This is a genomic window from Streptomyces sp. NBC_01244, assembly GCF_035987325.1.
In the GTDB taxonomy this organism is placed as follows: Bacteria; Actinomycetota; Actinomycetes; order Streptomycetales; family Streptomycetaceae; genus Streptomyces.
This window is the reverse complement of the sequence record NZ_CP108488.1, coordinates 3310696-3541381: the sequence shown is the minus strand read 5'-3', so window position 1 is coordinate 3541381 and position 230686 is coordinate 3310696. Positions and strand designations below refer to the sequence as shown.

Annotated in this window: 184 protein-coding genes, 5 tRNA genes and 4 pseudogenes (2 of these 193 running past the window's edge); 121 read left to right on the top strand and 72 right to left on the bottom strand. The window is 72.3% G+C overall.

What is annotated here, in order from left to right; translation table 11 throughout:
- From OG247_RS15700 to OG247_RS15675, 6 genes are all read left to right on the top strand, one after another.
- Nucleotides 1–505: the end of an amidohydrolase gene (locus OG247_RS15700; RefSeq protein WP_327252837.1), read on the top strand. Its footprint begins 800 nt before the window's first position; only the last 505 of its 1305 coding nucleotides appear in the window; its start codon lies beyond the left edge, outside the window; its stop codon occupies nucleotides 503–505.
- A complete protein-coding gene (locus OG247_RS15695) occupies nucleotides 502–1770 on the top strand; it encodes an ATP-grasp domain-containing protein (RefSeq protein WP_327252836.1) in 1269 nt (422 codons plus the stop codon). The genes OG247_RS15700 and OG247_RS15695 overlap by 4 nt, the downstream gene beginning before the upstream one ends.
- Nucleotides 1771–1904: 134 nt before the next feature.
- Complete coding sequence (locus OG247_RS15690; RefSeq protein ID WP_327252835.1) at nucleotides 1905–4526, top strand: ATP-grasp domain-containing protein; 2622 nt, start codon at nucleotides 1905–1907, stop codon at nucleotides 4524–4526.
- Entirely contained in the window at nucleotides 4523–5863 is a 1341-nt protein-coding gene (locus tag OG247_RS15685) for an MFS transporter (protein ID WP_327252834.1), read from the top strand. The genes OG247_RS15690 and OG247_RS15685 overlap by 4 nt, the downstream gene beginning before the upstream one ends.
- Complete coding sequence (locus tag OG247_RS15680) at nucleotides 5860–7167, top strand: aminotransferase-like domain-containing protein (RefSeq protein ID WP_327252833.1); 1308 nt, start codon at nucleotides 5860–5862, stop codon at nucleotides 7165–7167. The genes OG247_RS15685 and OG247_RS15680 overlap by 4 nt, the downstream gene beginning before the upstream one ends.
- Nucleotides 7164–7538 (top strand): nuclear transport factor 2 family protein, encoded by a 375-nt coding sequence (locus OG247_RS15675; protein WP_266908675.1) that lies wholly within the window; start codon nucleotides 7164–7166, stop codon nucleotides 7536–7538. Before OG247_RS15680 ends, OG247_RS15675 begins: the two co-directional genes overlap by 4 nt.
- A gap of 86 nt (nucleotides 7539–7624) precedes the next feature.
- Here OG247_RS15675 and OG247_RS15670 read toward each other — a convergent pair whose 3' ends face one another.
- Nucleotides 7625–8221, bottom strand: a complete 597-nt coding sequence (locus OG247_RS15670; protein WP_327252832.1) for a DUF937 domain-containing protein — start codon at nucleotides 8219–8221, stop codon at nucleotides 7625–7627.
- Nucleotides 8222–8520: 299 nt separating this feature from the next.
- On the opposite strand from OG247_RS15670, the gene recD2 reads away from it, so the two are divergent.
- Nucleotides 8521–10767: an SF1B family DNA helicase RecD2 gene (gene recD2 / locus OG247_RS15665; protein ID WP_327252831.1), complete on the top strand. Its 2247-nt coding sequence runs from the start codon at nucleotides 8521–8523 to the stop codon at nucleotides 10765–10767.
- A gap of 183 nt (nucleotides 10768–10950) precedes the next feature.
- On the top strand, nucleotides 10951–12240 hold the full coding sequence (locus OG247_RS15660; RefSeq protein ID WP_327252830.1) for a citrate synthase: 1290 nt from the start codon (nucleotides 10951–10953) through the stop codon (nucleotides 12238–12240).
- A 299-nt stretch (nucleotides 12241–12539) separates the two neighbouring features.
- On the opposite strand, the gene OG247_RS15655 is transcribed toward OG247_RS15660, so the two are convergent.
- Nucleotides 12540–14846: a heavy metal translocating P-type ATPase gene (locus tag OG247_RS15655; RefSeq protein ID WP_327252829.1), complete on the bottom strand. Its 2307-nt coding sequence runs from the start codon at nucleotides 14844–14846 to the stop codon at nucleotides 12540–12542.
- 99 nt (nucleotides 14847–14945) lie between these two features.
- Nucleotides 14946–15179 (bottom strand): heavy-metal-associated domain-containing protein, encoded by a 234-nt coding sequence (locus OG247_RS15650; RefSeq protein WP_327252828.1) that lies wholly within the window; start codon nucleotides 15177–15179, stop codon nucleotides 14946–14948.
- 173 nt (nucleotides 15180–15352) lie between these two features.
- On the opposite strand from OG247_RS15650, the gene OG247_RS15645 reads away from it, so the two are divergent.
- The gene (locus OG247_RS15645; protein WP_327252827.1) at nucleotides 15353–16612 is read left to right on the top strand and encodes a cation:proton antiporter; all 1260 of its coding nucleotides are present in this window, start codon (nucleotides 15353–15355) and stop codon (nucleotides 16610–16612) included.
- Here the strand turns inward: OG247_RS15645 and OG247_RS15640 are convergent.
- Nucleotides 16590–17360, bottom strand: a complete 771-nt coding sequence (locus tag OG247_RS15640) for a TetR/AcrR family transcriptional regulator (protein WP_327252826.1) — start codon at nucleotides 17358–17360, stop codon at nucleotides 16590–16592. The genes OG247_RS15645 and OG247_RS15640 overlap by 23 nt on opposite strands.
- Before the next feature lie 141 nt (nucleotides 17361–17501).
- On the opposite strand from OG247_RS15640, the gene OG247_RS15635 reads away from it, so the two are divergent.
- A complete protein-coding gene (locus OG247_RS15635) occupies nucleotides 17502–19748 on the top strand; it encodes an MMPL family transporter (protein WP_327252825.1) in 2247 nt (748 codons plus the stop codon).
- 44 nt (nucleotides 19749–19792) lie between these two features.
- Here the strand turns inward: OG247_RS15635 and OG247_RS15630 are convergent, their stop codons facing one another.
- The 3 genes from OG247_RS15630 to OG247_RS15620 form a co-directional block, all read right to left on the bottom strand.
- The gene (locus OG247_RS15630) at nucleotides 19793–19993 is read right to left on the bottom strand and encodes a helix-turn-helix transcriptional regulator (protein ID WP_030297784.1); all 201 of its coding nucleotides are present in this window, start codon (nucleotides 19991–19993) and stop codon (nucleotides 19793–19795) included.
- Between the two features lie 280 nt (nucleotides 19994–20273).
- Nucleotides 20274–21287 carry a Gfo/Idh/MocA family protein gene (locus tag OG247_RS15625; RefSeq protein ID WP_327252824.1) on the bottom strand — a complete coding sequence of 338 codons (1014 nt, stop codon included), beginning with the start codon at nucleotides 21285–21287 and terminating at the stop codon, nucleotides 20274–20276.
- Between the two features lie 43 nt (nucleotides 21288–21330).
- The gene (locus OG247_RS15620) at nucleotides 21331–22245 is read right to left on the bottom strand and encodes a sugar phosphate isomerase/epimerase family protein (RefSeq protein ID WP_327252823.1); all 915 of its coding nucleotides are present in this window, start codon (nucleotides 22243–22245) and stop codon (nucleotides 21331–21333) included.
- A 66-nt stretch (nucleotides 22246–22311) separates the two neighbouring features.
- On the opposite strand from OG247_RS15620, the gene iolC reads away from it, so the two are divergent.
- Genes iolC through OG247_RS15600 form a run of 4 tightly spaced genes read left to right on the top strand, consistent with a single transcriptional unit; the run spans nucleotide 22312 to nucleotide 27695 of the window.
- Nucleotides 22312–23316 (top strand): 5-dehydro-2-deoxygluconokinase, encoded by a 1005-nt coding sequence (gene iolC / locus OG247_RS15615; RefSeq protein WP_327252822.1) that lies wholly within the window; start codon nucleotides 22312–22314, stop codon nucleotides 23314–23316.
- Nucleotides 23300–24307, top strand: coding sequence for a 5-deoxy-glucuronate isomerase (iolB, locus tag OG247_RS15610; RefSeq protein WP_327252821.1), 1008 nt, complete (start codon nucleotides 23300–23302; stop codon nucleotides 24305–24307). Before iolC ends, iolB begins: the two co-directional genes overlap by 17 nt.
- On the top strand, nucleotides 24304–26184 hold the full coding sequence (iolD, locus tag OG247_RS15605; protein WP_327252820.1) for a 3D-(3,5/4)-trihydroxycyclohexane-1,2-dione acylhydrolase (decyclizing): 1881 nt from the start codon (nucleotides 24304–24306) through the stop codon (nucleotides 26182–26184). Before iolB ends, iolD begins: the two co-directional genes overlap by 4 nt.
- A gap of 11 nt (nucleotides 26185–26195) precedes the next feature.
- Complete coding sequence (locus OG247_RS15600) at nucleotides 26196–27695, top strand: CoA-acylating methylmalonate-semialdehyde dehydrogenase (protein WP_327252819.1); 1500 nt, start codon at nucleotides 26196–26198, stop codon at nucleotides 27693–27695.
- Nucleotides 27696–27853: 158 nt separating this feature from the next.
- Here the strand turns inward: OG247_RS15600 and OG247_RS15595 are convergent, their stop codons facing one another.
- From OG247_RS15595 to OG247_RS15575, 5 genes are all read right to left on the bottom strand, one after another.
- Nucleotides 27854–29065: a hypothetical protein gene (locus tag OG247_RS15595; RefSeq protein ID WP_327252818.1), complete on the bottom strand. Its 1212-nt coding sequence runs from the start codon at nucleotides 29063–29065 to the stop codon at nucleotides 27854–27856.
- A 73-nt stretch (nucleotides 29066–29138) separates the two neighbouring features.
- Entirely contained in the window at nucleotides 29139–30158 is a 1020-nt protein-coding gene (locus OG247_RS15590; protein ID WP_327252817.1) for a WxL protein peptidoglycan domain-containing protein, read from the bottom strand.
- Between the two features lie 159 nt (nucleotides 30159–30317).
- The gene (locus tag OG247_RS15585; RefSeq protein ID WP_327252816.1) at nucleotides 30318–31610 is read right to left on the bottom strand and encodes a hypothetical protein; all 1293 of its coding nucleotides are present in this window, start codon (nucleotides 31608–31610) and stop codon (nucleotides 30318–30320) included.
- Nucleotides 31611–31944: 334 nt separating this feature from the next.
- Complete coding sequence (locus OG247_RS15580) at nucleotides 31945–33204, bottom strand: S8 family peptidase (protein ID WP_327252815.1); 1260 nt, start codon at nucleotides 33202–33204, stop codon at nucleotides 31945–31947.
- Between the two features lie 89 nt (nucleotides 33205–33293).
- The gene (locus OG247_RS15575; protein WP_327252814.1) at nucleotides 33294–33707 is read right to left on the bottom strand and encodes a GNAT family N-acetyltransferase; all 414 of its coding nucleotides are present in this window, start codon (nucleotides 33705–33707) and stop codon (nucleotides 33294–33296) included.
- 214 nt (nucleotides 33708–33921) lie between these two features.
- On the opposite strand from OG247_RS15575, the gene OG247_RS15570 reads away from it, so the two are divergent.
- Nucleotides 33922–34578, top strand: coding sequence for a nucleoside deaminase (locus tag OG247_RS15570; RefSeq protein ID WP_327252813.1), 657 nt, complete (start codon nucleotides 33922–33924; stop codon nucleotides 34576–34578).
- Between the two features lie 19 nt (nucleotides 34579–34597).
- On the opposite strand, the gene OG247_RS15565 is transcribed toward OG247_RS15570, so the two are convergent.
- Nucleotides 34598–35152 carry a hypothetical protein gene (locus tag OG247_RS15565; RefSeq protein WP_327252812.1) on the bottom strand — a complete coding sequence of 185 codons (555 nt, stop codon included), beginning with the start codon at nucleotides 35150–35152 and terminating at the stop codon, nucleotides 34598–34600.
- A gap of 264 nt (nucleotides 35153–35416) precedes the next feature.
- Here OG247_RS15565 and OG247_RS15560 point away from each other — a divergent pair, with 264 nt between their 5' ends.
- The gene (locus OG247_RS15560) at nucleotides 35417–35875 is read left to right on the top strand and encodes a phospholipase (protein ID WP_442813619.1); all 459 of its coding nucleotides are present in this window, start codon (nucleotides 35417–35419) and stop codon (nucleotides 35873–35875) included.
- A gap of 21 nt (nucleotides 35876–35896) precedes the next feature.
- On the opposite strand, the gene OG247_RS15555 is transcribed toward OG247_RS15560, so the two are convergent.
- The 8 genes from OG247_RS15555 to OG247_RS15520 form a co-directional block, all read right to left on the bottom strand.
- Entirely contained in the window at nucleotides 35897–37222 is a 1326-nt protein-coding gene (locus tag OG247_RS15555) for a metallophosphoesterase (RefSeq protein WP_327252811.1), read from the bottom strand.
- Between the two features lie 25 nt (nucleotides 37223–37247).
- Entirely contained in the window at nucleotides 37248–39599 is a 2352-nt protein-coding gene (locus OG247_RS15550) for an MMPL family transporter (protein WP_327252810.1), read from the bottom strand.
- Between the two features lie 65 nt (nucleotides 39600–39664).
- On the bottom strand, nucleotides 39665–40840 hold the full coding sequence (locus OG247_RS15545; protein WP_327252809.1) for an alpha/beta hydrolase: 1176 nt from the start codon (nucleotides 40838–40840) through the stop codon (nucleotides 39665–39667).
- A complete protein-coding gene (locus OG247_RS15540; protein WP_327252808.1) occupies nucleotides 40837–41937 on the bottom strand; it encodes an NAD-dependent epimerase/dehydratase family protein in 1101 nt (366 codons plus the stop codon). The genes OG247_RS15545 and OG247_RS15540 overlap by 4 nt, the downstream gene beginning before the upstream one ends.
- Nucleotides 41912–44275: an MMPL family transporter gene (locus OG247_RS15535; RefSeq protein WP_327257488.1), complete on the bottom strand. Its 2364-nt coding sequence runs from the start codon at nucleotides 44273–44275 to the stop codon at nucleotides 41912–41914. The genes OG247_RS15540 and OG247_RS15535 overlap by 26 nt, the downstream gene beginning before the upstream one ends.
- Complete coding sequence (locus OG247_RS15530) at nucleotides 44275–45984, bottom strand: FAD-dependent monooxygenase (RefSeq protein ID WP_327252807.1); 1710 nt, start codon at nucleotides 45982–45984, stop codon at nucleotides 44275–44277. The genes OG247_RS15535 and OG247_RS15530 overlap by 1 nt, the downstream gene beginning before the upstream one ends.
- On the bottom strand, nucleotides 45981–46655 hold the full coding sequence (locus OG247_RS15525) for an HAD family hydrolase (protein WP_327252806.1): 675 nt from the start codon (nucleotides 46653–46655) through the stop codon (nucleotides 45981–45983). Before OG247_RS15525 ends, OG247_RS15530 begins: the two co-directional genes overlap by 4 nt.
- Nucleotides 46652–47635: a ScbA/BarX family gamma-butyrolactone biosynthesis protein gene (locus OG247_RS15520; RefSeq protein WP_327252805.1), complete on the bottom strand. Its 984-nt coding sequence runs from the start codon at nucleotides 47633–47635 to the stop codon at nucleotides 46652–46654. Before OG247_RS15520 ends, OG247_RS15525 begins: the two co-directional genes overlap by 4 nt.
- 290 nt (nucleotides 47636–47925) lie before the next feature.
- Here OG247_RS15520 and OG247_RS15515 point away from each other — a divergent pair, with 290 nt between their 5' ends.
- Complete coding sequence (locus tag OG247_RS15515; RefSeq protein ID WP_327252804.1) at nucleotides 47926–48846, top strand: AfsR/SARP family transcriptional regulator; 921 nt, start codon at nucleotides 47926–47928, stop codon at nucleotides 48844–48846.
- 156 nt (nucleotides 48847–49002) lie between these two features.
- Here the strand turns inward: OG247_RS15515 and OG247_RS15510 are convergent.
- Nucleotides 49003–49075: transfer RNA gene (locus OG247_RS15510), tRNA-Arg, on the bottom strand.
- Between the two features lie 332 nt (nucleotides 49076–49407).
- Here OG247_RS15510 and OG247_RS15505 point away from each other — a divergent pair.
- The 5 genes from OG247_RS15505 to OG247_RS15485 all read left to right on the top strand — a co-directional run bounded on the left by OG247_RS15505 (nucleotide 49408) and on the right by OG247_RS15485 (nucleotide 56417).
- Nucleotides 49408–51027, top strand: coding sequence for a dynamin family protein (locus tag OG247_RS15505; protein WP_327252803.1), 1620 nt, complete (start codon nucleotides 49408–49410; stop codon nucleotides 51025–51027).
- Nucleotides 51028–51031: 4 nt separating this feature from the next.
- The gene (locus tag OG247_RS15500; protein ID WP_327252802.1) at nucleotides 51032–52858 is read left to right on the top strand and encodes a GTPase; all 1827 of its coding nucleotides are present in this window, start codon (nucleotides 51032–51034) and stop codon (nucleotides 52856–52858) included.
- Between the two features lie 136 nt (nucleotides 52859–52994).
- Nucleotides 52995–53402 (top strand): single-stranded DNA-binding protein, encoded by a 408-nt coding sequence (locus OG247_RS15495; protein WP_327252801.1) that lies wholly within the window; start codon nucleotides 52995–52997, stop codon nucleotides 53400–53402.
- Nucleotides 53403–53611: 209 nt separating this feature from the next.
- Nucleotides 53612–54841, top strand: a complete 1230-nt coding sequence (locus OG247_RS15490; protein ID WP_442813617.1) for a thioester domain-containing protein — start codon at nucleotides 53612–53614, stop codon at nucleotides 54839–54841.
- Nucleotides 54842–54923: 82 nt separating this feature from the next.
- Nucleotides 54924–56417, top strand: coding sequence for a bifunctional phosphatase PAP2/diacylglycerol kinase family protein (locus tag OG247_RS15485; protein ID WP_327252799.1), 1494 nt, complete (start codon nucleotides 54924–54926; stop codon nucleotides 56415–56417).
- A 61-nt stretch (nucleotides 56418–56478) separates the two neighbouring features.
- Here the strand turns inward: OG247_RS15485 and OG247_RS15480 are convergent, their stop codons facing one another.
- Nucleotides 56479–57072, bottom strand: coding sequence for a hypothetical protein (locus OG247_RS15480; RefSeq protein WP_327252798.1), 594 nt, complete (start codon nucleotides 57070–57072; stop codon nucleotides 56479–56481).
- A gap of 203 nt (nucleotides 57073–57275) precedes the next feature.
- On the opposite strand from OG247_RS15480, the gene ettA reads away from it, so the two are divergent.
- The 3 genes from ettA to OG247_RS15465 are packed head-to-tail and all read left to right on the top strand — an operon-like array spanning nucleotide 57276 to nucleotide 60151.
- Entirely contained in the window at nucleotides 57276–58940 is a 1665-nt protein-coding gene (gene ettA, locus OG247_RS15475; RefSeq protein ID WP_327252797.1) for an energy-dependent translational throttle protein EttA, read from the top strand.
- Nucleotides 58941–58958: 18 nt separating this feature from the next.
- The gene (locus OG247_RS15470; RefSeq protein ID WP_266908777.1) at nucleotides 58959–59432 is read left to right on the top strand and encodes an acyl-CoA thioesterase; all 474 of its coding nucleotides are present in this window, start codon (nucleotides 58959–58961) and stop codon (nucleotides 59430–59432) included.
- On the top strand, nucleotides 59429–60151 hold the full coding sequence (locus tag OG247_RS15465) for a hypothetical protein (RefSeq protein ID WP_327252796.1): 723 nt from the start codon (nucleotides 59429–59431) through the stop codon (nucleotides 60149–60151). Before OG247_RS15470 ends, OG247_RS15465 begins: the two co-directional genes overlap by 4 nt.
- A gap of 43 nt (nucleotides 60152–60194) precedes the next feature.
- Here the strand turns inward: OG247_RS15465 and OG247_RS15460 are convergent, their stop codons facing one another.
- Complete coding sequence (locus OG247_RS15460; RefSeq protein WP_327252795.1) at nucleotides 60195–60599, bottom strand: globin; 405 nt, start codon at nucleotides 60597–60599, stop codon at nucleotides 60195–60197.
- A gap of 126 nt (nucleotides 60600–60725) precedes the next feature.
- Between OG247_RS15460 and OG247_RS15455 the strand changes: the two genes are divergently transcribed.
- Genes OG247_RS15455 through OG247_RS15445 form a run of 3 tightly spaced genes read left to right on the top strand, consistent with a single transcriptional unit; the run spans nucleotide 60726 to nucleotide 63029 of the window.
- Nucleotides 60726–61712, top strand: coding sequence for a methyltransferase domain-containing protein (locus tag OG247_RS15455; protein ID WP_327252794.1), 987 nt, complete (start codon nucleotides 60726–60728; stop codon nucleotides 61710–61712).
- 43 nt (nucleotides 61713–61755) lie between these two features.
- On the top strand, nucleotides 61756–62145 hold the full coding sequence (locus OG247_RS15450; RefSeq protein WP_327252793.1) for a PadR family transcriptional regulator: 390 nt from the start codon (nucleotides 61756–61758) through the stop codon (nucleotides 62143–62145).
- On the top strand, nucleotides 62142–63029 hold the full coding sequence (locus OG247_RS15445) for a hypothetical protein (RefSeq protein WP_327252792.1): 888 nt from the start codon (nucleotides 62142–62144) through the stop codon (nucleotides 63027–63029). The genes OG247_RS15450 and OG247_RS15445 overlap by 4 nt, the downstream gene beginning before the upstream one ends.
- Nucleotides 63030–63120: 91 nt before the next feature.
- Here the strand turns inward: OG247_RS15445 and OG247_RS15440 are convergent, their stop codons facing one another.
- From OG247_RS15440 to OG247_RS15375, 14 genes and pseudogenes are all read right to left on the bottom strand, one after another.
- Complete coding sequence (locus OG247_RS15440; RefSeq protein WP_327252791.1) at nucleotides 63121–64209, bottom strand: FHA domain-containing protein; 1089 nt, start codon at nucleotides 64207–64209, stop codon at nucleotides 63121–63123.
- Nucleotides 64210–64324: 115 nt separating this feature from the next.
- On the bottom strand, nucleotides 64325–65650 hold the full coding sequence (locus tag OG247_RS15435) for a vWA domain-containing protein (protein WP_327252790.1): 1326 nt from the start codon (nucleotides 65648–65650) through the stop codon (nucleotides 64325–64327).
- A 122-nt stretch (nucleotides 65651–65772) separates the two neighbouring features.
- Nucleotides 65773–66651, bottom strand: a pseudogene (locus tag OG247_RS44810) (PP2C family protein-serine/threonine phosphatase); the annotation flags it as partial.
- 1146 nt (nucleotides 66652–67797) lie between these two features.
- Nucleotides 67798–70551 carry a serine/threonine-protein kinase gene (locus tag OG247_RS15425; RefSeq protein WP_327257487.1) on the bottom strand — a complete coding sequence of 918 codons (2754 nt, stop codon included), beginning with the start codon at nucleotides 70549–70551 and terminating at the stop codon, nucleotides 67798–67800.
- Nucleotides 70552–70556: 5 nt separating this feature from the next.
- Nucleotides 70557–71918 carry a hypothetical protein gene (locus tag OG247_RS15420; RefSeq protein ID WP_327257486.1) on the bottom strand — a complete coding sequence of 454 codons (1362 nt, stop codon included), beginning with the start codon at nucleotides 71916–71918 and terminating at the stop codon, nucleotides 70557–70559.
- Between the two features lie 86 nt (nucleotides 71919–72004).
- Nucleotides 72005–72940: a glutamate ABC transporter substrate-binding protein gene (locus tag OG247_RS15415; protein ID WP_327257485.1), complete on the bottom strand. Its 936-nt coding sequence runs from the start codon at nucleotides 72938–72940 to the stop codon at nucleotides 72005–72007.
- Between the two features lie 173 nt (nucleotides 72941–73113).
- Nucleotides 73114–74517 (bottom strand): hypothetical protein, encoded by a 1404-nt coding sequence (locus tag OG247_RS15410; RefSeq protein ID WP_442813290.1) that lies wholly within the window; start codon nucleotides 74515–74517, stop codon nucleotides 73114–73116.
- A gap of 155 nt (nucleotides 74518–74672) precedes the next feature.
- Nucleotides 74673–75698, bottom strand: coding sequence for an N-acetylglucosamine kinase (locus tag OG247_RS15405; RefSeq protein ID WP_327252789.1), 1026 nt, complete (start codon nucleotides 75696–75698; stop codon nucleotides 74673–74675).
- On the bottom strand, nucleotides 75689–76954 hold the full coding sequence (locus tag OG247_RS15400) for a 6-phospho-beta-glucosidase (RefSeq protein ID WP_327252788.1): 1266 nt from the start codon (nucleotides 76952–76954) through the stop codon (nucleotides 75689–75691). Before OG247_RS15400 ends, OG247_RS15405 begins: the two co-directional genes overlap by 10 nt.
- A gap of 2 nt (nucleotides 76955–76956) precedes the next feature.
- A complete protein-coding gene (locus tag OG247_RS15395; RefSeq protein WP_327252787.1) occupies nucleotides 76957–77886 on the bottom strand; it encodes a carbohydrate ABC transporter permease in 930 nt (309 codons plus the stop codon).
- Nucleotides 77887–77891: 5 nt separating this feature from the next.
- Nucleotides 77892–78842 (bottom strand): carbohydrate ABC transporter permease, encoded by a 951-nt coding sequence (locus OG247_RS15390; protein ID WP_327252786.1) that lies wholly within the window; start codon nucleotides 78840–78842, stop codon nucleotides 77892–77894.
- 4 nt (nucleotides 78843–78846) lie between these two features.
- Nucleotides 78847–80181, bottom strand: a complete 1335-nt coding sequence (locus OG247_RS15385; RefSeq protein ID WP_327252785.1) for an ABC transporter substrate-binding protein — start codon at nucleotides 80179–80181, stop codon at nucleotides 78847–78849.
- A gap of 117 nt (nucleotides 80182–80298) precedes the next feature.
- Nucleotides 80299–81546: an ROK family transcriptional regulator gene (locus tag OG247_RS15380; RefSeq protein WP_327252784.1), complete on the bottom strand. Its 1248-nt coding sequence runs from the start codon at nucleotides 81544–81546 to the stop codon at nucleotides 80299–80301.
- A 207-nt stretch (nucleotides 81547–81753) separates the two neighbouring features.
- Entirely contained in the window at nucleotides 81754–82830 is a 1077-nt protein-coding gene (locus tag OG247_RS15375; protein ID WP_442813616.1) for a mechanosensitive ion channel family protein, read from the bottom strand.
- A 282-nt stretch (nucleotides 82831–83112) separates the two neighbouring features.
- On the opposite strand from OG247_RS15375, the gene OG247_RS15370 reads away from it, so the two are divergent.
- Nucleotides 83113–83667: an HNH endonuclease gene (locus OG247_RS15370; RefSeq protein ID WP_266877654.1), complete on the top strand. Its 555-nt coding sequence runs from the start codon at nucleotides 83113–83115 to the stop codon at nucleotides 83665–83667.
- A 246-nt stretch (nucleotides 83668–83913) separates the two neighbouring features.
- Here the strand turns inward: OG247_RS15370 and OG247_RS15365 are convergent, their stop codons facing one another.
- On the bottom strand, nucleotides 83914–86952 hold the full coding sequence (locus OG247_RS15365) for a beta-N-acetylglucosaminidase domain-containing protein (protein WP_327252783.1): 3039 nt from the start codon (nucleotides 86950–86952) through the stop codon (nucleotides 83914–83916).
- A 449-nt stretch (nucleotides 86953–87401) separates the two neighbouring features.
- On the opposite strand from OG247_RS15365, the gene OG247_RS15360 reads away from it, so the two are divergent.
- From OG247_RS15360 to OG247_RS15350, 3 genes are read left to right on the top strand one after another with little or no spacing between them, the layout of a single operon-like run.
- Nucleotides 87402–87626: a hypothetical protein gene (locus OG247_RS15360; protein WP_442813614.1), complete on the top strand. Its 225-nt coding sequence runs from the start codon at nucleotides 87402–87404 to the stop codon at nucleotides 87624–87626.
- A gap of 15 nt (nucleotides 87627–87641) precedes the next feature.
- Nucleotides 87642–89696: a 4-alpha-glucanotransferase gene (locus OG247_RS15355; protein WP_327252781.1), complete on the top strand. Its 2055-nt coding sequence runs from the start codon at nucleotides 87642–87644 to the stop codon at nucleotides 89694–89696.
- 20 nt (nucleotides 89697–89716) lie between these two features.
- Complete coding sequence (locus OG247_RS15350; protein ID WP_327252780.1) at nucleotides 89717–89956, top strand: hypothetical protein; 240 nt, start codon at nucleotides 89717–89719, stop codon at nucleotides 89954–89956.
- 150 nt (nucleotides 89957–90106) lie between these two features.
- Here the strand turns inward: OG247_RS15350 and OG247_RS15345 are convergent, their stop codons facing one another.
- Nucleotides 90107–90598 carry a MarR family winged helix-turn-helix transcriptional regulator gene (locus OG247_RS15345; protein WP_327252779.1) on the bottom strand — a complete coding sequence of 164 codons (492 nt, stop codon included), beginning with the start codon at nucleotides 90596–90598 and terminating at the stop codon, nucleotides 90107–90109.
- A gap of 116 nt (nucleotides 90599–90714) precedes the next feature.
- On the opposite strand from OG247_RS15345, the gene OG247_RS15340 reads away from it, so the two are divergent.
- The 3 genes from OG247_RS15340 to OG247_RS15330 are packed head-to-tail and all read left to right on the top strand — an operon-like array spanning nucleotide 90715 to nucleotide 93538.
- A complete protein-coding gene (locus tag OG247_RS15340) occupies nucleotides 90715–91656 on the top strand; it encodes an EamA family transporter (protein ID WP_327252778.1) in 942 nt (313 codons plus the stop codon).
- 51 nt (nucleotides 91657–91707) lie between these two features.
- Complete coding sequence (locus OG247_RS15335; RefSeq protein WP_327252777.1) at nucleotides 91708–92625, top strand: DMT family transporter; 918 nt, start codon at nucleotides 91708–91710, stop codon at nucleotides 92623–92625.
- A gap of 10 nt (nucleotides 92626–92635) precedes the next feature.
- On the top strand, nucleotides 92636–93538 hold the full coding sequence (locus tag OG247_RS15330) for a LysR family transcriptional regulator (RefSeq protein WP_327252776.1): 903 nt from the start codon (nucleotides 92636–92638) through the stop codon (nucleotides 93536–93538).
- 190 nt (nucleotides 93539–93728) lie between these two features.
- On the opposite strand, the gene pepN (OG247_RS15325) is transcribed toward OG247_RS15330, so the two are convergent.
- Nucleotides 93729–96314: an aminopeptidase N gene (gene pepN / locus OG247_RS15325; RefSeq protein WP_327252775.1), complete on the bottom strand. Its 2586-nt coding sequence runs from the start codon at nucleotides 96312–96314 to the stop codon at nucleotides 93729–93731.
- A 138-nt stretch (nucleotides 96315–96452) separates the two neighbouring features.
- Here pepN (OG247_RS15325) and OG247_RS15320 point away from each other — a divergent pair, with 138 nt between their 5' ends.
- Nucleotides 96453–96950, top strand: a complete 498-nt coding sequence (locus tag OG247_RS15320; RefSeq protein WP_327252774.1) for a DUF1203 domain-containing protein — start codon at nucleotides 96453–96455, stop codon at nucleotides 96948–96950.
- 88 nt (nucleotides 96951–97038) lie between these two features.
- Here the strand turns inward: OG247_RS15320 and OG247_RS15315 are convergent, their stop codons facing one another.
- The 4 genes from OG247_RS15315 to OG247_RS15300 all read right to left on the bottom strand — a co-directional run bounded on the left by OG247_RS15315 (nucleotide 97039) and on the right by OG247_RS15300 (nucleotide 103945).
- Nucleotides 97039–98067 carry an aspartate-semialdehyde dehydrogenase gene (locus OG247_RS15315; RefSeq protein ID WP_327252773.1) on the bottom strand — a complete coding sequence of 343 codons (1029 nt, stop codon included), beginning with the start codon at nucleotides 98065–98067 and terminating at the stop codon, nucleotides 97039–97041.
- A gap of 268 nt (nucleotides 98068–98335) precedes the next feature.
- Nucleotides 98336–99541, bottom strand: a complete 1206-nt coding sequence (locus OG247_RS15310; protein WP_327252772.1) for an RNA-guided endonuclease InsQ/TnpB family protein — start codon at nucleotides 99539–99541, stop codon at nucleotides 98336–98338.
- A 237-nt stretch (nucleotides 99542–99778) separates the two neighbouring features.
- Complete coding sequence (locus tag OG247_RS15305) at nucleotides 99779–103111, bottom strand: S8 family serine peptidase (RefSeq protein WP_327252771.1); 3333 nt, start codon at nucleotides 103109–103111, stop codon at nucleotides 99779–99781.
- Nucleotides 103112–103384: 273 nt separating this feature from the next.
- Nucleotides 103385–103945: a CGNR zinc finger domain-containing protein gene (locus OG247_RS15300; RefSeq protein ID WP_327252770.1), complete on the bottom strand. Its 561-nt coding sequence runs from the start codon at nucleotides 103943–103945 to the stop codon at nucleotides 103385–103387.
- A 119-nt stretch (nucleotides 103946–104064) separates the two neighbouring features.
- Here OG247_RS15300 and OG247_RS15295 point away from each other — a divergent pair, with 119 nt between their 5' ends.
- Both OG247_RS15295 and OG247_RS15290 read left to right on the top strand, forming a co-directional pair.
- On the top strand, nucleotides 104065–104523 hold the full coding sequence (locus OG247_RS15295; protein WP_327252769.1) for a VOC family protein: 459 nt from the start codon (nucleotides 104065–104067) through the stop codon (nucleotides 104521–104523).
- Entirely contained in the window at nucleotides 104523–105458 is a 936-nt protein-coding gene (locus tag OG247_RS15290; RefSeq protein WP_327252768.1) for a pyridoxamine 5'-phosphate oxidase family protein, read from the top strand. The genes OG247_RS15295 and OG247_RS15290 overlap by 1 nt, the downstream gene beginning before the upstream one ends.
- Here OG247_RS15290 and OG247_RS15285 read toward each other — a convergent pair.
- Complete coding sequence (locus tag OG247_RS15285) at nucleotides 105434–106393, bottom strand: hypothetical protein (protein ID WP_327252767.1); 960 nt, start codon at nucleotides 106391–106393, stop codon at nucleotides 105434–105436. The two genes, OG247_RS15290 and OG247_RS15285, sit on opposite strands and share 25 nt — an antisense overlap.
- 308 nt (nucleotides 106394–106701) lie before the next feature.
- Nucleotides 106702–109257: an aminopeptidase N gene (gene pepN / locus OG247_RS15280; protein WP_327252766.1), complete on the bottom strand. Its 2556-nt coding sequence runs from the start codon at nucleotides 109255–109257 to the stop codon at nucleotides 106702–106704.
- A gap of 110 nt (nucleotides 109258–109367) precedes the next feature.
- On the opposite strand from pepN (OG247_RS15280), the gene OG247_RS15275 reads away from it, so the two are divergent.
- Complete coding sequence (locus OG247_RS15275) at nucleotides 109368–110015, top strand: mycothiol-dependent nitroreductase Rv2466c family protein (protein WP_327252765.1); 648 nt, start codon at nucleotides 109368–109370, stop codon at nucleotides 110013–110015.
- A gap of 50 nt (nucleotides 110016–110065) precedes the next feature.
- On the top strand, nucleotides 110066–110782 hold the full coding sequence (locus OG247_RS15270; RefSeq protein ID WP_327252764.1) for a hypothetical protein: 717 nt from the start codon (nucleotides 110066–110068) through the stop codon (nucleotides 110780–110782).
- Nucleotides 110783–110818: 36 nt separating this feature from the next.
- On the opposite strand, the gene OG247_RS15265 is transcribed toward OG247_RS15270, so the two are convergent.
- Together OG247_RS15265 and OG247_RS15260 are read right to left on the bottom strand one after the other, a co-directional pair.
- Entirely contained in the window at nucleotides 110819–111475 is a 657-nt protein-coding gene (locus OG247_RS15265; protein ID WP_281210776.1) for a superoxide dismutase, read from the bottom strand.
- Between the two features lie 183 nt (nucleotides 111476–111658).
- Entirely contained in the window at nucleotides 111659–113074 is a 1416-nt protein-coding gene (locus OG247_RS15260; RefSeq protein WP_327252763.1) for an amino acid permease, read from the bottom strand.
- A gap of 164 nt (nucleotides 113075–113238) precedes the next feature.
- Here OG247_RS15260 and OG247_RS15255 point away from each other — a divergent pair, with 164 nt between their 5' ends.
- Complete coding sequence (locus OG247_RS15255) at nucleotides 113239–114021, top strand: SDR family NAD(P)-dependent oxidoreductase (RefSeq protein ID WP_327252762.1); 783 nt, start codon at nucleotides 113239–113241, stop codon at nucleotides 114019–114021.
- Between the two features lie 54 nt (nucleotides 114022–114075).
- On the opposite strand, the gene OG247_RS15250 is transcribed toward OG247_RS15255, so the two are convergent.
- Nucleotides 114076–115473: an amino acid permease gene (locus OG247_RS15250; RefSeq protein ID WP_327252761.1), complete on the bottom strand. Its 1398-nt coding sequence runs from the start codon at nucleotides 115471–115473 to the stop codon at nucleotides 114076–114078.
- Nucleotides 115474–115757: 284 nt separating this feature from the next.
- Between OG247_RS15250 and OG247_RS15245 the strand changes: the two genes are divergently transcribed.
- Nucleotides 115758–116339, top strand: coding sequence for a biotin transporter BioY (locus OG247_RS15245; RefSeq protein ID WP_327252760.1), 582 nt, complete (start codon nucleotides 115758–115760; stop codon nucleotides 116337–116339).
- 78 nt (nucleotides 116340–116417) lie between these two features.
- Here OG247_RS15245 and OG247_RS15240 read toward each other — a convergent pair whose 3' ends face one another.
- Nucleotides 116418–117857, bottom strand: a complete 1440-nt coding sequence (locus OG247_RS15240) for an amino acid permease (protein ID WP_327252759.1) — start codon at nucleotides 117855–117857, stop codon at nucleotides 116418–116420.
- Between the two features lie 220 nt (nucleotides 117858–118077).
- On the opposite strand from OG247_RS15240, the gene OG247_RS15235 reads away from it, so the two are divergent.
- Both OG247_RS15235 and OG247_RS15230 read left to right on the top strand, forming a co-directional pair.
- Complete coding sequence (locus OG247_RS15235) at nucleotides 118078–118563, top strand: ribose-5-phosphate isomerase (protein ID WP_327252758.1); 486 nt, start codon at nucleotides 118078–118080, stop codon at nucleotides 118561–118563.
- A 153-nt stretch (nucleotides 118564–118716) separates the two neighbouring features.
- On the top strand, nucleotides 118717–119523 hold the full coding sequence (locus tag OG247_RS15230) for an Fpg/Nei family DNA glycosylase (protein ID WP_327252757.1): 807 nt from the start codon (nucleotides 118717–118719) through the stop codon (nucleotides 119521–119523).
- Nucleotides 119524–119641: 118 nt separating this feature from the next.
- Here OG247_RS15230 and OG247_RS15225 read toward each other — a convergent pair whose 3' ends face one another.
- Complete coding sequence (locus OG247_RS15225) at nucleotides 119642–120877, bottom strand: GNAT family N-acetyltransferase (protein ID WP_327252756.1); 1236 nt, start codon at nucleotides 120875–120877, stop codon at nucleotides 119642–119644.
- A gap of 117 nt (nucleotides 120878–120994) precedes the next feature.
- Here OG247_RS15225 and OG247_RS15220 point away from each other — a divergent pair, with 117 nt between their 5' ends.
- From OG247_RS15220 to OG247_RS15195, 6 genes are all read left to right on the top strand, one after another.
- Nucleotides 120995–122143: a PP2C family protein-serine/threonine phosphatase gene (locus OG247_RS15220; protein WP_327252755.1), complete on the top strand. Its 1149-nt coding sequence runs from the start codon at nucleotides 120995–120997 to the stop codon at nucleotides 122141–122143.
- A gap of 589 nt (nucleotides 122144–122732) precedes the next feature.
- Nucleotides 122733–123599, top strand: coding sequence for an ABC transporter ATP-binding protein (locus OG247_RS15215; RefSeq protein WP_327252754.1), 867 nt, complete (start codon nucleotides 122733–122735; stop codon nucleotides 123597–123599).
- On the top strand, nucleotides 123599–125974 hold the full coding sequence (locus OG247_RS15210; protein ID WP_327252753.1) for an ABC transporter permease: 2376 nt from the start codon (nucleotides 123599–123601) through the stop codon (nucleotides 125972–125974). The genes OG247_RS15215 and OG247_RS15210 overlap by 1 nt, the downstream gene beginning before the upstream one ends.
- Nucleotides 125975–126089: 115 nt before the next feature.
- A complete protein-coding gene (locus OG247_RS15205) occupies nucleotides 126090–127484 on the top strand; it encodes a pyridoxal phosphate-dependent decarboxylase family protein (protein WP_327252752.1) in 1395 nt (464 codons plus the stop codon).
- Nucleotides 127481–127936 carry an HD domain-containing protein gene (locus OG247_RS15200; RefSeq protein ID WP_327252751.1) on the top strand — a complete coding sequence of 152 codons (456 nt, stop codon included), beginning with the start codon at nucleotides 127481–127483 and terminating at the stop codon, nucleotides 127934–127936. Before OG247_RS15205 ends, OG247_RS15200 begins: the two co-directional genes overlap by 4 nt.
- A gap of 130 nt (nucleotides 127937–128066) precedes the next feature.
- Nucleotides 128067–128261 (top strand): hypothetical protein, encoded by a 195-nt coding sequence (locus OG247_RS15195; RefSeq protein ID WP_250739483.1) that lies wholly within the window; start codon nucleotides 128067–128069, stop codon nucleotides 128259–128261.
- Between the two features lie 81 nt (nucleotides 128262–128342).
- On the opposite strand, the gene OG247_RS15190 is transcribed toward OG247_RS15195, so the two are convergent.
- Nucleotides 128343–128416: transfer RNA gene (locus OG247_RS15190), tRNA-Gly, on the bottom strand.
- Between the two features lie 200 nt (nucleotides 128417–128616).
- On the opposite strand from OG247_RS15190, the gene OG247_RS15185 reads away from it, so the two are divergent.
- From OG247_RS15185 to clpX, 5 genes are all read left to right on the top strand, one after another.
- Nucleotides 128617–128693: transfer RNA gene (locus OG247_RS15185), tRNA-Pro, on the top strand.
- A gap of 188 nt (nucleotides 128694–128881) precedes the next feature.
- Nucleotides 128882–130276 carry a trigger factor gene (gene tig, locus OG247_RS15180; RefSeq protein ID WP_327252750.1) on the top strand — a complete coding sequence of 465 codons (1395 nt, stop codon included), beginning with the start codon at nucleotides 128882–128884 and terminating at the stop codon, nucleotides 130274–130276.
- Between the two features lie 332 nt (nucleotides 130277–130608).
- Entirely contained in the window at nucleotides 130609–131226 is a 618-nt protein-coding gene (locus OG247_RS15175) for an ATP-dependent Clp protease proteolytic subunit (RefSeq protein ID WP_327252749.1), read from the top strand.
- A 113-nt stretch (nucleotides 131227–131339) separates the two neighbouring features.
- Nucleotides 131340–131990, top strand: coding sequence for an ATP-dependent Clp protease proteolytic subunit (locus OG247_RS15170; RefSeq protein ID WP_327252748.1), 651 nt, complete (start codon nucleotides 131340–131342; stop codon nucleotides 131988–131990).
- 153 nt (nucleotides 131991–132143) lie between these two features.
- Complete coding sequence (gene clpX / locus OG247_RS15165; RefSeq protein ID WP_327252747.1) at nucleotides 132144–133430, top strand: ATP-dependent Clp protease ATP-binding subunit ClpX; 1287 nt, start codon at nucleotides 132144–132146, stop codon at nucleotides 133428–133430.
- 80 nt (nucleotides 133431–133510) lie between these two features.
- Here the strand turns inward: clpX and OG247_RS15160 are convergent, their stop codons facing one another.
- Nucleotides 133511–134488, bottom strand: coding sequence for a hypothetical protein (locus tag OG247_RS15160; protein WP_327252746.1), 978 nt, complete (start codon nucleotides 134486–134488; stop codon nucleotides 133511–133513).
- 127 nt (nucleotides 134489–134615) lie between these two features.
- Here OG247_RS15160 and OG247_RS15155 point away from each other — a divergent pair, with 127 nt between their 5' ends.
- Nucleotides 134616–137237, top strand: coding sequence for a valine--tRNA ligase (locus tag OG247_RS15155; RefSeq protein ID WP_327252745.1), 2622 nt, complete (start codon nucleotides 134616–134618; stop codon nucleotides 137235–137237).
- A 102-nt stretch (nucleotides 137238–137339) separates the two neighbouring features.
- On the opposite strand, the gene OG247_RS15150 is transcribed toward OG247_RS15155, so the two are convergent.
- Nucleotides 137340–137921, bottom strand: coding sequence for a vitamin K epoxide reductase family protein (locus tag OG247_RS15150; RefSeq protein ID WP_327252744.1), 582 nt, complete (start codon nucleotides 137919–137921; stop codon nucleotides 137340–137342).
- Nucleotides 137922–138073: 152 nt separating this feature from the next.
- Between OG247_RS15150 and OG247_RS15145 the strand changes: the two genes are divergently transcribed.
- Nucleotides 138074–139225 carry a sensor histidine kinase gene (locus tag OG247_RS15145; protein ID WP_327252743.1) on the top strand — a complete coding sequence of 384 codons (1152 nt, stop codon included), beginning with the start codon at nucleotides 138074–138076 and terminating at the stop codon, nucleotides 139223–139225.
- A gap of 54 nt (nucleotides 139226–139279) precedes the next feature.
- Here OG247_RS15145 and OG247_RS15140 read toward each other — a convergent pair whose 3' ends face one another.
- Complete coding sequence (locus OG247_RS15140) at nucleotides 139280–140344, bottom strand: rod shape-determining protein (RefSeq protein WP_327252742.1); 1065 nt, start codon at nucleotides 140342–140344, stop codon at nucleotides 139280–139282.
- 117 nt (nucleotides 140345–140461) lie between these two features.
- On the opposite strand from OG247_RS15140, the gene folC reads away from it, so the two are divergent.
- The 20 genes from folC (at nucleotide 140462) to galE (ending at nucleotide 165746) form a co-directional block, all read left to right on the top strand.
- Nucleotides 140462–141976, top strand: coding sequence for a bifunctional tetrahydrofolate synthase/dihydrofolate synthase (folC, locus tag OG247_RS15135; RefSeq protein ID WP_327252741.1), 1515 nt, complete (start codon nucleotides 140462–140464; stop codon nucleotides 141974–141976).
- A 3-nt stretch (nucleotides 141977–141979) separates the two neighbouring features.
- Nucleotides 141980–142339 (top strand): DUF4233 domain-containing protein, encoded by a 360-nt coding sequence (locus OG247_RS15130; RefSeq protein WP_327252740.1) that lies wholly within the window; start codon nucleotides 141980–141982, stop codon nucleotides 142337–142339.
- 106 nt (nucleotides 142340–142445) lie between these two features.
- On the top strand, nucleotides 142446–142856 hold the full coding sequence (ndk, locus tag OG247_RS15125; RefSeq protein WP_214950910.1) for a nucleoside-diphosphate kinase: 411 nt from the start codon (nucleotides 142446–142448) through the stop codon (nucleotides 142854–142856).
- A gap of 296 nt (nucleotides 142857–143152) precedes the next feature.
- Entirely contained in the window at nucleotides 143153–144172 is a 1020-nt protein-coding gene (locus OG247_RS15120; RefSeq protein ID WP_069923827.1) for a rod shape-determining protein, read from the top strand.
- A 163-nt stretch (nucleotides 144173–144335) separates the two neighbouring features.
- Nucleotides 144336–145283 carry a rod shape-determining protein MreC gene (mreC, locus tag OG247_RS15115; protein ID WP_327252739.1) on the top strand — a complete coding sequence of 316 codons (948 nt, stop codon included), beginning with the start codon at nucleotides 144336–144338 and terminating at the stop codon, nucleotides 145281–145283.
- Between the two features lie 12 nt (nucleotides 145284–145295).
- On the top strand, nucleotides 145296–146000 hold the full coding sequence (gene mreD / locus OG247_RS15110; protein WP_327252738.1) for a rod shape-determining protein MreD: 705 nt from the start codon (nucleotides 145296–145298) through the stop codon (nucleotides 145998–146000).
- 13 nt (nucleotides 146001–146013) lie between these two features.
- Nucleotides 146014–148194: a penicillin-binding protein 2 gene (gene mrdA, locus OG247_RS15105; protein WP_327252737.1), complete on the top strand. Its 2181-nt coding sequence runs from the start codon at nucleotides 146014–146016 to the stop codon at nucleotides 148192–148194.
- A gap of 15 nt (nucleotides 148195–148209) precedes the next feature.
- On the top strand, nucleotides 148210–149412 hold the full coding sequence (gene rodA / locus OG247_RS15100) for a rod shape-determining protein RodA (RefSeq protein ID WP_327252736.1): 1203 nt from the start codon (nucleotides 148210–148212) through the stop codon (nucleotides 149410–149412).
- 159 nt (nucleotides 149413–149571) lie between these two features.
- Entirely contained in the window at nucleotides 149572–151098 is a 1527-nt protein-coding gene (locus tag OG247_RS15095) for a CYTH and CHAD domain-containing protein (protein WP_327252735.1), read from the top strand.
- Nucleotides 151099–151171: 73 nt separating this feature from the next.
- Nucleotides 151172–153097: a TIGR03960 family B12-binding radical SAM protein gene (locus tag OG247_RS15090; RefSeq protein WP_327252734.1), complete on the top strand. Its 1926-nt coding sequence runs from the start codon at nucleotides 151172–151174 to the stop codon at nucleotides 153095–153097.
- A 167-nt stretch (nucleotides 153098–153264) separates the two neighbouring features.
- On the top strand, nucleotides 153265–153483 hold the full coding sequence (locus tag OG247_RS15085) for a type II toxin-antitoxin system VapB family antitoxin (protein ID WP_327252733.1): 219 nt from the start codon (nucleotides 153265–153267) through the stop codon (nucleotides 153481–153483).
- Nucleotides 153483–153908 (top strand): PIN domain nuclease, encoded by a 426-nt coding sequence (locus tag OG247_RS15080; RefSeq protein WP_327252732.1) that lies wholly within the window; start codon nucleotides 153483–153485, stop codon nucleotides 153906–153908. The genes OG247_RS15085 and OG247_RS15080 overlap by 1 nt, the downstream gene beginning before the upstream one ends.
- Before the next feature lie 51 nt (nucleotides 153909–153959).
- A complete protein-coding gene (locus tag OG247_RS15075) occupies nucleotides 153960–155045 on the top strand; it encodes a hypothetical protein (RefSeq protein WP_327252731.1) in 1086 nt (361 codons plus the stop codon).
- A 130-nt stretch (nucleotides 155046–155175) separates the two neighbouring features.
- Nucleotides 155176–155967 (top strand): TIGR03936 family radical SAM-associated protein, encoded by a 792-nt coding sequence (locus tag OG247_RS15070; protein ID WP_327252730.1) that lies wholly within the window; start codon nucleotides 155176–155178, stop codon nucleotides 155965–155967.
- Between the two features lie 244 nt (nucleotides 155968–156211).
- A complete protein-coding gene (locus tag OG247_RS15065) occupies nucleotides 156212–160285 on the top strand; it encodes an Rne/Rng family ribonuclease (RefSeq protein WP_327252729.1) in 4074 nt (1357 codons plus the stop codon).
- 419 nt (nucleotides 160286–160704) lie between these two features.
- Nucleotides 160705–161025, top strand: a complete 321-nt coding sequence (gene rplU / locus OG247_RS15060) for a 50S ribosomal protein L21 (protein ID WP_214950890.1) — start codon at nucleotides 160705–160707, stop codon at nucleotides 161023–161025.
- Nucleotides 161026–161038: 13 nt separating this feature from the next.
- On the top strand, nucleotides 161039–161293 hold the full coding sequence (rpmA, locus tag OG247_RS15055) for a 50S ribosomal protein L27 (RefSeq protein ID WP_030013081.1): 255 nt from the start codon (nucleotides 161039–161041) through the stop codon (nucleotides 161291–161293).
- Nucleotides 161294–161473: 180 nt separating this feature from the next.
- Complete coding sequence (gene obgE / locus OG247_RS15050; RefSeq protein ID WP_327252728.1) at nucleotides 161474–162916, top strand: GTPase ObgE; 1443 nt, start codon at nucleotides 161474–161476, stop codon at nucleotides 162914–162916.
- A gap of 131 nt (nucleotides 162917–163047) precedes the next feature.
- Nucleotides 163048–164670 carry a glycosyltransferase family 2 protein gene (locus tag OG247_RS15045; protein WP_327252727.1) on the top strand — a complete coding sequence of 541 codons (1623 nt, stop codon included), beginning with the start codon at nucleotides 163048–163050 and terminating at the stop codon, nucleotides 164668–164670.
- Between the two features lie 86 nt (nucleotides 164671–164756).
- Nucleotides 164757–165746, top strand: a complete 990-nt coding sequence (galE, locus tag OG247_RS15040) for a UDP-glucose 4-epimerase GalE (RefSeq protein ID WP_327252726.1) — start codon at nucleotides 164757–164759, stop codon at nucleotides 165744–165746.
- A 64-nt stretch (nucleotides 165747–165810) separates the two neighbouring features.
- On the opposite strand, the gene OG247_RS15035 is transcribed toward galE, so the two are convergent.
- Nucleotides 165811–167007 (bottom strand): glycosyltransferase, encoded by a 1197-nt coding sequence (locus OG247_RS15035; protein ID WP_327252725.1) that lies wholly within the window; start codon nucleotides 167005–167007, stop codon nucleotides 165811–165813.
- Nucleotides 167004–169883, bottom strand: a complete 2880-nt coding sequence (locus tag OG247_RS15030; protein WP_327252724.1) for a bifunctional glycosyltransferase/CDP-glycerol:glycerophosphate glycerophosphotransferase — start codon at nucleotides 169881–169883, stop codon at nucleotides 167004–167006. Before OG247_RS15030 ends, OG247_RS15035 begins: the two co-directional genes overlap by 4 nt.
- Before the next feature lie 154 nt (nucleotides 169884–170037).
- Here OG247_RS15030 and OG247_RS15025 point away from each other — a divergent pair, with 154 nt between their 5' ends.
- The 7 genes from OG247_RS15025 (at nucleotide 170038) to OG247_RS14995 (ending at nucleotide 176761) form a co-directional block, all read left to right on the top strand.
- The gene (locus tag OG247_RS15025) at nucleotides 170038–171039 is read left to right on the top strand and encodes a glycosyltransferase family 2 protein (protein ID WP_327252723.1); all 1002 of its coding nucleotides are present in this window, start codon (nucleotides 170038–170040) and stop codon (nucleotides 171037–171039) included.
- Nucleotides 171039–171497: a GtrA family protein gene (locus tag OG247_RS15020; protein ID WP_327252722.1), complete on the top strand. Its 459-nt coding sequence runs from the start codon at nucleotides 171039–171041 to the stop codon at nucleotides 171495–171497. Before OG247_RS15025 ends, OG247_RS15020 begins: the two co-directional genes overlap by 1 nt.
- Before the next feature lie 107 nt (nucleotides 171498–171604).
- Nucleotides 171605–172732, top strand: coding sequence for a glutamate 5-kinase (gene proB / locus OG247_RS15015; RefSeq protein WP_327252721.1), 1128 nt, complete (start codon nucleotides 171605–171607; stop codon nucleotides 172730–172732).
- An 86-nt stretch (nucleotides 172733–172818) separates the two neighbouring features.
- Nucleotides 172819–173229, top strand: a complete 411-nt coding sequence (locus OG247_RS15010; protein WP_442813288.1) for a hypothetical protein — start codon at nucleotides 172819–172821, stop codon at nucleotides 173227–173229.
- A 357-nt stretch (nucleotides 173230–173586) separates the two neighbouring features.
- Nucleotides 173587–174864: a glutamate-5-semialdehyde dehydrogenase gene (locus tag OG247_RS15005; protein WP_327252720.1), complete on the top strand. Its 1278-nt coding sequence runs from the start codon at nucleotides 173587–173589 to the stop codon at nucleotides 174862–174864.
- Between the two features lie 77 nt (nucleotides 174865–174941).
- On the top strand, nucleotides 174942–175502 hold the full coding sequence (locus tag OG247_RS15000; RefSeq protein ID WP_327252719.1) for an SCO2584 family spore wall biosynthesis protein: 561 nt from the start codon (nucleotides 174942–174944) through the stop codon (nucleotides 175500–175502).
- A 68-nt stretch (nucleotides 175503–175570) separates the two neighbouring features.
- Nucleotides 175571–176761, top strand: coding sequence for an SCO2583 family membrane protein (locus OG247_RS14995; RefSeq protein ID WP_327252718.1), 1191 nt, complete (start codon nucleotides 175571–175573; stop codon nucleotides 176759–176761).
- Here the strand turns inward: OG247_RS14995 and OG247_RS14990 are convergent.
- Nucleotides 176745–177863 carry a M48 family metallopeptidase gene (locus OG247_RS14990; protein WP_327252717.1) on the bottom strand — a complete coding sequence of 373 codons (1119 nt, stop codon included), beginning with the start codon at nucleotides 177861–177863 and terminating at the stop codon, nucleotides 176745–176747. The two genes, OG247_RS14995 and OG247_RS14990, sit on opposite strands and share 17 nt — an antisense overlap.
- A gap of 141 nt (nucleotides 177864–178004) precedes the next feature.
- On the opposite strand from OG247_RS14990, the gene OG247_RS14985 reads away from it, so the two are divergent.
- From OG247_RS14985 to OG247_RS14920, 14 genes and pseudogenes are all read left to right on the top strand, one after another.
- A complete protein-coding gene (locus OG247_RS14985) occupies nucleotides 178005–178172 on the top strand; it encodes a hypothetical protein (protein WP_327252716.1) in 168 nt (55 codons plus the stop codon).
- Between the two features lie 98 nt (nucleotides 178173–178270).
- On the top strand, nucleotides 178271–178888 hold the full coding sequence (gene nadD / locus OG247_RS14980) for a nicotinate-nucleotide adenylyltransferase (RefSeq protein ID WP_243334788.1): 618 nt from the start codon (nucleotides 178271–178273) through the stop codon (nucleotides 178886–178888).
- A gap of 23 nt (nucleotides 178889–178911) precedes the next feature.
- Nucleotides 178912–180636 carry an LCP family protein gene (locus tag OG247_RS14975; protein WP_327252715.1) on the top strand — a complete coding sequence of 575 codons (1725 nt, stop codon included), beginning with the start codon at nucleotides 178912–178914 and terminating at the stop codon, nucleotides 180634–180636.
- Nucleotides 180637–180776: 140 nt separating this feature from the next.
- Nucleotides 180777–181223 carry a ribosome silencing factor gene (gene rsfS, locus OG247_RS14970; protein WP_250739445.1) on the top strand — a complete coding sequence of 149 codons (447 nt, stop codon included), beginning with the start codon at nucleotides 180777–180779 and terminating at the stop codon, nucleotides 181221–181223.
- A gap of 32 nt (nucleotides 181224–181255) precedes the next feature.
- Entirely contained in the window at nucleotides 181256–181954 is a 699-nt protein-coding gene (locus tag OG247_RS14965) for a histidine phosphatase family protein (protein WP_442813287.1), read from the top strand.
- A gap of 112 nt (nucleotides 181955–182066) precedes the next feature.
- Nucleotides 182067–182139: transfer RNA gene (locus OG247_RS14960), tRNA-Ala, on the top strand.
- Nucleotides 182140–182275: 136 nt separating this feature from the next.
- Nucleotides 182276–182509: a hypothetical protein gene (locus OG247_RS14955; protein WP_007264019.1), complete on the top strand. Its 234-nt coding sequence runs from the start codon at nucleotides 182276–182278 to the stop codon at nucleotides 182507–182509.
- Between the two features lie 177 nt (nucleotides 182510–182686).
- Nucleotides 182687–182759, top strand: a tRNA-Ala gene (locus tag OG247_RS14950).
- Nucleotides 182760–183016: 257 nt separating this feature from the next.
- Nucleotides 183017–185890 carry a leucine--tRNA ligase gene (leuS, locus tag OG247_RS14945; RefSeq protein ID WP_327252714.1) on the top strand — a complete coding sequence of 958 codons (2874 nt, stop codon included), beginning with the start codon at nucleotides 183017–183019 and terminating at the stop codon, nucleotides 185888–185890.
- A gap of 143 nt (nucleotides 185891–186033) precedes the next feature.
- A complete protein-coding gene (locus OG247_RS14940) occupies nucleotides 186034–186726 on the top strand; it encodes a hypothetical protein (RefSeq protein ID WP_327252713.1) in 693 nt (230 codons plus the stop codon).
- Nucleotides 186727–187283: 557 nt separating this feature from the next.
- A complete protein-coding gene (locus OG247_RS14935; RefSeq protein ID WP_327252712.1) occupies nucleotides 187284–188129 on the top strand; it encodes a DegV family protein in 846 nt (281 codons plus the stop codon).
- Nucleotides 188130–188629: 500 nt separating this feature from the next.
- Nucleotides 188630–189256, top strand: a complete 627-nt coding sequence (locus OG247_RS14930) for a ComEA family DNA-binding protein (RefSeq protein ID WP_327252711.1) — start codon at nucleotides 188630–188632, stop codon at nucleotides 189254–189256.
- Between the two features lie 293 nt (nucleotides 189257–189549).
- Nucleotides 189550–191763: pseudogene (locus OG247_RS14925) on the top strand (ComEC/Rec2 family competence protein); the annotation flags it as partial.
- A gap of 136 nt (nucleotides 191764–191899) precedes the next feature.
- The gene (locus OG247_RS14920) at nucleotides 191900–192781 is read left to right on the top strand and encodes a YceI family protein (RefSeq protein WP_442813286.1); all 882 of its coding nucleotides are present in this window, start codon (nucleotides 191900–191902) and stop codon (nucleotides 192779–192781) included.
- An 18-nt stretch (nucleotides 192782–192799) separates the two neighbouring features.
- On the opposite strand, the gene OG247_RS14915 is transcribed toward OG247_RS14920, so the two are convergent.
- The gene (locus tag OG247_RS14915) at nucleotides 192800–193042 is read right to left on the bottom strand and encodes a hypothetical protein (RefSeq protein ID WP_243334774.1); all 243 of its coding nucleotides are present in this window, start codon (nucleotides 193040–193042) and stop codon (nucleotides 192800–192802) included.
- Nucleotides 193043–193116: 74 nt separating this feature from the next.
- Between OG247_RS14915 and holA the strand changes: the two genes are divergently transcribed.
- On the top strand, nucleotides 193117–194109 hold the full coding sequence (gene holA / locus OG247_RS14910) for a DNA polymerase III subunit delta (protein ID WP_327257480.1): 993 nt from the start codon (nucleotides 193117–193119) through the stop codon (nucleotides 194107–194109).
- A 386-nt stretch (nucleotides 194110–194495) separates the two neighbouring features.
- Here the strand turns inward: holA and OG247_RS14905 are convergent, their stop codons facing one another.
- Entirely contained in the window at nucleotides 194496–195887 is a 1392-nt protein-coding gene (locus tag OG247_RS14905) for an MFS transporter (RefSeq protein ID WP_327252710.1), read from the bottom strand.
- Nucleotides 195888–195979: 92 nt separating this feature from the next.
- On the opposite strand from OG247_RS14905, the gene OG247_RS14900 reads away from it, so the two are divergent.
- The gene (locus OG247_RS14900; protein ID WP_327252709.1) at nucleotides 195980–196606 is read left to right on the top strand and encodes a TetR/AcrR family transcriptional regulator; all 627 of its coding nucleotides are present in this window, start codon (nucleotides 195980–195982) and stop codon (nucleotides 196604–196606) included.
- A gap of 1106 nt (nucleotides 196607–197712) precedes the next feature.
- On the opposite strand, the gene rpsT is transcribed toward OG247_RS14900, so the two are convergent.
- Nucleotides 197713–197979 carry a 30S ribosomal protein S20 gene (gene rpsT, locus OG247_RS14895; protein ID WP_243334768.1) on the bottom strand — a complete coding sequence of 89 codons (267 nt, stop codon included), beginning with the start codon at nucleotides 197977–197979 and terminating at the stop codon, nucleotides 197713–197715.
- 234 nt (nucleotides 197980–198213) lie between these two features.
- Here rpsT and lepA point away from each other — a divergent pair, with 234 nt between their 5' ends.
- The 3 genes from lepA (at nucleotide 198214) to hemW (ending at nucleotide 203516) form a co-directional block, all read left to right on the top strand.
- The gene (gene lepA, locus OG247_RS14890) at nucleotides 198214–200079 is read left to right on the top strand and encodes a translation elongation factor 4 (protein WP_327252708.1); all 1866 of its coding nucleotides are present in this window, start codon (nucleotides 198214–198216) and stop codon (nucleotides 200077–200079) included.
- Between the two features lie 254 nt (nucleotides 200080–200333).
- Nucleotides 200334–202226, top strand: coding sequence for an AMP-dependent synthetase/ligase (locus tag OG247_RS14885; protein ID WP_327252707.1), 1893 nt, complete (start codon nucleotides 200334–200336; stop codon nucleotides 202224–202226).
- 57 nt (nucleotides 202227–202283) lie between these two features.
- On the top strand, nucleotides 202284–203516 hold the full coding sequence (hemW, locus tag OG247_RS14880; RefSeq protein ID WP_327252706.1) for a radical SAM family heme chaperone HemW: 1233 nt from the start codon (nucleotides 202284–202286) through the stop codon (nucleotides 203514–203516).
- A 295-nt stretch (nucleotides 203517–203811) separates the two neighbouring features.
- Here the strand turns inward: hemW and OG247_RS14875 are convergent, their stop codons facing one another.
- Together OG247_RS14875 and OG247_RS14870 are read right to left on the bottom strand one after the other, a co-directional pair.
- A complete protein-coding gene (locus OG247_RS14875; protein ID WP_327252705.1) occupies nucleotides 203812–204609 on the bottom strand; it encodes a DUF3097 domain-containing protein in 798 nt (265 codons plus the stop codon).
- 28 nt (nucleotides 204610–204637) lie between these two features.
- On the bottom strand, nucleotides 204638–205363 hold the full coding sequence (locus OG247_RS14870) for an MBL fold metallo-hydrolase (RefSeq protein WP_327252704.1): 726 nt from the start codon (nucleotides 205361–205363) through the stop codon (nucleotides 204638–204640).
- Nucleotides 205364–205514: 151 nt separating this feature from the next.
- Here OG247_RS14870 and hrcA point away from each other — a divergent pair, with 151 nt between their 5' ends.
- The 6 genes from hrcA to OG247_RS14840 all read left to right on the top strand — a co-directional run bounded on the left by hrcA (nucleotide 205515) and on the right by OG247_RS14840 (nucleotide 211024).
- A complete protein-coding gene (gene hrcA, locus OG247_RS14865; protein WP_327252703.1) occupies nucleotides 205515–206531 on the top strand; it encodes a heat-inducible transcriptional repressor HrcA in 1017 nt (338 codons plus the stop codon).
- On the top strand, nucleotides 206532–207668 hold the full coding sequence (dnaJ, locus tag OG247_RS14860; protein WP_327252702.1) for a molecular chaperone DnaJ: 1137 nt from the start codon (nucleotides 206532–206534) through the stop codon (nucleotides 207666–207668).
- A gap of 191 nt (nucleotides 207669–207859) precedes the next feature.
- Nucleotides 207860–208951, top strand: a complete 1092-nt coding sequence (locus OG247_RS14855; protein ID WP_327252701.1) for a nitronate monooxygenase — start codon at nucleotides 207860–207862, stop codon at nucleotides 208949–208951.
- Complete coding sequence (locus OG247_RS14850; protein ID WP_327252700.1) at nucleotides 208948–209691, top strand: 16S rRNA (uracil(1498)-N(3))-methyltransferase; 744 nt, start codon at nucleotides 208948–208950, stop codon at nucleotides 209689–209691. Before OG247_RS14855 ends, OG247_RS14850 begins: the two co-directional genes overlap by 4 nt.
- Nucleotides 209692–209755: 64 nt before the next feature.
- Nucleotides 209756–210115: a histidine triad nucleotide-binding protein gene (locus OG247_RS14845; RefSeq protein WP_327252699.1), complete on the top strand. Its 360-nt coding sequence runs from the start codon at nucleotides 209756–209758 to the stop codon at nucleotides 210113–210115.
- 3 nt (nucleotides 210116–210118) lie between these two features.
- Nucleotides 210119–211024, top strand: a complete 906-nt coding sequence (locus OG247_RS14840) for a ribonuclease Z (RefSeq protein ID WP_327252698.1) — start codon at nucleotides 210119–210121, stop codon at nucleotides 211022–211024.
- A gap of 124 nt (nucleotides 211025–211148) precedes the next feature.
- Here OG247_RS14840 and OG247_RS14835 read toward each other — a convergent pair whose 3' ends face one another.
- Nucleotides 211149–212540: an MFS transporter gene (locus OG247_RS14835; RefSeq protein WP_327252697.1), complete on the bottom strand. Its 1392-nt coding sequence runs from the start codon at nucleotides 212538–212540 to the stop codon at nucleotides 211149–211151.
- Between the two features lie 243 nt (nucleotides 212541–212783).
- Here OG247_RS14835 and OG247_RS14830 point away from each other — a divergent pair, with 243 nt between their 5' ends.
- From OG247_RS14830 to OG247_RS14805, 6 genes are all read left to right on the top strand, one after another.
- Nucleotides 212784–213881 (top strand): carbohydrate kinase family protein, encoded by a 1098-nt coding sequence (locus OG247_RS14830; RefSeq protein ID WP_442813284.1) that lies wholly within the window; start codon nucleotides 212784–212786, stop codon nucleotides 213879–213881.
- Nucleotides 213882–214080: 199 nt separating this feature from the next.
- Entirely contained in the window at nucleotides 214081–215127 is a 1047-nt protein-coding gene (locus OG247_RS14825) for a PhoH family protein (RefSeq protein ID WP_327252696.1), read from the top strand.
- Nucleotides 215128–215140: 13 nt separating this feature from the next.
- Complete coding sequence (ybeY, locus tag OG247_RS14820; protein ID WP_243334740.1) at nucleotides 215141–215638, top strand: rRNA maturation RNase YbeY; 498 nt, start codon at nucleotides 215141–215143, stop codon at nucleotides 215636–215638.
- Nucleotides 215635–216942, top strand: a complete 1308-nt coding sequence (locus OG247_RS14815; RefSeq protein WP_327252695.1) for a hemolysin family protein — start codon at nucleotides 215635–215637, stop codon at nucleotides 216940–216942. The genes ybeY and OG247_RS14815 overlap by 4 nt, the downstream gene beginning before the upstream one ends.
- The gene (locus OG247_RS14810; protein ID WP_327252694.1) at nucleotides 216939–217301 is read left to right on the top strand and encodes an MmcQ/YjbR family DNA-binding protein; all 363 of its coding nucleotides are present in this window, start codon (nucleotides 216939–216941) and stop codon (nucleotides 217299–217301) included. Before OG247_RS14815 ends, OG247_RS14810 begins: the two co-directional genes overlap by 4 nt.
- Before the next feature lie 294 nt (nucleotides 217302–217595).
- Nucleotides 217596–217952 carry a cytidine deaminase gene (locus OG247_RS14805; RefSeq protein ID WP_243334727.1) on the top strand — a complete coding sequence of 119 codons (357 nt, stop codon included), beginning with the start codon at nucleotides 217596–217598 and terminating at the stop codon, nucleotides 217950–217952.
- A gap of 27 nt (nucleotides 217953–217979) precedes the next feature.
- On the opposite strand, the gene OG247_RS14800 is transcribed toward OG247_RS14805, so the two are convergent.
- On the bottom strand, nucleotides 217980–219236 hold the full coding sequence (locus tag OG247_RS14800) for an MFS transporter (RefSeq protein WP_327257478.1): 1257 nt from the start codon (nucleotides 219234–219236) through the stop codon (nucleotides 217980–217982).
- Nucleotides 219237–219436: 200 nt separating this feature from the next.
- Between OG247_RS14800 and OG247_RS14795 the strand changes: the two genes are divergently transcribed.
- From OG247_RS14795 to era, 4 genes and pseudogenes are all read left to right on the top strand, one after another.
- Nucleotides 219437–220477: a GlxA family transcriptional regulator gene (locus OG247_RS14795; protein ID WP_327252693.1), complete on the top strand. Its 1041-nt coding sequence runs from the start codon at nucleotides 219437–219439 to the stop codon at nucleotides 220475–220477.
- A 132-nt stretch (nucleotides 220478–220609) separates the two neighbouring features.
- Nucleotides 220610–222055, top strand: a complete 1446-nt coding sequence (locus OG247_RS14790; protein ID WP_327252692.1) for a beta-xylosidase — start codon at nucleotides 220610–220612, stop codon at nucleotides 222053–222055.
- Nucleotides 222052–222867 (top strand): annotated as a pseudogene (locus tag OG247_RS14785) (WxL protein peptidoglycan domain-containing protein); the annotation flags it as partial. The gene OG247_RS14790 and the pseudogene OG247_RS14785, both read left to right, overlap by 4 nt.
- Before the next feature lie 519 nt (nucleotides 222868–223386).
- Nucleotides 223387–224337, top strand: a complete 951-nt coding sequence (era, locus tag OG247_RS14780; protein ID WP_374213701.1) for a GTPase Era — start codon at nucleotides 223387–223389, stop codon at nucleotides 224335–224337.
- A gap of 54 nt (nucleotides 224338–224391) precedes the next feature.
- Here era and OG247_RS14775 read toward each other — a convergent pair whose 3' ends face one another.
- From OG247_RS14775 to OG247_RS14760, 4 genes are all read right to left on the bottom strand, one after another.
- Nucleotides 224392–225063, bottom strand: coding sequence for a class I SAM-dependent methyltransferase (locus tag OG247_RS14775; protein ID WP_327252691.1), 672 nt, complete (start codon nucleotides 225061–225063; stop codon nucleotides 224392–224394).
- Nucleotides 225064–225277: 214 nt separating this feature from the next.
- Nucleotides 225278–226117, bottom strand: a complete 840-nt coding sequence (locus tag OG247_RS14770; protein WP_327252690.1) for a GNAT family N-acetyltransferase — start codon at nucleotides 226115–226117, stop codon at nucleotides 225278–225280.
- A gap of 27 nt (nucleotides 226118–226144) precedes the next feature.
- On the bottom strand, nucleotides 226145–226414 hold the full coding sequence (locus OG247_RS14765) for a protealysin inhibitor emfourin (RefSeq protein WP_327252689.1): 270 nt from the start codon (nucleotides 226412–226414) through the stop codon (nucleotides 226145–226147).
- 24 nt (nucleotides 226415–226438) lie between these two features.
- Entirely contained in the window at nucleotides 226439–227494 is a 1056-nt protein-coding gene (locus tag OG247_RS14760) for a M4 family metallopeptidase (RefSeq protein ID WP_327252688.1), read from the bottom strand.
- Between the two features lie 604 nt (nucleotides 227495–228098).
- On the opposite strand from OG247_RS14760, the gene leuA reads away from it, so the two are divergent.
- Entirely contained in the window at nucleotides 228099–229871 is a 1773-nt protein-coding gene (gene leuA / locus OG247_RS14755) for a 2-isopropylmalate synthase (RefSeq protein WP_327252687.1), read from the top strand.
- Between the two features lie 68 nt (nucleotides 229872–229939).
- On the opposite strand, the gene OG247_RS14750 is transcribed toward leuA, so the two are convergent.
- Entirely contained in the window at nucleotides 229940–230161 is a 222-nt protein-coding gene (locus OG247_RS14750; RefSeq protein WP_327252686.1) for an SDR family NAD(P)-dependent oxidoreductase, read from the bottom strand.
- 64 nt (nucleotides 230162–230225) lie between these two features.
- Nucleotides 230226–230444, bottom strand: a pseudogene (locus tag OG247_RS14745) (SDR family NAD(P)-dependent oxidoreductase); the annotation flags it as partial.
- A gap of 219 nt (nucleotides 230445–230663) precedes the next feature.
- Between OG247_RS14745 and OG247_RS14740 the strand changes: the two are divergent.
- Nucleotides 230664–230686: the start of a TerB family tellurite resistance protein gene (locus OG247_RS14740; RefSeq protein ID WP_327252685.1), read on the top strand. It continues 673 nt past the right edge of the window; only the first 23 of its 696 coding nucleotides appear in the window; it begins with the start codon at nucleotides 230664–230666; its stop codon lies beyond the right edge, outside the window.

The following is a 230686-nucleotide window of genomic DNA, read 5'->3' as shown; positions in this document are numbered from 1 at the left end:
CGTGCGCACCAGCTCCGCGCCGGTCCGCGAGAAGGTCCTCGCGGCCATCGAGCGCCTCGCACGCGCCGAATCGGCCGCCGCGGGCGCGACCGCCGACCCGGAGATCACCTCCGTCTACCACCTGCCGATGACCGTCAACGACACCGCGAGCGCCGAGCGGGTGGCCGACGCCCACCGCGAGCACTTCGGGGCCGGCGCCGTCATGACGATGGGCCCGACCACCGCCAGCGAGGACTTCGGGCTCCTCGCCACCGCCGCCCAAGTCCCCTCGGTGTACTGGTTCTACGGCGGCCTCGACCCGCAGGCCTTCGGCGAGGCCTTCGCCGCCGGCAGGCTGGACGAGCTTCCGCAGAACCACTCCTCCACCTTCGCGCCCGTCGCCGGACCCGCGCTGTCGGTCGGCGTCCGGACGATGGCCGCGGCCGCCCTGCCCTGGCTCGCCGCGACCCCCGCACCCGCCGTCGCGGTCGCCACCGACGCGGGTGAGGGGGGCGAGGCGGCATGAGCGCCGACCGGCCGCACATCATCGTCCTGCACCGCTGGCGGGACACCCACGCGCACTACGCCGACTACCTCGACCACACCACCGCCCACGTCACCTACGTGAGCACCGAGCTCGGCCGCGCCTCGTTACCGGGGAGCGCCGCCGCGGTCACCACCGTCGCCCTGACCGACGACCTGCCCGCCGTCCGCGCCGCCGTCACCGGGCTCGTCGCCCGCTTCGGCGCCCCGGCGCGGCTGATCGCCCTCAACGAGGGGGACCTGGACACGGCCGCGCTGATCCGCGAGGAGTTCGCGATCCCCGGCCAGCACACCGCCGAACTGGCCGTGTTCCGCGACAAGCTGACCATGTGCCGCGCCGCCGAGGCCGCCGGCCTGCCGGTGCCCGCCTTCGCCCCCGCTCCCGATCCGGCCGCCGTGCTCGCCTTCGGCGAGACCCACGGCTGGCCGCTGGTCGTCAAACCGCACCGCGGCACCGCCAGCCGGGGCGTGGTCCGGATCGACTCCGCCGCCGAACTGGACGCGCTGACCGGGCAGGCCGCGGCGCTCGCCGCCGAACCACACCTGGTCCAGAGCTACGTGGACGGGCCGATCCTGCACATCGACGGTCTGTGGGAAGGCGATTCCCTCGGCAGCTGGACCGTCTCGCGCTACGTGGGCGGCACCTGCGCCGACTTCACCCAGGGCACCTGGCTCGGCTCCGTAGAGGAGGACGACCCCGCGCTGCTGGAGGCCGTCGAGGCCTTCGCCGCCGCGGTCGGCCCCGCCCTCGGCGGCACCCAGCCCTGGGTCTTCCACCTGGAGGCCTTCGTCACCCCGGACCCCCACGGCGGGCCCGCGCTGGTCTTCCTGGAGTGCGGGGCCCGGGTGGGCGGCGGGGAGATCCCCTTCACCTGGCGCGACGTCCACGGCATCGACCTGATGGCGGCCGCCGTGGACATCCAGCTCGGCCTGACCCCGGTCCTGCCGCCGCTCAAGACCGGCGGGGTCGGCGGCTACCTGCTGCTCCCGCTCCCGGTGCCCGCCCCCTGCCGGGTCGAAGCGGCCGGCTGGGTACGGGAACCGGCGCCCGGCCGGCTCCCGTACGCCGTCAAGCACACCCCGGTCGGCTCCACGGCCCCGGCGATCAGCGGCTACGAGCACGTCGGCACCCGCTTCCGCTTCCGCGGCGCCTCCACCCGGGAGGTCGAGGCCGCCATCACCGAGTCCGCCGACTCCTTCCGTCTGACCTGCGTACCCGTCGGCGCCCTGCCCGCCGACGGGGGCTGACCTGCCCGTCGACGGCGGCTGACCCGCCCGCCGACTCGGGCTGACCCGCCCCACCACACCTCTCGCACCACCTCTCGCACCCCCGCTCTCCGGGGCGAACACGCTCCACGCCCCGTACCGGAAAGGACTCCACCGTGGTCTTCACGACCTCCGAACGCCAGCGCGTCATCCTCGTAGGCAGCCGCATACAGCAGTACCGGGAGTACGCCCTGGCCTCCCTCGCCCGGCACTACGAGGTGACGCTCGTCGCGCCGGAGGCGCCGACCTGGCAGGCCCGCTACGCGGACACCCACCGGATCGCCGACACCACGGACGCCGCCAAGCTGTACGCCCCGGTCGCCGACCTGCGCGGGGAGGTCGCCGACGCGGCGATCGTCACCTGGGACGAGTGGTCGCTGGTCGCCGTGTCCTCGGTCGCCGCCAAGCTCGGCATGCGGGCCATGGACCCGGCGGCCGCCAGGATCTGCCGCGACAAGTACGCCACCCGGCAGGCCCTGGAAGCGGCCGGCATGGCCGCCGTCCGCTACGTCCCGGCCACCACCGAGGACGAGGCCGTCGCCGCGGCCGAGTCCATCGGCTTCCCCGTCGTCGTCAAGCCGCGCACCCTCGGCGGCAGCTTCGGCGTGATGATGGCCCGCGACGTCGACGGCCTGCGCCGGGCCTTCCGGCTCGCCTCCACCAGCCGGCTGCGCGGCGCCGGCACCACCGCGTCCGTCCTGATCGAGGAGTTCGTCGAAGGCCCCGAACTGAGCGTGGACAGCGTCGTCGTGGACGGCGTCGCCACCCCGGTGTGCGTGGCCCGCAAGCGCCTCGGCGCCCACCCGTACTTCGAAGAGGTCGGCCATCTCGTCACCGACTGGCGCCACGAGCCCTGGGCGCAGGCCGTCACCCAGCTGGTCCAGGACTCCCACCGCGCGGCCGGAGTCGACTACGGCGTCACCCACACCGAACTGCGCGTCGCCGCCGACGGCCCCCGCCTGATCGAGCTCAACGGCCGCCTCGGCGGCGACCTCATCCCGCACCTGAACAAGCTCGCCACCGGCGTGGACCTGCCGCTGGCCGCCGCCAGGATCGCCTTCGAAGAGACCCCCGACATCACCCCCACCCGCGCCCTCAGCGCCGAGGTCCGCTTCCTCTACCCGGCCTACGACGGCGCCGTCGAGCGCGTCGTCCTGCCCGGCCCCGAGGACGTCGAGGACCTCGCCGAGGCCGTCGCCCTGGTCGAGCCCGGCGACGAGCTGCTGCTCCCGCCCCGCGGGCTGACCCCCCGCTCCGCCGCGCTCGTCGCCGTCAGCGCGACCCCGGCCGGCACCCGCCGCGCCCTGGACCGCGCCGAGGCCCTCTCCCGTACGGAGGTCTCCGGAGTCGCCGCGCACCGGCTCGGCGCCCGCGTCGAGAACGCCGTGACCCGCCGCTTCTTCGACCACGAGCGCACCGCGCGCCGCCAGACCGTCTCCGGAGTCCGCGGCGTGGAGTGGTTCCGCTACGGAGCCGGCGGCGGCGAGGGGCTCAATCGCCCCGTCTTCCTCAGCGAGGCCGACGTGGCGGGCCTGGAGAACGACCTGAACGGCCTCTTCGACCTGCTCAAGGCCGTGCCCGCCCGGCTCTTCGGCGGCGACCTGCGCGCCTTCGCCACCGCCGTCGGCATGTCCCCCACGCAGGCCGACCTGGTCCTGCGCGGCTCCGTCGACGAGCTCGCCCCGCTCTCCCGCGCCGACCTGTACCGCGAGACCGGAGGCTTCCGCGTCATGGAGCTCAACACCGGCTCCTCGCTGGGCGGCTGGCAGATGGGCGAGTTCGCCCGCGCCCTGATCCAGGACGCCGAGTTCGCCGAGTTCGCGGCCACCGAGAGCCTGGTCCACCCCGACCCGCTCGCCCGCATCACCGAGGTGCTGCGCCGCCAGGCGCCCTCCCTCGAAGGCATCGAGCGGCCGCTGCTGGCGATCACCGACTGGCCCGAAGGCTTCGAGAAGTCCAAGTGCTGGATGGAGTTCGTCGTACCGGCCTTCGAGCGGCTCGGCTTCGAGACCGTCGTCTGCCACCTGGGCGACTTCGCCTACGAGAACGGCAACGTCCTCCACGAGGGCCGCAAGGTCGACGTGGTCTACCGGATGTTCCTGCCCGGTGAAATGCCCGACGAGCCCCGCACCTACGACCTCGTCAACCCGCTGCTCGACGCCGTCGAGGCCGGCACGGTCGAGCTGTTCGCCCCGCTCGACTGCGAGCTGTACGGCAACAAGGGCAGCCTCGCGATGCTCAGCGACGAGCGCAACCGCGCCGTCTTCACCGAGGCCGAGCACGAGCTGATCGACCGGATCCTGCCCTGGACCCGCTTCGTCCGCGACGAGAAGGTCAGCTTCGGCGGCGAGAAGATCGACCTGCTGCCCTACGCCATCGCGAACAAGGACCACCTGGTCCTCAAGCCCACCCTGCTCTACGGCGGCGTCGGCGTCACCCCCGGTTGGACCACCGACCAGAAGGAGTGGGTGGCCAAGCTCCGCCGGGCCGTCGACGGTCCGTACGTCCTCCAGCACCGCCTGCTGCCCACCACCGAGCGGTTCCTCTCCGAGGACGGCGAGACCTGCGAGGACATGGCCGTCGCCTACGGGACGCTGATGGTCGACGGACGCTACGCCGGCACCCTGGCCCGCGGAGTCACCGACCCGGCCGTGGGCATCGTGAGCATGCTGCGCGGCGCCCAGATCGGCTGCGCGTTCCACGTGGACCCGGCCGCCGAGGGAGTGGAAGCAAAGTGACCGACATCGGGAACGGGGCCGCCGAGCCGGTGGAGGCGACGGCGGCCGCAGCGCCGGCCGCCGCCGCACCCGCCACGCTCTGGCGGGACCCGGAGTTCCTCAAGTTCTGGTCCGGGGAGGCGATCTCGCAGGTCGGGGCCCAGGTCACGACCCTGGCGCTGCCGCTCACCGCGGTGCTGACGCTCGACGCCAGCTCCTCCCAGGTGGGCTTCGTCAACGCGGCCTCCTACGCCCCGTTCCTGATGGTCACCCTCCTGGTCGGCGTCTGGGTCGACCGGGTGCGGCGCAGGCCCCTGATGATCATGGCCAACGTGGGGCGGGCGCTGCTGGTCAGCGCGGTGCCGCTGCTGGCCGTGCTCGACCTGCTCCGCATCGAGTACGTGTACGTCGCCGCGCTGCTCGTGGGCACCCTCACGGTGGTCTTCGACGTCTCCTACCAGTCCTACCTGCCGACCCTGGTCGGCAAGGAGCACCTGGTGGAGGGCAACAGCAAGCTCCAGGGCACCAGTTCGCTGGCCCAGATCGGCGGGCCCGGACTGGCCGGTCTGCTCATCGGCTGGGTCACCGCCCCCTACGCGCTGCTGATCAACGGGATCTCGTACCTCGTCTCCGTGCTGACGCTGCTCGCCGTACGGCGCGTGGAGCCGGCGCCGGTGCCCCAGCAGGAGCGGACCGGGATCCGGACCAGCATCGCCGAGGGCATCCGGATCATCCGGGACAGCGCCCACCTGCGGGCCTGCGCCCTCCAGTCCGGCCTGTACAACCTGTGCTGGATGTCCCTCCAGACGGTCTTCGTGCTCTACGCGGCCCGCACGCTCGGCATCTCACCCGGCGGCATCGGCCTGCTGCTGGGCACCGGGGCGGTGGGCTCGCTGGCCGGCTCGATGGCCGCCCAGTGGCTCAAGCGCAGGACCGGACTGGGCCCGGCCATCCTGACGGCCCTGCTGCTGTGCTGCCTGGCACCGGTGGCCATCCCGGCCGCACCGGCGAACGGCGGGGCGCTCTCGCTGGTCCTGTTCGTCGCCGCGTTCGCCCTGATCGGCGCGGGCGGCACCATCGCCAACATCCACATCATCAGCCTGCGCCAGTCCATGACCCCGGACCACCTCCTGGGCCGGATGAACGCCGGGTACCGCTTCGTTTCCTGGGGCACGCTGCCGCTCGGCGCCCTGCTCGGCGGCTGGCTCGGCGACCTCATCGGGCTGCGCGAAACGCTCTTCGTCACGGCCGGGCTCTTCCTGACCGCGGTCCTGGTCGTCCTGAAATCGCCGGTGTGGCGGCTGAAGGACTTCCCGCCCCAGATCGTCGCCGAGCCGCGGAAGGCGGACGCAAGATGAGCGCAGCGCAGCAACCCGCCGCCCCCCGCGGCATCGAGGCCCCCCGCGACATCGAAGCCCCCAGCATCGAAAAGCTGCTCGCCCGCCGGACCGGCTGGGGCCGCTCCGACGCCGTGAGCCGGATCCTGGCGGCCGCCTCCGCCCCCGGGGTCCTCTCGATGGCCGGCGGGATCCCGGCCCCCGACAGCTTCCCCGTGACCCGGCTCGCCGAGGCAACCGACCGGCTGTTCGCCGGGCCGGGCGGGCAGGCCGTACGGGCGCTCCAGTACGCCCCCACGGACGGCATCGGCCCGATGCGCGAGGTGATCGCCGCCCGGGCGAGCGCGACCGGCGCCCCCGTCGGGCCCGACCGGGTGATGGTCACCGCGGGCAGCCAGCAGGGCCTGGACCTCGTCGCCCGGGCCATCGTCGACGAGGGCGACGAGGTGGCCCTGGACGACCCGAGCTACCTGGGCGCCGTACAGGTCTTCCGGCGGGCCGGCGCCCGGCTGCTGCCGGTGCCCGGCGACGCGGAGGGCATGCGCACCGACGTACTGGAGGAGCGCCTCCTGGCCGGGGCACGGCCCAAACTGGTCTACGTCGTACCGCACTTCCACAACCCCACCGGAGCCGTGCTCTCCGAGGAACGCCGCCGCCACCTGGCCGCGCTGGCCGAACGGTTCGGTTTCCTCGTCGTGGAGGACGACCCGTACGGGGACCTGGCCTACGAGGGGAGCCGGCTGCCGTCCACCGACGTCCACAGCGGGCGGGTGGTCCGGCTCATGAGCCTCTCCAAGACGGTCTGCCCGGGACTGAGGGTGGCAGGTCTGGTCGCCCCGGCCGGGCTGATCGGGGAACTGGTCGCCGCCAAGCAGTGCGGGGACCTCCAGACCAACACCTTCGGCCAGTACCTCCTCGCCGATCTGCTGGGGGACCCGGAGTTCCTGCCGGCCCATCTGGCGGGCCTGCGCACGCTGTACGGCGGCCGGGCCCGCGCCATGGAGACGCTGCTGCGCGAGCGGCTGCCCTGGCTGGACTTCGAGCGGCCGCGCGGCGGGCTCTTCTTCTGGTGCCGGCTGACCGACCCCCGGGTCGGCTCGGACGCGCTGTACGGGCACGCGCTGGCGCAGGGAGTGGCCATCGTGCCCGGCACGCCCTTCTGCATCGAGGAGGACGGCTCGCGGGTCCTGAGGCTGTCCTTCGCCTCCCTGGACGGCGCGCAGCGCCGCGAAGGGGTATCGCGGCTGGCCGCGGCCTGGGGAAAGGCCCTCGCCGACGGACCGTCTTCCGTCTTTCGTCCACACCCTCAAGGAGCAAGGCCGTGACAACGACGTCGCCCGCACCGGTGACCGCCGAATCCCTGGTGGCCCGGTTGTTCCAGGTGATCGACAGCCGCTCGTGGGACCGGCTCGGCGAGGTCTTCGCACCGGACGCCGTGTACGAACGGCCGGGCTACCCGGCGCTGGAGGGTCTCGACCGGATCCGCCGGTTCTACGAGCACGAACGGATCATCACCTCGGGAGCCCACGAGGTGAGCCAGGTGACCGGGGGACTGGCCGCGGCCGCCTGCTGGGGGCGCTTCCAGGGCGCGGACAAGGACGGCAAGACCCTGGACGAGGCCTTCGCCGACACCTATCTCGTGCGCGACGGCAGGATCGAGCGGCGCAAGACCTTCTTCTACCGCCCGGCGATCTGACCCTTCTACCGCCCGGCCGGGGTCCGGACCGCCGGGGGCGGCCCGGACCCGGCCCGGGGCTGATTCGTCCGAACGGGTGAGGCGTGCTACTTCTTGCCGCCACCGAGGATCTGGCCGAGCAGGTCGCCCAGGCTGCCGCCGGCCGCCGGAGCCGCGCCGGCCGGACCCGCGGGGGCGGCGCCGGCCGTACCCGGGACCGCTCCCGGCGAAGGGATCGGGGACTCGCCGCCGGCCGCCGCCGGGGCTCCGCCGCCGGCCTTCCCGGAGGCCGCGCGCTTGGCGAAGACCGCCAGCAGGACCGGGATCAGCAGCTCGATGACCCGGGCGACGGTGGGCGCGGGGATGCCGGTCTTCTTCGAGACGGCATTGGCCACGGGCTTGCTCACCTTGGCGAGCACCCCGGCCATCATCCCGCCGCTGAGCATGCCGCCCAGGCCGCCGCCGAGGGTGGCCACGCCCTCCAGCGGGGCCTGGGTGACCTCGGCGAAGGCCTGGCGGACCTCGTTGCCGTCGTCGTCATCGGCGTCGGCCTTCTGCTGGAGGTCGCCGGTCATCGCCCCGACCGTCGTCGCGACGGTGTCACGGGCGCCGTTGGTGTCGGTGCCGAGGAGGCCGGCGATCTCGGTCAGCCGGTCGTCGCCGAGTTCGGTCAGCACGTCGTCCTGGAAGGAAGGTTCGCTCATGCCTGAAACGCTACTTCTGTGGCGATTCGGCGGCACCTCGGATGGCATCCGGAACCCCCCTGGGTAATGGAAAGGTAAAGTTCCGAATTCGCGTGCAACCACCGGCAGGGGTCGCGGGTCGTATGGTGCGTCGGGACTTCCGGGGGGGATCCGGGGGGATCGGGAAGTCCGACGAGGGAGGGGTAACCGTGAGGGGGTCCGGCCGAAAGGCGGGACCCCCTTCTGGTTGTCCGCTCCCGGTCGGCCGCTTTTTCCACAGGCCCGGCGGGCCTGTCGCACCCGGGCTGTAGTTTCGGGCCATGACGACGAACGCGGCCGTGGCGCCGGCGGTGGTCGAGGGGGTGCTGGAGCGCATCACCTACGCCAACGAGGAGAGCGGATACACGATCGCCCGGGTGGACACCGGCCGTGGCGCCGGGGACCTGCTCACGGTCGTCGGCTCCCTCCTGGGGGCCCAGCCGGGTGAGTCGCTGCGCATGGAGGGCCGTTGGGGCTCGCACCCCCAGTACGGCCGGCAGTTCACCGTGGAGAACTACACGACCCTGCTGCCCGCGACCATCCAGGGCATCCGGCGCTATCTCGGCTCCGGCCTGATCAAGGGCATCGGCCCGAAGATCGCCGACCGGATCGTGGAGCACTTCGGCCTCGACACCCTCGACGTCATCGAGGAGCAGCCGAAGCGGCTGATCGAAGTGCCCGGCCTCGGCCCCAAGCGGACCAAGCTGATCGGCGCGGCCTGGGAGGAGCAGAAGGCCATCAAGGAGGTCATGGTCTTCCTCCAGGGAGTCGGCGTCTCCACCTCCATCGCGGTGCGCATCTACAAGAAGTACGCCGACGCCTCCATCTCCGTGGTCCGCAACCAGCCGTACCGGCTCGCCGCCGACGTCTGGGGCATCGGCTTCCTGACCGCCGACCGCATCGCGCAGGCCGTCGGGATCCCGCACGACAGCCCGGAGCGGGTCAAGGCCGGGCTCCAGTACGCCCTGTCCCAGTCCGCCGACCAGGGGCACTGCTTCCTGCCCGAGGACCGGCTCATCGCCGACGGGGTCAAGCTGCTCCAGGTGGACACCGGGCTGGTCATCGACTGCCTGGCCGAGCTCGCCGCCGATCCGGAAGGGGTCGTACGGGAATCCGTGCCGGACCCGCAGGGCGGCCCGGACCCCCTCACCGCCGTGTACCTGGTGCCGTTCCACCGCGCCGAGCTGTCCCTGGCCGGTCAGGTCCGCCGCCTCCTGAACGCGGACGAGGACCGGCTGCCCGCCTTCCGGGACGTGGACTGGGACAAGGCCCTGGGCTGGCTCGCCGGCCGGACCGGAGCCACGCTGGCCCCCGCGCAGCGGGACGCGGTCCGGCTCGCCCTCACCCGCCGGGTCGCGGTCCTCACCGGCGGCCCGGGCTGCGGGAAGTCCTTCACCGTCCGCTCGATCGTGGAGCTGGCCCGGGCCAAGAAGGCCAAGGTCGTCCTCGCCGCCCCCACCGGCCGGGCGGCGAAGCGGCTGGCCGAGCTCACCGGGGCCGAGGCCTCCACCGTGCACCGGCTCCTGGAGCTCAAGCCGGGCGGGGACGCGGCGTACGACCGGGAGCGGCCGCTCGACGCGGACCTGGTCGTCGTGGACGAGGCCTCGATGCTCGACCTGCTGCTGGCGAACAAGCTGGTCAAGGCGGTGGCACCGGGTGCCCACCTGCTGCTGGTCGGGGACGTGGACCAGTTGCCCTCGGTCGGGGCGGGCGAGGTGCTGCGCGATCTGCTCGCCGAGGGCGGGCCGGTCCCGGCCGTCCGGCTGACCACCATTTTCCGGCAGGCCCAGCAGTCCGGGGTGGTCACCAACGCCCACCGGATCAACACCGGCCTGCCGCCGATCACGGACGGGTTGCCCGACTTCTTCCTCTTCCCCGAGGAGGACACCGAGGAGGCCGGAAAGCTCGCCGTCGACGTCGCCGCCCGTCGTATTCCAGCCAGATTCGGCCTCGACCCGAGGCGGGACATCCAGGTCCTCGCCCCCATGCACCGCGGCCCGGCCGGCGCCGGAAACCTCAACGCGCTGCTCCAGCAGGCCATCACCCCGGCCCGGCCGGGCCTGCCCGAGAAGCGGTTCGGCGGCCGCGTCTTCAGGGTCGGCGACAAGGTCACCCAGGTCCGGAACAACTACGACAAGGGCGCCAACGGGGTCTTCAACGGCACGGTCGGCGTGGTCACCGGGCTTGACCTGGAGGAACAGCGGCTGACGGTGCGCACGGACGAAGACGAGGAAGTGGCCTACGAGTTCGCGGAGCTCGACGAGCTGGCCCACGCGTACGCCGTCACCATCCACCGCTCCCAGGGGAGTGAATATCCGGCCGTCGTGATCCCGGTCACGACCGGCGCTTGGATGATGCTCCAGCGGAACCTGCTCTACACGGCGGTCACCCGGGCGAAGAAACTGGTCGTCCTGGTCGGGTCCCGCAAAGCCCTGGGTCAGGCGGTGCGTACCGTTTCCGCTGGCAGGAGGTACACGGCCGTCGCACCCCGGCTGTCCGGCCGCATACCGGTGGGAAACATCACCTAGATGATCGATCATTTGGGGTTCCTACAACGGTTGCCGAGGGGGCAGGATGTGCTCCTTGGCGGCACTCAGTGCCGTTGAAAACACCAAAGCTCGACCCCGAGTGCACTCACCTGCGCCGAATGGGGGAAGGTAGAGGCAGTCAGGGCACCTCGAAGAAGAGGCACTACGTCGGTGAGGGATGACGTGAGCGACAACTCTGTAGTACTGCGGTACGCGGACGGTGAATACACCTACCCGGTGGTCGAGAGCACCGTCGGTGACCAGGGCTTCGACATCTCGAAGCTCAGGGCTCAGACCGGGCTGGTCACCCTGGACAGCGGCTACGGAAACACCGCCGCCTATAAGTCCGCCATTACTTATCTCGACGGTGAGCAGGGCATCCTGCGCTACCGCGGTTACCCGATCGAGCAGCTGGCGGAGCGCTCGACCTTCATCGAGGTCGCGTACCTGCTGATCAACGGGGAGCTGCCGACCGTCGACCAGCTCGCGTCGTTCCGCAACGACATCACCCAGCACACGCTGCTGCACGAGGACGTCAAGCGCTTCTACGACGGCTTCCCGCGTGACGCGCACCCGATGGCGATGCTGTCCTCCGTGGTCAGCGCGCTGTCGACGTTCTACCAGGACAGCCACAACCCGTTCGACGAGAAGCAGCGCAACCTCTCGACGATCCGGCTGCTGGCCAAGCTCCCGACGATCGCGGCCTACGCGTACAAGAAGTCGGTCGGCCACCCGGTGGTCTACCCGCGCAACGACCTCGGCTACGTCGAGAACTTCCTGCGCATGACCTTCTCCGTGCCGGCCCAGGAGTACGACCTGGACCCGGTCGTGGTCGCGGCGCTCGACAAGCTGCTGATCCTGCACGCGGACCACGAGCAGAACTGCTCGACCTCCACCGTGCGTCTGGTCGGCTCCTCGCAGGCGAACATGTTCGCCTCGATCTCCGCCGGCATCTCGGCCCTCTGGGGTCCGCTGCACGGTGGCGCCAACCAGTCGGTTCTGGAGATGCTCGAGGGCATCAAGAACGACGGCGGCGACGTCGACGCCTTCATCCGCAAGGTGAAGAACAAGGAAGACGGCGTCCGCCTGATGGGCTTCGGGCACCGCGTCTACAAGAGCTTCGACCCCCGGGCGAAGATCATCAAGGCGGCGGCGCACGATGTCCTCTCGGCGCTCGGCAAGGACGACGAGCTCCTCGACATCGCCCTGAAGCTGGAAGAGCACGCGCTGGCCGACGAGTACTTCGTCGAGCGCAACCTCTACCCGAACGTGGACTTCTACACGGGCCTGATCTACCGGGCCATGGGCTTCCCGACCGAGATGTTCACCGTGCTCTTCGCGATCGGCCGCCTGCCCGGCTGGATCGCGCAGTGGCACGAGATGATCAAGGAGCCCGGCTCCCGCATCGGCCGCCCGCGCCAGATCTACACCGGCGAGGTCCTGCGCGACTTCGTTCCGGTCGAGTCCCGCTGACCCGAGGGTCGAGCCGCAGTACCCGCAGGACTCGTAGGACTTGCAGGACCCGAACAGGAAAAGCGCCCCGCCATCGATCCCCCCACGGGTCGAAGGTCGGGGCGCTTTCCTTACCCCGGAACGGATTCCCCCCACGGGACCCGGACCGGGTGTCTGCGTGCCGGGCAAACGTGTAGTCGTCCCAACACGTTTCCGGCATCGCCCCATTAGACCCACGCGGCTGCCCGAAGGTTACGCCGGGGTCCCTGTGATCTGCGTCTCGTGTGAAGGCGCTGTGCGCGAGACGTGAAGAGTGATCACTAGCGGAAGGAGCGCAGCCGCAGGCTGTTGGTGACCACGAAGACCGAGGAGAAGGCCATCGCGGCCCCCGCGATCATCGGGTTGAGCAGTCCGGCGGCGGCCAGCGGCAGCGCCGCGACGTTGTAGCCGAAGGCCCAGAAGAGGTTGCCCTTGATGGTGGCCAGGGTCCGGCGCGAAAGCCGGATCGCGTCCGCCGCGACCCGCAAGTCGCCCCGTACGAGGGTCAGATCGCTCGCCTCGATCGCCGCGTCGGTGCCGGTGCCCATGGCCAGGCCCAGGTCGGCCTGGGCCAGCGCGGCCGCGTCGTTGACCCCGTCGCCGACCATGGCGACCGTACGGCCCTCGGCCTGCAGCCGGCGTACGACGTCGACCTTGTCCTGCGGGAGGACCTCGGCGATGACCTCCTCGATGCCCACCGCGCGGGCCACCGTCTGCGCGACGGCCTTGTTGTCGCCCGTCAGCAGGACCGGGGTCAGACCCAGGGCCCGCAGCCGGGACACGGCCTCGGCGCTGGTCTCCTTGACGGCATCGGCCACGGTCAGCACCCCGCGGGCCTCCCCGTCCCAGGCGACCAGCACGGCGGTCGAACCCTCGGCCTCGGCGGCGGTCTTGATCGCGGCGAGGGCGGCGGGCAGCACGATCGACCAGTCGGCGAGCAGCTTCTCGCGTCCCACCAGGACGGCGTGGCCGTCGACCACACCCTGGACGCCGAGGCCGCCGTGGTTCTCGAAGCCCTCCGGGACCGACAGGCCGCCGGGGAGTTCCGCGGCGCCCGCCGCGATGGCCCGGGCGATCGGATGCTCGGAGGCGTGCTCCAGGGACCCGGCCAGGCGCAGCAGTTCGGTCGCGTCCACGCCCTCGGCCGGGTGCGTGCCGGCCAGGGTCATCTTGCCGGTGGTCACGGTGCCGGTCTTGTCCAGGACGACGGTGTCCACGCGGCGGGTGGACTCCAGCACCTCGGGGCCCTTGATCAGGATGCCGAGCTGTGCGCCCCGGCCGGTGCCGACCATCAGCGCGGTCGGAGTGGCCAGGCCCAGGGCGCACGGGCAGGCGATGATCAGGACGGCCACGGCGGCGGTGAAGGCCGCCGTCGGGTTGTCGGTGATCAGCAGCCAGGTGACCCAGGTGCCGAGGGCCAGGACGAGCACGACCGGGACGAAGACCCCGGAGATCCGGTCGGCGAGGCGCTGGACCTCGGCCTTGCCGTTCTGCGCGTCCTCGACCAGCTTGGCCATCCGGGCGAGCTGGGTGTCCGAGCCGACGCGGGTGGCCTCGACGACGAGGCGGCCCGAGGTGTTGACGGTGGCTCCGGTGACGGTGTCGCCCACAGTGACCTCGACCGGGACCGATTCGCCGGTCAGCATGGCGGCGTCCACGGCGGAGCTGCCCTCGACGACCGTGCCGTCGGTGGCGATCTTCTCGCCGGGCCGGACGAGGAACCGGTCGCCCACCGCGAGCGCGCTCACGGGGATGCGTACCTCCGCCCCACCGCGCAGGACCGCCACGTCCTTGGCGCCGAGCCGCATCAGGGCCTTGAGGGCCGCGCCGGCCTTCCGCTTCGAGCGGGCCTCCAGGTAGCGGCCGAGCAGGATGAAGCTGACGACTCCGGCGGCCACCTCGAGGTAGATCGCAGAGGACCCGTCGGTGCGGGAAATGGTGAAGTCGAAGCCGTGCCGCATGCCGGGCATTCCGGCGTGGCCGAAGAACAGGGCCCACAGCGACCAGGCGAAGGCGGCCCCCGTGCCCACCGACACCAGGGTGTCCATGGTGGCGGCGCCGTGCCGGGCGTTGGTCCAGGCGGCCTTGTGGAAGGGGAGCGCGCCCCAGACGACGACGGGGGCGGCGAGGGTCAGCGAGAGCCACTGCCAGTTGTCGAACTGGAGGGCCGGGACCATCGCGAGCAGGACGACGGGCAGCGAGAGCGCCACGGAGACCAGGAGGCGCTGGCGCAGCGCGGCCAGTTCGGGGTCGCGGGCTTCCTGGGCATCGGCGGCCTGTGCCCCGGTGCCCTGCGGTTCCGGCTCGGGTTCCGGCGGCGGGGGCTCCTCGGCGGTGTAGCCGGTCTTGACCACTGTGGCGATGAGGTCGGCGACCGCCACGCCTTCGCCGTACGAGACCTTGGCCTTCTCGGTGGCGTAGTTCACCGAGGCGGTGACCCCGTCCATCCGGTTCAGCTTCTTCTCGATGCGGGCCGCGCAGGAGGCGCAGGTCATCCCGCCGATGGTCAGCTCGACCTCGGCGGTGCCCGCGGCCGCTGCCGCTGCTTGCGCCACCGCTATGGGTCCGTCGTGCACTGTGCTGCTCATGTTCCGGCTCCAGGGGGAGGGCCGGGCCGTACGGAACCAGTATGAGCTGGCCGGTACGGCCCGGCGGGGTACTGCGGGGCACTGCCGAAGAGGGAGGGCTCAGGCCTGGCCGGCGAACTCGTAGCCGGCCTCGTCGACGGCGGCGCGCACGGCGGCCTCGTCGAGCGGGGCGGCCGACACCACGGTGACCTCGCCGGTCGCGGCGACGGCCTTGACCGAGGTGACACCCGCCAGGGCGGTGAGCTCGGCGGTGACCGCGCCCTCGCAGTGCCCGCAGGTCATGCCGGTCACCCGGTAGACGGTGGTGGTCTGGGTGTCCGTGTCGGCGCTCATGTCGTTCTCCTCTTCAAGGGCGTTTCCGGGGCCGGAAGACGGCGGATCGCTCGTGGAGGGTCCACCGTTCATCCCGACGCTTGGAGACTATACCCCTAGGGGGTATCAATGCGAGCATCCCGCGAGATCCTTTGCGGTGGACAATCCGGGCTGGCCATATGTAAATGGCACACATGGCGCACTCGGGGACCACTCTCATCCTGATCATGTCGATCGCCGTGCTCGCGCCCCTGCTCGCGTACGGGGTCTCGCGCTGGCTTCCCGTCCCGCTGGTGATCTTCGAGATCGTCCTGGGCGTCCTGGTCGGACCCGACGTCCTCGGCTGGGCGCACTCCACCGAGGTCATCGACGTACTCAGTGAGCTCGGCCTCGCGATGCTGATCTTCCTCGCCGGCTACGAGATCCAGTTCGCCCAGGTCAAGGGCGACACCCTGAAGCGGTCGGTGTGGGCCTGGGTGGCCGCCCTCGCGCTCGGGCTCGGGCTCGGCCTGCTGCTGTCGGGCGGCGGGTTCGAGAAGGGCGTCTACATCGGCACCGCGCTCACCAGTACCGCCCTCGGCACGATCCTGCCGGTCCTGCGGGACTCGGGGGACCTCCAGAGCCGGTTCGGCTCGGTGATGATGGCGATGGGCGCGGTCGGCGAGTTCGGGCCGATCATCGCGATGGCCCTGCTGCTCAGCGGCCGGGCGCCGGGGCAGTCGGCGGCGCTGCTGATCGGCTTCGCGGTGCTCACGGCCGCCGCCGTGTTCTGGGCGATGCGGCCCAAGCCGCCCTGGTTCGCCCGGGTCATCGCCAAGACCCTGCACAGCAGCGGGCAGTTCGCGGTGCGCCTGGTGGTGCTGATCCTCGTGGCGTTCCTGGCGCTGTCCGAGGTGCTCGGCCTCGACGTCCTCCTCGGCGCCTTCGCCGCCGGGCTGATCACCCGGCTCGTGCTGCACGGGGCCGCGCCGGAGAGCAGCGAGACCGTGCTGTCGAAGGTGGAGGCCATGGGCTTCGGCTTCCTGGTGCCGCTGTTCTTCGTGGTCACCGGGATCGAGTTCGACCTGGACGCGCTGCTCGCGGGCGGGCGGGTGCTGCTGTTGCTCCCGGTGTTCCTGTTGCTCTTCCTCGTGGTGCGCGGTCTGCCGATGTGGCTGCTGGCCCCCCGGGACCTCGGACGCCGGGACCGGTCGGCGCTGGTGCTGTTCGGCTCCACGGCGCTGCCGCTGGTGGTGGCGATCACCACCCTGGGTGTGGAGGAGGGGAAGCTGGGTTCGGGGGAGGCGGCCGCGCTGGTCGGGGCCGGGATGGTGTCCGTACTGGTCTTCCCGCTGGTGGGGCTGCGGTTGCGGGCGGGATCCGGTGACGGGTCCGGCTCCGGTGCGGGCTCCGGTGCCGGCCCCGGCGGGCCCGGGGACGTGGGGAAGATGGTCAGCGAGGAGGAGGCGTGGTGATCATCGGGTCCAGGTAGCGGAGCAGGACGGTCTTCAGCTCCGCGATGTACGCGGCCCGTTCGGCGCCCTCACTGGCCAGGATCAGTTCGAGCGAGGACTGCACGATCCCGAGCACCATGTGGGCGACATGGGCGAGCTCCGTCCCGGTGGCGGGGGCGGGGGCGGGGGCGCCGGGGGCGGCCGGGGTGACGCAGGCGCGCAGCAGCCCCTCGACGCGGGTCTGCATGCCGGCGTGCAGCTCGTCGTGTTCCTGGGCGATGCCGGGGATGCCGGAGCCGTGCATGAGCGCCCAGAAGGACGGGTTCTCGCAGTTGAAGGCGATGACCGGATCCAGGACCGCGTCGAGCAGCTCCGGTAGCGGCCGGTCCAGGTTCTCGGGGAGGAAGGCCCGGCCGTGCGCCTCGTGGGCGCGCTGGAGGAGGTGGCCGCCCAGCTCGACGGCGATGGCTTCCTTGTTCGGGAAGAACTGGTAGAGCGTGCCCGGGGACACGCCGGCCTCGCGGGCGATGGCGTTGGTGCTGGCCGCCGCGTAACCCGTACGGCAGAACACCCCGGCGGCGGCGGTCAGGAGCTGGGCGATCCGGCGCTCACCGCGGGCCTGGCGGCGGCGGGGGGCGGCTTCCGTCACTGCTGCTGCCGCCTCTGCCGCCGCCCCTGCCGCCGCCCCTGCTGCCGCCTCCGCTGCCGCCGCCTCCGCGATGGATTCACCCGCTTTGTCCGCGCTCTTGGTCCGAGAGGTCTCCCGCATGTCCAATCCCTTGCTTCCCGTTGCTTCCCGTGGGTGATTGACAAACACGAGAGATCGCTCGCATTCTTGAGAAACGCGAGCGACTGCTCGTGTTTGCCAGTCTAAGTGGCCTGGCAACCACGGTGAAGGGGACACCGAGACATGTCCGAAGTCAAAAAACCGCCGTCGCCTGGGGAGGGCGGCCGGTGGACCGGGTTCGTCACCACACGGCCGAGGCTCTCACTGCTGCTCGCCCTCGTGGTCACGGCCCTGGCCGTCTTCGCCGGCGGAGGCGTCGCCGACCGCCTGGGAAGCGGGGGCTGGGAGGATCCCGGCGCCCGCTCCACCTATGCCACCAAGGCGCTGGAGCGCGAGTTTCCCGGCTCCCAGCCCAATCTGCTGCTGCTCGTCGAGGCCGGAGCCGCCGCCGGGGCGGCCGGGGTGGACGACCCCGCCGTCGCCGCCGAGGCGGAGCGGCTGACGGCGCGGCTCGCCGCCGAACAGGGGGTGACCGGCGTGGGTTCGTACTGGCGGACCGGGCTGCCCACCCTGCGCTCCCAGGACGGCCGCCAGGCCCTGATAGCCGCCCGGGTGCTGGGTGACGAGAAGACGGCCAACGCCGTCCTGGACCGGATCGTCCCGAGCTACCGGGGCGAGCACGGACCGGTGAAGGTCACCCTCGGCGGGCCGGCCGCCGTCCAGCGCGAGGTGACCTCCACCATCCAGGAGGACCTGCTGCTCGCCGAGCTGATCGCCCTGCCCGTGACGCTCGTCCTGCTGGTCCTCGTCTTCGGCAGCGCCGTGGCGGCCCTGCTGCCCCTCGGTGTCGGCATCGTCGCCATCATCGGAACCAATGCCGTGCTGCGCGGTCTCACCGAGATCACCGACGTCTCCGTCTTCGCGCAGAACCTGACCACCGCCCTCGGGCTCGGACTCGCCGTCGACTACGCCCTGTTCATCGTGCGGAGGTTCCGCGAGGAGCTGGCCGCCGGGCGCGACCCGGTGGCGGCCGTCGGAGTCACCCTGCGCACCGCCGGGCGGACGGTCCTGTTCTCGGCGCTGACCGTGGCCGTCGCCCTCTCCGCCATGCTCTTCTTCCCGATGTACTTCCTGCGCTCCTTCGCCTACGCCGGAGTCGCGGTGGTCCTGCTTGCCGCGGCGGCCGCGCTCATCCTGCTGCCCGCGGCGCTGGTGCTGCTGGGGGAGCGGGTCAACTCCTTCGACCTGCGCCGGCTGTGGCGCCGGGGCCGGCCGGCCGGGAGCGATCCGGGCCGGGCCGGGGGCGGTCGGGGCTGGGCCCGGCTGACGGACCTGGTCATGCGCCGGGCCCCCGTGTTCGCCGTGGCCACCACGGCCGGGCTGCTGCTCCTCGGACTGCCCTTCCTCGGCGTGAAGTTCGGCACCGTGGACGACCGGCAGCTGCCGGCGACCGCCGAATCGCACGTGGTGCAGCAGCACATCCGCGAGGGCTTCCCCGGCAGCCCCGGCGGAGCGCTGACCGTACTGACCGAGGGGGCCTCCGGCGCCGCCGATCTCGACGCCTACAAGCGACGGGTGGAAGCCCTGCCCGGAGTGCTGGGGGTGGAGGGGCCGGTCGCTTCCGCCGCCGGTAGCGGATACGCCTACTTCTCGGTGCTCACCGAAGGCGAGGAGGTGGGAGAACGGGCCCAGGACCTGGTGGGCATGGTCAGGGCGGTGGACGCCCCGTTCGACACCGCCGTGACCGGACAGGCCGCAGTGCTCGTCGACGCCCGTGACGCCATAGCCGAGGAACTGCCCCTCGCCCTGGGCGTCGTGGTGCTGGCGACGCTGCTCCTGGTCTTCCTGCTCACCGGGAGCCTGCTGATACCCGTCCAGGCCGTACTGCTCAACGCGCTGAGCCTGACCGCGATGTTCGGGGCGGTGGTGTGGGTGTTCCAGGAGGGCCACCTCTCCGGACTGCTCTCCTTCACCTCCACCGGGGACATCGAGACCACCCTGCCCGTGCTGATGTTCTGCATCGCCTTCGGACTCTCCATGGACTACGGGGTGTTCCTCATATCCCGGATCAAGGAGGAGTACGACCGGACCGGAGACCACGAGGGGGCGGTGCGCGCCGGGCTGACCCGCACGGGCGGACTGATCACCGCGGCGGCCGTGATCCTGGCGGTGGTGATGGTCGCCATCGGCAGCTCGCGGGTGACCAACACCAAGATGCTCGGCCTGGGGATCGCGCTGGCCGTACTGATGGACGCGATGGTCGTGCGGAGCCTGCTGGTGCCGGCGGTGATGAAGCTGACCGGGAAGGCCACCTGGTGGGCGCCGGCTCCGCTGCGCCGACTGCACGAACGCATCGGGCTGAGCGAGGGGGAGCCCGCACCGGCCGCCGAGCGGCCCGAGCCCGAGCCGGTGCCCGTCGGGAGCCGCTAGCGGACGGGGCCCGGGAGGGTCCCGTCCCTGCACCGGACGCCGTGTCAGTCCTCGCGGCGTCCGCGGTTGCCGGGCCGGCGCGCCACCCAGGTGCGGATGGTGTCGGCGTACCAGTAGGGCTTTCCGCCCTCCACGTGGTCGGGGGCGGGCAGCAGCCCGTGCTTGCGGTAGGAGCGCACTGTGTCCGGCTGGACCCGGATGTGAGCGGCGATCTCCTTGTACGACCACAGCTGTCGGTCGCTCATCCTTGACACCTCCTTGTCCACGCCGCGGGGCCGGCCGGGAGGCCGTCGGGGGAGCCGGCGCGTGGACACTGACGATCACTCAGGTTGTGCCCGGGGAACGACGCAGGGTGAGGCCAGGGGAGGGGCTGTCGTCCGGCTGTGACGGAAGACCCGCGTAATGCGGACATGCGTGACACAAGGGCGACCCTCGTGACACGGGTGGCACACGGGGAGGGAGAGCAGCCGTACCGGCCCGGGGCCGGGGTGCGCCATCGACAGGCCCTAGGCCGGAGCGGGTGGATCAGAGGTAGAGGGCCGGGCGTTGGGCCAGTTCCACCTGGGTCCGTACGCCGCTGCGGGCCGCAGCGAGGCCCGCCGCGGAGACGGCCGCCGCCGCGTAGCCGTCCCACGCGTCGGGACCGTCCACCCGGCCCAGCGCGGCCGCGGCGACCCAACGGCGGAGCTGGCGGTCGTAGGCGTCCGCGAACCGCACCGTGAAGTCCTGGTCGATCTCCCCGCCCCAGCGGCCCGCCGACTGGACGACCATCGCGTGGCCGTCGCCGATCCGGGCGGTGCCGGACTCGCCGACCGCCTCGCACTGCACCTGGTAGCCGAAACCGCAGTTGACGAAGATCTCCACGTCGACCACGGCGCCGCCGGAGGTCTCCATGAGGACGAACCGGGGATCGCGCAGCCCCTCGCGGGCGGCCGAGGCGGGCGTCGGGGAGAACACGGTCACCGCGGTGATCTCCTGGCCCAGCAGCCAGCGGGCCGCGTCCACCTCGTGCACCACCGAATCGCTGATCAGCATGTCGCTGGTGAAGAAGGACGGCGAGGCGGCGTTGCGGTGCCGGCAGTGCAGGAACAGCGGCCGCCCGATGCCGCCCGCGTCGATCAGCTCCTTGAGCCGCGCGTACTCGGCGTCGTAGCGCCGCATGAAGCCGACCTGGACGAGCCGGCGGCCCAGCCGCGCCTCCGCCTCCATGATCCGCAGGGCGCCCGCCGGCTCGGGGGTCAGCGGCTTCTCGCAGAGCACCGGCAGCCGGCGCTCCAGCGCGTGCAGGATCGCTTCCTCATGGGCGGGCCCGGGCGAGGCGATCAGTACGGCGTCCACCCCGGGCGCCGCTATCGCGGCCGCCGGATCGGTGTGCGCGCTCGCCCCCTCCAGACCGGCCGTGACCTCCTTGACCCGGTCCCCGTCCGGGTCGGCCACGGCCACCACCCGGGCCCCGCCGACCGTCCGGCCGAAGCGGCGGACGTGGTCGGAGCCCATCTTCCCGGTACCGATGACGGCGATGCCGAGCGTGCTGGTCATGTTCTGTTCCTCCACGAGGGTGCGTACGGCCGGGGGATCCGGTTCAGCGGGCGCCACAGGAGCGCAGGTGGGCACGGGTGCGGCGGGCGATCGGCAGCGGCCGGTCGGGCGGGCACGGGTACATGTCCTGCTCCACGATGGCGAACAGGTCCACACCGAGCCGCTCGGCGGCCGCCAGCACCGGTTCCAGCGCGGGCACCCCCGACGGCGGCTCGCACATCACCCCACGGGCCACGGCCGGCCCGAACGGGACCTGGTCCCGGACGACTTCGGCGAGGATCCGCGGATCGACCTGCTTGAGGTGGAGGTAGCCGATCCGCTCGCCGAACGTCTCGATCGCCCGGACGCTGTCGCCGCCGCAGTACGCGTAGTGCCCGGTGTCCAGGCAGAGGGAGACCAGCGCCGGGTCGGTGGCGTCGAGGAAGCGCGCCACGTTCTCGGGGGTGTCGATGTGCGTGTCCGCGTGCGGGTGGACGACGATCCGCAGCCCGTACTCGTCCTGGACCCGCTTCCCCAGCCGCTCGGTCTGCGTGGTCAGTTCGCGCCAGGCCCCGGGGGTGAGGGTGCGGTCCTCCAGCACCTCGCCGGTCTTGTCGTCCCGCCAGAAGGAGGGGATCACGACGAGGTGCGCGGCGCCCATGGCCCGGGTGAGCTCCGCGATCCGCGACACGTGCTCCCAGGTGGCTTCCCACACGGCGGGCCCGTGATGGAGTCCGGTGAAGACGGTTCCCGCGGAGACGCGCAGGCCGCGCGCCCCGACCTCGTCGGCGAGGCGGACGGGATCGGTGGGGAGATAGCCGTAGGGGCCGAGCTCGATCCATTCGTACCCGGCTTCGGCGACCTCGTCGAGGAACCGCTCCCACGGGGTCTGCCGGGGATCGTCGGGGAACCAGACCCCCCAGGAGTCCGGAGCCGAACCGACGCGGATACGGGTCAACGCGGGCGGTGAGGACGTCATACGGCCACCTTAGGGTGCGAGGCTCTTGGGTACGGGGAGCACTCGGTCGGGAGGAATGGTGTGGTGATGGCTGCGGATCCGTTGGCGTTCGACCTGATCACGATGGGGCGGATCGGGGTGGATCTCTACCCCCTGAAGACGGGCGTACCGCTCGGCGAGGCGGACACCTTCGGGAAGTTCCTGGGCGGTTCCCCGACCAACGTCGCCGTCGCGGCGGCCCGGCTGGGCCGGCGCACGGCGGTGATCACCCGGACCGGAGCGGACCCCTTCGGCGCGTATCTCCGGGCGGAACTGCGCGGGTTCGGGGTGGACGACCGGTGGGCCGGGGAGGTGGCGGCCTATCCGACGCCGGTGACCTTCTGCGAGATCTTCCCGCCGGACGATTTCCCGCTGTACTTCTACCGCTACCCGAAGGCGCCCGACCTGGAGATCGCCGCGGACGAGCTCGACCTCGACGCGGTGCGGTCGGCGCGGGTGTTCTGGATGACCGGTACAGGGCTCAGCGCGGAGCCGAGCCGGACGGCCACCCTGGCGGCGCTGGAGGCACGTTCGAAGTCCGGGATCACGGTCTTCGACCTGGACTGGCGGCCCATGTTGTGGCCCTCCGGCGCCGGGGACGACGCCGGGCCCGACGCCGGGGACGGCGCCGCCGAGCCCGGGGAGTGGTACCGCCGGGCGCTGTCCCTCGCCACGGTGGCCGTGGGCAACGCCGAGGAGTGTGCGATCGCCACCGGCGAGACCGAGGCGTACGCGGCCGCGCGGGCGCTGCTCGCTGCCGGAGTGGAGCTGGCGGTCGTGAAGCGGGGTCCGGCGGGTGTGCTGGCCGTCCACCGGGACGGGACGGTGGCGGAGCTCCCCCCGGTACCGGTGACGGTCGTCAACGGGCTGGGCGCGGGAGACGCCTTCGGCGGGGCCCTGTGCCACGGGCTGCTCGCGGGGTGGGAGTTGAAACGGACGATCGGCTACGCGAACGCGGCCGGGGCCATCGTGGCCTCACGGCTCGCGTGTTCGACGGCGATGCCGTTCGCGGCGGAAGTGGAGGAGGTGCTCGGCCGTGCCGGTGGTGTCTGAGTGGGCGATGGACTGGACGGGGCTGCTCGTGCTCGACCTCGCGCCGGGGGAGGTGTACGCGCACCCGTGCGGGAAGTCGGAGTGGATCGTGCTCCCCCTGGCGGGCAGCTGCGAGGTCCGCTGCGCGGAGCCTTCCCCGACCCCGCCCCTTCCCGAAACTGGTGGCTCCGCCCCCAGCCCCCTGTCCCGGGGCTCCGCCCCGGACCCGGCGGGGGCTCCGCCCCCGGACCCCCGCGCCTCGAACGCCGGCGAGGCTGGAGTCGCCCTGCAGGGCGACACCGGCCGAAAATCAGCCCCTCCGGCGTTTGAGGAGGTCTTCCGGCTGCGGGGGCGGCGCGGGGTGTTCGACGGGCCCACCGACTTCGCCTACCTGCCCCGGGACGGACACGCCGAGATCCAGTCGGCCGACGGCGGCCGCTTCGCGCTCGTCGGCGCCCGCTGCGAGCAGCGCCTACCCGCCCGGTACGGGGCCGCCGCCGAGGTTCCCGTGGAGCTCCGGGGAGCCGGACAGTGCTCCCGCCAGGTCAACAACTTCGCCGCCGCCGGAGTCTTCGACTGCGACCGGCTCATCGCCGTGGAGGTGCTCACCCCCGGCGGCAACTGGTCCTCGTACCCGCCCCACAAGCACGACGAGCACCACCCCGGCGTGGAATCCCGGCTGGAGGAGATCTACTACTACGAGATCGCCCCGCACGGGGACACACCCGGCCTCGGCTATCAGCGTGTCACCCCCTCCCCGGCGGGGAAGACCGACATCCTCACCGAGGTGAGGACCGGTGACGCGGTCCTCATCCCGGACGGCTGGCACGGCCCCTCCATCGCCGCGCCCGGCCACGACATGTACTACCTCAACGTCATGGCGGGACCCGGAGCGACCCGGGAGTGGCTCATCCGGGACCACCCCGATCACGGGTGGATCCGCTCCACCTGGACCGGCCGGGACGTCGACCCCCGGCTGCCCTTCCACCACCGAGCGGAGGACTCCGCATGACACCGACCGTCCGGCTCACCGTCGCGCAGGCCCTCGTCCGCTTCCTCTCCCGGCAGTACACCGAGCGCGACGGACACCGCCGGCGGCTGATCGCCGCCACCTGGGGGATCTTCGGGCACGGGAACGTCGCCGGGATCGGCCAGGCCCTGCTGGAGACCGGCCGCGGGGAGATGCCGTTCCTGCAGGGCCGCAACGAGCAGGCCATGGTGCACGCCGCCGTCGGGTTCGCGCGGCAGAGCGGGCGGCTCTCCGCGCACGCCGTCACCACCTCCATCGGCCCGGGCGCCACCAACCTCGTCACCGGGGCCGCCCTCGCCACCATCAACCGGATCCCGGTGCTCCTGCTGCCCGGGGACGCCTTCGCGACCCGGCCCGCCGACCCCGTCCTCCAGCAGCTGGAGGTCCCTCATGCGGGTGATGTCTCCGTCAACGACACCCTGCGCCCCGTCTCCCGCCATTTCGACCGCGTCACCCGTCCCGAAGCCCTGATTCCGGCCGCGCTGCAGGCCGTACGGGTCCTCACCGACCCGGTGAGCACCGGCGCCGTCACCCTCGCGCTGCCGCAGGACGTACAGGCCGAGGCGTACGACTGGCCGGAGGAGTTCTTCGCCGAGCGGGTGTGGGGCGTACGCCGGCCCCGCCCCGACCGGACCGAGCTGGCGCAGGCAGCCCGCGCCGTACGCGGCTCCGTGCGGCCGCTGATCATCGCCGGCGGCGGGATCCGGCACAGCGCGGCGGGCGCGGCGCTGGCGGAGTTCGCCGAGGCCACCGGGATCCCGGTGGCCTCCACCCAGGCGGGCAAGGGGGCCCTGCCCTGGGACCACCCCGCCGACGTGGGCGGGATCGGGCACACCGGCACGGCCACCGCCGACGCGCTGGCCCGCGAAGCCGATCTGGTGATCGCCGCCGGGACCCGGCTCACCGATTTCACCACCGCCTCCGCGACGCTGTTCCAGGACCCCGGCGTGCGGTTCCTCGGGCTCAACCTGGACCCGTACGACGCGCACAAACTCGCCGCCCGCCCCCTGGTCTGCGATGCGCGGGAGGGCCTGGCCGAACTGCGGGCCGCGGTCACCGGGTACAGGGTGGACCCCCCGTACGAGGCGGCGTACAAAGAAGGGAAGAGGGCGTGGGAGCGGCTGGTCGACCGGGCGTACGCGGCTCCCGACGAGGACGCCGTCCCGACGCAGGCACAGGTGCTGGGTCTGCTGGACGGTCTCGTCGACGGTGACGACATCCTGATCAATGCCGCCGGTTCGCTCCCCGGGGACCTGCACAAGCTGTGGCGGGCCCGCTCCGCGGACCAGTACCACGTCGAATACGGGTACTCCTGCATGGGCTACGAGATCCCCGCCGCGATCGGCACCGCGCTGGCCGCCCCCGGGCGGCCGGTGTGGGCGCTGGTCGGCGACGGGACGTACCTGATGAACCCGACCGAGATCGTCACCGCCGTACAGGAGGGGATCCCGGTCAAGGTGGTGATCCTCGACAACCACGGATACGCCTCGATCGGTGGCCTCTCGGACGCGGTGGGCGCCGAGGGGTTCGCCACCGCCTACCGCTTCCGGGCGGTGGACGGTTCGTACAGCGGTGCGCCCCTGCCGGTGGATCTGGCCGCCAACGCGGCCTCCCTCGGGATGGCCGTCATCCGCCCCCGCACCCTCGGTGACCTGCGCAAAGCCCTCGCCGAGGCGCGGGCGGCGGACCGTCCCACATGTGTCTACGCGCAGACCCGAACACCCGACACTGTGTCGGGCCCACCCCCCGCACAGGCGTGGTGGGATGTCCCTGTGGCCGAGACCGCGACCCGTGCGTCGGCGGCCCGGGCCCGAGAAGAGTACGACCGGCAAGCCGCGCAGCGACGTCGCCATCTGTGAAGGAGTTAGGCATGAAGACCGTCAACCACTGGATCGGTGGCAAGACCGTCGAGGGCGCGTCGGGCAACTACGGCCCTGTCACCGACCCGGCCACCGGTGAGGTCACCACGCAGGTGGCCCTCGCGTCCGCCGACGAGGTCGACGCGGCCGTACGGGTCGCCAAGGAGGCGTTCCTGTCCTGGGGGCAGTCCTCGCTGGCCGCCCGCACCAAGGTGCTGTTCGCCTACCGCGCCCTGCTGGACGCCAACCGCGACGCCATCGCCGACCTGATCGTCGCCGAGCACGGCAAGGTGCACTCCGACGCGCTGGGCGAGGTCGCCCGAGGCCTGGAGATCGTCGAGCTGGCCTGCGGGATCACCGTGCAGCTCAAGGGCGAGCTGTCCACCTCGGTGTCCAACCGGGTGGACGTCTCCTCGATCCGCCAGCCGATCGGCGTGGTCGCGGGCATCACCCCGTTCAACTTCCCGGCGATGGTGCCGATGTGGATGTTCCCGCTGGCCGTGGCCTGCGGCAACACCTTCATCCTCAAGCCGAGCGAGAAGGACCCCTCGGCCTCCACGCTGCTGGCACAGCTCGCCAGCCAGGCCGGTCTGCCGGCGGGCGTGCTGAACGTGCTCCACGGTGACAAGGTCGCCGTCGACGCCCTCCTCGCGCACCCCGACATCGCGGCCGTCTCCTTCGTGGGCTCGACCCCGATCGCCCGCCACATCCACACCACCGCCTCCGCCAACGGCAAGCGCGTACAGGCCCTGGGCGGCGCCAAGAACCACATGCTGGTGCTGCCGGACGCCGACCTGGACGCCGCCGCCGACGCCGCGGTCTCGGCCGCCTACGGCTCGGCCGGCGAGCGCTGCATGGCCATCTCGGCCGTCGTCGCCGTCGGCTCCATCGCCGACACCCTCGTGGACAAGATCCGCGAGCGCGCCGAGAAGATCAAGATCGGTCCCGGCAACGACCCGACCTCCGAGATGGGTCCGCTGATCACCGCCGCCCACCGCGACAAGGTCGCCTCGTACGTGACGGGCGCGGCCGCGCAGGGCGCCGACGTGGTCCTGGACGGCACCGGCTACACGGTCGAGGGCAACGAGAAGGGCCACTGGATCGGCCTCTCGCTGCTGGACAACGTCAAGACCGACTCCGACGCCTACCGCGACGAGATCTTCGGCCCGGTGCTGTGCGTGCTGCGCGTCGAGACCTACGAGGAGGGCGTGGCGCTCATGAACGCCTCGCCGTTCGGCAACGGCACCGCCATCTTCACCCGCGACGGCGGCGCCGCCCGCCGCTTCCAGCTGGAGATCGAGGCGGGCATGGTCGGCGTCAACGTGCCGATCCCGGTGCCGGTGGGCTACCACTCCTTCGGTGGCTGGAAGGACTCGCTCTTCGGCGACCTGCACATCTACGGCAACGACGGCATCCAGTTCTACACCCGCGGCAAGGTCGTCACGACCCGCTGGCCCGACCCGTCGGACGCCCCCGCCGGCGTGGACCTCGGATTCCCGCGCAACCACTGACGGGAGTCCCCGGCCGGAGTCCCGGCCGGGCGCACGCCTCGTAGGACCGCTCGCCCCCCGCAACCCTCACCGCGGGGGGCGAGCCCGTTCCCGGCCCGGCTCAGCCCGGCACAGTCCTGCTCGGCCCGGGCCCCGGCTCAGCCCGGCACGGTCCTGCTCTAGAGCAGCGACCAGACGTCCGCCGCCGCCGTCTGCGACCAGAGGGGGTCGCCGTGCCCGTAGCCCGGGACGACGGCGAAGCGGACCCGCCGGTTGCCGCCCGCCCGGATCAGCCGGGGGCCGCGCGCGTGGTCGCCGCGGCCCAGCTCGGTGTTGATCCACACCACTTCGGCGGAGATCCGCCCCCAGTCGATCGCGTACGTCTTCTCGTCGCCCGCCCAGACCGCGGCCAGGTCCCGCATCAGAGCGGTCGGGACCAGCCCGCTGCCCAGGGCGGTGGCCGCCGCGTGCCAGGTGGCCAGCGGGGTGTGGGTGAGGCCGAAGCGGTCCCCGGCCGGGGCGGCTCCGAAGACGTACGAGCCCGCCGCGTGGCCCTGGGTGTGGATCCAGTCCGCCGGGCCGGGCAGCAGGGTGGTGCGGACCAGCGCGTAGTGGGCGAGCCCGGCGTTGGTGAAGCGGAGCCCGGGATCCGGGGGCCAGGGAACATCCGAGGCGCCCGCCGGGTCGGTGACGGCCCGGGCGACCAGCGCCGCCAGGCCCGGGTCGGTCGCGTACGCGCCCCCAGCGATCCGGGCCTCGTACGCGTCCCGGGTCTGGGCCGCCCGCACGGCCAGGTCGCCGGAGTAGGGGCCGGTCGTGTCCAGGGCCACCACCCGGGTCAGGCGGGGCGATTCGTCGTGCGCGGCGGCGTCCAGGGCGAGCAGGGCCCCGGCGGAGTGCCCCACGTACTGGTACGGCAGCCCGAGCGCCCCCTCCAGCGCCTCCACGGCCGCGGCCAGATCCCGGCGGTGCGCCGCGAGCCCCCAGTCGGGTCCGATGTCCTGCGCGGTCGCGGCGTCCTCGCGCGGGGTGACGCCGACGACGAGAAGGCCCTCGCGGCGCAGCCGGTGGGCGAGGTTCAGGTCGGACGGGGTGAAGAAGACGGAGCCGAAGTTCAATCCGCCGCCCGGCAGGAGGTACGCGATCCCGCGCGGGGTCCGGCGGGTGTCCGCGATCACGTCCACCGTGACCGGGGCCGGACCACCGTCCTCGAGCGGGAGCGTGAGCCGGATCCAGCCGTCCCCCGGGACGTACACCGCGGTGCCCGTGCCCAGAGTCCGCTCGACGAGGGCCAGTAGCCCGATCCCCGCGTCGGCGGGATCCGCGGGCCGGCCGGCGGGGGTTTCGTGCGCGGGCCGGCCGGGCTCCGCTTCGCCGTGCTGTCGTGCCATGTGTGGTGCCTCCCGGGCGCCTGCCCCTGCCCGGGGATGGCCGGATGCCGTCCCCTGGGGACACCTTTGCCGATCAGCGCACTCCAGCCAAGTCCGGTGCCTGTTCCGGCCGTTCGGCGGAGGCCCGGCGGCGCCGGCGCAGTGCCCGGGCGGCGACGGCGGCGCCGGCCAGCACCAGGAGGGCGCCGAGTGCGGTCCACGGCACCGCGAGGAAATCCGTAGCGGAGGAGGAGACGAGGTCGGGGTAGGCCGAGGCGCCGGCGGTGATGTCGACGGTGACCCAGTCCGACTGGGGTGCGTCCGCCCACTCCTCGGTCAGCTCGATCCGCTGGCCCGGGAGCAGGACGAGCTTCAGCTCGCGGGCCGGCCGGTCGAGCACCCGGCGGCCGAACAGCCCCTCGGCGGAGACCGTCACCTTCGGTTCGACGACCACGTTGCCCCGGTTGACCAGGGAGTACGTGATCTTGGCGCGGGCGTCCTTGACCCAGGGCAGCAGCGGCGCCGCCCGGCTGATCTTCACGTCCTCCACGCTCAGCCCCGGGGTCACCGGACCCGGGACCCGGAAGTACAGCCGGGCACCGACCTGGCGCTTCACCCCGACCTGGACCTTGCCCTCCTGCTGGACGCCCTCCACGGCGGTGTTGAGGGCGACGATCCCGCCCACGTGGTCACCGGGTGTCGCGTCCGCCGGGACCTTCACGGAGAACGGGAAGTCCTTGCGGCCCTTGGGCGGCACGGTGACGGTGGTCTTGGTCTCGGGCGGCAGCGCGACCCACGTGCCCACGTCCTTGGGCTTCGTCTCCACCGGCAGCAGTGCGAAGCCGCCGCCCACCGGGGTGTTCACGGCATCGGTGGCGAATATCTGGAACGTCAGCTCCTTGTCGGAGGAGTTCACGATCGTCGCGCTGTCGCTGATGGTGGTGCCGGCCTCGCCCTGGTGGAAGAAGTACGCGCGGTCGGTCATCGCCGCACCGGCCGGGGGTGTCGGGAAGACGCCCCAGGTGCCGTTGTCCGCGGCCGTCGCGGGGAGGGCCGGGAGCAGCAGGGCGGCGAGGCCGAGGAGCAGGCCGAGGAGGAGGGTGCGGGTACGCATGGGCGGTTCTCCAGTCGGGCCGGACGGGGAGGGCGTGAGCTGGGGCGATCGCTGGCGGAAGGGTGGTGCGCGGAAGGGTGGTGCGCGGAAGGGTGGTGCGCGGAAGGGTGGTGCGGCGCCGGGGCGCCGCACCACCCGGGTGGAGCGGGGTCGTACGGGTCAGGCGATCGAGAAGGTGACGACCGACTGGTAGCTGTCCGCGAACATGAACGGCGGGAGCTGGATCATTCCGGCTCCGCCGATCTCGAACTCGCCACCGGTCAGGTTGTCGCCGCCCGGAGCCGCCGACGCGACCTTCATCGGGACGTCGGAGATCGCACCGGGCGTACCTGCGGTGCAGGGGCTCGGGCTGGCCGGGTTGGTCACCTTGCAGGTCGGCTGGATGCCGATCTGCGCCGTGGCCATGGAGTGGCCGGTGACCTGGTTCAGGAACGGCGTCCGGGTCGCCGAGACGTCCCAGCCGAGGGTCCCGCCGCGGAAGTCCTGGACGGCCATCGCGGTGAACTGACCGACGACCGACTGGGACTTGCCGTTGATGGTGACCGAACCGAAGCTGACGGCGGGGTTGCCCGCCTCCGGGCCGATGGCCAGCGGGCCGGGCAGGACCTCCACGTCGACCGGGTTCTGCACGCCGGGCTGCTGGGCGATGAAGACGTAGTCCTTGTACGGGAGGATCGCGCCGTCGATCCGGATCTTGTCGGCGGGCTGGTTGACGACGATGTTGCAGGTCGCGACGCCGGCCGCGGTGGCCGTGCCGCCACCCGTGTCACCCGTGGCCGTGCCGTTCTTGAACGCGGAGCAGGTGACCGCGCCCGCCGGGAAGTTGGCGCCCGTGACGACGACTTCCTGGCCCGCCGGACCGCTGTTGGGCGACAGCTTGGTGGTGATCGGGTCCTTGGGCAGGGCTTCCACGACCACCGAGCCGAGCGAGGCGCTCGGGCGGGGGTTCGGGGTACAGGTGGTGGTGAAGACCGAGCCCATGAGGCTCGCGTCGGTCACCGCCAGGTCCAGGGCCACGGTCACCGTGGTGCCCTCGGATCCGTCCGGGATCTTGACGGTGCCGGAGAAGGCGGCGGGGTTGAGCGCCTGTCCGGCGATCACGTCGACCGTCTCGGGCGGGCTGACGACCGTCTGGAGGGTCGACCCGACCTTGAGGGTGATCTTGGAGACGTTCGTGGTCGTCACCGAGAAGCTGGGGATGACCGGGCTCGGGCCCGGGTCGATGGTGATCGGCACCACGTCGCCGGCCTTGGCGCCGTCGGGCAGCGTGATCGTGTAGGGCTGGGTGCCCGAACCACCCGGCTGGGGCGCGGGCGCGACGCAGTCCATCGGGACGGGCGTCGTCTTGGTCGCGGCCTGCGCGGTGCCCGACAGACCCACCACGGCGCCCGTCAGGGCCAGGGACAGAGCGCCAGCCCCGGCCAGAACTCTTCGTCGAAACGTTGTACTCACTGGGTCGCGACTCCTTCGTCATACGAACCCTCCCCCCACCCGCTGTGTGGGGGAGGTCGAGCCGGTGCGGTGGCCGACATTGACGCGTCGCGGGATTGAGAAGTCAATGACTTGCTTTCGCCCGAAGCACACAGAAATTGATGTGCCATCAGGCCGGGTGGAGCGGAGCGGCGGATACCCGTTGGCCCGGGGCGGCGCGGGTGGGGCGGGTGGGGTGTCGGAACGGGCTTCCGGAACGGGCTTCCGGACCGGGCCTGCGCACCGGGCTTGCGAGGCGGTCCGGCCGGGTCCGCCGGGGCGGGGGAGGCGCCGCCGGCGGATGCCCCCGTACGGGCTACGGACCGGTCGGGACGTGCAGCAACAGGTTCGGCGTCCCGGCCGGCAGGGCAGTGATCCGGTCCCGCACGGAGTCCTGTACGAGGGTTCCGGCCACCTGCGCGGGCGTCTGGCGCGGGCCGCCGGCCGCCAAGCCCCGAGCCAGTACCAGAGCGGCGGCGCCCGCCACGTGCGGGGCCGCCATCGAGGTGCCGGAGGCGCGGGCGGTGGCCGTGACGGAACCCTTCCAGGCCGAGGTGACGGCCACGCCGGGGGCGTTGAGGTCCACGCAGGCGCCGTGGTTGGAGAAGGCGGGCCGCCGGTCCAGTGCGTCCGTCGCGCCCACCGTGAGCGCCTGCGGGACGCGGGCGGGAGAGCCGGTGCAGGCGTTCTCGCCGGAGTTGCCCGCCGCCACGGCGAAGGTGATCCCGGACGCGATCGCCCGGGTCACCGCCCGGTCGAGGGCGAAGCTGTGGCCGCCGCCCAGGCTCATGTTGGCCACGGCCGGGGTGGAGGGCGACTTGAGGGCGTCCTTCACCATCCAGTCGATGCCGCGCGTGATGGCCGACAGGGTCGCGTCCCCGCGGCAGTCCGCCACCTTCACGGCGACGAGCGAAACGCCCTTGGCCACCCCGTAGGTGGCTCCGCCGACGGTCCCGGCGACGTGCGTGCCGTGGCCGTTGCAGTCGGTGGCGGCCTCCATGAACACCGCGTTGGCGCCCCAGCGGGCCCGGCCACCGAACTCCTGGTGCAGGGTGTTGATCCCCGTGTCGACGATGTACGCGGTGATCCCCTCGGCCTTGACCGGGTACGTGTACGAGCCGTCGAGGGGCAGTTCGCTCTGGTCGAGCCGGTCCAGGGACCAGGGCGCGGAGGTCTGGACGAGGGGAGCGGCGGGGGCGACGGGGTCCACGGGCGCGACGGGGTCGATGGGATCGACGGGGTCGTTGACGGGAGTGTCGTCGATCCGGAAGACCGCGTCGGGCTCCACGGAGGCCACCCGGGGATCGGCGGCGAGTTCGGCGGCGCGGGCGGCGGTGGTGCGGACGGCGAAACCGCTCAGGGCGGTGTCGTAGACGGCCTCGACGCGATCGCCGGCAGCCTCGGCCTCGGCGGCGAGGGCGCGGGCGGCGGCGGCCGCGGAGACGCGGGTGCTGCCGTCCTTGAGGACGACGACGTAGGGGGCGGTGGGGACGTCGGCGGTGGCGGCGTACGGCGGCAGGGCGGTGGCCGCCGCCAGCAGGGCGGCGGCCGGGAGCAGCGCGGTGAATGCGGTCATGCCGCCGATGCTCGGCGAGGCACGGGCCGGCCGCGCGGAGGGTGCGCCGACTGGCCCCACGACACGCCGCCCCGGGGGGCCGTGAGGGGCTACCGGGCGAAGGGCCAGCCGAGCATCCTGAAGACGCCCTCGTCGCGGGCGCCGGCCGCCCCGTACGTGGCCAGCGCGGCCTCGTTGTCGGTGTCGACGCCCACCCACATGCCGTAGCAGCCGCGCGACTCGGCCTCGGCGGCGAGCGCCTCGGTCAGGGCCCGTCCGAGGCCGCGCCGGCGGTGGTCCTCGTCCACGGAGAGCTCGTAGAGGCACATCTCGGTGCCCTTGTCGGGGTGGATCATCTCGATGCCGGAGACCATGCCGACGGGTGCGCCGTCCACGTAGGCGATCAGCATCAGGTGCCCCGGGGCGGAAAGGAACCGCTCCGACCAGTCCGCGCGGGCGGGCCCGTCGAAGAGGGCCTGCGCGGCGTGGAGTTCGGCGACGGTACGGGCGGGGCGGATGTCCATGACGGCGACGATAGCGGTGCCGATGACGATGACGAGAGCCGTGACGAGAGCGGTGACGGGAGCCGTGACGATAGCGGTGACGAGTCAGGCGGCGGCGACAGGATGACGCGACAGGCGCCGACAGCGGTGGCGCACGGGATGACGCCAGGGGTGACGAAGCAGCGGGGGAGGACTCTGCCGGGGGAGCGGCCAAAGCGGCGGCGATAATGGCCGGATGATCAACGGGGAGCACGGTTTCGACACGGAGTGGCGCGCCGCGCCGCAGCCTCTGCGCAGGGCGCTCGCCCTCGCCTACGAGTCGCTCGCGGCCGGAGGCCTCGCGGTGGGAGCCGTCCTCACGGACGCCGACGGGAAGCCGGTCGCCGAGGGGCGCAACGAGGCGTACGAGGACGGCCCGGGCGCCGGGCCGCTGCGCGGGACGCCGCTCGCGCACGCCGAGATGAACGCGCTGGGGGCCGCCCGCACGGGCTGGGACCTGGGCACGGCGACGCTCTGGAGCACCCAGGAGCCGTGCTCGATGTGCGCGGCGGCGGCCGAGTTCACCGGCGTCGGGCGGGTCCGGTACCTGGCCCCCGACCCGTGGGCGCTGTCGAGCGACAACGGAGACGGATCCGGCGCCGACCCGGGCCGGCCGCACTGGCTGCTGGTGGCCAACGCGATGTTCCTGCGGAGCGTGGCCGTGGCCTCGGACGGCCCCGGGGAACCGCGGATCCTGACGCACCACCGAGCCGTCGAACCGGAGACCACCGCCTTCCATGACAGCCTGCCGGCGGGCCTGCCGACGGCCGCCTCACCGGAGGACTGGCTGCGCCCCCACTGGGCCCGCCTCGCGGAACTGGCGGCGGCCCGCGAACTGCGCGCGCCTCACTGACACCCCCGGGCGGCCCGGATCAGCGGGGCGTGACCGACACCTGCCGGACCGGGGTGCCTTCCTGCGCCCCGGCCCCGGGGGACGGGGTGCCGTCGGTCCAGGCGTAGACCTCCTTGCCGCGCACGGTGACCTGGTACTGGTAGGTGCCCCGGCACTCGGGCCGCTCCTCGGAGCCGGTGCCCGCAGGCCACCACTTGGCCTCCAGCGCCGTCCCCGCGTGCTTGCTCGGTGTGCCCGCCGAGCACTGCGGGCCGTCGAGCGGGGTCGCTCCCAGCGTGAAGCGGAGCAGCCTGGCCTTGCCGTCGGTGCGCGCCATGATGCGTATGTCGGTCGCGTCCTTCGGCACCCAGCGCGGCAGCACCCACGTCGCCTCCCCGCGCGCGGGCTTCCCGGGCACGGGCTCCCCGTGCGCCGGAGCGTCGGCGGCCGTCGCGAAGCGCATGCCCCTCTCCTTGAACACCCGGTCGTTGATGGTGTCGGTCAGGGGGTTGCGCGGGAGGTTGGGCAGGGCGATGGCAGCGGTGGCGAGGACTCCCACAGTGGCGGCGGCGATGACGAGAGGACGGCGGTTCATGTCTACGAGTATTCGCGGCGCCGGCCGTAGTCCGCGTCCCTCCCGAGGCTGAACCGGATCTCTGCCGGAAGGGTGACACCGGCTCATACCTGAGTACCGGTTCCGCCCTCCGACCACCCGCGCCCGCCCCGTCCGACACCCGCGGTGGCACCCCTCGTTAGAGGATGCGTGCCCCGCCGCCCCGCACCCGCCCCCGCCCTCGCATCAGCCGCCCCGATCCCGATCCCGGCCGCGGCCCCGGCCCCCGGCCGGACCGGAGCCCGGGTGTCCGCCCTCGTCTCCGGCGCCGTGGCAGCCGTACTGGCCTTCGCGCCCCCGGCGTCCGCGGCGCAGCGGCAGGCCCCGCAGGTCCCCGAGGACAAGCCGCAGGTGCTGAGCGGCTGGACGCAGCCGGGCACGGCCAGCCAGGGCGCCTGGGCCGCGGCGCGCGGGAACCAGGGCGAGTGGGAGCCGTACGGCTTCGACTGGACCACGGACTACTGCACCACCTCCCCGGACAATCCCTTCGGCTTCCCCTTCCGGACGGCCTGCGCCCGGCATGACTTCGGCTACCGCAACTACAAGGCGGCGGGGGAGTTCAAGGCGGCCAAGCCCCGGCTGGACGAGATGTTCCACTCCGACCTGAAGCGGGTCTGCGCACGCTACTCGGGCGCCCGAAAGGCCTCCTGCGACGGCGCCGCGTGGACCTACTACCAGGCGGTCAAGGCCTTCGAACGGCCCTGACCCACCACGGCCCGGACGGGGTTAGGCCTGCGGGGAACGCAGTTCCAGCAGGGTGATGTCCGCCGGGGCGCCGACCCGGACCGGTGGGCCGAAGAAGCCCGCCCCGTTCGTCACGTACACCTGGGTCTCGTCCACCTTGCCGAGCCCGGAGTTGACCGGGTTGGCCAGCTCGGTGATCGCGGTCAGCGGGAACATCTGCCCGCCGTGGGTGTGGCCGGACAACTGGAGGTCCACCCCGTGCCGGGCGGCCTCCTCGGCGAACACCGGCTGGTGGGCGAGGAGCACGACGGGACGCGACAGGTCCCGTCCGCCCAGGGCCTTCCCGAGGTCGGGCCCCCGGCCGTGGTCCTCCCCGGCGAGGTCCTCGACCCCGGCCAGGTCGAGGTAGGCCCCGTTGTGCCGGATCTCCACGCGTTCGTTCACCAGCGGGCGGACGCCGACGTTGCGCATCTCGTCCAGCCAGTCCTCGACCCCGTCGTAGAGGTACTCGTGGTTGCCGGTGACGAAGAAGTTCCCGTAACGCGATTCGAGTCCCTTCAGCGGCCGGGCCGCGGGCCCCAGCTGGGACGCCGTTCCGTCGGCGAGATCGCCGACGATCGTCACCAGGTCGGCCTGCAGCCCGTTGACCATCCGGACGATCCGCTCGGTGTGGGCGCGGCCGAGGAGCGGCCCCAGGTGGATGTCGCTGACGACCGCGATCCGCAGACCGGCCAGGCGCGGGTTCATCTTGGCGAGGGTGACCGGTACGCGCTTGATCAGCGGGTCCCCGAGCGCCGAGGACATGCCGTAGCCCACGGTGCCGAGGGCGGTGGCCCCGGCCAGGGTGCCCACCGCCCGGCCGAGGAAGAGCCGCCGGCCGACCAGACGGTCCGCCGCCCCGGCGGCCGCCCCGGCCTCTGCCGGGGCCGGTGCCACCTGCGCCGACTCGACAGACGCAGACGCAGACGCAGACGCAGACGCAGACGCAGACACCGGCACCGGCACCGACACAGACACCGGCACCGGAGTCGCATCCGTCTGCCGCTCGGCACGCCGCCACGTGCGCAGCGCGAGCGCCCGCGGCAGTTCGAGTATCACCAGCGTCGGCAGCAGGTAGAGCAGCACTCCGATCAGGACGTAGCCGGGCCACGCCAGGAACCGGCCGCCACCTCCGTCCGAGGGATCGAACAGCGGGGTGAGGATCCGGGTCCCGGGAGCGAGCAGCGCCGACAGGACCACCCCCCACGTGCCCAGCCGCCGCACGGTCGTCCCCGGCCCGGTCGTGTCACGGACCAGGCGGATCCACAGGTAGTAGTGGACGGCGGCGGAGCCCACCAGCATGAGCGCCGTCACTCCGAATCCCAGCATGTCTCTCTCCCTCGCGCCGGACGGATCAGGCGCGGTCGGCGGGGACGCCGACCCCTGCCGTGTCGGGCTGCCCGGAGGCAGCGGCACCTGCAGTGGCACCTGCACCGGCACCCGCACCGGCAGCCGGTGCGGCCGGCGCCGACGATTCGGAGATGCCGAACCGCCGGTGGAAGGCGCGCAGGGGCGCCGGAGCCCACCAGTTGGCCTTGCCGGCAAGCCGCATGGAGACCGGTACGAGGACCGCGCGGATCAGCGTGGCGTCGACCAGGATGACCACGACCATGCCGATGCCCAGCATCTTGAGGAAGACGATCTCGGATGAGGCGTACGTGGCGAACGAGGCCGCGAGGATGACGGCCGCCGAGGTGATCAGCGGACCGCTGCGCTCGAGGCCGGCGGCCACCGCGCCGGAGTTGTCGCCGGTGAGCTCGTACTCCTCCTTGATCCGCGACAGCATGAAGACCTCGTAGTCCATGGAGAGGCCGAAGGCCACGCAGAACATCAGGATCGGGATGCTGGGCTCGATCGAGCCGCTCGGGGTGAAGCCGAACAGGTCGGCCAGGTTCCCCTCCTGGAAGATCCACACGAGGACGCCGAACATCACGCCCATGCTCAGGGTGTTCAGGAGCATGGCCTTCGCCGGGAGGAGCAGGCTGCCGGTCATCAGGAACAGCACGAGGAACGTGGTCACCAGGATCAGCCCGAAGACCAGCGGCAGCCGGTCGACCAGCTCGGAGCGGAACTCGCTCAGTTCGGCGGGGTAGCCGCCGATCTTCACCGCGCCCGGCCCGGCGCCCTTGGCGGCGACGGAGCGGATCTCGGAGTGGGCGCGGTCGATGTCCTGGGCGACCGTGCGGTGCGTGGCGACCACCGAGTACCAGGTGCTGCGCTCGCCCGCGAACCGGCGGGAGGAATCGCCGGGTTCGGCGATCTTCTGTCCCTTCGCGTACGAACCGGTGAGGGCGTCGACCTGGTGGATGCCGGAGACCTGGGACAGTTCGGTGGCCGTGGCCTCGATCGAGGACCGGTTGGCGTCGGTCCCGGCCTGGCCGGTGCGCAGGACCTTGATCGCGCTCGTTTCCTCGGCGGCGAAGTTGTCGATGATCTGCTGCTGGACCACGCGGCTGGACACGTCACGGGGCAGCACCTGCGCACCCGGCACGCCGAAGGTGAGCCCCAGGGCCGGCGAGGCCAGCCCCAGCAGCACGACCAGCGCCGGGATTCCGTACAGCAGCGGCCGGCGCATCATGCGCAGCGCGGTGTGGTGCCACCAGCCCTGCTCGGGGCGGTCGTTCTCGTTCTTGCGGGCGACCTTGTGGCCGAGGCGGGCGAGCGAGGCGGGCAGGATCACCAGGGCCGCGAAGACCGAGGTGAGCACCGTGGCGATACCGGCGTACGCGAACGAGCGCAGGAAGGGGAACGGGAAGAGCAGCAGGGCCGCCAGCGACAGGATCACGGTGAGACCGCTGAAGGCGACGGTGCGGCCGGCGTTGGCCACGGACTGCTCGACGGCGTCGGGGACGGCGCGGCCGGCCCGCAGCTCCTCGCGGAAGCGGTTGATGACGAAGAGGCTGTAGTCGACGCCGAGCCCGATGCCCATCACCAGGGCCAGGTTGGCGGCGAAGGTGGAGACGTCGGTGATGTACGTGACACCGCGCATCAGCGCCAGTGTGGTGATCACCGAGAACAGGCCCATGCCGAGGGTGAGGAAGGCGGCGGAGAAGCGGCGGTAGATGGCGAACAGCAGGAGCAGGACCAGGGGGAGGACGATCATCTCGGCCCGCAGGAAGTCCTTGCGGGCCTGCTCGGCGGCCTGCCGGAACACCTCGTCACCGCCACCGACCTGGACCTTCAGCTGTGCGCTGTCCCGGGTGAAGGCGGGGGAGAGGTCCGCCAGCCTGGTCCGGGCCTCGGTCACCGTGCCCGACAGCCGGGCGATGATCAGGGCCTGCTTGCCGTCGTTGCCCCGCATGGTGGGCGAGTTGCCCCGCGACCAGTACGAGAAGACCTCGGCCACCCCGGCCTGCCCGGCGAGCTCCTGCTCCAGGGCGCGGCCCTCGGAGGCCACGGCGGCTTCGTCCACGCCGCCCTGCTTGGCGGTGACCATCAGCAGCACGCTGGGCGTGCCCGCCTTGAACTCCTTCTCCAGGACGGCCCGGGTGGTGACCGACTCGGATCCGGGGGTCTCGAAGCGGCTGAGGACCAGCCGGTTCATGGTGCCGGCCGCCAGGGCCAGGCCCAGTACGGCCAGGGCGACGCCGACCCAGACCATGAGCCGGGACCGCGAGGCGGTCACCCGCCCCCAGCGCTGCAGTGCGGGGGGATGTTCCACGGGGTTGTTGCGGGGGGCCTGCTGTTTTCTCGGTGTGCTCGGCATTGTCTGCTCTCTGGATGAAGGGGGATCTGTATGTGGGGGGGCAGGGGTGAAGAACGGGCCGGGGGTCACAGACCGCGGGCGTCGAGCCAGGTGTCGATCCGGTCGAAGGTGGCGGGCGCCGAGCGGGCCATGGTGGCGTAGTGCCCGGCTCCCGGGATGGTGACGAGTTCGCTCGGGGCGCCGGTGAACAGCCGCTGGTGGGCGGCGCCTCCGGTGACACGGGCGTCCTCGTCCCCGTACACGAGGAGGACCGGGACCTTGACCGAGCCCAGGTGCTTCAGGTCCGTGAAGACTGAGTCGAGCTGTGAGCTCATGTCGCCGCAGGGGTGACGGTTCTGGTGCGGGGCCGCGGCGTCCATGACCCGTTCCTCGGTGTCGTGGAAGTTGCCCCGGCGGAACTGGTCGGGTCCCAGGTCGTAGTAGACGTAGCCGCTCGGGTCCGCGGGTTCGCGGCTGGGCTGCCCGCCGGCCATGCAGCTCTGGAGGGCGCTGAAGAAGCGGGTGTTGGCCTCGGGGGTCAGGCCCCGGTCGGTCCAGTCCATGATCATCAGGCCGTCGATGCCGCCGAACGAGTAGGCCTCGATCTGGGCGACCTGCCCGCCGTTGGACTGCCCGGCCAGGGTGACCGTGTCGAAGCCCTGTGCCGTCGCGGGACCCTCGGAGGGCTCGCCCTCGAGGGCGTACGCCCCGGTGCGCAGCTGCTGCACGATCTGGTGCGCGATGTCGGCCTCGGCGCCGATGCAGGTGTCGAAGCCGTCGGGGCGGTCGCTGGCCCCGTAGCCGAGCCGGTCGATGGTGAGGGAGGCGTGGCCGCGCTTGGCGAGCTCCTCGGCGTAGTGGTAGCCGGGCACGTCGAGGCGCCAGTACCACTCGCCCGCCGCGATCCCGTGCTGGTAGAGCGTGACCGCCCGCTTCCCGCCGGAGAGTACGGAGGCGGGCGCGGTCAGGTGGCCGCGGATCCGCTGGGTCCCGCCGCTGGTGCGGCAACCGGTCTTGCTGCCGTTGGTGTTGCGCACGGTGAAGGAGACAGGCACGTCCACGATGTGCTGGGCCGCGAGCCGTGCGGCGGTCTCCTTCGCGGCGGCCTCGGCCTCGGCGGGGGACGGCGGAGAGGATACGTTCACCGACGCGCCGGCGGCGGCTGCTGCCGGGGTGTCGGCGGCGCTCATGGCCGCCAGCACCGGGCTGGCCAACAGCGCCGCGGCCGCGCCCAGTACGGCGACCCGCTTGATGATGCTCATGCACTCCTCAGCTTTCGCGCCGGCGCCGCAGGGGCGGCCGGCAGTTCTCCTCGCGCGCGGAGCCAGGCGGTCTGGTCCGTGACGGTCTGTTCCAACGGGCGGAAACTCGCGCCGAGTTCGTCGATGGCGCGGGCGGAGGAAACCCTCCGGTGGTGTCCTTCGAGCAGCGTCCGCATGCCGGCCCGGGTGGCGACGGGCGATGCCCCGCGCACCTTCGCCTGCCACTCCAGGACCGAGGCGATGGTCATCGCGGCCCCCGAGGGCAGCTTGCGCGGCACCGTCCCGGTGCCGGTCGCCCGCACCACGGCGGCGCAGATCTCGTGCAGCGGGTACCAGCTGCCGCCCGCGATGTAGCGCCGGCCGCCGGTCCCGAGCGCGGCCGCGGCGACGCAGACGGCGGCCACGTCGCGGGCGTCCACCAGGTGGTTGCCCGCAGCGGGCAGCGCCTTGATCTCGCCGCGCGCCACCGCGAGGAAGAGCCGCCCCGCCGAAGTGGGTCCGGAGTCCCCGGGGCCCCACATCCAGCCGGGCAGTACGAGCGGCACCCGCAGCCCGTACTTCTCGCCGAAGCCGTCGATCATCCGCTCCGCGCGGATCTTGCTCGCGCGGTAGTGGTTCCCCCGGTCGGGGTCGCCGTTCGGGGTCTGCTCGTCCGCGGGCGAGCGGACGTCGCCGCCGCCCAGCACGGCGATGGAGCTCGTCTGCACCACCGTGGGCACCTCGGCGTCGACCGCCGCCTTCAGCAGCTCCTCCACCGCGTCCACGTTGGTGCGGTGCAGCAGGTCGAGGTCGTGGCCCGGCTGGTAGTACTCGCGGAAGTACGCGGCCGTGTGGATCACGGCGTCCATCCCGTGCAGGGCGACGGCGTAGCTGTCGATGTCGGTGACGTCCCCGACGACCAGCCGCAGCGCGGGATGGCCGGGCAGCAGCGACGCGGCGCGTTCCGCGTTCCGGACCACCGCCGTCACCTCGGCCCCGGCGGCGAGCAGCCGGGCGACGACGGCGTGGCCGAGCAGCCCGGTGGCTCCGGTGACCAGCACGGCGCCCAGCGCCGGGTACTGCGGGGCCGGCTCAGAGGGCGGCGGGTTCGCGGTCATGCGCAGTCCTTTCAGGGCCGTCCGGGGATGCTTGGGCGTCCGGGGAGTCGGAGGCCTGGGGGGAGCCCGCGGAGAGCGGCTCGGGCTCCTCGCGCAGTCCGAGGCGGCGGTGGATCCGGCGCAGCGGGGCGGGTGCCCACCAGGCGCGACGGCCCAGCAGTGCCAGCACCGCCGGGACCAGCAGGGTCCGTACGACGAGGGCGTCCACCAGCACGGCCAGCGCGACACCGAGGCCGAGCATCTTGGTGTTGGTGATGCGCGACAGGCCGATGGAAACGAACACCACGCTGAGGACCACGGCGGCCGCGGTGATCAGCCCGCCGGTCGTGCGCATGCCGTGCAGCACCGACTCCCGGTGGTCGCCGGTCCGGTCGAAGTGCTCCTTGATCCGGGCGACGAGGAAGACCCCGTAGTCCATGGACAGGCCGAAGGCCACGCAGAACATCAGGACCGGAAGGGTCGCCTCCACGTCCCCCGTCGCGGTGAAGCCCAGCAGCCCGGACAACCCGCCTTCCTGGAACACCCACACCACCGCGCCGAACATGGCGGTCAGGCTGAGGCCGTTGAGCGCGATCGTCAGCAGCGGCAGCGCCAGGCTCCCGGTCATCAGGAAGACCAGCAGCAGGGTGCCGACCAGGATGAAGCCGAGGGCGGGGACCAGGCCCCGGCCGATGGCCGCCTTGCTGTCCACCACCTCGGCCGCCGGACCGCCCACGGACGCACCGTCGGACCCGGACGCGTGGCGCAGCCGGCCCACGAGCTCCTGGTGGGCGGCCGAGGTCGCGGCCGTGTCGTCCTCGGCCACCACCGTCAGCAGGTCGTAACCCGCCGTCCTGCGACCGGAGTCGGCGGGCGAGGGGACCTCGGAGCGGACGCCGTCGCGGTAGGTGCCGGCCGAGGACTCGACCCGGGTCACCCCGGCGAGAGCGGACAGCTTCCCGGCGATCCGGTCCGCGGTGGCCCGCGCCTCGGCGGAGGAGGCTCCGCCCGTACGCAACAGGACCGGTATCGAACCCTCGGGAAGGTCGTCGAAGTCCTCGCGCAGGGTTTCCTGGGCGATCCGCGACTCGCTCGCGGCAGGAAGCTGACGGTGGTCGGCGGTGCCGAACCGGGCGTTCAGGAACGGCAGTCCCAACACCAGCAGGATGCCCGTCACCGCCACCGTGACCAGCGGCGCACGGCGCATCACCAGCTCCGTCACCCGCCCCTTGGACGGCGGCGCGTCCCTGCGCCCCCTGCGACGCACCGTCAGCGCGTCCACCCGGCGCCCCAGCAGTGCCAGCACCGCGGGCAGCACCGTCAGCGCGGTGAGGGCCGAGACCAGCACCACCGTGATCCCCGCGTAGGCGAGGGAGCGCAGGAAGTAGAGCGGGAAGACGAGCATCGCCGCCAGGGCGACCGCCACGGTCAGCGCCGAGAACAGGACGGTCCGGCCGGCGGTGCGCACGGTGCGCAGCACCGCCTCCCCGGGGACCAGCCCGGCGTCCAGCTCCTCGCGGAACCTGCGCACGATCAGCAGCGCGTAGTCGATGGCCAGGCCGAGGCCCAGCGCCGTGGTGAGGTTCTGGGCGAAGACCGACACGTCGGTGAAGCCGGTGATGACGCGCAGCACCGCGCCCGTGGCGAGGACGGTGATCAGGCCCACCACGACCGGCAGCGCCGCGGCGAGCACCCCGCCGAAGACCCAGACCAGGACGATCAGGGTGAGCGGCAGGGCGATCAGCTCGGAGCGGGCCAGGTCTTCGGCCACGGTGCTCTGGATCTCGTTCTGCACGGCGAGCGGGCCGGTGATCCGCACCGTCAGTCCGCCCTGCACGCCTCTCTCGCTCTGCTCGCCCTCCGCACCCTCCGTGCTCTGCTCGCCCTTCGCGCCCTTCGCGCCTTGCTCGCCGCGGAACCGGGGCGCCAGTTCCTCCAGCGCCGCGCGGGCCCGCTTCTCGTCGCCCTCGATGCGGGCGGCGATCACCGCCTGCCGGCCGTCGTGGGAGCGCAGCTCGGCGAGCCCGGTCTGCCAGTACGAGACGACACCGACGACCGGCTTCTCGAAGGCCAGCCGCTCGGCCAGCGCGGCGCCCTGCGCGGCGAACGCGCGGTCGTCGACCTGCGCCCCCTCCGGTACGGACACCAGCAGGACGAGATTGGGCTGCTGTTCCGGGTAGTGCGCCTCCAGTACGCGCTGTACGCGCGCCGATTCCGAACCGGGGTCCGTGGTGCCGCCGTTGCCGAGCCGGTCGGGGAGGTCCGCCCCGAGCAGCAGGGCGTCCAGGACCAGCACGAGGGCCGCCACCAGGAACAGCCATGGCCGGCGCACGATGTGCGCGCCGAGGAGCCTCAGCATCACGCCACGCTTTCCACGGCGGAGCCGAGTACGGACACCCCTGCCGCCAGCAGCGTCAGATCGGGGTGCGAGGACCACGCGCCGACCGCGCCGTCCGGACGTACGTAGATGACCAGCGGGCGCTGGTCGGCTTCGGCCAGTGCGGTCAGCTTCCGGCCGACGTCCACGGCCCGGCTGTACGGGACCGAGGCGTCCCACTCGCCCCGGGGCCTGTGGTCGGTGAGCAGCACCACGTCCGTGCGGGCACCCACCGCCGAGCGGGCCGCCAGCTCGGCGGCCTCCTGGGCGGTGGCCTCGGCGAGGTCGGCGTCACCCCCCTGGATGACGAGCAGCGCGTGCCGGCCGGCCGCGAGGAACTCGTGCAGTGACGGCGCCCCCGTACCGTGCAGCGGCTGCCACGGGGTGTCGGGCAGCCGCACTCCGGGCCGCAGCAGGCGCGGACCCTTGGCGTTCCTGGCGTTCCTGGCGTTCTTGGTGCCCGCGGCGCCCGTGGCGTTCCGGGGGTCCGCCTTCGGCAGCGCGCCCGGGACCGCCGGGCTCGATTCCAGACCGGGATCGAGCTGGGCCAGTTCGGGAACGATCTTGCGGTCCAGCGCGCCGGTGGCCGTGGCCACCTTCAGCAGGGTGTCCCGCAGCACCCGCTTGGGGCCACTGCGCAGCATCCACAGCCGGGTCTGGCGGTCGGAGTTGCGCAGCGCCCGCAGGGCGGCGGGCCGCCGCTCCGCCTCGTAGCTGTCCAGCAGCGCCGGATCCGCGCCGTGGATCACCGCGGCCAGTTTCCAGCCCAGGTTGAAACCGTCCTGCACCCCGGTGTTGAGGCCCTGCCCGCCGGCCGGGCTGTGGCAGTGGGCGGCGTCCCCGGCGAGGAAGACCGGGCCGGCGCGGAACGTCCCGGCCACCTTGGTGTGGACCCGGAAGGTGCTGCGCCACCAGGTGGAGTCGAGCCTCCAGCCCGTCGGGCCGCGGGCCGTCAGCAGCTCCTGGAGATCCGATTCGGACGGCGGTCGTACCTCCCCCGTGGCATCCCGGTCGAAGAAGACGCGGTGCCCGCCGCCGGGCAGCGGTACGACGACCAGCACCCCCTCGGGGGTGAGGTGGTATTGGGCCTCGCCCTCGGGCAGGCCACCGCTGAACTCGCCGTCGCCCAGCAGGAAGTCACGCGCGTACGTACTGCCCTCGAAGGAGATCCCGGCGGCCTCGCGCACCTTGCTGTGCGTGCCGTCGGCACCCACCAGCCACTGCGGCGAGAAGGGGGCGGGGGAGCCCGTACCGGGAACCGAGAGGGTGACCGAAGTGGTGGGTCCGGTGATCCGGGCCTCGGCGAGCTCGGTGTCCCACTCGACGTCGCCGCCGAGTCTGAGCAGCCGGTCGTACAGCACGCCCTCGGTGACCGACTGCGGCACGCACAGCGGGTTGGGGAACGCCGTGTCGGCCAGCGCGCCGAAGCGGACCCCGCCGGTGCGCCGGCCGTTGGACCAGTACGAGGCCCCGGACAGCGGCAGCGAGCGCTTCTCCAGCGCGTCCGCGACGTCGATGCGCCGCAGTACCTCCAGCGCGCCGCTCCACAGGATGAGCGCCTTGGGCTCGCTGGCCGGGCCCTTCCTGCGGTCGATCACCCGGCAGTCCACTCCGTGCTGGAGCAGCGTGCAGGCCGTGGTGAGGCCGGTGGGCCCGGCCCCCACGATCAGAACGGTGTCCGTCTGCGTCATACGAGGCTCCTGGCATAGGAGCCGCCGCGAGAACGCAGCAGGTCCACGATCTGGTCGATGGCCTCGTCGGTGCTGGTGAAGTGGACCGCGAGCATGCCGAGGTCCGCGGCGGTCTGGCAGTTCTCCTCGAGGTCGTCGAGGAACAGGCACTCGTGGGCCGCCGCGGGCAGCCGCTCCAGCAGCCGCCGGTAGATCTGGGGATCGGGCTTGCGCACGCCCTCGGCCGAGGAGTCGACGACGGCGTCGAAGAGCTCGTCCACCGGGAGCTGGGCGCGCCAGCGCGGCCCCCATTCCACGACGTTGTTGGTGAGCAGGGCGGTCCGGTAGCCGTTCCCGCGCAGTTCGCGCAGGAACCGCATCAGCCGCTCGTTGAGGGTCCGGACGCGGAACCACACCTCGCCGAACTCCTGGTCGCCGAGCACCTGCGCGTACGTCCTGCCGGGCAGTTCGGCGAGGATCCGCTCGACCATCTCGCGCTCGGTGCACGAAGCGGTCTCCAGGTCCGCCATGGGGTTGCGGCCGTAGCGCTGCGCCGCACGCGCGAAGGCCCCCTGGAGCTCGGGGAGCGGCACGTTCACGGCCGCGGCGAAGGCCGCGAAGGTCTCCTGCAGCGGATTGGTCAGGACGCCGCCGTAGTCGACCACGACGGTGGTGATGTGACGGGAGGTCACTGGGCCACCTCCAGGCGGAACGAGGCGACGACGCGGCCCTGCTGGAGGATGTCCACCAAGACCGGGACGACCAGCCTGCCGAGCGACTCGTTCAGCCGGAACTGCTCCACGCGGGCCACGGCACGGGTCTGGAGGTCGAGTTCCGCGAACTCCTGGAACTGCGCGTCCATCGAGGTCACCTGGAGACCGTGCGCCGAGATGGCGTGCAGCGAGGACACGGAGGCCGCGGCCAGCTGCCGGGCGGCTTCCAGCAGGAGGTTGCCGGGAACGTGGTCGAGCTGGTGGTCGAAGAGGTGGGGGTGCGTCGTGTCGGAGAGCACGGTGGCGGCGAACGCGCTCTCCCCGGCGGCGAGGGGCTGGGTGATCACCACGTTGTACGGATCGCGGCGGCCCACCGAGGCGGGGGCGGCGGCCACATGGGTGGGGAGGACGCCGATGGTGTCCGCCAGAGTGCTGCGGCGGCGCGCGCGCAGCGCGTGGTAGACGCCGCGGGTGAAGAAGGCCAGGCCGCCGCTGCACTTGAGCGCGTCCCTGTCCTCGATGGCCAGCGAGCCGGAGAAGTCGATGGCCTGTACCCGGCCGTTGCGCTTGCGCTGCGGGAGGACGGTGAGGGTGGCGACCGCGCGGGCCGGCCGGTCACCGGTGCGCAGGGCCGACTGGTCCCGTACCTCGGTCTGCAGGTGGCGGAATATGAAGGACTCGTCCAGGGGGACGTCCTCATAGGTGTGGGCGAGGAACACGCCGGCCTGCCGCAGCATTTCGATCAGCAGGAGGAAGTCGTGCGTGCCCGACTGCTCGCCCATGATGTGGGCGCGGGGCAGCTGGGCCGCCACTTCGTACGTATCGGTTTGATCCGATACCCGGCGGGAATCGGTCAGAAAGACCTCGGCGATCGCGGCGCGGTGGACCATGGCACGGGGGACGGTGCTGTCGTATCTGAGTGCGGAACGGAGCTCGTCCTGCTGCGCTGGACCGGTCATCGATTTCTCCAAAAGGCGAGAGCGGGGACCGGCTCACCTTGGAGGACGGGGTTTGACGAGCCGCTGGAGTAATCGCTGACCGTCCACGGGACGGCCTCCGCACCACGTCAGACCGGGTGTGGGACGGCACTTGGTGCGCCGCCGTCGCGGACGCACGCCCTCCGTAAATCTCAACTATTGGACGGCGTCAAGACGTTGCATGATGTGACCTCCCTCTCATCCGTTCTTCGGACGGCGAGAACCAGCCGGTAATGCCTAGCCTTACGAAGGTTTTACTTGGGGGAGTAGAAATGTCTGGTGTATTGCTGCGCGAGCGCGGCTTCAAGGAAGGCGACGGATGCTCGTCGCGACTGCGGTTCCGTCTCCTCGGACCGCTGCAGACCAATCGGGGAACGAAGGTCCTGGAGCTGGGTCCGCCCAAGCAACGGGCCCTGCTGGCAGTGCTGTTACTCAGGCCCGGTCTGGAGACCGGTGTCGATCAGCTGATCGAGGCCCTCTGGGGGGAGGACTATCCGGCCTACGCGAAGAACCTGATCCAGAAGTCCGTCTCGGGCCTGCGCGGCCTGTTGTCGGCCGACGGGGGCGGCAAGGGCGGCGACCGGGGAGTCGTCCTGGAGTGGTCTTCCGGCGGCTACCGGATGGACATCGGCGACTCCGAAGTGGATCTCTACGAGTACGAACGGCTGGCGGCCGCAGGCATAGCCGCCGCGCGCAAGGGCGAGATCCTGCAGGCGGTCGGGCTGCTGGAAAAGGCGCGCACCATGTCCACGGGGCCGCTCGCGGAAGGGCTCGAGGGGCCCATGCTCGACCGTGAACGGCTCTACCGCCAAGAGCGCTTCCTGGCCGACATGGAGGTGCGCGCCGAGCTGGAACTGGAGCTGGGCAGGCACCGCAACGCCGTTCCGTACCTGTACTACGCGGTGGACAAGTACCCGCTGCGGGAGCGCTTCCTGTGGCTGCTGATGCTCGCGCTCTACCGCTCGGACCGGGGCAACGAGGCGCTGACGGTGTACGGGGTCCAGCGCGCCCGTGTGGTCCAGGAGCTCGGCGTCGAGCCGGGCTCGGCCCTGCGGGCACTCCACGCGCGACTGCTGCTCCAGGACCCGCAGCTGATGGTGATGTCGGCCCTGCGCCAGGACAGCGGGGCGGCGGAGGACGAATTCGTCCCCACCCCGCGGCTCCCGCTGGCCCGCCGCGGTCCGTTCGGCTGACCTGCCGGCTTCGCCCCGGACTCCCCCAGGGGGCTCCGGGGCTTCGGCGTATCGGGGTGCCGGGGCTTACGCCGCCGCTACGGCGTCGGCGCTAAGGTGCCCTGACCTGCACGAAAGCCCTCCGCGGGGGAGGGCTTCGGGCTGGGACGGTGAAAGTGCCCCCGGCAGGACTCGAACCTGCGGCCAAGTGCTTAGAAGGCACCTGCTCTATCCACTGAGCTACGGGGGCCGGAAGGTGGCCGTGGTGGCCTGGAGCCCCTGGACGGGGGTGGGGCTTTGGTCCGTGCCGGGTCAAGGATAGGGCTCCGGTTGCCTTGTCCCGGTTGCTTCACTCGCGTGCCACGATGTGGAGGTTCGGTGAAGCGGTCCCGATAATCGCAGGCAGGTGCGATTCTCGCACCGCTTTTGCGCCGTGGCGCCCTGGGTGTTGTGCACTCGTTATGCCTGCGCCCCACTCGTCCGCAGTGTCCGGGATGTGCCGCTGGAGTAGCGCTCGGCGCGCAGAGGACGTATAAGCTTCAAAAATGCTCCTAAATTGGGCATTCTTCGCATGTGGTGACCTTGGATGTTCGGCCTCAGCTGCTCGATGCCCTGTCCGCCCTGCGCGACCGGGTCGCGTCCGTGCGTCTGCCGCTGCCCCTGCCCGGCGCCCCCCGCGCCCGCCAGACCAGAGCCGAGCTGCTCGCGCAGCTCGACGACTATCTCGTACCCCGGCTGAAGGCGCCGGAGGCGCCGCTGCTCGCCGTCGTCGGCGGGTCCACCGGGGCCGGTAAGTCCACCCTCGTCAACTCCCTCGTGGGGCGCCAAGTGAGTGAAGCCGGGGTACTCCGGCCCACGACGCGCACCCCCGTCCTCGTCTGCCATCCGGATGACCACCACTGGTTCGCCGGGGTGCGGGTGCTGCCCGATCTGATGCGGGTCTGGGCCCCCCAGGACGACGAGGACACCCCCGTGTCCGCCCGCAGACCCCACCGGCCGGGCGGCCGGCACGGGCACCCGCCCGCCACCCGCGAGGTGCGGATCGAGACCGTCTCCACCCTGCCCCGCGGCCTCGCCATCCTCGACGCCCCCGACATCGACTCCCTCGTGGTCGACAACCGGACGCTCGCCGCCCAGCTCATCTGTGCCGCGGACGTCTGGGTGATGGTCACCACCGCCTCGCGGTACGCGGATGCCGTGCCCTGGCACCTCCTGCGCACCGCCAAGCAGTACAAGGCCACCCTCGTCACCGTCCTCGACCGGGTCCCGCACCAGGTGCTCGCCGAGGTCTCCCGTCAGTACGGGGCCCTGCTCACCCGGGCCGGGCTGGGCGACGTACCCCGCTTCACGGTTCCCGAACTGCCCGAATCGGCCGGCGGGGGCGGGCTGCTGCCCGCCAGCGCCGTGGCCCCGCTGTTCGCCTGGCTCGCGCACCACGCGCAGGACCCGGCCGCCCGCCAGTACGCCGTCGGGCGCACCGCGCTCGGCGCGCTCGACTCCCTCGGGCGCCGGATGCCGGAGCTCGCCTCGGCCGTCGCGGCCCAGCACGCCGCCGCCGTACGGCTGACCTTCGCCGTCGAGGACGCCTACAAGCGGGAGGGCAAGCGGGTCCGGGGCCGCCTCGACCGGGGCGCCGTACTCGCCGGGGACGCACTGACCCGCTGGCGCGGCTACCCGCTCGACACCAGCGCCGACGAGCTGCTCGACTCCCTCGCGGAATCCCTCGCGGCGCTGCTCCAGTGCGCCGTCGCCGCCGCCGACGAACGCATCGCGGAGGCCTGGCGGCGCGAACCCGCCGCCGGCGCCGTGTCCCTGCCCGCCCCCGACCGCGAGGCGGCGGAACGTATCGGCATGGCCGTACGCCGCTGGCGGCGCGTGCTCGAGGAACTCGCCGAGGAAGAGGTCGCACGGCTCGACAAGCAGCCCGCACCCGACCCCGACGGGGTCGCCGCCCTGCTGGTCGCGGCCCTCCTCGGCGGCAAGCGGTCCCGGCCCGCCGGGGAGAAGCTCGCCGAACGGATCGGAGTGCAGGCCGCCGTACGCCTGCGGGACCGCGGCGGCGAGCTCGTCGCCGAACACCTCGACCAGGTGCTGCGCGCCGAACGCGACCGCCGCCTCGCCCCGATCGAAGCGCTCGAAGTGAGTCCCGAACCCCAGGCCGAGCTGATCGCCGCGCTGTCCGTACTGCAGAAGGAGAGGTGACGCGGTGACCGCCCTGACCGACCGCACCGACGACCGCTGGGACGACGGACTGATCGCCCGCTCGCGCCCCCGGACCAGCGAGGACGACTGGCCCGCGAGCGGTGACGAAGAGGGCGACGAAGCACTCGTACGGGCGGTTTCGGGCGCCGGAAGCGACGGAGGCAAGGCCCCCGCGCCCCCGCTCAGCCCCGAGGCGCAGGCCCTGCGGGTCCGCCTCGACGCGCTGCGCCAGCTCATCGGGCTGTCCCGGACCAGGATCCTCGACGGAAAGACCCTCGCCGAGGCCGGACGCGTCCTCGACGAGGCGGCCGCACGCCGCGGGCTGTCGGCGCAGCACACCGTCGTCGCCATCGCCGGAGCCACCGGAAGCGGCAAGTCCACGCTCTTCAACTCACTCGCCGGAGTGCAGATCTCCGAGACCGGACTGCGCAGGCCGACGACCGCCGCACCCATCGCGTGCAGCTGGTCCGACGGCGCCGCGGGACTGCTGGACCGCCTCGAGATCCCCGGACGGCTGCGCCGCCGCCCCCGCGAGACCTCGGAGGCCGAGGTGCTGCGCGGCATGGTCCTCGTCGACCTGCCCGACCTGGACTCGGCCGTCGGGGCCCACCGCGACCACGTGGACCGGGTACTGGCCCTGGTCGACGCGGTGGTGTGGGTGGTGGATCCGGAGAAGTACGCGGACGCCGTCCTGCACGAGAGGTACCTGCGCCCGCTGGCCGGGCACGCCGAGGTGACCTTCGTCGTACTGAACCAGGTGGACCGGCTGCCCGGGGAATCCGCCGATCTCGTCCTGGACGACCTGCGCCGGCTCCTCGACGACGACGGGATCGCGCTCGGCGAACACGGCGAGCCCGGAGCCACCGTCATCGGACTTTCCGCCCTTACGGGTGAAGGCGTCGGGGAACTGCGCGAGATGCTCGGACAGTTCACTCAGGAGAAGGGCGCCGCGACCCGCCGCATCTCCGCCGATGTCGACAAGGCCGCGGCCCGCCTGCGGCCGCTCTACGTGGCCGACGGCCACGCCGGGCCGGAGATCGGGGAGACCGCGCGCGCCGAATTCGAGGACCGGCTCGCCGAAGCGGTCGGCGCGTACGCGGCCGGGCTCGCCGCCGAGCGGGCCTGGCGGCGCAACGCCGGCAAGGCCTGCGGCACCCCGTGGCTACGCCTGTGGCGGTGGTACGAGAGCCGGCGCTCCCCGCGCTCACTGGCCGGTCTCGCCGCCCTGGCGGCGATCGGGCGTTCCCCGGCGGCCTTCGAGCCGCCGGTCGAGGAAGAGGTGACGGCCCGCCAGCGGGTGGAACAGGCCGTACGGACCGTCGCCGACGAGGCGGTCCGGGGCCTGCCCGACCCCTGGGCGCAGGCCGTACGGGAGACCGCGGTCCGCGGCGCCGAAGGGCTGCCCCAGGCGCTGGACGAGATCGCGGTGACCCTCGGACCGGCGGTCGCGGTGCCCAGCGCCCGTCCGCCGCGCCCCTCGTGGTGGCCTGCGGCGGTGCTGGCGCAGGCGGCCATGACCCTGCTCCAGATCTTCGGCGGGCTGTGGCTGGCCGGGCAGATCGTCGGGATCCTGGAGCCGAGCCTGATGCCGCCGGTCCTGCTGATGCTGGCCGGGATCATCGGCGGACCGCTGGTGGAGTGGGCCTGTTCGATCGGGGCACGGGGTCCGGCACGGCGCTACGGGCAGGACGCGGAGCGCCGGCTGCGGGAGGCCGCGGCCGGCTGCGGACGGGCCCGGGTGCTGGAGCCGGTCGCGGCCGAGCTGCTGCGCTACCGGGAGGTGCGCGAGCAGTACGCGACGGTGGCGAAGTTGTCCACAAGCCGTCAGTAGTCCACAGCCTCCGGCGGGTTCCGGCGGCCCGGGCCAGCATGGTCGTACCTCGTGCGGATGGTCCGGGCGGGTACGGAACGCGGGTCGGGGCGGCGCGTGGTCGAACGCGCCGCCGGGCCCCGGAAGGGCGGCCGGGATGAACGACACCCAGGTGACGCTGGTGGGTTACGTGGCCACGCAGATCGACTACAAGGACACGGCGGGCGGACCGGCGGCCCGGTTCCGCTTCGCGGTCACCCCGAGGTACTACGACCGGAAGAAGGAGACCTGGGCGGACGCGCCCACCAGCTTCTACACGGTGTGGGCCCGGCGCGGCCTCGCCGTGAACCTCGCCGGATCCGTCTCCGTCGGTGAACCGCTGGTGGTCCACGGAAGGCTGCGGGTGCGGGAGGACCCGCCCGACGGGGAAGGCAACCGGTGGTTCTCGGCCAACATCGACGCGACCGCCATCGGGCACGACCTGAACCGCGGCACGGCGGCCTTCCGGCGAGTCGTCAGGACGGACGTGCCGCTGATGGGTCCTCAGGAGGCGGCGGTGGTCTGAGTGTTCGAGGAGGCTAGGATTCCCCGGTACTCACGGGCACCTGGGCCTTCGGCCCGAAGGGGAAGACTGTGTCGATTGCCGTTCCCGCACCCTCCACTCCTGCCGCCGCCGTTGGCGTCGCTCCTGTCCGCCCTCAGGGCGGTGTTCCGGTTCCTGCTGCCGGGCAGGCCGGCGGCGCACCGGCGACGCGCACCACGGTCGCCGCGGCCATACGGGGCTCCGTACGGCGGCCGATCGCGCTGGCCCTGCTCGCCGCCGCGCTGGCCGGGGCCCCGGGGACGGTGGCGGCAGCCGACGCCGGCCCGGCCGCGCCCCGGACGCCGGAGGGAGCGAGCGCCGTCCTGGACGGGCTGAAGACCTACGGACAGGCCGTCCTGCACGGCACGGACGGAACCGTCCGGCAGATCCCGGCCGGACTGTACGAGATGCGGGTCGACGGCGGCGGCATGCTCCAGACGTACGGAGTCGGCGTCACGGGCGACGCGCAGCCCCAGGCCCGGTTCACGGAGATCGGGTGGAACGGCACGCCGCTCGCAGGGAACGGCGAGGCGGGCCGGATCCGCTGGGTGCTGGAGCACTCCTACCCCCAGCTGAACGATCTGGCCGGGCTCGCCAAGGCGGCCGGAGCGTCGGCGCTCACCGCGGAGAGCGCCGCGGCCGGGACCCAGGTGGCCATCTGGCGGCTCGCCGAGGGCGTATGGGTGGAGGCCGTCGACCCGGAGGCGGAGAAGCTGGCCGACTACCTCCAGCGGGCGGCGCGGCGGCTGTCCGAACCGCCGGCGTCACTCGCGGTGGATCCCGGCGAGGTGTCGGGGCCGCTGGGCACCCGGATCGGGCCGGTCACCGTGCGGACGGGCGCGCAGAGCGTGAGCGTGACCCCGGACGCGGCGGCCGTGGCCATGGGGGTGCGGGTGGTGGACGCCCGCGGACTGCCGGTCACCTCCGCCGTGAACGGCGCGAAGCTGTTCTTCGAGGTGCCCGAAGGGACACCGGACGGCAGCGCCGAGGTCACCCTGCGCGGGAACACGCGCGTGCCGGTCGGCCGGGTCTTCACCAGCGGGGTCCCGGCGCAGGTCCAGATCGTGGCCGGCTCCAGCGAGTCCGCCACCGTGGCCACGGCGACCGCGAAGTGGCCGCGGCTCCCCGCGGCCCAGCCGGCCGACGTCGCGGCGTCGGGCGGGGCGATGACGGCGCTGGGCGCCCCGGGCGCCCCGGGCGCTCCGGCCGGGCCGTCCGCGCAGTCGGCGTCCGCCCCGGCGGCGGATCCGGACACCTCCGGGGAACGGCTGGCCGCCAGCGGCAGCTCGGCGGCCACCCCGGTGATCGCCTCCCTGGCGGTGGGCCTGGTCGTCCTGGGCGGCCTGGTCGTCCTCCTCCTGCGCAAGCGTCCCCTGGAGGACGGCCCCGGCGGCCCGGAACGGTCGACGGACCCGGAGTAGGAAGCAGGCGGGGCGGCCGGCGCTCCCGCCCCGGGTGTCCCGGGCTCCGGTTCGGATGGCGGGGTTCGGGTAGGTGCGGAAAATGGCTGATCAAGAGCTGACCTGGCGGGGCGCGGTCGCACAAGGGGACCGGTGGCTGTTCGACGTGGTGGCCCGGCGGCACTGGCCCGGGGCCGACCGGGTGCTGCCGCGGCTCGGGCGGGCCGCGAACCACGGGCTGCTGTGGGGCGGGGCCGCCGTCGGGATCGCCGTCCTCGGCTCGGCCGGGGCCCGCAAGGCGGCCGTGCGCGGGGCCGCGTCGCTGGCACTGGCCTCCGCGACCATCAACACCGTCGGCAAGTGGTCCGTACGCAGGCCGCGCCCGGTGCTGGACGGGGTGCCCGCCGTGCGGCAGCTCACCACGCAGCCGCGTACCACTTCCTTCCCCTCGGGGCACGCCGCGTCCGCGTTCGCCTTCACCGCCGGAGTGGCGCTGGAGTCCCCGCTCTGGGGCGCCGTACTGGCCCCGGTCGCCGCCTCCGTGGCGTTCTCGAGGGTGTACACCGGCGTCCACTACCCCTCTGACGTGGCCGCGGGCGCCGCGCTGGGGGTGGCGGCCGGGTTCGTCGTCCGCCGGCTCACCCGGGACGCCGAGGTGGCCCGGATCCTGCCCGGCGACGAGCGCGCCGCCGTGGGGGCGCCCGCGCTGCCCGACGGGTCCGGGCTCACGGTGGTGGTCAACACCGGGTCCGGCACGGCCGCCACGACGGGGCTCGACGTACTGCTGCGGGAGCGGCTGCCGAAGGCCGAGCTCGTCGAGTGCCAGGGGCCCGAACTCGCCGGGGAACTGGCCGCGGCCGCCGAGCGGGCCACCGTGCTCGGCGTGTGCGGCGGCGACGGCACCATAAACGCCGCCGCCACCGCCGCGCTGCGCGCCGGGATCCCCCTGGCGGTGTTCCCCGGCGGCACGCTCAACCACTTCGCGATCGACCTCGGACTCGCCGGGATCGAGGACACCTGCCGGGCCGTGGCGGCCGGCCACGCCGTCCACATCGGCGTCGGCCGCTTCACCCCGGGCCCCGGCCCGGACCCCGAGGACACCCGGGCCGGGTACTTCCTGAACAACTTCAGCATCGGGGCCTACCCGGAGCTGCTCGGCACCCGGCTCCGCTGGGCCCCCCGCATCGGCGGCGGCCCGGCCGCCCTCCTGGCGGCGTACCGGGTGCTGCGGGCCGAGCGCCCGGTACGGCTCAGGCTCGCCGGGAAGCCGCGCAGCGTCTGGCTCCTCTTCGCCGGGAACGGCACCTACCAGGGCACCGGCCCGGCACCCCGCTACCGCAAGAGCCTCGGCGAGGGCCTGCTCGACGTCCGGCTCGTCCACGGCGGCGGCCGCCCCGGCCCCCGCCTGCTCGCCGCCGCCTTCGCGGGCCCGCTGACCCGCTCCCCGGTCCACGTCGCCACCCGGCTGCGCAGCCTGCGCGTGAGCGACATCCCCGCCGGCACCCCGCTCGCCTACGACGGCGAATACGCGCAGGCCCCCACCGCCCTGGTCCTCGACGAGCTCCCGGACGCCCTCACGGTCTACCGCCCGCGCTGAGGCAGGACACCCCCCGGCCGCGCCGGAATTGCCTTCGCGTCCCGCCCCGGCCGGGCAGCCGTCACGGACCCGGGGCCAGGCCGGGCGGGGACGGCGGCCGCCCCACCGGAACGGCCTCCACGCCCAGGTCGGCCCGCATCGCGCTCCGCATGACGTCGGCGTGCGCCGAGAGGCCGAGGAGCCGGGCGTGGATCTCCTCGAACGACCCGTCCGGCGCGGGGGCGCCCTCCGCCAGCCGCATCGTGCGGGCGTAGGCCCGCGTCATGCCCCGCGTCATGGTGTCCAGCTCGGCGAGCACTGCGGCGGAGGCGATCATCTGGGCCTCCGCGAAGACGGTGTGATGGCCGCCCCGGACCTCTTCCAGCGCGGCCCGCTCCTCCGGGGTGACCTGCGACCTGTGGACGAGCCACAGGAAGGACATGAGGCCGATCCGGTAGCGCCGGTACGCGGCGTTCGCCGCCGCGTAGCACTCGCGCCGCCGGGCCAGCTCCGCAAGCTCCTGTTCCCGCAGCCACCGCGTGCGGTCCACCTGCTGCTCCCGCTCGAACTGCGCCGCCTGCACCCGCGCCACCATCCGCTGCGAAAGCACCGTCGCCAGCAAAGTTCCGGCCACACCGACCACGGCCGCGCCGAGCGCGATCAGCCCGCTGTCCATACGTCCCCCACGTCTCCCCACCTCGGCCGCAGCCCCCGGCCGCGCCCTCGTCGGCATCATCCTGCCGTGCGGCACAAGGCCTCGGGACTGTTTGGGGGACCTCGGTCGGGTGGTCCCGGGGCCGATCGGGTTTCCCCCCGGGGATGGACGTCAGGCAAGATGGGGTGTATCTGCCCACCCATCGATCTGCCGGACGGTTTCTCTTGGCTGAGTTCATCTACACCATGCGCAAGACGCGCAAGGCGCACGGCGACAAGGTGATTCTTGATGACGTCACCCTGAACTTCCTGCCCGGCGCGAAGATCGGTGTGGTCGGCCCGAACGGCGCCGGTAAGTCCACCGTGCTCAAGATCATGGCGGGGCTGGAGCAGCCGTCCAACGGCGAGGCCTACCTGTCTCCCGGCTTCACCGTCGGCATCCTCATGCAGGAGCCCAAGCTCGACGAGTCCAAGACGGTCCTGGAGAACGTCCAGGACGGCGCGGCCGACATCATGGCCAAGCTGAAGCGCTTCAACGAGGTCGCCGAGGAAATGGCGACCGACTACACCGACGCGCTGCTGGACGAGATGGGCAAGCTCCAGGAAGTCCTGGACCACGCCAACGCCTGGGACCTCGACGCCCAGCTCGAGCAGGCCATGGACGCCCTGGGCTGCCCGCCCGGCGACTGGGCCGTCACCAACCTCTCCGGCGGCGAGAAGCGCCGTGTCGCGCTCTGCAAGCTGCTGATCGAGGCCCCGGACCTGCTCCTCCTCGACGAGCCCACCAACCACCTCGACGCCGAGTCGGTGAACTGGCTGGAGCAGCACCTTTCGCAGTACAAGGGCGCCGTCGTGGCCGTCACCCACGACCGGTACTTCCTGAACAACGTCGCCGAGTGGATCCTCGAGCTCGACCGCGGCCGTGCCCACCCGTACGAGGGCAACTACTCCACCTACCTGGAGAAGAAGGCCACCCGTCTCAAGGTCGAGGGCCGCAAGGACGAGAAGCGCCAGAAGCGCCTCAAGGAAGAGCTCGAGTGGGTGCGGTCCAACGCCAAGGGGCGTCAGACCAAGTCCAAGGCCCGCCTCGCCCGCTACGAGGAGATGGCCGCCGAGGCGGACAAGATGCGGAAGCTGGACTTCGAGGAGATCCAGATCCCGCCGGGCCCGCGTCTGGGCTCGATCGTGGTCGAGGTCAACAACCTCAACAAGGCGTTCGGTGACAAGGTCCTGGTCGACGACCTGTCCTTCACGCTGCCGCGCAACGGCATCGTCGGCATCATCGGCCCGAACGGCGCCGGCAAGACCACGCTCTTCAAGATGCTCCTGGGTCTGGAGGCGCCGGACTCCGGCTCCGTCAAGATCGGCGAGACCGTCAAGATCTCGTACGTCGACCAGAGCCGCGCCAACATCGACCCCAAGAAGTCCCTGTGGGCCGTCGTGTCGGACGAGCTGGACTACATCAACGTCGGCCAGGTCGAGATGCCGTCGCGCGCGTACGTCAGCGCCTTCGGCTTCAAGGGTCCGGACCAGCAGAAGGCCGCCGGCATCCTCTCCGGTGGTGAGCGCAACCGCCTCAACCTGGCGCTGACGCTCAAGGAGGGCGGCAACCTGCTGCTCCTCGACGAGCCCACCAACGACCTCGACGTCGAGACCCTGTCCTCGCTCGAGAACGCGCTCCTGGAGTTCCCGGGTGCGGCCGTGGTCATCTCCCACGACCGTTGGTTCCTGGACCGAGTCGCCACGCACATCCTGGCGTACGAGGGCGAGTCCAAGTGGTACTGGTTCGAGGGCAACTTCGAGTCGTACGAGAAGAACAAGGTCGAGCGGCTCGGTGCGGACGCGACCCGTCCGCACCGTGCCACCTACAAGAAGCTCACCCGAGGCTGAGGGCCGAGGAAACGGGCCATGGCCAGACACCACTACCGATGCCCCCTCCGCTGGGCGGACATGGATGCCTTCGGGCACGTCAACAACGTCGTCTTCCTCCGCTATCTGGAGGAGGCGCGCATCGACTTCATGTTCCGCCTCGCGCCGGGGGAGGGCAGTGAGTCCTTCACGGGCGGTTCCGTCGTGGCCCGTCACGAGATCGACTACAAGCTGCCCCTCGTGCACCGGCACGAGCCGGTGCTCATCGAGTCCTGGGTGACCCGGATAGGCGCCGCGTCCCTGACCATCCGCTACGAGGTCAAGGACGAGGCGACCGAGGACGGGCCCGAGACGGTCTACGTGCGCGCCGAGACCGTGGTCGTGCCCTACAACCTCGCCGAGGGGCGGCCCCGCCGCATCACGGCCGAGGAGAAGCTCTTCCTCCAGGAGTACCTGGACGAGCCGAAGGCGCAGCCGAAGACCGGTGCTCCTGCCGGGGGCATCGCGGCATGAACGAGCAGCTGCACTTCGCCGACTCCGGGGAGGCGGCGGACCTCGCCGCCTTCCTGGGCCGGCTGGTGCACTACGACCGCGCCGCCGCCGTCCGCCTGCAGGCGCAGGCCGGCGGCGGCGCGCTCGCCGTCTTCGGGCGGCCGCCGTCCTTCGACGTAGTGGCCGTCCGTACGGTGCGGCTCGCCGCGCCCGTCCCCGCTCCGCTCGACCTGACCGTCTCGGCCGGGGAGCTGCTGGAGTCCGTGGACGAGGGCGAGCGGGCCGGCGCCGTCGTCCCCGCGGCCGTCACCGGACCGCCCTGGGCGGGCCTGCTGCCGCCCCGCGGCGGCTGGACCCCGGTGGCCGGGCTGCCCGGTCCCGAAGCGATGGCCAAGGCCCTGGCGGCCGCCGTCGCCGAGTTCCGGGCCCGCGACGAGGCCCTGCCCCCGCAGCACCGGACCCGCTCCGAGCGCGACCGCATCGGCCGCGAGATCTGGTCCCGCACGCTGGGGGGCACCGAACTTCCGCTGCGCGCCGTGCACGCCGCGCAGTCCCTGGGCTTCCTGCGGCCGGTACGGTCCACCGTGCCCGCCGTGCCCACCGCGGCTGCCGGGAGCGGAGCCCCCGAACCGGTGGCCCTGTTCGCCTCCGGCGGCTGGCTGCGGCTGCGCACCCCGTACGGGTCCGTGGCCACGCGCCGCCCCGGCGGCCTCGGCACCCTGCTCGTCCGGCCGGTCTAGCCGGCCCCGCCGTACGGGACGCCCGCGCGGGATCCCGTACGGGCTAGCCCGCGGTGTTGATCATCGACGCGGCGGCGTACGTCAGGTACCGCCACAGCTGCGCCTCGTGCTCCGGCACGAGGGCGAGCTCGTCCACCGCCACCCGCATGTGGGCCAGCCACGCGTCGTGCGCGGCGGCGTCCACCTGGAAGGGCGCGTGCCGCATGCGCAGGCGCGGGTGGCCGCGGTTCTCGCTGTAGGTGTTCGGGCCGCCCCAGTACTGCATCAGGAACAGCGCGAACCGCTCCTCGGCGGGACCGAGGTCCCCCTCCGGGTACATCGGGCGCAGCAGCGGGTCCTCGGCGACCCCCTGGTAGAAGCGGTGGACCAGACGGCGGAAGGTGTCCTCGCCGCCCACCAGTTCGTAGAAGGTCTGCTCCTGGACCGTGCCCCGCGGAATCTCGTTCACCCGACCATCGTCTCAGACGCCCGGACGGAGGACCCCGGTCCTAGGACCTCCGGGACCCTCCCCGGGCGACCGCGGCGCGACCGCAGCGCGGTCGCACCCGGGCGGTGTCCGCAGGACAGTGGAGACATGGGCGCACACGCCGAGGTACGCGACGTGCGGGAGACCGCGCACGCCGCCCAGGTACGGGAGCTGACCGCCGCCGGGGCGCTGGAGGATCCGCGCTGGCGGGCGGCCTTCGCCGCGGTGCCCCGGCACGTGTTCGTGCCGTATTACTACACCGGCCGCGGCGCCGGACACGAGCGGCTCTGGGCCGAGGACCCCGACCCCGAACAGCGGGCGCGCTGGCTGCGCGGGGTCTACACCGACGCCCCGCTCGCCACCCGGCTGCGCGACGGCGAGCTGGTCTCCTCCAGCAGCCAGCCCTCGCTGATGGCGAAGATGCTGGAGGCCCTGGACGTGCGCGACGGGGACAACGTGCTGGAGATCGGCGCGGGCACCGGCTACAACGCGGCCCTGCTGTGCCACCGGCTCGGCGACGGACTGGTCACCACCGTCGACCTGGACGAGGAGATCACCGAGTCGGCGCGCGTGCACCTGGACCGGCTCGGCTACCACCCGGCCGTGGTCACGGGCGACGGGGCGCGCGGCTGCCCCGCCCGGGCCCCCTTCGACCGGATCCTGGTGACCTGCACGATCCCGCTGATCCCGCCCGCCTGGCTGGGTCAGTGCCGGCCGGGGGCCCGGATCCTGGCCCCGCTGTCGACCGGGCTGATCGCCCTCACGGTGCGGGACGCCGGGTTCGCCGAGGGACGCTTCCTGCACACCTCGGCCTACTTCGTGCCGCTGCGCGGGGCCACGGCCGCGCCGCCGGGCACGTACGGGACGCGGCAGGGGATCCCGTACGAGCTGGTGGAGAACGAGCGCTTCCAGTTCATGCTCGTGCTCACCTCGGGCGCGCTGCACCCGAGGGAGGCGCTGGACCTGTGGCGGCGCGAGGACCGGCCCGCGCGCGAGCGCTTCGGGGTGACGGTCGGCGAGGCGGGGCAGTGGTCCTGGCTCGACGATCCCCAGGGCCCCTACGTATGGCCCCTGGGGGAGCCCGCGACCTCATAGGTCGGCTATCGACATATGTCGGCTGCCGAGCTATGGTCGGGGTGTGAATGATCAAGCTCTCCGCGAGCCGACCCTGCTGATCCTCACGGCGATCGCCGATGCCCCACGGCACGGTTACGCGATCGCCCAGGAGGTCGAGAAGATTTCGGAAGGCCGCACCAAAATGCGCACCGGAACGCTCTACGGAGCCCTGGAGCGGCTCCTGGAACAAGAACTCATCGCCGTCCACGAGGAAGAGGTGGTCGACGGACGCAGGCGGCGCAGCTACGCGCTCGCCCCCCGCGGGCGGGAGACCCTGGCCGCCGAGGCGGCCCGGCTCGCACGCACCGCCCAGGAGGCGACCCGGCGGCTGGGACTCGGCGGGGCCGGGGCCTCCTTCGGAGCCTCCTTCCGCGTCTCCGTCGGCGTCGGCGGCGCGGTGGTGGGCTCGTGACCACACTGCTGAGGCTGTATCCCGCCGCCTACCGGCGGGAGTTCGGCGACGAGATCGCCTACGCGTACCGCGAGGCCACGCGAGGGGCGGGGGCGCCCGCCCGAGTACGAGAAGGCGCCGACGTGGCCGGACACGCCCTGCGCATGCGGCTCGGCCTGGGTTCCACGGGACGGCCCGGCCGGCTCCTGGCCGCGCTGGCGCCGTTCGCCCTGGTCGTCATCGGGGCGAGCGCGGCGGGCTGGATGGGACTGCTGCGCTACGCCATGTTCGCCGGTGGACCGGTCGGCGCGGGTTTCCCGGCGCTGCTGGCGGGCTACCTCGTCATGCTGTTCGGCGTGTCCCTCGCACTGGCCGGCCGCTGGTCGGTGGGCAGTTGGGCCGTGCTGGCGGGAGCGGCCCTGGAGATCGCCGCCTCCGTGGTCCGGATGGGCGTCGGCGGCATCGGGATGCAGGCGCTCTTCAGCACCCCGATGCTCATCCTGGGCCCGGTCCTGGCCCTGGCCCTGGTGGCGGTGGCGTGCCCGCCGGACCTGCGGCCGGCTCCGCGGATCCGCACCCGGGCCGGGGCGGCCGCCGTGCTGGCGTGGACGCTGGTCCTGGCGGGTGCGGTGCTGACGGTCCCGCTGGTGTACCCGTTCACCCAGCTGCGCTTCGTCGTACCGGTGGCAGCCGGACTGCTGCTGGCCGGACGCCCGGCGTTCGCCCGGCTGCGCACCGCGCCGGCCGTCCTGCTCGCGGGACTGCCGTTCGTGTACTTCGGCGCCATGCCCGGGTCACTGCTCCCGCTCGCGCTCGCCGTTCTGCTGGTCCTGCTGCTGGTCACCGCCGCGGTGGTGAGCGTACGGCGCCGGCGGGGCGCGCGTGACCCGCTGGTCGGCGGCTAGGCGGGCCAGGCGGGCCAGGCCGGCCGACGGCACTCGAACACGGCGAAGGCCCCCGGTGTCACCGGGGGCCTTCGCCGTGTTTCGGGAAACCTCAGCCGCGCCGGACGGTGATCGTGGTCCAGGCACCGACGTGGACGCGGTCCCCGTCGGCGAGCGGGACCGGCACGTAGGGCTGGATCGAGTCCTCGCCGCCGTTGATCGTGGTGCCGTTGGTGGAGTTCTGGTCCACCACGGCCCAGCTGCCGTCGGGCTGCTGGACGAGCACCGCGTGCTGGTGGGAGACGCCCGGGTCCTCCGGGGGCACCGACAGGTCGATGTCCGGGGACTCTCCCGTCGAGGCGCGGCGGCGGCCGATGGTGATCTGGCCGCCGGCGAGCGGGAGGTGCTGCTCGGGCGAGTACGCGGGCAGGTCGAGCCCGGCCGCCTCGGGGCCGCTGCGGTGCATCATCGCCATGAAGTACGTGCGGTCCGGACCGATGGTCGCGGTCCAGGACCCGCCGCCCTGGGGCTGGTAGGGCTGCTGGTACGACTGCTGGGGCTGGGGCGCCTGTTGCTGCTGCTGGTGGTGCGGCGGCGGCTGGGGCGGCTGGTACTGCCCGGTCCGGGAGGGCTGCTGCTGGTACGGCGGCGGAGCCTGCTGTGCATGCGGCTGCTGTGCCTGCTGGTGCTGTGGCGGCTGCTGGTGCGGCTGCTGCTGGTGCTGCTGCGGGGGCGGCGGAGGCTGCTGCTGGTACGGGGGCTGCTGGAAGTCCTGGCGCGCCGGAGGCGGCAGCATCCAGTCGTCCTCGCGCTGCTGCAGCGGCTCGGCCGGGCGGTTGACCCGCGAGGGCCGCGAACCCTGGTAGTCGAAGTGGTCCTGGGAGTACGCCGGCGGTGCCGGGGCCGGGGGCGCGCCGCGGGACGGCGGCGGCGGGGGCAGGTCCGGGGAGAGCGGCGTGTACGAGGTCGCCGTACGGGTCAGGAAGTTGTACCGGCACTCCTCGCAGAACGGGGCCATGGCCTCGCGCGGGGTCCGGCACTGCGGGCAGAGTTCGGCCTGTGCGGTCGGCTCGCCGGTGGGAGGGTAGCCGTAGCCGTAGGAGGGCGCCCCGGGGGTGCCCGTAGGGGCGGCCATGCGGTGGCCGCAGACCTCGCACCAGTCGTCGGAGGCGGACTGGTGCCCGTTCGGGCAGGTCGGCATCGCGGCGCTTCCTCCTTCTTCCTGCGTCAACGAGGCAGGTTCTTCTTCTGCTGCTGCTTCTTCTGTGCGTCCGATCGGCGACTGGTCAGGTCTGATCGGGGCGTCAAGCTCTACGTCAAGATTTTCGCACTCGAACGGTTTGAGTGGAACGCGTTTCTAGTGTCATCTCGTCCGCGTCGGCGACCTTTGCCTTCAGTCGCACAGTACCCGCCGCCGCATCGACGACATCCACCACCTTCGAGAGCAGCTTGGCGGTGTCGGCGTTGCCCGAGGAACTCGCCAGCTGGACGGCCCGGCCGAGCTTGGCCGTGGCCCCGTCGACATCCCCCAGTTTGCGGGCCTCCAGGCCCTGCTGGATCGCCTGCGCGAGCTCCGCCTGCCCGGTGTAGTGGGCCACCTGCGGGTTGATGGCGGTGGACGCGGCGAGATCGTCCGTCCAGACGGCGCGGACCAGGCCCTGGGCGAGGACGGCCGGGTCCTCACCAGGGGCCCCCGGCATGAGCAGGGCGGCGCGGGCGGCGAGCATCTCCTGGCCGACGGAGGCGCCCGGGACCCGTACGCACACGTGGTACTCACGGGACTCGTCGCCCCAGGACCCCGTCGGATAGTCCCCGGCGCGCGGGGAGGCCTCCGTGCGGCGGCCGGTCAGGTCCTGCACGGCGGGAGCGACCTGCTTGACGTACAGGACCTCCGCGCCCACCGGGGTCCACAGGCGCAGTGAGACGTCCGCCACTTCCTTGCCCATGACCTTCTCCATCATGTGCGTGAAGTCCTCGGTCAGCCGGGCCGGATCGGCCACGATGTCGGCCGTGCCGAGCAGCGCGCTCGCGATGCCGGTGACCTCCTTGACCTCCCAGTCGGTTCCCACGCCGCGGGCGTCACAGGTGAAACGGCCCGCGCAGGCGTCGAGCGTGGCGCGGAGCACGGCCGGGTCCTCGTGCTCGTTTCGGCCGTCGGTGAGCAGGATCCCGTGCCGGATCGCCGCGGTGGACCCGCGCAGCAGGCCGTCCGCGAGGCGCAGCCACGTACCGATGGCGGTGCCTCCGCCGGAGGAGAGGCCGCGCAGGGCCTCCTTGGCCTGGGCGCGGGTGGTCGCGTCGGCGATGGCGAGCCGGCCCTGGCGGGGGTAGACCTCCCTGGCCACGTGGGTACCGTCGATCACGGCGAAGGCGGTGCCGTCGCGGAGGGTGTCGACGGCGGCGGCCGTCGCCTCGCGGGCGCCGCGCATCTTGTCGGGCGGGTACTCCATGGAGCCGGAACAGTCGACCATGATCACCACGGCGGCGCCGCCGGGGGCGACGGTCGTCCGGGTGGCCGTGGCACCGCCGGTGGAGGTGACCGTGACGATGGCGTGGACGTCACGGGCGCCCTCGGAGAGGAACTCGTTCTGGTACACCTCCACGCTGAACCGCGGGGCGCTCGGCTTGGCGAAGTTCGCCATCGGTCGGTACTCCTCGGGTACGGGGATCAGGCCTGGGCCTGCGGGGCGGCGGGGCCGGGACCCGCGGTGCTCGTGTCGCTCGTGGTGCCTGCGGTGCTTGTGGGCGGGGTCTGCGGGTCCGGCGGGGTCGCCGTGAAGGGGACGACGGCCACGGTGACGTTGTCGTGCCCGCCGCCGTCGAGGGCGTGCCCCACCAGGACCTGCGCACTGTGCAGGGGCCGGACCGCGGCGTCGTACGGGAGGACCTGGGCCAGGTCGCGCGCGGACTCGGCGTAGTTCCACAGTCCGTCGGTGCAGACCACGACCACGCCGTCATGGTCGGGCTTGAAGGTGGCGGTGTGCGGTTCCAGGTCGTACGCGTCGGCCCCGAGCCAGCCGGTGATGGCGTGCGCGCGGACGTCGGCATAGGCCTCGGCCTCGCCCATCAGGCCCGCCGCGACCATCTGGGCGGCCCAGGAATCGTCCTCGGTGAGGCGGCGGGGCAGGGCGGCGCGGTCGTCGGGGACCCAGTAGGCGCGGCTGTCGCCGACCCAGCCGATGGTCAGCAGGCCGCGGCTGACCACGGCGCCGACCAGGGTGCAGGCGGGGGCGTTCTGGGCGCCGGGCACCTCGGGGGCGAGGGCGTTCACCGCTGCGGCGGCGGCCAGGATCGCCTCGTGCATGGCCTCCTGGGGGTGGGCGCCGCGGGGGAGGGCGTCGAGCAGCGCCTCGTTGGCGGCTGCGGCGGCGGCCGCGGAGGCCTCGTCGGGGCGGCTGGCGGAGGAGACGCCGTCGCAGACGATGGCCACGGTGGCGGCGGAGCCGTCGGGCAGCGCGGTGGCCGCGACGGCGAAGGAGTCCTCGTTTCGGTGGTGGCGCAGCCCGCGGTCGCTGACGGCGGCGACGCTCCCGAGCTCCTCTTCGAGGTGGTCCCGCTCCCGGGGCTGCGCGTGGCCGCAGTGCTCGCAGTACCCGTCGGTGTCCACCCGTCCGGCGCGGCAGGCCACACAGGTCTTCCCACCGGGCTCCCCCTGCGGGGTGTGGCCACCGTGGGGGGCTTCGCCTTCGCCTTCGGGTCCGTGTCCCGGGCGCTGGCCCTGGCCCGCGGGGCCGCCGGCGTACGGGGCTTCGCCACCGGGGTACTGGCCTTGCGGGGCGGGACTGCCGTACGGGGCTTCGCCCTCGGGGGTGTCCCCCTGAGCGGCGGAGTTGCCGTAGGGGGTTCCCCCCTCGGGGTGCCGCCCTTGCGGGGCGGGGGCGCCGTACGGGGCTTCGTGCCCCGGGCCGGGGCCCTGGGGGCCGCCGTGGGCAGGGCCGTGCGCGCCGGTCGGGGCGCCGTACGGGGCTTCGCCGCCGGGGTGCTGACCCTGCTGGGCGGGGTGGTCGTAGGGGGAGGCGTGCTCTCCCGGTCCCGGGGTGCCGTAGCCGTCGTGGCCGTCGTGGCCGGATCCGCCCGCGGAGCCCGTGCCCTGTGCGCTCGCGCCGTAGGGGGTGGTGTCCGCGGGGTGCCCGCCCTGAGGGGGCGCGGTGTACGGGCTCGGGCTTGCGGGGGCCGGAGGCGTGCCGTGGGGGGCGGGGTCGGGCCAGCCGGTGGGGCCCGACACCAGGGTGGGCGCGGCGGTGGAGACGCTGCCCCAGCCGGGCGCGGCCTCGCCGGCGTACCCGGGGGCCGCCGGTTCGGCGCGGCCGGCGGAGTGCCGGGGCGCGAGGGCTTCGTCGGACGAAGGGCGCCCGCGGGTGGCCGGGATCCCGCCCGCGGGGGTGGCCCGGCCGGTGCTGCCCGAGGGAGCGGCCGCAGTGGCCGCCGGCGGGGTGATCGGCGCCGCCGGGATCACGGGCGCGGCCGGATCCGCCGCTGCCGGGGCTTGCGGGCCCACGGCCGCCGAGCCCGCCGGGGCGACCGGGGTCACGGGCGCCGCGCCCGCCCTGCCGAACGGCTGGACCGGACCAGCCGCGGGCGGGCTGCCGGGCGCGGCCGGATCCGCCGCGAACCGGGCGGGGGAGGGCGGACCCGCCGGGGGCAGGGGCGCCGTCGCCCGTTCCGGGGCTCGGGGCTCCGTGGGGGCGGCGGCGGTGAGGGCGTAGCCGCAGAGGCCGCAGAAACGATCACCCTCCTCCAGCGGTTCCGCGCAGCTGGGGCAGCCCGACAGCCGATGCATCGACATCAATCACACCCACGTCCGGGGACGGAAACGGTTTGCCCGCTCCACCAGTTCGATCCTCTCCTCGCCCCGCTGCGCCAGCCGTGCCAGCACGCGGAACGAGCGCTCCAGGCCGAAGCGCAGCCCCCGCTCGTCCAGTTGGCAGCCGAGCAGCGAGGTACCGCCGGGGTCGGAACCCCGGCTGCCCGACAGTACCCAGTCCAGAGCCGAGCCCAGAACTTCCGCCCTGAGCCGCTCGTGGCGCACCGAGTCCAGGCCGAACCTCCCCAGCGCCTCCACCTGGGCCGCGGCCGCCGTCAGATCGGGCAGCAGCGCCTCCTGGGGAGACCGGTCGCGCAGGCGTGCCCGTACGGCCGCCACCCGCGCGGCGGTGTGGTGGATGGACGCCTCCGGCACGGATTCCAGCGTGCGCACGGCTCCGGCCCGGTCCCCGGCGGCCAGCTGCACCCGGGCCAGCCCGAACGCCGCCCCGACGAACCCCGGGTCCGTGGCCCACACCAGGCGGTAGTAATCGGCGGCGTTGTCCAACTGCCCCAGCACCTCCGCGCACAGCCCCAGCGCCAGCTTCGGCGCCGGCTCGCCGGGGAAGGCGTCGTAGACGGCGTCGAAGGACAGGGCCGCCGTCTCGTCCTCCCCGACGGCCAGCGAGGCGATGCCCCGGGCCCACACCACGCGCCAGTCGTCGGGGTGCCGCGCCTCCAGCCGGGTCAGCGCGTCGGCGACCAGCGGCGCGTCGGCGCCGCCCAGTTCGAGCCGGGCCCGCAGCTCCCGCAGCCGCAGCTCCGCGGATTCGGCGGGCGCCGAGCCCAGCGCGGTCAGCAGGTCGGCCGGCGCCGAGGCCAGCAGGCCCGCCAGGAAACCGGCGTTGGGGTCCCCGGCGTCGACCAGCGGTACGGGCAGGGCCAGCGCGGCCTCGCGGGTGTCCAGGGTGGACAGCTCCGGCCGCCGCGAGGCGGTGATCCCGACGGGTGGCAGCGGCGCGGCCGCCGGAGCCCGGCGCGGGGCCGGCACGCCGGGACCGGCGGCCCGGTGCGTCGCCGTGGTGACCAGCCCGGTCGCGCCGTACCCCGTGATCGGTGCGGCCGACGGAGCCGGCGGGGCCGCGCCGCCGGGCGCGGCCTCCACCGCGGGAGCGGGACCCGGGACCGGGACGGCGGCGGGGACCCGGGCCGGAGCGGTACCCCGGCCCGCCCGCCACCGCTTCACGGGCCGCTCGCCCAGCCGGGAGACCTGCGCGCCCGCCTCGTCGGTGAACAGCCGGTCGTCCGGAACCCGCAGCTCGGGTCCGAAGAGCGTCGAGACCTGCGGCCTCGGGCGGCCCGTCTGGAGCGCCACGACCTCGCGCAGCACCCCCGTCAGCTGGTCCGCCATCTCCTGCGCGGACGCGAACCGCCGTCCCGGATCCGGGTCGGTGGCCCGTACCAGCAGCCGGTAGAAGGACTCGTACCGCCCGAACACCTCGATGTGCTGCGGGTCCGGCAGGGAGTCCACGAACACGTTCGTGTAGCCCTGGAAGTCGAAGGTCAGCACGGCCAGCGTGCGCGCCACGGTGTACAGGTCGGAGGCGACCGAGGGGCCGAGCTCCGCGACCTCGGGCGCCTGGTAGCCGACGGTGCCGTAGATGGCCGACTCCTCGTCGTCCATCCGCCGGACCGCGCCCATGTCGATCAGCTTCAGCTGGTCGGCCTGCTGGATGGCGTTGTCGACCTTGAAGTCGCAGTACAGGAGGTTCCTCGTGTGCAGGTGGCCGAGCGCCTCCAGCGCCTCGATGCCGTACGCGCACGCCTGCTCCACGGGCAGCGGGTCGCGGCGGCCGTCCGGCCGGCGCCGCTCGTTGGCGATCTCCTTGAGCGATTTGCCGCCCACGTACTCCATGACGATGTACCCGTCCAGCGAACCGGTCCGCTGGTCCAGGTGCTCCACGAAGTTGTAGATCCGCACGATGTTCGAGTGCTCGATCTCCGCGAGGAAGCGCCGCTCCGAGATCGCGGCCGCCATCGCGTCCTGGTCCCCGGTGTCCAGCAGGCCCTTGAGCACCACCCAGCGGTCCGACACGGCCCGGTCCACCGCGAGGTAGACCCAGCCCAGCCCGCCGTGCGCGAGGCAGCCCGCGACCTCGTACTGGCCGTGGACGAGGTCGCCCGCGCACAGCTTGGGCACGAAGGAGTAAGGGTGCCCGCACTTGGTACAGAAACCTTCCGTCCGCCCCGGCCGCTCCCCGCGGGCCCGCCCCACGGGCGCCCCGCAGTCCGAGCGCGAGCAGAACCGCTTGCGCTCCGGGACCTCGGGATTCTCCAGCACCGCCGCCGAGGGATCCGGACGGGGCACCTCCGGTACGTTGACCAGCCCGGCTCCCAGCCGGCTGCGGCCCGACACCGAGGCGGCCGACCCCGAACTGCGCACCGACACCGACCGGGTGGACGCGGCCCCGGACAGGGACCGCGAGAGCCGGCCCGACACGGAGCGCCGGGAAGAGGAGGAGCGCGACGAACGCGCCGAGCGGGAGGCCCGCGAGGAGGAGGACGAGGAGGAAGACCGCTCCGACCCCTGTGACCCCTGCGAGCCCTGGGATCCGTGCGACCCCTGTGAGTCCCCGTGGCGGGCCGCGCTCGTCATCGCCGTCGGTACGGACACCAGCTCCTCGGCGCCCGCCGCGACGGCCCCGGCCGGAGCCAGCCCGCAGGTGCCGCAGTAGACCTCGCCGCCGCCCATGTCCTCGTAGGTCCCCGGGCAGCCGGGGCGCATGCACGCCGTTCCGATCAGACTCACGCGTCCCCCTCCCTCGGCCCGTCGGGCCACTCACGCACCGGTTGGCGCCCCTGCTGGTCCTGCCGGTCCTGCTGGTCCTGTCGGTCCTGTCGGTCCTGTCGGTCCTGTCGGTCCTGCTGGTTGTGCTGGTCCTGCCGCTGCGCGGGCAGCGCCTCGGCCGTCGCCCACTGGTAGCGCAGCACCGCCTGCTCGGCGGCCCGCAGATCACAGGGCGCGCTCCACAGCATCCGCCGGGCGGTGTCGTACCGCTCCATCAGCAGCGGATCCTCCGCCATGCCCAGCCGGGCCACCTTCGCCTTGTAGGCGTCGAGCCGTCCCCGCAGCTCCGCCCGCACCGCCAGCGGCGCCGTCACCGCGGTCAACGATTCGCGGGCCCGCCGCAGTTCCTCCCCGGCACGCTCCTCCAGGGACTCCAGCAGCGGGGACAGCCGGTGCCACTGGGCCCGGCGCCGGTACTCGGCCGCCGCCGAGAGCTGTTCCTGCAACACCGTCGGCGGACCGCTCACCGCGGGCACCTCGGACGCCGCGATCTTCGCCAGCACCTCGCCGCGGGCCAACCGTGCCTCCGCCAGGGTCCGGTCCGCCCGCGAGAGCACGTCCCGCAGGCCGATCAGCCGCTGCTCGGCGTCCTGCCGGACGGCCAGCACGGCCTCGACCTCCCGGCGCACGTCCTCCAGGGCGCGCGCGGCCCGGTCGTACCGCCCGGTGTCCGGACGGCCGCCGCCCGGCGCGGAGCTCCCGGCCACCGCGAACCAGAACGCCAGCGGGTCCTCGATCACCCGGGCCCGCAGGTCCGCCAGCTCGGCCGTGATGGCCTCCAGGTCGTCCCCCGAGGGGTGTTCTCCCGGCCGGACCCCCACCGAGTGGGCGAGGGCGCGGGTGCGGTGCAGTTCGGCGGAGAGGAGGTCGATCCGGGCCGGCAGCGCCGACCAGACGGAGTCCGCGGCGACCACCACGTCCAGGGAGCTCGCGTACAGCTCGTTCATGCGGGACACCAGCTCGGCGAGGGAGAACCGCTCCGCGAGCGGGACACCCTCGACCGCGGCGCCGGAGATCATCACCCCCGGCCCGCGCAGCCGGTCCGTCAGCTCGACCAGGTCCTCACGGCTCGGCCAGCGGCGCCGCTCACGGATCTCCCGGGCGGCGCCGAGCGCCCCGCTGTACGCGTCGAAGTACCGCCACAGCCGGGTGATGGCCGCATCGGCCTCCGCCCACCGCTCCTTGGTGACCCCGGTCAGCCCGGCGCCCTCCAGGAGCCGCCGGCCGGAGTGGTCCTGGAGGGCGAGCAGGGAGGTCTCGACGGCCTCGTGCTCCGCGCCCAGACGGGCCAGCGCGCGGTCCACGCCGTCCCGGTCCATCACCGCCGGCTGCGCCCCCAAAGGATGTGCCTCCACCGATCCCGCCTCCGGTCTCGTGACATCGGGCTCAGAATCCGCCACCGGCCTCAGTCCCGGTACTTGGGAACGGGCGGGCCGCCCACGCCGGGCAGCACGGGCTCCAGATGCGCCTTGTAGGCCGTCATCCAGGAGCTGTTGGAACCGCCCGCGCGGTAATCCTCCAGCACCTTGTTGACCCGGCGCACCAGGTCGCCGGCGTCCTTGTTCATGGCCACCCCGTAGAACTCCTTGGTGAACGGGGAGCCGACCAGGCTGACCGAGGGGTCCTGCGCGGCCTGGCCCGCGGCGAGGGCGTTGTCGGTGATGATGCCGTCCACCTCGCCCAACTGCAGCCGGACCAGGCAGTCGAGCTGGTTGGGCACGCTGACCGGGACGGCGCCGTAGGACCGGGCCGCCAGCGCCGCCTCCGCCGTGGAGCCGGCCGCCGTGCAGATGCGGCGGCCCTTCAGCGAGGCGTCGTAGCCGGTGATCGCCGAGCCCTTGGGGGCCAGCACCTGCTGCCCGGCCTCGAAGTACGCCGTCGAGAAGGCGACTTCCTCCAGCCGCTTGCAGTTGACGGTCATCGTGCGCACGACGATGTCGACGGTGCCGTCCTTGAGCGCGGGGATGCGCTGACTGGTGGGGATGGCCCGGTAGATGACCTTGCCGTCCTCGCCGAAGATGTCCTTCGCTATCGCCTTGACCAGAGCGATGTCGAAGCCGTCGAGCTCCCCGGCCGGGTTGCGGTAGCCCCATTTGAAGCTGTTCTGGTCCACGCCCGCGACGAGGTGGCCCGCGGCGCGGATCCGCTGGATGGCGGAGCCGTCCAGCCCGTTGGGGCGCAGGCTCGCCTCGGGGTTCTCACAGGTGTCCCCGGGGGCCTGCGGAGCGACCGCCATCCTGGCCGGCTCGCGCACCAGCGAGGAGGCTCCCGGGCCGCCCGGAGCCGCCTGGGCCAGTGGCAGCAGCACGGCCGCCGCCGTCAGCACGCAGGCCACGGCCATCGCCCCGACCCCGCCCCAGCCGCGCAGCCGGCCCGTCAGCCGCCGCAGGCCGCGTACCTCCGTGCCGTCGGCGGTGCTCTCCGCGGCGCCCTCGGCGGCCACCGCATGGGCCACGGCGCCCCCGGCCCCCTCGGAGCCCTCGCCCGTGCGCTTCACCCGTCCCGGCATCGCTCTCACCTGTACTCCGAAAGCCTGCGCCCGATGCCGAGCAGGGCGGCCACCGCGCCGACGACCGCCAGGGCCGCCGTGCCTGTCACCAAACCGTCGAGCGCGCCGACACCGTCCCGCGCCGCCCGGGTGAACTCACGCTGCTCGTGGCCCACGGCCGCTTCCAGCGAGGCGTCCACCGTGTCGAAGGCGGACCCCGTGGGCTCCTTGTGGTCCTTGTCCCCGATGACCTGCCCGACGGCGCCCTGGTAGTCGCCCTTCAGGTCGGTCTGCCGGGCCGCCGCGTGCAGTTCCTTCCACCGCTTCACGCCCTCCACGGCGCGGGACACGGGGGCGCGGCCGGCCGCGTCGTCGGCCAGTTTCGCCGCCGTCGCCAGGCCCGCGTCCAGATCCTTCATGTCGTTCGAGAAGTCCACGTCGTACTTGTCGGACTTCTTGTCCTCGGCCAGTACGGCGCCGCGCGAGACCAGGGTCAGGTTCTCGTTGGCCCGCGCCTGCAGCGAGGCGATCCGCGCGTCGTTGAGCACCTTGAGGGACTCCTGCCCGTCCGTGCGGGCCTCGCTCAGCCCCGACCGGGCGACCGTGTGCCCCGCGGCCAGCCACAGCAGCAGCACCAGCGAGGCGGTGGTCGCGGCGACGAGCCCGTGGTTGAAGACGCGGTTCGTACGCCGGTAGTTGCGCCGCTGGGCCCAGACCAGGGCGGCGAGCGCGAGCAGACCTGCCCCGAGCGAGGTCAGGGGCAGCGCGCGGGCCTCGTCGTAGTCCGTGTAGAGCCGGCCGGTCTCCGCCTCGTAGAGCCGCTGCGCGGCGGGCAGCAGCTGGGTGCTCATCTGCTCGTTCGCGTACCGGAGGTAGGCGCCGCCCAGCGGCAGGCCCTGCTTGTTGGTGGCCCTGGCCTGCTCGATCAGGCCGGTGTAGCGGGGGAGCTGCTCGCTCAGCAGGGTGATCTGCTCGCGGGAGTCCTCGCCGGCCGTGGTGCTGGCCGCCGCGTTCACCAGCAGCCGGGACGCGTTGGCGATGTCCTTCTCGTACCGGCTGCGGACCTCGCGGGGCTCTTCGCCGCCCGCGAGGAAGCCGCTGGAGGAGGCGGTGTCGGCGTCCGCGAGGGAGCGGTAGATGCTCGCCGCGTCGGCGCTCAGCGGCTGGCTGCGGCCCACGACGTCATCGGCCGCGGTGACCCGGCCGGAGATCTCCCAGACGGACACCGCGCCGAACAGCAGGACCAGCGCGGCCAGGGCGGCGCCGACGATCCGCAGCCGGCCGGGCTCGGTGGTGGCGGCGGCGCGCAGCCGCTCCACGCCCTCCGCCCAGGCGGTGCCCCGCCGGGGCAGCCCGTCGGGCGGCGGCGCCGGCGGCCCGGAGGGCGCCTGGACGCCGCCGGGCGCGGGCGCGCGTGATGTGATGGCCACCCTGACCTCCCCCTCGGTCCTTCGTGCTTCGCAGCAGTATGGCCTTAGTGGCGGTCGTCCACAGCACCCGGTCCGGGATCGGGCACGATCCGCCCCGATCCGTCCCCGGTCCTACTACGCCCCGCGAGCCGGGATGGTTCCGGCGCGGGCGCGGTTCATCCGAAATGGGCACGCAGCTTTCCGTAGGCCTCGGGCCCCGCCCCCAGTGCGTCCAGACCCAGCAGGCCGGCGCCCAGCACCGGCGGGGCCGTCACCACCGAGACCCGGGCGTGCGGGGCCCGTTCGGCGAGCAGGGCCTCCACCCGGCCGTTCAACCGCGGGTGCCGGGCGGCCAGGACGCTGCCGCCCAGCAGGACGGGCGCCTCCTCGGCCAGCAGCCCGAGGCGCTCCAGCGCCACCGAGGCCAGGGCCGCGACCTCCCCGGCCTGCCGCTCGACGAGGGCCGCTGCGACCGGATCACCGGCCGCGGCCACCGCGAACAGCACCGGCACCAACTCGTGCATCCGTACGGGCTCGACGGAGCCCAGGTGCACCGCTTCGATCAGCGCGTACATGGAGTCCAGGCCGAAGTGCCCCGGCAGGGCCGCCGCGAGCTCGGTGGGACCACCACGCCCGTCCTCGGCGCGGGCCGCCCACCACATGGCCTCGGCGGCCAGTCCGCCGCCACCGCCCCAGTCGCCGGAGATCTGCCCGAGCGCCGGGAACCGGGCCGTGCGCCCGTCGGGCAGCATGCCCACACAGTTGATGCCCGCCCCGCACACCACCGCGACCCCGCGCGGCCCCCCGGCGCCCTCGCCGAGTCCGGCCCGCAGGATCGCGAAGGTGTCGTTGCGGACCTCGGTGGCGGTGCCCCAGCCGCGCTCGCCGATGGCCTGCGCGAGCCGGACCTCCTCCACCGGGAGGTCCGCGTTGGCCAGACAGGCCGAGACCTGGACGGCCAGCGGACCGGCGTGCGGGCCCGTGGCCGCGGGGCCCGTCAGCCCGGCGGCCTCGGCAGCCTCGGCGACGGCCAGCCCCAGGACGTCCACCGCCGCCTCGACCCCGATGTGCGGGGGCTGGAAGCCGCCCGCGCGCCCGGTGCCGAGGACACGGCCGTCCGCGGCGATCAGCGCCACGTCCGTCTTGCTGTTGCCCGCGTCGACGGCGAGGACGGCTGCCTTCGGGGGCCGGCTCACGCCCATGCCAGGTGCTCCTTGTTGTGCGCCAGGAGCCGGTCCGTCAGCCCTTCGGCGAGGTCGAACTGGCCCACCAGGGGGTGCGCCAGCAGCGCCTTGAAGACGCGCTCGCGGCCGCCGCGCAGCGCCGCGTCCAGCGCGAGGTCCTCGTACGCCGTGACGTGGGCGATGAGCCCCGCGTACAGCGGGTCCAGCCGGGGCACGGCCAGCGGCGAGGTCCCGGAGCGGTCCACCCGCGCCTGCACCTCGACGACGGCGTCGTCCGGGAGGAACGGCAGGGTGCCGTTGTTCAGCGTGTTGACCACCTGCACGGCGCTCCCGCCGTCGCCCAGCAGGGCCGCGGCCAGGTCCACGGCGGCCTCCGAGTAGAAGGCGCCGCCGCGCTTGGCGAGCAGTTCCGGCTTCTCGTCCAGCGCGGGATCCCCGTACAGGCCGAGCAGTTCCTTCTCCATCGCGGCGACCTCGGCGGCCCGCGAGGGCTTGGTGCCGAGCTCCCGGACCACCTCGTCGTGCGCGTAGAAGTAGCGCAGGTAGTACGAGGGGACCACGCCGAGCCGGTCCAGCACGCTGCGGGGCAGGCGCAGGTCCGCGGCGACGGCGTCGCCGTGCCGGGCGATGAGCTGAGGCAGCAGGTTCTCGCCCTCCGGGCCGCCCTTGCGCACCCCCAGCTCCCAGGTGAGGTGGTTGAGGCCGACGTGGTCGAGGTGGATGTCGGCCGGGGTCAGGTCCAGCATCGCGGCGAACCTGCGCTGGAAGCCGATGGCCACGTTGCACAGCCCGACCGCCTTGTGCCCGGCCCGGAGCAGGGCCCGGGTGACGATCCCGACCGGATTGGTGAAGTCGATGATCCACGCGTCCGGGTTGGAGCGCCGGACCCGCTCGGCGATGTCGAGGACCACCGGGACCGTGCGCAGCGCCTTGGCGAGGCCGCCGGCTCCGGTGGTCTCCTGGCCCACGCAGCCGCACTCCAGCGGCCAGGTCTCGTCCTGGAGCCGGGCCGCCTGCCCGCCGATGCGCAGTTGCAGCAGGACCGCGTCCGCGTCGGCGACGCCCGCGTCGAGGTCGGAGGTGGTGGTGATCAGGCCCGGGTGCCCCTGCTTGGCGAAGATCCGCCGGGCCAGGCCGCCGATCAGTTCCAGCCGGTCGGCGGCCGGGTCGATCAGCACCAGCTCGCTGATGGGCAGGGTGTCGCGCAGCCGGGCGAACCCGTCGATCAGCTCGGGGGTATAGGTGGAACCGCCGCCCACCACTGCGAGTTTCATGACTAGCCTTTCACTCCGGTCAGGGTGACGCCTTCGACGAACGCCTTCTGGGCGAAGAAGAAGAGGACGATCACCGGGGCCATGACCAGCACGGTCGCGGCCATGGTCAGGTTCCAGTTGGTGTGGTGGGCGCCCTTGAAGGACTCCAGCCCGTAACTGAGGGTCCAGGCGGCCGGGTTGTCGGAGGCGTAGATCTGCGGGCCGAAGTAGTCGTTCCAGGCGCAGAAGAACTGGAACAGCGCGACCGCCGCGATGCCGGGCTTGGCCATCGGCAGCACCACCTTCAGCAGGGTGCGCAGCTCTCCGCAGCCGTCGACCTTCGCCGCGTCCAGGTACTCGTCCGGGATCGTCAGCAGGAACTGGCGCAGCAGGAAGATGGAGAACGCGTCGCCGAAGGCCATCGGGATGATCAGCGGCCACAGGGTGCCGGACAGGTCCAGCTGCTTGGCCCAGAAGAGGTACATGGGGATGACGACCACCTGGGGCGGCAGCATCATCATGGCGATCACGAGCAGCAGCGACAGCCGCCGGCCGCGGAAGCGGAACTTGGCGAGCGCGTAGGCGACGGGCACCGAGGAGACCACGGTCAGTAGGGTGCCGAGGCCCGCGTACACAAGGGTGTTGCGCCACCAGGTCAGGAAGCCGGGGGTGTCCCACACCTTCGCGTAGTTGCCCCACTCCCAGGTGCGCGGCCACAGCTCGCGGGTCAGCGCCTGCTGGTCGCTCATCACGGAGGTCAGGAAGAGGAACACGAAGGGGAGGACGAAGAACAGCGCCGCGGCGACGCCGAGGGAGTGCACGGCCACCCAGTGCAGGGCGGCCCGCCGCCGCGCGGTGCGTACGACCCGCGCGGAATCCGGTGTGAGGGCCGCGGCCGGCCGCGGGGTCCGCCGCGGGCCGCGGGTGAGGGTCTGGCTCTGGTTCTGGCCCATGGCCGTCAGTCACCTGCCGTGATCAGGCCGCCGCGCCGCCGCATCAGCAGCGCGGTGAAGGCCATGGAGAGGGCGAACAGCACCAGGGCGACCACGCAGGCGGTGCCGTAGTCGAAGCGCTGGAAGCCGACGTTGTAGATGACCTGGGGCAGGGTCAGCGTGGACTTGTCGGGGTACCCGGGCTCGGTCGGCTGGCCCGAGCCGCCGATCACGCCGGACGCCACCTTCCCCGCCACCAGGGGCTGTGTGTAGAACTGCATCGCCTGGATGACCCCGGTGACCACCGCGAACAGGATGATCGGGGAGATGTTCGGCAGGGTGATGTGGCGGAAGCGCGCCGGCGCCCCGGCCCCGTCCAGCTCGGCGGCCTCGTACTGCTCGCGCGGTACGTCGAGGAGCGCGGCCATGAAGATGACCATCAGGTCGCCGACCCCCCACACAGCGAGCGCGGTCAGCGCGGGCTTGGACCAGGCGGGGTCCGTGAACCAGCCGGGCGTGGGCAGCCCGACCGCGTCCAGCAGGGTGTTCACCGGGCCGCTGCCCGGGTTGAGCAGGAAGACGAAGGCCAGGGTCGCCGCCACCGGAGGGGCCAGGTAGGGCAGGTAGAACAGGGTGCGGAAGACGCCCGTGCCCAGTTTGATCTTCGTGATGAGCAGGCCGATGCCGAGACCGAAGGCGACCCGGCAGGCGACCATGACCACGACCAGCCACAGGGTGTTGCGCATGGCCGGCCAGAACATCGGGAGGTCGGAGAAGACGTAGGTCCAGTTGTCCAGCCCGTTGAAGACGGGCGGGCGGAAGCCGTCGTACTTGGTGAAGGAGAAGTAGACGGTGGAGACGAGCGGGTAGGCGAAGAAGACGCTGAACCCGATCAGCCAGGGCGACATGAAGGCCGTCGAGCGCAGTGCCGACCTGCGTCGCCTGGCGCGCAGTTCGGGGGAGAGGGTGCCGTTCATCGGGCTACTTGGCCTTCGCGATGTCCGTGTCGATCTGCTGGTCGGTCTTGGCGAGACCGGCCGCGATGTCCGTGACCTCGCCCTTCTCGACCGCGTACGCGAAGTCCGTGAAGGTCAGCTGGTAGGTGCCGCCGTCCGCCTGCGCCGGGGTGGTGGTCGACTTCGGGTGCTTGGCGATGTCGATGAACGTCTTGAACTCCGGGCTCACCTGCAGCTTGGGGGAGTCCAGGGCGGCCAGCGTGGAGGGCACGTTGTGGATGGCGTTGGCGAACTCCACGACCGCGTCGGTGTCGGTCGTCATGTACTTCGTCAGCTCCCAGGCGGCGTTCTGCTTCTTGCTGCCCGAGGCGATGCCCATGATCGTGCCGGCCAGGTAGCCCTTGCCGTACTCGGCGATCCGGTCGTCCGGGACGGGCATCGGCGCGGTCCCGATCTCGAACTTCACCCCGGCCTCCTTCGCCATGGGCGCCCGCCACTCGCCGTCGATCTGCATGGCCACCAGGCCCAGGTGGAAGGGGTGCTCGGCGCTCCACTCGTCACCGAAGGTGGTGCGGAACTTCTCCAGCTTCTCGTACCCGCCGAGCTTGCCGACCAGGTTCTTCTGGGCCGTCAGCATCTGCGCGAAGCCGGGGTCCTTGGCCAGGTTGGACTTGCCGTCGGCGGTGAAGTACGACGGGCTCCACAGCGCGGCCAGGCGCTGGGGGGCGGTCTCGTAGCCGTGGAAGGTGGGCATGATGCCGAGCTGCTGGTACGAATCGCCCTTGGGGATCGTCAGCTTCTGCGCGGCGGCCTCGAACTGGCTCCAGGTCTTGGGTGGTTCGGTGATCCCGGCGGCCTCGAAGGCGGTCTTGTTGTAGACGAGGCCGTACGCGTCGTTCAGCAGCGGCAGCGTGCACTGGTTGCCGTTGAACTGGGTGTACTCCAGCAGGGTCTTGGGGAAGACCTTCTCCTTGTCGACCCCGGACTTCTTCAGGAAGGGGTTCAGGTCCGCGAAGGCGCCGGTGTTGCAGAACTTGCCGACGCTGTCGGTGGTGAAGGAGGAGACCACGTCGGGGGCCTTCTCCCCGCCGGCGCGCAGCGCCTGGTTGATCTTGTCGTCCGTCATGTTGCCGGTGACGTTCACCTTGATGTTCGGGTGCGCCTTCTGGAACCGGGCGATGTTGTCCTCGATGGCCTTGATCTCGCTGGGGGCGGACCAGCCGTGCCAGAAGTTGAGGGTGACGTCCTTCTTCGGGTCGTCGGCGGCCGTGTTGGAGGCGGAGCCCGCACACGCGGTGGCGAGTACGGATATCGCGGCGACGGCGGTGGCGGCGACGGTCAGGCGGCGGATTCCGGGCATGGCGGAGTCACTCTCTGCGCGGGGGGACTTCCTGGAGGGGTGGAGGTGCGGTGGTGCGGAGGTGTGCCGTGGTGCGGGTGGTGCGGGGAGGCGTGCGGGTGGTGCGGGTGGTGCGGTTCAGCGGCGCGAGGTGTCGAAGACCTCGTCGCGGGTCGCGGCGAGGGCGCTCTCCAGTGCCCCGCGCAGTACGGGCCGTTCCCGTACCTCGCCCGTCACCAGCAGGGGCCGGGACGGGGCGAGGTCGGCGAGCTCGGCCTCGAGGAGCTCGCGCAGCGGCTCGCCGCCCGCGATGGTCAGCGCGCCGGAGAGGATCACGATCTCCGGGTCCAGTACGGCCACCAGCGAGGCGAGACCGGTGGCGAGGGCGGTGGCGTACTCCCGCAGGAGTTCCAGGTGAGCCCCCTCGGGCGCCGCGGCGGCCTGGGCCAGCAGCGCGGCGGCCGCCTCGACCATGGCCCCGGACTCGGCCCCGTGCACGGCGCCGTGCACCGAACCGGCCCCGGCCGCGGCGGCCGGCGGCGCGTCGACGCCGAGCCGGGCCGCCATCGCGGGCAGGACCTGTGCGCCGGCCAGCTCCTGGTAGCCGCCGGAGTTGACCCGGGTGACCTGGCGGACCAGCGGGTGCCCGGCGACCGGCAGGAAGCCGATCTCCCCGGCGCCGCCGGTCCAGCCGCGGTGCAGCCGGCCGCCGAGCACGAGGGCGGCTCCGAGGCCCTCCTCGTTCCACAGCAGGACGAAGTCCTCGTGGCCGCGGGCGGCGCCGAGCCGCTGCTCGGCGACGGCGGCGAGGTTCACGTCGTTCTCGTACTCGACCGGCATCGGCAGGGCCGCGGCGAGCTCGTCGAGGAGCGTGGGGGACTGCCAGCCCGCCAGGTGGTCGGCGTAGCGCAGCACCCCGGTGCGGGGGTCGAAGGAGCCCGGGGTCGCGATGACCACCCGGTGGATGTCGGCGAGGTGCAGCCCGGCGTCCTTGACGGCCTCGCCGAGGGCGCGGGTGACCTGCTCGACCGGCCCGGTGCCCTCCGCGTGGGGGAGCTCGTGGCTGCCGATCACCTCGCCGGCGAGGTCGGCCACGGAGGCGAGGATCCGGCCCGGGGTGACATCGAGCCCCGCGACGTACGCGGCCCGCGCGTTGACGGCGTAGAGCTGGGCGTTGGGGCCGGGGCGGCCGGTGGCGGTGCCGGTGGCGACGACGAGCCCGGCGGCCTCCAGTCGGGCCAGCAGCTGGGAGGCGGTGGGCTTCGAGAGGCCGGTCAGATGCCCGATCCGGGTCCGGGACAGCGGACCGTGCGTCAGCAGGAGCTCGAGCGCGGCCCGGTCGTTCAGGGCGCGCAACAGGCTGGGCGTACCGGGGGTGGCGGGCATGGTGTGGCTTCTCCCTCGCGGAGATGAACTGTTAGGTAAGTTTCCTATTGGTGGGTCGCTCGTGTCAATGGTGGCGCGTACACCACTGCCCCCGCAGATCGGATCTGCGGGGGCAGCGGTGTTGCGCGGTGTGAGCGGTGTACGGAGCGGTGTGAGCGGTGTACGGATACGAGCGGTGTACGGATACGGATACGAGCGCGGCGGGCGCTACTTCGTGATGCGGGGACCGGAGACCGAGCCGCCCACGGCCGGCGGCGGGATCTCCGCCGTGGCCAGGGACTGCGGGGAGGTCGGGTTCGCCAGCGCCGACGGCGGGGCGACGGAAGCCGAGGGATCGGCCGCGGCCTCGTCCTCCTCGGGCGCCGGCAGGCCCCCGACGATCCCGATGCCCGCGGCGTCGAAGGCGTCCTTGATCCGCCAGCGCAGCTCGCGCTCCACCGAGAACTGCTGGCCCGGCATCGTCTTCGCCGACACCGACACCGTCATGGAGGCCAGCAGCACCTCGTCCAGGCCCAGCACCTCCACCGGACCCCACAGCCGCTCGTCCCAGGGGGACTCCTTGGCCAGGGTGTCGGCGATCCCCTTGATCACCTCACGGATGCGGGAGAGGCTCTCGGTCGGCTTGACCTGCACGGCCACGCTCGCCGTGGCCCAGCCCTGGCTGAGGTTGCCGATCCGCTTGATCTCGCCGTTGCGGACGTACCAGATCTCTCCGTTGTCGCCGCGCAGCTTGGTGACGCGCAGGCCCACCTCGACGACCTCGCCGGAGGCCACCCCGGCATCGATCTTGTCGCCGACGCCGTACTGGTCCTCAAGGATCATGAACACGCCGGAGAGGAAGTCCGTGACCAGGTTCCGGGCGCCGAAACCGATCGCCACGCCCGCCACACCGGCGCTCGCCAGCAGCGGTCCCAGATTGATGTCGAGCGCGCCGAGCACCATCAGGCCCGCCGTGCCGAGGATCAGGAACGAGGCCACCGAACGCAGCACGGACCCTATGGCCTCTGACCGTTGCCGGCGCCGCTCGGCGTTGACCAGCAGCCCGCTCAGGGCCGTGCCCTCGACGGCATCGGCGCCGCGGTTCATCCGGGTGATCAGCTTGGTCAGCGATTTGCGGACCACCGAACGCAGGGCGAAGGCGATGACCAGGATGAGGAGGATCCGCAGGCCCAGGTACAGCCATCCGGCCCAGTTCTCCTCTATGAAACTGGCGGCGTTCGTGACGCTCTCGTGGGTCTCTCTGATCGTTTCGGCCGCGTCCGGGTTGTCGGCTGCGAGCGGGATCAGGGCGGCAGGCCTGGGCACGGCGGGAACCTCCAGATATAGCGTCCTGCCCGCGGAAGGGATGGGGCGGGCAGACCATCCACCCTAACGGGGCATTCGGCCGGACTTGTTGCCATGTTCGAGGGAGAGACCAGACTCACGCGGGGATGAAGCGGGTGTGGTTGAAAACACCTCGGACCCGTTACGGGCGCGTGGTGGCGCTTCGACCAGCCGTAAGGGGAGACTGGAAAGCAGATCGTCCCGGCGCGAGCCACGCGCCGCCGGCGTACAAGGAGGCAGTCCGTGCCGCACGTCCTGGTCCTCAACGCGTCGTACGAGCCCCTCGGCGTCGTACCGCTCCGTCGCGCGCTCGTCCTCGTCCTGGAGAACAAAGCCGTCTCCCTGGAAGAATCCGGCGCCTTTCTGCACAGCGCGACAAGGGCCGTCCCCGCGCCCAGCGTGGTTCGGCTCAAGCGCTTCGTGCGGGTCCCCTACCGGGGGCCCGTTCCACTCACCCGCCGCGCGCTCTTCGCCCGGGACGGCGGCCGCTGCATGTACTGCGGGGCCGTCGCCACCAGTGTCGACCACGTCATCCCGCGCAGCCGGGGCGGGCAGCACGCCTGGGACAACGTCGTCGCCGCGTGCCGTCGCTGCAACCACGTCAAGGCCGACCGGCACCTGGTCGACCTCGGCTGGCGGCTGAGGCACCAGCCGGCTCCGCCGTCCGGGCTGGCCTGGCGGATCATCGGGACGGGGCACCGGGATCCGTGCTGGATGCCGTACCTCCAGCCGTACGGGGCGGAGGATGCGCTGGACCGCATCGGGGTACCGGTCGCCGCCGCGGCGGTCGCGTCGTAGCCCCCTGAGCCCGGGCCCCGGCTGCGGGCGTGTCGCTGCGCGGGGCGAAGTCCCCTACCCACCCTTCGCCCGTTCCCCGGGCTGTGCCCGGACCCCCTGGGGCTCCGCCCCAGACCCCGCGCCTCAAACGCCGGCGAGGCTGGATCGATCCAGCCCGTCCGGCGTTTGAGGACCGGGTCCGGGCGGAGCCCGGGGAACGGGCGAAGGGCGGGTAGGGGACCCGGCCCCGCAGGGTTGCCCGGGCCCCTACGGGGCCACCGCGAAGGCCTCGGCGCCCAGCAGGCTGCAGCCGTAGCGGGTGGCCCGGGCCTCGCACGTGACCCGGACGAAGCGGGCCGGGCCGCCCGCCGGGTCCAGGTGGACGGAGTCCACCCCGCCGTGCGAGGCGACCGTCGCCGAGGGATGCCAGGTGACACCGTCCGCCGAGGTCTCCACCCGGAACCGGGACGGGTACGCCTCCTGCCAGCGCAGCCGCAGCAGCCCGATCCGCGCCGGGGCGGACAGCTCCGCCTGCCACCAGGCCCCGTCGGCCGCGGGCGAGGACCAGCGGGTGGCAGGGGAATCGTCCAGCGCCCCCGACGCGGGGAACGCCGGGGTCTCGTCGGCCGAGGACGAGGCCACGGCGGAGCGCAGCAGGTTCGGGCCGGCCGTGCGCGGATGGGCGCGGACCTTCAGCGTGTGCGTCTGGGAGCCGAAGGTGACCGGAACCTCATAGGTGCCCGGCGCGGTGCCCGCGGCCACCGTGACCTCCACCGGGACGGTCGCCGTCGTGCCGCGCGCGGCCGCGGCCGTCTGCGGCAGTCGCAGCGTGATCCCCGGAGGCGGCGTCGCCGACAGGGGCCCGCGGACCTCGCCGGGACGCAGCGCGGACAGCTCCGCCGGGATCCGCTGCGCGGCCCCGCCGATCTCCGCGTCCACGGTGTCCGCCAGCTCGAAGCGGGCCTCCGGGCCGTCCGCGGTCCAGGGGACCACGCTGTGCACGGCCGGAGCCGGGCCCGACCAGACGAGCCGGACCGCGTCGGCCCGCAGACCGCCCACGTCCGCCTGGGTCCAGCCCGACGCCGCCGCCTCCGCGACCTTGCGCCAGCCCTCTCCCGGTACGTGGGCCTCGATCACGGCGCCCCGGCTGCCGGGCGGCAGCGGGTCGGTCATCACGGTCACCACCGACACCGGCCGGGCACCGGACAGCTCGACCGTCCACGCGTCGGCCTGCCGCGTCACCGTGCCCGGCTCGCGGGCCGCGCCGGTCCACGCGTCGGCCTCGGCCGCGGCCCGGGCCAGGAAGGGGTCCAGTACCGCCTTGTCGACCCGGGCGGCTTCCGCTCCGGACAGCGCCGCGCGGGCGGTGGTGAGGGCCTGCGAGGCCCGCCAGGCCGCCGCCCCGTCCCCGCGGGCCTGCGCCTGGAGGACGTCGAGGGCCAGCTCCCCGGCCGCCCCGTAGCGCGCGAGCCGCGACAGCCAGGGCCCCGCCTCCTCCGCGAGCGCGGGCAGCCGGTCCGGGGCCTCGCGCAGCACGCGGAAGGCGGCGCGCAGCCGCTCGCCCGCCGCCGGGTCGCCGGAGCTCCGGGCCCGCCAGAACTCGTCCGTCAGCGGGACCAGGTAGGCGGACTCGGGCTGGGCGAGGCCGGAGGAGGCGTTGTTCCCGGCCAGCGCGGCCAGCGCCTCCCGGGCCTTGGGGTCGGGTCCGGCCAGCGAGGCCACGGCCGCCGCCCAGGAGTCGGAGGCACGGTAGCCGCGCGGGTTCCACGTGAAGTCCGCCGCGGTGAACAGCGGGATGCGCGACAGGGCGGCCTGGGGCATCGCGTTGGCCAGTACGGCCGCGGAACCGCCCGCGACCACCGGGTCCCGTCCCGCGTACGGGCCGAGGAAGATCCGGCCCGGATCCCAGTCGTTGACCGGGTAGTTGTCCATGGTGACCAGCGGGTGCTGCCCGAGCGCCGAGCGCGCCCCGGTCATCTCCGGCCCGGTGATGGTGCGCGGCACCACGCCGACGCCCGTCCAGGCCACTTCCACCCGGTGGTCCAGGGCGCCGCCCAGCGCGGTCCGGTAGGGCGTCGCGCCCTCCTGGTAGTACTCGGTCGGCAGCAGCGACAGCGCGGGCGCCCCCGGATAGCGCCGGGCCAGGTGCGCGGCCAGCTCGCCCGCCACCTCCGCGTGCGCCTTCGCCGCCGCCGCCGGGCCCTTGCCGTACCGCTCCCGGTCGGCCCGGCAGCCCCACTCGGTGTAGCTGACGTCCTGGAACTGCAGCTGGAACGCCCGGAACCCGAGGTCCCACATGGCGTCCAGCTTGCGGGCGAGCGCCGCCCGGTCGGCCGAGGAGGCCAGGCACATCGACTGCCCGGGCGCCACCGCCCAGGCGAGCACCACCTTGTTGGCGCGCGCCCGGTCGGCCAGCTCCCGCAGTTCCGCCGCCTGCGGCGCCGGGTAGTCGCGGCGCCACTGCGTGGTCCGGTACGGGTCGTCACCGGGCGCCAGCAGCAGGCGGTTCAGTTTGGTGCGGCCCATGAACTCCACCTGCGCGAGCCGCTGGGCGGCCGTCCACGGAGTGCCGTAGAACCCCTCCGTGATCCCGCGCACCGGGGCTGACGGCCAGTCCCGCACGAGGACCCCGGGCACCTTCCCGCCGCTCTGGGAGAGCAGTTGACGCAGCGTCTGCGCCGCGTGGAACAGCCCGTCCTCGCCCACGCCCGCCAGCGCGACCGTGTCCCGGCCCTCGGCGCGGCCCACCGCCAGCCGGTAGCCGCCGGCCGGCAGGTCGCCGGCCGCGTCCGCGCCGAGCGCCCGCAGCGCCCGCTCCGTGCCCCCGTCGCCAGGCCCCTGGAGCCGTACGACGGGTCCTGCCCCGGGGAGAGGTTCCCCGTCGGCCCGCTCGTGCAGGGTCCGCACGCCCGCCCCGCGCAGGGCGTCGCGCACCAGCTGGGCGGCGTACGGGTCCACGTCCGCGGGCATCACCAGGACGGCCTCGGTGCCCAGCGGTACCGCCCGGGCCGGGTCGGAGGCCGTCGACTGCGGCCGGGGATGCACCGCGGGCCCCTCGGCGGCGGTGCGCGCCGGACCGGAGCGGGGGTCGAGCGCGGGCGCGGGTACGGGGAGGGGCGCCGGGTCGCGCAGCGCCGCGGGAGCCGCGGAGGTTCCGGGCGCGGCGGGTGCGTCCGGTGCGTCCGGCGAGGTGGGCGCGGCGAAGGCGGTGGGGGGACCCGCGACCGCCGAGCCGCTCAGCAGCGCACCGATGACGGCGACCGCCGCGGCCGTGGCCGTGGCCCGCTTGCTGCCCCTGATCTGCACGCGGCCACCCCGTCCCGAGTCGTCCCCCGCTCGTACGAATGAGCCAGACCCCACCATCCGTACGCCCGGGGTGTCAACGCCCGCGGGTGATCTGACCTGGATCGGCCAGGAATGCGGGTCCGCCGACTGGGTAGGGCTGGGATGTTCTCCGGTCCGCGCGCCGGAGGGCGTTCCCGACGATCCCGCACGCCAGGGCCGAGGCTCCTGACGTGCGGTGACCGGTGCGGAGCTCCGCAACACCTCCCGCGCACGGCCCGAACACAGGCACGTCTGTACGGATTCACGGACCGCACAGGAGAATTTCCGCTGTCGGTGGTGCGCGGACGGCGCGCGGACCGACACAGTGGAAGCCGTCCACGGGTCCTGATCGATCCTCACGTACGAAGGAGTGCCTGCCGGTGAACACCAAGGCCGCGAAAACCGAGAACGCCACCAGCACCACCACCGTCATATCCGCCGCATCCGCCGCATCCGCCGCATCCGCACCGAAACGGCGTCCGCCGCTCGCCCACCTGCCGGCGCAGTCCGGACCGGACGAACGGCCCCTCACCAGCGAGCCGTCGCTCGCCGACGCCGCGCACGCGCCGCTGACCAGTGAGCCCCCGCTCGCCTGCGAGGCCCCGCTGACCAGCGAGCCGACCACCCATGCCGCGGCGGCCGCCGCGGGTGACTAGACGACAAGGAACCTGATGGACGACCTCGCCCGGCTCGCGGCCCTGTACGGAGTCGCCACCACCTACCAGCCCGCCGAGGACGTCACCCTCCGGGTCCCGGAGACCACCGTCGCCGCCGTACTGCGGCAGTTGGGGGTGAACACGGACACCCCGGAGTCCGTGCGGGCGGACCTGGCCGCGGCCGAACACGACGCGGCGCACCGGCTGTTGCCGCGCGTACTGGTGTGGTGGTCCGGGTCCCGGCCGCCCGTGGAGCTGGCCGCGCTGCCGCCGGGGACCCGGACCCTGCTGGAGGCGGAGGAGGACGGGCCGCGAGAGGCGGCGGGCCGAACGGCCCCCCAGGAGCCGCCGGTGGCCTGGAGCGCGTCCGGCGCGGGGGAGCCGCCGCTCGGCGTGCACCGGATCCACGCCGAGGCCCCCGACGGCCGCACCGCCACCGCCACCCTGATCGTGGCCCCCGACCGGGCCCCGGCGGCGCCCGAGCGCACCCACGGGCTGCTCGTCCAGCTCTACTCGGTGCTCTCCGAACGCTCCTGGGGCATGGGCGACCTCGGCGACCTGGCGGAGCTGGCGCGCTGGGCGGGCCGCGTCCACGGAGCCGGCTTCGTCCAGGTCAACCCGCTGCACGCGGCCGTGCCCGGCACCCCGACCGACCCCTCCCCGTACCGGCCGTCCTCGCGGCGTTTCCCCGACCCGGTGCACCTGCGGATCGAGGACGTCCCCGAGTACGCCGACTGCCCGGACCGGGCCGCCCTCGCGGAACTGGCCGACCGGGGAGCGCAGTTGCGCCGGGAGGTGCTGGAGAAGGGGGCGCTGATCGACCGGGACGCCGTCTGGTCCCTCAAGCGGGCCGCCCTGGAGCTGCTGTACGCGGTCCCGCGCGGCCCCGAACGGGAGGCGGCGTACGGGCAGTTCTGCGCCGAGCAGGGGGCGGAGCTGGACCGGCACGCCGCCTGGTGCGCCGGGCACGCCGGGGAGGACCCGAAGGCGCGGGCCGACTTCCACCGCTGGCTGGTCTGGCTCACCGACGCCCAGCTCGCCGCCGCCCAGCGGGCCGCCAAGGAGGCCGGGATGGCCGTCGGCATCGTGCACGACCTGGCCGTCGGGGTGCACCCGGAGGGCTCGGACGCCACCGGAGCCCCCTTCGGAGCCCCCCACTACGCCCGGGCCGTCTGCGTCGGCGCCCCGCCGGACGCCTTCAACGCGCGCGGCCAGGACTGGGGTCTGCCCCCGTGGCGGCCCGACCGGCTGGCCGCCACCGGCTACGCGCCGCTGCGGGCCCTGCTGCGGGGGGTCTTCCGGTACGCCGGCGCCCTGCGCATCGACCACGTCATGGGACTGTTCCGGCTCTGGTGGATCCCGGAAGGGGCCCCGCCCGCCGAAGGCGCGTACGTCTCGTACGACGGGGAGGCGATGCTCGCCCTGCTGGTCCTGGAGGCGCACCGGGCGGGGGCCCTGGTCATCGGCGAGGACCTCGGCACCGTGCAGCCGGGGGTCCGTCAGGCGCTGGCCCGGCGCGGGGTGCTGGGCACCTCGGTGCTCTGGTTCGAGCGGGACTGGGGCGGGGACGGGGAGCCGCTGGAGCCGGAGCGCTGGCGGGCCGACTGCCTGGCCACCGTGACCACCCACGATCTGCCTCCCACGGCCGCCAAACTGGCCGGCTCCCACGTGGAACTGCGCGACCGGCTGGGGCTGCTGACCCGCCCCGCGGAGCGGGAGCGCGCCGAGGACGCGGCCGACACCGCGCGCTGGCTGGACGTACTGGAGGACCTCGGGCTCGACACCAAGGGCGAGGAGGCCGCCGTACGGTCCCTGTACGGGTTCCTGCTGCGCACCCCGGCCCGGCTGGTCGGGGTCTGGCTGCCCGACGCGGTGGGGGACCGGCGGCCGCAGAACCTGCCCGGAACCTGGGACCAGTACCCCAACTGGCGGCTCCCGGTCGCCGACGCCGAGGGCCGACCGCTGACCCTGGAGGCACTGGCGGCCTCGCCGCGGGCGAACGCCCTGCTGGGGGCGGTGCGGGGAGCGGTGGGAACCCGTACGGCACCCCCGGGCGCGCGCGGCGTTTAGGTGTTCGCTACGTTTGCACCGTGGACAAGAAGAACGCTCTGCGCGCCGGCGCCGTCACGGCCGGAACGACGCTGATGATGCTGCTGATGACGTCTCCCGCCCTCGCGGTCACCCGTGACGACGGCGACGACCCGGGTCCGGGCCTGAGCGTCGCCGAGACGCTCGGCCTCTACGTGGCCGCGCCGATCGTGCTGTTCCTGGTCATCGCCGGTCTGGTGATGGTCGGCGACAAGTCGCGAAAGACGCAGCACGAAGGCTGAGCGAGCCTGAACCGGCCTGAACGGGCCTGACCCCTCCGGGGGTTTCCCCGTTCGATCCGAATCTTCCGGGGCGCCGGGGGTCCTCGAGGACCCCCGGCGTCTCGTCGTACCCGGGCCCCGGGCCCGGATCGCCGACCGGCCCGGCCCCGGCTACGGAGCCCCTGCCATCACCTTGCGCAGCAGACCGGTGAGCGCCGCGATCTCCGCCCCGTCGAGCCCGGTGAGCGCTTCGCGCTGCACCTCCAGACCCGCCTCGACCGCCTCGTCGATGAGCGCGAGGCCGCGGTCGGTGATGGTCACCCGGAGTCCCCGCCGGTCGTCCGGATCGGGGCTCCGGCGCAGCAGCCCGGCCTTCTCCAGCTTGTCCAGCCGTCCCGTCATCCCGCCCGTGGTGAGCATCAGCGTGGCCGAGAGCTGGCGGGGCGAGAGGGTGTACGGGGTTCCGCTGCGGCGCAGCGTGGCCACGACGTCGAACTCCCCGCGCGCGATTCCGTAGCGGGCGTAGGCCTTTTCCATCGCGTCACCCATGGCTTTGGAGATCCGGAAGATCCGGCCGAAGACGGCCATGGGCGCGGTGTCCAGATCGGGGCGCACCGCGAACCACTGGTCCGCGATGGCGTCGACGGGGTCCTTGTCGGTCATGGGCGCAGTATCCGGCTTCCGATCGGTCCTTCGCAAGAAAGTTGCTTGCTGGCAAGTAGCTTAGTGCTAAGCTACTTTCAAGTGAGCTACTCGTTCCTGCCGGAGGAGCATCCGCCGTGAAGCGCGCCACCACCGTCGTCCTGACCGCCCTCGCCCCCATCTCCTGGGGCTCCACCTACTTCGTGGCCTCCGAGCTGCTGCCGCCGGACCGGCCGCTGTTCACCGGGGTGATGCGGGCCCTGCCCGCCGGTCTGCTCCTCACCGCCCTCGCGCGGAAGCTGCCCACGGGGCGGTGGTGGTGGAAGGCGGCCGTCCTGGGCGGGCTCAACATCGGAGCCTTCTTCCCGCTCCTGTTCCTCTCCGCCTATCGCCTGCCCGGCGGGGTCGCGGCCGTACTGGGCTCCCTGGGGCCGCTGTTCGTCGTGGGGCTCGCCGCCCTCCTCCTGGGCGAGCGAGCCCGGCTGCGGACCGTGCTCGCCGCCGTCGTGGCGGCCTTCGGCGTCGGCATGGTGGTGCTGACCGCGCAGGCGCAGCTCGACCCGGTCGGCGTGGTGGCCGGCGTCGTCTCCTCCGCCTCGATGGGCGCGGGCATCGTCATGACCAAGCGCTGGGGGCGCCCGGAGGGTGTCGGCCCGCTGGCCATGACCGGCTGGCAGCTCACCGCGGGCGGGCTGATCATCATCCCGGTCGCCGCGCTGGTGGAAGGGGCGCCGCCGGCCCTCGACGGCAAGGCCTTCCTCGGCTACGGCTACATGATGCTGATCAACACCGGCATCGCGTACTGGCTCTGGTTCCGCGGCATCGGGCAGCTCACCGCCACCTCGGTCACCCTCCTCGGCCCGCTCTCGCCGCTCACCGCCGCGGTCATCGGCTGGGCCGCCCTGGGGCAGGCGCTGTCCCCGGTGCAGGTGCTGGGCATGGTGATCGCCTTCGGAGCCACCGTCGCCGGGCAGCTCGCGGCGGGCGCACCGCGACCGAAGACCGAACCTTTCAGTTCTCCTGAAGGAATCCATCGAAATGTTTCGATGGACCTGACGGGTGGCCCGGTGCGACGGTAGATCAACGAACCGACACTCCGAACCCCGAGGGGGAGACACACCGTGGCCGTCATGGACCGAGTCCGCACCGTCCCGCAGGCAGCACTGCCCGGCAAGGCGAAGAAGGGGACCGCCGGTCTCGGCATCCTCCTCGCCCTGCTCGCCACGGTCGTCTGGTCCGGCAGCTTCGTCGCCACCCGCGGGATGGCGGACAGCATCCCGCCCGTCCAGGCCGTCTTCTGGCGCTGGGTGATCGCCACCGTGGCCGTCGCCCCCTTCGCCGCCCGGCAGGCCTGGCAGCAGCGGGCCCTGATCCGCAAGCACTTCGGCTACATCGCCCTGGCCACCCTCTTCGGCGTCACCCTCTACAACACCCTCGTGCACCAGGCCGGACTGACCACCTCCGCCTCCAACATGGGCATGATCATGGCCGCCTCGCCGGTCATCATGGCCCTGTACGCCCGCCTCGGCGGCGAAAAGCTCGGCGCCCGGCGCACCTTCGGCCTGGCCCTCGCCGCCCTCGGCGTGCTCCTCCTGGTCGGCAAGGGATCGATCCGCTTCGACTTCGCCGCCGGCGACCTGTGGATGTTCGGCGCCGCCCTGTCCTTCGCCACGTACAGCGCCCTCCTCAAGCGCAAGCCCGCCGAACTGGGCGGACTCGCCTTCCTGCTCACCACCTTCGTCCTCGGCGCCCTGATGCTCGCCCCCGCCTACGCCGTGTCCCTCGGCGTCCAGGGCGGCTTCCAGGTCACCCCCTCCACCGCCGGAATGCTCCTGTACGTCGGCGTCTTCTCCTCCGCCGTCGCCTTCTTCGCCTGGAACAAGGCCGTCGCGATGATCGGCGCGGCCCGCGCCGGAGTCGTCTACTACCTCCAGCCGGTCTGCGTCGCGGGCCTCGGCCTGCTGCTCCTCGGCGAGACCACCGGCCCCACCCAACTCCTCTGCATGGCGCTGATCCTGGGCGGAGTGGGTCTGGGTGCCCGGCGGTAAGTTCGGTCCCATGATCGAGTGGGACATCAAGAAGCTGCGGATCCTGCGGACCCTCGCCGAACAGGGGACCGTGACCGCGACGGCCGAGGCGCTGCACATGACGCCCTCGGCCGTTTCGCAGCAGCTGACCAACCTGGCCAGGACGCTCGGGGTCCCGCTGCTGGAGGCGCAGGGCCGCCGGGTCCGGCTCACCGACGCCGCCCACCTCGTACTGCGGCACGCGGAGGCCGTGTTCGCGCAGCTGGAGCGCGCCGACGCGGAGCTCACCGGATACCTCGCGGGGGAAGCGGGGGAGGTCCGGATCGGGGCCTTCTCCACCGCCGTACCGGTCCTCGTGGTCCCGGCGGTCGCCGCCCTGAGGCGCTCGCACCCCGGCGTGGAGGTCCGCGTACGGGAGACCGAGGCGGCCGAGTCCTACGAGCTGCTGTCCGCCGGGGTCGTCGACCTCGCGCTCTCGCTGGCGGCGCACGCCCCGACCGCCCGGGACCCCCGGTTCACCCGCGGGACCCTGCTGGAGGACCCTCTCGACGTGGCCCTGCCCCCGGACCATCCGCTGGCCGGCGCCGCGGAGCTGCGGCTCGCGGACCTGTCCGGGGATCCGTGGATCTACGGCGGCTCCGGGCCCTGGTCGGAGATCACCCGCAACGCGTGCGAAGCCGCGGGCTTCGTCCCGGAACAGGCCCACTCGGCGTCCGGCTGGACGGCGATCCTCGCCATGGTCGAGGCGGGCATGGGGGTGGCGCTGGTTCCCCGGATGGTGGCGAGCCGCGCCGCGGGTGTCGCCGTCCGGGACCTGCCCCACGACCGGCCGGCCCGGCACGTCATCGCCGCCCTGCGGCGGGGCTCGGAATCGGCCCCGGCGGTCGCCCACGCGCTGGCGGCGTTGCGGGCGGTAGCCGCCGCAAGGGTGTAGCCGGCGCGGGGAGCCGCTGCGCGGGGCCTTCCCCCACCCCGCCCCTTCCCGAAACCGGGGCTCCGCCCCGGACCCCGTACGTGCGCTTCGCGCCCGTGCCCTCAAACGCCGGGCGGGCTGAAAGCATCCAGCCTCGCCGGCGTTTGAGGCGCGGGGTTCGGGGCGGAGCCCCGGCGGTGGCGCGAGCCGATCAGGCCCGGGCGTCGGCCGCCTGGGCGGTCAGCGCGCGCTCGACGCCCGCGCGGGACTCCGAGACCAGGCGGCGCAGGGCCGCGTTCGGCTCGGCCGAGGCCAGCCAGGCGTCCGTCGCCGCGAGGGTCTCCGGGGAGACCTGGAGGGACGGGTAGAGCCCCACCGCGATCTGCTGGGCGATCTCGTGGCTGCGGGTCGCCCAGACCTCCTTGACCGCCGCGAAGTACTTCGCCGTGTACGGGGCGAGGAGCTCGCGCTGGTCGGTCTGGACGAAGCCCCCGATCACCGCCTCCTGCACCGCGTTCGGAAGCGAGTCGCCCTCGACGACCGAAGCCCAGGCCTCGGCCTTGGCCTCCGCCGTCGGACGCGCCGCCCGGGCGGTCGCCGCGTGCCGCTCGCCCGCCGCGGTCCTGTCGCGCTCCAGCTCGGCCGCGATGGCCGGCTCGTCGGCGACGCCGGTGGCGGCCAGGCGCTCCAGGAACGCCCAGCGCAGCTCCGTGTCCACGGCCAGGCCCTTGACCTCCGCCGATCCGTCCAGCAGCGCCGACAGATAGGTCAGCTGCTCCTCGGTACGGGCCGTCGCCGCGAAGGCGCGGGCCCACGCCAGCTGGTGGTCGCTGCCCGGCTCGGCCGCACGCAGGTGCTCCAGCGTGGCCTCCGTCCAGATGGCCAGGCCTTGGCCCCGCCACGCCGGATCGGCGTACAGCTCCACGGCCAGCTTGACCTGGCGGTGCAGCGACTGGACGACGCCGATGTCCGATTCCTTGCCGATGCCCGACAGGACGAGGGCCAGGTAGTCGCGGGTGGCCAGCTCGCCGTCGCGGGTCATGTCCCAGGCCGAGGCCCAGCACAGCGCGCGCGGCAGCGACTCGGTGAAGTCGCCCAGGTGCGCGGTGACGTTGGCGAGGGACACCTCGTCGAGGCGGACCTTGGCGTACGACAGGTCGTCGTCGTTCAGCAGGACCACGGCCGGACGGGTCCGGCCGATCAGCTCCGGCACGGCGGTGAGGTCGCCGTCGATGTCCAGCTCGATCCGCTCGCCGCGCACCAGCTTGCCGTCGGCCAGGTCGTACAGGCCCACCGCGATGCGGTGCGGGCGCAGGACCGGCTCGCCCTGGGCGCCGGCGGGCAGCGCCGGGGCCTCCTGGCGGACGGCGAAGGCGGTGATGGAGCCGTTCTCGTCGGTCTCGATCTCCGGGCGCAGGACGTTGATGCCGGCCGTCTCCAGCCACGCCTTCGACCAGGCCGTCAGATCGCGGCCGGAGGTCTCCTCCAGGGCGCCCAGCAGGTCCGACAGACGCGTGTTCCCGAAGGCGTGCGCCTTGAAATAGGCCTGCACGCCCTTGAAGAAGGCGTCCTGGCCGACGTAGGCCACGAGCTGCTTGAGGACCGAGGCGCCCTTGGCGTACGTGATGCCGTCGAAGTTGACCAGGACGTCGTCCAGGTCACGGATGTCGGCCATGATCGGGTGCGTGGAGGGCAGCTGGTCCTGCCGGTACGCCCAGGTCTTCATGGAGTTGGCGAAGGAGGTCCAGGCCTGCGGCCACTTCGAGCCCTCCGCGTACGCCTGGCAGGCGATGGAGGTGTAGGTGGCGAACGACTCGTTCAGCCACAGGTCGTTCCACCACTCCATGGTGACGAGGTTGCCGAACCACATGTGCGCGAGCTCGTGCAGGATCGTCTCGGCGCGCGACTCGTACGCCGCGTCCGTCACCTTCGAGCGGAAGACGTACTGGTCGCGGAAGGTGACCGCGCCCGCGTTCTCCATCGCGCCCGCGTTGAACTCCGGCACGAAGAGCTGGTCGTACTTCGCGAAGGGGTAGTCGTACGCGAACTTCTCCTGGAACCAGGTGAAGCCCTGCCGGGTCACGTCGAAGATGGCGTCGGCGTCGAGGAACTCGGCGAGCGAGGGACGGCAGTAGATGCCGAGCGGGACGGACTGCCCGTCCGCGCCCTCGTAGGAGCTGTGCACCGAGTGGTACGGGCCGACGATCAGGGCCGTGATGTACGTGGAGATGCGCGGCGTGGGCTCGAAGCGCCAGACGTTGTCGGCGGGGGCATCCGCCCCCAGCGGAATGTCGCGTGGGGAGTTCGAGATGACCGTCCAGCCCGCGGGGGCCGTCACGGTGAACCGGAACGTCGCCTTCAGGTCGGGCTGCTCGAAGCTCGCGAACACGCGGCGCGCGTCCGGGACCTCGAACTGGGTGTACAGGTATGCCTGCTCGTCGACCGGGTCGACGAAGCGGTGCAGACCCTCACCGGTGTTGGTGTACGCGCAGTCGGCGACGACGCGGAGCTCGTTGGCCCCGGCGGCGAGGTGCGCGAGCGCGATCCGGGAATCCCGGAAGACGGCGGCCACGTCGAGCGACTTGCCGTTGAGGACGACCTCGTGCACGGCCGGAGCGACCAGGTCGATGAAGGTCTCGGCGCCGGCCTCGGCGGACTGGAAGCGCACGGTGGTCACGGAGGGGTACGTGCCACCCTCCTGCGCGCCGCTGAGATCGAGTTCGATCTCGTACGAGTCGACACTGAGCAGCTTTGCGCGCTGCTGAGCCTCTTCACGGGTCAGATTCGTGCCTGGCACGCGGTCATCTCCTTCGATGGTGACGTTCGGCCCATCCTTCCACGCGGGCCGGGCCACCGCGCCGGAGTAATCCACGGGCGAAACTCGACGTCCGATTTCCGCCAGCTCCGACCGGTCCGCCGGAGCACCCTGGACCCCATGACCACCCACACCGCGCTCGCCATCACCCCTCCCGTCCTGGCCACCCTGCGCACCCTCGACGATGCCGGGCGCCCCTGCACGCCCTACGAGGACCCGGAGGGCGGCGCCCCGCTGCGCTGCTGCCTGCGCCGCAGCGCCCCCGGCGAACGGATCGCCCTCGTCGCGTACGCCCCGCTGCGCCGCTGGGCCGCCGCGACCGGCGTCGACCCGGGGGCCTACGACGAGCAGGGCCCGGTGTTCATCCACGCCGCCGACTGCGGCGGACCGGCCCCGGAGACCGGCCTCCCCTTCGCCCACCCCGGCGCCCTGCGCACGGCCCGCCGCTACGACGCCGCGGGCCACATCCTCGGCGGGCGGGTGCTCGACCTCGCCGAGAACCCGGACGCGGTGGTCGGGCAGGCGCTGACGGAGGCCTTCGAGGACCCGCGGACCGCGCTCGTCCACGTCCGAGCGGCCGAGTACGGCTGCTACCTCTTCGAGGTCCGCCGGGCGTAGCGGGAACCGCCGGAGGCAGAACCACCGAAGGCGGGAACGCCGAAGGGCGGCACCGTCACGGTGCCGCCCTTCGCCGGTGCGAGCGGGATCAGCCGCGCAGCTCCTCCGCGACCAGCTCCGCGATCTGGACCGCGTTCAGCGCGGCGCCCTTGCGGAGGTTGTCGTTGGAGAGGAACAGCGCGAGGCCGTTCTCGGTGGTCTCGTCGAGGCGGATGCGGCCCACGTACGAGGCGTCCTTGCCCGCGGCCTGCAGCGGGGTCGGGATCTCCGAGAGCTCGACGCCCGGGGCGTCCTTCAGCAGCTCGTAGGCGCGCTCGACGCTCAGCGGACGGGCGAAGCGGACGTTGACCTGGAGGGAGTGGCCGGCGAAGACCGGCACGCGCACGCAGGTGCCCGAGACCTTGAGCTCCGGGATCTCCAGGATCTTGCGGGACTCGTTGCGGAGCTTCTGCTCCTCGTCGGTCTCGAAGGAGCCGTCGTCCACGATCGAGCCCGCGAGCGGGATCACGTTGTAGGCGATCGGCCGCTTGTAGACGGCGGGCTCGGGGAACTCCACCGCGTCGCCGTCGAAGGTCAGCTGGTCGGCGGCCTCGGAGACCGCGCAGGCCTGGCCCTTGAGCTCGGCGACGCCCGCCAGGCCCGAGCCGGACACGGCCTGGTAGGTGGTGGCGATCAGCGCGGTCAGACCGGCCTCGTCGTGCAGCGGGCGCAGCACCGGCATCGCGGCCATCGTGGTGCAGTTCGGGTTCGCGATGATGCCCTTGGGGCGGTTCTTGATCGCGTGCGGGTTGACCTCGGAGACGACGAGGGGGACCTCGGGGTCGCGGCGCCAGGCGGAGGAGTTGTCGATCACGACGGCGCCCTGCGAGGCGACCTTCTCGGCGAGGGCCTTGGAGGTGGCGCCGCCCGCGGAGAAGAGCACGATGTCCAGGCCGGAGTAGTCGGCCGTGGAGGCGTCCTCGATGGTGATCTCCCGGCCCTCCCACTCGAGGGTGGAGCCGGCCGAGCGGGCCGAGGCGAACAGCCGCAGCTCGTCCACCGGGAACTTGCGCTCGGCCAGGATGCCGCGCATGACTCCGCCGACCTGTCCGGTGGCTCCGACGATTCCGACCCTCACGGTGACTCCTCTTGGTACGTACGACGCGGGCGCGCGTGAAGCCATCATGCGTTCGACCCCACGAGCCTTGTCCAATCCATTGTCCGAGGAGCGGACGGTGTTCTCCGTGTGAACCCCCGTGACAACTCTGTGGCGGCCGTGTTGCACCGCCGCCCGACGGGCGTTTCGCCTGGTCGAAGCCGGTTGGCGTCTGGTTTGTCCGCACGCGTGGGATCGCGCTCTACGTCAACACTGGTCGCCGGTGCGACACAGCTTGCGTTACGGCGCATCACTGGCTGTGGTGCGCCGTCTGCGTCCGGCCGTCTCGCTGGTGCGGGACGGCCGGGGCCGGTGACTGGGCCCCGCTTCGCCACAGCATCTGCGCGCGTGCGCGGATGTTGCGGGAGCCGTTGCGGTCTGCGTGATCAACGAATCCGCAGGACCGGCAGGCGAAGCGGGCCTGTGAGACCCGGTTCGCCTTGTCGATGTGGCCGCACCGGGAGCAGGTGCGGGAGGTGTGCGCCGGGTCGACGTACACCACCGGCACTCCGGACCGTCGGGCCTTGTAGGCGATGAAGTTGCCGAGCTGGGCGAAGGCCCAGGTGTGCACCATGGCCCGTTGGGGCTTCCTCAGCCGTACCCGTTCGCGGATCCCGGTCAGGTTCTCCAGACCGATTCCGCGCCCGGTGCGTTCAGCCTCGGCCACGATGTGTTTGGCGATCTTGTGGTTGACGTCCCGGATGCGCCGGGCTTCCTTGCGGCGCCTGCGCTGCGCGCGGCGCTTGGCGGACTTGGTTCCCTTGCGCTGCAGCTTGGCCCGCAGCTTGAGATCCCGGCCCCGGAGGTGGTTCAGCCTCCGTCCGGCCATGGTCTCACCGTCCGACGTCGTCGCGATGTTGACGATCCCGAGATCCACACCCAGAAAGTCCACCGGATCGTTGTTCGGCTGGGCTTCCGGCACTTCGCACGTCGCGGACAGGAACCAGGCCCCGTCCCGGTACAGCAGATCTGACTCGCCCTGCCGGTACCGGGACAGCACGGCGACGTGTTCGGCACCAGCGGCGAAGTGGACGTTCTCAAGGCGTCCGCTGGTCGTCCATATCGAAACGGTGAGTCTGTCGATCTGCCAGGACAGCATCCGGTCGTCGTGCGGCTGCCCGGCGTACGGCCGAAACACGAGCGGCTTCCCCGCCGCCTGGCGGTAGCGTCGCGATCCGGGCTTGCCGAGGTTCCCGGCCTTTAGATTAGCCCGCAGTGTCGCGTAGGCGTTGGCGGTCTTCTTGATCACATGCTGCGCGGCTTGTGCCCCCAGCCCCCACCGGCCTTTTAGCTCGGCATAGGTGTGCTTGCGCAGGTCGAAATTCCGGTAGGCCTCCTCCGTGAACGCAACCTCCGCGACCCACGATGCGGCCTCGTTGCATGTCCGCAAGGTCGCCTCAAGGGCCGACGCCTGCCCGGGCGTCGGCAGCAGCTTGACCTGCACCGCCAGCTTCACGAGTAACGAACCTAAGTGCTCGTACAGCCATCTGCTGGGCGAGCTTCCATTCGTCACTCTTGGCGGTGAATATGCGCACATGTGGTCGGTTTCGGCTGTCGTTAGCCTTCTTCGGTGTCGTCGCTCGGCATAGGGATGCCTGACGGGCTGCGTGCCCGATGGACACGCCAGGGGCAATGAGGAGGGGGCGGCGCTCGTCAGAGCGTCGCCCCCTCCGTTCTTCAGGCTCCTACCGGGTTACGGCAGGACCTTCTCGATCTGCACGCTGCCGGTGCCGGCGGCGGTGCCGCGGGCGTTGAGCAGCTTGACCTCGCCGAAGAACTGGCGGCCTTCCGGAGCGGCGCTGCTGACCAGCACGTTCGCGGAGACGGTCGCCGAGGCGCCGTTGGCGAGGTTGACCGCGGCGGCCTCGTCGACCTGGACGGTGCCCAGGGCGGCCGAGTAGTAGACGTCGCGGTAGTCGTACGTGGTGGAGCCGGACGGGATCGCGTAGCCGAGCACCTCGATGGTGTAGGTGCCCGCGGCCGGGTTGACGAGGCTCACGGCCTCCTCGGAGTCGCCGTCGGCGGAGGTGCCGACCTTGACGCCGTCCTTGTACACGTCCAGGTCGAGGTCGGCGGCGGTGTCGGACACCTTGCCGATCGCGATGTCGAGGCGGGAGACGCCCTCGCCGATCGTGACCTCGGTGGTGTGGGTCTCACCGGTGGCGATGGTCGGCTTGGCGACCTTCGCGGAGCCGAGCGGACCACCCTGGAGCTTGCCGCCGGTGATGGCGGCCCCGTCGTTCTTCACGGTCCACTGGACCGGCGCCGGGGTGCCCAGCTTGACCTCGGGCAGGACCTTGACCGCGGGGTCGAAGGCCGCGCCGAGCACGGAGACGTCCAGCTTGAACGGGTTGTCGAGCAGCGGCGACGTACGGCGCGACTCGACCTCGATCTCCCAGACGCCCGGCTGCGGGTTCGGGTACGAACGCAGGTCGGGGCGGCACTGGTTGGCCGGGTTGTCGTAGTTCGGGTAGCACTGGGTCGTCGCGCTGTCCTCGACGCCGACGCCGTACGGGTGGATCGAGATGAAGCGCGTCTGGCTGCCCGCCGCGAGTCCGCCGAGGGAGACCTCGAGGGTCTTCGCGCCCGCCGGGACGGTCACGAAGTACGACTTGTGGCTGTTGCGCTGCACGGAGGAGGTGTCCGAGTAGCTGTACGCGGGCTTCGCCAGCGGGGCCGAGACGACGACCGTGGAGAGGATCTGCTTGTCGATGCCCTCGGTGGTCTCGTCGTCGAGCTGCAGGATGCCGCTGTGGACGCCGGCCGTCTTGGGCTTGGCCTCGACCTTGATGGTGACCGGCTTGTTCAGGGGCAGGGTGACGTAGTCGTAGCCGCCGATGACCTTGAAGGTGCCGTCGTTGTTGCGCCAGCTGAGCTGGTGCGGGGTGCCGTACTTGACGCCCGTGGTGCGGGTGACGACGACGTCGTAGACCTTCTTCTGGCCGACCTTCAGGCCGCCCTCACGGTCGTAGACGCCGGTGCCGAAGCCCGGGGTCTTCAGGAACTGGTCGATCGCGGTGTCGACCGGCGCCTTGACGGTGAACTCGTTGGCCTTCGCGCCGCGCTGGATGGACTCCCACGCGCCGGGGATGTTGATCAGGCCCGCGCCCTGGGCGTGCGCCGGAACGTCCGCGATCTTCTTCGCGCTGCTGGTGAGCGCGATGCGCAGGTTCGCCGGGGTGAGGGCGATCTTCTGCTGCTTGGCGGCCGAGATCAGCAGGGCGCCGGCGCCCGCCGCCTGCGGCGAGGACATCGAGGTGCCCTGGAGCATGCCGTAACCGGCCGGCAGGGCGTAGCCGGCCTCCTTCACCGGTGCGCCGGGCAGCCAGGTCTGGATGGTGTTGATCGACGCGCCGGGGGCGGTGATCGTCGGCGTGAAGCCGCCGTCCTCACGCGGACCGCGCGAGGAGAAGGGGAACATGTTGTACGCCTTGGCCACGCCGGAGCCGTAGTTGGCCGCCCAGGTCTCCTTGGAGACCGACGCACCCACGGAGATGACCTTGTCCGCGAGACCGGGGTCGCCGATGGTGTTGATGCCGGGGCCCTCGTTGCCCGCCGAGATGACGAGCTGGACACCGTAGGTGTCGATGAGGTTCTTGTAGAGCTCGGAGCGCGCGTTGTTGCCGTCGTTCAGGGCCGGCAGGCCGCCGATCGACATGTTGACGATGTCCACGCCGCGGTTGACGACGAGGTCGATCATGCCCTCGGTCAGCGCGATGTTGGTGCAGCCGCCGGACCAGGAGCAGGCGCGCGAGGAGACGAGCTTGGCGCCGGGCGCCTCGCCGTTCATCGCGCCGCCGAAGAGGCCGTTGGCGGCGGTGATGCCCGCGACGTGCGTGCCGTGCTCGGACTCGATGATGCCGACGTTGACGAAGTCGGCCTTCTTGCCGACCCAGTCACCGCCCAGCGGGTCCATCGGGACGTCCTTGCGGATCTCGATCACGAACGGGATGCGCTCGGCGACCTCGGTCGCCGGGTTGTCCGTGCCGAAGTAGCCGATCTGGTAGCCGTCCTTGTACGGCTTCATCGGCTCGTTGTTCGTGAAGTCGTTGTCCTGGTCGGTGTCGACGCGGACGGTCCCGGCGACCGGGTCGTAGAGCAGGCCGAACCGGTCGGTGGTGTCCCCGTCCCGGTTGACGTCGCCCTTCATGTCACCGGTGGCGGTGATCGACTCGGTGAAACGGCTCCACTGGAACGAGCCCTCGGGAGCCTTCCAGCTGCCGCCGCCCGCGGTGAAGGTGCCGCCGGCGACCGGGGTGATCTGGGCACGCCAGGTGGCGTCGCCGTCGGTGATCGGGTCGGTCGCGGTGACCCAGTCGACGATCTTGCGCTCGCCGGTGGTGGTCTTCTGGAGCGCCGGGTGGCCGAGGTCGACGCCCGAGTCCATGATGCCGATGGTCACGCCGCGGCCGTCGGCCTTCGGGTTCTTCTTGATGAAGTCCAGCGCGCCCGTCTCGAAGGACGGGTTGTACGGGTTCTTCGCCGGGGTGTTCTTGTCCGGCCCGGGGTAGGTCTCGGCGGCGGTCCGCTTCGCCGTCCCCGTCTCGCGGTCCGCGTCCGGACGGGGGTCCGGCAGCTGGATCTCGTGCCGCAGGTCGATGCCGTGCACGGAGGACAGCTTGGCGGCCGCCTTCAGCGCGGCCTCCGCCTTGTCGGTCGGCAGGGTGGCGCGCACGTAGCCGAGCTGGTCGTACGTCCGGCCCACCGAGGCGCCCTGGACGTCGTCGAGCTGCTTGGCGACCTGCTGGGTCTCGCCGGGGGCCGTCGCGACCATGACCGTGACGGTCTTCTCGCCCTTGGTCTTGGCTTCCTGGAGCAGTTCGGCGTCGGCCGATCCGAGCTTCTGGTCGGCCGACTTCACCGCGGGGTTGGGCGCGGGGGTGTTCGTGCCGGTCGCCGCGAAGACGGGCATGGCGCCGGTGGCCGCGAGGGCGGCCACCAGGCCGGCCGCGGCCGCGACGCGTGAGACGCGCCGGGTCGCGGATATGCCGCCCTGAGTTGAACGAGCGGGGGAGTCGAGGGTCATCAGCATCCCTGGCTAAGTGAAAGGTACGGTCCGGATTTCGGTGCCGGATGACCGGTCAGCCTCGCCTAAGTGACAGCTCTTTGGGGAGAGTTGTCACGGACCGATACCTGCCGTGGCGGACTCCCGCCAGCTCGGGGCATACGCCAGAAGGCCCGTACCGGATCGAACCGGTACGAACCTTCGGGGTGGAACATGGATTTGTAGACATCCCGACCGTGCGTCAGGGGTGGGGCGGGCCCCGGTCTCAGATCAGATGTGACAACTTCCGGGCGTTCAGCGCTCGCGCGTGCGCGCGTAATGACGGGAGGCTTTCGCCCGGTTTCCGCAGGCGGACATCGAGCACCAGCGCCGGGTGCCGTTGCGCGAGGTGTCGTGGAAGCGCAGCACGCAGGTCTCGGAGGCGCACTTGCGGATCCGGCCGGGGTCGGAGCCCAGCAGCTCCAGGTAGTCGCGGGCGGCCGTCCAGGCCGGACCCCAGGTCGGATCGTCGAACTCGGTCCGCTCGCCGGGCCCTTCGGCGGTCAGGGTGGCCCGGATCCGTCCGTGCTCCAGGACGGCGTCGACCAGGGTGCGGGCGCTCTCGTCGGCGGGATCCGCGACCGCGCGGGCCAGTGCCTCGCGGGCGGTGAGCAGGTGGACCAGGGTCGCGGCGTCGGCGCGGAAGCGGCCGGCCAGCCCCGTGCTCTCCAGCCAGAGGGCGAGCCCTTCGACGCGGGTGAGCCCGAAGGCCCCCGCGAAGAGGTCGGCGGGTTCGCCGTCCTGGACCCACCGGGTGTTCAGCAGGTCCAGGGCCACCGGTTCCCCGGTCAGGGGTCGTGGGTCCGCCGTCGTCATGTCCGCCTCCTCGTGGCACTAACCCCTCAAGAGTACGTGAGCGGTTGACTCCCCCACTCCTAACCGTTAATCTCGATTTAGAAGGTTAGAAATTACACAGTTCTGGGGAAGGAACCGTTGTGACGACCGTCATCAGCAAGCTGCGCACCGGCCACGTGGGCCTGAACGTCACGGATCTCGCCCGGTCGCTCGTCTTCTACCGCGACGGCCTCGGCTTCGAGCTGCTCGGCGAGGGCAAGGAGGAGGACCGGCGCTTCGCCTTCCTCGGCCAGGACGGCGAGCTCGTACTCACCTTGTGGCAGCAGGCGGAAGGGGCCTACGCACCCGGCGCGGCCGGACTGCACCACCTCGCGCTCTCCGCGGACGCCATCGAGCAGGTCAGGGCGTACGAGGAGCGGCTGCGCGGCCTGGGCGTCGACTTCGCCTACGAAGGGGTCGTCGCCCACGGCGAAGGGGCGGCCTCCGGCGGGATCTTCTTCCACGACCCCGACGGGACCCGACTGGAGATCTCCGTGCCGAGCGGCGCCGAAGGCGCCGAGGCTCCCACCACAGGGGCCCCGACCTGCGGGTTCTTCTAATGTCCGGGTACCACTGGGGCTCGCTGGCCGTCCAGGAACGGGTCGGCGTCCGGGAGCACGCCGTGCACGTCGGCCGGTCCGTCACCCCGCACATCAAGGACGTGGCCGCGGCCTTCCTGGGGCTGCAGCCGCACCTGGTCGTCGGCGCGGCCGATCCCGGAGGCATGCTCTGGGCCTCACTGCTGACCGGCGCCCCCGGCTTCGTACGGGCCACCGGGCCGGACCGGATCGCGGTCAAAGGGGGGATCCCCGAGGGCGATCCGCTCGCCGAGGCGCTGGCCACCGCCGGCACCCGGGTCGGGACCATCTCCCTCGACCCGCGCACCCGGCGCCGGATGCGGTTGGGCGGAACCCTGGAGGTGACCCCCGGCGGGTTCGCGCTGGCGGCCGAACGGGTCTTCGCCAACTGCCCCAAGTACCTCCAGAAGCGGCAGCCTGTCCAGCTCGTCGCCGAAGGAGCCGGTGTCGTGCGGCGCGGGGACGCGCTCACCCCCGACCAGGAACGGGCCGTCCGCGCCGCCGACACCTTCTTCGTCGCCACCTCCGCGGGGGCGGACGGGGCGGACGCGAGCCACCGGGGCGGAATGCCGGGCTTCGTCGAGGTGCTGTCCCCGGCCGAACTGGCCTGGCCGGACTACGCGGGCAACGCGATGTTCCTGACGCTGGGGAACCTGCTGGCGGACCCGCGGGCGGGGCTGCTGTTCCCGGACTGGGAGAGCGGGGCGCTGCTCCAGCTGAGCGGGCGGGCGGAGCCCGAGTTCGGGGCGGGCGGGGAGCGGCGGGTCCGCTTCCGGATCGAGTCGGTGGTGGAGAGCGTGCACCCGGGGCGGCTTCGGTGGAGCGCCCCGGAGTACTCGCCGGCCAATCCGGCGCTGCCCGCGCCGCCTTGGCAGCCTGCGCGGCAGGGCCCTCACCTGGGCAGGACGACGACGTAGGCGGCGGGCTCGCGGTCGGCGGACGCCGTCAGGGCGGTCCGTACGACCGCCGCCTGCTGCTCGGGCCAGTCGCGGAGCTTGCGCGGGGTGATGTGCAGGACGGTGATTCCGCACCGCTCCAGGGTCTCCCGCTTGCGGACGGACTCCGACCACTGCTCGTCCTCCCCCTGCCGCGGGGCCCGGGTGTCGATCTCCACGGCCACGGCCTGCTCCGGCCAGTACGCGTCGACCCCGCCCAGGTGCGGGCCGCCGGGCAGCCGCAGGTCCACGTTCCAGACGGGCTCGGGGAGCTCGTAGCCGCGTACGAGCTGGTACAGCCGGTCCTCGGCGATGGCCCGGCCCTCGGCGAGCAGCGATTCGACGGCGTCCACCACGTGCGGGCGGTTCAGCAGCCGGGCCACCGTCAGCTCCCGCACCACGGCGGCCGGTTCGCAGTGCCCGCCGCGGACGGCTTCGCTGAGCAGGCGGCGGACCGTACCGGCGTCGGAGAGGTGGGCGACGGCGTCGGCGACGGCGCGGGCCACGGGGGCCACGGGCAGCCCGGTGACCTCCACCGGCCGGGGCGGGGTGTGCGTCCGGACGATGCGGACCTGTCCGGCGGAGCGCAGCCGGCGGGTGTTCGGGACGAGCACGTCGATCTGGGGGAGGCCGAGCAGGGCGGGGGCGGAGGAGAACCGGTACAGCGCGAGGGCGGCCAGCCCCGTGATCATGACCTCGTCGCCGCGGCGCCCCGCGTAGAGGAGCGCCGCGTGCAGCCGCTCCTCGCTGGTCGCGGGACCGGCGTGGAGCAGGAACACCCCCGGCAGGATCTGCTGCCAGGACCGCTCGGCGGCATCGGAGGCGGTGACCCCGTGCTCGCGGAGCTGGGTCAGCGACAGCACGCGGGGGCGGTTGTCGGTGAGGTGGGCGAGGGGGAGGGGTGCGTTGTGGTTCATGACGCTGAGATTCCCTCAGGCCATGGCCTCGCTAACCCCTGTTACACATCCGTCGGCAAATCGGGACAAGACGGGGCTAAAGTACGGACGTTCGACTGCCGATGGGCTGCGCTGGTGGGCAGGCTGGGCGCCGCCTCCTGGCGCTCCGCCCCAGGACCCGCGCCTCAAACGCCGGCGGGGCTGGATGTGGCCGGCGTCGTCCCGCACCTGAACGCCGGCGGGGCTGAAAAATCCAGCCCCGCCGGCGTTTGCGGCGCGGGTCCGGGCGGAGCCCGGGGGAAGGGCGGGTAGGGGACAGCCCCGCAGGGCTAGCCCGCTGCCGTGTCGCAGGCCTGGGCGCGAAGGGCGCGGGCCAAGTCGTCGCGGGACTCCAGGACCAGCCGCCGAAGCGCCGGAGCCGCATCAGCGTGCGCCGACAGCCAGTCGTCCGTAGCGGACAAGGTCTCCTGGGAGTCCTGGAGGGACGGGTACAGGCCCCGCACCACATCCATGCCGATCTGGATCGACCGGTCGGCCCAGATCCGCTCGATGACGTCGAAGTAGCGGCCGGTGTACGGCGCGAGCAGGGCCCGCTGCGAAGACCGCTGCATCCCCGCGATCGTCGCCTCGACCAGCGCGTTCGACAGCGCGTCCGACTCCACCACCGCGGCCCACGCCTGGTCCTTGACCGCCGCGGACGGCCGCGCCGCCAGGCACCGCACCTGGTGCCGCTTGCCCGACGCCGTGTCGTCCCGCGCCAGTTCCGCCGCGATGACCTCCTCGCCGATCGCCCCGTGCGCGGCCAGCGGCAGCAGGAAGTCCCAGCGCAGCTCCTGGTCCACCTCCAGCCCGTCGATCCGCGCCGATCCCTCCAGCAGCCCCAGCAGCAGCTGGAAGTCGCCCTCGGTCGCCGCGCCCGCCGCGAAGAAGCGGGCCCAGGTGAGCTGGTGCTCCGACCCCGGCTCCGCGAAGCGCAGTTCCTGCAGGGCGCAGGCCGCCAGCACCTTGCCGCCCTGCTCCCGCCAGTCGGGCGCCGCGTAGTGGGTGACCGCGGTCTGTGCCTGCGCGTGCAGCATCTGGAGAACGCCGACGTCCGTCTCCCGGCCCGCGTGGGCCAGTACGAGCGAGACGAAGTCCCGCGCCGGCATCAGCCCGTCACGCGTCAGGTTCCACAGCGCCGACCAGCACAGCGCGCGGCTCAGCGGGTCCGTCACCGAGCCCAGGTGCGAGCGCAGCGCGGCCAGCGACGCCTCGTCGAAGCGGATCTTGCAGTAGGTGAGGTCCTCGTCGTTGACGAGCACGAGGGCCGGCTTCTCCTGCCCGGCCAGTTCGGTGACGACCGAGCGGGCCCCCGCGACGTCCGCCTCGGCCCGCGCGTAGCGCACCAGTGCGCCGTCCGGGTCCAGCCGGTACAGGCCCACCGCGACGCGGTGCGGGCGCAGCTCGTCGCCGTCCTGGACCACCGCCAGCTCGGTCACCCGGCCGCCCGCGTCGCAGGTCACCACCGGGGTCAGCGCGTTCACGCCGGCCGTCTGCAGCCAGGCCCGCGACCACTCGGCCATGTCCCGCCCGGAGACCTCCGCGAGCACCGACAGCAGATCGTCCAGGGTGGTGTTCCCGTAGGCGTTCGCCTTGAAGTAGCGCCGCGCGCCCTCGAGGAAGGCGTCCCGGCCCACGTACGCCACGAGCTGCTTGAGCACCGCCGCGCCCTTGGCGTAGGTGATGCCGTCGAAGTTCAGCTTCGCGTCCTCCAGGTCACGGATGTCGGCCGTGATCGGATGCGTGGACGGCAGCTGGTCGGCCCGGTAGGCCCACGCCTTGCGGCTGTTGGCGAAGGTGACCCACGCCTGGTCGAAGCGGGTGGCCTCGACCAGCGCGAAGGAGCCCATGAAGTCCGCGAAGGACTCCTTCAGCCACAGGTCGTCCCACCACTTCATGGTGACCAGGTCGCCGAACCACATGTGCGCCATCTCGTGCAGGATCGTGTTCGCGCGCCGCTCGTACGAGGCCTGCGTGACCTTCCCGCGGAAGATGTACTCCTCCCGGAAGGTCACCATCCCCGGGTTCTCCATGGCGCCCAGGTTGTACTCCGGCACGAAGGCCTGGTCGTACTTCCCGAAGGGGTACGGGTAGTCGAAGATCTCGTGGAAGAGGTCGAAGCCCTGCTTCGTGACGAGGAACACCTCGTCCGCGTCGAAGTGCTTCGCCAGCCCCTTGCGGCAGATCGCGCCGAGCGGGATCGTCAGGTCCCCGCGCGTGTAGGAGTCCGTGACGTAGTGGTACGGCCCCGCGACCACGCAGGTGATGTACGTGGAGATCGGCGCGGTCTCGGCGAAGCGCCGGGTCTGCCCCTCGAGGGACTCCAGGGCGCCGTTGCTCCAGACCTGCCAGCCCTCGGGCGCGGTCACCTCGAAGCGGTACGGGGCCTTGAGGTCGGGCTGCTCGAAGTTCGCGTACACCCGCCGGGCGTCGGCCGGCTCGTACTGGGTGTAGAGGTAGACCTCGCCGTCCTCTGGGTCCACGAAGCGGTGCATGCCCTCGCCGGTCCGGCTGTACGCGCAGTCGGCGTCGACCACGAGCACGTTCTCGGAGGCCAGCCGGTCCAGGGCGATCCGCGCGCCGTCGAAGACGACGGCCGGGTCCAGCGCGCGCCCGTTGAGGGTCACGGCGTTCACCTTGGGCGCGATGAGGTCCGCGAAGCTCGAGGCTCCCGGAGCGGCGGCGCGGAAGCGGACGGTGGTCACCGAGCGGAAGGTCCTGGGTCCGTCGGCCGGTTCGGCCTCGTCCACCGCGGACCTCAAGTCGAGGACCACCTCGTACCCGTCGACGGACAGCAGCTCGGCCCGCTCGCGGGCCTCGTCACGGGACAGATTCTCTCCGGGCACGTGCACTCCTTCGTGCGTGATCGCGATACCTGACCGAATCCTCCCACGGGGGAATGCGTGTGCGGTCGGAGCGGTTGGGCAGGGAGGAACGTTCCGATCTGAGGAGAGACATGGCTGACACCCAGGTGCGCGAGAAGACCGCTGTCGACTTCTGGTTCGACCCGCTCTGCCCCTGGGCCTGGATGACGTCCCGCTGGATGCTGGAGGTCGAGAAGGTCCGTGACGTGGAGGTCCGCTGGCACGTGATGAGCCTCGCGGTCCTGAACGAGAACAAGCTCGACGAACTGCCCGAGCGCTACCGCGAACTGCTCGGCCCCAAGGGCTGGGCCCCCGTGCGCGTGGTCGTCGCCGCCCAGCAGAAGTTCGGCGACGAGATCACCGGCAAGCTCTACACCGCCCTCGGCACCCGCTTCCACAACGAGGACCAGGGCCCGACCCGCGAGGCGATCGCCGACGCCCTGAACGAGGTGGGCCTGCCCGCCGAACTGATCCACTACGCGGACTCCGACGAGTACGACGAGGTCCTGCGCGACTCCCACAACGACGGCATCAACCGGGTCGGCCAGGAGGTCGGCACCCCGGTCATCTCGGTGCCCGGCGCCGACGGCGCGGAGGTCGCCTTCTTCGGCCCGGTCGTCACCCCCGCCCCGCGCGGCGAGGCCGCGGCCCGGCTCTGGGACGGCACCCTGCTCGTCGCCTCCACCCCGGGCTTCTACGAGATCAAGCGCACCCGCACGCAGGGCCCGATCTTCGACTAGCTCGACCAGTTCGACTAGCAGGTGCCCGGTTCCTCCCTTAACGTCCCTCTATGGGGATCAGCCCGACACGGGAGGAACCGCTCGGCCGCAGCGGCGGCCGGGCGGAGCCCGCGATACCGAACGGCAACGCCGCGCACGCCAGCCTGCCCGCACGCCCCCGAGACCGGGTGCTGCGGGCAGCCTGCGTTGCGGTGCCCCCGCTGTGGACGGCCCTCGGGGTCCGCCAGGCCGCCGGCACCCTGCGCCACTACCTCCGGGGTACGGGCCGCCCGTACCGGGTCGACGCGCGGGCGCTGCTCGCCGTGCCCGCCGTACGGGAGGACGTGGACCGCCGGCTGGCCGAGTGGCGCCGGGACGCGGGGGCGCTCGGCGAGCCCGGCGCGTACGCGGCGGACAGCGGCTGGCGCGGGGTGCTGATCACCCGGCGCGCCCGCGAGGGAGGCAGCGCGGACTGGTGGCTGGCGCTACGCGGGGCCCAGTACCGGATCAGCGGCACGGTACGGGTCCACGAGGACGGCTCCGTGGTGAGCGACTACCGGTTCCAGGTGCACAAGAGCTGGAACTTCGACCGCGGGGAGTCGGAGTTCGGCGTCCCCTTCACCCCGTTCGCGCGGCTCCATGAGACAGGCCTGGCCCGGGAGTTCACGGTGGTCGGCGAGGTGGACGGACTCGTCGACCAGGCGGCCGCCGCGGGAGACGCAGAAGGCCCCCGCGAGTCATGTCCTCGCGGGGGTCTTCTGGTGGACACGCCCGCACGTGAAGGTTGAGAAGACGATCACGAGGCGGACGGGATGGTGGGCTGATCAGCCCTTGGCGGGGATCAGCAGCGGGGTGTTCGCCTTGGCGTCGGCGTAGCGCTTGGCCACGTCCTGCCAGTTGACGACGTTCCACATCGCCTCGATGAAGTCCACCTTCTGGTTCTTGTACTGAAGGTAGAAGGCGTGCTCCCAGGCGTCGAAGACCAGGACCGGGGTGCTCGCGATGCCCACGTTGCCCTGGTGGTCGTAGACCTGCTCGACGACGAGGCGGCCACTGACCGGCTCGTACGCCAGAACGCCCCAGCCGGAGCCCTGCGTCGCGGAGGCGGCGAAGGTCAGCTGCTTCTTGAACTTCGCGAAGGAGCCGAAGGATTCGGTGATCGCGTCCGTCAGGTCGCCCAGGCCGTCGGCCGCGGTGGGCTCGCCGCCGCCCTCGCCGGTCTTCGGGCTGGCCATGTTGTGCCAGTAGATGCTGTGCAGGATGTGGCCGGAGAGGTGGAAGGCCAGGTTCTTCTCCAGGCCGTTGAGCGCGCCCCAGTTCTCCTTGTCGCGCGCCTCCTCCAACTGCTCCAGCGTGTTGTTGGCGCCCGTGACATAGGCGGCGTGGTGCTTGTCGTGGTGCAGCTCGATGATCTGCGGATTGATCACCGGCTCGAGCGCCGCGTAGTCGTACGGAAGCTCAGGAAGCGTGTAGATGGCCATGCGTGTTATCCGGTCCCCTCAGCGTGCCAACTGCTATTGCAATTAATGCGCAACTGCACGCTAGCAGTATCTATTCCAGGCTTCCCATAAGGGTCACCTCACTTGTCGGGACCTCCGGAACGCCGAAGGCCGGGCCCATGCGATCGCATGAGTCCGGCCTTCGGGGCGCTGGTCCGGCGGGTGTTACGCGGCTTCGCGCACCGCCGTCCGGCGCTGGATGACGTAACCGGCGGCGGCCAGCGCCACGGTCAGGCCGCCGGTGAAGACGAGCTGGACCCGGGTGTCGTCGCCCATGGCCATCAGGACCAGGACCCCGGCGAGTCCGGCCAGTGCGACCCAGGTCAGATAGGGGAAGCCCCACATCTTCACGACCAGCTTCCCGGGGGCCTCGCGCTCCAGGCGGCGGCGCAGCACGAACTGCGAGACGGCGATGAAGCCCCAGACGACGAGGATGACGCCGCCGACCATGTTCAGCAGCCAGGCGAAGAGGGTGTCCGGGTACCAGTAGGACAGCAGCACGGTGACGAAGCCGAAGCCGGAGGAGGCCAGCACCGCCCGGCGCGGCACCCGGCCGGAGAGCTTGCCCAGCGCCTTGGGGCCCTGGCCGCGGGAGACCAGGGAGTAGGCCATGCGGGAGGAGCCGTAGATGTTCGCGTTCATCGCGGACAGCAGGGCGATCAGGATGACCACGTTCATGACCTGCCCGGCGTGCGGGATGCCCAGGTGGTCCAGGGTGGCCGCGTACGGGCCCGCGGTGGTGACCGCCGGGTCGTTCCACGGCAGCAGCGTGACGATGACCAGCATCGAGCCGACGTAGACGATGGCGATCCGCCACATGGTGGTCTTCACGGCCTTGGCGACGCCCCGGACCGGGTTGTCGGACTCGGCGGCCGCGATGGTCACCGTCTCCAGGCCGCCGTACGCGACCACGGAGGCGAGCAGGCCGACCAGCAGTCCGTCCACGCCGTTGGGCAGGAAGCCGCCGTCGTGCAGCAGGTTGGCGGTGCCGGGGGAGTCGGTGCCGGGCAGCACGCCCAGGACCGCCAGCACGCCCAGGCCCAGGAAGAGGCCGATCGCGCCGATCTTCAGGGCGGCGAACCAGAACTCGAACTCGCCGAAGTTGGAGACGGCGGCCAGGTTGGAGCCGCAGAACATCGCCATGAACACCAGCACCCACATCCACGAGGGGGTGCCCGGGAACCAGCCCGTCATGATGTGTGCCGCGCCGATGGCCTCGATGGCCACGCCCACGCACAGCAGGGTCCAGAACATCCAGCCGGCGGTGAAGCCGGCCCACGGGCCGATGGCCCGCTCGGCGTGCACCGAGAAGGAGCCGGAGGAGGGGTTCGCGGCGGACATCTCGCCGAGCATCCGCATCACGAACATCACGAGCAGCCCGGAAGCGGCGTACGCGAGGACGATCGAGGGACCGGCGGCCGCGATGCCGGCGCCGGAGCCGACGAAGAGGCCCGCGCCGATGACCCCGCCGAGGGCGATCATCGAGAGGTGGCGCTGCTTGAGGCCGTTGCCGAGAGGGGATCCGGCGTCGCCGGCGGGCGGCGCGTCCTGTTCGCGGGGAGCGGCGGTCGTCTGGCTCATGGGTGGTGCCTGTCCGGTGTGCGGGGGGACGGAATGGAGTGCCCCAGTCTCAACCGTGTCCGATCATCGGACACTTTTCGTCCGCTATCCGGACAGTCGGATGACCGGCCGTGATCATCCCCGTACGCTGGCGAACCGGACCCGAACGTACGACGGAGGCTCGAATGGACCACGGCATACGGGAATTGGCCGCTACGGGCCGGGGAGTACTGGTCACCGGAGCCTCCCGGGGCATCGGACGGGCCATCGCCACCGCGTTCGCCGAGCAGGGCGACCGGGTCGCGGTGCACAGCACGGCCGGCGGGCCCGACGCCGAACGGACCCTCGCGGACCTGCCGGGCGAGGGCCACGTCCTGGTCGCCGGCGACCTCACGGACCCGACGCGCGTGGAAGCCCTCGCCGCCGAGGCCGAGGAGGCGCTCGGCGGGATCGACGTGCTCGTGAACAACGCCGCCGTGATGGTCGCGCACCCGCTGCCCACCACCTCCTACGCCGACTGGCAGGCCGCCTGGCAGCACACGGCCGCGGTCAACCTGTTCGGTACGGCCAACCTGGCCTACTGCGCGGCCCGCCGCATGATCGACGGCCGCCGCGAGGGGCGCATCGTCAACATCGGCTCGCGCGGAGCCTTCCGGGGTGAGCCCGACCACCCCGCCTACGGCGCCACCAAGGCGGCGCTCCACGCGCTCGGCCAGTCGCTCGCCGTCTCCCTCGCCCCGCACGGCATCGCGGTGGCCTCCGTCGCACCCGGCTTCGTGGCCACCGAACGGGTCGCCGACCGGCTCGACGGGGAGGAGGGCGAGCGGATCCGGGCGCAGAGCCCCTTCGGCCGCGCGGGTACCCCGCAGGAGATCGCCGCCGCCGTGCTCCACCTGGCCTCGCCCGCGGCGCGCTGGAGCTCGGGCGCGGTCCTCGACGTCAACGGGGCCTCCTACCTGCGCACCTGACGCGCGAAGACCCCCGCGCGGTGTGCGCGGGGGCCTTGCGCGAGGACCGGCGGGTCAGGACTTCGGGGTGCGCAGCTCCCGGATCCACGCCACCAGCAGCACCGCGGCCGCGGCCCCCGAGGACCACAGCAACTGCGGCCGCGCCGCATCGTCGAACAGCATCAGGACCAGCACCGTGGCCATCCCGACCAGGGCCGCCCACGTCGCGTACGGGAACAGCCACATCGGCAGCGTCAGCCGCTCCGGCATGTCCCGCTCGATCTTCGCGCGCAGCTTCAGCTGCGAGACCGCGATCAGGGCCCACACGAAGATCAGCACCGCGCCGACCGCGTTGAGCATGTAGAGGAAGATGGTGTCCGGCCACAGCAGGTTCAGCACCACCGAGACGAACCCGAAGGCCACCGACGCGAAGACCGCCCGGCGCGGCACCCCTCCGCCCGACACCTTCAGCAGGGACTTCGGTGCCTCGCCCCGCTCCGCGAGCGAGAACACCATGCGCGAGGACCCGTACAGGTTCGCGTTGAGCGCCGACAGCAGGGCCACGAAGATGACGACGTCCATGATCTGGCCGGCGTGCGCGATGCCGATCGAGTCGAGGACGGCCACGTACGGGCTCTGGCCCGGCGTCAGCGAGTCCCACGGCAGCAGGGTCACGATGACCAGCATCGAGCCGACGTAGAAGAAGAGGATGCGCCACACGGCGCTGCGCACCGCGCGGGCCACGGACCGGGCCGGGTCGTCCGACTCGGCGGCCGCGATGGTGACGACCTCCAGGCCGCCGAAGGCGAAGACGACGGCCAGCATGCCGGCGACCACACCGCTCGCGCCGTTCGGGAAGAAGCCGCCCTGGCCGGTCAGGTTGGCCATCCCGATCGGATCCGTGTCGGGGAGCAGGCCGAAGACGGCCAGCGTGCCGAGGATCAGGAACAGCACGATCGCGCCGACCTTGAGGGCCGCGAACCAGAACTCGAACTCGCCGAAGTTCCGTACGGCGGCCAGGTTGCTCACGGTGAAGACCACCATGAAGACGAACACCCAGACCCACTGGTCCACCGAGGGCAGCCAGCCGTTGGCGATCTTCGCCGCGGCCGTGGCCTCCACGGCCAGCACCACGACCAGCAGGAACCAGTACAGCCAGCCCGCCGAGAAGCCGGCCCAGCGGCCGAGCGCCTTCTCCGCGTAGACGGAGAAGGAGCCGGAGGCGGGCATCGCCGCCGACATCTCGCCGAGCGCCCGCATCACCAGCATCGCGAGGACCCCTGCGAGCAGGTACGAGCAGATGATCGCGGGACCGGCGATGGTGATGCCGGCGCCGGAGCCGACGAACAGCCCGGCGCCGATCACGCCGCCGAGGCCCAGCATGGTCAGGTGGCGCTGTTTGAGGCTGTGACTCAAAGGCTCGGGTGGGAGCTCGTCCGTGGTGCCGGGAGGGGCGGACGGGAGGTCGTGCATGAGGAGTGCTCGTACTCTCTATGGCCTGGCGGCGGTGGGGGCTCCGCGACAGTTGGAGGGACCCTACAGTCTCTCCGGAGAGCGCCCATCCGCGCAAAACGGACGTGTTGTCGTTCATTGCCCGTGACGCGGATCACTGCACCTCGGGCGTGGGGCGAGGTCTTTGTGAACTCCCCACCAAAACAGGGAGTACGGCTTTGTCCCGGGCGACCCGGATGAGGCCCCCGACCCGGTACTAACGTCGGTGATCGTCCCTGTCGACCCCACCTCCCGCGGAGTCCCCGATGAGCACTGCTTCCGTCTCCTTCCGGCCCGGCGCCGTCCTCGCCGACCTGCTGCCCGCGAGCCGCGTCCGCGACATCGCGCTCGTGGCCGGCGGAGCCGGGCTCACCGGCCTCGCCGCGCAGATCGCCGTCCACGTCGACGGCCTGGCCGCACCGATCACCGGGCAGACCTTCGCCGCGCTGCTCGTGGGCACCGCGCTGGGAGCCGGCCGGGGTTTCCTTTCCCTGGCCCTCTACACCCTGGTCGGCATGGCGGGCGTGCCGTGGTTCGCGGGCGGTTCCTCCGGCGCGGGCGGCGCGACCTTCGGGTACGTCCTCGGCATGCTGCTGGCCTCTACGGTCGTCGGCGCCCTCGCGCGGCGCGGCGCCGACCGCTCCGTGCCGCGTACGGCGGGCGCGATGGTGCTGGGCTCCGCGATCATCTACGCGGTCGGCGTCCCCTACCTCGCGCTGTCCACCGGGATGTCCTTCGGTGCGGCCGTCGCGGGCGGCCTGACCCCGTTCCTGATCGGCGACGCGCTCAAGGCGGCGCTGGCGATGGGTCTGCTGCCGGCCGCCTGGAAGCTCCTCGGCCGCGCGTGAGCGCTCGTACCCCCACGTTCCACACGGCAGCCCCGGACCGCGCAGCGCGGTCCGGGGCTGCCGTCATGTCGGGAAGTGCTACGCGGAGGCCTTCAGGGCGGCCTTGCGGCGCAGCTGCCGTGCCACGCCGATCGCGATCACCACGGCCGCGACCAGCAGCGACAGCAGGACGGTCTCGCGGTTGTCCTTGTCGTAGACCATGTAGCCGAGGACGAAGGTGATCATCGCGGCGGTGGCCCAGGTCAGGTACGGGAAGAGCCACATCTTCACCGTCACCTTCTCCGGGGCCTCGCGCATGAGGATCCCGCGCATCCGCAGCTGGGTCAGGCAGATGACCAGCCACACGAACAGCGCGATCGCGCCCGAGGCGTTCAGCAGGAAGCTGAAGACCGTGTCCTTGAAGGCGTAGTTGAAGTAGACGGCGGCGAAGCCGAAGACGACCGAGCCCAGGATGGCGGCCATCGGCACGCCCCGCTTGTTCACCTTGGCGAAGGACTTCGGGGCGTCACCGCGCTCGCCCAGCGAGAAGGCCATGCGGGAGGCGGTGTAGAGGCCCGAGTTCAGGCAGGACAGCACGGCCGTCAGGACGATCACGTTCATGATCTGACCGGCGTGCGCGATGCCGATGGAGTCCAGGGCGGCGACGTACGAGCCCTTCTCCACGATCGACTTGTCGTTCCACGGCAGCAGGGTCAGCACGATGAAGATCGAGCCCAAGTAGAAGACGCCGATGCGCCAGATCACCGAGTTGGTGGCCTTGGTGACCGCGCGCCGCGGGTCCTCGGACTCGCCGGCGGCCAGCGTGACGATCTCGCTGCCCATGAAGGAGAAGACGACCATCAGCACACCGGTGAGGACCGAGCCCCAGCCGTTCGGCATGAAGCCGCCCGTGTCGGTGAGGTGGGCGAAGCCCGCGCCCGGGTTGTCCGAGCCCGGCAGCACGCCGAAGACGGCCAGCATGCCGATGATCACGAAGCCGCCGATGGCGACCACCTTGATGCCGGCGAACCAGAACTCGAACTCGCCGTACGAGGCGACCGAGCCGAGGTTGGTGACCGTCAGCACGGCCATCACGATCAGCGCCCAGGCCCACTGCGGGACGGCCGGGACCCAGCTTTCGAGGATGACGGCGCCGGCGGTGGCCTCCACGGCCAGGACGACGACCCAGAAGAACCAGTACAGCCAGCCGATGGAGAAACCGGCCCAGCGGCCGAGCGCGCGGTCGGCGTACGCGGAGAAGGAGCCGGAGTTCGGGCTGGCGGCGGCCATCTCGCCCAGCATCCGCATGACGAAGACGACCATCGCGCCGACCAGCGCGTAGGACAGCAGGATGGCGGGACCGGTCTTGGCGATACCGCCGCCGGAGCCGACGAAGAGCCCGGCGCCGATGACGCCGCCGATGGCGATCATGGACAGGTGGCGGTTCTTGAGACCGGCCTTCAGGCCGTCGGAGGGCTGGCCTTCACCGGGATTGCCGGTGGGGGAGCCTTCCTTCTGAAGGGTCGTCGTGGAGCTCATGAACGGATCCTTAGGTTCTCGGGTGGCGAGCCCCGGCATTCAAACCTGAGATGAACGCAGGGCGGAAGACCCCAATCCGGATCGTTGCGTCGGGGCGAACGTCCAGGACCTGGGTCCCGCGGTGTCCCATCTGCGTTCTTTGGGTTTACTTGAGCTTTAGAAGTGACTTACGCGACACCCCGCGGCGGGTCCCCGGCCCGGCTCGTGCCACACTCGGACCATGCGCGTGTACCTCGGATCCGACCATGCCGGCTTTGAGCTCAAGAACCACCTGGTGGACTGGCTCAAGAACAACGGCCACGAGCCCGTCGACTGCGGGCCCCACATCTACGACGCGGTGGACGACTACCCGCCGTTCTGCCTCCGCGCAGCGGAGAAGACGGCCGCGGACGCCGACAGCCTCGGCATCGTGATCGGCGGCTCCGGCAACGGCGAGCAGATCGCCGCGAACAAGGTCAAGGGCATCCGCGCCATCCTCGCGTGGAGCGTCCAGACCGCCGAGCTCGGCCGTGAGCACAACAACGCCAACGTCATCTCCGTCGGCGGCCGGATGCACACCCAGGACGAGGTCGTCAGCTTCATCGACGCGTTCCTGAAGACCCCGTACTCCGACGAGGAGCGCCACACCCGCCGGATCGACATGCTCACCGCCTACGAGACCACCGGCGAGCTCCCCCCGATCCCGGCCCACCACCCGCAGGGCTGATCCCGCTTCCGGCCGCGACGCCCTCCGGGGCGGCGCGGCCGGTTTTTCATGCCCCGGTTTTTCATGCCCCGGTTTTTCATGCCCCGGTTTTTCACGTCCCTGGTCACGTCCCGGTTTTCACGTCCCGGTTTTTCGTTCGCGAGGAGTACTGCCGTGCCCGAGGGGCATACGATCCACCGCCTCGCCGAGGACCACACCGAGCGCTTCGCCGCCCGCCCGGTCCGGGTGAGCAGTCCGCAGGGCCGGTTCGCCGAGAGCGCGGCCCTGCTCGACGGCCGCGAGCTGGAATCCGCCGAGGCGCACGGAAAGCACCTGTTCCTCGAACTCGGCGACGCCTGGATCCACATCCACCTCGGCCTCTTCGGGAAGCTCGGCTTCGGCCCCGCCCCGGCCCCGCCCGCCACCGAAACCGTCCGGCTCCGGCTGCTGAACGAGGACCACTACGCCGACCTGCGCGGGCCCACCGCGTGCGCGCTCATCGGCGACGGCGAGAAGAAGGCGATACACGACCGGCTCGGCCCGGACCCGCTGCGCCCCGCCGACGACCCCGACCGCGCCTGGGCCCGGATCTCCCGCTCCCGCACCACCGTGGCCGCCCTCCTCATGGACCAGAAGATCGTCTCCGGCGTCGGCAACGTCTACCGCGCCGAGGTCCTCTTCCGCCACGGCATCGACCCCTACCGCGCCGGCAAGGACCTCACCCGCCGCGAGTGGGACGCGATCTGGGCCGACCTCGTTCTGCTCATGCGCGAAGGCGTGCGCAACAACCGCATCGACACCGTCCGCGACGAGCACCTGCCCGAGGCCATGGGCCGCCCGCCGAGGGTGGACGACCACGGCGGTGAGGTGTACGTCTACCGCAGGGCCAACATGCCCTGCCACATCTGCGGGGGCGAGATCCGCACCGCCGATCTCGCCGCCCGCAACCTCTTCTGGTGCCCGGGGTGCCAGGCCCGCTAGCCGGGCCCGCTGGTCACGCCCACTAGCCAGGCCCGCTGGCCAGCCAGGCCCGCTGGCCAGCCAGGCCCGCTGGCCAGCCAGGCCGGCTGGCCGGGCGCCCGGGCGGCGCGCGTCCCGGCTAGAACCCGTGCGGCAGCCACGGGGCCACGTCGCCGGCGAAGGCGCGCGAGAGCGCGGCCAGCGTTCCCGCACGGACCTCGCGCACCAGGCCGGCCGCGCCCAGCGAGTTCAGGGAGACCCCGCCCAGGTACGCCGCGCCGAGCTCCCGTACCGACAGCTCCAGGTCGGCCGGGGCCTCCGTCCGGGTACAGACCGCGGCCCCGTCCGCCCCGACGGCCAGCCGCCAGCGCCCCGCGTTCCACGGACAGAACGCGTCCTCCACCTCCAGCACCACGTCCAGCGGAGCCCCGTAGGCCCGCGCGGCCAGCGCCGCCGGCAGGTCCACGAGCCGTACGTGCAGCGAGTCGCGCAGCCGCACCCGCGTCCGGCGGACATCGCTGACCAGGTGCAGCACCGCGTCGTCCGCCGGACGCTTGAAGGCCCGCACGGTCCAGGTCAGGTCGATGGAGAACACGTACCGCCACAGCGCCGCGTACGCCGCCGGATCGAGCGCGTCGAGATCCGCCACGTCCACCCGGCCGTCCGAACCGGTCAGGTCCCACTCGGGCTTGACCCGGTAGCGGGCGTACCCGACCACCTCGCCGTCCGCCCGCTCGGCGACCACACACTTCAGGGGGGAGGCTCCGCTCCTCGTCGCCTCCGGGTCGAGCACCGCCTGCAGCTCCCAGCCCGGCTGCCGGGCCGGCATCCCGGGACGGCCCGCGACCAGCGCCGCGTAGACCCGCTCGCAGTCGGCCAGGGCCTTGCGCGGATCGACCAGCCGCAGCCGTACGTCCTCGGTCCCCGGCGGCACGGAGAGCCGTACGCGGGTCTTGTCGATCTCCACGGACATCGAGTACGCGGCGGTGCCGTAGCCGAAGCGCCCGTAGATCGCCGGATCCGAGGCCGTCAGCACGGCGATCGGCTCACCACCCGCCCGGACGTCGTCCAATTGGCGGCGCATCAGCGAGGTGAGCACGCCCCGCCTGCGGTGCGTGGGGGAGACGCCCACCATCGTGACCCCGGCGGCGGGCACGAGCGCCCCGCCCGGCACCGAGAGCCGGAAGGAGAAGGCTCCCGCCGTGCCGACGCAGGCCCCGCCGTCCCAGACGCCGAGGGAACGCTCCGTCTCGGTGAGCGACCGGTAGAGCTCCCGCTCCTCGGGCGATTCGGGCACTCCACCGAATGCCAGTTCCAGCTGGTCGTACCAGACATCCCACTCATCGGCCTGCAATACGCGCGTCTCAAGAGGCATACGGCCATCCCTATCAGGGCAATCCGTCCCCGGTCGATCTCTTTTCGGTTGCCGATGGGCCCATCTCAGGGGGTACCCCTGCGCGCGCACAGCCAGGATGGATAGGGTCCCGAAGCAATGGCCGGAGCACACGTGGAGTCCCTCCTGGCCCGGACCCGCATGGCGTGGCACCGGGCGCGCACCGCGCTGCGCAAATCCGCCGTCGACTACTTCCGCGGCGACGCCTCCGACTGGCTGGCCTTCGGCGGCCTGATCCTCACGATCCCGGCCATCGCCTGCGGCACGCTCATGCTGCCCGTGTGGTTCTCGCCCGCCGCGCTCGTGCTGCCCATCGTCGCCGGCGGCCTGCTGCTGCGCCCCGCCAGCCTGCTCGCCCTCTACGCGGCCTCCGCGGCCGCGCTCATCGTCGAAGCCCTGGTCCTCGGCCCGTACACGCAGGGCCCGGCGCGGGTCACCCCCGGCACCGTCCTCGTCGTCGCGGCCTGCGGGTTCTTCGGCCTGGTCATCGCCCAGTTCCGCAGCCGCGTCGGCGTGCCCTGGCGGCGCGGCGGCACCATGCTCTTCGACCTGCGCGAACGCATCCGGGTCCAGAGCAAGCTCCCCGCCCTGCCCCGCGGCTGGCACCGGGAGATGGCCCTGCGCCCGGCCGGCGGCCAGTCCTTCTCCGGCGACTTCGTCGTCGCCGCCCGCACGAACGGCGGCCGCACCCTGGAGATCGTCCTCACCGACGTCTCCGGCAAGGGCATGGAAGCGGGCTCCCGCGCCCTCCTCCTCTCGGGTGCCTTCGGCGGCCTCCTGGGAGCGCTGCCCCCACACGGCTTCCTGCCCGCCGCCAACGGCTACCTGCTCCGCCAGGACTGGGACGAGGGCTTCGCCACCTCCATCCACCTCGTCCTGGACCTGGAGACCGGCGACTACGAACTCCTCTCCGCCGGCCACCTGCCCGCCCTCCAGCTCTCCGCCGGGACCGGCCGCTGGCAGGAAATGACCGGCGAGGGCCCGCTCCTCGGCGTCTACGACGGCGCCGAGTTCACCCCCGCCCGCGGCAACCTGCGCCCCGGCGACGTCCTGATGCTCTTCACCGACGGCCTGGTCGAAACGGCCGACCGCGACATCAGCGAGGGCATCGACCGCCTCACCGGCGAGGCCGACCGCTACGTCGCCGCCGGCTGGGAGGGCGCGACCTGGCACCTCATCGAAAAGGTGGCCAAGGACGTCAACGACGACAGGGCCCTCCTCCTGATCCGCCGCGCGACCTTTTCTTGACGCACCACTCGCACCGCTCGGCCCTGGCGGGCCTCCCAGGCTTCGCGGCGCTGCGCCGGACTCCGTCCGGCGGTGGGGTGGGGCGGGGGTGGAGCCACGGCCGGTGGGGCGTGCGGCTGGTTGGGCCCCGAGGGGCCGGGGCACCTACCTGCCCTTCGCCCGTTACCCGGTGCTGTGCCTGGACCCGTTGCCGGGGTCTTCTCAGCCGTCCGGCGTTTGAGGACCGGGGTCTGGGGCGGAGCCCCGGGGGGTCCGGGCGCAGCCCGGCACCCCCTCCCAGGCTCCGGGCAGCGTCCGGGGAACGGGCGAAGGGCGGGTAGGGGACCTCACCCCGCAGCGCACCTCGCCCGGCACGGCAGGGCACCCCGTCCCGCAGGGGCAGCGCACTCCGCCCCGCAGGGGCAGCCCACCTCGCCCCGCAGGGGCAGGGCATTCGCCACGGCCGGCGCCGCCCACCCCCGCCCCGATGGTCGGGTTTACCCCACCCCCGGTCCGCCTGCCTCCGCCATGGCCGCAGGCCACCCGCCCTCCGTAGCGTCGAAGACACGATCACCACGAGGTGGTCGACCGGCACGGAAGGCGGCACACCATGGGGCTCCGGCGCAGCAAGCGGCAGGCCGAGCAGCGAACGGCGCCGCCCGGACCGGCCGGGCAGCCGGGGCAGCCCGCGGCGTCCCACGACGCCACCGCCGCAGTCGAGCTGCGCGCGGTCCGCCGCCAGTACGGCCGGGGCCAGGCCACCGTCCACGCCCTCCGAGGCATCGACCTCAGCCTCCCCCGCGGCAGCTTCACCGCGGTGATGGGCCCCTCCGGCTCCGGAAAGTCGACCTTCCTCCAGTGCGCGGCCGGCCTGGACCTCCCCACCGAGGGCTCCGTCCGGCTGGGCGGCACCGAGATCACCGGCATGAACGAGAACGAGCTCACCGAACTCCGCCGCAGCCGCCTCGGCTTCGTCTTCCAGGCCTTCAACCTCCTCCCCTCCCTCACGGTCGAGCAGAACGTCCTGCTCCCCATGCGCCTGGCCGGCGGCCGCACCGCCTCCCAGGGGCAGGCCCGCGCTGCCGACCTGCTCGCCCGCGTCGGCCTGGAGGGCAAGGGCCGACGCCGCCCCGCGGAACTCTCCGGCGGCCAGCAGCAGCGCGTGGCCATCGCCCGCGCCCTGGTCACCCGCCCCGATGTGGTCTTCGCCGACGAGCCCACCGGCGCCCTCGACACCACCACCGCCGCCGAGGTCCTCGGCCTGCTCCGCGACGCCGTGGACACCCTCGGAGCCACCGTCGTCATGGTCACCCACGACCCGGCCGCCGCCGCCCACGCCGACCAGGTGCTCTTCCTCGCCGACGGCCTCATCGCCGACCGGCTCCCGCGCGGTTCCGCCGCCACGATCGCCACCCGCATGACGGCCCTGACCACGCCCGCTCCCGCCGCCGCGCGCCACGCAGGGGCGGCCGCCTGATGCCGCTCCGCCCCCGTACCAACGGTCTGGCCCGCGCCGTGCTCCGGTTCCGGCCCGCCGCCTTCGTCGGCACCTTCGTCGCGCTGTTGATGACCGTCGCCATCGTCTCCGCCTGCGGGATCCTGCTGGAGACCGGCATCCGGGCGAGCGCCCCGCCGACCCGCTATGCCGCGGCCCCCGTCGTCGTCGCCGCCGACCAGCAGGTCACCCTGCGGGTGGGCAGCGGCGAGGGCGCGTACGACGTCTCCGCGCAGGTACCCGAACACGCCCGGGTGGACGCCGCGCTCCTGGACCGGCTGGCCCCGCTGGGGCGGGCCGTGCCCGACGTGAGCTTCCCCGTACGGGACCAGGCCGGCCGCGCCTTCGACGCGTACGGCTGGGGCTCCACCGCCTTCAGCCCCGCCGGGCTGCGTTCGGGGCGGGCCCCGGCCGCCCCGGGCGACGTGGTCCTCGGCGGCGCGGACGGGACCGGCCGGATCACGCTCGACACCCCCGCCGGCAAGCGGGAGTTCCGAGTCGTCGGGCACACCGACCGCCCCGGTGCCTGGTTCTCCGACGCCGAAGCGCGCGCCCTGTCCGGACACCCCCGCACCCTCGATGCCATCGCCGTCTTCGGGGCCGACGCGGCACGGGTCCGGGCCGCCGTGGACGGGCGCGCCCAGGTCCTGACCGGCGCCGACCGCGCCATGGACCCGCAGCTCGCGGGCGCCAAGGAGATGCTGGCCGGCCTCGGCGGTTCCTTCGGCGGCATCGCCACCCTCGTCGCCGTCTTCACCGCCGCCGGCACCGTCGCCCTCTCCGTCGGGCAGCGCTCCCGCGAGTTCGCCCTGCTGCGCGCCGTCGGAGCCACCCCGCGCCAGATCCGCCGTACGGTCGCCACCGAAGCCCTCCTCGTCGCACCGGTCGCGGGCGCGCTGGGCTGCGTACCCGGCATCGCGCTCGCCTCCTGGTGGTTCGGCCAGCTCAAGGAGAAGGGCGCCGTCCCGGCCGCCGTCGACCTGACCATCGGCTGGATCCCGCTCGTCTCCGCCGCCGGCATCGGACTTGTCACCGCCCTGCTCGCCGGCTGGGCAGCCGCCCGCCGTCCGGCCCGCATCCGCCCCGGCTTGGCCCTCGCCGAGTCCGCCGTGGAACGCCTGCGGCCCGGGTGGATCCGTACCCCCCTCGGCCTCGCCGCCCTGGCCGGCGGCACCGCCTGCGCGACGCTGGCCGCCGGCAGCAGCGGCCCGGACGCCGCCAACGCGGCCCTCGGCGTCGTCATGCTCTTCATGCTCGCCGTCGCCCTGCTCGGCCCGCTGATCGCCCGCGCCTGCGCCACCCTCTTCGGGCTCCCGCTGCGCGCCACCGGCGCCGCGGGCTCCCTGGCCGCCGCCAACTCCCGCACCAACGCCCGCCGGCTCGCCTCCGCGATCACCCCGATCGTGCTCGCCCTGGCCTTCTCCTCCACCCTGGTCTTCCTCCACACCAGTGAGGACCGGGCCGTGAGCCGGCAGCAGCAGACCGGGATGCTCGCCGACCACGTCGTCACCGACCCGCACGACCCGGACCGGGCGGTCGCGGCCGGGGCGGTCGCGCTCACCCGCACCACCGTCCTCGCCGTCGTCGGCTCCGGCCCGGAGCGCCTGATCCAAAGCGCCTCCGCCCAGGGGGTCACCGGGGACATCACCACCGTCCAGGACCTGGGCGTGCTCTCCGGGGACCTCTCCCGGCTGGCCCCCGGCAAGGTCGCCGTCGACCGGACCCTCGCCGCCGCCGACCGCGCCGCCGTCGGCGACCGCATCGAGCTGCGCCTCCCCGACGGCACCCGGGCCGACCCCGAGATCGTCGCCGTCTACTCCCGCGGCCTCGGCCTCGGCGAGGTCACCCTCCCCGCCGCCGACCTGGCCGGCCACACCACCGCCGGCCGCCCCACCGAACTCCTGGTCCGCGGCCCGGCCCCCGAGGGCTTCGGCCCGGTGCTGACCGCCACCGCCTGGACCTCCGCGCAGAGCGTGGACCGCGAGGTCAACGCCTGGGCCAACACCACCATGGCGGCCGTCCTCGGCGGCTTCGCGGCCGTCGCCGCGGCCAACACCCTGGTCATGACCGTCCTGGACCGCCGCCGAGAACTGCACCTGCTCCGCCTGGTCGGCTCCACCCGCCGCCAGGTCCTGCGGATGCTCTACGGGGAAGCCCTCCTGGTCAGCGGCGCGGGCGTCGCCCTCGGCTCGGCGATCGCCCTGACCACGCTGATCCCGCTCACGAAGGCGGTGACGGGCAGCGCCCCGTACATCCCGCCCACCGTCTACGGCTCCTTCGTGGCGGCCGCCACGGCCCTGACCCTGGCGGCCACGGCCCTCCCGGCCCGCAGAGCCCTGAGACTCAGTCGCACCTGATGTGGAAGGGCGGGCAGGGGACTTCGCCCCGCAGGGCCGCCCCCCACCCACGCCACCAGCCACTCACCCCGGATTGGCACGCCCGGCGCGGCCCGCCGGAACATACCGTGCCCCCATGGACCGCACCCTCGCCGCCGACCTGGCCCGCCTCCCCGAGCTCCTCGACGCCACCCGCGACGTCGCCGCCGCGACGCTCGCAGCGCTGGACGCGCGTCCCGTCGTACCTCCCCGTACGGAGGGGAGCCCGACACCGCAGCGCCTCCCCGAGCACGGCTCCGGCACCGAGGCCACCCTCGCGGCCTTCGCGGAGCGCTGGGCGCCGCGGCTGTCGGCCTCCGCCGGCCCCCGCTACCTCGGCTTCGTCACCGGCGGCGCCACCCCCGCCGCCCTCGCGGGCGACTGGCTGACCGCGGCCCACGACCAGAACTCCAACTCCGCCCTGGACGGCGGAGGCCAGGACCTCGAACGTGAAACCATCACCTGGCTCCGTGACCTCTTCCACCTCTCCGCCGCCCACACCGGCACCTTCGTCAGCGGCGCGACGATGTCCAACACCACCGGCCTGGCCATCGCCCGCGAATGGCTCGGCGAACGCCTCGGCGTCTCCCCGGCCGAGGACGGCGCGGCCGCGCTCGGCCCGGTCCGGGTCCTGTCCGGCGCCCCGCACTCCTCCATCGCCAAGGCCCTCTCCGTCCTCGGACTCGGCCGCGCGGCCCTGGTCCGCGTACCGACCCTGCCCGGCCGCGAGGCCGTCGACCCGGCCGCCCTGGACCGCGCCCTCGCCGACACGCCCGGCCGGCCCGCCGTGGTCGTCGCCAACGCGGGGACCGTCAACACCGTGGACTTCGACGACCTCCGCGCCATCGCCGCACTGCGCGAACGCCACGACTTCTGGCTGCACACGGACGCCGCCTTCGGCGCCTTCGCCGCCCTCTCCCCGGCCCACGCCCACCTCACCGAAGGCCTGGACGCCTCGGACTCCGTCTGCGTCGACCTGCACAAGTGGCTCAACGTCCCCTACGACAGCGCCGTCCAGTTCACCCGCCGCCGCGACCTCCAGGCCCGCGTCTTCCAGAACGCCGCCACCTACCTCGGCCCCCTGTCCGAGAACCCCGACCTCGTCCACCTCACTCCGGAGAACTCCCACCGGCTGCGCGCACTCGCCGCCTGGTTCACCCTGCGCGCCTACGGCCGCGAAGGCCACCGCGAGATCGTGGAACGGGACATCGCCTGCGCCCGCTCCCTCGGCGAATCCCTCACGGCGGACCCGTACTTCACGGTCCTGGCCCCGGTCCGCCTGAACGTCGTCTGCTTCACCCTCACCCATTCCCCCACCCCGGCCCGCCTCACGGCCCTGCGCGAAGCGGCCGGACCCGAGGTGTTCGTCACCCCCACGACCTACGCGGGAACCCCCGCCCTGCGCGCCGCGTTCTCCAACTGGCGCACCACACCGGCAGACGTACGCCGGATCGCGCAGGCCCTCCACACGGCGGCGAAGGAGCTCGGATGACCAGCGGTCCACTCACCCTCATCGAGGTCGAGGCCCTCGCCCGCACCGCGCACGAGGGCCAGACCGACAAGGCCGGCCGGCCGTACGCGGAACACCTCGCCGCCGTCGCGGAGGGCGTCCGCGCCCGCGGCGGCACCGCCGAACAGCAGGCGGCGGCCTGGCTCCACGACGCGATCGAGGACGAAGCCCTCACTCCGGCCTGGCTGGAATCCGCCGGACTCCCGCAGTCCGTCAAGGACATGGTCCTGGCCGTCACCAAACGCCCCGGAGAGCCGGTCGAGGCGTACACCGCCCGCATCCTCGCCACCCCCGGCGCCCTCCTGATCAAGGAAGCCGACCTGGCCCACAACGCGGACCCCGCCCGCCTCGCGGTCCTCGACGCACCCACCCGCGACCGACTGACCGGAAAGTACGCATACGTCCGCTCCCTCCTCGGCCTCGCCACCCCCTGACGCAAAAGCAACACTGTCTCTTCGTCACGAGACGGATAGCCGGGGCGCGTTGGTGGGAGGATGGACCATGTGGGGGTGCGCACGGCCGCGCCCCGGGCCGACCAGGGGACGACCGAAGGTGTGATCAGAAGTGGCCATTTCGCTGTCAGTGGTAGTCCTGTTGGCGATCATCCTCGTGGTGCTCGTCCGCGGAGGCCACCTCAAGGCCGGCCCCGCGATCGTCGCGGTCCTCTTCGGCTTCTTCCTCGCGTCCAGCTCCATCGCCCCGGACGTGAACCGCTTCCTGAACTCCCTCGCGGACACGATCGCGGGCATCAAACTCTGAGCCGGCGCTTCCCGGGACAACCCGGGAAACGCATCAGGGCCAGATCCGAGGAAACATCCTCTGACCTGGCCCTGAGCCGTCTGGAGCGGGTGACGGGAATCGAACCCGCGTAGCTAGTTTGGAAGACTAGTGCTCTACCATTGAGCTACACCCGCAGCACGTGCGACGCACGTCCGGGGACCGCGGCACGAACAGCATCCTAGCGGGTTCCGGCGGGGGATCGCACACGACATTTCGCGCCCGCGTGTGGCCCCGGCCACGCCGTGACGGCATCGCGGGGGCGCCCGGGCGCTCCTTTCGCCGAAACTCCGCACGGCGGAGGGTCTTCGGGCATGTACCCTACGTGTCGCACCGACGGGGTGTGGCGCAGCTTGGTAGCGCGTCCGCTTTGGGAGCGGAAGGTCGTCGGTTCGAATCCGGCCACCCCGACCAGCAGGAGGATCGCGCGATCCCCTCTCCGGGACCGCGTTGATGATCGCGTTGTGGGCTGATTGCCGCTTGCGGCTACTATGCAAGCTGCGTGCCCGTGTGTCTGATGTACCGGGCCCGATCCGCTGAGAACCGCTAGACCGCGGCGATGAGCAGAGACCCCCAGCAGTCAGCCACAAGGAGACCGAACCGTGAAGAGCGCCGTGGAGACCCTGAACCCGACTCGGGTTCGGCTCACTGTTGAGGTGCCCTTCGAGGAGCTCAAGGACAGCCTCGACGCGGCCTACAAGAAGATCAACCAGCAGGTCACGGTGAAGGGCTTCCGCAAGGGCAAGATCCCGGCCCGCGTCATCGACCAGCGCTTCGGCCGCGGTGCGGTGCTGGAGGAGGCCGTCAACGACGCTCTCCCGAAGTTCTACACCGAGGCCGTCAACGAGGCCGACCTGAACCCGCTGGGCCAGCCCGACGTCGACATCACCGAGCTGAAGGACGGCGAACTGCTGGCCTTCACCGCCGAGGTCGACATCCGTCCCGCGATCGAGATCCCGGACTACTCCGGCATCGAGGTCACCGTGGACGCCGTCGAGGTCTCGGACGAGGACGTCGAGAAGTCCGTCGAGCAGCTGCGCGGCCGCTTCGCGTCCACCAAGGACGTCGAGCGCGCGGCTGAGGACGGCGACGTCGTCACCATCGACCTCGAGGCCAAGGTCGACGGCGAGGTGCTGGAGGACGGTGTCGCCCAGGACGTCTCCTACACCATCGGCTCGGGCGAGCTTCTCGAAGGCATCGACGAGGCCGTCAAGGGCCTGGAGGCCGGTGGCGAGGCCACCTTCACCTCCCAGCTGAAGGGCGGCTCCGCCGAGGGCAAGGACGCCGAGGTCACCGTCAAGGTCACCAAGGTCTCCGCCCGTGAGCTGCCGGAGCTGGACGACGAGTTCGCCGGCATGGCCAGCGAGTTCGACACCATCGAGGAGCTGAAGGCCGACAGCCGCAAGCGCCTCGAGAACATGAAGCAGTACGACCAGGCCACGCAGGCCCAGGAGCGCGTCCTGGAGAAGCTGCTGGAGCTCGTCGAGGTCCCGATCCCCGAGAAGCTCCTCGCGGACGAGGTCCAGACCCGCAAGCACAACCTCGAGCACCACCAGCTCGGCCAGATGGGCCTCACCATCGAGAAGTACCTGGAGATCCAGGGCAAGACGGTCGAGGAGTTCGACGCCGAGACCGCCGAGCAGGCGATCAAGGGCATCAAGACCCAGTTCGTCCTCGACGAGCTGGTCAACAAGGAGAAGCTGAACGTGAACCAGGAGGAGCTCACCGAGCACCTCATGCGTCGCGCCGCCTCCTCCGGCATGTCCCCCGACCAGTTCGCCCAGGCCGTCGTCGAGGGTGGCCAGGTTCCGATGCTCGTCGGCGAGGTCGCCCGCGGCAAGGCCCTCGCGGCCGTAGTCGAGGCCGCCAAGGTCACCGACACCAACGGTGAGGTCGTCGACCTCTCCGACGACGAGGACGAGCTCGAGCAGGCTGCCGAGACCGTCGAGAACGTCGTCGAGGCCGACGGCGAGATCGCGGCCGACGAAGCCAAGTAACACCCGGGGTCACCCCCGCTGAGCAGCACCAGAGCAGCACCAGAGCACGGCCCGGAGGGCCCGTACGCCATCGCGTCCGGGCCCTTCGGCCTTCCCGAGGGACGCCCTCCGGGAGACCCTCCCCGAGACCCTCCGTGAGGGGCCTCTGACCTTGCGCTCCGAGCGAACAGTTCGGGAAGCGGGATGGCGTTGTCGTAGCTGCGCGTTAGGGTCCATGAATACGAGGGCACGGGAGTACCCGACGCCGGTGGACATCGTCCGCACGGTAGGTCCGCGCCCCAGAACGAGACGCTGAGACGGCACATGGCCGTCGGAGACGAGCAGGTGGATACGTGACGAATCTGAAGCCTTACGCCGCGGGTGAGCCGTCCATCGGTGGCGGCCTCGGCGACCATGTCTACAACCGGCTGCTCGGCGAGCGCATCATCTTCCTCGGCCAGCAGGTCGACGACGACATCGCCAACAAGATCACTGCGCAGCTCCTGCTCCTGGCCGCCGAGCCGGACAAGGACATCTACCTGTACATCAACAGCCCCGGTGGCTCGGTGACGGCGGGCATGGCGGTCTACGACACCATGCAGTACATCCCGAACGACGTCGTCACCATCGGTATGGGCATGGCGGCCTCCATGGGCCAGTTCCTGCTCACCGGCGGTACCCCGGGCAAGCGCTTCGCGCTTCCGAACACCGACATCCTGATGCACCAGGGCTCCGCCGGCATCGGCGGCACCGCCTCGGACATCAAGATCCAGGCCCAGTACCTGCTGCGCACGAAGCAGCGCATGGCTGAGATCACCGCGCACCACTCCGGCCAGACCGTGGAGACGATCATCCGCGACGGCGACCGCGACCGCTGGTACACGGCGGAAGAGGCCAAGGCCTACGGCCTCATCGACGAGATCATCTCCGCCGCGTCGCTGGTCCCGGGCGGCGGCGGCACCGGGGCCTGATCCCGGCCCCGGCCCGGCGTACGGGATCCCCCTACGGGGGCTCGTACGCCCGCCCGCACCAGGCAAGCCTCAGCCCGCAGAACGCCACCAGGACGGTGAACACTCAGATGCACATGAACAACCTCTCTCCCGCGAGCGGCCTCTACACCGGCGCGCCGGTGGACAACCGCTACGTCATCCCGCGCTTCGTCGAGCGCACCTCGCAGGGCGTCCGCGAGTACGACCCCTACGCGAAGCTCTTCGAGGAGCGCATCATCTTCCTCGGCGTGCAGATCGACGACGCCTCCGCCAACGACGTCATGGCGCAGCTGCTGTGCCTGGAGTCGATGGACCCGGACCGCGACATCTACCTGTACATCAACAGCCCCGGCGGCTCCTTCACCGCGCTGACGGCGATCTACGACACGATGCAGTTCGTGAAGCCGGACATCTCGACGGTCTGCATGGGCCAGGCGGCCTCCGCCGCCGCGGTCCTGCTCGCCGCCGGCGCGCCCGGCAAGCGCATGGCGCTGCCGAACGCCCGCGTGCTGATCCACCAGCCCTCGGGCGGCACCGGCCGCGAGCAGCTCTCCGACCTGGAGATCGCGGCCAACGAGATCCTGCGCATGCGCGACCAGCTGGAGAACATGCTGGCCACGCACTCCTCGACGCCGATCGAGAAGATCCGCGACGACATCGAGCGCGACAAGATCCTGACGGCCCAGGACGCGCTGGCGTACGGCCTGATCGACCAGGTCGTCGCGACCCGCAAGACTTCGAACTGAACCTTGCCGCCAGTTGACGCGGGCACCTCGCCGGATTGGGCGATGTGAACCACGTCAAGGGGGCCCCGCTCGGGGCCCCCGGCAAGGTACCGTCGGATATGAGGCACCAGGAGCGCTGAACCAGGCGTCTCCCAGGCGAAGGGGAAGCACCTCGTGGCACGCATCGGTGACGGCGGCGACCTGCTCAAGTGCTCGTTCTGCGGAAAGAGCCAGAAGCAGGTGAAGAAGCTCATCGCGGGACCCGGTGTGTACATCTGCGACGAGTGCATCGACCTCTGCAACGAGATCATCGAAGAGGAACTCGCGGAGACCTCCGAGGTTCGCTGGGAAGAACTTCCCAAGCCCCGTGAGATCTACGAGTTCCTGGAGAGCTACGTCGTCGGCCAGGAGCCGGCGAAGAAGGCGCTCTCCGTCGCGGTGTACAACCACTACAAGCGCGTCCAGGCCGGCGAGAACGGCGGCGCGCAGGGCAAGGACGACGCGATCGAGCTCGCGAAGTCCAACATCCTCCTGCTCGGCCCCACGGGCTCGGGCAAGACGCTGCTGGCCCAGACGCTCGCCCGCATGCTCAACGTCCCGTTCGCCATCGCGGACGCGACGGCGCTGACGGAGGCCGGGTACGTCGGCGAGGACGTCGAGAACATCCTGCTCAAGCTGATCCAGGCGGCCGACTACGACGTCAAGAAGGCCGAAACCGGGATCATCTACATCGACGAGATCGACAAGGTCGCCCGCAAGAGCGAGAACCCGTCGATCACGCGCGACGTGAGCGGCGAGGGCGTGCAGCAGGCCCTCCTGAAGATCCTGGAAGGCACCACCGCTTCCGTACCGCCGCAGGGCGGCCGCAAGCACCCGCACCAGGAATTCATCCAGATCGACACGACGAACGTGCTGTTCATCGTGGGCGGCGCCTTCTCGGGCCTGGAGCGGATCATCGAGTCCCGCGCCGGCGCCAAGGGCATCGGCTTCGGGGCGACCATCCGCTCGAAGCGCGAGATCGAGGCGAGCAACCAGTTCCAGGAGGTCATGCCGGAGGACCTGGTGAAGTTCGGGATGATCCCCGAGTTCATCGGCCGCCTGCCCGTCATCACCTCGGTCCACAACCTGGACCGCGAGGCCCTGCTCCAGATCCTCATCGAGCCGCGCAACGCCCTGGTGAAGCAGTACCAGCGGCTGTTCGAACTCGACGGCGTCGAGCTGGACTTCGAGCGCGAGGCCCTCGAAGCCATCGCCGACCAGGCGATCCTCCGCCAGACCGGCGCGCGCGGCCTGCGCGCCATCATGGAAGAGGTCCTGATGTCGGTGATGTACGAGGTCCCGTCCCGCAAGGACGTGGCCCGCGTGGTCATCACCTCGGACGTGGTCCGCTCCAACGTCAACCCGACGCTGGTCCCGCGGATCGTCCCGAAGGACCAGGGCCCGCACGAGAAGTCGGCGTAGGTATTCGGCAGGACCCGCAGACATGAGGAAGGGCGCCCCCGGTCAGGGGGCGCCCTTCCTCATGTGGTGGATGCGTGCGGCTAGTTCTTGACGCGCGCCGTGTTGTAGGCCTTCGCGTTCAGCTCGGCGGTCTGGGCCAGGGTGTAGCCCTTGCCGCCGGTCATCACCTTGGCGATGTCGATGGTCGCGGTCACGCCCATGGTGCTGTAGTCCGTCCAGATGCACACGGGGAACGTGAGTTCCTTGGGCTCCAGCGGGTTCGTCGAGGGCTTCTTAGAGACGATCTTCATCTCCTGGCACTTCATCAGCGCGCCGCTGAAGCCGGCCGGCTTGAAGGTCTCCGGGGAGCCGAGGAACTGGATGTCGGCGTCCTTGTTCTTCTCGTCCATGCTGGAGGCCTTGAACATCGCGAACGAGGCGTCGAGGGTCTTCGCGGGGTCCGCGATCTCGCCGTAGAACCCGGTGAGCGTGAGGGACTTGGTCTCAAGCGGCTTGGCCGGGTCGGAGATCTCGTAGTCCTGGCCGACCTTGGCCGGGTTCTTGATCCCGATCCCCTCGGTCCGCTGCTTCTCCTCGTCGTCCATCTTGCTCTCGGACTTGTCGGCGCCGGACGACTTGCTCTTCTTGAAGTCGCCCACCGCCGCCGGCGGGACGATCTTGTAGCCCTTGGTGGAGGCGGACACGTCACCGTTGCCGGCGCCCGAGCCCAGGAAGTAGAACGCGCCGCCGCCGATCACGGCCACCGCCAGGACCACCGCGATGATCACGCCGGCCTTCGACTTCTTCGGAGGCTGCTGCGGGGGCATCCCGCCGCCGTACGGAGGCTGCTGCTGGTAGCCGCCGTACGGGGGCTGCTGCTGGGGGAAGCCGGGCTGCTGCTGCGGGTAGCCCTGCTGCGGAACTCCCTGGGGGGCCTGCTGCGGGTATCCGTACCCGGGCTGCTGGCCGTAGGGCCCGGGCTGCTGCCCGTACGGCCCCGGCTGCTGCGGCTGCTGTCCGTACGGCCCCGGCTGCTGCGGTTGCTGGCCCCCGTACGGTCCCGGCTGGTTGTAGCTCATCCCGCGTCCCCCCATGAGGTTGTTTATGCGTCCCACACATCCTGGCGGAAGCCGGGGCGGCGAAAGGCCCCGGGCCCCCGGAAACCCGGTTTCATGACCGGACCGTTACGGCCCTAAACTGTGGCTCGTGACCGAGAACACGCAGACACCCAGCAGCCCCTACTCCGAACTGCCGACTTCGTACGCGCCGGCCGATGTAGAGGGGAAGCTCTACGAGCGCTGGGTAGAGCGTGGGTACTTCGAGGCGGACGAGAAGAGCGACAAGCCTCCCTTCGCCATCGTCATCCCGCCGCCGAACGTCACCGGAAGCCTCCACCTGGGGCACGCCTTCGAGCACACGCTGATCGACGCCATCACCCGCCGCAAGCGCATGCAGGGCTACGAGACCCTGTGGCAGCCCGGCATGGACCACGCGGGCATCGCCACCCAGAACGTCGTCGAGCGCGAGCTCGCCAAGGAGGGCAAGTCCCGCCACGACCTGGGCCGCGAGGCCTTCGTCGAGCGCGTCTGGCAGTGGAAGGGCGAGTCCGGCGGCCAGATCTCCGGCCAGATGCGCCGTCTCGGCGACGGCGTCGACTGGTCGCGCGAGCGGTTCACCATGGACGAGGGCCTGTCCGAGGCCGTCCAGACCATCTTCAAGAAGCTCTACGACGACGAGCTGATCTACCGGGCCGAGCGCATCATCAACTGGTGCCCCCGCTGCCTCACCGCGATCTCCGACATCGAGGTCGAGTACCAGGACGACGAGGGCGAACTCGTCTCCATCCGGTACGGGGAGGGCGACGCCTCCATCGTCGTCGCGACGACCCGCGCCGAAACGATGCTGGGTGACACGGCGGTTGCCGTCCACCCCGAGGACGAGCGCTACAAGCACCTGGTCGGCACCGAGATCGAGCTGCCGCTCACCGGCCGCCGCATTCCGGTCGTCGCCGACGAGCACGTCGACCCCGAGTTCGGCACCGGCGCCGTCAAGGTGACCCCGGCGCACGACCCCAACGACTTCGAGATCGGTCAGCGCCACGGCCTGCCCAACCTCGCCGTCATGGACGAGCACGCCGTCATCACCGTCCACGGCCCCTTCCTGGGCCTGGACCGCCTGGAGGCCCGCTCCGCCATCGTCGCCGCGCTGCGCGCCGAGGGCCGGATCGTCGCCGAGAAGCGCCCGTACACGCACTCGGTCGGTCACTGCTCGCGCTGCAAGACCACCATCGAGCCGCGTCTCTCGCTCCAGTGGTGGGTCAAGGTCGGCCCGCTCGCCAAGGCCGCCGGTGACGCGGTCCGCGACGGCCAGGTCAAGATCCACCCACAGGAGATGGAGAAGCGCTACTTCGACTGGGTCGACAACCTCCACGACTGGTGCATCTCGCGCCAGCTCTGGTGGGGCCACCGCATCCCCGTCTGGTACGGCCCGAACGGCGAGATCGTCTGCGTCGGCCCCGACGAGCAGCCGCCGAGCGGCGAGGGCTGGACCCAGGACACGGACGTCCTGGACACCTGGTTCTCCTCCGGCCTGTGGCCGTTCTCCACGCTCGGCTGGCCGCAGCAGACCGACAGCCTGGCGAAGTTCTACCCGAACGCCGTCCTGGTCACCGGCTACGACATCCTCTTCTTCTGGGTCGCCCGGATGATGATGTTCGGCCTGTACGCGATGGACGGCACCCCGCCGTTCCACACCATCGCCCTGCACGGCATGGTCCGCGACGAGCGCGGCAAGAAGATGTCGAAGTCCTTCGGCAACGCGGTCAACCCGCTGGACTGGATGGACAAGTACGGCTCCGACGCGGTCCGCTTCACCCTGGCGCGCGGCGCCAACCCGGGTGTCGACGTCCCGATCGGCGAGGACTGGGTCCAGGCCTCCAGCAAGTTCGCCAACAAGATCTGGAACGCCACCCGCTTCGCGATGATGAACGGCGCCACGATCGAGGGCGACCTGCCCCCGGTCGAGGAGATGTCGGCGACCGACCGCTGGATCCTGTCCCGGCTGAACGAGACGGTCGCGCAGGCCGACGCCTTCTACGAGGACTACCAGTTCTCGAAGCTCAGCGAAGCGCTCTACCACTTCGCGTGGGACGAGGTCTTCGACTGGTACGTCGAGCTGTCGAAGACGACCTTCTTCGCGGGCGGCGAGCCGGCCAAGGCCTCCGCGCGCGTCCTCGGCGAGGTCCTCGACGTCATGCTGCGCCTGCTGCACCCGGTGGTCCCCTTCGTCACCGAGACCCTGTGGACCACGCTGACCGGCGGCGAGTCCCTCGTCATCGCCGACTGGCCGAAGGACAGTGGCTTCCGTGACGCGGCCGCCGAGGCCGAGATCGAGGGCGTCCAGAGCCTGGTCCGCGAGGTCCGCCGGTTCCGCAAGGAGCAGGGCCTCGACGACAAGCAGAAGGTCCCGGCCCGCCTGGACCTCTCCACCACGACGCTGGCCGCCCACGAGGCAGCCATCCGCCAGGTGCTGCGCCTCCAGCCGGAGGGCGACGCCTTCAGCGCCACCGCGACGCTGCCCGTCGGCGGTGCCACGGTCGCGCTCGACCTGTCGGGGACCATCGACATCCCGGCGGAGCGCAAGCGGCTGAGCAAGGACCTGGCCGCCGCCGAGAAGGAGAAGCAGCAGGCCGAGGCGAAGCTCGGGAACGAGGCGTTCATCGCCAAGGCCCCCGACAACGTCGTGGACAAGATCAAGGGCCGCCTGACCAAGGCCGAGGACGACATCGTCCGCCTGAAGGCCCAGCTGGCGGCGCTGCCCGCCGCCTGACGGCGCCCGTAGGCAGCGTCCGTAGGACGCAAGCGAAGGCCCCCACGCCGTCGGTCGACGTGGGGGCCTTCGCGGTATCTGTTCCCCGTGAGGGGCCCGGCATCACAGCAGCTGTGCGCCGAACCTCGTCAGGATGAGCGCCGCGACCACGCCGTACGCGGCCAGCGGCACCAGCCAGTGCGGGATCGCCCGCAGCCGGGAGCCGGCCGGGGCCAGGTGCCGGGTGACGTACCAGAACAGCGGGATCATCACCGCCCAGACGACCATGCACCACGGGCACAGGGCCCCGATCACGTACAGGCACTGGCTGATCAGCCACACCGTGAAGGCGAACCCGGCCGCGACCCCGGCCCACACTCCGCGCCATAGCCACCGGGGGAGCAGCGCCCCGGCGACCAGGGCCGTGCCCAGCCCGGCGAGGGCCGCGAAGCCGGCGAGGCCGAGCAGCATGTTGGGGAAGCCGAGCAGGTTGCCCTGCCAGGTGGTCATCACGTCGCCGCAGCTCAGCACCGCGTTGACGTTGCAGCCCGGGGTGAAGAGCGGGTCCTCCAGGGTGCGGATGCGGTCGTAGGTCAGGACGCCGGAGGCCAGGGTGCCGACGAGGCCGCCGATGAGCAGGAGCAGTGCGGTGCCCCGGGGGGTGGCGGGTCCCCGGTGGGCGGTCGTTCCCCGGTGGGTGGTCATTCTCCCGACGCTACGAGCCCGCGTGCGGCCCCCGGTAGAGCGGAAGGCCTCCGGGCCGGGGGACCTCCGGCCTGTCCGAAGTGCCCTAAATCACGCGTTCTCGGGTCCCGGCGGCCCGGATCCGGGGGTGCCGACCACGGATGATGGAGGGCATGCACGTCACGCCCGCCCCCTCGGCGCCCCACCGGCTCCTGGCCTTCGGCCGCCGGCTGGCGCAGGGCTGGGCCGGTTCGCCGCGCGCGATGGACCTGCTCGCGGCCCTCATGTGCCTGGGCCTGATGGCGCTCGACCTGCCGGGCCTGGCGGCCGCCGACAACTCCCTGAGCGGGCCCCGGGCGGCGGTCGTCCTGGCGCTCGGCTGCTCCACGCTGCTGGTGCGGCGCCGGCTGCCCTGGGTCTCGTACCTCGCCGCGCTGCTGTTCATCGGCTGGCTGCACGAGCTGACCCTGATCCAGTTCGCGCTGTACTCGGTGGGCCGCTTCCGCGGGCGCCGGGCCGGCGTCCTCGCCACCCTCGGCTACCTCGCCTTCGCGGTGTGCCTGTTCTGGTGCGTGCCGGGCTGGCCGATGGCCCGGGCCGAGACCCTCAGCTCCTTCCTCAGCCTCGTCGTGCCCATCGGGGTCCTCGCCTCGGCCGTGGGCATCGCCGCGTACCGCCACGACCTCGTGCGCGAGCTCGACACCCGGCGCGCCGAGTCCGCCGTCCTGCAGGCCGTCCAGCAGGAGCGGACCTCCGTCGCCCGCGACGTCCACGACTTCGTCGGGCGCGAGCTGACCCTGCTGACGGTCCGCTCCGAGGTGCTGTCGATGCGCTCGCGCGAGACGGCGTACGCGAAGGACTTCGAGGAGCTCGCCGACACCGCCCGCCGGGCCCACCTGGTGCTCAACGAGATCATCGTCCAGCGCGGGGAGCGGGCGGCCACCCCGGGCGTGGAAGGGCTGGAGGCGCTCGCGGAGGAGAGCGGGCGCGCGGGTTCGCCCGTACGGCTCGCCCTGGATCCGGACGTGCACGCCCTGTCGCCGCTGCGTCAGGCGGCGGTCTACCGGGTGGTGCAGGAATGCCTGACCAACGCCGCCAAGCACGCGCGCGGCGAGACCATCGAGGTGTCCATCGCGGCGGACGGGCCGCAGTTGCGGATCGCCGTCCGCAACGGGCTGGCGCAGCGCAATCCGACCAGGGCCCCCGTCTCGGCGGGCTCGGGCACGGCGAGCATGTGCGAGCGCGTGCGCAGCCTGGGCGGCACCCTGACGGCCACGCGCACGCAGGACGCGTACGAGGTCCTCGCGACCCTCCCGAAGGGCTGAGCCCACGGGCGCCCGCCGCTGCCGGCCTCCCGCCGCCGCCGGCCTCCCGCGCCGCTAGCCCCTCGCCGGTGCCAGCAGGCTGCCGAGGGTGTCCATGTCCTCGACGCAGCGGCCCGACCCCAGCGCCACGCAGTCCAGCGGGTCGTCCGCGACGAAGACCGGGATGCCCGTCGAGGAGGCCATCCTCAGGTCCAGTCCGGGCAGCAGCGCGCCGCCGCCGGTCAGGACGATGCCGTGTTCCATGACGTCGCCGGACAGTTCGGGCGGGCACTCCTCCAGGGTGGTGCGGACCGCCGAGATGATCGCCTCGACCGGCTCGTCGAGGGCGGCCCGGATGTCGCGCGCGTCGAGCCGGAGCGTCTGGGGCATGCCGCCGACCTTCTCCCGGCCCCGCACCGTGAAGGTGGCGCTCTCCAGCTCCGGCCGGTCCGGTACCGGCCACGCCGAGCCGATGGCGATCTTGACGTCCTCGGCGGTGCGGTCGCCGATGAGCAGGGAGTGCTCCTTGCGGACCCATTCGGTGATCGCCGCGTCCATCCGGTCGCCGGCGACCCGGAGCGACTGCGAGGTGACGATGCCGCCCAGCGAGATGACCGCGACCTCGGAGGTGCCGCCGCCGATGTCGACGACCATCGAGCCGCGCGGCTCGGAGACCGGGAGCCCGGCGCCGATCGCCGCGGCCATCGGCTCCTCGATCAGGTGCACGGTCCTGGCGCCGGCCCGGGTGGAGGCGTGGATGATGGCCCGCCGTTCCACCTGGGTGACCCCGGACGGTACGCAGACCACCATCCGGGTACGGACCCGCCGTCCGGGGACGGCCTTGCGGACGAAGTGCCGGATCATCTCCTCGGCGGCCTCGTAGTCGCAGATCACACCGTCCTTGAGGGGGCGGATCGCGGTGATGGATCCGGGGGTGCGGCCGATGGTCTCCTTGGCCTCGGTCCCCACGGCCAGCGCGGTGGTGGTGCCCGCCCTGACGGCCACCACGGACGGCTCATTGAGGACGATGCCGTGCCCCCGTGCGTAGACGAGGGTGTTGGCGGTTCCCAGGTCTATCCCTATGTCGCGGCTGGAAGCTGTCTTGTTGGGCCCCGACTTTTCAGTGCGCGCCTGCGGCATTTGTTCCCCAATCTCCTGCCGCAAGGCTTGCATAACGATCCGGTCGCACTCGAAGCCGAAGGTCCCGATACGACCGGGCCGAAAGTCCTCCCGGTCCTCGTCCGTAGACTGGGTCCCGTGAGTGAGCAGCAGCCCGAGAGCCACGATGACAGCTTCGACGCCTTCGACAAGATCGTGGCGGAAGAGTCCGACCGCGACCCCGACCTGGCGGTGATCGAGGCGGGCAGCCGCACCCTGCGCACGCAGGCCGGTCCGCCCCAGGGCGACCCGGTACCCGAAGAGCCCGCCGACCCCGAGGTGGCCAAGGCGCTGCGGGAGGTGGAGCAGGAACTGGCCGGCCGCTGGGGCGAGACCAAGCTGGAGCCGTCCGTCACGCGCATCTCCGCGCTGATGGACGTCCTGGGCGAGCCGCAGCGCGCGTACCCCTCCATCCACGTCACCGGCACCAACGGCAAGACGAGCACCTCGCGCATGATCGAGGCGCTGCTGAACGCCTTCGAGCTGCGCACCGGCCGCTACACCAGCCCGCACGTGCAGTCGATCACCGAGCGGATCAGCCTGGATGGGGCCCCGATCACCGCCGAGCGGTTCATCGAGGCCTACGAGGACATCAAGCCCTACGTGGACATGGTGGACGCGGCCGAGGAGATCCGGCTGTCGTTCTTCGAGGTCCTCACCGGCATGGCCTACGCGGCCTTCGCGGACGCGCCCGTGGACGCGGCCGTGGTCGAGGTGGGCATGGGCGGCACCTGGGACGCCACCAACGTCATCGACGGTGCGGTCGCCGTGGTCACCCCGATCAGCCTGGACCACACGGACCGGCTCGGCTCCACCACCGGCGAGATCGCGCAGGAGAAGGGCGGCATCATCAAGCAGGGCGCCACCGTGATCCTGGCGCAGCAGCCGGTGGACGCGGCGCAGGTGCTGCTGAAGAAGGCCGTGGAGGTCGACGCGACCGTGGCCCGCGCGGGCATGGAGTTCGGCGTCGTCACCCGCGAGGTCGCGGTGGGCGGGCAGCAGCTGACGCTGCGCGGGCTGGGCGGCGAGTACGACGGCATCTTCCTGCCGCTGTACGGCGCCCACATGGCGCACAACGCGGCGGTGGCTCTGGCGGCGGTCGAGGCCTTCTTCGGGATCGGCGCCGACCACGCGCGGGCCCTGGACGTGGAGACCGTACGGAAGGCCTTCGCCTCGGTGACCTCGCCCGGCCGCATGGAGGTCGTGCGGCGCAGCCCGACGGTGGTCCTGGACGCGGCACACAACCCGGCCGGGGCGCAGGTCACGGCGGAGGCGGTGACCGAGGCCTTCGGCTTCAGCCGGCTGGTCGGGGTCGTGGGCGCGAGCGAGGGCAAGGACGCGCGCGGGGTCTTCGAGGCCTTCGAGCCGATCTTCGCCGAGGTCGTGATCACGGAGAACTCCAGCCACCGGGCGATCTCCGCCGACGAACTGGCGGCCATCGCGGTCGAGGTCTTCGGCGCGGACCGGGTGCAGGTGGAGCCGCGGCTGGACGACGCCATCGAGGCGGCGATCACGCTGGCGGAGGAAGAGGCGGAGTACGGAGGGGCCGGGGTCCTGGTGACCGGGTCCGTGATCACGGTGGGCGAGGCCCGCATGCTGCTGAAGAGGGGCTGAGGGATGCGCGCGCTGTGTGCTTCGACGCTGATCGCCGAGTTCTTCGTGATCGGCTTCGCCGGGCTGGTCGCGATGAAGGGGGACCTGGGCCAGGCCACGGTCTGGACGGTCTGCGGGATCGCGATGCTGGTGTCGGTCCTGCTGTGCGGGATGCTCTCGCGCCCCGGGGCCGTCCAGATCGGCTGGGCCCTGCAGATCGGGCTCGTGCTCAGCGGCCTGGTCGTGCCGATGATGTTCATCCTGGGCGTGGTGTTCGCCGGTCTGTGGTGGTGCTCGATCCACTACGGCCGCCGCATCGACGAGATCAAGGCCCGCTGGGCCGCCCAGGCGGAGGCCCAGACCGCCGCCCCCACCGAGGCGTAGCCCGTCCGGGCAGCCGCGGCGCGGCCCGGGAAGGCCCCGTACGGCGGGGGCCCGGGCCCCTGTAGCCTCGTCGGACCGCACCCGTTTGCCGCAAGGAGTTACCCACATGACCCAGCGCACGCTCGTCCTCCTCAAGCCCGACGCCGTCCGTCGAGGCCTGATCGGCGAGATCGTCGGCCGCATCGAGCGGAAGGCCGGCTGGACCATTCCCGCGCTGGAGCTGCGCACGCTGGACCAGGAGACCCTGGAAGCGCACTACGGCGAGCACAAGGGCAAGGTGTTCTACGAGCCCCTCATGGGCTTCATGGCCAGCGGCCCGGTCGTGGCCCTGGTCGTCGAAGGGGAGCGCGTGATCGAGGGTGTCCGCCAGTTGGCCGGACCCACTGACCCGATTGCCGCCGCGCCCGGCTCCATCCGGGGTGACTTCGGTACCGTCACCCGGGAGAACCTGATCCACGCCTCGGACTCCGAGGAGTCCGCGGAGCGGGAGCTGAAGCTGTTCTTCCCGGCGCTGTGATCACTCTTTTCTGACGCAACATCAGCCGAATAGCGCTCATGACCTGGGGCGACCGAAGTAATTTCGGTCGCCCTCCGGTATTACCGGGCACATGCGGGAACGCATGGACAGGACACGACGTCACCACTAAGGGGGCGGGTATCCGTTCCGGCGGGCTTGCCGGAGTCCCGTCGCGCGGTGGCCGTACTTGCGGCACTACGATGGGGCCTCCACCCACACACCCACCTCGCCGACCTGACAGCAGCCGCTATCAACTGGAAGGCCAGACGCTCCTCATGGGGAACAAGGGGAACAACATGTCGTTCATCGGCCGTGACATGGCGATCGACCTCGGGACCGCCAACACGCTGGTGTACGTGAGGGGCCGGGGAATCGTCCTGAACGAGCCGTCCGTGGTCGCCATCAACACGAACACCGGTGGCATCCTGGCGGTCGGCTCCGAAGCCAAGAAGATGATCGGGCGCACGCCCGGCAACATCGTCGCCGTGCGGCCCCTCAAGGACGGCGTCATCGCCGACTTCGAGATCACCGAGCGGATGCTCCGGTACTTCATCCTCAAGATCCACAAGCGCCGTTACCTGGCCCGCCCGCGCGTCGTGGTCTGCGTACCCTCCGGCATCACGGGAGTGGAGCGCCGCGCCGTCATCGAGGCGTCCACGCAGGCCGGTGCCCGTCAGGTGCACATCATCGAAGAGCCGATGGCCGCCGCCATCGGAGCGGGCCTGCCCGTCCACGAGGCCACCGGCAACATGGTCGTGGACATCGGCGGCGGCACCACCGAGGTGGCCGTCATCTCCCTCGGCGGAATCGTCACGGCACAGTCCATCCGAGTGGCCGGCGACGAGCTCGACAACGCGATCATCCAGCACATCAAGAAGGAGTACTCGCTCCTCCTCGGTGAGCGCACCGCCGAGCAGATCAAGATCACCATCGGGTCGGCCTACGACCTCGACAAGGACGAGCACACCGAGATCCGCGGACGCGACCTGGTCTCGGGCCTGCCCAAGACCGTCGTGATCTCGGCCGCCGAGGTCCGCAAGGCGATCGAGGAGCCGGTCAACGCCATCGTCGACGCCGTCAAGACCACCCTCGACAAGTGCCCGCCGGAGCTCTCCGGCGACATCATGGACCGCGGCATCGTCCTGACCGGAGGCGGCGCCCTGCTCCGCGGCCTCGACGAGCGGCTGCGCCGCGAGACGGGCATGCCGATCCACATCGCCGAGGACCCGCTCGACTCCGTCGCGCTCGGATCCGGCAAGTGCGTAGAGGAGTTCGAGGCGCTCCAGCAGGTGCTGGACGCCCAGCCGAGGCGCTGATCCGGCCCGCCGCGCGGCGGTGGAACACAAATGATCCGCCGTACGGGTGCTACCGGGCCCGTGCGGCGGATCGTTGATATACAGGCAAGGTCCGGTGCGAGCCCCGGCTCCACCAGAGCGGCTTCGCCGCACGGTAACTATGAGGAAGGCACGGCCGCCGCACGTGAGGGACACACGAGAGAGCCGGCTGCTCCTGGTGCTTCTGATCGCCATCGCGTTCGCTTTGATCACGGTGGACATCAGGACGGGTGAGGAGTCTCCGGTCGACGGTGCCCGACAGGCCGCCGCAGCGGTCTTCGGACCGGTCGAGAAGGGCGTGGCGAAGGGGGTCGACCCGGTCGCCAACGCCATAGGGGCGGTACGGGACTCCGGCGAGCGGCACAACCGCATCGCGACGCTGGAGCGCGAGAACGCGGCGCTCAAGGCCAAGCTCGGCAGCGACGACCAGACCCGCAGCCGGATCCGCGAGCTCGACGAGATGCTCAAGCGGGCGGGCGCGGGCCAGTACGGCATCAAGGGTGCCGAGGTCATCGCCATAGGAGCGGCCCAGGGCTTCTCCTGGACCGTCACCATCGACGCGGGCAGCAAGGACGGCATCGAGCGCGACATGACCGTCCTCAACGGGGACGGCCTCGTCGGCCGCGTCGCCACCGTCGGCCCCGACACCGCCACCGTGGTCCTCGCCAACGATCCCGACTTCACCGTCGGCACGCGCCTGGAGAAGACCGGCGAACTCGGCTTCGCCACCGGCCAGGGCGACCGGGAGCTCTCCGTGCAGATGCTCAACGGCAAGGCCAAGATCAACACAGGCGACCGGCTCGTCACCTTCGGCTCGCGCGGCAACAAGCCCTTCGTGCCCGGCGTCCCGATCGGCGAGGTGATCAAGGTCGACCCCTCGCGCGGCGACCTGACCCGCACCATCTGGGTCCGCCCCTTCGTCGGCTTCTCCCGCCTGGACATCGTCGGCGTCGTGGTCATGCCCCCGCGCGAGGACCCGCGCGACGCCGTCCTGCCGCCCAAGCCCGAGGCGCCCAAGCCCACCCCGACGGTCACCGTCACGGTCACCCCGTCGCCCGGCGCGTCCGCGTCCGGCAAGCCGGCCGAGGACTAGGAGCCGATCATCATGCGTTTCAACCGGATCCTGCTCTCGGGCACGCTCGTCGTGGTCGCCCTCGTCGTCCAGGTCTCCATCCTGGGCCGCCTCCAACTCCCCGGAGCCGTCCCCGACCTGGTCCTCCTCACGGTCGTCGCCCTCGCCCTGGTGTACGGGTGCGTCAGCGGCGCCCTCATCGGCTTCGCCGCCGGCCTCCTCACCGACCTGGCCCCGCCCGCCGACCACGCCGCCGGCCGCTACGCGCTCGTGCTGTGCCTCATCGGCTACGTCGCCGGCCTGGTCCGCCCCGACACCGGGCGGTTCCGCTCCGCCTGGGGCCCGATGCTCACCGTCGTCGGCGCCGCCTTCGCCTCCACCCTGCTCTACGCGAGCGTCGGGGCCCTGGTCGGCGACACCGCCGCCCGCCACGTGGGGCTGACCGGACTGCTGTTCACCGCGGTCCTCTACGACCTGCTGCTCGCCCCCTTCACCGTGCCGTTCATCATGGCCCTGGCCCGCCGCGCGGAGAACGACCCGATGGCCGTCGAGGCCAACGGCGGCCCGCCCGCGGGCAAGGACATCGCCTCCGGCTGGCTGGCCGGCGGCACCGGGCTGCGGATCGGCAGCCAGCGCGGCGGCCTGCGGATGAAGACGGCCCGCAGCCGGGCCAACCGGGCCGGCCGGATAAAGGGCGTCAAGGGAATCAAGGGTGTGAAGAGCGTCAAGAAGCTGTGAGGGAGGAGTCCACGTGACCAACATTCCGGAGACCGGCCGTACCTCCCGGGTGCAGATCCGGCTCGTGATCATCCAGGTTCTCGTCTGCTCGATGTTCCTCACCCTCGGCGGCCGGCTCTGGTACCTCCAGATCCGCAACGGCGCCGAGTACTACCACGAGGCGAAGAGCAACCACGTCCAGCGGGTCGTCCAGCCCGCCGTGCGCGGGACGATCCTCGACGCCCGGGGCGTCGCCCTCGCCGACAACGAGACCCGTCTGGTCGTCTCCACCAGCCGCACCGCGCTGATGAAGATGAAGGACCGCGGCCAGGCCGTCATGACCCGTCTCGCCGGCGTCCTGGACATGACCCCCAAGGCGGTCATGGAGAAGGTCCGCCTCTGCGACTCCCAGACCCCGGCGCCCTGCTGGAACGGCTCCCCGTACCAGCCGATCCCGATCACCCTCGACGCCACCACGCAGCAGGCGCTGCAGCTGCGCGAACGCCCCGAGGAGTTCCCGGGCATCACCGCCGAGCCCGTCGCCGTCCGCCGCTACCCGGCCCCCGGCGGGGCCCGCACCTCGCAGGTGCTCGGCTACCTCTCGCCGGTCACCGACGAGGAGATCCAGAAGGCCAAGGACACCGACTCGCCACACCTGCGCTCCGATCAGGTCGGCCGCTCCGGGATCGAGCGCACGTACGACAAGTACCTGCGCGGCAAGGCGATGGTCACCTCCTACGAGGTGGACAACCTCGGCCGGGTCATGCACCAGACCGAGTCCGACGCGGGTGTGCCCGGGTCCACCCTCGTCACCAGCATCGACGCCCGGGTCCAGTCCGTCGCCGAGTACGAGCTCCAGCTGGCGATGAAGACGGTCCGCCAGGAGACCGACAAGATCACCGGCCGCAAGTACGAGGGCGACTCGGGCGCCGTCGTCGTCATGGAGACCAAGACCGGCCGGGTCGTCGCCATGGCCTCCCAGCCCGACTACGACCCCAACGCCTGGGTCGGCGGCATCGCCGCCAAGGACTACGCCAGTCTCACCAGCGATGCCTCCAACTACCCGCTGCTCAACCGGGCCATCCAGGGCCAGGCCCCCGCGGGCTCCATCTTCAAGGTGGTGTCGGCGAGCGCGGCCGTCCGGGCCGGATACGCCTTCGACGACAAGTACAACTGCAGCGCCTCCTACAGCATGGGCAACCGGAGCTTCGCGAACTTCGAGTCCAAGGGGCACGGCCCCATCACCCTCGGCGAGGCCCTCAAGTTCTCCTGCAACACCGTCTTCTACGCCCTCGGACACAAGGAGTGGCAGCGCGACGGCGGGCTCAAGCCCAAGAAGGACGCCCACGACTGGTTCTACCGGACCGCCCGCGAGTTCGGCCTCGGCTCCGAGACCGGGATCGACCTGCCCAACGAGGTCACCGGCCGCATCCCCGACCGCGGGTGGAAGCAGAGCTTCTGGGCGGCCAACAAGGGCTCCTGGTGCAAGCAGGGCAAGAAGGGCGGCACCTACGTCGAGCAGATCGCCTACGAGAGCTGCCTCGAAGGCAACCAGCTCAAGGCCTACGACAGCATCAACTTCGCCATCGGCCAGGGCGACGTCCTCGTCACCCCCATCCAGATGGCAACCGCCTACGCCGCCATCAGCAACGGGGGCACCCTCTTCGACCCCACGGTCGGCAAGGCCGTGATCAGCGCCGACGGCAAGCACGTCCAGATGATCAAGCCCAAGCCGCACGGCAGGCTGCCGATCGACGCCAAGACGGTCAAGGACCTCGACCACGGTCTGCGCATGGTCGTCGAGCCCGGCGGCACCGCCGCCTGGCGCTTCGGCGGCTGGCCGCTGGACAAGATCCCGATGCGTGCCAAGACCGGCACCGCCCAGGTCTACGGCAAGCAGACCACCTCGTGGCTGGCGACCTACACCGACGACTTCACCATCGTCATGACCATCTCCCAGGGAGGCACCGGCTCCGGAGCCTCCGGCCCCGCGGTCCGCAACATCTACAACGCCATCTACGGCCTCGACATGGCCGGCAACCAGGACCCGAAGAAGGCGCTCCTGCTGGGACCGGAGAAGAACCTGCCCAGGATCCGCCCCGACGGCGGCATCGATTCCCCCGAGATCCGGCCGTACGTACCGCCGTCCCCGGAAGAACTGGCGCCGCCCGCGCTTGCCGGACCGCCCGCCCAGCGCCCCGCGCAGCACGACTGAGTACCGAGGACCGACATGCAGACCGCCAACAAATTCTCCGTGGCCCGGTACGCGCCGGAGCAGCGGGGAGCGATGGCCAAACTCACCGCCCGCGACTCCGTGGTGCGCCGGCTCGACTGGCCGATACTCCTCTCGGCGCTCGCCCTCTCCCTCATCGGCGCCCTGCTGGTGTGGTCGGCGACCCGCAACCGGACCTCGCTGAACAACGGGGACCCGTACTACTTCCTCTTCCGGCACGCCATGAACACCGGCATCGGCCTCGTGCTGATGATCGGCACCATCTGGCTCGGCCACCGCACCCTGCGCGGCGCCGTACCGATCCTCTACGGGCTCTCCGTCGTCCTGATCCTCGCCGTGCTCACCCCGCTCGGCGCCACCATCAACGGCGCCCACGCCTGGATCGTGGTCGGCGGCGGCTTCTCGCTCCAGCCCTCCGAATTCGTCAAGATCACGATCATCCTGGTCATGGCGATGCTGCTGGCCACCCGGGTGGACGCGGGAGACCTCGCCCACCCCGACCACCGCACCGTCGTCAAGGCGCTCTGCCTGGCCGCCTTCCCCATGGGCATCATCATGCTGATGCCCGACCTCGGCTCCGTCATGGTCATGGTCGTCATCGTGCTCGGCGTCCTGCTGGCCTCCGGCGCCTCCAACCGCTGGGTCCTGGGCCTGCTCGGCTCGGGCGCCGGCGGGGCCATCCTGATCTGGCAGCTCGGCGTCCTCGACGAGTACCAGATCAACCGCTTCGCGGCCTTCGCCAACCCCGAGCTCGACCCGGCCGGCGTCGGCTACAACACCAACCAGGCGCGCATCGCCATCGGCTCCGGCGGCCTGACCGGCTCCGGGCTCTTCAAGGGCTCGCAGACCACCGGCCAGTTCGTGCCGGAACAGCAGACCGACTTCGTCTTCACGGTGGCGGGGGAGGAGCTGGGCTTCGTCGGAGCCGGGCTGATCCTGGTGCTGCTCGGGGTCATCCTGTGGCGCGCCTGCATGATCGCCCGCGAGACGACCGAGCTGTACGGCACGATCGTGTGCGCCGGAATCATCGCCTGGTTCGCCTTCCAGGCCTTCGAGAACATCGGCATGACCCTCGGGATCATGCCCGTGGCCGGGCTCCCGCTGCCGTTCGTGTCCTACGGAGGATCCTCGATGTTCGCCGTATGGGTGGCCATCGGGCTGCTCCAGTCGATCAGGGTGCAGCGGCCGCTGTCGGCTTGACGCGACGCGGGGGCGGCCCGGGGCGGGGCGGGGCGGCTTGGAGATCGCGTCGGCCCAGGGCCGTCCGGGTCGGCTTGATCCGTCGGTTCCCGGGCCCGTTTTCCGCCGCACCCGCCGTTTCCCTTCCCGCCGCGTTCCGTTCAGGACTACGTTCGATCCATGGCGGACACGAAGCGCGAGATCGAGCGCAAATTCGAGTTCAGGACCACCAAGGCCGGACGGCGCGGGGTACCCGACCTGACGGGCACGGCCGCCATCGCGGCCGTCACCGACCAGGGCACGGCCGAGCTCGACGCCGTCTACTACGACACCCCCGACCAGCGCCTCGCCGCCGACGGGCTCACCCTGCGCCGCCGCACCGGCGGCAAGGACGCCGGCTGGCACCTCAAACTGCCCGTCGCCCCCGGCGTGCGCGACGAGATCACCGCCCCCCTCGGCGACACCGTCCCGGACGCGCTGACCGCACTGCTGCGCTCCCGCATCCGCGACACCCCGCTGGAACCGCAGGTCAGGATCCTGTCCTCGCGCAAGCTCAGCCACCTCCTCGACGCCGACGGCGCCCTCCTCGCGGAGCTGTCCACCGACGCCGTGCGGGCCGAGCGCGCCGACGCCACCGCGGCCTGGACCGAGGTGGAGGTCGAGCTCGCCGACGGCGCCGACCCGGCGCTGCTCGACGCCGTGGAGAAGACCTTCCGCAAGGCCGGACTCCGGGTCAGCGACGCCCCGTCCAAGCTCGCCCGGGCGCTGACCGAGACCGGCGGGGAACCCCCGGCCCGGCCGGCCGGCCCCGACACCGGCCCCGCCGGGGACACGGTGGGCGCGCACGTGCTCGCGTACCTGCGCGAACAGCGCGACACCCTCATCGCCCAGGACCCCGCCGTACGCCGGGGCCTGCCCGACTCCGTCCACCAGATGCGGGTCGCCACCCGGCGGCTGCGCAGCGCCTTCAAGACCTACCGCCGGGTCCTGGACCCCGCCGAGACCGGCCCGATCGGCGAGGAGCTCCGCTGGCTCGCCGCCGAGCTCGGCGTGGACCGCGACCAGGAAGTACTGCTGGAGCGGATCCAGACCCGGCTCGACGAACTCCCGCGCACCCTGGTGCTGGGCCCGGTCCGCGGCCGCCTCAAGATCTGGAACGTCGCCCGCCGCACCGGCTCGCGCCGCGCGGCGCTGGCCGCGCTCGACAGCCGGCGCCACCTCGCCCTGCTCGACGCCCTCGACGCGCTGCTGGCCGACCCGCCCCTGCTGAAGGCCGCGGCCCGGCCCGCCGAGTCGGCCCTGCCCGCAGCGGTCCTCGCGGACTACGAACGCCTCGCCGGCCGCGTCGGGGGCGCTCTGTCCATGGACCCGGGCGAAGGCCGCGACCTGGCCCTGCACGAGGCCCGCAAGGCCGCGAAGCGCACGCGGTACGCGGCCGAGGCGGCGGCCCCGGCCCTCGGCAAACCCGCGCGCAAGCTGGCCAAGGCGGTGAAGGCCGTCCAGAGTCTGCTCGGCGACCACCAGGACGGGGTCGTCGCCCGGGAAGCCCTGCGCGGACTGGCGATCCAGGCGGCGGGCGCCGGGGAATCGGCCTTCACCTGGGGCGTGCTCTACGCCCGCGAGGAGGCCCTGGCCGAGCGCCGCGAGCGGGAGCTGCCACAGGTGTGGGCGGCGACCGAGGGGCCGGCGGCGGCGGTGCGCGGCTGATCTTGCGGGCGGGGGTGCTCCGGGCCCCGGGGTACGCTTGAGAGTCGCCCCCTGCCCGCTTCACGAAAGTCGCGTGATGACCGAGTCGGTCTTCCCTCAGCTTGAGGCCCTGCTTCCGCACGTCCAGAAGCCGATCCAGTACGTCGGCGGTGAGCTCAACTCCACGGTCAAGCCGTGGGAGAGCGCCGACGTCCGCTGGGCGCTGATGTACCCGGACGCGTACGAGGTCGGGCTCCCCAACCAGGGCGTCATGATCCTGTACGAGGTGCTCAACGAGCGCGAGGGCGTGCTCGCGGAGCGCACGTACAGCGTGTGGCCGGACCTCGAAGAGCTGATGCGCGAGCACAAGGTGCCGCAGTTCACCGTCGACTCCCACCGTCCGGTCGGGGCCTTCGACGTCTTCGGGCTCTCCTTCTCCACCGAGCTCGGCTACACCAACATGCTGACGGCGCTGGACCTCGCGGGCATCCCGCTGGAGGCGAAGAACCGTACGGTCGACCACCCCATCGTGCTCGCGGGCGGCCACGCGGCCTTCAACCCCGAGCCGATCGCGGAGTTCATCGACTGCGCGATCATCGGCGACGGCGAGCAGGCCGTCCTCGACATGACCGAGATCATCCGCGCGTGGAAGGCCGAGGGCCGCCCGGGCGGGCGCGAGGAGGTCCTCCTGCGCCTCGCGAAGACCGGCGGCGTCTACGTGCCGGGCTTCTACGACGTGGAGTACCTGCCCGACGGCCGCATCGGCCGCGTCGTCCCGAACCGCTCCGGCGTGCCGTGGCGCGTGTCCAAGCACACCGTCATGGACCTCGACGAGTGGCCCTACCCCAAGCAGCCCCTGGTCCCGCTCGCCGAGACCGTCCACGAGCGGATGTCCGTGGAGATCTTCCGCGGCTGCACCCGCGGCTGCCGCTTCTGCCAGGCCGGCATGATCACGCGCCCCGTACGGGAGCGAAGCATCACCGGCATCGGCGAAATGGTGGAGCGCGGCCTCAAGGCCACGGGCTTCGAAGAGGTCGGCCTCCTCTCCCTCTCCTCGGCGGACCACACCGAGATCGCGGACATCGCCAAGGGCCTGGCCGACCGCTACACGGACGACAAGGTGGGCCTGTCCCTCCCGTCGACCCGCGTGGACGCCTTCAACGTGGACCTGGCCAACGAGCTGACCCGCAACGGCCGCCGCTCCGGTCTGACCTTCGCCCCCGAGGGCGGCTCCGAGCGCATGCGCAAGGTCATCAACAAGATGGTCTCGGAAGAGGACCTGATCCGTACGGTCGCGACGGCCTACGGCAACGGCTGGCGCCAGGTGAAGCTGTACTTCATGGTCGGCCTGCCGACCGAGACCGACGAAGACGTGCTCCAGATCGGCGACATGGCGGTCAACGTCATCGCCAAGGGCCGCGAGGTCTCCGGGCAGAACGACATCCGCTGCACCGTCTCGATCGGCGGCTTCGTCCCCAAGCCGCACACGCCCTTCCAGTGGGCCCCGCAGTTGTCGGCCGAGGAGACGGACGCCCGCCTCGGCAAGCTCCGCGACAAGCTCCGCGGCGACAAGAAGTACGGCCGCTCCATCGGCTTCCGCTACCACGACGGCAAGCCCGGCATCGTCGAGGGCCTGCTGTCCCGCGGCGACCGCCGCATCGGCGACGTCATCCGCGCCGTGTACGAGTCGGGCGGCCGCTTCGACGGCTGGCGCGAGCACTTCTCGTACGACCGCTGGATGCAGGCGGCGGAGAAGACCCTCCCCGCCTACGGCGTCGACGTGGCCTGGTACACGACCCGCGAGCGCACCTACGAGGAGGTCCTCCCCTGGGACCACCTCGACTCCGGCCTGGACAAGGACTGGCTCTGGGAGGACTGGCAGGACGCCCTCGACGAAACCGAGGTCGAGGACTGCCGCTGGACCCCGTGCTTCGACTGCGGCGTGTGCCCTCAGCTCGACACCAGCATCCAGATCGGCCCGACGGGCAAGAAGCTGCTCCCGCTGTCGGTCGTGAAGTGACCTTCGGCTGAGGCCGTCCGGCCGCCCCTGTATATGCCCCCCACCGGGAACGGTGGGGGGCATATACATTCAACCGCCGGATAATCGTTCCTGCGGTTGACGCCTGCGGATATCCTTGAAGGGTGCCTGGGGGAATACTCCGGACTCGCTGCCAGGAGGTGGCCGGTATGGCCAAGACCGTGATCGACATCAACGAGGAAGCCCTCGCGCTCGCGATGGAAGCCCTCGGGACCACGACCAAGAAGGACACGGTCAACGCGGCGCTGGAGGAAATAGGGGCACGGCTCCGTCGTGAACGTGCGCTGGTGCAGCTCATCGCGCTCGCCGATGAGGGTGCGTTCGACGCGCTCACCGAGCCGGGCTTCGAAGACGAGGCCTGGCACTGATGGTCGCGCAGCAACACTTCTTGATCGATAAATCCGCGGCAGGCCGGATTCTTCGGCCGGGGGTCCGTGACGGCTGGGTCGAGACCCTCAAGGCCGGACGCATCTCGTTGTGTGAGCCGACCGAGTTCGAGATGCTCTTCTCGGCGCGCTCGGTGCAGGACTACAAGCGGACCAAGAGCCAGTTGCGGGACCTGTTCGGGTGGCGGCCCGTGCCCGAAGACGGCTGGCAACAGATCCTGGACCTGCAAGAGACCTTGGTGCACCGGGGCGCCCGTCGTTCTGCCAGCGGGATCGACCTGCTGGTCGCCGTGACTGCGCGGGCACACGGACTCACGGTGCTGCACTACGACCGTGACTTCGACACGATCGCAGGAGCCATTGAGCTCAGTGCGCAGTGGCTAGCGGAGCCGGGCTCCATCGACTGACGGACGGCCCTTTGGCGCAACGGTCTCGGGCCGTGGTGTGTCCTTAGCGGTATGGAACTGGAGAAGGCGCTGCCGGCGCCGCAGGGGGACGGCTGCCTGGTGGGGGTCGTGCGGATTCCCGTGAAGATCGTGGCGGTGCTGGTCGTGCTGCCCCTGCGGGTGGTCTGGGATCTGCTCGTCGCCTTCGCGCGGATGCTGAACCGGAGCGTCCTGGGGCCGCTGGGGCAGGGGTTGCGCTGGTTCTACGATCGGGCCGTGCTGCCGGTGCTGCGGGGAACCGGCTGGCTGATCGGGGCCCTGTTCAAGCTGGTCTTCTACTGGCCCTGGGCGGCTCTCTGGCGGTACGTCGTGTTCCCGGTGGGGCAGGCCGCGTACAGGTATCTGCTGCGGCCCGCCGGTGTGGGGATCCGGCGGTACCTGCTGGTCCCGCTCTGGGAGTACGGGCTGCTGCCCGCAGGCCGGGGCATCGCCCGGCTGCTGGCGGGCGCCGTCCGGTACCTGCTCGTGCTGCCGGTCGGCGCGCTCTACCGGTACGTCCTCACCCCCGCCGGGCACGGACTGCGGTGGCTGGCCCGGGGGTTCGCGGCCGGTGCGGCCTGGCTGGCGAAGGCGCTCTTCGTCTGGCCGTGGGTCGCGCTGTGGCGGTATCTCGTGCGGCCCGTGCTGGTGGGGGCGTGGCGGTACCTGCTGGCGCCGGTCGGTCGGGGGCTGTGGACGTACCTGCTCGTGCCGCTCTGGCAGCTGCTCGCCGGGGCCTGGCACCTCGCGGGGCGGGTGAGCCGCGCACTCGGGCGCGGGCTCGTGTGGCTGTGGCGATGGGCCGTCGTGCGGCCCGCCGGATGGCTGCGCCGGCACGTGGTCACCCCGGTCGGGAACGCCCTGCGCGCCGGGTGGGCCGTCGGCCGCCGGGGCGCCCGGTCGGTGCACCGGCAGGCGATCGCTCCCGTCGGCCACACCCTGCGCGCACTGTGGCAGACCTCCCGCCTCGCGGTGCGCGAGGTGCGGGACGACGTGCGGAAGGTGCTGTTCGGGGGGCCGGCTCGGGAACCGGGGAGGTCACGGGCGCGTACTCTGGGTAGTAACACAGCCGTAGGCGACGCGCCCGGCCCCGATGTCTCCCTGAACAAGCAGGGGTGAACCCGGCGGCCATCGGGCGCCGCCCGCAGGCCCCACAGACCTCAGGGCGACGCGCGAGCCGCGGAGCCCCGCACAAGGAGATGAACCACTGGGCAAGCGACAGCCCGAAGGCCCGCCTCCCGCACCGGTAGTGCAGCGCATCCGTCTGCGCTACACCAAGCGCGGCCGCCTCCGGTTCACCAGCCACCGGGACTTCCAGCGCGCCTTCGAGCGGGCCCTGCGCCGCTCCGAGGTGCCCATGGCGTACTCGGCGGGCTTCACCCCGCACCCGCGCGTCTCGTACGCGAACGCCGCCCCGACCGGGACCGGCAGCGAGGCCGAATACCTGGAGATCGCCCTCGCCGAGCCGCGCGACCCCGCGGTCCTGCGCGAGCTGCTCGACGAGTCGATGCCCGTCGGCCTCGACATCATCGACGCCGTGGAGGCGCACACCTCCGGTCTCGCCGACCGGCTGACGGCCTCCGTGTGGGAGCTGCGCCTGGACGGCGTGCAGCCCGGGGACGTGCGGAAGGCGGTCGAGGCCTTCCTCGCGGCCGAGACCGTGGAGGTCCAGCGCCGTACCAAGAACGGCATGCGGACCTTCGACACGCGCGGCGCCGTGGTCAGTCTGGAAGTGGTTCCGGTTACGGCCACCGCAGAGGCTGATAGGCCCCTGGACAATGCTTGTGCGATACTGCGCCTGGTTGTTCGGCATCTGACACCTGCCGTGCGACCCGACGACGTCCTGTCCGGTCTCCGAGCTGTGGCCGACCTAACGCCGCCGGTCCCCGCTGCGGTGACCAGGCTGGCGCAGGGGCTCTTCGACGAGGAGTCCGGCACGGTGACCGACCCGCTCGCGCCCGACCGCGAGGCTGTCACGACCGCCCCACCCACGGCGGCCGTAACCGCCGACGCGAAGGCGCCGGAAGGTCCCGCCGCGTAGGGATCGTCGTCGTCGCGCAGCCCTGGGACTCGGGAGCCACCTGGGTCGGGCCGCGCACAGACAGACCTGAAGACTTGAAGACTTCCGCCAGGCCGTACGGCTACCCGTACGGAACCGGCGGCCATTGAACTGAGCTCCCGTGTGGCGAACGCGCCCCGGAGGCCGGTTCCGCGCTCATTACGCGGAGCCGTGCCGGACCGGAAGTCAGCCGCGGCGCCCGGGAGCGTGACGGGAGAAACCCCGCATGCTCAACAACGAAAACGACAACACCGCCAACACCGCCGCCGACAGTGGCAGCCCGAGCGACAACCTGCCGCCGCGCAGGCGCCGGCGCGCCGCGTCCCGGCCGGCCGGCCCGCCCGGTGGCGCCGTAGCCGCCGCCGAGGCCGCTCCCGCGCCCGTGGTGGCCGCAGCTCCCGCCGAGGAGGCCGCCCCGGCCGCCGCCCCGGCCCGTACCCGTCGCCGTGCCACCCGCGCCGTGGCCGCCCCCGAGGCGCCCGCCGCCGAGGCCGTGGTCGAGGCCCCCGTGTCTGCCCCGGTCACTCCGGCCGCCGAGGTCGTCGAGGAGTCCGCAGCCCCGGCGCCGCGTGCCCGCCGCCGTGCCACTCGCGCCGTGGCCGCTCCCGAGGCGCCGGTCGCCGAGGCTCCCGTGGCCGCTCCGGTCGCCGAGGTCTTCGAGGAGCCCGCTGCTCCGGCCCCGCGTGCCCGTCGCCGTGCCACCCGCGCCGTGACCGCCCCCGAGGCCCCGGCCGCCGAGGCTCCCGTGGCCGCTCCGGTTGCTCCGGTCGCCGAGGTCGTCGAGGAGTCCGCAGCCCCGGCGCCGCGTGCCCGTCGCCGCGCGACCCGCGCCGTGACCGCTCCTGAGGCGCCGGTCGCCGAGGCTCCCGTGGCCGCTCCGGTCGCCGAGGTCGTCGAGGAGTCCGCTGCTCCGGCCCCGCGTGCCCGTCGCCGTGCCACCCGCGCCGTGACCGCCCCCGAGGCGCCCGCCGCGGAAGCCGCCGAGGCCGTCGTGGCCGAGGCTCCGGTCGCCGCCGCCAAGGCCACCGTCACCGTCGCCGACGCCGTGGACTCCCCGAAGCGCGGCGGCCGCCGCCGCGCCACCCGTTCCACCACCGCTCCGGCCGCCGCCGCGCAGCCAGTGGCTCCGATCGCCGAGGCCCCGGCCGCCGAGGCTCCGGCCGCCGAGGCTCCGGCCCGTGGCCGCCGCGCCGGGCGTCCCGCCGTCGCCGTGTTCCAGGCCCCGGTGTTCGCCGAGCCGATGTTCCAGACCCCGGAGACCGCGGCCATGATGGCCGCGGCCGCCGCTGCCGCCGCCCCGGCCGAGGAGGTCGAGGAGGAGGAGCTCGACCTCATCGAGGCCGAGGTCGAGGCCGCCCCCGCCCCGCAGCCGGCCGGCCGTCGCCGCCGCCGTGGCCGCGGAGCCGCCGCCGAGACCGCCGCGCCCGTGGCCCCGGCCGCCGCCGCGCCGTCCGGCCCGGTCACGCTGGCCGACGTAGAGCTGGTCGAGGAAGAGACCGAAACCGAGTCCGCCGAGCTCTACGAGGACGAGACCGACGAGTCGGGCGACCGCCCGTCGCGCCGTCGCCGCCGCGGTGGCCGTCGCCGTCGCCGCGGTGAGGCCGCCGACCTCGACGAGTCCGCCGAGGAAGAGGCCGAGGCCGAGTCCGCCGAAGAGGCCGAGTCCGCCGATGAGGGGGACACCGAGGACGCGGAGGACGACGAGGAGAACGGGGCCCTCGGCTCCAGCTCCAGCCGTCGTCGCCGGCGTCGTCGCCGTCGCAGCGGTGACGGCGGTACGGACGCCGACGCGGCCGAGGACGACGGTGTGCGCACGGTCGTCAAGGTCCGCGAGCCGCGCCCGGCCCGCGAGCGTGCGGAGTCCGTCGCCGGCTCCACCTCCTCCGACGAGGTCCAGTCCATCAAGGGCTCGACCCGCCTGGAGGCCAAGAAGCAGCGCCGCCGCGAGGGCCGCGAGCAGGGCCGCCGCCGCGTCCCGATCATCACCGAGGCCGAGTTCCTGGCCCGCCGCGAGGCCGTCGAGCGCGTGATGGTCGTCCGCCAGTCGGGCGAGCGCACCCAGATCGGCGTCCTCGAGGACAACGTGCTCGTCGAGCACTACGTCAACAAGGAAGAAGCCACCTCGTACGTCGGCAACGTCTACCTGGGCAAGGTCCAGAACGTGCTGCCGTCCATGGAGGCCGCCTTCATCGACATCGGCAAGGGCCGCAACGCGGTCCTGTACGCCGGTGAGGTCAACTTCGAGGCGCTCGGCATGGCCAACGGGCCGCGCCGCATCGAGGCAGCCCTCAAGTCCGGCCAGTCGGTCCTGGTGCAGGTCACCAAGGACCCGATCGGCCACAAGGGCGCCCGCCTGACCAGCCAGGTCTCGCTGCCCGGCCGCTACCTGGTCTACGTGCCCGAGGGCTCGATGACCGGCATCAGCCGCAAGCTGCCCGACACCGAGCGCGCGCGCCTGAAGACCATCCTCAAGAAGATCGTCCCCGAGGACGCGGGCGTCATCGTGCGCACCGCCGCCGAGGGCGCGAGCGAGGACGAGCTGCGCCGCGACGTCGAGCGCCTGCAGGCCCAGTGGGAGGACATCCAGAAGAAGTCGAAGCAGATCTCGACCTCTTCGCCGAGCCTCCTCTACGGCGAGCCGGACATGACCGTCCGCGTCGTGCGCGACATCTTCAACGAGGACTTCACCAAGGTCATCGTCAGCGGTGACAGCGCCTGGGAGACCATCCACGGCTACGTGAACCACGTGGCCCCGGACCTGGCCGACCGGCTGAAGCGCTGGACCTCCGAGGTGGACGTCTTCGCGACGTACCGGATCGACGAGCAGCTCGCCAAGGCGCTCGACCGCAAGGTGTGGCTGCCCTCGGGCGGTTCCCTCGTGATCGACAAGACCGAAGCGATGATCGTCATCGACGTCAACACCGGCAAGTTCACCGGTCAGGGCGGCAACCTCGAAGAGACCGTGACCAGGAACAACCTGGAGGCGGCCGAGGAGATCGTGCGCCAGCTGCGGCTGCGCGACCTCGGCGGCATCGTGGTCATCGACTTCATCGACATGGTCCTGGAGTCCAACCGCGACCTGGTCCTGCGGCGCATGCTGGAGTGCCTGGGCCGTGACCGCACCAAGCACCAGGTCGCCGAGGTGACCTCGCTGGGTCTGGTCCAGATGACCCGCAAGCGGGTGGGCCAGGGTCTGCTGGAGTCCTTCTCCGAGACCTGCGTCCACTGCAACGGCCGCGGCGTCATCGTGCACATGGAGACCCCGACCGTGGTCGGCGGCGGTGGCAACGGCAAGCGCTCCAAGCGCCGCGGCGGCCAGGCCGGACACGAGCACGACCACGAGATCGAGGCCGTGGACACCGCCGAGGGCGATGACTACGAGATCGAGACCGAGGCCGAGCTGGCTGCCGAGGTCGCCGCTCCCGTCGCACTGCCCGAGCCCTCCTTCGTCGCCGACGAGGAGCTCTACAGCAGCCCGGCCGAGGCCGAGGCCGCTGCCGGAGTGAGCGGGCGCCGCAACCGCCGCCGCGCCACCCGCAAGGCGACCGCTCCGGCGGGCGCCCCGCGCGGTGCGGCGACGGACCGTGCCCCGGCGGCCGCGGCCCCCGCGGCCCCCGTGGCCGAGCCCGAGCCGGTGGTCGAGGCCGAGGTGGAGCTCGTCGAGGTCGCCGAGCCCGAGGCTGTCGTCGCGGAGCCGGTCGTGGAGGAGGCCCCCAAGGGCCGTACCCGCCGCCGTGCCACCCGTAAGGCGACCGCTCCGGCGGGCGCCCCGGCCGAGGCCGTCCAGGCCCCGGAGCCGGTTGCCGAGGCCCCCGCGGCCCCGGTGGCCGAGCCGGAGCCCGAGGTCGTCGTCGAGCCCGAGCCGGTCGTCGTGGAGACCCCGGCCGAGCCCGTCGAGGCCGTAGAGGCCGCGCCGGCCCGTCCGCGTCGCCGTGCCACCCGCAAGGCCACCGCTCCGGCCGGTTCCCCGGCGGGCGCGGAGGCGGCCGTACTGGTCGTCGAGGCTCCGGCCGAGACGCCGGTGCAGACCCCGGCCGAGCCCGAGGCCGTCGTCGAGGAGGCCGCCCCGGCGGCTCCCGCCAAGAAGGCGGTCCGCAAGACGGCCGCCAAGAAGGCGACCACGACCGCGGCGAAGAAGGCCCCGGCCAAGAAGGCGGCGGCCGTGAAGAAGACCGCCGCCAAGAAGACGACGACGGCCAAGACCGCCGCGAAGAAGACGGTCGCGAAGCGGGCGACGAAGAAGACCGCGGCGGCGGAGCAGCAGACGCTGCCCTCCGTCTCGGCTCCGACCGAAGCCTGATCCGCGGATTCCGTTCCACCGGCCCCCGTCCGGCACCCCTTCGGTGCCGGGCGGGGGCTTTGGCCTTCAGAGCTGCGCGGAGCCGTGTTCACGGCCCTGCTGGGCGAGGGCCGGACCTGGCCGTCCAGGGCGGCCGGGAGGGCCCGTGCGGGGTGTCAGCGGCACCGTACGGGCGCTTCCGGCAGGCCCGGACGGTGGCCGCGCCCGTCTCCGAGGCCTCGTCGTGACCCCGGCGTGACCCCGGTTTGACCCCTCCGACCGGGCCCCGTAACCTAGGTCGCTGGCGTGTCTATGCGCACGCCAATCCACTGAGCACCTCACCTCCCGTACCGCCTCGCGGCTCGGGGGAGGCCGGCCTGCGGTTCCGCGGGGCCGGCTGGCTTCAGGGGTTCCCGAACTCGAGTGAGAGAGAGATCCGCGTGTACGCCATCGTGCGCAGCGGTGGTCGCCAGCACAAGGTTGCTGTCGGCGACATCGTTGAAGTTGACAAGATTCCCACTGCCAAGGTTGGCGACACGGTCGAGCTCTCGACCCTGCTCGTTGTCGACGGCGAAGCCGTGACCAGCGACCCGTGGGTCCTGGCCGGCATCAAGGTCCAGGCCGAGATCGTGGACCACCACAAGGGTGCCAAGATCGACATCCTTCGGTACAAGAACAAGACCGGCTACCGCCGTCGCCAGGGTCACCGCCAGCAGTACACGGCGATCAAGGTCACCGGTATCCCCGCGGCTGCGAAGTAAGAGGGACTGAGACATGGCACACAAGAAGGGCGCATCGTCCACCCGGAACGGGCGCGATTCCAACGCTCAGCGGCTCGGCGTGAAGCGCTTCGGCGGTCAGGTCGTTTCCGCTGGTGAGATCCTCGTCCGCCAGCGCGGCACCCACTTCCACCCGGGTTCGGGTGTCGGTCGTGGTGGCGACGACACGCTGTTCGCGCTGCAGGCCGGTTCGGTCGAGTTCGGCACGCACCGTGGCCGCAAGGTCGTCAACATCGTTCCGGCTGCCTGATTTCAGCTCCTGCTGAATCGGTAGTCCGAAGCATCCCGAGGGCGGATCTCAACTCTTCCCGGCGCGAGCCGGGAAGAGAGGTCCGCCCTCGGCGCGTTGTCACATAGACACGTTTAATGGGTAGCAAGGCCTACCCCCCGGGCTTTCCGGGATATTCCCGCTGTATCTGGAGGAACAACCATGACCACCTTCGTGGACCGCGTCGAGCTGCACGTCGCCGCGGGTAACGGGGGCCACGGCTGCGCCTCCGTTCACCGGGAGAAGTTCAAGCCGCTCGGCGGCCCCGATGGCGGCAACGGCGGCCGTGGCGGCGACGTCATCCTGGTGGTGGAGCAGTCGATCACCACCCTGCTGGAGTACCACCACAGCCCCCACCGCAAGGCCACCAACGGCAAGCCCGGCGCGGGCGACAACCGTTCCGGCAAGGACGGCGAGGACATGATCCTGCCGGTGCCGGACGGCACCGTCGTCCTCGACAAGGAGGGCAACGTCCTCGCCGACCTCGTCGGCCAGGGCACCACCTACGTGGCCGCCGAGGGCGGCCGCGGCGGCCTCGGCAACGCGGCGCTCTCCTCCGCCCGCCGCAAGGCGCCCGGCTTCGCGCTCCTCGGCGTACCCGGCACCGGCGGCGACGTCGTCCTGGAGCTCAAGACCGTCGCCGACGTGGCGCTGGTCGGCTTCCCGAGCGCCGGCAAGTCCTCGCTGATCTCGGTGCTCTCCGCGGCCAAGCCGAAGATCGCCGACTACCCCTTCACCACCCTCGTCCCGAACCTGGGCGTCGTCACCGCCGGCTCGACGGTCTACACGATCGCCGACGTCCCGGGCCTCATCCCCGGCGCCAGCCAGGGCAAGGGCCTCGGCCTGGAGTTCCTGCGCCACGTCGAGCGCTGCTCGATCCTCGTGCACGTCCTGGACACCGCCACCCTGGAGTCCGACCGCGACCCGCTCGCCGACCTCGACGCCATCGAGGAGGAGCTGAAGCTCTACGGCGGCGGCCTGGAGAAGCGTCCGCGCCTCGTCGTCCTCAACAAGGTCGACATCCCCGACGGCCAGGACCTCGCCGACATCGTCCGCCCGGACCTCGAGGCCCGCGGCTACAAGGTCTTCGAGGTCTCCGCGGTCTCCCGTACGGGTCTCAAGGAGCTGTCCTACTTCCTCGCCGAGGTCATCGCGAAGTTCCGCGCCCGTACGCCGAAGCAGGAGGCGACCCGCATCGTCATCCGTCCGAAGGCCGTGGACGACTCGGGCTTCACCATCGCCTACGACGAGGCGGAGGACGTGTACCGCGTGCGCGGCGAGAAGCCGGAGCGCTGGGTCCGCCAGACCGACTTCAACATCGACGAGGCCGTCGGCTACCTCGCCGACCGGCTCAACCGCCTCGGTGTCGAGGCGGCGCTGAAGAAGGCCGGTGCCCGTGCGGGTGACGGCGTCGCCATCGGTTCCGACGAGAACGCGGTCGTGTTCGACTGGGAGCCGACCATGATGGCCGGCGCCGAGATGCTGGGCCGCCGCGGTGAGGACCACCGTCTGGAGGCGCCGCGTCCGGCGACCACGCGCCGCAAGGAGAAGGAAGCCGAGCGGGATTCCGCCCAGAAGGAATACGACGAGTTCCGTCCCTTCTGACAGGCCCCGTAGCCAAGGGCGACGGCCGGGTCTCCGGCCGTCGTCACAGGCACGTCACAGGATTCCGGTTATCCCCCGTTCGGGTGGCCCGTCTTAAGGCCGCGTTTACCCAGGTGGCCTAGGATCCATGGGTGACGAGCACCCATACCCCCACAGTCGCCGTCGTCGTGATCGCGTACAACGACGCCGAGCTCGTCGGTCAGGCCGTCTCCTCGGCGCTCGCCCAGGGGCCGGTGGTCGCCGAGGTCATCGCCGTCAACGACGCGTCCAGCGACGGCACCGCCCGGGTGCTGGACGAGCTGGCGGCCGTTCACCCCCGCGTGAAGGTCGTGCACCGCACGGAGAACAGCGGCGGCTGCGGCACCCCCCGCAACGACGGCATCGCGGTCGCGACCGCCCCGTACGTCATGTTCCTGGACAGCGACGACGTCCTGCCCGCCGGGGCGATCGACGCCCTGGTGCGCGCGGCCGGCGAGCACCGGTCGCCGGTCACGGTCGGCTCCTGCGTCCGCCGCGAACTGCCCGAGAGCCGCGACGTGCCCTGGGTGCCCGGTCTGTACACGCCCGGCGAGGTCATCGACCGCCCGGCGGACCGGCCGGAGCTGGTCCGCGACACCCTCTGCGTCAACAAGCTGTACGAGCGGGCCTTCCTGGACATGTACGGGATCCGCTTCCCGGACGGCCGGTTCATCTACGAGGACTTCGTGTTCACCGCCCGCGTGCTGGCGGCCCGCCCCCGCATCGCGGTGATCGGCGACCTCGTCTACGTGTGGCACGTACGGCGCAACGCCGCCCAGGTCTCCATCTCCCTGGACCGCAAGGACGTCGGCAACTGGAGTGCCCGCGTGGAGGCCCACCGGGTGGCCTCCCGCCTCATGGCCGACTCCTCGCCCGAGCTGGGCCGGGCCTGCCAGGTCAAGTTCCTGGAGTACGACCTGCGCATGTACCTGCGCGAGCTCGGCCAGGACCCCGACTACCAGGCCGCCTGGTGGACGCTGACCCGTGACTACGTCGCCGGGTTCTCCGAAGCCGACATCGAGGCCTCCGGGGCGCACGCCCGCTGGATCGTCCGGGTGCTGCTCGCCACCGAGGCGCCGCCCGCCCCCGCCGACCTGCTGCGGCTGACCCGCTTCGCCGCCGACCCGCCCCGCCTGCTGCCCCCGTACGCGACCGGCCCCTCCGGAGCGCCGGTCTGGAGCGAATCGCTCCCGGTGGAGCTGGACGGGCTGGACAAGCTGCAGACGGCCGAGCTGCCCCTCACCATCGATGCCGAGCCGAGCGGCTTCGCCGGGCTCCGGATCCGGGTGAACGACCTGTACGGGCGGCTCGCCGCGGCCGGCCCGCGCACCATTCAGCTGCGTTTTCAGCCCCGGGGCGACCTGGGCGAGCTGCTGGTCGCCGAGCCGGTGGAGCTGGTCCCCGCCGCGGACGGCGACGGGTGGACCGCGGAGCTGCCCTTCCGGCTCACCACGCTGGCGAGCCTCGGACGGGGCGAGGGCCGGCGGGGCCTGCAGGCGTGGGACGTGAAGCTGAGCGTGGAGTGCGCCGACGGGAGCTCCGTCCTCACCTCCCCGCGCCCCCTGCGCCGCCTGCTCCACCGGCGGGTGCTGCCCAGCAGCCGGTACGGTGTGCTGTTGGCGCAGCCCTACCGCACGACCGGGGGATCGCTCGCGCTGAGGCTCGCGCCCGGTGCCACGGGCGTCATGAGCCTGGCCCGCCACCGGTTCAACCGGGCCCGCATAGTCCGCGGCTAGAGCGGGACCCGGCCGCTCCGGCAGCCGGGACCGGAAGCCGGTCGAGAGCCGGACGAGAAGCACGAAAGAGAACTGAGGAGACACGCATGACGTTTCTGATCACTGGTGGTGCCGGTTACATCGGGGCGCACGTCGTCCGCGCGATGCTGCTTGCGGGTGAGGAGGTCGTGGTGCTGGACGACCTCTCCACCGGCAACGCCGACCGCGTCCCGGAGGGTGTCCCGCTGGTGGTCGGTTCCGTGCTCGACCGGCAGGTCCTGGACGAGACCTTCGCCCGGCACCGGATCACCGGCGTGGTCCACCTCGCGGGCAAGAAGCAGGTCGGCGAGTCCGTCGAGAAGCCGCTGCACTACTACGAGGAGAACGTGGGCGGCCTCACCGTCCTGCTCCAGGCCGTCGCCGCCGCGGGCGTGCGCAACTTCCTCTTCTCCTCCTCCGCCTCCGTGTACGGGATGCCGGACGTGGACCTCGTCACCGAGGACACCCCGTGCCTGCCGCTGAGCCCCTACGGCGAGACGAAGCTGGCGGGCGAATGGCTGGTCCGCGCCGCGGGCAAGGCACACGGCATCTCCACCGCGTGCCTGCGCTACTTCAACGTGGCCGGCGCCGCGACCCCCGAGCTCGCCGACACCGGTGTCTTCAACCTGGTCCCGATGATCTTCGAGCGGTTCGACAAGGGCGAGGGCGCCCGGATCTTCGGCGACGACTACGCGACCCCGGACGGCACCTGCATCCGCGATTACATCCACGTCGCCGACCTCGCGGAGGCCCACGTGGTGGCCGCCCGCAAGCTCGTCGAATGGGGCGCGCAGGGCGAGTACAAGGACCTCACCGTCAACATCGGCCGCGGCGAGGGCGTCTCCGTCCGCGAAATGGTCGAGCTGGTGAACGAGGCCACCGGGCACACCGACCCCGCCTACGCGCCCGCGGTCTCCCCGCGCCGCGCCGGCGACCCGGCGAAGGTCGTCGCCTCCGCCGACCGGATCTCGGCGGAGCTGGGCTGGAAGGCCCGCCACGACGTGCGCGAGATGATCACCTCGGCCTGGGAGGGCTGGGAGTCCCACCGCAAGGCCTGAAACAGGGAGAACGTACGAAGCCGCCCGCCCCGGTCGATTCCGGGGCGGGCGGCTTCTGTCGTGCTCAGCGCTCCAGGAAGGAGAACAGCTCTTCCCACCGGTCGGTGATCTCGACGCTGGAGAACCGCTGCACATTGTGGAAGGCGGCGTCGCCGAGCCGGTCGCGCAGCTCGCGGCCCGCCATCAGCCGGTCCAGCTGTCCGCCGAGCTCCATCGTGTTGCCGAGCCGGGCCAGCAGCCCGTCCTCGCCGTGCGTCACGATCTCCCGGACGCCCGGCGCGCAGTCGAAGGCGGCCACCGGCACGCCCGCAGCCATCGCCTCCAGCAGCGTGATCGGGAACCCTTCGGCGCGTGAGGCCTGAGCGAAGACGGAGGCTCCGTTCAGCGCGCCCAGCACGTCGCTGGTGCTGCCCATCCACTCCACGGAGTCCTCCAGGCCCAGCCCGGCGGCGTGCGCCCGCAGGGTCGCCTCCTCCACGCCGGCCCCGTAGATCCGCAGGACCCAGCCGGGGTGGTGCGGGGCGGCGTCCGCCCACGCGTCGAGCAGCAGATCCACGCCCTTCTCGAAGGCGAGGCGGCCGACGCTCGCCACGACCTTCTCGGTGCGCGGGGCGGGGGAGTCGGGCATGAACGGCAGCGGGTTCGGCATGCTGGAGACGTTCTCCATGCCCGAGCGGATCCAGAGGTCCGCGTCCTCGGGGGTCAGCACGAGCATGCGGTCGACCTCCCGGTAGTACCGGCGGACCCGCTGGCCCCGGGAGGACTTGTTGCTGGCCTCGAAGGACTCGTGGCTCATGCCGATGAGCGTGCAGCCCTTGGTGTCGGCGAGGGCCACCCACTCCATCGCCCAGACCTGTGTGACGATCACCACGGCGCCGGGGCGGGCCGCTTGCATCAGCTCGCCCAGCCGGTCCGCCTTGGCCTGCATCGTCGCCCGGCGGGCCGCCTGGCGGCGCCGTTCGGGCGCGTTGAGCCGGCCCTTGATGCCGTGCAGCGCGCGGGCCGCCGCCGGGTGGGAGTCGTACAGCGTGGTCACCGCGTAGGGAAGGTCCGCCGGGAGCTGCTGGCGGAGCTCCTCGGCGACGGGGGTGATGCCGATGACGTGGACCCGGTGTCCGCGGTCGCTGAACAGCCTGGCCATCTGGTGCGACCAGGTGGTCACGCCACCGAGCTCGTCCACGCTGTTGGAGACGAGGAAGATGTCACGACCGCCGGCGGCCTCGCCGGGGCTCTGCGGTGCGGTGGAAGTCTGCTGGCTCACTTGCCGCTCCTGGTGAAGAACTTCTCGACGATCCGGCGGGCCGCGTCCCCGCGGTCGTACTCGCCGAACTCGGCGAGGAAACGCTGGCGCGCCTCGGCGTACTTGGCATCCGCCTCGTCGAAGGCGGCGAGGGCCTGGAGCAGCTCGTCCGCGGTGGCGACCACCGGGCCCGGGGCCTTCTCCTTGAGGTCGAAGTACGTGCCGCGGATGTCGTTCGCGTACTTCTCGTAGTCGTACGCGAAGAACAGCATCGGCCGGTCCAGGACCGCGTAGTCGAACATCACGGACGAGTAGTCGGTGATCAGCCCGTCGGCGAGCGCCAGCAGCGGTGTGATGTCGTGGTGGCGGGACACGTCGATGACCCGGCCCGCGACCGACGGCGGCAGCGTGACGTTGTTGAGGTAGTGGGTGCGCACCAGCAGCGTGAAGCGGTCGCCGAGCCGGTCGGCGAACTCCTCCACGTCGAAGGGGAACTTGAAGCCCTCCACCGTGCCGTCCGCCTTCGCCCGGAAGGTCGGCGCGTACAGCAGCACCTTCTTCTCCGGGTCGATCCCGAACTCGCCCGCCAGGGCGCCTCGGACCCGCTCGCCACTGTTCGCCTCGGCACGGTGGGCCGCGACCAGGGCGTCGTTGCGCGGGTAGCCGGTACGCAGCAGCACCTCGTCACGCAGCCGGAAACCCTTGGCGAGGGTGCGGGCGTCGTGCTCGGAGCGGATCAGGAAGTGGTCGAAGCGGTCGATGGCCGCCTGGAAGCGGCCCTGGCCGGCACGGTCCTGCGCCTTGGTGCGGGGCTCGTGGAAGCCCATGCGCTTGAGCGCCGAGCCGTGCCAGGTCTGGATGTACGTGGTCCCGGGGCGCTTGGTCAGCGCCAGCGGGAAGCCCTGGTTGTCGATCCAGTACTCGGCCTGCGCCAGCGCCCGCAGGTAGGCCCAGCTCCAGCGCCGCACCAGGGTGGCCTCCGGGGGGAAGCCGGTGGGCTTGGCGCCCGCGTAGGACCAGATCGCCTCGATCTGAGCGCCGGAGCGCACCAGCTCCTCGTAGATCGCCCGCGGGCTGTCGCTGTACTGCTTGCCCATGTGGCTCTCGAAGACGACCGTGCCCTTCTTGATGGGCAGCTTCGAGAAGACCTCGTGGTAGACCTTCACCTTCTGCTCGCCCGAGCCGAAGTTGCGCCGTGCCCGCAGGGCCTTGCGAAGGCTCCGCTTGACCATTCCGGCGGCCTTGCCGTGCATCGCGCCGTCGATCAGCGTCTGGGTGCGCACGGCGGCGGCGCCCTCGGCGGTCAGGACGTAGGAGAGGTTGCCCTTCTTGGTCATCTCCGGCTCGAAGCGGTCGGAGACCAGCCGGGTCAGCCTCGGGCGCACGCGCAGCCGGGCCGCCTTCTCCAGGTCGGCCCCGCCGACGGAGACGCGGGTGGTGAGCCGGTCGGGGCCGGCCGTCAGCTTCAGGCGTACGTCCCAGACCGCGTCGATGATGCCGAGCGGGCGGACGGTGCTGCCGATGTCGGCCGTGGTCTGCCACTCGATCGTGTCGCCGGCGTGCCGAACGGTTGCCACCGGGAAGCTGAAGGAGCGGACGCCGATCTGACGGCGGGCGCGGAACTCCAGCGAGGCCTTCAGCTCCACGTCCGGGCGGATCCGGCCGAGCGGGTTCACCACGGCACCCGACAGGGTCACGGTGCCGCGGCCGTCGTCCTCGTACGCGGTCAGGCGGTTGCCCAGCGTGAGGGAGGAGAGCGGCGCACCGGCGTAGGGCTGGTTGGTGACGTCCAGTATCCGGCGGGCCGTCTCGGCGTCGGGGCCGTCGATGTGCTGTTCGCACCAGTAGACGCGCCCGTACCGCTCGGCGAGCGGGGAGGTGAGCCGGCCCTGGTTGGTCATGGCGTCGGCGGCGGGCAGGAGGTTGTCCCAGTCCTCCTTGCCGAGCAGGTAGGCGCAGATGGCCTGGAGGTTGCTGACGCTGTCGTACGCGGCCGGGTCGATGCCGGCCAGATAGCCGTTGGCGAGCCGGGCGAACTCCTGGCGGTAGGCGTCATCGAGCAGGGGCAGGTCCCGCAGGTGGAGCACCAGGTCGTGCTTGAGGAACTTGATGTCCTTCGCGGACTTGATCTCCGCGTGGCCCCTGGCCGCCAGCAGTTCGTCGACGCGGCGGTGGATCTCCATCCGGTGGACGAAGTTCTCGATCTCGTGGCGCCGGTTGCTGATCGACTTCGCCGAGGCCTTCTCGATCACGTTCCAGTAGTAAACGTGGTTCGGGATGAGCGTGATGCGGCGGGCGGCGACGTAGGCCTGTGCGGAGAAGAGCAGGTCCTCGTAGTGGATGCCGACCGGGAACTCGAGGCCCTGCTCCAGCAGGAACGCGCGCCGGTAGCACTTGTTCGTGGAGAGGGTGTCGTAGACCAGCAGGTCGGGGTACTCGGTGATCGACTCGAGCGTGCGGGTGCGCGAGTAGATCCACGGATACCACTCGGTGGTCTTGCCCGAACGGCTGTCGAGGTGGACCCTGACGCACATGCCCGAAACCAGGTCGGACCCGGTCCGCTCGGCGGCGTCCAGCATGTTGCGGCAGGCGTTGCGTTCCAGTACGTCATCGCTGTCCAGGAACATGACGTACGTTCCGGTGGCCTGCTGGATGCCGTGATTGCGCGGGGCGCCGCAGCCCCCGCTGTTCTCCGGCAGCTGGAAGGCGCGCACCCTCCCCGGATGCGCGGTCTCGAGCTTCTGGGCGACCGCGTAGGACCCGTCCTTGCTGCAGTCGTCGACGATCACGACTTCGACCCCGTGCAGGGTCTGGTCCAACACCGACTGGACTGCTGCCGGAAGACGCTCTGCGTCGTTGTAGACGATGACGACCACGGAGACGTCAGGCACGTGCACCTCGATCCCTCTGTTTCATTGCGCTTATCCCGTTAAAGCTACCGTGTGCCGCACTCACCCCCGGCAGCGCTCCCACCGGCGTGCATACTTCTATGAGAGGTGAGTGGCAGGTCCGGTCGCCGTAATCCACCCGTTCGGACCGCAGGAAGTGTTCATGAAGCTGTCGGTAGTAGTCCCTTGCTACAACGAGGAAGCTGTCATCGACAGCTTCGACACGGAGATCCGCAAGGTTCTGGATGCTCTGCCCGTCGAGTACGAGGTCTGCTACGTCGATGACGGCAGCCGCGACGGAACCCTCGAAAAGCTCCGCAAGATCGCGGCGCAGCACACGGACCGGACCCGGTACGTCTCCTTCAGCCGGAACTTCGGCAAGGAGGCCGGCATGCTCGCGGGCCTGCGCGAGGCCACCGGCGACGCCGTGGTCATCATGGACGCGGACCTCCAGCACCCGCCGGAGCTCATCGCCACCATGCTCGACTACTACCGGCAGGGCCACGACCAGATCATCGCCCGCCGCACCCGCGAAGGGGACAAGAAGCTCCGCTCGGCGCTGAGCCGCCTCTACTACCGGGGCGTCAACCGCTGGGTCGACGTGGAGCTCACCGACGGCGTCGGCGACTTCCGGCTGCTGTCCCGCCCGGCCGTGGACGCGCTGCTGTCGCTGCCCGAGTACAACCGCTTCTCCAAGGGCCTGTTCTCCTGGATCGGCTTCGACACGGTCCACTTCGACTACCGCAACGCGCAGCGCGAGGCCGGCGAGACGAAGTGGAAGTTCGGCGCCCTGCTGAACTACGGCATGGACGGGCTCATCTCGTTCAACAACCGGCCGCTGCGCATCGGCATCTGGTCGGGCGTGTCGCTGGTGGCCCTGACGGTGCTCTACGCCCTGTTCATCACCGTCATGGCGATGACCAACGGGGTGGAGTCCCCGGGTTACGTCACGATCGTGGCGCTCATCGCGGGCCTGGGCGGCGTTCAGATGATCATGCTGGGCCTGATCGGCGAGTACATCGGCCGCATCTACTACGAGACCAAGCGCCGGCCGCACTTCCTGGTGAAGGAGTCGCACGGCACCGACCGGACGGGCAACCCCACCGACATCCGCGACGCGCAGCTGCCGGAGGCCGAGGCCGTGATCGCCGAGCGAAGCAACTGATGTCCCGCACGACGGACGGGCGGCCCGCCACCGACCGGAAGACCCAGCTCGGCCAGATCGTCCGGTTCGGTCTGGTCGGCGGGGTCAACACCGGAACCTTCTACGTCCTCTACCTGCTCCTGCACCCGTGGATGCCGTACTTCGCCGCCTACTCCCTCGCCTTCGTGCTGGCGATGGTCGGCTCGTTCTTCATGAACACCTACTTCACCTACCGGACCCGGCCGACCTGGAAGAAGTTCCTGCTCTTCCCGCTGACCAACATCACGAACTTCGTGGTCCAGTCCGTCGGCCTGTACGCCCTGGTGAGCTGGGCCGGCATGAACACCAAGATCGCGCCGCTGGTCGCGGCCGTCGTGGCGATCCCCTTCACCTTCGTCATCTCCCGCAAGATCCTCATTCCCGGGACGGCCGACGCGGCCGGAGAACCGGAGCAGGCCCAGAGCGCGTCCACGGTCTGAAACCGGAGGGCGGCCCCGCCCGGGCACCCCGTAGATTGGGCGGGCAGGTGCGCAGGTTCCTGTTCGGCGAGGGTCATTCGGCGAGGGTCAAGGGTCAGGGGACAGAAGTGTCAGCGGCTAGGCAGGACGTGCTCGACGCGCGCAGGATCGTGGTCAAGGTCGGCTCCTCCTCCCTGACCACGGCGGCCGGCGGACTCGACGCCGACCGGGTGGACGCGCTGGTCGACGTACTGGCCAAGGCGCGCAGCGGCGGCGAGAAGGAGATCGTCCTGGTCTCCAGCGGAGCCATCGCCGCCGGACTCTCCCCGCTCGGCCTGCGCCGCCGCCCCACCGACCTGGCCCGCCAGCAGGCCGCCGCGAGCGTCGGCCAGGGCCTGCTCGTCGCCCGCTACACCGCTTCCTTCGCCCGGTACGGCGTACGCGTCGGCCAGGTGCTCCTCACCACCGACGACACGAGCCGGCGCGCGCACTACCGCAACGCCTACCGGACCCTGGACCAGCTCCTGGCCATGGGGGCGCTGCCCGTCGTCAACGAGAACGACACCGTCGCCACCGACGAGATCCGCTTCGGCGACAACGACCGCCTCGCCGCACTCGTGGCCCACCTGGTCCGCGCCGACCTCCTCGTCCTGCTCTCGGACGTCGACGGCCTCTACGACGGCGACCCGTCCCAGCCCGGCACCAGCCGCATCGACGAGGTGCACGGCCCCGAGGACATCGCCCACGTCACCATCGGCAGCGTCGGCAAGGCGGGCGTCGGCACCGGCGGCATGGCCACCAAGGTCGAGGCGGCGCGCATCGCCGCGGCCGCCGGCATCCCGGTCGTGCTCACCTCGGCGAGCCAGGCCGCGGACGCCCTGGCCGGGCGGGCCACCGGCACCCTCTTCCACTCCACCGGACGCCGCTCGACGGACCGGCTCCTGTGGCTCCAGCACGCCTCGACCCCCCAGGGACACCTCGTCCTGGACGAGGGAGCCGTCCGCGCGGTGACCGAACGCGGAAGCTCGCTCCTGCCCGCCGGCATCGCCTCGGTCGAGGGCGACTTCGTCGCCGGGGACCCCGTGGAACTGCGCTCGGCCGACGGCCGGGCAGTGGCGCGCGGCCTCGTCAACTTCGACGCCAAGGAGCTCCCGCAGCTCCTCGGCCGCTCCACGCGCGAGCTCGCGCGGGAACTCGGACCCGAGTACGAGCGGGAGGTCGTCCACCGCGACGATCTGGTCCTGCTGCAGGGCTGAGGTTCGGTAAAACCGCCGCGCGGTGAGCCGAGGACTGGTCAACTGTGAGGGGCGGACACGCGTAGCGCAGACCAAGGAGGCGGCTGGTGAGACGAGCGCTGACCAGCGTCGGCACCGGGGACGGTGACGTCGGCGGGACCGGGGAGGACCGGGACGCCTCCCGTCTCTGGCACATCACCCTGAGCGTCTCCGGGAAGCCCGCGCCGCTGTCCGACGTACGCCGCGGGCTGGAGCAGCTCGCCCACGACCACCCCTTCCTGCTGACCAGCCGCTACGCCGACGACCACGCGGAAATCCGCTACTGGGAGGAAGCCCGAGACCTCCACGACGCGGCCGCCGTCGCGCTGCGGCTCTGGGGGGAACACCGGTCCTCGGCGAACCTCCCGCCCTGGGAGATCGTCGGCCTCGAAGTCATCGACCGCGCCACCTACCACCAACGTGTGGCCGAAGGTTACGGCCCACCCCCGGCCCACCCCATGGGCGTGCACCCCTATTAGACGCGGCGGTAGGCGGTGCCGCCATCGTCGTCCCGGCGTGGGGGTCCGGCGGGGCTTCGCCCGTTCCCCGGGCTCTGCCCGGACCCGGTCCTCAAACGCCGGACGGGCTATGAATGCCGCTGCGCGGCATCATTCAGCCTCGCCGGCGTTTGAGGCGCGGGGGCCGGGGCGGAGCCCCAGGGGGTCCGGGCGTAGCCCGGGGAACGGTGGAAGGGCGGGTAGGGGACCTCGCCCCGCAGGGCAGAACCAGCCGCACCCGCCCACCGGGGCCACCGCCGGACGCAGTCCGCGTCGAAAAGGTGTCTCGCGGGGTGGAACCCCATCGGCCCGGGGGTGGACGGGGATTACCCTGGCCGCATGACCTCGCTCGATGCCGCCACCTCGCCCGTCCTCGCCACCGCGCAGCGGTCCCGTACCGCCGCCGCGGCCATCGCCCCCCTCCCGCGGTCCGCCAAGGACAAGGCCCTGCTGGCCATCGCGGACGCGCTGGAGGCCCGTACGGCCGAGATCGTCGAGGCCAACGCCGTCGACACGGCGAAGGCGGCCGCAGCCGGAACCAGTGAGACCGTCATCGACCGTCTCACCCTCACCCCCGACCGCATCGCGGCCATCGCCTCCGACGTCCGTGACGTCGCGGCCCTGCCCGACCCCGTCGGCGAGGTCGTCCGCGGCTCCACCCTCCCCAACGGGATCGACCTCCGCCAGATCCGCGTCCCGCTCGGCGTCGTCGGCATCATCTACGAGGCCCGCCCCAACGTCACCGTCGACGCCGCCGCCCTCTGCCTGAAGTCCGGCAACGCCGTCCTCCTGCGCGGCTCCTCCTCGGCCTACGCCTCCAACACCGCCCTCGTGGCCATCCTGCGCGACGCCGTCGCATCGGCCGGCCTCCCCGCCGATGCCATCCAGCTCGTACCCGGAGAGTCCCGCGACTCCGTCCGCGAGCTGATGCGCGCCCGCGGCCTCGTCGACGTCCTCATCCCGCGCGGCGGCGCCTCGCTCATCAAGACCGTCGTCGAGGAATCCATCGTCCCGGTCATCGAGACCGGTACCGGCAACTGCCACGTCTACGTGGACGCCGAGGCCGACCTGGCCATGGCCGTGGACATCCTCGTCAACTCCAAGGCCCAACGCCCCTCCGTCTGCAACTCCGCGGAGACCCTGCTCGTACACCGGGACATCGCCGACGCCTTCCTGCCGCTCGCCCTGGACGCCCTCGCCGACGCCGGGGTGACCGTGCACGGAGACGAGCGGGTGCTCGCGTACGCGCAGGACTCCAAGGTCACCGCCCTCCCCGCCACCGACGAGGACTGGGCCGCCGAGTACCTCTCGTACGACATCGCCGCCGGTGTCGTCGACTCCCTCGACGGGGCCGTCGCCCACATCCGCCGCTGGACCTCCGGCCACACCGAGGCGATCGTGACCACCTCGCAGGCCGCCGCGCGCCTCTTCACCCAGCTGGTCGACTCGACCACGGTTGCCGTGAATGCCTCCACCCGGTTCACGGACGGTGGCCAGTTCGGCTTCGGCGCGGAGATCGGCATCTCCACGCAGAAGCTGCACGCCCGGGGCCCGATGGGGCTGCCCGAGCTCACCTCGACCAAGTACATCGTCACCGGCGACGGTCACGTACGGTAGTCGGGGTCTGAACACGGTGTGGCCGGATTTCGGCGTACGCCCTGCCCAAAGGTGTCCCTCAGGTCTACGCTGGTCTCGTGCCGGACGACGTGGGGGGCAAACCGTTCCCGGACGACGGGGAGCCCGACGACGACCGCGGAGGCGCGGACAAGGACTTCGCCTCCGTGGTGTTCGACGAGGACTTCGTCCGGAACGCCGAGATCCGTGAACCGAGCGCCGCAGAGCGCCAGCGGGCCGGCGAGCGGGCGCGCGCCGAGGCGGCCGAGGCCGCCCGCGCCGCCTTCGCGGGCGGCTGGACGGGCGACGAGGACTACGACGCGTACGCCTACGGCGGCGCCGACGGCTACCACTCCGAGGACTCCGGCTGGGAACACGGCCACGGAGCCCCCTCCGCGGAGGGCCCCTACGGCGCGTACGGCGGCAGCCTGCGCCCCTACCGCGGCCGCTCGCCGTGGCTGCGCCCCGTCGCGTGGGTGCTCGCCTTCGTGATGGGCCTCGGGATGATCGCGCTCGCCTTCAGCGCCGTGTACCGCAGCGCGGCGAGCGACGCGGAACCGGCTCCGGCCCCCGCCAGCACCCCGTTGGGCGAAGTCACCGGCGCCGGAGCGTTTATGGACCGCGCCATCCGCCAACCCTGAAAGTACGACCCCGCTCCCCATCGCCGGAGCCGGGGGCTTCTCTGGAGCGGGGACAGCGGGGAGAAGCGATGGCCATGCCAGGAGATCCGCCGAACGGCACCCCCGAGGGCGCCGGCGGGGCCGACGACGAGTTCCGGGCCGACGAGTACCGGTCGGTGGTGTTCGACGAGGACTTCGTCCGGGCTGCCCGGCTCCAGGAGTTCTCCGCACAGGAGCGCATGGGCGAGCACGCCCGCGCCGTACGGAGCCGGTCGATCTGGTCGAGCGGCGGAGGCCATCCCGGATCCCGGACCGGCTCCCGCGGCGGGGCGGCCCGGCAGGGCCGGATCATCGTGCTCTGCATCGCCCTGGCGCTCGCCGGCGCCGTCTACATGGGGCTGCGCAATCCCTACGTGCCGCCCGCCGGGCACCCGGCCGAGGCGATGAGCAGCACCGTCGTCCCGCTCGCGCCCTCCGAGCCCGTCCCGGGCGGCCGGCCCGCCGACCTGTACGCGCAGAGTCCGGCGGCCCAGTACCGCATCGGGGCGGCCGGGATCACCTTGCCCGGTGTGCGCCGTACCCGGCACTTCAGTGACGAGCAGGTCCAAACCGCGCTGACCATCGCCAAGGACTACCTGGTGCAGTCCTCACTGGACCCCGATGTCCTGTCCGGCGAGGCCTCCCGGCCGGTGCGGGTGCTGCTCGACCCCGACCAGCTGACGCAGTTCGACCAGAGCATGCTCGCGCCCGCCGGCAACGGGCGGCACGCCGTCACCGGCTGGCTGGTCCGCTTCGACCCGGCGACCGCCGTGGTGGCCGACACCCGGGTCCGGGTCAGCGGGGTCCTCGCCGCCGCGGAGACCGCCCCGAACGCGCTGGAGGTCACCTCCGACCACACCTTCGTCTACGCGGTGCGCCCGGCCACCGGCCAGCCGGCAGCGGCGGACGGGGCCTCGCTCTTCACCGTCCGCCGGGAGCTGCGGCTGCGCTTCGACCGCGACGACCTCACGGCCCGGCGGGCGGAGCTCGTCTCGGCCTACGTGATGGCGGGCCCGCAGGCCTGTTCGGCCGACCCGGCCGGAGGCTTCCGCCCGCTGACGGCGGGCGCCGGGCCGACCACCACCGGCCCGGCGGCGACCGACCCGTACGCCAGCGGCAGTCCGCGCCGCACGGCCGGGCTGTGCGGGGTGCTCGCACCGACGCCCACCGCGGAGCCACCGCGGACGCAGTCCCCGGCGTCCCCGGCCGCCCCGGGGCAGGGCGTCAGCCCTGCTCCGTAGCCCCGCCCTTGCCGGTGTCCTTGTTCTCGCCGTCGCCGGCGCCGCCGCTGGTGCCCGAAGCGCCGCCCGCACCCGCGGCACCCATGCCCGAAAACTTGTCCCGCAGCTTGCCGCCCAGGTCCGCCGTGCCGCCGGCGATGTCGCCGACCAGCTTCAGCAGCGGGTCCTTGCTCGTGCGCACCGTGTCGGCGTAGTGCGCGGCGGACTGCCGGAAGGAGTCGGTCACCGAGGTGTCCTTGTCGTCCTCGCGCCGCGGGTAGTGGCCGTCCATGATCCGCTGGTGGTCCCGGTTCTGCGACCACTTCTTCAGCTCGGCCGCCCGCACCGTGGTGAAGGGGTGCGTCCGGGGCAGCACGTTGAGGATCTTCAGGACGGAGTCGCGCAGATCGCCGCTCTTCTCGTACTCCTCGGCCTGGGCGAGGAACGCGTCGACATTCATCTCGTGGAGGTGGTTGCCGCCCGCGAGCTTCATCAGCCCGCGCATCGAGGCGTGCACGTCCTGTCCCACCAGCAGCCCGGCCCGGTCCGCGGACAGCTCCGACTTGCGGAACCACTCGCGCAGCGCCGTCACGAGCCCCATGATCGCCACATTGCCCAGCGGGATCCACGCGACCTTGAGCGCCAGGGTCGTCAGGAACAGCAGGATCGTGCGGTACACGGCGTGCCCCGACAGCGCGTGACCCACCTCGTGGCCCACCACCGCCCGCATCTCCTCCTCGTCGAGGAGCTCGACGAGGGCCGTGGTGACCACGATGATCGGCTCGTCCAGCCCGATGCACATGGCGTTGGGCTTCGGGTCCTGCTGGACGTACATCTGCGGGACCTTCTCCAGGTCCAGGATGTAGCAGGCGTCCAGGAGCATCGCGTGCAGGTGCGGGAACTGCGTCTCGCCCACCCGGACGGAGTCCGAGAGGAAGAGCAATCTCAGACTGCGCTCGGGCAGCAGCCCGCTCAGCGTCTTGAAGACCGTGTCGAAACCGGTCAGCTTGCGCAGGGCCACGAGCGCGGACCGGTCCGCCGGATGCTCGTACGCCCGTGAGGAAATACCGGGGAACCTCCTGCGGTCCCGCGCCGGTGCCTTCTCGAATCCCGTCCCCGTCATAGCGCCCTCCCCGTTGATGTGTGCGGCTGGCCGCCCGTCTATCCTCTCCAACGCCTGAGTCGGCGTGAGCGTGCCCCAGGCCCCCGCATACGATGTGAGCGAAATCTCCGCCCGCTCCCCGACCCGATAGGTACCTGCCTGATGAGCCTCGCCTCCACCGCCCACAACCTGGTCGTCCTCGCCTCCGAGGGAGCCGAGAAGCACGGCGGCAACCACGACAGCCTGAACCCGTACCTGACCGGCGGGGCCGCCTTCGGCATCCTCCTGCTGATGCTGTGGGTCACCACGCGCCTGAACCGGGACCGCTGAACCCCAGAACGCCCGGTCCGTCGAGGCCACCGAGGTCACCGCGTACGCACCCGTAGGCGGGTCCCTGCCGCGCCACCGGGCCAGTAGGCTCTGCGCTCATGGGAGAGCAGGAAATGCCTACCGGCCCGGTCAAGCGCAGGCTCGGGGTGATGGGCGGGACATTCGATCCGATCCACCACGGACACCTGGTGGCCGCCAGCGAGGTGGCCGCGCTGTTCCACCTCGACGAGGTGATGTTCGTACCGACCGGCGAGCCGTGGCAGAAGTCGCAGCGGGCCGTGTCGTCCGCCGAGGACCGGTACCTGATGACGGTCATCGCGACTGCCTCGAACCCGCAGTTCTCGGTGAGCCGCATCGACATCGACCGCGGCGGCCCGACGTACACGATCGACACCCTGAGGGACCTGAGCGCCCTCAACGACGACGCCGACCTCTTCTTCATCACCGGCGCCGACGCCCTTGCACAGATCCTGACCTGGCGGAACGCCGAGGAGCTCTTCGCCCTCGCGCACTTCATCGGCGTCACCCGGCCGGGCCACGTGCTCACCGACGACGGCTTGCCCGAGGGCGGCGTCTCGCTCGTCGAGGTTCCGGCGCTGGCCATTTCGTCCACGGACTGCCGTGCCCGCGTGGCCAAGGGGGATCCTGTCTGGTACCTCGTGCCCGACGGCGTGGTTCGCTACATCGACAAGCGTGAGCTGTACCGGGGAGCCTGAGCTTCCGGAGAGAGGGGCCCGCGGTGAACGACCGACACGAGCCGTACGACCCGTATGCCGGCCAGGAGCAGCAGCTCGTCGGCTACGACGCGTACGGGCGGCCGATGTACGGCCAGGTGCCCGCGCAGCCCGCCCCCGAGCCCGCACCCTCCTACGAGCAGCAGCAGTACGAGCAGGGCTACGGCTACGACTACCAGGGGTACGGCGGGCAGCAGCCCCCACAGCAGCAGCCCCCGCAGTACTACCCGCAGCAGCCCCAGGAGCAGTACCCGCAGGCCTCCCAGGCCCCGCAGTACGGGTACGACACGCAGTCCACCCCGCAGTACGACACCCGGGCCACCCAGCAGTGGATCCCGCAGCAGGTCGCTCCGCAGGCCCCGGCGCAGGCGCCCCTCAGGGCCCCCGCGCCCGAGCCGGAGTTCCGTCCCGCCGCGCAGGTGCCGGAGCCCCGACGGGCCGACGGGCCGGGCGCGCAGGGGCAGGGGCCCTCGTACCAGACCGAACAGTTCGCCTTCATCGACCAGCCGGACGAGGACTCCGAGGACGTCATCGACTGGCTCGCCTTCACCGAGAGCCGGACCGAGCGCCGCGAGGAGGCACGCCGGCGCGGCCGCAACCGGGTCGTGGCGTTGATCGTCGTCCTGGCGCTCTTCGTCGTCGCGGGCCTGGGCTACCTCTGGTACGCGGGCAAGCTGCCGTTCCTGGAGGGCCCCGGCAAGGCCTCGAACGGCGCGGCCGCCACGGGCCCGCAGAAACGCGACATGATCGTCGTGCACCTGCACAACACCAAGAAGGGCGGCACCTCCACGGCGCTGCTCGTCGACAACGTGACCACCAAGCGGGGCGCCACCGTCCTGGTGCCGAACACGCTGAACGTCTCCAGGGACGACGGCACCACGGCCCAGCTGGGCAAGGCCGTCGAGGACGGCGGTCTGGGCGTACGGGAATCCCTCGACTCGGTCTTCGGCACCCGCATCGGCGGCACCTGGCGACTCGACACCCCCTTCCTGGAAAACTTCGTGGAGCTGGTCGGCGGCATCGAGGTCGACACCGACGTGGCCGTCCCGGCGGACGACGCGGCGAAGGTGCCCGCCGTCGGCCAGGGCCCGAAGCAGAGCCTCAGCGGTGCGATGGCCGTCGCGTACGCCACGTACCGGGCGCCGGGCGAGCCGGAGGCCAAGCAACTGGACCGGCTCGGCAAGGTCCTGCTGGGCCTGCTGCGCAAGGTGCCCGGCGATCCGAAGTCGGCGGCGATGACGGTGGAGACCACCGGTCAGATCCTGGACCCGGCGCTGAACGCGCAGACGCTCGGCGCGCTGCTGTCCAAGCTCGGCGAGCACGCCAAGGTGGGCGCGTACCGCACCGACGTGCTCGGGGTGAAGCCGGACGGCGGCCTCACGGACGAGGCCAACAAGAAGGTGGTCAAGGAGGTCCTCGGCGGCTCCGTCGCGGAGGCCCAGCCCGGGGCACTGCCGCGGGTCGGCCTGAAGGACGCGACCGGCGACGCCAAGACGAACACGGCGGCGAAGGCGGCCCTGCTCAACGGCGGCTACACCCTGGTGGACGGCGGCAAGGCCGACAAGACGGCGCCCGCGTCGCAGATCACGTACCAGGACGACGCGCAGCGGGACAAGGCGATCGAGGTCGCCAAGACGCTGGGACTGCCCGAGACGGTCGTGAAGAAGGCCGAGAACGCGGTGAACGCGGACGTCGTGGTGACGCTGGGCAAGGATTACAAACCGTCCTGAGCCGTCCGAGGCCTACTGCGGCCTGCGCCGGCGGGGCCCTTCGGACACGGCCCCGCCCGCGCGGCACGCTGCGCGCGGGCGGTGTCGGCGGTACATGAGACCCTTGTAAGGATCTGCCCGCCAACCCGAAAGCATGGCCAGTGACCGCCACGGACCGCTCCATCGAGCTCATCACCGCCGCCGCCCAGGCCGCGGCCGACCGGCTCGCGCACGACATCATCGCGTACGACGTCAGCGACGTGCTGTCGATCACCGACGCCTTCCTCCTCGCTTCGGCTCCCAACGACCGTCAGGTCAAGTCGATCGTCGACGAGATCGAGGAGAAGCTCCTGAAGGAGCTGGGCGCCAAGCCGGTGCGCCGCGAAGGCGACCGCGACGCCCGCTGGATCCTGCTCGACTACATCGACATCGTCGTCCACGTGCAGCACAGCGAGGAGCGCGTCTTCTACGCGCTGGAGCGCCTGTGGAAGGACTGCCCCGAGATCGACCTCCCCGAGGACGCCAAGCTCACCAAGGGCAAGGCCGAGGAGCACGCCGCGCTGCGCGCCGCGCAGGGCGACGACGAACTGGACGGTGATCTGTTCTGAGCGCGACCCACGACGGCACGACCCCTGAGGGTGTGACCCGCGAAGGCACGGCCGTTGACGGCAGGGCCGGCGGCGGTACGACCAGCGGCAACGGCCGGACCAGCCGCAAGATCGTCCTGTGGCGGCACGGCCAGACCTCGTGGAACCTGGAGCGCCGCTTCCAGGGCTCCACGGACATCGAGCTGACCGAGGCCGGTGTGGCGCAGGCGCGCCGTGCCGCCCGGCTGCTCGCCTCGCTGAAGCCCGATGCCATCGTCGCCTCGGACCTGATGCGAGCCGCCGCCACGGCTGCCGAGCTGGCGGCAATTACGGGGCTGGCGGTGACGCACGACGAGGCGCTGCGCGAGACGTACGCCGGCGAATGGCAGGGCCTCACGCACGACGAGATCCTGGACAAGTACGGCGACCAGTACGCGGCGTGGAAGCGCGGCGAGGCGGTCCGCCGCGGTGGCGGCGAGCTGGAGACCGAGGTCGCCGACCGGGCCGCGCCGGTGGTGCTGGAACACGCCGACCGGCTGCCCCCCGGCGGCACGCTCGTGGTGGTCAGCCACGGCGGCACCATCCGTACGACGATCGGCCGCCTGCTGGGCCTGGACTCGTACTACTGGGAGGGCCTGGGCGGGCTCTCCAACTGCTGCTGGTCCGTCCTGGGCGAGGGCGCGCGAGGCTGGCGGCTGATGGAACACAACGCCGGCACGCTGCCCGAACCGGTGCTCGGCGACGACGACTGAGCCCACCTCGGAGCGGCTCCCACCCGGATTTCACTTTCCGGCTGGTCACAGGCTAGAGTTCTTCTTGTTCGCAGCGCAGAACACCGGAAACGGGGGGAGCGTCGCGGAGAGCGGGGCTATAGCTCAGTTGGTAGAGCGCCTGCATGGCATGCAGGAGGTCTGGAGTTCAATTCTCCATAGCTCCACAATCAAGATCCCGTCCCCAACAGGGGGCGGGATCTTTGCTTTTGTCCACAGCTGCCCGAGCGAGCACCGGCATGGCAGAATCGGACGGCCGGAGGGGGACGACGACGGCCCGACGCGGGAGGGAGTCGCTGACGGATGGGTGCACACCGGCGGCGGTGCGACTGGTGCAACAACGGCACGCCGATCGTGCGGGACATGGAGCCGGTCAATCCCGACTACCAGTACTGGTGCGAGGAATGCGCGCGGGCACTGATCATAAAAGGCGACCCGATCGAGACGTACCGCGAGCTGGAGGGCGAGCCGATCTACGGGCGACTGCTCGACGAGCACTGCACGCTGAAGCGGTTCTACCAGTTCGCGCGGGCGTGACGCGGGGACGCGGGACGGCGTGACCAGCAACGAGCCGGGGCATGTGACGAATCGCCAGGAAACGGACATGGCCCGGGGCTCGTGGAAACCGATTTTTGGACCAGGGCCATCACCGTGTAATGTTTGGGATGTCGCCAAGGGGGCCGGAAACGGGCCACGAAGCGGCAGGCAAGACAAGGGGCTATAGCTCAGTTGGTAGAGCGCCTGCATGGCATGCAGGAGGTCTGGAGTTCAATTCTCCATAGCTCCACAGTGAAGAAGCGGGCCACCGGAAACGGTGGCCCGCTTCTCGTTGTGCGTCCACCGGCCGGAAGGGCAGAGCGCCCCTCGGGGCCGCTGCGGTACCCTGACGCCATGCGTGCCGTACGCCTTCTGCTTACCGAGCCGCGCTGAACAGTTCCGACCCCACGAAGCGGTCGGCCCCGGCGCGGCGCCCCCTCCTGTGCGAGGGGTTTTTTCGTTTGGGCAGCAGAGACGGCAGAGACGATCGATGGAGCTTCAGGAATCATGAGCGAGACGAACACCCCGGCCCCCGAGGCGGCCGAGGCGCACCGTTACACGGCTGCCATGGCCGCCGACATCGAGGCACGCTGGCAGGACGTATGGGACGCGCAGGGCACGTACGAGGCCCCGAACCCGACCGGTGACCTGGCCGGAGACCCCGAGGTCGTGGCGCGGCCCAAGAAGTTCATCATGGACATGTTCCCGTACCCCTCGGGCGCGGGCCTGCACGTCGGCCACCCGCTCGGGTACATCGCCACCGACGTCTTCGCCCGCCACCAGCGGATGAGCGGCCACAACGTCCTGCACACCCTGGGCTTCGACGCCTTCGGCCTGCCGGCCGAGCAGTACGCCGTGCAGACCGGCACGCACCCGCGCGTGTCGACCGAGGCGAACATCGAGAACATGAAGGTCCAGCTGCGCCGGCTGGGTCTGGGTCACGACAAGCGCCGGTCGTTCGCGACGATCGACCCGGACTACTACAAGTGGACCCAGTGGATCTTCCTGCAGATCTACAACTCCTGGTACGACGCGGACGCCGCGAAGGCCCGGCCCATCGCCGAGCTGGTCGCCTCCTTCGAGGACGGCTCGCGTGAGCTGCCCGGCGGAGCCTCCTGGGCCGCGCTGAGCGCGGGCGAGCGGGCCGACGTACTGAACGGGTACCGGCTGGCGTACGCCTCGGACGCGCCCGTCAACTGGTGCCCCGGGCTGGGCACCGTACTGGCCAACGAGGAAGTCACCGCCGACAACCGGTCCGAGCGCGGCAACTTCCCCGTCTTCAAGTCCAAGCTGAGCCAGTGGAACATGCGGATCACGGCCTACGCCGACCGCCTGATCGACGACCTGGACGCGCTGGACTGGCCCGAGGCCATCAAGCTGCAGCAGCGCAACTGGATCGGCCGCAGCGAGGGCGCGCGCGTCGACTTCGCGGTCGGCGACGGCGACGCCATCACCGTCTTCACCACCCGCCCCGACACGCTGTTCGGCGCCACCTACATGGTGCTGGCGCCCGAGCACGAGCTGGTCGCGAAGATCGTCCCGGCCGAGTGGCCCGAGGGCACCCACCAGCTGTGGACCGGCGGCAACGCGACCCCCGCCGAGGCCGTGGACTCGTACCGCAAGCAGGCCGCCGCGAAGTCGGACGTCGAGCGGCAGGCCGAGGCCAAGGACAAGACCGGCGTCTTCACCGGCGCGTACGCGACCAACCCGGTCAGCGGCGACCAGGTGCCCGTCTTCATCGCGGACTACGTGCTGATGGGCTACGGAACCGGCGCGATCATGGCTGTCCCGGCGCACGACAGCCGTGACTTCGAGTTCGCGCGCGCCTTCGAGCTGCCGGTGCGCTGCGTCGTCCAGCCCACGGACGACCGCGACGCCGACCCGCTGGAGTGGGAGGACGCGTTCTCCTCGTACGACGGCACCATCGTCAACTCGACGGGCGAGGGCATCTCGCTGGACGGTCTGGGCGTGGTCGAGGCCAAGGCCGCGATCACCGACTGGATGGCCGGGCGCGGCATCGGCGAGGGCACCGTCAACTTCCGCCTGCGCGACTGGCTGTTCAGCCGCCAGCGCTACTGGGGCGAGCCCTTCCCGATCGTCTACGACGAGGACGGCGTCGCCTACCCGCTGCCCGAGTCGATGCTGCCGCTGGAACTGCCGGAGGTCGAGGACTACTCGCCGCGCACCTTCGCGCCGGACGACGCCACCTCCAAGCCGGAGACCCCGCTGTCGCGCAACCAGGCGTGGGTCAACGTGGAACTGGACCTGGGCGACGGTCGCGGGGCGCGCCCGTTCCGGCGCGAGACCAACACCATGCCGAACTGGGCCGGCTCCTGCTGGTACGAGCTGCGCTACCTGGACCCGAACAACGGCTCGGCCCTGGTCGATCCGGAGATCGAGCAGTACTGGATGGGCCCGCGCGAGGGTCAGCCGCACGGCGGCGTGGACCTGTACGTGGGCGGCGCCGAGCACGCGGTGCTGCACCTGCTGTACGCGCGCTTCTGGTCCAAGGTGCTGTTCGACCTGGGACACGTCTCCTCGGTCGAGCCGTTCCACAAGCTGTTCAACCAGGGCATGATCCAGGCGTACGCGTACACCGACTCGCGCGGTGTGTACGTCCCGGCGGCCGAGGTCGAGGAGCGGGACGGCGGCTACTTCTACCAGGGCGAGCCGGTCAAGCGTGAGCACGGCAAGATGGGCAAGTCCCTGAAGAACGCCGTCACGCCGGACGAGATCTGCGAGGAGTACGGCGCGGACACCCTGCGCCTGTACGAGATGGCGATGGGCCCCCTGGACGTCTCGCGTCCCTGGGACACCCGGGCCGTCGTCGGCCAGTACCGGCTGCTGCAGCGCCTGTGGCGCAACGTGGTGGACGAGGAGACGGGCGTCGTCACGGTCGTCGACGCGGAGCCGGACGAGGCCACCCTGCGCGCGCTGCACAAGGCGATCGACGGGGTCGGCGCCGATATGGCCGCACTGCGCTTCAACACCGCCATCGCGAAGATCACCGAGCTGAACAACACCCTGACGAAGGCGGGCCGGCCGCTGGAGCGCTCGGTCGCGGAGCGGCTGGTGCTGTTGGTGGCCCCGCTGGCGCCGCACATCGCGGAGGAGCTGTGGCAGCGCCTGGGCCACGGCGAGTCGGTCGTCCACCAGGACTTCCCGGTCGCGGACCCGGCGTACGTCGTCGACGAGAGCGTCACGTGCGTCGTCCAGATCAAGGGCAAGGTCAAGGCCCGCCTGGAGGTGTCTCCGGCGATCTCCGACGCCGAGCTGGAGCAGCTGGCGCTGGGTGACGAGGCGGTCGTGGCGGCGCTGGGCGGGGCGGAGATCCGCAAGGTCATCGTGCGCGCGCCGAAGCTGGTGAACATCGTCGTCTGACGTCTGACGTCTCCGTCTGACGTCGCTGTCTGACGCGTCTAGGGGTATTCCCGTACGGGCAGGTTGGGGGTTCGATTGGAACCCGCGGCCTGCCCGTGGCGTTTACGGTGGAAGGGACGTAATCGGCTGGGGAAGGGACCCTCATGGAGGCGGCTTTTATCATCGTGGCCCTGGTGCTGCTGTTCGCCTTTCTGGGGCTCGGTGCCTACGTGACGACGAAGGTGGTCAAGGCCGCCGCGCGCGGCGTGGACCGGACCATCACCCAGGCCCGCCGCACCGTGGAGGACACCACCCTGAAGGCCCGCAGCTTCGGCCAGGTCGGTGTCGCGGGCGCGCTGGCCACGCTGCGGCTGGACCTGCGGAACTCGATGCGGGCGACGCAGCGGGCGCTGTACCAGGGGGTCCAGACGGACGCCTCGCTGAAGGAGTCGATCGGGCTGTTCGAGCGGTTGAGCGTGCACGGACACGAACTCGACGACGAGCTGAAGCGCCTGGAGGCGGAGCCCGACCGCCAGCGGATCGCGGCGGTCCTGCCGGACCTGCGGGAGCGCACGGCGCAGATCACTCAGGCGGCGGACTCGCTGCGCTGGGCGGCGCGCGACCGCGCCCTGCGCTTCGCGGAGGACGACCTGTCGCACCTGTCGGCCCAGATCGACGTCGAGTCGGGCGCGCTGCGGGACTGGTCCCGCGCACCGGCCGACGACGTCCCCCACTCGACTCCCACGACTCCCACGACTCCCACGTGGAACACCCCCGAGCCCGCGGCCCTCTCCGAACCCACCCCGCCCCCCCAGTACCCCTGGCAGAAGACCCGCCGCCCGGAAGCGACGACCTGAGCCGGGCCGCATCCAGGTCGGGCCTCGCCGACGCTTGAGGTACGGGATCTGGGGCGGAGCCCCAGGGGCTGGGTCCGGGCGCAGCCCGGTGCCCTCCGGCGGGTTCGGAGTGTGAGGACCGGCCCGGGGGTGCAGCCCGTGCCCTCCGGCCGGCCGGTCCGGGGTCTGAGGATCGGGGTCCGCGCGCAGCCCGCTACCCTTCCAGCCCCGCCGGCGTTTGAGGACCGGGATCCGGGCGTAGCCCGCATCCAGCCTCGCCGGCGTTTGAGGCGCGGGTCCGGGCGGAGCCCGGGGAACGGTGGAAGGGCGGGTAGGGGACCCAGCCCCGCAGGGCCGACCACCTGCTGTCGGAGTCCGTCCGAGGCCGGGGCAGCAGGTCCGTGGACTGCGCGCAGTCCGGCGGGAGCGGGGCGGCGGCCTGGCGGGAACGCGGCGGAGCGGCCGGACCGGGTGGCGGCCCGGATGGGGACCGGCGGGAACCCCCTCGGAGCCGGGCCCGAGGCGCACCGGCAGACCCGGGCTGCCGGAACACCCCCACTGCCGGTAACCTCCGCCTCATGTCCCGCCATGTCGCGATCGTCACGGATTCCACGGCCTACCTGCCCCAACCGGCCATGGCGCGGCACGGAATCACCTCCGTCCCGCTGACCGTGGTCCTCGGCGACGAAGCCCTGGAAGAGGGCACCGAGATCTCGGCCAGGAGCCTCGCCCTGGCCCTGCAGAAGCGCCGCTCGGTCACCACGTCCCGCCCCAGCCCCGAGGACTTCGCCCGGGCCTACCGGGCGGCCGTGGAGGCCGGTGCGACCGGCATCGTCAGCCTGCACCTGTCCGCGGAGTTCTCCGGCACCTACGACGCCGCCGTCCTCGCCGCGAAGACCGCCCCGGTGCCCGTCCGCGTCGTCGACACCGGCATGGTCGCCATGGCCCTGGGCTTCTGCGCCCTGGCCGCGGCGGAGGTGTCCGAGGCCGGCGGGTCCCTCGACGAAGTCGTCGCGGCGGCCGAGAAGCGGGCCGCCGGGATGTCCGCGTACTTCTACGTCGACACCCTCGACTACCTCCGCCGCGGAGGCCGCATCGGGGCCGCGCAGGCCCTCCTCGGTTCGGCGCTCGCGGTGAAACCGCTGCTGACGCTGGACGGCGGGCGGATCGAGATGCTGGAGAAGGTGCGTACGGCCTCCAAGGCCATAGCCCGCCTGGAGGAGCTGGCCGTCGAGCGCGCCGGATCCGGCCCCGTCGACGTGGCAGTGCACCACCTCGCGGCCCCGGAACGCGCGGAGAAGCTGGCGCAGCGGCTTCGCGAGCGGATCCCCGGGCTGGTCGAGCTGCACGTCAGCGAGGTCGGCGCGGTGATCGGCGCACACACCGGACCTGGGTTGCTGGCGGCGGTCGTCTCCCCGCGCTGATCACCGGACCGAGTGAGGGAGATATCCACAACGGTCCGGCCATCCACCGGAATTGAGGCTTCCGAACGCGTGCCGCGGCACGGCCCTACCGTCGTGCCATGACTCTTCGTACGCGCACCCCAGGTCCCGCCGGCGCCACCAGTGGCCCCGGCCGTCCCCGCCTCTCCGACAGCCGCTTGCGGCATCGCCACGGCCGGCGATCAGGCCGCCCCGATCCCGCGGTGGTGCGACGCCGGGCCGAGGCCCTGCTCGGAGCGGGCCGCCCCCCGGGCGATCCGCCGCCGGAGGGCGCCCCGGCCGGGACAGCGCCGCCGGATGTCCGCTCCGTCGGGGTGGCGCCGGAGGCCGGGGCCGAGGGCCGGCCGGAGCCGCCGGTCGGGCCAGGGCCGGTGGTCGGGCCAGGGCCGGTGGTTCGAGTCGAGGCGCCCGCCCGGGGCGGCGCGGCGGCGGCTCCGCCCGAGGGCCGGGAGGTGCCTGCCGGGGCTTTACGGTGGCTCGCGGTGCGGGAGCGGCTGCCCCTGTGGCTGCAAACCCGCTGCGGGGTCGAGCTGCGCACGGTGGCCGCCGTCTCGGTGGTACTGGTCGTCGCGGTCGGGTTCGCAGCACAGCAGTACAGGGCGGCCCGGCCTCGGCCGGTGACCGCACCCGCCCTGGCGGCGCCCGCGGCGGCAGCGCTGCCGGCCCCGACCGCGGCCCGGGCGGGCCCCGGCGCCGGTCCCATCCTGGTGGACGTCAGCGGCAAGGTCCGTGACCCGGGAGTGCGCAAACTGCCTCCCGGCTCGCGCGTGGAGGATGCCTTGGCCGCCGCCGGGGGAGTGCGGCCCGGGACGGATACCACCGGGCTGAACCGGGCCCGCGTCCTGATGGACGGCGAGCAGGTCCTGGTGGGCGCTCCGGCCCCGCCGCCGCCGACGGGCCGGGGAGGTCCCGCCTCCGGGCCGCTGAGCCTCGGCACGGCCACGGCCGAGCAACTGGACGGCCTGCCGGGAGTCGGACCGGTCCTCGCGCAGCACATCGTGGACTTCCGCACGGTGCGCGGGGGCTTCCGCTCAGTCGAGGAGCTCCGGCAGGTCAACGGGATCGGCGAGCGCCGATTCGCCGATCTGCGTGAGCTGGTGCGGCCGTGAGCCGGGCCGGCGGCGCGGGGCCGCGTCCGGCCGGGCGGGTTCCGAGCGCGCGGGGTCCGGCGGGGCGGGGTCCGGCGGGGTGGAGTGCGCGTGTGCGGGGTCCGGCCGGGCGGGAAGCGGTCGAGCGGGAAACGGCGGGGCAAGGCTCGGCCGGGCGGGAGCAGGGGCCGGTGGATTTGCGGCTGGTGGGGCTGGCTCTGGCTGTGTGGGGGGCTGCTGCCGTGGGCCTCGGGGCGCCCGTCGGCCGGAGTGCCGTCGCGGCGGGGCTGGGAGTGGGTGCGGCCGGGCTGCTGATGCTGGCGGGCCGGAGGCGCTCCGTGCCGTTCCGGACGGCCGTGGCGGCGGTCCTGCTGTGCGCGGCCGCCGGAGCCGGGGTGGCGGGTCTCCAGCGGGCCGAGGCGCGGGCCGGGCCGGTCCCGGAGCTGGCCCTGGACCATGCCCGGGTGCTGGCGGACCTCACCGTGGGCTCCGATCCGCGGACGGTCCGCACCGGGAGCGGGCCGCCCGTGGTGGTGCTCGACGCCGTGGTGACCCGGCTGACCGGGCCCGACGGTGCCCGGACCCGGGTGTCGACCCCGGTACGGGTGCTGGCGGGGCATCCGGGGTGGGCCCGGTTGCAGCCCTCGACACGGATCGAGGTGGTGGCCCGGCTGGCCCCGGCGCGGGAGGGGGAGCGGGCCGTCGCCCTGCTCCGTCCGGCCGGGGACGCCCCGCCACGGGTGACCGGCGGGCCGGACACCGTGCAGCGGATCGCCGGGCGGCTGCGGGCCGGGCTGTGCGAGGTCACCGACGGGCTGGCCCCGGACGCCAGGGCTCTCCTGCCGGGACTGGTGGTCGGGGACACCTCCCGGGTGGAGCCCGATCTGCACGACGCGTTCCGCGCCACCGATCTTCTGCACCTGCTGGCCGTGTCCGGCTCCAACCTGACCGTGGTGCTCTTCCTGCTCATCGGGGCCCCGGCCCGCGCGCAGCAGGCCGAGCGGGGCGGGCTCGCCCCGCGCCTGGGGCTCTCGCTGCGGGCGACGGCCCTGTGCGGGGTGGCCCTGACCCTGGCCTTCGTGGTGGTGTGCCGACCGGAGCCCAGCGTGCTGCGGGCGGCGGCCTGCGGCTCGGTCACCCTGCTGGCCATCGCCACCGGGCGGCGCAGGTCCCTGATCCCGGCGCTGGCCGCCGCCGTCCTGCTGCTGGTGCTGTACGACCCCTGGCTGGCCCGGAGCTACGGCTTCCTGCTCTCCGTCCTGGCCACCGGGGCCCTGCTGACGCTGGCTCCCCGGTGGAGCGAGGCCCTGCAGCGGCGCGGCATGCGGCCCCGCCCGGCCGAGGCACTGGCGGCCGCGGCGGCGGCCCAGGCGGTGTGCGCGCCGGTCGTCGCGGTGCTGTCGGCCCGGGTGAGCCTGGTGGCGGTGCCCTGCAACCTGCTGGCCGAGCTGGCGGCGGGGCCCGCGACCGTCCTGGGGTTCGCCGCGCTGGCGGCGGCCCCGGTGTGCCGGCCGGTGGCCGAGGCGCTCGCCTGGTGCGCGGGCGTGCCCGCCGGGTGGATCGCCGCCGTGGCCCGGGGCGGGGCAGGACTGCCCGGGGCGGAGCTGGGCTGGCCCGGCGGGGTGGGCGGAGGGTTGCTGCTCGCCGCCGCCACCTTGGCTGCGGTGCTGCTCGGCAGGCGGTTCGGCCGGGGGCGATGGCTCGCCCCCGCCCTGGCCGTGGTGCTGCTCCTCGCCGTACTGAGGCCGCCCCTGGTCACTCGTACGGTCAAGGGCTGGCCGCCGCCCGACTGGATCTACACCCAGTGCGCGGTCGGCCAGGGGGACGCCGCCGTACTCGCCGTGGGCCCGGGTACGGCCGTGGTGGTGGACGCGGGCCCCGAGCCCGGGCCGGTGGACGTGTGCCTGAGGGAGCTGGGCGTGACCCGGGTGCCGATGGTCCTGCTGACGCACTTTCACGCCGACCACGTGGGCGGGCTGGCCGGGGTGCTCAAGGGCCGCTCGGTGGGTGTGGTGCAAGTCACCGGACTGGAAGAGCCGCCCGGGCAGGCCGCGTTCGTACGGCGGATGGCGGCCGCCGCCGGGGTTCCCCTCGTCCGCGCCGTGGAGGGGGAGCGGCGGCGGGCCGGGCAGCTGGAGTGGCAGGTGCTGTGGCCGCCGACCGAGGGTGTTCCCCCCGAGGGTCCCAACGACGCGAGCGTGGCCCTGCTGGTGCGCGGCGCGGGCCTGACCCTGCTCCTCCTGGGTGACCTCGAACCGGGCTCCCAGCAGGCCTTGTTGAGGAACCATCCGGAACTGGGGCCGGTCGATGTGCTCAAGGTCGCGCACCACGGCAGCGCCCATCAGGATCCCGGGCTGTACGAGCGGATCCGGCCGCGGCTCGCGATCGTCCCGGTGGGCGCCGGGAACAGGTACGGGCACCCCGCGGCGGGTACGCTCGCCCGGCTGCGGGAGTCGGGCGCGGCCGTGCTGCGCACGGACGAGGACGGTTCGGTCGCCGTCACCGGCAGCGGCCCGCGGCTGCGGGCCTTCCCGGCCGTCCGGCGACGGGCGCCGCACGGGCATACCAGGAGTGACCGCTCCGTTTGCCCACAACCCGACAGCATGATCGAATGCGTTTTCGCCAGAGCGGTGCAAGCCCACACAGCACGGGGGTGCATAAACCATGTTCAGTCGCAGACGGGGGATGGAGACGGCGGGAAGCGCCAGTCCCCAGACATCCGCGACACTGACGCTTCCTCATACCGCGCGGCTGCTCAGCTGCCGGGTCCTCGACACGGTCCACCAGCCCGTCCGGCAGGCCAAGTTCGAGGTGACCGACCCGATAGGCCGACGGATCGTCAGCGGGGAGACCGACCCGTACGGCGGGTTCACGGCGGCGGTGCCGGCAGGCGAGTACCGGCTGGCCGTCACGGCCGAGGGCTACGCGCCCTTCCACGGGGCGACGCTGGTGGGGGACCCGGCGCAGCCGGGCACCGGGGAGATCGTCCTGGACTCGGTGGATCCGCCGCTGCTGCCGCAGCCGGGCCACTGGGAGCTCGATCCGGGGCATTCGTCGATCGGGTTCTCGGCCCGTCACATCGGCTTCGCCCGGATCAACGGCCGGTTCAACACCTTCGCCGGCGCGGTGCGGATAGCCGAGCGCATGGAGGACTCCTCCATGCACGTGATCATCGACGCGGCGAGCATCGACACCGGGCTGCGGATGCGGGACGACCACCTGCGCTCCGCGGACTTCCTGGACGCGGCCCGCCACCCCACGGTGGAGTTCTACAGCGAGCGGTTCATCCACCGCAGCGGCAGCCGCTGGTCCGTGGCGGGCGCTCTCACCCTCCACGGGGTCAGCCGGTCCGTCACCCTGGGCACCGACTACCTGGGTCTGGGTACGGGCCTGGAGGGCGAGCCGAGGGCGGCCTGCAGGGCGACCGCCGAACTGAACCGCGAGGACTTCACGCTGAACTGGCAGTCGATGCTGGCGCACGGGATCGCGGCGATCGGTTCGAACGTGGAAGTGACCCTGGACATGCAGGTCGTGCACAAGGCCTGACCGGGTGGGGTCCGGTGGCTACGGGGCTTCGAGCCAGCCGTCGTACTCGGCGGCGAGCTCGTCCAGGGCGGTGGCGTCCAGCCGTTCGCGCGGGTCCTCGACGACCACCAGCCACTGGGCGTCCTCGGCGTCGTCCTCGCCGGCGAGGGCGTCGCGGACCAGCTGCGGTTCCTCCGGGAGGCCGAAGCGGTCGACCACCTCCCGCGCCACCTCCTCGGCGGTGTCGCGGTCGGGCAGGACCAGTACATGTCGCACGTTCACCCGGCCATTCTCGGGCACGGGGGAGGGGGCCGGGGCGCGAGGGTCTGTCAGTGCGGCGTGGGATGCTGGAGGCGATGGCCACCAGGAAGAATTCCACCGACGATCCGCTCGCCCCGATCACCCTCGCGGTGGGGCAGGAGGACCTGCTGCTCGACCGCGCCGTGCGGGAGGTCGTGACGGCGGCGCGAGCCGCCGATGCCGACACGGACGTGCGTGACCTCGCCTCCGAGCAGCTCCAGCCGGGCACGTTGGCCGAGTTGACCAGCCCCTCGCTCTTCTCGGAGCGCAAGGTGCTCGTCGTGCGCAATGCGCAGGACCTCTCGGCCGACACGGTCAAGGAGGTCAAGGCGTACCTCGGCTCGCCGTTCGAGGAGATCGCCCTCGTCCTCCTGCACGCGGGTGGCGTCAAGGGCAAGGGCCTGCTGGACGCCGCGCGCAAGGCGGGTGCCCGCGAGATCGCCTGCCCGAAGATGACGAAGCCGGCGGACCGGCTGGCGTTCGTGCGGGGAGAGTTCCGGACGCTGGGCCGTTCGGCCACGCCCGAGGCCTGCCAGACGCTGGTCGACGCGATCGGCAGCGACCTGCGGGAGCTGGCGAGCGCGGCGGCGCAGCTGTGCGCGGACGTCGAGGGCACGATCGACGAGGCCGTCGTCGGCCGCTACTACACCGGCCGGGCCGAGGCCTCGAGCTTCACCGTCGCCGACCGGGCGGTGGAGGGTCGCGCCGCGGAGGCCCTGGAGGCCCTGCGCTGGTCCCTGTCCACCGGGGTGGCCCCGGTGCTGATCACCAGCGCGCTGGCCCAGGCGGTACGGGCGATCGGGAAGCTGGCCTCGGCCCCGCGGGGGGCCCGACCCGGGGACCTCGCACGTGACCTCGGGATGCCGCCGTGGAAGATCGACCGGGTCCGGCAGCAGATGCGGGGGTGGTCGGCGGATGGTGTCGCGGACGCCCTGCGAGCCGTGGCTGATGCCGATGCGGGGGTGAAGGGCGGGGGTGACGACCCGGAGTACGCGCTCGAGAAGGCAGTCGTCGCGGTCGCCCGGGCGGCGCGGACCCGCCGGGGCTAGCCCCGGGCCCCAGAGCCTGTCCGGTTGCCCCTGCCCCCTGCCCCCTGCCCCCTGCCCCCGGCCCCGGCCCCGGCCCCTGCCCCTGGCGCCGTGGCCCCCGGCTCCTGCCCCTGCCCCTTGCGCCGTGGCCCCCGGCTCCTGGCACCTCGGAGCCTGGCGCCCGGGCGCCGGAGTCGAGCCGCCGGGTCCCCAGGGTTGAGCCCCTGGTCCCCGTAGCCGGCCCCGGGCCCCGGGTCCAGGGGCCTTGCGGCCTGATGCGGGGCCGGACTGCTGGTGCCGGTGGTGGGTCCTGTGGGGGGCTGTCCTCTGCCCGCCCTTCGCTCGTTCTCCGGGCTCCGCCCGGACGTGGTCCGCAAACGCCGGACGGGCTGGATTGGGGTCCGGCTTCAGTGGGCCATTGCGTGGGGGGAGGCGGGGTCGGGGTGGCCCGGGGGGAGGAGGAAGGGGGTGGCCAGGGCCAGGGTCAGGGCCGGGTAGGCGAGGGTGGTGAAGTCGGCTGAGGCCAGGGCGGCGATGGCGAGGGCCGCGCCCAGTTCGTGCGAGGTGCCGACCAGACCGGAGGCCAGGCCGGTGTGGGCCGGGGCCACTTCGGAGAGCGCCGAGGTCGTGGCGCACACGAACGCCGCTCCGAGTCCGAGGGCCAGCAGGGCGAAGCCGGGGACCAGGCCCGACCAGAGGCCGCCCAGGGGAGTGAGGGCCGCGCCCGCGGCGGCCAGGGTGAACGCCGCCGCGCCGACCGGGCGCCAGCCGAAGCGGGGGAGCAGCCGGGAACCCAGGTGTGCGCCCGCGGTGGCGGCCACCGCCGCCGGGAGGAAGGCCAGCCCGGTGACCAAGGGGCTCCGCCCGAGGGATTGCTGGATGTGCAGGGAGCTCAGGTAGAACGCGGTCACGAGCAGGCCCGCCGCCCCCAGCATCACCGCGCTGCCGCCCAGCAGGGAGCGCAGGCCCGGCATGGCGGGCGGCATCAGCGGGTTCGTGGAGCGGCGTTGCGTCGCCACCAGGAGGGCCACCGCGGCCAGGGCGCCGATGGCCGGGAGCCAGGAGCGTTCGGTCAGCCCGTAGACGAGTGCGGCCGCGGCCAGGGTCGGCAGGAGGATCGCGGGCACGTTCACGGGTGTCCGGCGGCCGGGATCTGCCGCGCCGGAGGTGCGGCGGAGCGGGCGGCCGAGCAGGACCGGGACCCCGAGCAGGGCGAGTGCGCCGACGGGCAGGTTGAGGTAGAAGATCCAACGCCAGCCGGGCCCGTCGGTGAGGATCCCGCCGAGCAGGACCCCGAGGGCCGCACCGGTGCCGCCGATCGCCGCCCAGGCGCCGAGGGCCCGGTGCCGGGCCGGACCCTGGAACAGGGTCGTGACCAGGGACAGGGCGGCCGGCGAGAGCAGGGCCGCACCGACGCCCTGTGCCGAGCGGGCCGCGATCAGTGTGGCGGTGTCCGCCGCGAGCCCGGAGGCAGCCGAGGCGGCGGTGAAGAGGGCCAGCCCGGCCAGGAACGTCCGCACCGCACCGAAGCGGTCCGCGAGTCGGCCGCCGGCCAGCAGGAGGGCGCCGAAGAACAGGGTGTACGCCGTGACGACCCAGGTCAGGCCGGGGCCGGAGAGGGAGAGGTCGGCGCCGATGGCGGGGAGGGCGACGTTCACGACGGTGACGTCGGCGATGAGCATGAACTGGGCCAGGCAGAGGAGGACGAGGAGGGCGCCCCGGTGGGGGTGGGGAACCGGGTGGGGGTGTGCGTCCTTGTCCCGGTTCTGGTTTTGGGTGTGCGGGGCGTGCGAGGGCATGGCGAAGCCGCTCCTAAAGTTAACGGGGGTGTTAGGGATTGAGTATGCGGCTTCGCCGGGGGAATGTGAACAGTGGTGTTAAGTTTGCTGTCATGGTCTCCGACGCACCCCGCCCCCGCCGCGCAGACGCCGAGCGCAACGCCGCCGCGATCGTCGATGCGGGCCTGGACTGTTTTCTCGCCGACCCGCAGGCGAGCATGGCCGCCGTCGCCCGCGCGGCGGGAGTCAGCCGCGTCACGCTGTACTCGCACTTCGCGACCAGGGAAGCCCTCCTCGACGCCGCGCTCGACCGGGCCGTCGACGAGGCCGCGGCCACGCTGGAGGCGCTCGACGGTGAGGGCGGAGCGGCCGAGATGGGCGCCGAGGAGGCCCTCGGGTTCCTCGTTCGCAGTTCGTGGCGGATTCTCGACAGACACTCCGCGGTGTTCGCGGCCGTCTCCGCGGCGCTGCCGCCCGAGCGGCTGCGCGAGCGCCACGACCGGATCCTCGCTCCCGTCCGCCGGCTGATCGGCCGCGGCCGGGAGAGCGGCGAGCTGCGCGCCGACCTGTCCGCGGACTGGCTGGTCACGGTCGTCTACAGCCTGGTCCACGCGGCCGCCGCCGAGGTCCAGGCCGGGCGGATGGCCCCCGCCGAGGCGCCGGAGATCCTCACGGCCACTGTCCTCGCCGCTGTCACGGCCCGCCCCGCCGCACCCGGAAGGCCCCCGGCGCCGGCCTGAGGGGCTCCGGTGTCCGCCTGTAGCTCCCGTACGACGCGACGCCGGCGCTCCGTGTGGCCGGTGGGCCCGGGGTCCTGAGGCTTCGTGGGGCCCCGAGCCTGCTGGGGCTGAGAGCGGGCAGGGGGCCCTGAGCGGGCCATGCCCGAGCCCCGTGGGGCCCGGAGTTCCCGTACGGCTCGGCTCGGGGCTCCGCGCGGCCAGTCCCCGTGCCCCTGGGCCGGCCGGGGCCTTCCCAGGGTTTTGCCGGGGCCGCCGGTGGGCCGGAACCCGAGTGGGCCGCGCCCTGAGTCCCGTGCTGCCCGGAGTTCCCGTAACGACCCGGCGCCGCGCGCGGCCGGTGGCCCCGGGCCTTGACGGCCCGGGGACTTCTCGGGGCCATGGGCGGCCAGGTGGTTCCGCGCGGGCTGTGCTCCGAGTCCGTGGCCGGGAGCGCCGGTGCTACTCGGCGCTGCGTGCGGCCGATGGTCCGGGGGCGTGAGCGGCCCGGAGTTCTGAGTGGCCCCGGAGGTCAGAGCGGTCCGGGGTGCGGAGCGGTTCGGGCTCGGAGTGGGCTCCGTCCGAGGTGGGCCGGTGGCCGGTACGGCTCGGTGGCCGGTACGGCTCGGGGTCCCGTACGGCTCGGGGTCCCGTACGGCTCGGAGTCCCGTACGGCTCGGAGTCCCGTACGACTCGGGGTTTCGTGCGGTCCGGGGCTGCTGTCGTGGGCCCCCGAGGCCCCGTGCGGTCTGGGGCCGCTCCCGTGTGTTCCCGCAGGTCCCGTGCGGGCTCCGGCTGCTCACGTGGGGACCCGAGGTCTAGGGCGGCCGACCTTGGGGCCCGTGGGTCCCCGAGTTCCCGTGCGGGCTCGCGCTGCTCCCGTGTGACCCGGGGTCCGGGCAGCCGGCCCGGGGCCCGTGTGCCTGGTCCCGGCGCCCTGGGTCCCGGAGGGTCCCCGCATGCCGAAGGCCCCGGTCGCTGCCCTGGGGAAGGGAGGCGGTCGGGGCCTTCGGTTACTTCTGGGGTTGCACCGCACCCGCGTGGCGAACGCTTCGTGTGCGGCGCGGAGTGCCGGTCGGGAGCGGGAGAGAGGGCCCGCTGGTTCCTTGCCCGGCGATCACATCAGGGGCTCAGCCCTGAAGGGAGGCAACCTTGATCGCCAGCGCCGACTTCTTGTTGGCGGCGGCGTTCTTGTGGATGACACCCTTCGAAACGGCCTTGTCGAGCGCGCGGGAAGCGGCGCGGGAAGCCACGGTGGCCTTCTCGACGTCACCGGCGACGACGGCCTCACGGGCCTTGCGGATGGCGGTCTTGAGCGAGGACTTGACGGCCTTGTTGCGAAGGCGAGCCTTCTCGTTCGTCTTGTTGCGCTTGACCTGGGACTTGATGTTCGCCACGAAAGAGCCTTTGCAGGTTCAGAGATTTGATCTTCGGATTGCGTCCCGTAGAGCTAGAGGGCACACGAGACACAGCTGCTCAGGCTACCAGCTGCCTTCCGACCGGCCCAAACCGAGCGCACTCCCCGGTTCATGGGACCATGGGAGTCTGCGTATAGAGCCGAGCAGATCCGACTTCGCGCAGACCGACGCCCACACTTCGTTCCGACTGCGACCCGAGAATCAGGACACTGCGTGCCCGCGATCCCCAGCCACGTGCCCGAGCCGAGCCGTACCGACCCGGCGCTGATCCGCAATTTCTGCATCATCGCGCACATCGACCACGGCAAGTCGACCCTTGCCGACCGGATGCTCCAGCTCACCGGTGTGGTGGACTCGCGGCAGATGCGCGCCCAGTACCTCGACCGCATGGACATCGAGCGTGAGCGCGGCATCACGATCAAGTCCCAGGCGGTCCGACTGCCGTGGGCGCCGAACACGGGTGAGGACCAGGGCAAGACCCACATCCTCAACATGATCGACACCCCCGGGCACGTCGACTTCACCTACGAGGTCTCGCGTTCCCTGGCGGCGTGCGAGGGCACGGTCCTCCTGGTGGACGCGGCCCAGGGCATCGAGGCGCAGACCCTCGCCAACCTGTACCTGGCGATGGAGAAGGACCTCGCGATCGTCCCGGTCCTGAACAAGATCGACCTGCCGGCCGCCCAGCCGGAGAAGTTCGCCGAGGAGCTCGCGAACCTGGTCGGCTGCCAGCCCGAGGACGTCCTGCGCGTCTCGGCGAAGACCGGTCTCGGCGTGGACGTGCTGCTCGACAAGATCGTCGCCACGGTCCCGGCCCCGGTCGGCCCCAAGGACGCCCCGGCCCGCGCGATGATCTTCGACTCCGTCTACGACTCGTACCGCGGTGTCGTGACGTACGTGCGTGTGGTCGACGGTCAGCTCAACAAGCGCGAGCGCATCCGGATGATGTCGACCGGCGCCACGCACGAGCTGCTGGAGATCGGCGTCTCCTCCCCGGAGATGACCCCGGCCGACGGCATCGGCGTCGGCGAGGTGGGCTACATCATCACCGGCGTGAAGGACGTCCGTCAGTCCAAGGTCGGTGACACCATCACCAGCCTGCACAACGGCGCGACCGAAGCCCTCGGCGGCTACAAGGACCCGCGCCCGATGGTCTTCTCGGGCCTGTACCCGCTCGACGGCTCGGACTACCCCGACCTGCGCGAGGCCCTGGACAAGCTCCAGCTCAACGACGCCGCGCTGGTCTACGAGCCGGAGACCTCGGCGGCGCTCGGCTTCGGCTTCCGCGTCGGCTTCCTCGGTCTGCTCCACCTGGACGTGGTGCGCGAGCGCCTGGAGCGCGAGTTCGGTCTCGACCTGATCGCCACCGCGCCGAACGTGGTCTACCGCGTCGTCATGGAGGACGGCAAGGAAGTCTCCGTCACCAACCCGAGCGAGTTCCCCGAGGGCAAGATCTCGGACGTGTTCGAGCCGGTCGTACGGGCCACCCTGCTCGCGCCCTCCGAGTTCATCGGCGCGATCATGGAGCTCTGCCAGCAGCGCCGCGGCACCCTCCTCGGGATGGACTACCTCTCCGAGGACCGGGTCGAGATCCGCTACACGCTGCCGCTCGCGGAGATCGTCTTCGACTTCTTCGACCAGCTGAAGTCCAAGACGCGCGGCTACGCCTCCCTCGACTACGAGCCCACCGGCGAGCAGTCCGGCAGCCTGGTCAAGGTCGACATCCTGCTGCACGGCGACAAGGTCGACGCCTTCTCCGCCGTCTGCCACAAGGACGCGGCCTACGCCTACGGCGTACGCCTGGTGGCCAAGCTGCGCGAGCTCATCCCGCGGCAGGCCTTCGAGATCCCGATCCAGGCGGCCGTCGGCTCCCGCGTCATCGCCCGCGAGACCATCCGCGCCATCCGCAAGGACGTCCTCGCCAAGTGCTACGGCGGTGACATCTCCCGTAAGCGGAAGCTGCTGGAGAAGCAGAAGGAAGGCAAGAAGCGCATGAAGATGGTCGGCTCCGTGGAGGTCCCGCAGGAGGCCTTCATCGCCGTCCTCTCCAGTGACGAGTCCGGCGGCAAGAAGAAGTAGCCGCAGCGACCGTCATCGGATGAGAAGCAGGCCCCCGCGCTCCGGCGCGGGGGTCTGTTTCGTTATGAATCGGCGCCCCAGGGCCTCTTACGCGCCAGACGGAGGGCCCCTAGTCTGATCAATGCTCGTTGGTTACTCGCCAGTTTTTTGGTCGGATGCGGCCAAGCCCTGACTCAGCCACCCACCCTGACCCACCACCCAGTCAGTCCGCCCCTGTGATGAACAGGCCCTGCCGAGTGGTCCGGAGGATGTCCGTGAGCGACACACAGACCTTGATCGAGAACCGCCCGCCCACCGTGGCGACCCTCTTCCTGGAGCGTGTCGCCGCCACGCCGAACGGCGAGGCCTACCGCTATCCGGTGCCCGCGGCCGACGGCCGGGGCGGCCCGGACGACTGGAAGTCGCTGAGCTGGGGCCAGGCCGCCGAGCGGGTCTTCGCCATCGCGGCCGGAATCATCGACCTCGGGATCCAGCCGGAGCAGCGCGTGGCGCTGTCCTCCAACACCCGGGTGGAGTGGATCCTCGCCGACCTCGGCGTGATGTGCGCCGGCGGCGCCGTGACCACCATCTACCCGAGCACGAACGCCGAGGAGTCGGCGTTCATCCTCTCCGACTCCGAGAGCCGGATCCTGATCGCCGAGGACGCCGCGCAGCTGGCCAAGGCCCGCGAGCGCCGCGCCGACCTGCCCGAGCTCGCCCACGTGGTGGTCCTGCAGGCCGCCGACGCCGTCGCGGCCGACGGGGACCCCGAGGGCTGGGTGCTCTCCCTCGCCGATCTGGAGGCGCGCGGCCGGGAGTACCTCGCCAAGCACCCCGAGGCGGTCAAGGAGCGGATCGCGGCGATCACCGCCGACCAGCTCGCCACCCTCATCTACACCTCCGGCACCACGGGGCGCCCCAAGGGCGTGCGGCTGCCGCACGACAACTGGTCGTACATGGCCAAGGCCACCGTCGCCACCGGCCTGATCACCAAGGACGACGTCCAGTACCTCTGGCTGCCGCTCGCGCACGTCTTCGGCAAGGTGCTCACCTCCGGCCAGATCGAGGTCGGCCACGTCACCGCCGTCGACGGCCGCATCGACAAGATCATCGAGAACCTGCCGATCGTGCAGCCGACCTACATGGCGGCCGTCCCGCGCATCTTCGAGAAGGTCTACAACGGAGTCGCCGCCAAGGCCCGGGCCGGCGGCGGCGCCAAGTACAAGATCTTCCAGTGGTCCGTCGGCGTGGCCCGCGAGTACGCCAAGGTCACCCAGGACAACTTCCGCCGCACCGGCCGGGCGAGCGCCCCCTTCGGCCTCGCCACCAAGCACAAGGTCGCCGACGCGCTCGTCTACTCCAAGCTCCGCGAGGCCTTCGGCGGCAACCTGCGCGCCGCCGTCTCCGGCGCCTCCGCCCTCGCCCCCGACATCGGCTACTTCTTCTCCGGCGCGGGCATCCACATCCTGGAGGGCTACGGGCTCACCGAGTCCAGCGCCGCCTCCTTCGTCAACCCCGGCGAGGCCTACCGCACCGGCACCGTCGGCAAGCCGCTCCCCGGCACCGAGGTCCGCATCGCCGACGACGGCGAGGTGCTGCTGCGCGGCCCCGGCATCATGCAGGGCTACCACGGGCAGCCCGAGAAGACCGCCGAGGTCCTCGAGGCCGACGGCTGGCTGCACACCGGCGACATCGGCGAGCTCTCCGCGGACGGCTACCTGCGCATCACCGACCGCAAGAAGGACCTGATCAAGACCTCGGGCGGCAAGTACGTCGCCCCGGCGGAGATCGAGGGCCGGTTCAAGGCCCTGTGCCCCTACGTCTCCAGCATCGTCGTCCACGGCGCCGACCGGAACTTCTGCTCCGCCCTCATCGCCCTCGACGAGCCCTCCATCCTGGTCTGGGCCGCCGAGAACGGCCTGGAGGGCAAGACGTACTCCCAGGTCCTGGCCGCCCCCGAGACGAACCGGCTCATCGAGACCTACGTCCAGACCCTCAACGAGGGCCTCCAGCGCTGGCAGACGGTCAAGAAGTTCCGCCTCCTGCCGCGCGACCTCGACGTGGAGCACGGGGACCTCACCCCGAGCCTCAAGCTGAAGCGGCCGGTCGTCGAGCGCGAGTTCAAGCACCTCATCGAGGAGATGTACGAGGGGTCGCGCGAGGCGTAGCCAGGGGCTCGGCGCGAGCCCGTAAACGACCTTGGGGCAGTGCGGGACAATGGGCGCATGCCTTCCGCACTGCCCGACGGTGAACCCATGCCCGAAGACGGCTCGCTGCCGCTCCACGCCCTGGCGGGAGCCGGGGAGCGGCCGCTCGGGTTCTACCTGCACGTTCCGTACTGCGCCACGCGCTGCGGGTACTGCGACTTCAACACCTACACGGCCACCGAGCTGCGGGGCACCGGCGGTGTGCTCGCCTCCCGGGAGAACTACGCCGACACCCTGATCGACGAGGTCAGGCTGGCCCGCAAGGTCCTCGGGGACGACCCCAGGGCCGTACGGACCGTCTTCGTGGGCGGCGGCACGCCCACGCTGCTGCCCGCCGGCGACCTCGTACGGATGCTCGCGGCGATCCGCGAGGAGTTCGGGCTGGCCGAGGACGCCGAGGTCACCACCGAGGCCAATCCGGAGTCGGTGAACCCGGACTACCTGGCGGAGCTCCGCGCGGGCGGCTTCAACCGGATCTCCTTCGGCATGCAGAGCGCCAAGCAGCACGTCCTGAAGGTGCTGGACCGTACGCACACCCCCGGACGCCCGGAGGCCTGCGTCGCGGAGGCGCGGGCGGCGGGATTCGAGCACGTGAACCTGGACCTGATCTACGGGACGCCGGGGGAGTCGGACGAGGACTGGCGGGCGTCGCTGACGGCGGCCCTGGGGGCCGGACCCGATCACATCAGCGCCTACGCGCTGATCGTGGAGGAGGGCACCCAGCTCGCGCGGCGGATCCGGCGGGGCGAGGTCCCGATGACGGACGACGACGTCCACGCGGACCGGTACCTGATCCTCGACGCGGTGATGGCCGAGGCGGGGTACTCCTGGTACGAGGTCTCGAACTGGGCCACCTCCGAGGCCGGGCGCTGCCTGCACAACGAGCTGTACTGGCGCGGGGCCGACTGGTGGGGGGCCGGGCCCGGAGCGCACTCGCACGTGGGCGGGGTGCGGTGGTGGAACGTGAAGCACCCCGGTGCCTACGCGGCGGCGCTGGCGGAGGGGCGGTCGCCGGGGGCGGGGCGGGAGCTCCTCTCGGAGGAGGACCGGCGGGTCGAGCGGATCCTGCTGGAGCTTCGGCTCGTCGATGGGGTGCCGCTGTCGCTGCTGGCGCCTGCGGGGCTGGCGGCGTCCGTCCGTGCACTGGCCGACGGGCTCCTCGAAGCCGGCCCGTACGCGGCCGGGCGGGCCGTTCTGACCCTGCGGGGTCGCCTCCTGGCCGACGCGGTGGTCCGCGACCTGGTGGACTAGCCCCGGCCGGGGGCGGGGCGGCCCTGCGGGGCCGGGTCCCCTACCCACCCTTCCACCGTTCCCCGGGCTCCGCCCGGACCCGGTTCCGCGTGCGGCGCCGTTTCCGGGGGCCAGCCCCCGGACCCCCGCTCCTCAAACGCCGGAGGGGCTGGATTTCCGCCGGCCGGGGCTGGATTGCCCGCAGGGCACTCCCAGCCTCGCCGGCGTTTGAGGCGCGGGGGCCGGGGCGGAGCCCCGGGGAACGGGCGAAGGGCGGGTAGGGGACTTCTGCCCCGCAGGGCCGCCCCCACCCGGGTCACGCCGTCACGTGGTCGATCAAGTGCTCCACCGCGCCCAGCAGGGTGGGCTCCAGGTCCTTGTACGAGGTCACGCGGGACAGGATGTGCTGCCAGGCGGCTCCGGTGTTCTCCGGCCAGCCCAGGGCCCGGCAGATGCCCGTCTTCCAGTCCTGGCCGGGCGGGATCACCGGCCAGGAGCGGATGCCGAGGGCCGAGGGTTTCACCGCCTGCCAGACGTCCACGTACGGGTGTCCCACGATCAGGACGTGCGGGGAGGTCACGGAGGCGGCGATGCGGGACTCCTTGGAGCCCGGGACCAGGTGGTCCACCAGGATGCCCAGCCGGGCGTCCGCGGCGGGGGCGAAGTCCGCGACCACCGACGGGAGGTCGTCGATGCCCTCCAGGTACTCCACCACGACGCCCTCGATCCGCAGGTCGTCGCCCCAGACCCGTTCGACCAGTTCGGCGTCGTGGCGGCCCTCCACGTAGATCCGGCCCGCCCGGGCCACCCGCGCGCGGGCCCCGGGGACGGCGAGGGAGCCCGAGGCCGTACGGGCCGGGGCGGCCGGCCCCCGGGCCGGGCGGGTCAGGGTCACCACCGCGCCGTCCAGGAGGAAGGCACGGGGTTCGAGGGGGAAGACGCGGCGCTTGCCGAAGCGGTCCTCCAGGGTGACCGTGCCCGCCTCGCAGGCCACCACCGCGCCGCAGAAGTCCGTACCCGCCACCTCGACCACCAGATCGGGATCGGCCGGCACCTCCGGGACGGGCTTGGCGCGCTTCCACTGCGGGGTCAGGTCGGGGGAGTACTCACGCATCCGGCCGAGGGTAGGAGAGCCGGCCGCCTCAGGCGTCCGACACGCCGAAACGGGCCGCCAGTGTGTCGCGTTGGGCACGCACGAAGGCCGCGTCGACCACCGCTCCGTGACCCGGCACGTACAGAGCGTCGTCCCCGCCCAGGGCGAGGAGCCGGTCCAGGGCCGCCGGCCACTGCCCGGGCACCGAGTCCGGACCCGCCTGCGGCTGGCCCGATTCCTCGACCAGGTCGCCGCAGAAGACCACCTCGCGGGCTCCGGGCACGAAGGCGGCCAGATCGTGCCGGGTGTGACCCGGGCCCACGTTCGCCAACAGCACCTGCACTCCGCCCAGGTCGAGCGTCCACTCGCCCGACACCAGGTGCCGGGGGACCACCAGCAGGTCCGCCGCCTCGGCGGCCTCGGCCTCCGGCAGGCCCTGGCGGACCGCGTCCTCGCGCAGCTCCTCCCGGCCCGCCGAGAGCACGGCGTCCAGCCCGACCGGGCCGTAGACCTCCGCCCCCGCGAACGCCGCACCGCCCAGTACGTGGTCGAAATGTCCGTGTGTGAATGCGAGATGGGTCACGCGCCGGCCCGCCAGCCGCTCCGCCTCGGCCCGCACCAGCGCGCCTTCCCGCAGGGAGGACCCGGGGTCGATCAGGAGGGCCGAATCCTCGCCCACCACCAGTCCCACGGTGCAGTCCCACACCGGCAGGCGCTTGCGGCCGGCCCGTTCGGTGAGCCGTTCCCAGCCTGCCTCTTCCCAACGCACGTCCATGCCGCGACGCTACCTTGGCGGGCCGCCCTTGCTACGGGTGTACCACCCCGCCGTACACTGACCGGGGGATCTCTGGCACTCGAACGCTCAGAGTGCCAGCAGGCAGAGCCTGCCGAAGCCGCGAACGACGGAAACGATGGAGGTGTGCGCGATGCTCAGCGAACGCAGACTCGAAGTGCTGCGCGCCATCGTCCAGGACTACGTCGGGACGGAGGAGCCGGTCGGCTCCAAGGCGCTCACCGAGCGGCACCGGCTCGGCGTCTCGCCCGCCACCGTGCGCAACGACATGGCCGTCCTGGAGGACGAGGGCTACATCGCCCAGCCCCACACCAGCGCCGGCCGGATCCCCACCGACAAGGGCTACCGCCTCTTCGTCGACAAGCTGGCGGGGGTCAAACCCCTGTCGACGCCCGAACGCCGGGCCATCCAGAACTTCCTCGACGGGGCCGTGGACCTCGACGACGTCGTCGGCCGTACGGTGCGGTTGCTCGCGCAGCTCACCCGGCAGGTCGCCGTCGTCCAGTACCCGTCGCTGACCCGGTCCACCGTCCGGCACGTGGAACTGCTCGCGCTGGCCCCGGCCCGCCTGATGCTCGTCCTCATCACGGACACCGGCCGGGTCGAGCAGCGGCTCGTCGACTGCCAGACCCCCTTCGGGGAGGCCTCGCTCGCGGACCTGCGGGCCCGCCTCAACAGCCGTGTCGTCGGCCGCCGGTTCACCGACGTGCCGCCGCTGGTGCAGGATCTTCCGGAATCCTTCGAGAACGAGGACCGGGTGACGGTGCGTGCCGTCCTCGACACCCTCCTCGAAACGCTGGTCGAGGAGGCGGAGGAGCGGCTGATGATCGGCGGCACCGCCAACCTCACCCGCTTCGGACACGATTTTCCCCTGACGATCAGGCCGGTGCTCGAAGCGCTGGAGGAGCAGGTCGTGCTCCTCAAGCTGCTGGGCGAGGCCAGTGAGTCGGGAATGGCCGTAAAGATCGGGCATGAGAACGCCTACGAGGGACTGAACTCCACGTCCGTCGTCTCGGTCGGCTACGGTTCGGGCGGCGAAGCAGTCGCCAAACTCGGCGTGGTCGGACCGACCCGCATGGACTACCCCGGAACGATGGGAGCGGTACGCGCAGTGGCACGTTACGTCGGACAGATCCTGGCGGAGTCGTAAGTGGCCACGGACTACTACGCCGTTCTCGGCGTGCGCCGCGACGCATCGCAGGACGAGATCAAGAAGGCATTCCGGCGGCTCGCGCGCGAGCTGCACCCGGATGTGAACCCCGATCCCAAAACGCAAGAGCGTTTCAAGGAGATCAACGCCGCCTACGAGGTCCTCTCGGACCCGCAGAAGAAGCAGGTCTTCGACCTCGGCGGCGACCCGCTGTCCTCCTCGGGCGGCGGCGGAGCCGGGGGATTCGGGGCGGGTGGCTTCGGCAACTTCTCCGACATCATGGACGCCTTCTTCGGCCAGTCCTCGCAGCGCGGACCGCGCTCGCGGACCCGCCGCGGCCAGGACGCCATGATCCGCCTCGACCTGGAACTGGACGAGGCCGCCTTCGGCACGACCAAGGACATCCAGGTCGACACGGCCATCGTCTGCACCACCTGCTCCGGCGAAGGCGCCGCACCCGGCACCTCGGCGCAGACCTGTGACATGTGCCGCGGCCGCGGTGAGGTCTCGCAGGTCACCCGGTCCTTCCTGGGCCAGGTCATGACCTCGCGCCCCTGCCCGCAGTGCCAGGGCTTCGGCACCGTGGTCCCGACCCCGTGCCCCGAGTGCGCGGGCGACGGCCGGGTCCGCTCCCGCCGCAGCCTCACCGTCAAGATCCCGGCGGGCGTCGAGAACGGCACCCGGATCCAGCTCGCGGGCGAGGGTGAGGTCGGCCCCGGCGGCGGCCCCGCCGGCGACCTGTACGTGGAGATCCACGAGCTGCCGCACCCGACCTTCCAGCGGCGCGGGGACGACCTGCACTGCACGGTCACCATCCCGATGACCGCGGCCTCCCTGGGCACCAAGTGCCCGCTGGAGACCCTGGACGGCCTGGAGGAGATCGACATCCGGCCCGGCACCCAGTCCGGCCAGGCGATCCCCCTGCACGGCCGGGGCGTCACGCACCTGCGCGGCGGCGGCCGCGGAGACCTGATCGTCCACGTCGAGGTCACCACCCCGAACAAGCTGGACCCGGCGCAGGAGGACCTGCTGCGCCAGCTCGCGAAGCTGCGCGGCGAGGAGCGTCCGCTCGGCCAGTTCGCGCCGGGCCAGCAAGGCCTGTTCAGCCGCCTGAAGGACGCCTTCAACGGGCGCTGAGCCGCGCGCGGAGCAGCGTACGGGCAGCGTACGAGAACACCTGCGAGCCCGGTCCGGGGATGCCCCGGACCGGGCTCGCGGCATGCGGGACGGCAGGGCGGCGGCGGTATTCGGGCACCCCGGTGAAGGGGACTATGCCAGGCGAATGCCGTGATTCGGTCCCGTGAGCGGGACATGGCACGATGCAGCTCATGTCCTCCGCACCGAACGGTCTCTTCACGTACCCGATCGTGCAGGCGCCCATGGCGGGCGGCGCGTCCTGCCCGCCGCTCGCGGCCGCCGTGTGCGAAGCGGGCGGACTGGGCTTCCTCGCCGGCGGCTACAAAACCGCCGACGGCATGTACCAGGAGATCAAGCGGCTGCGCGCGCTCACCCGCCGCCCCTTCGGCGTCAACCTCTTCCTGCCGCAGACCGGGCACGTGGACCCGGCCGCCGTGGAGGCCTACCGGGGGCACCTCGCCAGTGAGGCCTCCTGGTACGAGATCTCGCTCGCCGACGAGGACATCATCGGCACCAGCGACGACGGCTACGACGCCAAACTGGCCATTCTCATCGAAGACCCGGTACCCGTGGTCTCGTTCACCTTCGGCCTGCCCTCACCCGCGGCCTTCACCTGCCTGCGCAAGGTCGGTACGTACACGATCGCCACCGTCACCTCCGTCGAGGAGGCCCGCGCCGCGCAGGCGGCCGGCGCCGACGCCGTCTGCGTCCAGGGCGTGGAAGCGGGCGGCCACCAGGGCACCCACCGCGACGACCCGCAGGGCGACGGCACGGCCGGAGTCGGCCTGCTCGCGCTCGTCGCGCAGGTGCGCGAGGCCGTGGCCCTCCCGATCATCGCGGCGGGCGGCCTGATGCGCGGCTCGCAGATCGCCGCGCTGCTCACCGCGGGCGCGGAGGCCGCGCAGCTCGGCACGGCCTTCCTGGCCTGCCCGGAGTCCGGCGCGCACGCCCTGCACAAGAAGGCGCTGACCGACCCCCTGTTCGTCCGGACGGAGCTGACCCGTGCCTTCTCCGGCCGGCCGGCCCGCGGGCTGGTCAACCGGTTCATGCGCGAGCACGGCCCGTACGCCCCGGCCGCGTACCCGCAGGTCCACCACCTGACCGCGCCGCTGCGCAAGGCCGCCGCCGCGGCCGGGGACCCGCAGGGCATGGCCCTGTGGGCGGGCCAGGGGCACCGGCTGGCGCGGGCCCTGCCGGCCGGGGAGCTGGTGGAGGTGCTCGCGGCGGAACTCGGCGCGGCGCAGGACGTGTTGAAGGCAATGCAGATGAGGAGTGCGTCATGACCGCCCCGGTGTTCGTGGTCGAAAAGGTTCCCGCGGGGCCGGAGTTCGTGCTGGACGGCCCCGAGGGCCGCCACGCGGTCTCCGTGAAGCGGCTGGCCCCGGGCGAGGCCCTCGTGCTGACCGACGGACGGGGCGACTGGGCCGAGGCCGTCGTGACGGCCGCCGAGGGCAAGGACCGCCTCGTCGTCTCCGTGTCCGGAGTCTTCGAGGAGCCGGAGCCCGCCGTCCGGATCACCGTCGTCCAGGCCCTGCCCAAGGGCGACCGGGGCGAGGTGGCCGTCGAGACCATGACGGAGACCGGCGTCGACGCGATCGTTCCCTGGCAGGCTTCGCGCTGCATCACCCAGTGGCGCGGCGAGCGGGGCGCCAAATCCCTCGCGAAGTGGCGGGCCACCGCCCGGGAGTCCGGCAAGCAGTCCCGCCGGGTCCGCTTCCCCGACGTCGAGGAAGCACTGTCGACCAAGCAGGTCGCGACGCTGCTCGCCGGGGCCGACCTCGCGGTGGTCCTGCACGAGGACCGGGACGCCCCCTCGGGCGCGCTGGCCACCGCGGAACTGCCCGCCGCCGGCTCCATCGTCCTGGTCGTCGGACCCGAGGGCGGGGTCTCCCCGGACGAACTCGCCGCCTTCGCCGCGGCCGGGGCGCACCCGTACCGGCTGGGCCCCTCGGTGCTGCGCACCTCCACGGCGGGCACGGCCGCCGCGGCGGTCCTGCTGGCGAGGACGGGCCGCTGGTCCTGATCGGTCCGGCGGGGGCGGTGGATACGATGCCCGAATCGATCACCCGTCACGAAGGGCTCAGCACATGGCCGGGGAACCGCAGGCCGACTGCCTGTTCTGCAAGATCGTCGCAGGGAACATCCCCGCGACGGTCGTCCGGGAGACGGACACCACCGTCGCCTTCCGGGACATCAACCCGCAGGCGCCCACCCACGTCCTCGTCATCCCGAAGGTGCACTACCCCGACGCCGCCTCCCTCGCGGCCGCGGAGCCCGGGATCGCCGCCGACGTCCTGAGCGAGGCCGGCCGCATCGCCGCCGACGAGAAGATCGTCGAGCACGGCTACCGCGTCGTCTTCAACACCGGCGCCGGCGCCGGCCAGACCGTCTTCCACGCCCACGCGCACGTCCTCGGCGGGCGCGGGCTTCAGTGGCCCCCCGGTTAAGACGTGTCCGTACGAGAACTCGTGGTCCTCGGCACCGCCAGCCAGGTGCCCACCCGCCACCGCAACCACAACGGCTACCTGCTGCGCTGGGACGGCGAGGGCATCCTCTTCGATCCCGGCGAGGGCACCCAGCGCCAGATGCTCCGCGCCGGGGTGGCCGCGCACGACATCAACCGGATCTGTGTCACCCACTTCCACGGGGACCACAGCCTCGGCCTCGCCGGAGTCATCCAGCGGATCAACCTCGACCGGGTCCCGCACCCCGTCACCGCCCACTACCCGGCCTCCGGGCAGAAGTTCTTCGACCGGCTGCGGTACGCCACGGCCTACCGCGAGACCGTGCAGCTCGCCGAGGAGCCGGTGGCCGGGGACGGGATCCTGGCGCGCGGGGACGCGTACACCCTGGACGCCGTACGGCTCTCCCACCCGGTGGAATCCTTCGGCTACCGGGTCACCGAGCCCGACGGACGCCGGATACGGCCCGAGCTGCTCGCGCTCCACGGGATCAAGGGGCCGGACGTGGGCCGGATCCAGCGCGAGGGCGGCCTCGGCGGGGTCACCCTCGAGGAGGTCAGCGAGGCACGTCCCGGACAGCGGTTCGCCTTCGTCATGGACACCCGGCTCTGCGAGGGCGTCGAGGTGCTCGCGGCGGGCTGCGACATGCTGGTGATCGAGTCGACCTTCCTCGACGAGGACGTCCAACTGGCCACCGACCACGGGCACCTCACCGCGGGGCAGGCGGCGCGGGTGGCCCGGGACGGGGGAGTGCGGCACCTCGTGCTGACGCACTTCTCGCAGCGCTACGGTGATCCGTCGGAGTTCGAACGCCAGGCGCGCGCGGCCGGCTTCGAGGGGGAGCTCACGATCGCAGCCGACCTCGTACGGGTCCCCGTGCCCAAGCGGGCCTGATAGCGGGCCCGCCCCCGGGCCAGGGGCCCTGCGGGGCCTGTCCCCTACCCACCCTTCCACCGTTCCCCGGGCTCCGCCCCAGGGAACGGCGGAAGGGCGGGTCGGGGGCCTCGCCCCGCAGGGCCTAGACGCCGGTGCGGGTCCGCTTGCGGGTGCGCTCCCGGGCCCGGCGGGCCGCCGCCGGGGAGAGCAGCAGGACCCGGAGCGGCGGGAGGCGCAGCGGGCGGGCGCGGAGCGGTGCGAGCTCCACGACCTCCAGCTCCTGCGCGCCGACCCTCGGCACCGAACCGGCCGGCGTCCCGGCCCCGGCGGCGAGCACGGCCGCCGGGGCCCCGCCGCGCCGGCGCACCGAGCCGGGGGTCAGCGGGCGTCCGCCGACGTGCAGGGCGACCGCGGTCATCGGCCCGGCCACCGCCAGCAGCAGCCCACCCAGGACCAGGCCCATGCCGGGGAAGCCCGCACCCTCGGCGAGCAGGCTCCCGGTGACGGGCCCGCAGGCCACGCCGAGCGAGGACGCGGAACCGACCAGGACGGCCCAGCGCCCGCGCGGGTCGAGGGCGGCGGCGAGGCCGATGGCGTAGGAGAGCACGACGGGGTAGACCGCGTTCCACAGGATCTCCCCGGCCGCGAAGGAGCCCAGGTCCCGGGCGTGCGAGGCCAGCACCACGCAGCAGGCGATGACCGCCGTGCCCACGCCCACCGGGACCGCCCGCCCGAGCCGGGCCCCCAGCGCGGAGGCGGCGGTGACCCCGAGCAGCCCGGCGCCGAGCGCGGCCGCGAAGACGACCCCGAGGGCGACCTCGGACAGGCCCGCCTGCTGGGCGCCGATGCGGCCGCTGACGCCCCAGAGGGCGTTCTGGGCCAGCGACCACAGCATCAGGGCCCCGGCGAGCACCACCCCGGCGCGCGGGTACGGCAGCCGACCGCAGACCCGTACGGCGCGGTCCGTGCGGGCCGCGCCGTCCGCGCGGTCGGCCCCTTCGAGGCGGCCCGCCGCCGGCCAGCACACCAGCGCGACCAGGGCGATCGCCGCGAACGGCAGCCAGTGCCCGCCGCCGAGCCGGGGCAGGGTCAGGTACAGGGCCCCGGCCGTGGCCGACACCGACAGCAGCCCCAGCGAGGAGGTCCGGTGCGGGTCGCGCTGCGCCGCGATCCCGGAGGCGGCCACGGCGGTGGTCGTGCCCGAACCGAAGCCGCCGAGGACGGCGCCCGCGATGACGAGGGGGAGCTGCGCGGTGGCGGCCGCCGTGCCGTACCCGAGGGCGGCGAGCAGCAGCCCGAGCCGGGCCAGCGGACGCGGTCCGTAGCGCGGGATGCGGGAGGCGAGGGTGAATCCCGCGGCGGCCGAGCCGAGCAGCAGGACCGAGCCGATCAGTCCGGCCTGTGCGGGGCTCAGCGGGAGGTGTGCGTCGAGCCGGCCGACGACGGTCGGCAGCAGGTACGGGGCGACGTAACCGGAGGTGAAGAGCGCGACGAGCGGCCAGGCGGCGGGCGGCGCGGGGGTGCGGTCGAGCACGGATGTTCCAGGTGGTGCAGGTGGAGCATGAGATTCCGCAAGAGCGCGGGGCTCATATCTATCAAGCGGCCGGAGGCTCCGAGAAGAGCGTTCGGGCGGTGATCTGCGTCACACTGTAGGCCGGGTCCTCCCGGTCGGGAGGGCCTCAAGGCGGACTCGGGTTGGGCTCAACGAGGAGTTGAGCCCAATGCAGGAACGACTCGCCAAGATCAGAACACGCGCCGACCGAACGGGGAGTACATCGTGACCAGTCGCAGCAGCCGGGACAGCCTCGATTCCGCCGTGGACCCCCTCGGTCCGCTGCGCGACCCCCAAGAACCCGGCTGCGACGTCTTCCTGACGGGCACGGTCTTCCTCGACATCATCTTCACCGGCCTCGACTCGGCCCCCGTGCGCGGCACGGAGTCCTGGGCGCGCGGCATGGGGTCCAGTCCCGGCGGCGTCGCCAACATGGCCACCGCCCTCGCCCGGCTCGGCCTGCGCACCTCCCTGGCCGCCGCCTTCGGGGACGACCACTACGGGGAGTACTGCTGGGACGCCCTCGAGCAGGGCGAGGGCATCGACCTGTCGATGTCGCGGACCGTGCCCGGCTGGCACAGCCCCGTCACCGTCTCGATGGCGTACGAGGGCGAGCGCACGATGGTCTCCCACGGCCACGAGGCCCCGCTCCCGGCGGGCCCCGGACCCTTCCCCCAGTGCCCGCCCCGCGCCCGCGCGGCCGTGGCCTCGCTCGGCCCGGGCGGCGGCGAGGCCTGGGTCGCCGAGGCGGCCCGGCGCGGGGCCAGGGTCTTCGCCGACGTCGGCTGGGACGACAGCGGGCGCTGGGACCTGGGGGCGCTGGCCGATCTGGAGCACTGCGAGGCCTTCCTGCCCAACGCGGGGGAGGCCATGGCCTACACGCGCACCGACTGCCCGCGCGCGGCGGCCCGGGCACTGGCCGAGAAGGTGCCGATCGCGGTGGTGACGATGGGCGCCGAGGGCTCGTACGCGGTGGACGGGCGGACCGGGGAGACGGCCGAGGTCCCCGCGATCGCGGTCGACGCCCTGGACCCGACCGGCGCGGGCGACGTGTACGTCGCGGGCTTCCTGACCGGCACCCTCGCCGAGTGGCCGCTCGCGGACCGGCTCGCCTTCGCGGGCCTGACGGCCGCCCTGTCGGTGCAGGAGTTCGGCGGCTCCCTGTCGGCCCCCGGCTGGCCGGAGGTGGCCCACTGGTGGCGCGCCGCCCCGGAGGCCCTGCGCGACCGGTACGGCTTCCTGGACGGCCTCGTTCCGCGGGCCGCCGCCCCGGCCAGCCGCCGCCGGGCGGTCCCGACGATCGGCTTCCGCCAGTCGGCGTAGGGCCCGGCCGGCCGGGGGACGCGGCGGGGCCGCGCCCCGGCCCCGCCGCCGCGGAGGGGCCGACGTGGGCCGGGCCCCGTAGGGGACCCCGTAAAACCCCTCGGGGATGGCGGGGCGGCGACGTAGGCTTGGAAGTCCGGTGGCCGTCGATCGGCGCGGCCCCTCAGTGGGAGGTATGCGCAGGCCACAGTGCCGGCCCATGACTCAGACACCGACAGGCAAGACCCCCGCGCCGGGGCAGGCGCGAGCCCACTTCTCCGTACCGGCCACCCATCCGATGGTGTCCGTCCTCGGCTCGGGCGACGCCCTGCTGCGCGTGATCGAGAAGGCCTTCCCGAGGGCCGACATCCATGTTCGGGGCAATCAGGTCAGCGCGATCGGCGCGGCGGCGGAAGTCGCTCTGATCCAGCGCCTGTTCGACGAGATGATGCTGGTGCTCCGCACCGGGCAGCCGATGACGGAGGACGCAGTGGAACGCTCGATCGCCATGCTCAAGTCGAGCGGCAACGGCGAGGGCCCGGACGAGACGCCCGCCGAGGTGCTCACCCAGAACATCCTCTCCAGCCGCGGCCGGACCATCCGTCCCAAGACGCTCAACCAGAAGCGGTACGTCGACGCGATCGACAAGCACACGATCGTCTTCGGCATCGGCCCCGCCGGTACCGGCAAGACCTACCTCGCCATGGCCAAGGCGGTCCAGGCCCTGCAGTCCAAGCAGGTCAGCCGGATCATCCTGACCCGCCCGGCGGTCGAGGCGGGCGAGCGCCTGGGCTTCCTCCCCGGCACCCTCTTCGACAAGATCGACCCGTACCTGCGGCCGCTCTACGACGCCCTGCACGACATGATCGACCCGGACTCGATCCCGCGGCTGATGGCGGCCGGGACCATCGAGGTGGCGCCGCTGGCCTACATGCGCGGCCGCACCCTCAACGAGGCGTTCGTCGTCCTCGACGAGGCGCAGAACACCACACCCGAGCAGATGAAGATGTTCCTGACCCGGCTCGGGTTCGACTCGAAGATCGTCGTCACCGGCGACGTGACCCAGGTCGACCTCCCGGGTGGCGCCAAGAGCGGTCTGCGGCAGGTGCAGGACATCCTCGAAGGGGTGCCGGACATCGCCTTCTCGCGGCTCACGTCCGAGGATGTCGTCCGGCACAAGCTGGTCGGCCGTATCGTCGACGCGTACGAGAAGTACGACGACAGCCAGGACGCGAAGCAGTCGCGGAACGGCTTCCAGCGGAAGTAGAAATCAGCGCACCATGTCGATCGACGTCAACAACGAGTCCGGAACCGATGTCGACGAGCGGGCGATCCTCGACATCGCCCGCTACGCACTCGCCCGGATGCGGATCCACCCGCTCTCGGAGCTCTCCGTCATCGTCGTCGACGAGGACGCGATGGAGCAGCTCCACATCCAGTGGATGGACCTGCCCGGACCCACCGACGTCATGTCCTTCCCGATGGACGAGCTGCGTCCGCCGAAGAAGGACGAGGAGGAGCCCCCGCAGGGGCTCCTCGGTGACATCGTGCTCTGCCCCGAAGTCGCCAAGAAGCAGGGGGAGGACGCGCCGACGCAGCACTCCATGGACGAGGAGCTCCAGCTCCTGACCGTCCACGGGGTGCTGCACCTGCTCGGGTACGACCACGAGGAGCCGGACGAGAAGGCGGAGATGTTCGGCCTCCAGGCGGCCATCGTCGACGGCTGGCGCGGTGAGAACGGCGTGACCGGCCCGTCCCCGGCGCCGACCGTCTCATGACCGGTGACCTCCAGCTGATCACCGGGGCCGTCCTGCTGGTCGTGGTGGCCTGGTTCGCCGCGTGCGCCGAGTCCGGGATCGCCCGGATCTCCGCCTTCCGCGCCGAACAGGCCGTACGGGAGGGCCGGCGCGGCAGCGCGAAGCTGGCCCAGGTCGCCGGAGACCCCACCCGCTACGTCAATGTCGCGCTGCTGGTCCGGGTCACCTGCGAGATGGCGGCGGGCGTGCTCGTCACGTACGTCTGCCTCGACGAGTTCGGGGAGAACTGGACCGCACTGCTCGTGGCCATCGCCGTGATGGTGCTCGTGTCCTACGTGGCCGTCGGGGTGTCCCCGCGCACCATCGGCCGGCAGCACCCGCTGAACACGGCGACCGCCGCGTCCTACGTCCTCGTACCGCTCGCCCGGATCATGGGGCCGATCCCGCAGTTGCTGATCCTCCTCGGCAACGCGCTCACGCCCGGGAAGGGCTTCCGCAAGGGGCCCTTCGCCTCCGAGGCGGAGCTGCGCGCGATGGTCGACCTCGCGGAGAAGGAATCGCTGATCGAGGACGACGAGCGCCGCATGGTGCACCAGGTCTTCGAGCTGGGCGACACCCTCGTGCGCGAGGTCATGGTGCCGCGCACCGACCTGGTCTGCATCGAGCGGTACAAGACGGTGCGTCAGGCGACCACGCTCGCGCTGCGGTCCGGTTTCTCGCGGATCCCGGTGACCGGGGAGAACGAGGACGACATCGTCGGCATCGTGTACCTGAAGGACCTGGTCCGCAAGACGCACATCAGCCGGGACGCCGAGAGCGACCTGGTCTCCACGGCGATAAGGCCCGCGGTGTTCGTGCCGGACACCAAGAACGCGGGCGACCTGCTGCGCGAGATGCAGTCGGTACGCAACCACGTGGCGGTCGTCATCGACGAGTACGGCGGCACCGCCGGCATCGTCACCATCGAGGACATCCTGGAGGAGATCGTCGGCGAGATCACCGACGAGTACGACCGGGAGATCGCGCCCGTGGAGGAACTGGGCGGGGACCGCTACCGGGTGACCGCGCGGCTGGACATCACCGACCTCGGCGAGCTGTTCAAGGTGGACTCCTTCGACGACGAGGACGTGGAGACGGTCGGCGGACTGCTCGCCAAGGCGCTCGGCCGGGTGCCGATCGCCGGCGCCTCGGCGGTGGTGGACCTGCCGGACGGGCGGCCGCTGCGGCTGACGGCGGAGTCCCCGGCGGGGCGGCGGAACAAGATCGTGACCGTGCTGGTGGAGCCGGTGGTTCCGGTGGAGGGCCAGGAAGGGGAGACGGAGTGACGCCGGCGGAGCTGCGCGCCTTCTGTCTGGGGTTCAACGCGGCGGTGGAGGAGTTCCCCTTCACCCCGGAGACCTCGGTGTTCAAGGTGCTGGGGAAGATGTTCGCGCTGAGCGCGCTGGACGCCGACCCGCTGAAGGTCAACCTCAAGTGCGACCCGGAGCAGGCGGTGCGGCTGCGTTCGGAGCACGAGGCGGTCGTGCCGGGCTGGCACATGAACAAGCGGCACTGGAACACGGTGACCGCGGGCGGGCCGGGTGCGCTGCCCGACGCGCTGGTCCGGGAGCTGGTCGAGGATTCGTACGACCTGGTGGTCGCGGGTCTGCCGAGGGCGGAGCGGCTGCGGCTCGACAGGCCGTAGCGGCGGGGGCCGGCCGGGGCCGACCCGGGTCTGCCGGGGCCGGTCGGCCTCGGGGTTTCCGGCTCCCGGCTTCCCGGCCCCCCGACTTCCCGGCCCCCCGGCGTTCCGGGTCGTGGAATCCGGGAAGGGTCCAAGGTCGTGGATCACAGGACCTTCGGGGCCGCGCCTCCGCTTACGCAGCGCTTAGTTTTATCCCTGCCGCCAAGATCCCGGGGGGACACCGGGGGTGGAGGGGAGAGCGCGTCCGCGGGGTCGTCGTGCGGCCCCGCGGACGCGCTCCATATGCTTCGGGCTATGACCGACAGCACCGGGATCGACCCCGAAGACACCAAGATCATCACATTGGCGCGCAGCGCCCGGGCCCGCAACGGCGTGCCCGAGGGGGCGGCGGTCCGGGACGAGACCGGCCGTACGTACGTCGCCGGAACCGTGGCGCTGGACTCCCTGAAGCTGAGCGCGCTCCAGACGGCCGTCGCGATGGCCGTGGCCAGCGGCGCCCAGTCCCTGGAGGCGGCAGCCGTGGTCAGCGCCGCCGAGGCCCCCTCCGACGCCGACCGCGCGGCGGTCCGTGACCTCGGCGGCCCGGACACTCCGGTCCTCCTGGCGGGCCCGGACGGCACCCTGAAGTCGACGACTCCCGCCGGAGCCTAAGCCGTAGCCGCCGGGCCGCCCGGGCCGTCAGGTCCGGGCGGCCTCGGCGGAGGTCCGCCGGCGGATGACCATCGCCATCAGGGCGGCCATCGCGCACAGGGCGCCCGAGGCGTACCAGACGGGGTCGTACGAGCCGAAGGCGTCGCGGGCCAGCCCGCCGAGGAAGGCCACCACCGCCGCGCCGATCTGGTGCGAGGCCAGGACCCAGCCGAAGACGATGGCGCCGTCCTCGCCGTAGTGCTCGCGGCACAGGGCGATCGTCGGCGGGACCGTCGCGACCCAGTCCAGGCCGTAGAAGACGATGAAGAAGATCATCGGCGGGTGCACGGTCGGGGCCAGCAGCATCGGGAGGAAGAGCAGCGAGACCCCGCGCAGGGCGTAGTAGACGGCGAGGAGGCGGCGCGATTCGAAGCGGTCCGTCAGCCAGCCGGAGAACACCGTGCCGATCACGTCGAACACGCCGATCACGGCGAGGAGCCCGGCCGCGGCCGTCACCGGCATGCCGTGGTCGTGGGCCGACGGGACGAAGTGGGTCTTCACCAGCCCGTTGGTCGAGGCCCCGCAGATCGCGAAGGTGCCCGCCAGCAGCCAGAAGGGGCCGGTCCGGGCCGCCTTGGCCAGTACCCCCAGGGCCCGGCGGGCGGCGCCGGGGACGGGTGCGGGCTTGGGCGTGTACGCGCCCCCGTACGGGGTGGTCCCGATGTCCGCCGGGTGGTCGCGCAGCAGCAGCCAGACGAAGGGCACGACGGCGAGGGCCGCCAGCGAGACGGTGACCGCCGCAGGGCGCCAGCCGTGGTTCTCGACCAGCCAGGCCAGCAGCGGCAGGAACACCAGCTGGCCGGAGGCCCCGGCGGCGGTCAGGATGCCGGTGACCAGGCCGCGCCGGGCGGTGAACCAGCGGTTGGTCACCGTCGCGGCGAAGGCCAGGGCCATCGAGCCGCTGCCCAGGCCGACCAGGACGCCCCAGTACAGGATCAGTTGCCAGGAGGTGGTCATCCACACGGTGGCCACCGAGCCGGCGGCTATGACGGTCAGCGCGAGGGCGACGACCCTGCGGATGCCGAAGCGGTCCATCAGCGCGGCGGCGAACGGCGCGGTGAGCCCGTACAGCGCGAGGTTCACGGAGACGGCGAGGCCGATCGTGCCGCGCGACCAGTCGAACTCCTCGTGCAGCGGCTCGATGAGCAGTCCGGGGAGCGAGGCGAAGGCGGCGGCGCCGATGATCGTCACGAAGGCGACGGCCGCGACGAACCAGGCGCGGTGGACGCGGTGCGGCCCCCGCAGCGGTGCGCCGGCCGTGGAGTCGGGTCCGGCCGCCGGGCCGGAGGCGGGCGTCGGTGCGGGGGAGGCGTCGCGGTAGGCGTCGGGGGAGGTGCCTGGGGAGGGGCCGGGGCCCGGGTCTGTCTGCGTCACGTCGACAGTTTCCGGCCGCCGGGGACCCGTACGACAGTGGCCTGACCGACACCCTTCGATATGATCGGGCCATGGAGACTCGTGCGCACCGTGTCCACCGTGTTGTCGTACTGGCCCTCTCCGGCCTGCTGCCCTTCGAGCTCGGGATCCCGCACCGGATCTTCGGGCGGGCGAAGGATCCCGCCGGGCAGCCGCTGTACGAGATCCTCACCTGCGGGCTCGCCCCCGGCCGGGTCCCCACGGACGCCGACTTCGACATCCACGTCGAGCACGGTCCCGAACTGCTGGCCACGGCCGACACGGTGGTGGTCCCCGCCTCCTACGAGCTGGGACCGGTCCACGACGAGGGCCGGCTCACCCCCGAACTGGCCGCCGCCCTCGCGCACATCAGGCCCGGCACCCGGCTCGTCTCCATCTGCACCGGCGGCTACGTCCTGGCCGCCGCCGGGTACCTGGACGGCCGCCGGGCCACCACCCACTGGTCCGCCGCCGAGCACTTCCAGCAGACCTTCCCGGCCGTCCTGGTCGACCCGGGCGTGCTCTACACCGACGACGGGGACGTGCTCACCTCCGCCGGAGTCGCCGCCGGGATCGACCTGTGCCTGCACATCGTGCGCCGCGACCACGGCGCGGCCGTCGCCAACGACGTGGCCCGGCGCACCGTCGTACCGCCGCACCGCGAGGGCGGGCAGGCGCAGTTCATCGAGCGCCCGGTGCCGCAGCCGCAGCGGTCGGCCACCACCGCGGCCCGCGCCTGGGTACTGGATCGGCTGCACGAACCGCTGCGGCTGACCGACCTGGCGCGGCAGGAGGCGATGTCCGTACGGACCTTCACGCGCAGGTTCCGCGAGGAATCGGGGCTCAGCCCGGGCGAATGGATCGTCGGGCAGCGGGTGGAGCGGGCCCGGGCGCTGCTGGAGCGGACCGACCTGCCGATGGAACACGTGGCCCGTGAGGCGGGCTTCGGGACCGCGCAGTCGCTGCGCAAACACGTGCAGGCGGCGCTCGGCGTGAGCCCGACGGCCTACCGGCGGACCTTCCGGGAGGCCGCACCCGGCACCATGCTGCCATCTCCTGATGGGACATCAGTTGGTGCCGGGTCCGTGCATTGACATATCCCCCCGCCCGCTCGTGAATGGCCCCCTGGCGGGGTACGGGATCCCAGGGGGCGGTCAGTGCGGACTTCGGCGCGAACGACGGCGCGGACAACGGCGCGGCACAGGGGGTGGTCGGCGGCCGTCGGCATGGCGGTCCTGGCCGCCGCGACCGGGGGAGCGCTGAGCGCGCCCGCCGCCGCGGAGGGGGAGACGCCCGCGGGGCAGGTCGAGTTTCCCACGCACTGCCTGCCGCCGCAGGAAGCCGGGCTGCCGCCGGCCGACGGGCCCACCACCGCACGGATCACCGTCGACGACTCCACACCGCGCGTGGGCGACACCGTCACCGTCACCTACCAGGTCACCCGGACCCCCGCCGTGAACCCGCTCTCCGTCGGCCTGCCCGCCGACGTCCTCACCCCGACCGGGCGCATCGTGCTCGGGGGCGTGCAGCAGGGCGAGGTCACGGTCGTCGGGGCCAAGCGCAACGATCCGGTCGAGCCGGGCGGGGCGCTGCCCGCCGTCACCATGACCGGCACCTTCACCGTCACCGCCCCCGGCGAGATCACCCTGGCCCCGGGCGGCTACACCCTGCACACCGGCCACCTGCTCGAACTGGACACCGTCTGCGCCGGCGCCTTCGGGAGCGTGCCGCCGGGACCGGACCCGACACCGTCCGCGGAGCCCTCCGCGTCCGCCTCCGCCTCCGGGGTTGCGTCCGCGGGGCCGTCGCCGGTGTCACCGTCCGGGCCCGCCTCTCCGTCCCCGTCCGTGCCCCCGTCCACGGTGCCGCTGCCGGCCGGGCCGCCGGTCGCGCAGCGGATCACCGCGAGCCCGCTGCCGACGGCCAACCTGCGCGCCGTCGCGCTCGGTACGGCGGCGGGAGCCCCGGGCGCCAAGGTCAAGGTCACCGGAGCCGGCTTCGTCCCCGGCGCGGAGGTCACCGTGGCCGGCCGGGCGGGTACGGCCGAGACCGCCGACCTGGTCACCGCGAAGGCCGACGAGCTCGGCGTGGTCCTCGCGGAGCTGCCGGTCACGGACCGGGCGACCACCGCGGTCGTGGCGTACGAGGGTCCCGCCTGGACCCCGGAGCGGGGCTCGGGCCCGTCCGCGTACACGGTGATCGCCGCCGCCCCGCTGCCGCCGGGCAGCCAGACGGTGACGGCGGTCGTGCAGCCGGGCGAGCTCGGCATGAACCAGGAGGGCGACGCCGTGACCCTGGCCGCGGTCCCGTACGGGGACGGCGGAGCGGCGGCGGGCCGGATCGGCACCGTCACCGTGAAGGACGCCCGCGGCGGGCCGGCCGGGTGGTCCCTGATCGGCAAGGTCACCGACTTCACCGGCTCCGGCGGGGTCCGCATCCCGGGCGCCTCCCTGAGCTGGACCCCGACGTGCGCGGCCGCGCCCGGCAGCCCCAGCGCGTGTACGCCGGGCAGCGCGGGCACCGTCGGGCCGGACGGTGCGGTGCTGGCCTCCACCGGTGATGCCGCGCTCGTCGGCGGCACCTTCACCGTCGACGCGGGCGTCACCCTCCAGGTGCCCCCGTACACCCCGCCGGGCGCCTACACGGCGGTGCTGACGCTGACGTTGTCGTGACCCGGCCCGGCCGCGCCAGCACCCCTGTCCCGCTGCGCGGGGCCGCTTCCCCTACCCGCCCTTCCACCATCCCGCAGACTCCGTCCGGGGGGACCCCCAGCCGGGCGCTGCCCGGACCCCGGACCCCCTGGGGCTCCGCCCCAGACCCCGCTCCTCAAACGCCGGAGGGGCTGGATTCTCGTCGGCGTCAGCCGTATCCAGCCCCTCCGGCGTTTGAGGAGCGGGGGTCCGGGGGCCGGCCCCCGGCAACGGCGCCGCGCACGGCAGGGGTCCGGGCGGAGCCCGGGGAACGGGGGAAGGGCGGGGTGGGGAGAGGAACCCTCCGGGACCGCCCCGCGCGGGTATGGCGGCTCCGCGCCGCAGCCGCGGTAGCGGCACTGGCCGCGCGGCCACGGCAGCACCTGGCCGGGTCGACGACCGCCGCTGTGCTCGTCGGGCTCGGCATCCTTCTGCTCGGCGGAGCCGGACCCGCCGCGGCCGCCGACAACGGGCAGTGGTCCGTCCTGCCCGCCGCCAACAAGCTCGGGCAGCGCCCGTACTTCTACCTCGCCGCCGCTCCCGGCCAGGCCGTCACCGACTCCGTGACCATCGCCAACCGCACCGACCGGCCCCGCACCTTCCGCCTGTACGCCGCCGACGCCTACAACACCGCCCGCGACGGCGGCTTCGCCCTGCGCGGGCCCGGGGAACCGCGTACCGCGACGGGCGCCTGGACGGCGCTGGCGCGGGAGCGGATCACCGTCCCGGCGAAGACGGCGGTCGACGTCGGCTTCACCCTCACCGTCCCCGACCGGGCCGAACCGGGGGACCACCCCGGAGCCGTCGTCGCCCTGGAGGACCGGCCGGCCGACACCGCGGTGCGGGGGACCGCCGGACAGGGGATGGGGATTCAGCAGGCCGTCGCCGCCCGCCTCTACCTCCGGGTCACCGGTCCCACCGCCCCCGCCCTGGCCGTCGAGGACCTCCGCACCGACCGCCGTGGCACCGCCGGCGCGGAGATCTCGTACACGCTCCACAACCTCGGCAACGTCACCCTGCGGCCCCGAGCCACCCTGACCGCCTCCGGAGCCCTCGGCCGGAGCCTCCTTTCCCGCCCTCTCACCGGCCTGCCCACCGAGCTGCTGCCCGGGCAGCGGGTCCGGCTCACCGCACCCTGGGCGGACCCTCCCGCACTGGAATGGGCCGAGGTCACGGTGGTGGCGCGGGCCGACGGCGCGGCCGCCACCGCCACCGTCGGACACGCCGCGCACCCCGCCCTGAACGGCCTGCTGGCGGCCGCTCTCGCCCTCGTGGCGGCGGTCTGGTCGGCGCTGGGACCCGCATCGGGGAGAATGGCCCGTATGAGCGATCGTTCCCCCGAGACCACCAGCCCGCACCGTGCGGGCTTCGCATGCTTCGTCGGCCGTCCCAACGCGGGGAAGTCGACCCTGACCAACGCGCTCGTGGGTACCAAGGTCGCGATCACCTCCAACCGGCCGCAGACCACCCGCCACACGGTCCGCGGCATCGTGCACCGCCCCGACGCCCAGCTCGTCCTGGTCGACACGCCCGGCCTCCACAAGCCGCGCACCCTGCTCGGCGAGCGGCTGAACGACGTCGTGCGCGCGACCTGGTCCGAGGTCGACGTGATCGGCTTCTGCCTGCCCGCGGACCAGAAGCTCGGCCCCGGTGACAAGTTCATCGTCAAGGAGCTCGCGGGGATCAAGAAGACCCCCAAGATCGCCATCATCACCAAGACCGACCTCGTCGAGTCGAAGGTGGTGGGCGAGCAGCTCATCGCCGTGCACCAGCTCGCCGAGGAGCTGGGCTTCGAGTGGGCCGAGATCGTCCCCGTCTCGGCGGTCGGCGACACCCAGGTCCAGCTGCTGGCGGACCTGATCGCGCCGATGCTGCCGAAGAGCCCGCCGCTGTACCCGGAGGGCGACCTCACCGACGAGCCCGAGATGGTCATGGTCGCGGAGCTGATCCGCGAGGCCGCGCTGGAAGGCGTACGGGACGAGCTCCCGCACTCCATCGCCGTGGTCGTCGAGGAGATGATCCCCCGGGAGAACCGCCCGGCGGACCGTCCGCTGCTGGACATCCACGCGAACCTCTACATCGAGCGGCCGAGCCAGAAGGGCATCATCATCGGCCCGAAGGGCGCCCGCCTGAAGGAGGTCGGGATGAAGTCGCGCAAGCACATCGAGGCGCTGCTCGGCACCCCGGTCTTCCTCGACCTGCACGTGAAGGTCGCCAAGGACTGGCAGCGCGACCCCAAGCAGCTGCGCAAGCTGGGCTTCTAGCCACCGTCCCGTCCGGATCGGGCAAGGCCCATTCGGCGAACGGAGTCCGGCGCATCAAGAGGAGCGCCGCCGCACCTTCACCGCGTTGTCCGTACGGGTCCCGGGCCGGCCGTCAGGCTGGTTCTGGACCCGTACGTGTTCCTCCGCCAGCAGGACCTCCCAGGCGCCGGCCTCCAGTTCCAGCTGGGCGAGGACCTGGTCCGGAGTCGGGAAGTCCACCTCCGGGCGGTCCTCCTGCCAGGACGGCCAGCCCGCGTGGCCGACCACGAGCAGGATCCCGCCGGGGGCCACGGCCGCGGCGGCCCGGCGCAGGATCCGCTCGCGGGGGAACTCCCCGAAGGTGTGCAGGAAGCACGCGGAGACCAGGTCGTACTCCCCGGCCGGGAAGGACTCCGCGAGGTCGTGCCGCTCCCAGGCGGTACGGTCCGCGACCCCGGCTTCCGCGGCGTGGGCCGCCGCCCGCTCCAGGGCCACCCCGGAGATGTCCGTCCCGGTGACGTACCAGCCCTGCCGCGCGAGCCAGACGGCGTCGCCGCCCTCTCCGCAGCCGAGGTCCAGGGCCCGGCCGGCAGCGAGCGGGGCGGCCTCCCGGGCCAGCACTGCATTGGCCTCGCCGCTCCAGATCCTTTCGCTCTCGCGGTAGCGGGAGTCCCAGAACTCCTCGCCCACGAAGCCGGTCTCGGGGGATTCGGGGGAGTGGGGGGCGTGGTCGTGCGCGTGCGCCATGGCGGCCTCTTTCCGGTCGGTACGGGTACGGGTGCCCGCGCCTTTGATGCTCCGCCCGGACCACGGCCCCGGCCAAGCGACCTTGCCGTTCCGGCAAAACAACGGGCTCAGAGTTGCGCGGGACGCCCCCGGCCCGGACGACAGCGGCACGTTCAGGCGGCACCGTGATCAGGCGGCCACCGTGATCAGCCGGCCACGGTGATCAGTCGGCCGATCACAGCGGCCGGTCCGCGATCAGGGCCGTGCCCACGGAGCGGAAGCCGAGGCGGGCGTAGAGGCGGGCCACGTCCTCGTCGCCCGCCGACAGGAAGACCGTGCGGGCTCCGCGGGCCAGGGCGTCGGCGACCAGGGCCGCCGTCACGGCGAGGGCCAGGCCCTGGCGGCGGGCCGAGGGGAGAGTGCCGACACCGACCACCTCGGCGACGTCGCCGACCGGGACGTACTGGCCGGAGCAGAGCACCACTCCGTCCCGGACGGCCGCGGCCAGGGCGGTTCGGCCCGACTCGATCATCCCCGCGACCCGGACCCGGCGGCCTTCCGAGGCCGGATCCTTCTCCGCCACCGCGAGTTCCGCCGGGCCCGCCTCGCCCACCGCCGTGCCGGGCGCGGCGAAGGCCAGCATCGGTACCGTCACCGCGGGGCGCAGGAGCGGGTCGGCCGCGCCGAACACGCGTACATCGGGATGCGCGGGGAGCCGTACCGCCGTGGGGTCGAGCACCATCAGCGGATGCCCGTGGACGGTCAGCCCGGCGGCCTCGGCGGCGGACCGCAGGGAGGGGGTGGTTTCGGCCACCCACTCGAAGGCCTCGGGGACCTTGAGCTCCCGCTGCCGGGCCAGCACCCGCTCCACGTCGGCCACGGAGACGCCCTCGGCCACGGAGACGCCCTCGGCCGAGGGGGCGGCGAGCGTGGGCCGCGCGTAGTACGGCCAGCCGTCGCTCTCCTGGACGAAGAGGGTCAGCGGGCCGAAGTCCTCGGCCCGCGCCCCTCCCGCCCGGGGAGCCGTGTCGTAGTAGCGCTCGAGCTCGGGCAGACAATCGGAAGTCGTGGTCATCCGGCCATCCAAGCAAGCGAGGCCAGGTCAGGCACCCTCTTTAAGGACGCGGGAGATCAGCGAGCGCTGCGCGTCCGAGAGGTTCGGGTCCTGGCAGAGCACCGTCCGCCCGTCCACGGTGATCCGGTACGAGAAACCGTCCCGGACCCGGTCCGCCGGATGCCCCGGCGGACCGGGCCGCAGGGCCAGCTGGGCCAGCGCCTGCCACTCCTCCTCGTCGGGCAGGCCCGAGGTGTCCACCTCGCCGCGCCGCTCGATCCCCGCGAAGCCGCCCGTCCGCACCACCTGAATCCGCATGACCGCCCTCCTACCCCACGGCCCCTACCCCAAGCCGACCGTCGACCACGCCTTCTGCAGGGCCTGGTGTTCCGCGCCGCCGGCGCCGTACCGGGTGACGGCCGCGGCGGTCGTCAGGGCGGCGAACCGGGCGAAGTCCGCCTTCGGGCCCAGCTCCCCACCGGTCAGGGTGTCGTACCAGATCCGGCCGGCCCGCTCCCAGGCCTTGCCGCCGAGCTCGGTCGCGGCGAGGTAGAAGGCGTGGTTGGGGATGCCGGAGTTGATGTGCACCCCGCCGTTGTCCCGGGAGGTGCGGACGTAGTCGTCCATGGTCGCGGGCTGCGGGTCCTTGCCGAGCTCGTCGTCCTCGTACGCGGTCCCGGGCGCCTTCATCGACCGCAGGGCGAAGCCGCTGTCCACCGAGGGCCCGAGTAGTCCGGCGCCGATCAGCCAGTCGGCTTCCCCGGCCGTCTGGTCGAGGGAGTACTGCTTGATGAGGGAGCCGAAGACATCGGACATCGACTCGTTGAGCGCGCCGGACTGGCCGTAGTACTCCAGGTCGGCGGTGTGCTGGGTGACCCCGTGGGTCAGCTCGTGCCCGATGACGTCCACGGACACGGTGAAGTCGAGGAAGAGGTCGCCGTCGCCGTCGCCGAACACCATCTGGCTGCCGTCCCAGAAGGCGTTGTTGTACAGCCGGTCGTAGTGGACGGTGGCGTCCAGCGGCAGCCCGGCGTCGTCGATGGAGTGGCGGCCGAAGCCCTTGAAGAAGAGCTCGAAGGTGGCCCCGAGCCCGGCGTAGGCCCGGTTGACGCTGGCGTCCGTACCGGCGTCCTCGCCCTCGCCGCGGACCTTCTTCCCGGGCAGCCGGGTCTGGTGCTGCGCGTCGTAGATGGTCCGCTCGGGGCTGTCGGAGGGCGCGTCCCCGGCGGGCGGCAGCACCGCCATCAGCCGCCGGACCCGGTGGGAGGCATCCAGCTCGAGGGTCCGCCGGGCGGCGGCGGCCCGGGCGGGGTCCTCGGACTGGGCGATCTTGTTCAGGAGGTGCGGCGGCACCACGGTGCAGAAGACGGGGTGGCGGGAGGTGAGGAAGGCATCCATGCCCGGCAATGTGGCAGTGGGTCACGAGATTGTCACTAGATGCAACCATGATTCATTCGGTTGTGTCACATGTCCGTCGCGGGGGCGACGAGACTTGCGTTGCGGCGCATCACTGGCTGTGATGCGGCCGTCCGCGTCCGGCAGTCTCGCTGGTGCGGGACGGCTGGGACCGGTGACTGGGCCCCGCTTCGCCACAGCACTTGACCCGCGCCACCAGCTTCATGGTGGGTGGACGTGGTCACTCGTAAGGTCGGTCGAGTGGGGATCGCGTGTGCGTCACCGTGATCAGCGATGGTGCGATCGTATGGATGAATCGAATGCCCATGGGGGGATCGGCCTGACGTGGTGCACTAAAAGAGGCTTAGCTCACAAAGGGTGCAAAACGGACCTGCCGGTCTTGCATACTGAAACAGGTCCCGCATTACGGGGCGGCTCGGTTAGGCTCGGCCCATCATGCGTTTCGGGCTGCTCCTCCTTAGCTGCCGCGGCGAGGGCCTGTAGTCGTAGGCCGACCCCCTCCCCGCGGAGTTTGGTGTTGCGGTTTTGCGACCGTCCGTCGGCCGTCCCAGCGAACTACACGCGGACACGCGAGGAGCCCTACGTCATGAGCCAGCACACTTTTGTCGGTCGCCCCACGCCCATCACGAACGCGACCCACACCCAGAAGCCCTCCGGGATGCCCATCCACAAGTACGGCTCGTACGAGCAGGTGGACATCCCCGACCGCACCTGGCCCGAGGCCCGCGTCACCAAGGCGCCCCGCTGGCTCTCCACGGACCTGCGCGACGGCAACCAGTCGCTGATCGACCCGATGACCCCCGCCCGCAAGCGCGAGATGTTCGACCTGCTGGTGCGCATGGGCTACAAGGAGATCGAGGTCGGCTTCCCGTCTTCCGGTGAGACCGACTTCAACTTCGTGCGCTCCATCATCGAAGAGGGCGCGATCCCGGACGACGTGACCATCTCCGTGCTGACCCAGGCCCGCGAGGACCTGATCGAGCGGACCGTCGAGTCGCTGGTCGGCGCCAAGCGCGCCACCGTGCACCTGTACAACGCGACCGCCCCCACCTTCCGCCGGGTCGTGTTCCGCGGCTCCAAGGAGCAGATCAAGCAGATCGCCGTCGACGGCACCCGCCTGGTCATGGAGTACGCCGACAAGCTGCTGGGCGCCGACACCGTCTTCGGCTACCAATACAGCCCGGAGATCTTCACCGACACCGAGCTGGACTTCGCCCTGGAGGTCTGCGAGGCCGTCTGCGACGTCTGGCAGCCGTCCGAGGGCCGCGAGATCATCCTGAACCTGCCCGCCACGGTGGAGCGCTCGACGCCGTCCACCCACGCGGACCGCTTCGAGTGGATGGCCCGCAACCTGACCCGCCGCGCGCACATCTGCATCTCCGTGCACCCGCACAACGACCGCGGCACCGCCGTGGCGGCCGCCGAGCTGGCCCTGATGGCCGGCGCCGACCGCATCGAGGGCTGCCTGTTCGGGCAGGGCGAGCGCACCGGCAACGTCGACCTGATCACGCTGGGCATGAACCTGTTCTCCCAGGGCATCGACCCGCAGATCGACTTCTCGCAGATCGACGAGATCCGTCGCACCAGCGAGTACTGCAACCAGATGGAAGTACACCCGCGCCACCCCTACGCGGGCGATCTGGTCTACACCGCCTTCTCCGGCTCCCACCAGGACGCCATCAAGAAGGGCTTCGACGCCATGGAGGCGGACGCGGCAGCCCAGGGCAAGACGGTCGACGACCTCGAGTGGGCCGTCCCGTACCTGCCGATCGACCCGAAGGACGTCGGCCGCTCCTACGAGGCGGTCATCCGGGTCAACTCGCAGTCCGGCAAGGGCGGCATCGCGTACGTCCTGAAGAACGACCACAAGCTGGACCTGCCGCGCCGCATGCAGATCGAGTTCTCGCGGATCATCCAGGCCAAGACCGACTCCGAGGGCGGCGAGGTCACCCCGACCGCGATCTGGAACGTCTTCCAGGACGAGTACCTGCCCAACCCCGAGAATGCCGCGGCACAATGGGGTCGCATCCAGCTGCGCTCCGGCTCGACCGCCACCGATAAGGACGGCACCGACACGCTGACCGTCGAGGCCGTCGTGGACGGCGTCGAGGCCGTGCTGAACGGCACCGGCAACGGCCCGATCTCGGCCTTCTTCGACGCACTGGCCGCCATCGGCATCGACGCCCGCCTGCTGGACTACACCGAGCACACGATGAGCGAGGGCGCCTCCGCCGTCGCCGCCTCGTACATCGAGTGCGCGATCGACGGCCGCGTCCTGTGGGGCATCGGCATCGACGCGAACACCACCCGCGCCTCCCTGAAGGCGGTCATCTCCGCCGTCAACCGCGCGGGCCGCTGACCCGTACGCGAGCGAACCCCGCTCCTCCCCTTCCGGGAGGGGGCGGGGTTCCGCCGTTCCCGGGGGCCTCAGCGGGCCAGGTAGCCGCCGTCCACCGGCAGGACGACGCCCGTCACGAACGAGGCCGCGTCGGAGGCGAGGAAGGCGATGACGCGGGCCACCTCCTCCGGTTCGCCGAGCCGGCCCATAGGGTGGGCCGCCGTGACCTCCTCGAGGTACTCCGGCCCGCCCGGCTCGTCCGTCAGCGCGAGCACCCGCTCCGTACGGATGGTCCCGGGAACCCCGTACATCCGAAAGAGGGAGCACTCCGGCGTTCGCCACGGCGACGTCGAGCCGCCCGTACGCGCCGACCGCGGCCTCCACCATCGCGCGGTCGGCCTGTGGATCGGACACGTCACCGGTCACCACGGTGACCTCGAGGCCCTCGCCGGCCAGCTGGGCGGCGAGGGCCCGCAGGCCGGGGCCGTTGACATCGGACGCGGTCACCCGGGCCCCGGAGCGGGCCGGCGGCAGGGCCGTGGCCCGGCCGATGCCGCTCGCGGCTCCGGTCACCAGACAGGACTTCTCGTTCATGCGGCCGAGGGTAGGGAAGCCGGGGCGGCCTCGAGGACCGGCCGCCGGGACGGGCGGGCAGGTGGGACGGGGTGCGGGGCGGTCCGCGGGCGGGGGCGCAGATCGGCCAAGTACGGCGGCCGGAGGATGTTGTCTTGTCACACGACTGACGCATCCTCACCGATGTGGCTAACATCACGCCAACCCGGCGATGTTGCCGGAAGGTTACGGAGGTGCGACGTGCTGCCAGTTCGGGGTGGGGA

What these genes read in the sequence shown, in the direction of transcription:
- OG247_RS15695 (WP_327252836.1), top strand. Translation starts at nt 502, where the DNA reads ATGAGCGCCGACCGGCCGCACATCATCGTCCTGCACCGCTGGCGGGAC.
- OG247_RS15680 (WP_327252833.1), top strand. Translation starts at nt 5,860, where the DNA reads ATGAGCGCAGCGCAGCAACCCGCCGCCCCCCGCGGCATCGAGGCCCCC.
- OG247_RS15670 (WP_327252832.1), bottom strand. Translation starts at nt 8,221, where the DNA reads ATGAGCGAACCTTCCTTCCAGGACGACGTGCTGACCGAACTCGGCGAC.
- recD2 (WP_327252831.1), top strand. Translation starts at nt 8,521, where the DNA reads ATGACGACGAACGCGGCCGTGGCGCCGGCGGTGGTCGAGGGGGTGCTG.
- OG247_RS15655 (WP_327252829.1), bottom strand. Translation starts at nt 14,846, where the DNA reads ATGAGCAGCACAGTGCACGACGGACCCATAGCGGTGGCGCAAGCAGCG.
- OG247_RS15650 (WP_327252828.1), bottom strand. Translation starts at nt 15,179, where the DNA reads ATGAGCGCCGACACGGACACCCAGACCACCACCGTCTACCGGGTGACC.
- OG247_RS15645 (WP_327252827.1), top strand. Translation starts at nt 15,353, where the DNA reads ATGGCGCACTCGGGGACCACTCTCATCCTGATCATGTCGATCGCCGTG.
- OG247_RS15640 (WP_327252826.1), bottom strand. Translation starts at nt 17,360, where the DNA reads ATGCGGGAGACCTCTCGGACCAAGAGCGCGGACAAAGCGGGTGAATCC.
- OG247_RS15635 (WP_327252825.1), top strand. Translation starts at nt 17,502, where the DNA reads ATGTCCGAAGTCAAAAAACCGCCGTCGCCTGGGGAGGGCGGCCGGTGG.
- OG247_RS15630 (WP_030297784.1), bottom strand. Translation starts at nt 19,993, where the DNA reads ATGAGCGACCGACAGCTGTGGTCGTACAAGGAGATCGCCGCTCACATC.
- OG247_RS15625 (WP_327252824.1), bottom strand. Translation starts at nt 21,287, where the DNA reads ATGACCAGCACGCTCGGCATCGCCGTCATCGGTACCGGGAAGATGGGC.
- OG247_RS15620 (WP_327252823.1), bottom strand. Translation starts at nt 22,245, where the DNA reads ATGACGTCCTCACCGCCCGCGTTGACCCGTATCCGCGTCGGTTCGGCT.
- iolC (WP_327252822.1), top strand. Translation starts at nt 22,312, where the DNA reads ATGGCTGCGGATCCGTTGGCGTTCGACCTGATCACGATGGGGCGGATC.
- iolD (WP_327252820.1), top strand. Translation starts at nt 24,304, where the DNA reads ATGACACCGACCGTCCGGCTCACCGTCGCGCAGGCCCTCGTCCGCTTC.
- OG247_RS15600 (WP_327252819.1), top strand. Translation starts at nt 26,196, where the DNA reads ATGAAGACCGTCAACCACTGGATCGGTGGCAAGACCGTCGAGGGCGCG.
- OG247_RS15595 (WP_327252818.1), bottom strand. Translation starts at nt 29,065, where the DNA reads ATGGCACGACAGCACGGCGAAGCGGAGCCCGGCCGGCCCGCGCACGAA.
- OG247_RS15590 (WP_327252817.1), bottom strand. Translation starts at nt 30,158, where the DNA reads ATGCGTACCCGCACCCTCCTCCTCGGCCTGCTCCTCGGCCTCGCCGCC.
- OG247_RS15580 (WP_327252815.1), bottom strand. Translation starts at nt 33,204, where the DNA reads ATGACCGCATTCACCGCGCTGCTCCCGGCCGCCGCCCTGCTGGCGGCG.
- OG247_RS15575 (WP_327252814.1), bottom strand. Translation starts at nt 33,707, where the DNA reads ATGGACATCCGCCCCGCCCGTACCGTCGCCGAACTCCACGCCGCGCAG.
- OG247_RS15570 (WP_327252813.1), top strand. Translation starts at nt 33,922, where the DNA reads ATGATCAACGGGGAGCACGGTTTCGACACGGAGTGGCGCGCCGCGCCG.
- OG247_RS15565 (WP_327252812.1), bottom strand. Translation starts at nt 35,152, where the DNA reads ATGAACCGCCGTCCTCTCGTCATCGCCGCCGCCACTGTGGGAGTCCTC.
- OG247_RS15555 (WP_327252811.1), bottom strand. Translation starts at nt 37,222, where the DNA reads ATGCTGGGATTCGGAGTGACGGCGCTCATGCTGGTGGGCTCCGCCGCC.
- OG247_RS15550 (WP_327252810.1), bottom strand. Translation starts at nt 39,599, where the DNA reads ATGCCGAGCACACCGAGAAAACAGCAGGCCCCCCGCAACAACCCCGTG.
- OG247_RS15545 (WP_327252809.1), bottom strand. Translation starts at nt 40,840, where the DNA reads ATGAGCATCATCAAGCGGGTCGCCGTACTGGGCGCGGCCGCGGCGCTG.
- OG247_RS15540 (WP_327252808.1), bottom strand. Translation starts at nt 41,937, where the DNA reads ATGACCGCGAACCCGCCGCCCTCTGAGCCGGCCCCGCAGTACCCGGCG.
- OG247_RS15535 (WP_327257488.1), bottom strand. Translation starts at nt 44,275, where the DNA reads ATGCTGAGGCTCCTCGGCGCGCACATCGTGCGCCGGCCATGGCTGTTC.
- OG247_RS15530 (WP_327252807.1), bottom strand. Translation starts at nt 45,984, where the DNA reads ATGACGCAGACGGACACCGTTCTGATCGTGGGGGCCGGGCCCACCGGC.
- OG247_RS15520 (WP_327252805.1), bottom strand. Translation starts at nt 47,635, where the DNA reads ATGACCGGTCCAGCGCAGCAGGACGAGCTCCGTTCCGCACTCAGATAC.
- OG247_RS15515 (WP_327252804.1), top strand. Translation starts at nt 47,926, where the DNA reads ATGTCTGGTGTATTGCTGCGCGAGCGCGGCTTCAAGGAAGGCGACGGA.
- OG247_RS15495 (WP_327252801.1), top strand. Translation starts at nt 52,995, where the DNA reads ATGAACGACACCCAGGTGACGCTGGTGGGTTACGTGGCCACGCAGATC.
- OG247_RS15485 (WP_327252799.1), top strand. Translation starts at nt 54,924, where the DNA reads ATGGCTGATCAAGAGCTGACCTGGCGGGGCGCGGTCGCACAAGGGGAC.
- OG247_RS15480 (WP_327252798.1), bottom strand. Translation starts at nt 57,072, where the DNA reads ATGGACAGCGGGCTGATCGCGCTCGGCGCGGCCGTGGTCGGTGTGGCC.
- OG247_RS15470 (WP_266908777.1), top strand. Translation starts at nt 58,959, where the DNA reads ATGGCCAGACACCACTACCGATGCCCCCTCCGCTGGGCGGACATGGAT.
- OG247_RS15465 (WP_327252796.1), top strand. Translation starts at nt 59,429, where the DNA reads ATGAACGAGCAGCTGCACTTCGCCGACTCCGGGGAGGCGGCGGACCTC.
- OG247_RS15455 (WP_327252794.1), top strand. Translation starts at nt 60,726, where the DNA reads ATGGGCGCACACGCCGAGGTACGCGACGTGCGGGAGACCGCGCACGCC.
- OG247_RS15440 (WP_327252791.1), bottom strand. Translation starts at nt 64,209, where the DNA reads ATGCCGACCTGCCCGAACGGGCACCAGTCCGCCTCCGACGACTGGTGC.
- OG247_RS15435 (WP_327252790.1), bottom strand. Translation starts at nt 65,650, where the DNA reads ATGGCGAACTTCGCCAAGCCGAGCGCCCCGCGGTTCAGCGTGGAGGTG.
- OG247_RS15420 (WP_327257486.1), bottom strand. Translation starts at nt 71,918, where the DNA reads ATGGACCGGGACGGCGTGGACCGCGCGCTGGCCCGTCTGGGCGCGGAG.
- OG247_RS15415 (WP_327257485.1), bottom strand. Translation starts at nt 72,940, where the DNA reads ATGGCCGTGGCCTGCGTGCTGACGGCGGCGGCCGTGCTGCTGCCACTG.
- OG247_RS15405 (WP_327252789.1), bottom strand. Translation starts at nt 75,698, where the DNA reads ATGGGCGTGAGCCGGCCCCCGAAGGCAGCCGTCCTCGCCGTCGACGCG.
- OG247_RS15400 (WP_327252788.1), bottom strand. Translation starts at nt 76,954, where the DNA reads ATGAAACTCGCAGTGGTGGGCGGCGGTTCCACCTATACCCCCGAGCTG.
- OG247_RS15395 (WP_327252787.1), bottom strand. Translation starts at nt 77,886, where the DNA reads ATGGGCCAGAACCAGAGCCAGACCCTCACCCGCGGCCCGCGGCGGACC.
- OG247_RS15390 (WP_327252786.1), bottom strand. Translation starts at nt 78,842, where the DNA reads ATGAACGGCACCCTCTCCCCCGAACTGCGCGCCAGGCGACGCAGGTCG.
- OG247_RS15385 (WP_327252785.1), bottom strand. Translation starts at nt 80,181, where the DNA reads ATGCCCGGAATCCGCCGCCTGACCGTCGCCGCCACCGCCGTCGCCGCG.
- OG247_RS15380 (WP_327252784.1), bottom strand. Translation starts at nt 81,546, where the DNA reads ATGCCCGCCACCCCCGGTACGCCCAGCCTGTTGCGCGCCCTGAACGAC.
- OG247_RS15355 (WP_327252781.1), top strand. Translation starts at nt 87,642, where the DNA reads ATGGACGACCTCGCCCGGCTCGCGGCCCTGTACGGAGTCGCCACCACC.
- OG247_RS15345 (WP_327252779.1), bottom strand. Translation starts at nt 90,598, where the DNA reads ATGACCGACAAGGACCCCGTCGACGCCATCGCGGACCAGTGGTTCGCG.
- OG247_RS15335 (WP_327252777.1), top strand. Translation starts at nt 91,708, where the DNA reads ATGGACCGAGTCCGCACCGTCCCGCAGGCAGCACTGCCCGGCAAGGCG.
- OG247_RS15330 (WP_327252776.1), top strand. Translation starts at nt 92,636, where the DNA reads ATGATCGAGTGGGACATCAAGAAGCTGCGGATCCTGCGGACCCTCGCC.
- OG247_RS15320 (WP_327252774.1), top strand. Translation starts at nt 96,453, where the DNA reads ATGACCACCCACACCGCGCTCGCCATCACCCCTCCCGTCCTGGCCACC.
- OG247_RS15305 (WP_327252771.1), bottom strand. Translation starts at nt 103,111, where the DNA reads ATGACCCTCGACTCCCCCGCTCGTTCAACTCAGGGCGGCATATCCGCG.
- OG247_RS15300 (WP_327252770.1), bottom strand. Translation starts at nt 103,945, where the DNA reads ATGACGACGGCGGACCCACGACCCCTGACCGGGGAACCGGTGGCCCTG.
- OG247_RS15290 (WP_327252768.1), top strand. Translation starts at nt 104,523, where the DNA reads ATGTCCGGGTACCACTGGGGCTCGCTGGCCGTCCAGGAACGGGTCGGC.
- OG247_RS15285 (WP_327252767.1), bottom strand. Translation starts at nt 106,393, where the DNA reads ATGAACCACAACGCACCCCTCCCCCTCGCCCACCTCACCGACAACCGC.
- OG247_RS15275 (WP_327252765.1), top strand. Translation starts at nt 109,368, where the DNA reads ATGGCTGACACCCAGGTGCGCGAGAAGACCGCTGTCGACTTCTGGTTC.
- OG247_RS15270 (WP_327252764.1), top strand. Translation starts at nt 110,066, where the DNA reads ATGGGGATCAGCCCGACACGGGAGGAACCGCTCGGCCGCAGCGGCGGC.
- OG247_RS15265 (WP_281210776.1), bottom strand. Translation starts at nt 111,475, where the DNA reads ATGGCCATCTACACGCTTCCTGAGCTTCCGTACGACTACGCGGCGCTC.
- OG247_RS15260 (WP_327252763.1), bottom strand. Translation starts at nt 113,074, where the DNA reads ATGAGCCAGACGACCGCCGCTCCCCGCGAACAGGACGCGCCGCCCGCC.
- OG247_RS15255 (WP_327252762.1), top strand. Translation starts at nt 113,239, where the DNA reads ATGGACCACGGCATACGGGAATTGGCCGCTACGGGCCGGGGAGTACTG.
- OG247_RS15250 (WP_327252761.1), bottom strand. Translation starts at nt 115,473, where the DNA reads ATGCACGACCTCCCGTCCGCCCCTCCCGGCACCACGGACGAGCTCCCA.
- OG247_RS15245 (WP_327252760.1), top strand. Translation starts at nt 115,758, where the DNA reads ATGAGCACTGCTTCCGTCTCCTTCCGGCCCGGCGCCGTCCTCGCCGAC.
- OG247_RS15240 (WP_327252759.1), bottom strand. Translation starts at nt 117,857, where the DNA reads ATGAGCTCCACGACGACCCTTCAGAAGGAAGGCTCCCCCACCGGCAAT.
- OG247_RS15235 (WP_327252758.1), top strand. Translation starts at nt 118,078, where the DNA reads ATGCGCGTGTACCTCGGATCCGACCATGCCGGCTTTGAGCTCAAGAAC.
- OG247_RS15225 (WP_327252756.1), bottom strand. Translation starts at nt 120,877, where the DNA reads ATGCCTCTTGAGACGCGCGTATTGCAGGCCGATGAGTGGGATGTCTGG.
- OG247_RS15220 (WP_327252755.1), top strand. Translation starts at nt 120,995, where the DNA reads ATGGCCGGAGCACACGTGGAGTCCCTCCTGGCCCGGACCCGCATGGCG.
- OG247_RS15215 (WP_327252754.1), top strand. Translation starts at nt 122,733, where the DNA reads ATGGGGCTCCGGCGCAGCAAGCGGCAGGCCGAGCAGCGAACGGCGCCG.
- OG247_RS15210 (WP_327252753.1), top strand. Translation starts at nt 123,599, where the DNA reads ATGCCGCTCCGCCCCCGTACCAACGGTCTGGCCCGCGCCGTGCTCCGG.
- OG247_RS15205 (WP_327252752.1), top strand. Translation starts at nt 126,090, where the DNA reads ATGGACCGCACCCTCGCCGCCGACCTGGCCCGCCTCCCCGAGCTCCTC.
- OG247_RS15200 (WP_327252751.1), top strand. Translation starts at nt 127,481, where the DNA reads ATGACCAGCGGTCCACTCACCCTCATCGAGGTCGAGGCCCTCGCCCGC.
- OG247_RS15170 (WP_327252748.1), top strand. Translation starts at nt 131,340, where the DNA reads ATGAACAACCTCTCTCCCGCGAGCGGCCTCTACACCGGCGCGCCGGTG.
- OG247_RS15160 (WP_327252746.1), bottom strand. Translation starts at nt 134,488, where the DNA reads ATGAGCTACAACCAGCCGGGACCGTACGGGGGCCAGCAACCGCAGCAG.
- OG247_RS15150 (WP_327252744.1), bottom strand. Translation starts at nt 137,921, where the DNA reads ATGACCACCCACCGGGGAACGACCGCCCACCGGGGACCCGCCACCCCC.
- OG247_RS15145 (WP_327252743.1), top strand. Translation starts at nt 138,074, where the DNA reads ATGCACGTCACGCCCGCCCCCTCGGCGCCCCACCGGCTCCTGGCCTTC.
- OG247_RS15140 (WP_327252742.1), bottom strand. Translation starts at nt 140,344, where the DNA reads ATGCCGCAGGCGCGCACTGAAAAGTCGGGGCCCAACAAGACAGCTTCC.
- OG247_RS15130 (WP_327252740.1), top strand. Translation starts at nt 141,980, where the DNA reads ATGCGCGCGCTGTGTGCTTCGACGCTGATCGCCGAGTTCTTCGTGATC.
- ndk (WP_214950910.1), top strand. Translation starts at nt 142,446, where the DNA reads ATGACCCAGCGCACGCTCGTCCTCCTCAAGCCCGACGCCGTCCGTCGA.
- OG247_RS15120 (WP_069923827.1), top strand. Translation starts at nt 143,153, where the DNA reads ATGTCGTTCATCGGCCGTGACATGGCGATCGACCTCGGGACCGCCAAC.
- mreD (WP_327252738.1), top strand. Translation starts at nt 145,296, where the DNA reads ATGCGTTTCAACCGGATCCTGCTCTCGGGCACGCTCGTCGTGGTCGCC.
- rodA (WP_327252736.1), top strand. Translation starts at nt 148,210, where the DNA reads ATGCAGACCGCCAACAAATTCTCCGTGGCCCGGTACGCGCCGGAGCAG.
- OG247_RS15095 (WP_327252735.1), top strand. Translation starts at nt 149,572, where the DNA reads ATGGCGGACACGAAGCGCGAGATCGAGCGCAAATTCGAGTTCAGGACC.
- OG247_RS15085 (WP_327252733.1), top strand. Translation starts at nt 153,265, where the DNA reads ATGGCCAAGACCGTGATCGACATCAACGAGGAAGCCCTCGCGCTCGCG.
- OG247_RS15080 (WP_327252732.1), top strand. Translation starts at nt 153,483, where the DNA reads ATGGTCGCGCAGCAACACTTCTTGATCGATAAATCCGCGGCAGGCCGG.
- OG247_RS15075 (WP_327252731.1), top strand. Translation starts at nt 153,960, where the DNA reads ATGGAACTGGAGAAGGCGCTGCCGGCGCCGCAGGGGGACGGCTGCCTG.
- OG247_RS15065 (WP_327252729.1), top strand. Translation starts at nt 156,212, where the DNA reads ATGCTCAACAACGAAAACGACAACACCGCCAACACCGCCGCCGACAGT.
- rpmA (WP_030013081.1), top strand. Translation starts at nt 161,039, where the DNA reads ATGGCACACAAGAAGGGCGCATCGTCCACCCGGAACGGGCGCGATTCC.
- obgE (WP_327252728.1), top strand. Translation starts at nt 161,474, where the DNA reads ATGACCACCTTCGTGGACCGCGTCGAGCTGCACGTCGCCGCGGGTAAC.
- galE (WP_327252726.1), top strand. Translation starts at nt 164,757, where the DNA reads ATGACGTTTCTGATCACTGGTGGTGCCGGTTACATCGGGGCGCACGTC.
- OG247_RS15025 (WP_327252723.1), top strand. Translation starts at nt 170,038, where the DNA reads ATGAAGCTGTCGGTAGTAGTCCCTTGCTACAACGAGGAAGCTGTCATC.
- OG247_RS15020 (WP_327252722.1), top strand. Translation starts at nt 171,039, where the DNA reads ATGTCCCGCACGACGGACGGGCGGCCCGCCACCGACCGGAAGACCCAG.
- OG247_RS15005 (WP_327252720.1), top strand. Translation starts at nt 173,587, where the DNA reads ATGACCTCGCTCGATGCCGCCACCTCGCCCGTCCTCGCCACCGCGCAG.
- OG247_RS14995 (WP_327252718.1), top strand. Translation starts at nt 175,571, where the DNA reads ATGGCCATGCCAGGAGATCCGCCGAACGGCACCCCCGAGGGCGCCGGC.
- OG247_RS14990 (WP_327252717.1), bottom strand. Translation starts at nt 177,863, where the DNA reads ATGACGGGGACGGGATTCGAGAAGGCACCGGCGCGGGACCGCAGGAGG.
- OG247_RS14985 (WP_327252716.1), top strand. Translation starts at nt 178,005, where the DNA reads ATGAGCCTCGCCTCCACCGCCCACAACCTGGTCGTCCTCGCCTCCGAG.
- nadD (WP_243334788.1), top strand. Translation starts at nt 178,271, where the DNA reads ATGGGAGAGCAGGAAATGCCTACCGGCCCGGTCAAGCGCAGGCTCGGG.
- OG247_RS14955 (WP_007264019.1), top strand. Translation starts at nt 182,276, where the DNA reads ATGGGTGCACACCGGCGGCGGTGCGACTGGTGCAACAACGGCACGCCG.
- leuS (WP_327252714.1), top strand. Translation starts at nt 183,017, where the DNA reads ATGAGCGAGACGAACACCCCGGCCCCCGAGGCGGCCGAGGCGCACCGT.
- OG247_RS14940 (WP_327252713.1), top strand. Translation starts at nt 186,034, where the DNA reads ATGGAGGCGGCTTTTATCATCGTGGCCCTGGTGCTGCTGTTCGCCTTT.
- OG247_RS14935 (WP_327252712.1), top strand. Translation starts at nt 187,284, where the DNA reads ATGTCCCGCCATGTCGCGATCGTCACGGATTCCACGGCCTACCTGCCC.
- OG247_RS14920 (WP_442813286.1), top strand. Translation starts at nt 191,900, where the DNA reads ATGTTCAGTCGCAGACGGGGGATGGAGACGGCGGGAAGCGCCAGTCCC.
- holA (WP_327257480.1), top strand. Translation starts at nt 193,117, where the DNA reads ATGGCCACCAGGAAGAATTCCACCGACGATCCGCTCGCCCCGATCACC.
- OG247_RS14905 (WP_327252710.1), bottom strand. Translation starts at nt 195,887, where the DNA reads ATGCCCTCGCACGCCCCGCACACCCAAAACCAGAACCGGGACAAGGAC.
- OG247_RS14900 (WP_327252709.1), top strand. Translation starts at nt 195,980, where the DNA reads ATGGTCTCCGACGCACCCCGCCCCCGCCGCGCAGACGCCGAGCGCAAC.
- hemW (WP_327252706.1), top strand. Translation starts at nt 202,284, where the DNA reads ATGCCTTCCGCACTGCCCGACGGTGAACCCATGCCCGAAGACGGCTCG.
- OG247_RS14875 (WP_327252705.1), bottom strand. Translation starts at nt 204,609, where the DNA reads ATGCGTGAGTACTCCCCCGACCTGACCCCGCAGTGGAAGCGCGCCAAG.
- OG247_RS14870 (WP_327252704.1), bottom strand. Translation starts at nt 205,363, where the DNA reads ATGGACGTGCGTTGGGAAGAGGCAGGCTGGGAACGGCTCACCGAACGG.
- hrcA (WP_327252703.1), top strand. Translation starts at nt 205,515, where the DNA reads ATGCTCAGCGAACGCAGACTCGAAGTGCTGCGCGCCATCGTCCAGGAC.
- OG247_RS14855 (WP_327252701.1), top strand. Translation starts at nt 207,860, where the DNA reads ATGTCCTCCGCACCGAACGGTCTCTTCACGTACCCGATCGTGCAGGCG.
- OG247_RS14850 (WP_327252700.1), top strand. Translation starts at nt 208,948, where the DNA reads ATGACCGCCCCGGTGTTCGTGGTCGAAAAGGTTCCCGCGGGGCCGGAG.
- OG247_RS14845 (WP_327252699.1), top strand. Translation starts at nt 209,756, where the DNA reads ATGGCCGGGGAACCGCAGGCCGACTGCCTGTTCTGCAAGATCGTCGCA.
- OG247_RS14825 (WP_327252696.1), top strand. Translation starts at nt 214,081, where the DNA reads ATGACTCAGACACCGACAGGCAAGACCCCCGCGCCGGGGCAGGCGCGA.
- ybeY (WP_243334740.1), top strand. Translation starts at nt 215,141, where the DNA reads ATGTCGATCGACGTCAACAACGAGTCCGGAACCGATGTCGACGAGCGG.
- OG247_RS14815 (WP_327252695.1), top strand. Translation starts at nt 215,635, where the DNA reads ATGACCGGTGACCTCCAGCTGATCACCGGGGCCGTCCTGCTGGTCGTG.
- OG247_RS14805 (WP_243334727.1), top strand. Translation starts at nt 217,596, where the DNA reads ATGACCGACAGCACCGGGATCGACCCCGAAGACACCAAGATCATCACA.
- OG247_RS14795 (WP_327252693.1), top strand. Translation starts at nt 219,437, where the DNA reads ATGGAGACTCGTGCGCACCGTGTCCACCGTGTTGTCGTACTGGCCCTC.
- OG247_RS14790 (WP_327252692.1), top strand. Translation starts at nt 220,610, where the DNA reads ATGGCGGTCCTGGCCGCCGCGACCGGGGGAGCGCTGAGCGCGCCCGCC.
- era (WP_374213701.1), top strand. Translation starts at nt 223,387, where the DNA reads ATGGCCCGTATGAGCGATCGTTCCCCCGAGACCACCAGCCCGCACCGT.
- OG247_RS14775 (WP_327252691.1), bottom strand. Translation starts at nt 225,063, where the DNA reads ATGGCGCACGCGCACGACCACGCCCCCCACTCCCCCGAATCCCCCGAG.
- OG247_RS14770 (WP_327252690.1), bottom strand. Translation starts at nt 226,117, where the DNA reads ATGACCACGACTTCCGATTGTCTGCCCGAGCTCGAGCGCTACTACGAC.
- OG247_RS14765 (WP_327252689.1), bottom strand. Translation starts at nt 226,414, where the DNA reads ATGCGGATTCAGGTGGTGCGGACGGGCGGCTTCGCGGGGATCGAGCGG.
- OG247_RS14760 (WP_327252688.1), bottom strand. Translation starts at nt 227,494, where the DNA reads ATGGATGCCTTCCTCACCTCCCGCCACCCCGTCTTCTGCACCGTGGTG.
- leuA (WP_327252687.1), top strand. Translation starts at nt 228,099, where the DNA reads ATGAGCCAGCACACTTTTGTCGGTCGCCCCACGCCCATCACGAACGCG.
- OG247_RS14750 (WP_327252686.1), bottom strand. Translation starts at nt 230,161, where the DNA reads ATGTACGGGGTTCCCGGGACCATCCGTACGGAGCGGGTGCTCGCGCTG.